This is a genomic window from Candidatus Woesearchaeota archaeon, from assembly GCA_016188115.1.
In the GTDB taxonomy this organism is placed as follows: domain Archaea; phylum Nanobdellota; class Nanobdellia; order Woesearchaeales; family GW2011-AR9; genus JACPIK01.
The window spans coordinates 1,088,775-1,319,460 of sequence record JACPIK010000002.1 but is presented as its reverse complement, the minus strand read 5'-3'; the positions used below and the strand labels follow the sequence as shown (position 1 = coordinate 1,319,460).

General features: G+C 38.9%; 242 protein-coding genes and 5 tRNA genes (2 of these 247 only partly in view). 127 read left to right on the top strand and 120 right to left on the bottom strand.

The window, feature by feature from the left end; all coding sequences use genetic code 11:
- From carB to HYV86_07050, 3 genes are all read right to left on the bottom strand, one after another.
- Positions 1–1,756: the 5' portion of a carbamoyl-phosphate synthase (glutamine-hydrolyzing) large subunit gene (carB, locus tag HYV86_07060; GenBank protein ID MBI2573597.1), read on the bottom strand. Its footprint begins 1,445 nt before the window's first position; the window shows 1,756 of its 3,201 coding nt (coding positions 1–1,756); it begins with the start codon at positions 1,754–1,756; its stop codon lies off the left edge, out of view.
- Positions 1,757–1,787: 31 nt separating this feature from the next.
- Positions 1,788–2,927: a glutamine-hydrolyzing carbamoyl-phosphate synthase small subunit gene (gene carA / locus HYV86_07055; GenBank protein MBI2573596.1), complete on the bottom strand. Its 1,140-nt coding sequence runs from the start codon at positions 2,925–2,927 to the stop codon at positions 1,788–1,790.
- A 106-nt stretch (positions 2,928–3,033) separates the two neighbouring features.
- The gene (locus HYV86_07050; protein MBI2573595.1) at positions 3,034–4,284 is read right to left on the bottom strand and encodes a DUF1653 domain-containing protein; all 1,251 of its coding nucleotides are present in this window, start codon (positions 4,282–4,284) and stop codon (positions 3,034–3,036) included.
- 90 nt (positions 4,285–4,374) lie between these two features.
- Here HYV86_07050 and rlmD point away from each other — a divergent pair, with 90 nt between their 5' ends.
- On the top strand, positions 4,375–5,502 hold the full coding sequence (gene rlmD, locus HYV86_07045; protein ID MBI2573594.1) for a 23S rRNA (uracil(1939)-C(5))-methyltransferase RlmD: 1,128 nt from the start codon (positions 4,375–4,377) through the stop codon (positions 5,500–5,502).
- 9 nt (positions 5,503–5,511) lie between these two features.
- On the opposite strand, the gene HYV86_07040 is transcribed toward rlmD, so the two are convergent.
- Positions 5,512–6,972: a radical SAM protein gene (locus HYV86_07040; protein ID MBI2573593.1), complete on the bottom strand. Its 1,461-nt coding sequence runs from the start codon at positions 6,970–6,972 to the stop codon at positions 5,512–5,514.
- Positions 6,973–7,145: 173 nt separating this feature from the next.
- On the opposite strand from HYV86_07040, the gene HYV86_07035 reads away from it, so the two are divergent.
- Together HYV86_07035 and HYV86_07030 are read left to right on the top strand one after the other, a co-directional pair.
- Positions 7,146–8,204 carry a hypothetical protein gene (locus HYV86_07035; protein ID MBI2573592.1) on the top strand — a complete coding sequence of 353 codons (1,059 nt, stop codon included), beginning with the start codon at positions 7,146–7,148 and terminating at the stop codon, positions 8,202–8,204.
- 83 nt (positions 8,205–8,287) lie between these two features.
- Positions 8,288–8,441, top strand: a tRNA-Ile gene (locus HYV86_07030).
- Here the strand turns inward: HYV86_07030 and HYV86_07025 are convergent.
- Positions 8,428–9,051, bottom strand: a complete 624-nt coding sequence (locus HYV86_07025; protein ID MBI2573591.1) for an LAGLIDADG family homing endonuclease — start codon at positions 9,049–9,051, stop codon at positions 8,428–8,430. The two genes, HYV86_07030 and HYV86_07025, sit on opposite strands and share 14 nt — an antisense overlap.
- A gap of 346 nt (positions 9,052–9,397) precedes the next feature.
- Here HYV86_07025 and HYV86_07020 point away from each other — a divergent pair, with 346 nt between their 5' ends.
- The 6 genes from HYV86_07020 (at position 9,398) to HYV86_06995 (ending at position 16,445) form a co-directional block, all read left to right on the top strand.
- A complete protein-coding gene (locus HYV86_07020; protein ID MBI2573590.1) occupies positions 9,398–10,354 on the top strand; it encodes a PKD domain-containing protein in 957 nt (318 codons plus the stop codon).
- A 76-nt stretch (positions 10,355–10,430) separates the two neighbouring features.
- Complete coding sequence (locus HYV86_07015; GenBank protein ID MBI2573589.1) at positions 10,431–12,728, top strand: hypothetical protein; 2,298 nt, start codon at positions 10,431–10,433, stop codon at positions 12,726–12,728.
- A 3-nt stretch (positions 12,729–12,731) separates the two neighbouring features.
- The gene (locus tag HYV86_07010) at positions 12,732–13,427 is read left to right on the top strand and encodes a hypothetical protein (GenBank protein ID MBI2573588.1); all 696 of its coding nucleotides are present in this window, start codon (positions 12,732–12,734) and stop codon (positions 13,425–13,427) included.
- Positions 13,428–13,438: 11 nt separating this feature from the next.
- Positions 13,439–14,053, top strand: a complete 615-nt coding sequence (locus HYV86_07005; protein ID MBI2573587.1) for a hypothetical protein — start codon at positions 13,439–13,441, stop codon at positions 14,051–14,053.
- 96 nt (positions 14,054–14,149) lie between these two features.
- Entirely contained in the window at positions 14,150–15,727 is a 1,578-nt protein-coding gene (locus tag HYV86_07000; protein ID MBI2573586.1) for a hypothetical protein, read from the top strand.
- A 52-nt stretch (positions 15,728–15,779) separates the two neighbouring features.
- On the top strand, positions 15,780–16,445 hold the full coding sequence (locus HYV86_06995; protein ID MBI2573585.1) for an adenylate/guanylate cyclase domain-containing protein: 666 nt from the start codon (positions 15,780–15,782) through the stop codon (positions 16,443–16,445).
- Positions 16,446–16,484: 39 nt separating this feature from the next.
- Here HYV86_06995 and HYV86_06990 read toward each other — a convergent pair whose 3' ends face one another.
- The 3 genes from HYV86_06990 to HYV86_06980 form a co-directional block, all read right to left on the bottom strand.
- The gene (locus HYV86_06990) at positions 16,485–17,693 is read right to left on the bottom strand and encodes a tripartite tricarboxylate transporter permease (GenBank protein MBI2573584.1); all 1,209 of its coding nucleotides are present in this window, start codon (positions 17,691–17,693) and stop codon (positions 16,485–16,487) included.
- 193 nt (positions 17,694–17,886) lie between these two features.
- A complete protein-coding gene (locus HYV86_06985; protein ID MBI2573583.1) occupies positions 17,887–18,090 on the bottom strand; it encodes a hypothetical protein in 204 nt (67 codons plus the stop codon).
- Positions 18,083–18,784: a site-specific DNA-methyltransferase gene (locus HYV86_06980; protein ID MBI2573582.1), complete on the bottom strand. Its 702-nt coding sequence runs from the start codon at positions 18,782–18,784 to the stop codon at positions 18,083–18,085. The genes HYV86_06985 and HYV86_06980 overlap by 8 nt, the downstream gene beginning before the upstream one ends.
- A gap of 140 nt (positions 18,785–18,924) precedes the next feature.
- Here HYV86_06980 and HYV86_06975 point away from each other — a divergent pair, with 140 nt between their 5' ends.
- Positions 18,925–19,839, top strand: a complete 915-nt coding sequence (locus HYV86_06975; protein ID MBI2573581.1) for a hypothetical protein — start codon at positions 18,925–18,927, stop codon at positions 19,837–19,839.
- A gap of 10 nt (positions 19,840–19,849) precedes the next feature.
- On the opposite strand, the gene HYV86_06970 is transcribed toward HYV86_06975, so the two are convergent.
- The gene (locus HYV86_06970; GenBank protein ID MBI2573580.1) at positions 19,850–20,023 is read right to left on the bottom strand and encodes a hypothetical protein; all 174 of its coding nucleotides are present in this window, start codon (positions 20,021–20,023) and stop codon (positions 19,850–19,852) included.
- Between the two features lie 196 nt (positions 20,024–20,219).
- Between HYV86_06970 and HYV86_06965 the strand changes: the two genes are divergently transcribed.
- The 3 genes from HYV86_06965 (at position 20,220) to HYV86_06955 (ending at position 23,615) form a co-directional block, all read left to right on the top strand.
- Positions 20,220–20,747: an Lrp/AsnC family transcriptional regulator gene (locus tag HYV86_06965; GenBank protein ID MBI2573579.1), complete on the top strand. Its 528-nt coding sequence runs from the start codon at positions 20,220–20,222 to the stop codon at positions 20,745–20,747.
- 75 nt (positions 20,748–20,822) lie between these two features.
- Entirely contained in the window at positions 20,823–22,103 is a 1,281-nt protein-coding gene (locus HYV86_06960) for a hypothetical protein (GenBank protein MBI2573578.1), read from the top strand.
- 48 nt (positions 22,104–22,151) lie between these two features.
- Positions 22,152–23,615, top strand: a complete 1,464-nt coding sequence (locus tag HYV86_06955) for a DUF2779 domain-containing protein (GenBank protein MBI2573577.1) — start codon at positions 22,152–22,154, stop codon at positions 23,613–23,615.
- Positions 23,616–23,623: 8 nt separating this feature from the next.
- Here HYV86_06955 and HYV86_06950 read toward each other — a convergent pair whose 3' ends face one another.
- From HYV86_06950 to HYV86_06935, 4 genes are all read right to left on the bottom strand, one after another.
- On the bottom strand, positions 23,624–26,611 hold the full coding sequence (locus tag HYV86_06950; GenBank protein MBI2573576.1) for a type I restriction endonuclease subunit R: 2,988 nt from the start codon (positions 26,609–26,611) through the stop codon (positions 23,624–23,626).
- Entirely contained in the window at positions 26,608–27,846 is a 1,239-nt protein-coding gene (locus HYV86_06945; GenBank protein ID MBI2573575.1) for a restriction endonuclease subunit S, read from the bottom strand. Before HYV86_06945 ends, HYV86_06950 begins: the two co-directional genes overlap by 4 nt.
- A gap of 2 nt (positions 27,847–27,848) precedes the next feature.
- Positions 27,849–28,289, bottom strand: a complete 441-nt coding sequence (locus HYV86_06940) for a DUF4145 domain-containing protein (GenBank protein MBI2573574.1) — start codon at positions 28,287–28,289, stop codon at positions 27,849–27,851.
- Positions 28,290–28,465: 176 nt separating this feature from the next.
- Positions 28,466–30,181: an SAM-dependent DNA methyltransferase gene (locus HYV86_06935; GenBank protein ID MBI2573573.1), complete on the bottom strand. Its 1,716-nt coding sequence runs from the start codon at positions 30,179–30,181 to the stop codon at positions 28,466–28,468.
- A gap of 228 nt (positions 30,182–30,409) precedes the next feature.
- Here HYV86_06935 and HYV86_06930 point away from each other — a divergent pair, with 228 nt between their 5' ends.
- On the top strand, positions 30,410–32,815 hold the full coding sequence (locus HYV86_06930; protein ID MBI2573572.1) for a hypothetical protein: 2,406 nt from the start codon (positions 30,410–30,412) through the stop codon (positions 32,813–32,815).
- Positions 32,816–32,926: 111 nt separating this feature from the next.
- On the opposite strand, the gene HYV86_06925 is transcribed toward HYV86_06930, so the two are convergent.
- From HYV86_06925 to HYV86_06900, 6 genes are all read right to left on the bottom strand, one after another.
- A complete protein-coding gene (locus tag HYV86_06925; GenBank protein MBI2573571.1) occupies positions 32,927–35,701 on the bottom strand; it encodes a DUF87 domain-containing protein in 2,775 nt (924 codons plus the stop codon).
- Between the two features lie 179 nt (positions 35,702–35,880).
- Positions 35,881–36,783, bottom strand: a complete 903-nt coding sequence (locus HYV86_06920) for a hypothetical protein (protein MBI2573570.1) — start codon at positions 36,781–36,783, stop codon at positions 35,881–35,883.
- Complete coding sequence (locus HYV86_06915) at positions 36,780–37,094, bottom strand: hypothetical protein (protein ID MBI2573569.1); 315 nt, start codon at positions 37,092–37,094, stop codon at positions 36,780–36,782. Before HYV86_06915 ends, HYV86_06920 begins: the two co-directional genes overlap by 4 nt.
- The gene (locus tag HYV86_06910) at positions 37,091–37,339 is read right to left on the bottom strand and encodes a hypothetical protein (GenBank protein MBI2573568.1); all 249 of its coding nucleotides are present in this window, start codon (positions 37,337–37,339) and stop codon (positions 37,091–37,093) included. The genes HYV86_06915 and HYV86_06910 overlap by 4 nt, the downstream gene beginning before the upstream one ends.
- Before the next feature lie 224 nt (positions 37,340–37,563).
- Positions 37,564–38,364, bottom strand: a complete 801-nt coding sequence (locus tag HYV86_06905; GenBank protein ID MBI2573567.1) for a tyrosine-type recombinase/integrase — start codon at positions 38,362–38,364, stop codon at positions 37,564–37,566.
- A 1-nt stretch (position 38,365) separates the two neighbouring features.
- Positions 38,366–38,776 (bottom strand): hypothetical protein, encoded by a 411-nt coding sequence (locus HYV86_06900; protein MBI2573566.1) that lies wholly within the window; start codon positions 38,774–38,776, stop codon positions 38,366–38,368.
- 303 nt (positions 38,777–39,079) lie between these two features.
- On the opposite strand from HYV86_06900, the gene HYV86_06895 reads away from it, so the two are divergent.
- The 3 genes from HYV86_06895 to HYV86_06885 all read left to right on the top strand — a co-directional run bounded on the left by HYV86_06895 (position 39,080) and on the right by HYV86_06885 (position 41,924).
- Positions 39,080–40,270, top strand: coding sequence for a GGDEF domain-containing protein (locus tag HYV86_06895; protein MBI2573565.1), 1,191 nt, complete (start codon positions 39,080–39,082; stop codon positions 40,268–40,270).
- 188 nt (positions 40,271–40,458) lie between these two features.
- Positions 40,459–41,502, top strand: coding sequence for a 50S ribosome-binding GTPase (locus HYV86_06890; protein ID MBI2573564.1), 1,044 nt, complete (start codon positions 40,459–40,461; stop codon positions 41,500–41,502).
- A 62-nt stretch (positions 41,503–41,564) separates the two neighbouring features.
- On the top strand, positions 41,565–41,924 hold the full coding sequence (locus tag HYV86_06885) for a hypothetical protein (protein MBI2573563.1): 360 nt from the start codon (positions 41,565–41,567) through the stop codon (positions 41,922–41,924).
- 192 nt (positions 41,925–42,116) lie between these two features.
- Here the strand turns inward: HYV86_06885 and HYV86_06880 are convergent, their stop codons facing one another.
- A complete protein-coding gene (locus tag HYV86_06880) occupies positions 42,117–42,647 on the bottom strand; it encodes a 50S ribosomal protein L16 (GenBank protein ID MBI2573562.1) in 531 nt (176 codons plus the stop codon).
- A gap of 152 nt (positions 42,648–42,799) precedes the next feature.
- On the opposite strand from HYV86_06880, the gene HYV86_06875 reads away from it, so the two are divergent.
- The gene (locus HYV86_06875) at positions 42,800–43,198 is read left to right on the top strand and encodes a hypothetical protein (protein MBI2573561.1); all 399 of its coding nucleotides are present in this window, start codon (positions 42,800–42,802) and stop codon (positions 43,196–43,198) included.
- Here HYV86_06875 and HYV86_06870 read toward each other — a convergent pair.
- Complete coding sequence (locus HYV86_06870; GenBank protein MBI2573560.1) at positions 43,164–43,589, bottom strand: divalent-cation tolerance protein CutA; 426 nt, start codon at positions 43,587–43,589, stop codon at positions 43,164–43,166. The genes HYV86_06875 and HYV86_06870 overlap by 35 nt on opposite strands.
- 105 nt (positions 43,590–43,694) lie before the next feature.
- Positions 43,695–45,401 (bottom strand): arginine--tRNA ligase, encoded by a 1,707-nt coding sequence (gene argS / locus HYV86_06865; protein ID MBI2573559.1) that lies wholly within the window; start codon positions 45,399–45,401, stop codon positions 43,695–43,697.
- 192 nt (positions 45,402–45,593) lie between these two features.
- Here argS and pyrB point away from each other — a divergent pair, with 192 nt between their 5' ends.
- Complete coding sequence (gene pyrB / locus HYV86_06860) at positions 45,594–47,072, top strand: aspartate carbamoyltransferase (protein MBI2573558.1); 1,479 nt, start codon at positions 45,594–45,596, stop codon at positions 47,070–47,072.
- Between the two features lie 55 nt (positions 47,073–47,127).
- On the opposite strand, the gene HYV86_06855 is transcribed toward pyrB, so the two are convergent.
- On the bottom strand, positions 47,128–47,829 hold the full coding sequence (locus HYV86_06855) for a hypothetical protein (GenBank protein ID MBI2573557.1): 702 nt from the start codon (positions 47,827–47,829) through the stop codon (positions 47,128–47,130).
- The gene (locus HYV86_06850) at positions 47,826–48,164 is read right to left on the bottom strand and encodes a hypothetical protein (protein ID MBI2573556.1); all 339 of its coding nucleotides are present in this window, start codon (positions 48,162–48,164) and stop codon (positions 47,826–47,828) included. The genes HYV86_06855 and HYV86_06850 overlap by 4 nt, the downstream gene beginning before the upstream one ends.
- A gap of 226 nt (positions 48,165–48,390) precedes the next feature.
- Between HYV86_06850 and HYV86_06845 the strand changes: the two genes are divergently transcribed.
- Together HYV86_06845 and HYV86_06840 are read left to right on the top strand one after the other, a co-directional pair.
- Positions 48,391–48,543: transfer RNA gene (locus tag HYV86_06845), tRNA-Gln, on the top strand.
- Positions 48,544–48,606: 63 nt separating this feature from the next.
- Positions 48,607–48,792, top strand: coding sequence for a hypothetical protein (locus HYV86_06840; GenBank protein ID MBI2573555.1), 186 nt, complete (start codon positions 48,607–48,609; stop codon positions 48,790–48,792).
- A 36-nt stretch (positions 48,793–48,828) separates the two neighbouring features.
- Here the strand turns inward: HYV86_06840 and HYV86_06835 are convergent, their stop codons facing one another.
- Both HYV86_06835 and HYV86_06830 read right to left on the bottom strand, forming a co-directional pair.
- Positions 48,829–49,728, bottom strand: coding sequence for a hypothetical protein (locus tag HYV86_06835; protein ID MBI2573554.1), 900 nt, complete (start codon positions 49,726–49,728; stop codon positions 48,829–48,831).
- Between the two features lie 138 nt (positions 49,729–49,866).
- The gene (locus tag HYV86_06830; GenBank protein MBI2573553.1) at positions 49,867–50,484 is read right to left on the bottom strand and encodes a hypothetical protein; all 618 of its coding nucleotides are present in this window, start codon (positions 50,482–50,484) and stop codon (positions 49,867–49,869) included.
- A gap of 96 nt (positions 50,485–50,580) precedes the next feature.
- Between HYV86_06830 and HYV86_06825 the strand changes: the two genes are divergently transcribed.
- On the top strand, positions 50,581–51,852 hold the full coding sequence (locus HYV86_06825) for a hypothetical protein (protein MBI2573552.1): 1,272 nt from the start codon (positions 50,581–50,583) through the stop codon (positions 51,850–51,852).
- A gap of 105 nt (positions 51,853–51,957) precedes the next feature.
- A complete protein-coding gene (leuS, locus tag HYV86_06820) occupies positions 51,958–54,822 on the top strand; it encodes a leucine--tRNA ligase (GenBank protein ID MBI2573551.1) in 2,865 nt (954 codons plus the stop codon).
- A 30-nt stretch (positions 54,823–54,852) separates the two neighbouring features.
- On the opposite strand, the gene HYV86_06815 is transcribed toward leuS, so the two are convergent.
- Positions 54,853–55,971 (bottom strand): hypothetical protein, encoded by a 1,119-nt coding sequence (locus HYV86_06815; protein ID MBI2573550.1) that lies wholly within the window; start codon positions 55,969–55,971, stop codon positions 54,853–54,855.
- Positions 55,972–56,030: 59 nt separating this feature from the next.
- Positions 56,031–57,188, bottom strand: coding sequence for a protein kinase (locus tag HYV86_06810; GenBank protein MBI2573549.1), 1,158 nt, complete (start codon positions 57,186–57,188; stop codon positions 56,031–56,033).
- A gap of 289 nt (positions 57,189–57,477) precedes the next feature.
- Here HYV86_06810 and HYV86_06805 point away from each other — a divergent pair, with 289 nt between their 5' ends.
- The 3 genes from HYV86_06805 to HYV86_06795 are packed head-to-tail and all read left to right on the top strand — an operon-like array spanning position 57,478 to position 58,849.
- Positions 57,478–58,002, top strand: coding sequence for a hypothetical protein (locus tag HYV86_06805; GenBank protein MBI2573548.1), 525 nt, complete (start codon positions 57,478–57,480; stop codon positions 58,000–58,002).
- A gap of 21 nt (positions 58,003–58,023) precedes the next feature.
- On the top strand, positions 58,024–58,482 hold the full coding sequence (locus HYV86_06800) for an RNA-binding protein (GenBank protein ID MBI2573547.1): 459 nt from the start codon (positions 58,024–58,026) through the stop codon (positions 58,480–58,482).
- Between the two features lie 37 nt (positions 58,483–58,519).
- Positions 58,520–58,849 carry a DUF192 domain-containing protein gene (locus HYV86_06795; protein MBI2573546.1) on the top strand — a complete coding sequence of 110 codons (330 nt, stop codon included), beginning with the start codon at positions 58,520–58,522 and terminating at the stop codon, positions 58,847–58,849.
- A gap of 45 nt (positions 58,850–58,894) precedes the next feature.
- On the opposite strand, the gene HYV86_06790 is transcribed toward HYV86_06795, so the two are convergent.
- The 9 genes from HYV86_06790 to HYV86_06750 all read right to left on the bottom strand — a co-directional run bounded on the left by HYV86_06790 (position 58,895) and on the right by HYV86_06750 (position 65,783).
- A complete protein-coding gene (locus tag HYV86_06790; GenBank protein ID MBI2573545.1) occupies positions 58,895–60,202 on the bottom strand; it encodes a hypothetical protein in 1,308 nt (435 codons plus the stop codon).
- Between the two features lie 165 nt (positions 60,203–60,367).
- Positions 60,368–62,551, bottom strand: coding sequence for an elongation factor EF-2 (locus tag HYV86_06785; protein MBI2573544.1), 2,184 nt, complete (start codon positions 62,549–62,551; stop codon positions 60,368–60,370).
- 192 nt (positions 62,552–62,743) lie between these two features.
- Positions 62,744–63,223, bottom strand: a complete 480-nt coding sequence (ndk, locus tag HYV86_06780; protein ID MBI2573543.1) for a nucleoside-diphosphate kinase — start codon at positions 63,221–63,223, stop codon at positions 62,744–62,746.
- A gap of 1 nt (position 63,224) precedes the next feature.
- Positions 63,225–63,455 carry a 50S ribosomal protein L24e gene (locus HYV86_06775; GenBank protein ID MBI2573542.1) on the bottom strand — a complete coding sequence of 77 codons (231 nt, stop codon included), beginning with the start codon at positions 63,453–63,455 and terminating at the stop codon, positions 63,225–63,227.
- A 16-nt stretch (positions 63,456–63,471) separates the two neighbouring features.
- Entirely contained in the window at positions 63,472–63,795 is a 324-nt protein-coding gene (locus tag HYV86_06770; GenBank protein ID MBI2573541.1) for a 30S ribosomal protein S28e, read from the bottom strand.
- 10 nt (positions 63,796–63,805) lie between these two features.
- Positions 63,806–64,123, bottom strand: a complete 318-nt coding sequence (locus tag HYV86_06765; GenBank protein ID MBI2573540.1) for a 50S ribosomal protein L7ae — start codon at positions 64,121–64,123, stop codon at positions 63,806–63,808.
- Positions 64,124–64,235: 112 nt separating this feature from the next.
- Positions 64,236–64,685: an NUDIX hydrolase gene (locus HYV86_06760; GenBank protein ID MBI2573539.1), complete on the bottom strand. Its 450-nt coding sequence runs from the start codon at positions 64,683–64,685 to the stop codon at positions 64,236–64,238.
- 102 nt (positions 64,686–64,787) lie between these two features.
- The gene (locus tag HYV86_06755; GenBank protein MBI2573538.1) at positions 64,788–65,189 is read right to left on the bottom strand and encodes a hypothetical protein; all 402 of its coding nucleotides are present in this window, start codon (positions 65,187–65,189) and stop codon (positions 64,788–64,790) included.
- A gap of 189 nt (positions 65,190–65,378) precedes the next feature.
- Positions 65,379–65,783, bottom strand: coding sequence for a hypothetical protein (locus HYV86_06750; GenBank protein ID MBI2573537.1), 405 nt, complete (start codon positions 65,781–65,783; stop codon positions 65,379–65,381).
- A gap of 178 nt (positions 65,784–65,961) precedes the next feature.
- Here HYV86_06750 and HYV86_06745 point away from each other — a divergent pair, with 178 nt between their 5' ends.
- Together HYV86_06745 and HYV86_06740 are read left to right on the top strand one after the other, a co-directional pair.
- The gene (locus HYV86_06745) at positions 65,962–66,573 is read left to right on the top strand and encodes a helix-turn-helix transcriptional regulator (GenBank protein ID MBI2573536.1); all 612 of its coding nucleotides are present in this window, start codon (positions 65,962–65,964) and stop codon (positions 66,571–66,573) included.
- A gap of 71 nt (positions 66,574–66,644) precedes the next feature.
- Positions 66,645–67,415, top strand: a complete 771-nt coding sequence (locus HYV86_06740; GenBank protein ID MBI2573535.1) for an SIMPL domain-containing protein — start codon at positions 66,645–66,647, stop codon at positions 67,413–67,415.
- Between the two features lie 105 nt (positions 67,416–67,520).
- Here the strand turns inward: HYV86_06740 and HYV86_06735 are convergent, their stop codons facing one another.
- The 5 genes from HYV86_06735 to HYV86_06715 all read right to left on the bottom strand — a co-directional run bounded on the left by HYV86_06735 (position 67,521) and on the right by HYV86_06715 (position 72,493).
- A complete protein-coding gene (locus tag HYV86_06735) occupies positions 67,521–67,778 on the bottom strand; it encodes a hypothetical protein (protein MBI2573534.1) in 258 nt (85 codons plus the stop codon).
- A 17-nt stretch (positions 67,779–67,795) separates the two neighbouring features.
- Positions 67,796–69,076: an aspartate--tRNA(Asn) ligase gene (gene aspS / locus HYV86_06730; GenBank protein ID MBI2573533.1), complete on the bottom strand. Its 1,281-nt coding sequence runs from the start codon at positions 69,074–69,076 to the stop codon at positions 67,796–67,798.
- A gap of 105 nt (positions 69,077–69,181) precedes the next feature.
- Positions 69,182–70,063 carry a VIT1/CCC1 transporter family protein gene (locus HYV86_06725; GenBank protein ID MBI2573532.1) on the bottom strand — a complete coding sequence of 294 codons (882 nt, stop codon included), beginning with the start codon at positions 70,061–70,063 and terminating at the stop codon, positions 69,182–69,184.
- Positions 70,064–70,237: 174 nt separating this feature from the next.
- A complete protein-coding gene (locus HYV86_06720) occupies positions 70,238–71,641 on the bottom strand; it encodes a DEAD/DEAH box helicase (GenBank protein MBI2573531.1) in 1,404 nt (467 codons plus the stop codon).
- Between the two features lie 237 nt (positions 71,642–71,878).
- Positions 71,879–72,493: a hypothetical protein gene (locus tag HYV86_06715; protein MBI2573530.1), complete on the bottom strand. Its 615-nt coding sequence runs from the start codon at positions 72,491–72,493 to the stop codon at positions 71,879–71,881.
- A 1,026-nt stretch (positions 72,494–73,519) separates the two neighbouring features.
- Here HYV86_06715 and HYV86_06710 point away from each other — a divergent pair.
- Positions 73,520–74,134: a hypothetical protein gene (locus HYV86_06710; protein MBI2573529.1), complete on the top strand. Its 615-nt coding sequence runs from the start codon at positions 73,520–73,522 to the stop codon at positions 74,132–74,134.
- A 29-nt stretch (positions 74,135–74,163) separates the two neighbouring features.
- On the opposite strand, the gene HYV86_06705 is transcribed toward HYV86_06710, so the two are convergent.
- Positions 74,164–75,372 carry a Glu/Leu/Phe/Val dehydrogenase gene (locus HYV86_06705; GenBank protein ID MBI2573528.1) on the bottom strand — a complete coding sequence of 403 codons (1,209 nt, stop codon included), beginning with the start codon at positions 75,370–75,372 and terminating at the stop codon, positions 74,164–74,166.
- Positions 75,373–75,465: 93 nt separating this feature from the next.
- Here HYV86_06705 and HYV86_06700 point away from each other — a divergent pair, with 93 nt between their 5' ends.
- From HYV86_06700 to HYV86_06690, 3 genes are read left to right on the top strand one after another with little or no spacing between them, the layout of a single operon-like run.
- Positions 75,466–75,753 (top strand): hypothetical protein, encoded by a 288-nt coding sequence (locus HYV86_06700; GenBank protein MBI2573527.1) that lies wholly within the window; start codon positions 75,466–75,468, stop codon positions 75,751–75,753.
- A 49-nt stretch (positions 75,754–75,802) separates the two neighbouring features.
- Positions 75,803–76,378 (top strand): hypothetical protein, encoded by a 576-nt coding sequence (locus HYV86_06695; protein ID MBI2573526.1) that lies wholly within the window; start codon positions 75,803–75,805, stop codon positions 76,376–76,378.
- Between the two features lie 28 nt (positions 76,379–76,406).
- Positions 76,407–77,030, top strand: coding sequence for a hypothetical protein (locus HYV86_06690; protein MBI2573525.1), 624 nt, complete (start codon positions 76,407–76,409; stop codon positions 77,028–77,030).
- Here the strand turns inward: HYV86_06690 and HYV86_06685 are convergent.
- The 7 genes from HYV86_06685 to HYV86_06655 form a co-directional block, all read right to left on the bottom strand.
- Positions 77,027–78,364 (bottom strand): malate dehydrogenase, encoded by a 1,338-nt coding sequence (locus HYV86_06685; protein MBI2573524.1) that lies wholly within the window; start codon positions 78,362–78,364, stop codon positions 77,027–77,029. The two genes, HYV86_06690 and HYV86_06685, sit on opposite strands and share 4 nt — an antisense overlap.
- 252 nt (positions 78,365–78,616) lie before the next feature.
- Positions 78,617–78,916 (bottom strand): hypothetical protein, encoded by a 300-nt coding sequence (locus HYV86_06680; GenBank protein ID MBI2573523.1) that lies wholly within the window; start codon positions 78,914–78,916, stop codon positions 78,617–78,619.
- A 64-nt stretch (positions 78,917–78,980) separates the two neighbouring features.
- Positions 78,981–79,577: a hypothetical protein gene (locus HYV86_06675; GenBank protein MBI2573522.1), complete on the bottom strand. Its 597-nt coding sequence runs from the start codon at positions 79,575–79,577 to the stop codon at positions 78,981–78,983.
- A 104-nt stretch (positions 79,578–79,681) separates the two neighbouring features.
- The gene (locus HYV86_06670) at positions 79,682–81,361 is read right to left on the bottom strand and encodes a thioredoxin domain-containing protein (GenBank protein MBI2573521.1); all 1,680 of its coding nucleotides are present in this window, start codon (positions 81,359–81,361) and stop codon (positions 79,682–79,684) included.
- A gap of 96 nt (positions 81,362–81,457) precedes the next feature.
- The gene (locus HYV86_06665; protein MBI2573520.1) at positions 81,458–82,204 is read right to left on the bottom strand and encodes an ABC transporter ATP-binding protein; all 747 of its coding nucleotides are present in this window, start codon (positions 82,202–82,204) and stop codon (positions 81,458–81,460) included.
- A gap of 92 nt (positions 82,205–82,296) precedes the next feature.
- The gene (locus HYV86_06660; protein ID MBI2573519.1) at positions 82,297–83,517 is read right to left on the bottom strand and encodes an ABC transporter permease; all 1,221 of its coding nucleotides are present in this window, start codon (positions 83,515–83,517) and stop codon (positions 82,297–82,299) included.
- A 117-nt stretch (positions 83,518–83,634) separates the two neighbouring features.
- Positions 83,635–84,012, bottom strand: coding sequence for a hypothetical protein (locus HYV86_06655; protein ID MBI2573518.1), 378 nt, complete (start codon positions 84,010–84,012; stop codon positions 83,635–83,637).
- A gap of 233 nt (positions 84,013–84,245) precedes the next feature.
- Between HYV86_06655 and HYV86_06650 the strand changes: the two genes are divergently transcribed.
- Positions 84,246–84,617, top strand: a complete 372-nt coding sequence (locus HYV86_06650) for a hypothetical protein (GenBank protein MBI2573517.1) — start codon at positions 84,246–84,248, stop codon at positions 84,615–84,617.
- 14 nt (positions 84,618–84,631) lie between these two features.
- Here HYV86_06650 and HYV86_06645 read toward each other — a convergent pair whose 3' ends face one another.
- Positions 84,632–87,205 (bottom strand): hypothetical protein, encoded by a 2,574-nt coding sequence (locus HYV86_06645; GenBank protein MBI2573516.1) that lies wholly within the window; start codon positions 87,203–87,205, stop codon positions 84,632–84,634.
- Between the two features lie 69 nt (positions 87,206–87,274).
- Positions 87,275–88,084 carry a hypothetical protein gene (locus HYV86_06640; GenBank protein MBI2573515.1) on the bottom strand — a complete coding sequence of 270 codons (810 nt, stop codon included), beginning with the start codon at positions 88,082–88,084 and terminating at the stop codon, positions 87,275–87,277.
- Between the two features lie 114 nt (positions 88,085–88,198).
- Here HYV86_06640 and HYV86_06635 point away from each other — a divergent pair, with 114 nt between their 5' ends.
- The 4 genes from HYV86_06635 (at position 88,199) to HYV86_06620 (ending at position 91,214) form a co-directional block, all read left to right on the top strand.
- The gene (locus tag HYV86_06635; GenBank protein ID MBI2573514.1) at positions 88,199–89,314 is read left to right on the top strand and encodes a hypothetical protein; all 1,116 of its coding nucleotides are present in this window, start codon (positions 88,199–88,201) and stop codon (positions 89,312–89,314) included.
- Positions 89,304–90,068: a hypothetical protein gene (locus HYV86_06630; protein ID MBI2573513.1), complete on the top strand. Its 765-nt coding sequence runs from the start codon at positions 89,304–89,306 to the stop codon at positions 90,066–90,068. The genes HYV86_06635 and HYV86_06630 overlap by 11 nt, the downstream gene beginning before the upstream one ends.
- Positions 90,069–90,254: 186 nt before the next feature.
- Positions 90,255–90,683, top strand: a complete 429-nt coding sequence (locus tag HYV86_06625) for an FHA domain-containing protein (GenBank protein MBI2573512.1) — start codon at positions 90,255–90,257, stop codon at positions 90,681–90,683.
- Positions 90,684–90,755: 72 nt separating this feature from the next.
- On the top strand, positions 90,756–91,214 hold the full coding sequence (locus HYV86_06620; GenBank protein ID MBI2573511.1) for an FHA domain-containing protein: 459 nt from the start codon (positions 90,756–90,758) through the stop codon (positions 91,212–91,214).
- Here the strand turns inward: HYV86_06620 and HYV86_06615 are convergent.
- The 10 genes from HYV86_06615 to HYV86_06570 all read right to left on the bottom strand — a co-directional run bounded on the left by HYV86_06615 (position 91,211) and on the right by HYV86_06570 (position 107,752).
- Positions 91,211–92,326 (bottom strand): NAD(P)/FAD-dependent oxidoreductase, encoded by a 1,116-nt coding sequence (locus tag HYV86_06615; protein MBI2573510.1) that lies wholly within the window; start codon positions 92,324–92,326, stop codon positions 91,211–91,213. The two genes, HYV86_06620 and HYV86_06615, sit on opposite strands and share 4 nt — an antisense overlap.
- 47 nt (positions 92,327–92,373) lie before the next feature.
- Positions 92,374–92,844, bottom strand: coding sequence for a hypothetical protein (locus tag HYV86_06610; protein MBI2573509.1), 471 nt, complete (start codon positions 92,842–92,844; stop codon positions 92,374–92,376).
- A gap of 113 nt (positions 92,845–92,957) precedes the next feature.
- Complete coding sequence (locus HYV86_06605) at positions 92,958–94,274, bottom strand: hypothetical protein (GenBank protein ID MBI2573508.1); 1,317 nt, start codon at positions 94,272–94,274, stop codon at positions 92,958–92,960.
- Positions 94,275–94,432: 158 nt separating this feature from the next.
- Positions 94,433–95,470, bottom strand: coding sequence for a hypothetical protein (locus HYV86_06600; protein MBI2573507.1), 1,038 nt, complete (start codon positions 95,468–95,470; stop codon positions 94,433–94,435).
- Between the two features lie 177 nt (positions 95,471–95,647).
- Positions 95,648–99,049: a thrombospondin type 3 repeat-containing protein gene (locus HYV86_06595; protein MBI2573506.1), complete on the bottom strand. Its 3,402-nt coding sequence runs from the start codon at positions 99,047–99,049 to the stop codon at positions 95,648–95,650.
- A gap of 1 nt (position 99,050) precedes the next feature.
- On the bottom strand, positions 99,051–100,817 hold the full coding sequence (locus HYV86_06590; protein ID MBI2573505.1) for a hypothetical protein: 1,767 nt from the start codon (positions 100,815–100,817) through the stop codon (positions 99,051–99,053).
- 89 nt (positions 100,818–100,906) lie between these two features.
- Complete coding sequence (locus HYV86_06585; protein ID MBI2573504.1) at positions 100,907–105,646, bottom strand: hypothetical protein; 4,740 nt, start codon at positions 105,644–105,646, stop codon at positions 100,907–100,909.
- Between the two features lie 287 nt (positions 105,647–105,933).
- A complete protein-coding gene (locus HYV86_06580; protein MBI2573503.1) occupies positions 105,934–107,109 on the bottom strand; it encodes an amino acid permease in 1,176 nt (391 codons plus the stop codon).
- 141 nt (positions 107,110–107,250) lie between these two features.
- Positions 107,251–107,408: transfer RNA gene (locus tag HYV86_06575), tRNA-Trp, on the bottom strand.
- A gap of 53 nt (positions 107,409–107,461) precedes the next feature.
- Positions 107,462–107,752 (bottom strand): PspC domain-containing protein, encoded by a 291-nt coding sequence (locus HYV86_06570; GenBank protein MBI2573502.1) that lies wholly within the window; start codon positions 107,750–107,752, stop codon positions 107,462–107,464.
- 160 nt (positions 107,753–107,912) lie between these two features.
- On the opposite strand from HYV86_06570, the gene HYV86_06565 reads away from it, so the two are divergent.
- The 11 genes from HYV86_06565 (at position 107,913) to HYV86_06515 (ending at position 115,634) form a co-directional block, all read left to right on the top strand.
- Positions 107,913–109,019 (top strand): RNA 3'-terminal phosphate cyclase, encoded by a 1,107-nt coding sequence (locus HYV86_06565; protein MBI2573501.1) that lies wholly within the window; start codon positions 107,913–107,915, stop codon positions 109,017–109,019.
- Positions 109,020–109,208: 189 nt separating this feature from the next.
- Positions 109,209–109,574, top strand: coding sequence for a hypothetical protein (locus HYV86_06560; protein MBI2573500.1), 366 nt, complete (start codon positions 109,209–109,211; stop codon positions 109,572–109,574).
- 139 nt (positions 109,575–109,713) lie between these two features.
- Positions 109,714–110,598 carry a branched-chain amino acid ABC transporter permease gene (locus HYV86_06555; GenBank protein MBI2573499.1) on the top strand — a complete coding sequence of 295 codons (885 nt, stop codon included), beginning with the start codon at positions 109,714–109,716 and terminating at the stop codon, positions 110,596–110,598.
- Complete coding sequence (locus HYV86_06550) at positions 110,595–111,467, top strand: branched-chain amino acid ABC transporter permease (GenBank protein MBI2573498.1); 873 nt, start codon at positions 110,595–110,597, stop codon at positions 111,465–111,467. The genes HYV86_06555 and HYV86_06550 overlap by 4 nt, the downstream gene beginning before the upstream one ends.
- Positions 111,464–112,219: an ABC transporter ATP-binding protein gene (locus HYV86_06545; protein MBI2573497.1), complete on the top strand. Its 756-nt coding sequence runs from the start codon at positions 111,464–111,466 to the stop codon at positions 112,217–112,219. The genes HYV86_06550 and HYV86_06545 overlap by 4 nt, the downstream gene beginning before the upstream one ends.
- 60 nt (positions 112,220–112,279) lie before the next feature.
- Positions 112,280–112,987 carry an ABC transporter ATP-binding protein gene (locus tag HYV86_06540; GenBank protein ID MBI2573496.1) on the top strand — a complete coding sequence of 236 codons (708 nt, stop codon included), beginning with the start codon at positions 112,280–112,282 and terminating at the stop codon, positions 112,985–112,987.
- Between the two features lie 57 nt (positions 112,988–113,044).
- Positions 113,045–113,971 (top strand): hypothetical protein, encoded by a 927-nt coding sequence (locus tag HYV86_06535; GenBank protein MBI2573495.1) that lies wholly within the window; start codon positions 113,045–113,047, stop codon positions 113,969–113,971.
- A gap of 71 nt (positions 113,972–114,042) precedes the next feature.
- Complete coding sequence (locus HYV86_06530; protein ID MBI2573494.1) at positions 114,043–114,210, top strand: RNA-binding protein; 168 nt, start codon at positions 114,043–114,045, stop codon at positions 114,208–114,210.
- Position 114,211: 1 nt separating this feature from the next.
- Positions 114,212–114,796, top strand: a complete 585-nt coding sequence (locus HYV86_06525; GenBank protein ID MBI2573493.1) for a YIP1 family protein — start codon at positions 114,212–114,214, stop codon at positions 114,794–114,796.
- A gap of 12 nt (positions 114,797–114,808) precedes the next feature.
- A complete protein-coding gene (locus HYV86_06520) occupies positions 114,809–115,087 on the top strand; it encodes a hypothetical protein (protein ID MBI2573492.1) in 279 nt (92 codons plus the stop codon).
- 73 nt (positions 115,088–115,160) lie between these two features.
- Positions 115,161–115,634: a YbhB/YbcL family Raf kinase inhibitor-like protein gene (locus tag HYV86_06515; protein ID MBI2573491.1), complete on the top strand. Its 474-nt coding sequence runs from the start codon at positions 115,161–115,163 to the stop codon at positions 115,632–115,634.
- A gap of 50 nt (positions 115,635–115,684) precedes the next feature.
- On the opposite strand, the gene HYV86_06510 is transcribed toward HYV86_06515, so the two are convergent.
- The 5 genes from HYV86_06510 to HYV86_06490 form a co-directional block, all read right to left on the bottom strand.
- A complete protein-coding gene (locus HYV86_06510; protein ID MBI2573490.1) occupies positions 115,685–116,146 on the bottom strand; it encodes an EVE domain-containing protein in 462 nt (153 codons plus the stop codon).
- Positions 116,146–117,237 carry a hypothetical protein gene (locus HYV86_06505; protein MBI2573489.1) on the bottom strand — a complete coding sequence of 364 codons (1,092 nt, stop codon included), beginning with the start codon at positions 117,235–117,237 and terminating at the stop codon, positions 116,146–116,148. Before HYV86_06505 ends, HYV86_06510 begins: the two co-directional genes overlap by 1 nt.
- Positions 117,238–117,285: 48 nt before the next feature.
- Positions 117,286–118,098, bottom strand: coding sequence for a hypothetical protein (locus tag HYV86_06500; protein ID MBI2573488.1), 813 nt, complete (start codon positions 118,096–118,098; stop codon positions 117,286–117,288).
- Positions 118,099–118,176: 78 nt separating this feature from the next.
- On the bottom strand, positions 118,177–119,214 hold the full coding sequence (locus HYV86_06495; GenBank protein MBI2573487.1) for an AI-2E family transporter: 1,038 nt from the start codon (positions 119,212–119,214) through the stop codon (positions 118,177–118,179).
- Between the two features lie 97 nt (positions 119,215–119,311).
- A complete protein-coding gene (locus HYV86_06490; protein MBI2573486.1) occupies positions 119,312–120,268 on the bottom strand; it encodes a hypothetical protein in 957 nt (318 codons plus the stop codon).
- A gap of 34 nt (positions 120,269–120,302) precedes the next feature.
- Between HYV86_06490 and infB the strand changes: the two genes are divergently transcribed.
- The 6 genes from infB to HYV86_06460 all read left to right on the top strand — a co-directional run bounded on the left by infB (position 120,303) and on the right by HYV86_06460 (position 126,826).
- Complete coding sequence (gene infB, locus HYV86_06485) at positions 120,303–122,090, top strand: translation initiation factor IF-2 (protein ID MBI2573485.1); 1,788 nt, start codon at positions 120,303–120,305, stop codon at positions 122,088–122,090.
- Between the two features lie 97 nt (positions 122,091–122,187).
- The gene (locus HYV86_06480; GenBank protein MBI2573484.1) at positions 122,188–123,105 is read left to right on the top strand and encodes an exosortase/archaeosortase family protein; all 918 of its coding nucleotides are present in this window, start codon (positions 122,188–122,190) and stop codon (positions 123,103–123,105) included.
- A gap of 45 nt (positions 123,106–123,150) precedes the next feature.
- The gene (locus HYV86_06475) at positions 123,151–123,627 is read left to right on the top strand and encodes a hypothetical protein (protein ID MBI2573483.1); all 477 of its coding nucleotides are present in this window, start codon (positions 123,151–123,153) and stop codon (positions 123,625–123,627) included.
- A gap of 124 nt (positions 123,628–123,751) precedes the next feature.
- Positions 123,752–124,900 carry a hypothetical protein gene (locus tag HYV86_06470; GenBank protein MBI2573482.1) on the top strand — a complete coding sequence of 383 codons (1,149 nt, stop codon included), beginning with the start codon at positions 123,752–123,754 and terminating at the stop codon, positions 124,898–124,900.
- Positions 124,901–125,049: 149 nt separating this feature from the next.
- The gene (locus HYV86_06465; protein ID MBI2573481.1) at positions 125,050–126,291 is read left to right on the top strand and encodes a thrombospondin type 3 repeat-containing protein; all 1,242 of its coding nucleotides are present in this window, start codon (positions 125,050–125,052) and stop codon (positions 126,289–126,291) included.
- 55 nt (positions 126,292–126,346) lie between these two features.
- The gene (locus HYV86_06460) at positions 126,347–126,826 is read left to right on the top strand and encodes a hypothetical protein (protein MBI2573480.1); all 480 of its coding nucleotides are present in this window, start codon (positions 126,347–126,349) and stop codon (positions 126,824–126,826) included.
- A 6-nt stretch (positions 126,827–126,832) separates the two neighbouring features.
- Here the strand turns inward: HYV86_06460 and HYV86_06455 are convergent, their stop codons facing one another.
- Positions 126,833–127,102: a hypothetical protein gene (locus HYV86_06455; GenBank protein MBI2573479.1), complete on the bottom strand. Its 270-nt coding sequence runs from the start codon at positions 127,100–127,102 to the stop codon at positions 126,833–126,835.
- 52 nt (positions 127,103–127,154) lie between these two features.
- Between HYV86_06455 and HYV86_06450 the strand changes: the two genes are divergently transcribed.
- Positions 127,155–127,556, top strand: a complete 402-nt coding sequence (locus tag HYV86_06450) for a hypothetical protein (GenBank protein MBI2573478.1) — start codon at positions 127,155–127,157, stop codon at positions 127,554–127,556.
- 4 nt (positions 127,557–127,560) lie between these two features.
- Positions 127,561–128,016, top strand: a complete 456-nt coding sequence (gene lspA / locus HYV86_06445) for a signal peptidase II (GenBank protein ID MBI2573477.1) — start codon at positions 127,561–127,563, stop codon at positions 128,014–128,016.
- A 112-nt stretch (positions 128,017–128,128) separates the two neighbouring features.
- Here the strand turns inward: lspA and HYV86_06440 are convergent, their stop codons facing one another.
- On the bottom strand, positions 128,129–128,743 hold the full coding sequence (locus tag HYV86_06440; GenBank protein MBI2573476.1) for a hypothetical protein: 615 nt from the start codon (positions 128,741–128,743) through the stop codon (positions 128,129–128,131).
- A 91-nt stretch (positions 128,744–128,834) separates the two neighbouring features.
- Positions 128,835–129,158 carry a translation initiation factor eIF-1A gene (gene eif1A / locus HYV86_06435; GenBank protein MBI2573475.1) on the bottom strand — a complete coding sequence of 108 codons (324 nt, stop codon included), beginning with the start codon at positions 129,156–129,158 and terminating at the stop codon, positions 128,835–128,837.
- Positions 129,159–129,240: 82 nt separating this feature from the next.
- Between eif1A and HYV86_06430 the strand changes: the two genes are divergently transcribed.
- Both HYV86_06430 and HYV86_06425 read left to right on the top strand, forming a co-directional pair.
- The gene (locus HYV86_06430; GenBank protein ID MBI2573474.1) at positions 129,241–129,774 is read left to right on the top strand and encodes a class IV adenylate cyclase; all 534 of its coding nucleotides are present in this window, start codon (positions 129,241–129,243) and stop codon (positions 129,772–129,774) included.
- Positions 129,775–129,821: 47 nt separating this feature from the next.
- The gene (locus tag HYV86_06425; GenBank protein ID MBI2573473.1) at positions 129,822–131,531 is read left to right on the top strand and encodes a PHP domain-containing protein; all 1,710 of its coding nucleotides are present in this window, start codon (positions 129,822–129,824) and stop codon (positions 131,529–131,531) included.
- Between the two features lie 34 nt (positions 131,532–131,565).
- Here the strand turns inward: HYV86_06425 and HYV86_06420 are convergent, their stop codons facing one another.
- The gene (locus tag HYV86_06420; protein ID MBI2573472.1) at positions 131,566–131,787 is read right to left on the bottom strand and encodes a hypothetical protein; all 222 of its coding nucleotides are present in this window, start codon (positions 131,785–131,787) and stop codon (positions 131,566–131,568) included.
- 102 nt (positions 131,788–131,889) lie between these two features.
- Here HYV86_06420 and HYV86_06415 point away from each other — a divergent pair, with 102 nt between their 5' ends.
- Together HYV86_06415 and HYV86_06410 are read left to right on the top strand one after the other, a co-directional pair.
- Positions 131,890–132,378, top strand: coding sequence for a hypothetical protein (locus HYV86_06415; protein ID MBI2573471.1), 489 nt, complete (start codon positions 131,890–131,892; stop codon positions 132,376–132,378).
- A gap of 100 nt (positions 132,379–132,478) precedes the next feature.
- Positions 132,479–133,303: a PD-(D/E)XK nuclease family protein gene (locus tag HYV86_06410; protein MBI2573470.1), complete on the top strand. Its 825-nt coding sequence runs from the start codon at positions 132,479–132,481 to the stop codon at positions 133,301–133,303.
- Between the two features lie 197 nt (positions 133,304–133,500).
- Here the strand turns inward: HYV86_06410 and HYV86_06405 are convergent, their stop codons facing one another.
- Both HYV86_06405 and HYV86_06400 read right to left on the bottom strand, forming a co-directional pair.
- Positions 133,501–134,376: a stage II sporulation protein M gene (locus HYV86_06405; protein MBI2573469.1), complete on the bottom strand. Its 876-nt coding sequence runs from the start codon at positions 134,374–134,376 to the stop codon at positions 133,501–133,503.
- Positions 134,377–134,443: 67 nt separating this feature from the next.
- Positions 134,444–136,012 carry a hypothetical protein gene (locus tag HYV86_06400; GenBank protein ID MBI2573468.1) on the bottom strand — a complete coding sequence of 523 codons (1,569 nt, stop codon included), beginning with the start codon at positions 136,010–136,012 and terminating at the stop codon, positions 134,444–134,446.
- A gap of 95 nt (positions 136,013–136,107) precedes the next feature.
- Here HYV86_06400 and HYV86_06395 point away from each other — a divergent pair, with 95 nt between their 5' ends.
- Positions 136,108–136,776, top strand: a complete 669-nt coding sequence (locus HYV86_06395; protein ID MBI2573467.1) for a hypothetical protein — start codon at positions 136,108–136,110, stop codon at positions 136,774–136,776.
- Positions 136,777–136,802: 26 nt separating this feature from the next.
- Here HYV86_06395 and HYV86_06390 read toward each other — a convergent pair whose 3' ends face one another.
- Positions 136,803–137,420 carry a hypothetical protein gene (locus HYV86_06390; GenBank protein MBI2573466.1) on the bottom strand — a complete coding sequence of 206 codons (618 nt, stop codon included), beginning with the start codon at positions 137,418–137,420 and terminating at the stop codon, positions 136,803–136,805.
- A 221-nt stretch (positions 137,421–137,641) separates the two neighbouring features.
- Positions 137,642–138,256, bottom strand: coding sequence for a hypothetical protein (locus HYV86_06385; protein MBI2573465.1), 615 nt, complete (start codon positions 138,254–138,256; stop codon positions 137,642–137,644).
- A gap of 130 nt (positions 138,257–138,386) precedes the next feature.
- Between HYV86_06385 and HYV86_06380 the strand changes: the two genes are divergently transcribed.
- Both HYV86_06380 and HYV86_06375 read left to right on the top strand, forming a co-directional pair.
- Entirely contained in the window at positions 138,387–139,241 is an 855-nt protein-coding gene (locus tag HYV86_06380; GenBank protein ID MBI2573464.1) for a zinc metalloprotease HtpX, read from the top strand.
- A 78-nt stretch (positions 139,242–139,319) separates the two neighbouring features.
- Positions 139,320–140,177 carry an NAD(+)/NADH kinase gene (locus HYV86_06375; GenBank protein MBI2573463.1) on the top strand — a complete coding sequence of 286 codons (858 nt, stop codon included), beginning with the start codon at positions 139,320–139,322 and terminating at the stop codon, positions 140,175–140,177.
- Position 140,178: 1 nt separating this feature from the next.
- On the opposite strand, the gene HYV86_06370 is transcribed toward HYV86_06375, so the two are convergent.
- Both HYV86_06370 and HYV86_06365 read right to left on the bottom strand, forming a co-directional pair.
- Entirely contained in the window at positions 140,179–140,817 is a 639-nt protein-coding gene (locus HYV86_06370; protein MBI2573462.1) for a hypothetical protein, read from the bottom strand.
- A 138-nt stretch (positions 140,818–140,955) separates the two neighbouring features.
- Positions 140,956–142,302 (bottom strand): ATP-binding protein, encoded by a 1,347-nt coding sequence (locus tag HYV86_06365; protein MBI2573461.1) that lies wholly within the window; start codon positions 142,300–142,302, stop codon positions 140,956–140,958.
- A gap of 78 nt (positions 142,303–142,380) precedes the next feature.
- On the opposite strand from HYV86_06365, the gene HYV86_06360 reads away from it, so the two are divergent.
- A complete protein-coding gene (locus HYV86_06360; protein MBI2573460.1) occupies positions 142,381–143,124 on the top strand; it encodes a 3-oxoacyl-ACP reductase FabG in 744 nt (247 codons plus the stop codon).
- 9 nt (positions 143,125–143,133) lie between these two features.
- Here the strand turns inward: HYV86_06360 and HYV86_06355 are convergent, their stop codons facing one another.
- Both HYV86_06355 and HYV86_06350 read right to left on the bottom strand, forming a co-directional pair.
- On the bottom strand, positions 143,134–143,931 hold the full coding sequence (locus HYV86_06355) for a hypothetical protein (protein ID MBI2573459.1): 798 nt from the start codon (positions 143,929–143,931) through the stop codon (positions 143,134–143,136).
- Positions 143,932–143,933: 2 nt separating this feature from the next.
- Positions 143,934–145,682: a radical SAM protein gene (locus tag HYV86_06350; GenBank protein ID MBI2573458.1), complete on the bottom strand. Its 1,749-nt coding sequence runs from the start codon at positions 145,680–145,682 to the stop codon at positions 143,934–143,936.
- 93 nt (positions 145,683–145,775) lie between these two features.
- Between HYV86_06350 and HYV86_06345 the strand changes: the two genes are divergently transcribed.
- A complete protein-coding gene (locus HYV86_06345; GenBank protein MBI2573457.1) occupies positions 145,776–146,591 on the top strand; it encodes a tRNA-dihydrouridine synthase family protein in 816 nt (271 codons plus the stop codon).
- Between the two features lie 55 nt (positions 146,592–146,646).
- Here HYV86_06345 and HYV86_06340 read toward each other — a convergent pair whose 3' ends face one another.
- A complete protein-coding gene (locus HYV86_06340) occupies positions 146,647–148,056 on the bottom strand; it encodes a DNA primase (protein MBI2573456.1) in 1,410 nt (469 codons plus the stop codon).
- 730 nt (positions 148,057–148,786) lie between these two features.
- Here HYV86_06340 and HYV86_06335 point away from each other — a divergent pair.
- From HYV86_06335 to HYV86_06320, 4 genes are all read left to right on the top strand, one after another.
- Positions 148,787–149,221: a hypothetical protein gene (locus HYV86_06335; protein ID MBI2573455.1), complete on the top strand. Its 435-nt coding sequence runs from the start codon at positions 148,787–148,789 to the stop codon at positions 149,219–149,221.
- 55 nt (positions 149,222–149,276) lie between these two features.
- Positions 149,277–149,993, top strand: coding sequence for a serine protein kinase RIO (locus HYV86_06330; GenBank protein MBI2573454.1), 717 nt, complete (start codon positions 149,277–149,279; stop codon positions 149,991–149,993).
- A 67-nt stretch (positions 149,994–150,060) separates the two neighbouring features.
- Positions 150,061–150,597 (top strand): RNA-processing protein, encoded by a 537-nt coding sequence (locus HYV86_06325; protein MBI2573453.1) that lies wholly within the window; start codon positions 150,061–150,063, stop codon positions 150,595–150,597.
- A gap of 71 nt (positions 150,598–150,668) precedes the next feature.
- A complete protein-coding gene (locus HYV86_06320; protein MBI2573452.1) occupies positions 150,669–151,235 on the top strand; it encodes a hypothetical protein in 567 nt (188 codons plus the stop codon).
- A gap of 1 nt (position 151,236) precedes the next feature.
- Here the strand turns inward: HYV86_06320 and HYV86_06315 are convergent, their stop codons facing one another.
- Positions 151,237–152,424, bottom strand: a complete 1,188-nt coding sequence (locus HYV86_06315) for a right-handed parallel beta-helix repeat-containing protein (protein MBI2573451.1) — start codon at positions 152,422–152,424, stop codon at positions 151,237–151,239.
- Positions 152,425–152,577: 153 nt separating this feature from the next.
- Between HYV86_06315 and HYV86_06310 the strand changes: the two genes are divergently transcribed.
- Both HYV86_06310 and HYV86_06305 read left to right on the top strand, forming a co-directional pair.
- Positions 152,578–154,218 (top strand): DNA topoisomerase VI subunit B, encoded by a 1,641-nt coding sequence (locus HYV86_06310; GenBank protein MBI2573450.1) that lies wholly within the window; start codon positions 152,578–152,580, stop codon positions 154,216–154,218.
- Between the two features lie 5 nt (positions 154,219–154,223).
- Positions 154,224–155,420, top strand: coding sequence for a DNA topoisomerase IV subunit A (locus tag HYV86_06305; GenBank protein ID MBI2573449.1), 1,197 nt, complete (start codon positions 154,224–154,226; stop codon positions 155,418–155,420).
- Positions 155,421–155,425: 5 nt separating this feature from the next.
- On the opposite strand, the gene HYV86_06300 is transcribed toward HYV86_06305, so the two are convergent.
- Positions 155,426–156,073 (bottom strand): hypothetical protein, encoded by a 648-nt coding sequence (locus HYV86_06300; GenBank protein ID MBI2573448.1) that lies wholly within the window; start codon positions 156,071–156,073, stop codon positions 155,426–155,428.
- 54 nt (positions 156,074–156,127) lie between these two features.
- Here HYV86_06300 and HYV86_06295 point away from each other — a divergent pair.
- The 6 genes from HYV86_06295 (at position 156,128) to HYV86_06270 (ending at position 159,327) form a co-directional block, all read left to right on the top strand.
- Positions 156,128–156,280: transfer RNA gene (locus HYV86_06295), tRNA-Arg, on the top strand.
- A 14-nt stretch (positions 156,281–156,294) separates the two neighbouring features.
- Positions 156,295–156,846, top strand: a complete 552-nt coding sequence (cyaB, locus tag HYV86_06290; GenBank protein ID MBI2573447.1) for a class IV adenylate cyclase — start codon at positions 156,295–156,297, stop codon at positions 156,844–156,846.
- A gap of 35 nt (positions 156,847–156,881) precedes the next feature.
- The gene (locus tag HYV86_06285) at positions 156,882–157,205 is read left to right on the top strand and encodes a hypothetical protein (GenBank protein ID MBI2573446.1); all 324 of its coding nucleotides are present in this window, start codon (positions 156,882–156,884) and stop codon (positions 157,203–157,205) included.
- A gap of 64 nt (positions 157,206–157,269) precedes the next feature.
- Positions 157,270–157,406: transfer RNA gene (locus HYV86_06280), tRNA-Cys, on the top strand.
- A gap of 27 nt (positions 157,407–157,433) precedes the next feature.
- Positions 157,434–158,216: a succinylglutamate desuccinylase/aspartoacylase family protein gene (locus HYV86_06275; protein MBI2573445.1), complete on the top strand. Its 783-nt coding sequence runs from the start codon at positions 157,434–157,436 to the stop codon at positions 158,214–158,216.
- Between the two features lie 25 nt (positions 158,217–158,241).
- A complete protein-coding gene (locus HYV86_06270) occupies positions 158,242–159,327 on the top strand; it encodes an NFACT family protein (GenBank protein ID MBI2573444.1) in 1,086 nt (361 codons plus the stop codon).
- Here HYV86_06270 and HYV86_06265 read toward each other — a convergent pair.
- Both HYV86_06265 and HYV86_06260 read right to left on the bottom strand, forming a co-directional pair.
- Positions 159,322–159,897, bottom strand: coding sequence for a CYTH domain-containing protein (locus HYV86_06265; GenBank protein ID MBI2573443.1), 576 nt, complete (start codon positions 159,895–159,897; stop codon positions 159,322–159,324). The two genes, HYV86_06270 and HYV86_06265, sit on opposite strands and share 6 nt — an antisense overlap.
- Before the next feature lie 41 nt (positions 159,898–159,938).
- Complete coding sequence (locus tag HYV86_06260) at positions 159,939–160,628, bottom strand: DNA alkylation repair protein (protein ID MBI2573442.1); 690 nt, start codon at positions 160,626–160,628, stop codon at positions 159,939–159,941.
- Between the two features lie 94 nt (positions 160,629–160,722).
- Here HYV86_06260 and HYV86_06255 point away from each other — a divergent pair, with 94 nt between their 5' ends.
- The 6 genes from HYV86_06255 (at position 160,723) to HYV86_06230 (ending at position 165,549) form a co-directional block, all read left to right on the top strand.
- On the top strand, positions 160,723–162,354 hold the full coding sequence (locus tag HYV86_06255) for a TldD/PmbA family protein (protein MBI2573441.1): 1,632 nt from the start codon (positions 160,723–160,725) through the stop codon (positions 162,352–162,354).
- A 31-nt stretch (positions 162,355–162,385) separates the two neighbouring features.
- Complete coding sequence (locus tag HYV86_06250) at positions 162,386–163,123, top strand: ribonuclease H-like domain-containing protein (GenBank protein ID MBI2573440.1); 738 nt, start codon at positions 162,386–162,388, stop codon at positions 163,121–163,123.
- A 95-nt stretch (positions 163,124–163,218) separates the two neighbouring features.
- Positions 163,219–163,560 carry a hypothetical protein gene (locus HYV86_06245; GenBank protein MBI2573439.1) on the top strand — a complete coding sequence of 114 codons (342 nt, stop codon included), beginning with the start codon at positions 163,219–163,221 and terminating at the stop codon, positions 163,558–163,560.
- A gap of 99 nt (positions 163,561–163,659) precedes the next feature.
- Positions 163,660–164,778: a tryptophan--tRNA ligase gene (locus HYV86_06240; GenBank protein MBI2573438.1), complete on the top strand. Its 1,119-nt coding sequence runs from the start codon at positions 163,660–163,662 to the stop codon at positions 164,776–164,778.
- 61 nt (positions 164,779–164,839) lie between these two features.
- The gene (locus HYV86_06235) at positions 164,840–165,106 is read left to right on the top strand and encodes a hypothetical protein (protein ID MBI2573437.1); all 267 of its coding nucleotides are present in this window, start codon (positions 164,840–164,842) and stop codon (positions 165,104–165,106) included.
- Between the two features lie 2 nt (positions 165,107–165,108).
- Positions 165,109–165,549: a hypothetical protein gene (locus HYV86_06230; protein ID MBI2573436.1), complete on the top strand. Its 441-nt coding sequence runs from the start codon at positions 165,109–165,111 to the stop codon at positions 165,547–165,549.
- A gap of 10 nt (positions 165,550–165,559) precedes the next feature.
- Here HYV86_06230 and HYV86_06225 read toward each other — a convergent pair whose 3' ends face one another.
- Positions 165,560–165,856, bottom strand: coding sequence for a hypothetical protein (locus tag HYV86_06225; GenBank protein MBI2573435.1), 297 nt, complete (start codon positions 165,854–165,856; stop codon positions 165,560–165,562).
- Between the two features lie 91 nt (positions 165,857–165,947).
- The gene (locus HYV86_06220) at positions 165,948–166,850 is read right to left on the bottom strand and encodes a hypothetical protein (protein MBI2573434.1); all 903 of its coding nucleotides are present in this window, start codon (positions 166,848–166,850) and stop codon (positions 165,948–165,950) included.
- A 199-nt stretch (positions 166,851–167,049) separates the two neighbouring features.
- On the opposite strand from HYV86_06220, the gene HYV86_06215 reads away from it, so the two are divergent.
- Positions 167,050–167,784 (top strand): 50S ribosome-binding GTPase, encoded by a 735-nt coding sequence (locus tag HYV86_06215; protein ID MBI2573433.1) that lies wholly within the window; start codon positions 167,050–167,052, stop codon positions 167,782–167,784.
- Positions 167,777–168,079, top strand: a complete 303-nt coding sequence (locus HYV86_06210; GenBank protein MBI2573432.1) for a rhodanese-like domain-containing protein — start codon at positions 167,777–167,779, stop codon at positions 168,077–168,079. Before HYV86_06215 ends, HYV86_06210 begins: the two co-directional genes overlap by 8 nt.
- 42 nt (positions 168,080–168,121) lie before the next feature.
- Here the strand turns inward: HYV86_06210 and HYV86_06205 are convergent, their stop codons facing one another.
- From HYV86_06205 to HYV86_06140, 14 genes are all read right to left on the bottom strand, one after another.
- On the bottom strand, positions 168,122–170,422 hold the full coding sequence (locus HYV86_06205) for a DEAD/DEAH box helicase (GenBank protein MBI2573431.1): 2,301 nt from the start codon (positions 170,420–170,422) through the stop codon (positions 168,122–168,124).
- 18 nt (positions 170,423–170,440) lie between these two features.
- A complete protein-coding gene (locus tag HYV86_06200; protein ID MBI2573430.1) occupies positions 170,441–171,322 on the bottom strand; it encodes an ORF6N domain-containing protein in 882 nt (293 codons plus the stop codon).
- 229 nt (positions 171,323–171,551) lie between these two features.
- Entirely contained in the window at positions 171,552–172,139 is a 588-nt protein-coding gene (locus HYV86_06195) for a hypothetical protein (GenBank protein ID MBI2573429.1), read from the bottom strand.
- 3 nt (positions 172,140–172,142) lie between these two features.
- Positions 172,143–172,484 carry a hypothetical protein gene (locus tag HYV86_06190; GenBank protein ID MBI2573428.1) on the bottom strand — a complete coding sequence of 114 codons (342 nt, stop codon included), beginning with the start codon at positions 172,482–172,484 and terminating at the stop codon, positions 172,143–172,145.
- Between the two features lie 236 nt (positions 172,485–172,720).
- Positions 172,721–173,023 (bottom strand): hypothetical protein, encoded by a 303-nt coding sequence (locus HYV86_06185; protein MBI2573427.1) that lies wholly within the window; start codon positions 173,021–173,023, stop codon positions 172,721–172,723.
- 3 nt (positions 173,024–173,026) lie between these two features.
- Positions 173,027–173,389, bottom strand: coding sequence for a hypothetical protein (locus tag HYV86_06180; protein ID MBI2573426.1), 363 nt, complete (start codon positions 173,387–173,389; stop codon positions 173,027–173,029).
- 166 nt (positions 173,390–173,555) lie between these two features.
- A complete protein-coding gene (locus HYV86_06175) occupies positions 173,556–174,293 on the bottom strand; it encodes a hypothetical protein (protein ID MBI2573425.1) in 738 nt (245 codons plus the stop codon).
- Positions 174,294–174,344: 51 nt separating this feature from the next.
- A complete protein-coding gene (locus HYV86_06170) occupies positions 174,345–174,803 on the bottom strand; it encodes a hypothetical protein (protein MBI2573424.1) in 459 nt (152 codons plus the stop codon).
- A 36-nt stretch (positions 174,804–174,839) separates the two neighbouring features.
- On the bottom strand, positions 174,840–175,919 hold the full coding sequence (locus tag HYV86_06165; GenBank protein ID MBI2573423.1) for a hypothetical protein: 1,080 nt from the start codon (positions 175,917–175,919) through the stop codon (positions 174,840–174,842).
- Between the two features lie 83 nt (positions 175,920–176,002).
- Complete coding sequence (gene gyrA, locus HYV86_06160) at positions 176,003–178,489, bottom strand: DNA gyrase subunit A (protein ID MBI2573422.1); 2,487 nt, start codon at positions 178,487–178,489, stop codon at positions 176,003–176,005.
- A gap of 134 nt (positions 178,490–178,623) precedes the next feature.
- Positions 178,624–179,334, bottom strand: a complete 711-nt coding sequence (locus HYV86_06155) for an SMC-Scp complex subunit ScpB (GenBank protein ID MBI2573421.1) — start codon at positions 179,332–179,334, stop codon at positions 178,624–178,626.
- Positions 179,335–179,369: 35 nt separating this feature from the next.
- Positions 179,370–179,942 (bottom strand): hypothetical protein, encoded by a 573-nt coding sequence (locus HYV86_06150; GenBank protein MBI2573420.1) that lies wholly within the window; start codon positions 179,940–179,942, stop codon positions 179,370–179,372.
- 94 nt (positions 179,943–180,036) lie between these two features.
- Entirely contained in the window at positions 180,037–181,785 is a 1,749-nt protein-coding gene (locus tag HYV86_06145; GenBank protein ID MBI2573419.1) for a lamin tail domain-containing protein, read from the bottom strand.
- An 18-nt stretch (positions 181,786–181,803) separates the two neighbouring features.
- Positions 181,804–182,322, bottom strand: coding sequence for a lamin tail domain-containing protein (locus HYV86_06140; protein MBI2573418.1), 519 nt, complete (start codon positions 182,320–182,322; stop codon positions 181,804–181,806).
- A gap of 135 nt (positions 182,323–182,457) precedes the next feature.
- On the opposite strand from HYV86_06140, the gene HYV86_06135 reads away from it, so the two are divergent.
- The 11 genes from HYV86_06135 to HYV86_06085 all read left to right on the top strand — a co-directional run bounded on the left by HYV86_06135 (position 182,458) and on the right by HYV86_06085 (position 191,885).
- On the top strand, positions 182,458–183,180 hold the full coding sequence (locus HYV86_06135) for an alpha/beta hydrolase (protein ID MBI2573417.1): 723 nt from the start codon (positions 182,458–182,460) through the stop codon (positions 183,178–183,180).
- A 70-nt stretch (positions 183,181–183,250) separates the two neighbouring features.
- The gene (locus HYV86_06130; protein MBI2573416.1) at positions 183,251–183,745 is read left to right on the top strand and encodes a hypothetical protein; all 495 of its coding nucleotides are present in this window, start codon (positions 183,251–183,253) and stop codon (positions 183,743–183,745) included.
- Positions 183,746–183,756: 11 nt separating this feature from the next.
- A complete protein-coding gene (locus tag HYV86_06125) occupies positions 183,757–183,987 on the top strand; it encodes a hypothetical protein (protein MBI2573415.1) in 231 nt (76 codons plus the stop codon).
- An 8-nt stretch (positions 183,988–183,995) separates the two neighbouring features.
- Positions 183,996–184,478: a hypothetical protein gene (locus tag HYV86_06120; protein ID MBI2573414.1), complete on the top strand. Its 483-nt coding sequence runs from the start codon at positions 183,996–183,998 to the stop codon at positions 184,476–184,478.
- A 389-nt stretch (positions 184,479–184,867) separates the two neighbouring features.
- Positions 184,868–185,527 (top strand): RNA pseudouridine synthase, encoded by a 660-nt coding sequence (locus tag HYV86_06115; GenBank protein MBI2573413.1) that lies wholly within the window; start codon positions 184,868–184,870, stop codon positions 185,525–185,527.
- 53 nt (positions 185,528–185,580) lie between these two features.
- Positions 185,581–186,489, top strand: coding sequence for a magnesium transporter CorA family protein (locus HYV86_06110; protein MBI2573412.1), 909 nt, complete (start codon positions 185,581–185,583; stop codon positions 186,487–186,489).
- 96 nt (positions 186,490–186,585) lie between these two features.
- A complete protein-coding gene (locus HYV86_06105) occupies positions 186,586–187,923 on the top strand; it encodes an MBL fold metallo-hydrolase (protein ID MBI2573411.1) in 1,338 nt (445 codons plus the stop codon).
- A 24-nt stretch (positions 187,924–187,947) separates the two neighbouring features.
- Positions 187,948–188,901, top strand: coding sequence for an endo alpha-1,4 polygalactosaminidase (locus HYV86_06100; protein MBI2573410.1), 954 nt, complete (start codon positions 187,948–187,950; stop codon positions 188,899–188,901).
- Between the two features lie 97 nt (positions 188,902–188,998).
- The gene (pcn, locus tag HYV86_06095) at positions 188,999–189,748 is read left to right on the top strand and encodes a proliferating cell nuclear antigen (pcna) (protein MBI2573409.1); all 750 of its coding nucleotides are present in this window, start codon (positions 188,999–189,001) and stop codon (positions 189,746–189,748) included.
- A 66-nt stretch (positions 189,749–189,814) separates the two neighbouring features.
- Positions 189,815–190,456 carry a hypothetical protein gene (locus tag HYV86_06090; protein MBI2573408.1) on the top strand — a complete coding sequence of 214 codons (642 nt, stop codon included), beginning with the start codon at positions 189,815–189,817 and terminating at the stop codon, positions 190,454–190,456.
- A 52-nt stretch (positions 190,457–190,508) separates the two neighbouring features.
- A complete protein-coding gene (locus tag HYV86_06085; GenBank protein MBI2573407.1) occupies positions 190,509–191,885 on the top strand; it encodes a hypothetical protein in 1,377 nt (458 codons plus the stop codon).
- Here HYV86_06085 and HYV86_06080 read toward each other — a convergent pair.
- The gene (locus tag HYV86_06080) at positions 191,882–192,571 is read right to left on the bottom strand and encodes a pirin family protein (GenBank protein MBI2573406.1); all 690 of its coding nucleotides are present in this window, start codon (positions 192,569–192,571) and stop codon (positions 191,882–191,884) included. The two genes, HYV86_06085 and HYV86_06080, sit on opposite strands and share 4 nt — an antisense overlap.
- 128 nt (positions 192,572–192,699) lie before the next feature.
- Here HYV86_06080 and HYV86_06075 point away from each other — a divergent pair, with 128 nt between their 5' ends.
- On the top strand, positions 192,700–193,032 hold the full coding sequence (locus HYV86_06075; GenBank protein ID MBI2573405.1) for a hypothetical protein: 333 nt from the start codon (positions 192,700–192,702) through the stop codon (positions 193,030–193,032).
- Here the strand turns inward: HYV86_06075 and HYV86_06070 are convergent.
- The gene (locus HYV86_06070; GenBank protein MBI2573404.1) at positions 193,019–194,737 is read right to left on the bottom strand and encodes a hypothetical protein; all 1,719 of its coding nucleotides are present in this window, start codon (positions 194,735–194,737) and stop codon (positions 193,019–193,021) included. The two genes, HYV86_06075 and HYV86_06070, sit on opposite strands and share 14 nt — an antisense overlap.
- Before the next feature lie 486 nt (positions 194,738–195,223).
- Here HYV86_06070 and HYV86_06065 point away from each other — a divergent pair, with 486 nt between their 5' ends.
- The 7 genes from HYV86_06065 to HYV86_06035 all read left to right on the top strand — a co-directional run bounded on the left by HYV86_06065 (position 195,224) and on the right by HYV86_06035 (position 200,936).
- Complete coding sequence (locus tag HYV86_06065) at positions 195,224–197,044, top strand: ATP-binding protein (protein MBI2573403.1); 1,821 nt, start codon at positions 195,224–195,226, stop codon at positions 197,042–197,044.
- Between the two features lie 31 nt (positions 197,045–197,075).
- On the top strand, positions 197,076–197,633 hold the full coding sequence (locus HYV86_06060) for a hypothetical protein (protein ID MBI2573402.1): 558 nt from the start codon (positions 197,076–197,078) through the stop codon (positions 197,631–197,633).
- 204 nt (positions 197,634–197,837) lie between these two features.
- Positions 197,838–198,278 carry a hypothetical protein gene (locus tag HYV86_06055; GenBank protein ID MBI2573401.1) on the top strand — a complete coding sequence of 147 codons (441 nt, stop codon included), beginning with the start codon at positions 197,838–197,840 and terminating at the stop codon, positions 198,276–198,278.
- A gap of 83 nt (positions 198,279–198,361) precedes the next feature.
- Positions 198,362–198,808 carry a hypothetical protein gene (locus HYV86_06050; GenBank protein MBI2573400.1) on the top strand — a complete coding sequence of 149 codons (447 nt, stop codon included), beginning with the start codon at positions 198,362–198,364 and terminating at the stop codon, positions 198,806–198,808.
- Positions 198,809–199,042: 234 nt separating this feature from the next.
- Positions 199,043–199,546: a winged helix-turn-helix transcriptional regulator gene (locus HYV86_06045; GenBank protein ID MBI2573399.1), complete on the top strand. Its 504-nt coding sequence runs from the start codon at positions 199,043–199,045 to the stop codon at positions 199,544–199,546.
- A 119-nt stretch (positions 199,547–199,665) separates the two neighbouring features.
- Positions 199,666–200,406 carry a DsbA family protein gene (locus HYV86_06040; protein ID MBI2573398.1) on the top strand — a complete coding sequence of 247 codons (741 nt, stop codon included), beginning with the start codon at positions 199,666–199,668 and terminating at the stop codon, positions 200,404–200,406.
- A 23-nt stretch (positions 200,407–200,429) separates the two neighbouring features.
- The gene (locus HYV86_06035; GenBank protein MBI2573397.1) at positions 200,430–200,936 is read left to right on the top strand and encodes a hypothetical protein; all 507 of its coding nucleotides are present in this window, start codon (positions 200,430–200,432) and stop codon (positions 200,934–200,936) included.
- Here the strand turns inward: HYV86_06035 and HYV86_06030 are convergent.
- The 11 genes from HYV86_06030 to HYV86_05980 all read right to left on the bottom strand — a co-directional run bounded on the left by HYV86_06030 (position 200,933) and on the right by HYV86_05980 (position 210,335).
- Positions 200,933–201,499 carry a hypothetical protein gene (locus HYV86_06030; GenBank protein ID MBI2573396.1) on the bottom strand — a complete coding sequence of 189 codons (567 nt, stop codon included), beginning with the start codon at positions 201,497–201,499 and terminating at the stop codon, positions 200,933–200,935. The genes HYV86_06035 and HYV86_06030 overlap by 4 nt on opposite strands.
- Positions 201,500–201,534: 35 nt before the next feature.
- Positions 201,535–201,978, bottom strand: coding sequence for a hypothetical protein (locus tag HYV86_06025; protein MBI2573395.1), 444 nt, complete (start codon positions 201,976–201,978; stop codon positions 201,535–201,537).
- 107 nt (positions 201,979–202,085) lie between these two features.
- Positions 202,086–202,475, bottom strand: a complete 390-nt coding sequence (locus HYV86_06020) for a DoxX family protein (protein ID MBI2573394.1) — start codon at positions 202,473–202,475, stop codon at positions 202,086–202,088.
- An 80-nt stretch (positions 202,476–202,555) separates the two neighbouring features.
- Positions 202,556–203,434 (bottom strand): GTP-binding protein, encoded by an 879-nt coding sequence (locus HYV86_06015; GenBank protein MBI2573393.1) that lies wholly within the window; start codon positions 203,432–203,434, stop codon positions 202,556–202,558.
- A 39-nt stretch (positions 203,435–203,473) separates the two neighbouring features.
- Positions 203,474–204,073 (bottom strand): hypothetical protein, encoded by a 600-nt coding sequence (locus HYV86_06010; protein MBI2573392.1) that lies wholly within the window; start codon positions 204,071–204,073, stop codon positions 203,474–203,476.
- A 42-nt stretch (positions 204,074–204,115) separates the two neighbouring features.
- Entirely contained in the window at positions 204,116–204,532 is a 417-nt protein-coding gene (locus HYV86_06005) for an FAD synthase (protein MBI2573391.1), read from the bottom strand.
- 53 nt (positions 204,533–204,585) lie between these two features.
- Positions 204,586–205,692: a LamG domain-containing protein gene (locus tag HYV86_06000; protein MBI2573390.1), complete on the bottom strand. Its 1,107-nt coding sequence runs from the start codon at positions 205,690–205,692 to the stop codon at positions 204,586–204,588.
- 31 nt (positions 205,693–205,723) lie between these two features.
- Entirely contained in the window at positions 205,724–206,806 is a 1,083-nt protein-coding gene (locus HYV86_05995; protein MBI2573389.1) for a LamG domain-containing protein, read from the bottom strand.
- Between the two features lies 1 nt (position 206,807).
- Positions 206,808–207,971, bottom strand: coding sequence for a LamG domain-containing protein (locus HYV86_05990; protein ID MBI2573388.1), 1,164 nt, complete (start codon positions 207,969–207,971; stop codon positions 206,808–206,810).
- Positions 207,972–208,028: 57 nt separating this feature from the next.
- Positions 208,029–209,144 carry a LamG domain-containing protein gene (locus HYV86_05985; GenBank protein ID MBI2573387.1) on the bottom strand — a complete coding sequence of 372 codons (1,116 nt, stop codon included), beginning with the start codon at positions 209,142–209,144 and terminating at the stop codon, positions 208,029–208,031.
- 87 nt (positions 209,145–209,231) lie between these two features.
- Positions 209,232–210,335, bottom strand: a complete 1,104-nt coding sequence (locus HYV86_05980; GenBank protein ID MBI2573386.1) for a LamG domain-containing protein — start codon at positions 210,333–210,335, stop codon at positions 209,232–209,234.
- Positions 210,336–210,468: 133 nt separating this feature from the next.
- Here HYV86_05980 and HYV86_05975 point away from each other — a divergent pair, with 133 nt between their 5' ends.
- The 15 genes from HYV86_05975 (at position 210,469) to HYV86_05905 (ending at position 219,193) form a co-directional block, all read left to right on the top strand.
- Positions 210,469–210,813, top strand: a complete 345-nt coding sequence (locus HYV86_05975; protein ID MBI2573385.1) for a hypothetical protein — start codon at positions 210,469–210,471, stop codon at positions 210,811–210,813.
- Positions 210,814–210,822: 9 nt separating this feature from the next.
- Positions 210,823–211,191 carry a hypothetical protein gene (locus tag HYV86_05970; GenBank protein MBI2573384.1) on the top strand — a complete coding sequence of 123 codons (369 nt, stop codon included), beginning with the start codon at positions 210,823–210,825 and terminating at the stop codon, positions 211,189–211,191.
- A gap of 8 nt (positions 211,192–211,199) precedes the next feature.
- Positions 211,200–211,346 (top strand): hypothetical protein, encoded by a 147-nt coding sequence (locus HYV86_05965; protein ID MBI2573383.1) that lies wholly within the window; start codon positions 211,200–211,202, stop codon positions 211,344–211,346.
- Positions 211,343–211,495, top strand: a complete 153-nt coding sequence (locus tag HYV86_05960) for a hypothetical protein (protein MBI2573382.1) — start codon at positions 211,343–211,345, stop codon at positions 211,493–211,495. The genes HYV86_05965 and HYV86_05960 overlap by 4 nt, the downstream gene beginning before the upstream one ends.
- A 1-nt stretch (position 211,496) precedes the next feature.
- Complete coding sequence (locus HYV86_05955; protein MBI2573381.1) at positions 211,497–212,426, top strand: hypothetical protein; 930 nt, start codon at positions 211,497–211,499, stop codon at positions 212,424–212,426.
- A 77-nt stretch (positions 212,427–212,503) separates the two neighbouring features.
- Positions 212,504–213,391 (top strand): hypothetical protein, encoded by an 888-nt coding sequence (locus tag HYV86_05950; protein ID MBI2573380.1) that lies wholly within the window; start codon positions 212,504–212,506, stop codon positions 213,389–213,391.
- 28 nt (positions 213,392–213,419) lie between these two features.
- Positions 213,420–213,764 (top strand): hypothetical protein, encoded by a 345-nt coding sequence (locus HYV86_05945; protein ID MBI2573379.1) that lies wholly within the window; start codon positions 213,420–213,422, stop codon positions 213,762–213,764.
- A 46-nt stretch (positions 213,765–213,810) separates the two neighbouring features.
- Positions 213,811–214,422: a hypothetical protein gene (locus HYV86_05940; protein MBI2573378.1), complete on the top strand. Its 612-nt coding sequence runs from the start codon at positions 213,811–213,813 to the stop codon at positions 214,420–214,422.
- A gap of 4 nt (positions 214,423–214,426) precedes the next feature.
- Positions 214,427–214,945, top strand: a complete 519-nt coding sequence (locus tag HYV86_05935; protein ID MBI2573377.1) for a hypothetical protein — start codon at positions 214,427–214,429, stop codon at positions 214,943–214,945.
- The gene (locus HYV86_05930) at positions 214,942–215,517 is read left to right on the top strand and encodes a hypothetical protein (protein MBI2573376.1); all 576 of its coding nucleotides are present in this window, start codon (positions 214,942–214,944) and stop codon (positions 215,515–215,517) included. The genes HYV86_05935 and HYV86_05930 overlap by 4 nt, the downstream gene beginning before the upstream one ends.
- Positions 215,492–215,803, top strand: a complete 312-nt coding sequence (locus tag HYV86_05925) for a hypothetical protein (GenBank protein MBI2573375.1) — start codon at positions 215,492–215,494, stop codon at positions 215,801–215,803. The genes HYV86_05930 and HYV86_05925 overlap by 26 nt, the downstream gene beginning before the upstream one ends.
- A complete protein-coding gene (locus tag HYV86_05920) occupies positions 215,800–217,017 on the top strand; it encodes a hypothetical protein (GenBank protein ID MBI2573374.1) in 1,218 nt (405 codons plus the stop codon). The genes HYV86_05925 and HYV86_05920 overlap by 4 nt, the downstream gene beginning before the upstream one ends.
- A 55-nt stretch (positions 217,018–217,072) precedes the next feature.
- The gene (locus HYV86_05915; protein MBI2573373.1) at positions 217,073–218,062 is read left to right on the top strand and encodes a hypothetical protein; all 990 of its coding nucleotides are present in this window, start codon (positions 217,073–217,075) and stop codon (positions 218,060–218,062) included.
- Between the two features lie 40 nt (positions 218,063–218,102).
- Positions 218,103–218,696, top strand: a complete 594-nt coding sequence (locus HYV86_05910; protein ID MBI2573372.1) for a hypothetical protein — start codon at positions 218,103–218,105, stop codon at positions 218,694–218,696.
- Between the two features lie 32 nt (positions 218,697–218,728).
- The gene (locus HYV86_05905; GenBank protein ID MBI2573371.1) at positions 218,729–219,193 is read left to right on the top strand and encodes a metal-dependent hydrolase; all 465 of its coding nucleotides are present in this window, start codon (positions 218,729–218,731) and stop codon (positions 219,191–219,193) included.
- Here HYV86_05905 and HYV86_05900 read toward each other — a convergent pair.
- Complete coding sequence (locus HYV86_05900; GenBank protein MBI2573370.1) at positions 219,190–219,624, bottom strand: HAD hydrolase-like protein; 435 nt, start codon at positions 219,622–219,624, stop codon at positions 219,190–219,192. The genes HYV86_05905 and HYV86_05900 overlap by 4 nt on opposite strands.
- 50 nt (positions 219,625–219,674) lie before the next feature.
- On the opposite strand from HYV86_05900, the gene HYV86_05895 reads away from it, so the two are divergent.
- Complete coding sequence (locus tag HYV86_05895) at positions 219,675–220,073, top strand: NUDIX domain-containing protein (protein ID MBI2573369.1); 399 nt, start codon at positions 219,675–219,677, stop codon at positions 220,071–220,073.
- A 1-nt stretch (position 220,074) separates the two neighbouring features.
- Here the strand turns inward: HYV86_05895 and HYV86_05890 are convergent, their stop codons facing one another.
- Both HYV86_05890 and HYV86_05885 read right to left on the bottom strand, forming a co-directional pair.
- Positions 220,075–220,563 (bottom strand): SET domain-containing protein-lysine N-methyltransferase, encoded by a 489-nt coding sequence (locus tag HYV86_05890; protein MBI2573368.1) that lies wholly within the window; start codon positions 220,561–220,563, stop codon positions 220,075–220,077.
- Entirely contained in the window at positions 220,560–221,570 is a 1,011-nt protein-coding gene (locus HYV86_05885; GenBank protein MBI2573367.1) for an SET domain-containing protein-lysine N-methyltransferase, read from the bottom strand. Before HYV86_05885 ends, HYV86_05890 begins: the two co-directional genes overlap by 4 nt.
- Positions 221,571–221,659: 89 nt before the next feature.
- Here HYV86_05885 and HYV86_05880 point away from each other — a divergent pair, with 89 nt between their 5' ends.
- Positions 221,660–221,899, top strand: coding sequence for a hypothetical protein (locus tag HYV86_05880; protein ID MBI2573366.1), 240 nt, complete (start codon positions 221,660–221,662; stop codon positions 221,897–221,899).
- A gap of 4 nt (positions 221,900–221,903) precedes the next feature.
- On the opposite strand, the gene HYV86_05875 is transcribed toward HYV86_05880, so the two are convergent.
- Both HYV86_05875 and HYV86_05870 read right to left on the bottom strand, forming a co-directional pair.
- Complete coding sequence (locus HYV86_05875; protein ID MBI2573365.1) at positions 221,904–222,500, bottom strand: hypothetical protein; 597 nt, start codon at positions 222,498–222,500, stop codon at positions 221,904–221,906.
- A 53-nt stretch (positions 222,501–222,553) separates the two neighbouring features.
- Entirely contained in the window at positions 222,554–222,985 is a 432-nt protein-coding gene (locus HYV86_05870; protein MBI2573364.1) for a nucleoside 2-deoxyribosyltransferase, read from the bottom strand.
- A gap of 71 nt (positions 222,986–223,056) precedes the next feature.
- Here HYV86_05870 and HYV86_05865 point away from each other — a divergent pair, with 71 nt between their 5' ends.
- Complete coding sequence (locus HYV86_05865; protein ID MBI2573363.1) at positions 223,057–224,352, top strand: pyridoxal phosphate-dependent aminotransferase; 1,296 nt, start codon at positions 223,057–223,059, stop codon at positions 224,350–224,352.
- 24 nt (positions 224,353–224,376) lie between these two features.
- On the opposite strand, the gene HYV86_05860 is transcribed toward HYV86_05865, so the two are convergent.
- Complete coding sequence (locus tag HYV86_05860; GenBank protein MBI2573362.1) at positions 224,377–225,069, bottom strand: hypothetical protein; 693 nt, start codon at positions 225,067–225,069, stop codon at positions 224,377–224,379.
- A gap of 87 nt (positions 225,070–225,156) precedes the next feature.
- On the opposite strand from HYV86_05860, the gene HYV86_05855 reads away from it, so the two are divergent.
- The 4 genes from HYV86_05855 to radA all read left to right on the top strand — a co-directional run bounded on the left by HYV86_05855 (position 225,157) and on the right by radA (position 228,908).
- Positions 225,157–226,176: a radical SAM protein gene (locus tag HYV86_05855; protein MBI2573361.1), complete on the top strand. Its 1,020-nt coding sequence runs from the start codon at positions 225,157–225,159 to the stop codon at positions 226,174–226,176.
- Positions 226,177–226,218: 42 nt separating this feature from the next.
- Positions 226,219–227,298, top strand: a complete 1,080-nt coding sequence (locus tag HYV86_05850) for a LamG domain-containing protein (GenBank protein MBI2573360.1) — start codon at positions 226,219–226,221, stop codon at positions 227,296–227,298.
- 208 nt (positions 227,299–227,506) lie between these two features.
- Positions 227,507–227,851, top strand: a complete 345-nt coding sequence (locus HYV86_05845) for a hypothetical protein (protein ID MBI2573359.1) — start codon at positions 227,507–227,509, stop codon at positions 227,849–227,851.
- A gap of 43 nt (positions 227,852–227,894) precedes the next feature.
- Positions 227,895–228,908 (top strand): DNA repair and recombination protein RadA, encoded by a 1,014-nt coding sequence (gene radA / locus HYV86_05840; GenBank protein ID MBI2573358.1) that lies wholly within the window; start codon positions 227,895–227,897, stop codon positions 228,906–228,908.
- Between the two features lie 24 nt (positions 228,909–228,932).
- Here the strand turns inward: radA and HYV86_05835 are convergent, their stop codons facing one another.
- The gene (locus HYV86_05835) at positions 228,933–230,513 is read right to left on the bottom strand and encodes a hypothetical protein (protein ID MBI2573357.1); all 1,581 of its coding nucleotides are present in this window, start codon (positions 230,511–230,513) and stop codon (positions 228,933–228,935) included.
- An 88-nt stretch (positions 230,514–230,601) separates the two neighbouring features.
- On the opposite strand from HYV86_05835, the gene HYV86_05830 reads away from it, so the two are divergent.
- Positions 230,602–230,686, top strand: the 5' end (the start) of a protein-coding gene (locus tag HYV86_05830; protein ID MBI2573356.1) for a hypothetical protein. Its footprint extends 527 nt past the window's final position; 85 of the gene's 612 nt are visible here — the first part of the coding sequence; its start codon is at positions 230,602–230,604; its stop codon lies off the right edge, out of view.

Here is a 230,686-nt window from a genome sequence, read left to right as displayed (position 1 = left end):
ATGTTCGCGCAGTATTAACAGCATTGACGCAACACCAATCAAATTCAACACTACTGCCAATACGATAAGAACCACCCCCAAGCACGATTATTCCTTTAGAGGAAGCGGTAACATCATTCTCAGAACCATTATAGGTGCAATAAAGGTAGTTTGTTGATGACGGAAATTCGGCAGCAAGAGTATCTATTTGTTTAACAACAGGAAGAATATTATACGATTTACGAAGTGTTCGAACTACCAGTGGTGTTAATCCCAAAATTGTGGCAATTTGTGTATCGGAAAAACCATGACGTTTTGCTTCTAAGAGAATCTCGGAAAAATCGCTATTGAGAGGATATGAAAACGTAAGATTTTTTTTGATCGAAACTATTGAGTGTATTTTTTCTAAAAACCAACAATCAATTTTGGTTAGTTCATGTACACGTTCGATACCCCATCCTTCTTCTAATGCTTGAGCTACAGCAAGGATGCGTTTATCAGTAGGGTTTTCTAGTTCAACGAGAATATTGGAAGTGGAATATGAATTGGCAACGATACCTTCTAATCCTGTTCCTAACATGCGCAGCGCTTTTTGCAGTGCCTCGGGAAAAGAACGACCAATGGCCATAACCTCGCCGACAGATTTCATTTCAGTTCCAATACGGGTATCGACGTTCTCAAACTTTTGCAGATCCCAACGGGGAATTTTAACAACGATATAATCCAACGCAGGTTCAAAACAAGATTGTGTTTTTTGTGTAATACGATTCGTGATTTGTGGGAGAGTGTACCCTATAGCTAATTTTGCTGCAACATAGGCTAGGGGATAGCCGGTCGCTTTTGAGGCAAGCGCAGAACTTCTACTTAAGCGGGCATTAACTTCAATGACACGGTATTGTTGTGAATAGGGATCAAGGGCATATTGAATATTACATTCACCCACGATACCAAGATGACGAATTACTTTTAATGCGACTTCACGCAACAGATGATACTCTGTATTGGTAAGAGTTTGAGAGGGGGCTACAACAATACTTTCTCCCGTATGAATCCCTAACGGATCTAGATTTTCCATATTGCAAACAGTGATGCAATTGTTTGCATTGTCACGAACTACTTCATATTCGATTTCTTTCCAGCCACCAAGCCATTCTTCTATGAGCACTTGAGGACTTTGGGCAAATGAATTTTGGCAACGAGTTATAAGCTCATCTTCATTACGACAGATACCAGACCCCATGCCTCCTAGTGCGTAGGCTGCGCGCACCATTACAGGATAACCAATGTTTTGGGCTGCAAGAATTGCAGTATCAACGGATGAGACAGCAAGACTACGTGGACTTTTAACACCGATCTCATTGAGTTTCTTTACAAAAAGATCACGGTCTTCTGTTACCATAATTGTTTCAACGGGTGTTCCCAATACTGTAACATGATATTTTTCGAGAATTCCTTTGGTGTAGAGTTCAACCCCGCAGTTGAGTGCTGTTTGACCACCAAATGAGAGGAGCAGTGAGTCGGGTCGTTCTTTCTTGATTACTTCTTCAATGAACTCGATTGTGAGAGGAAGAAAGTACGTTTTGTCTGCCATGCCCTGACTGGTTTGAATGGTAGCAATATTGGGATTGATTAAAATGACTTCAATACCTTCCTCTTTAAGAGCTTTAATTGCTTGAGAACCTGAGTAATCAAATTCGCCTGCTTGTCCAATTTTTAATCCACCTGAACCAAGCAGAAGAACTTTACGAATGGAAGAGTTTCGTTGCGCAGAAGGCATTTTATGAGTTTTATTCATTGAGTTATTCATTTTATTTCTTCACCTTCTGAATCATCTCAATAAATTCGTCAAAGTAGAATTGTGTATCTGTTGGTCCAGGAGCTGCTTCTGGATGAAACTGAACAGCAAAGAAGGGCTTTGTTTTATGGCGTATGCCCTCGTTACTGCCATCATTAGCATTTGTTAAGAATGGTTCCCAGTCGGTAGAGAGTGTGTTTTCATCAACAGCGTAGCCATGATTTTGCGAGGTGATGTAGCAACGATTTGTTGTTGTGTCAAGACAAGGTTGATTCTGACCACGATGTCCGTATTTGAGTTTATACGTTTTGGCTCCCGCGGCGAGGGCCATAATTTGCGACCCCAGACAAATACCAAAAATAGGTTTTGTTTGGGTGAGAGCTTTTTGGAGGTTATGAATCGTTGTGTGACACTGGGTTGGGTCACCCGGACCATTGGAGATGAAGATACCGTCGTAGTTTTCTTGAGTAAAATCATAATCCCATGGAACTCTGATCACGGTGATGTCTCGTTTGAGAAACTCCCGAATAATATTATTTTTAACACCACAATCGATCATCACGATTTTTGTCTGTCCACGTTGATAGAGAATTGGTTTTGTGCAACTTACTTGTGCAACAAGATTATGTTGGTTAGGATCTTGGAATGGAGGAAGACTTGGAGAAACTGAATGTTTTTGGTTCAGGTGCTCTTCTTGTTTAAATGGTGATATTTCTGTAGAAATGAGTATTCGACCAAGCATTACCCCTTTTTCACGTAGTTTTTTGGTAAGAGCTCTGGTGTCGATACCCCCTATTGCAGGAACATTTTGTTCACAAAGCCATTGTCGAAGTGTTTTGGATGCTTGGTAGTGAAACGCGGTATTGGAGTACTCGGCAACAATAAGACCTTGTACCTGAATTTTATTAGATTCAAACGTGAGACTTATTCCGTCTTGGGTTTTATTTTCAGGAACACCATAATTGCCAATGAGAGGGTATGTGCAGACGAGAATTTGACCACAAAATGAAGGATCCGTAAGTGATTCAGGATAGCCCACCATACCGGTAGTAAAGACAACTTCGCCATCTTGAGAGACGGGAGCTCCGAAAGAATAGCCAGAAAATGACGACCCATCTTCAAGAATAAGTTTAGCATTAGGATAGACTTGCATCAAAAAATAAGAGTGGACGATGTGATAATATAAAGGTAGTGTTGTTATGATCTAGGGGCAAAGAGAAGACAAGAGAGATGGCAAGGAAAGAAATGATTGAGCTGGACTAAATAATTTTCACATAATAGCCATTTTTACATTTCTCTTTAAGCCCATTAATCTTATCTTGCAGTTGAGGAAATAAGTCTGTAGTTCTAAATAACTTTTCTTCAATTAAAACCATTGGATTCACAAAACGAACTTTATTGAAAGCATAGTAAGTATAATCTTGAGAAGTTGCAGGAAGAATACGATTTAGATTCATTTTTTCAAGTTGTTCACCAAAAAAATGATCTTGTTTTAATTTTACAATAACTTCTCTATCCGTTAAGAAGATATCTTCTTGGTTGATAACTCCTTTTTGTAATGCCTCTTTGATAAGGTTCCCCATAAATTGAAAAGAACCTGCTTGAATATAGGAACTGTAAAAATTCTCGCAAAGATCAATAGATTTTTCTGCCATGAGCAATGCAGCTTCTTTGTTAGTAAGAACAATTTGATTATGACTTTTTTTAATGTATGAAAAAATCTTGCTCACATCTTCTCTGGAACATAACTCTTTGCATAATGAATCACGGAGGGTATAGTCTACTCGATCTCCGCACAGATCTGGTGAGGGTTGTTCAAGAAGGGGAAAATTATGTTCATCGATAATGTAATTAACATCAAAACCATACTTCTTTAGAATTTGAGGGATCTCTGAAGAGAAAATTACTTTCTTGTGAAATGTTTCGTGAACGGTTTGTCCAACTTGATCATCAAACGCATAATCAATAACGTGAGAGAATGCAGTGTGAGCAATATCATGCAAAAGTCCGGCAATTTGCTCGGCACGAGGGGTACCAAGATGACGCAAAAGAAGATACACACCTACACAATGATCAAAACGAGAAGAAAACCACTTTGGGTTAAGTAAATCGTATGTTCCATACTGGTTTACCCCTTTGAGTCGCTGCATCTGTGGCGTGTTGATAATCTCTATTACGACAGGATCGTCGATTTCTTGCAAGCCGTAGACGTTGTCATCAATGAGAATAGTTTTTTGAGGGTCAGGAGTTGGACGGATATATTGAAAACGCGGACGTTTGATACCATTAATTTCAACTTCTTCCTCAAACATTTCTAAAGGACGTACAAAGTATTGAAATTCACGCTGTTCTGGATAGGCATAGAGTGGTTTGTAGAGAACGAGGATCTCTCTTGTTTCAGAATGGAGTGCGGTGCCAAGTACTTGGTAATAGCGACCTTTGTAATGTTGGTAGATCCCTGATTTGATCGGATGGGAAAGAGAAGGATTGAACAGAGGGAGATTAGACATTGGTTTATTTTACATTTGCTTCTATAAAAAGATTCTTAAAATAGAGATGAAGTTGAGAGGATATTAACTTTGATAAGTAATTGATAAATCATGGCAACTCCTCTCTGCGCTTACTTTGGTTCCTGCGGTGGCTGTACAACGCAACATATTGAGTATGAAAAACAGCTTGAGAATAAGAGACTAACCATAGCTAAAGCTCTTAAAATTGATGATGTCATCATCCAGACTTTTTCTGATGAACCATACAACTATCGCAATCGCATGGATTTTATTTTTCATCCAAATGGTGTTGGATTTCGCGAACGAGGGAGTTTTCATAAGATCGTTGATGTGGAGAAATGTGTCATTAGCGACCCTGTAATTAATGCCCTGCTTGTAGAGGTGCGTGACTTCTTTCGTGGTGTTGATACGTTTGATTTGAAACGAAAATCTGGATTAATGAGATATGCGTTGATACGAGCTACCAAATTAGGTGATAGTGCCATTTCATTTGTACTTAATGATGATGCCAAAGAAAAAGAATCCATGGTTGAGAAGATTCGTGTTTTTGCAGAACAATCACACGCAAAGAATGTGTTGATCAGTTTTCTTGAAGCTGCGAGAGATGACAGTACCTCAGATCAATTTATGGCAGTGAAAGGGGAAGAATATCTTGAAGAGGAGTTATGCGGTAAACGATTTCGTTTTTTAACACAAGGTTTCTTTCAAAATAATACTGCCATGGCACAAAAAATGCAAGAATATGTGCGTAGCTTATTACAACAATATCCAACTAAAGAGACATATTCAGTGTTATTAGATTTGTATGGCGGCGTTGGCACATTTGGTATTATTAATGCTGATTTGTTCAAGAACGTAACTATTATTGAAAGCGTTGCGCCGGCAATCCAGTATGCTAACCATAATATTATTCATAACCAAGTTAAGAATGCTAAAGCGATGGTGCTTGACGCTAAGAGTCTGATGAGGGTCAAATTGGATAAACCATTGTATGTCATCACTGATCCCCCTCGCACGGGCATGCATCCCAAGACGATTGAACAATTAAATTTTCTTGGACCAGAAGTAATGATTTATATTTCTTGTAATTTAGAACAGCTAGCTCGTGAGTTGCCCAAGTTTAAAGCCTATGAAGTGAAGAGTGTAGCGTTGTTTGATTTATTTCCGCAGACAAATCATTGTGAGACAGTGGTGGAGTTGGTGAGGAAGAAGAGTTAAAAAGAAAAATTAATCAACAATCTCACCCGTAATACTTCGTAACATATATCCGGTCACTTTCACTTTGACGCGTTCTTTGAGTGGATAACGACCTTGCACGCCAATTACTAATGGATAGGTACCATACTGACGACAAAATGTGGTCTTGCCATCATACATCTCGGTAAAGACGTCTGTAAGAATCGTGCCTTTGGGTAAAATTCTCTCAAGCATGACATTATCAACTTTTTGCCGAATCTCATCTCGCCATTTCCAATAATATTGCTTATTCTTGCGAAAGAACTTCTGCCCGCCATGTGATTCAAGATATGTATTAGGTAACACGGCAACTTGACGCACATTGATACGCCGTAGCATCCAGCCTTTGTCAAGAATTTGCTGGAATGCTTCCATATTCTTTTTGTGTGATTCTTTGGTTTCGCCTAAGAGACCAAAGATGATATTAATTCCTGGAAGAAATTTTGGCAGTCCATTTGCTCCGCGTTCTGCCCCATATTTGTTGACAATTTCAATCGCTTTCATGGCAATGACTGGCATGGTGTTGAGAAGGTTAGATTTAACAACGATAGGATCAAAACTCTCTACACCAAACGCGGCGATATTTCCAGGAGAGCAGTATTCAACAATGGCTTTGGTGATTTCTTCGCCACCAGGTTTGACCACAGAGTTAGGATTAACATTATCAATATGCAATACTTCAATATCAGGACAGAGCCGACGAATTTCTTTGAGCATCCAAATTGGATCTTCTGATGCATAGAAGTCTGCTTGTTTTCCTAGACGAAAGTAGCGTGCCCCAAGATCATAGTAAGCTTTGACTTCTTTCACGACGTTTTCTTTTTTCCGATTAACAAAACGATTTTTGAGTGGTTCTGTACAAAAGCTACATTTGCCAACATTACAGCCACGACCAGTTTCAATTTCGATTACTCTTCTGTCAGGAATCTCTTTGATGATATCAACACCATCAAGCACGAAGTGTTCAAGTTCATCAAAGGAAGTGTCGCTATTGACAACTTCATCGAACAAAGAAAGGTCTTCTTTTTCAAATGCTTTGCCACCTTCTAACTGCGTTCCAAACACAGCAGGACCGGTGAGAATTTTTGTGATCTTGAGATCTTTGATTAGTGGGATGACTTCATGTAATGTGCCAGGAAGGGCAGTGAGATATTTGCCGGGAACATGAACGCCTAGGACGACCACGAGGACATCTGTTTTTTCCAGAGTATCTTTGGTGTTGTTGGTTGTAGTATTGTAGGTAAGAATACTGGTTTTTTCTTTCTCTGTTGGAACTCGTTTTACTCCGTGAAATGCTTTGTAGAGACGCAGATCATCAATGGTGATGTATGAAACGGTGTGTCCTTCTTTTCGATATTTACCATAAATGTAACGAGGATAGGTTCCTAAATAGGGAGGTACACCTAATCCAGATGCTTCATCGGTGTAGCAGTCAAGGATGGTATAATGCATGTAGAAGGAATTTGTAGGGTTACTTTATAGATTTTAGGGAGAAAAATGGAGTTTATAATGTAATGTTTCTCAGTTGAACCTTTTGGTAGATGTTATGACCAATTCACCAAAGAAATAAATAGTTACTTTTTAGTGACAAAATATTTATAAAATGGGTAGTTTTGGAGGGAAAGATGGAATTAACACTTGATACGCCAGTACGGGAAGCAATTGATGTTGAACGGCTGTATAAAGCACAGGGACTAGACTTAGATAATGATACCAGAGAACCTTGGTGGAAGAGACCATTAGATATTGGAACAGTAACATTAGGAGATTATCTTCATCAACAACGAACAATATTTCGTGATGAAACCTACCTACAAGATGTTTCTTCTTCTCAGATGGTGCAAGGTCTTTTAGAGATGGGAATTCTACCATTGCAAGCATATCTGGCGAATGAGAACACTAATGTCCCTGACACTCAACTTCTTTCTCTTCTTTATGCAATAAATAGACTTAATTTTCCGCAAGAGTCTATTGCATCTTCAAAAGGGGATTTCTATCGTGATCCAACTTTAAAACATACGAGACTAATAACGCACGAATCTTGCGCTGGTCACGTATCTTACACAACTTCGGATAATGGAGAATTGATTATTTCGCCCGATTTTGGTCATTTTGGATTATTTGTCGCATCTCGACCGTCTCTTCCGTCTCATGAAGTGCTAGAAAGATATTTTGCGCATTCTCATGATGTTGAAAAATCTAGAGGAGAATTAACTCGTTTTAACCAATCTGCAAATCTTGATAGACGTTTGAATACAGCTCGTTTTCTGCTTGAATGCTCAAACGCCGGATTAGATATAAGACCTATTCGAGCAAATTATGTGGATGTAGTTCCATTTACTCTTCCACCGGGAGCAGAACCTGCAAGAGGTCATGCGCCTGCACCAAAAATTGTTTGTCAATCGAGAGATAGGGTAGGAATCTATCTTGATGCGATCCGGGATTACTGGTCTCGAGTCATTACCGCAACAAATGCAACTGCCCAAAAATTAGGACGAGAAGATATCCATGTGGATCCTGCCCTCATCGAGATTATTGTTGGTTTTGAGACGATAGCTCATAAAGGCATCCAAATACCAATAAATCGAGGACATGGACATTCTGAAGATGGCGAAGAACATCGTAATAACCATGGAGATGATCCTTCTGGTAAACATAAGAAAGAGGGTCCCGGACATTATTAATTTTTTTTGAAAATTTCTTGATTTGAAAATATCACTTGCTTGGCGTAACCTTTAAAAATACACGCCGGTTCGACTCTCTGTTTGGCCCCGTAGCTTAGCCTGGTGGAGCGCACGATCCGAAAGGATGCGAAACTGATATTATTCAAAGTAATTGCTTTGAGTAGACTAGGTAAACTAGACATCGTGAGGAGCAAAAACTCCCGATATAGGTCACGTGTTCAAATCACGTCGGGGCCATCTTTTTTAGTATTTTAAAATCAATATCAAATCCTAAATCTCTTATAATTTTGTTGAGAATTTTATGGAGCTCTGCACTTTCTTTAACAGGAAGACTGACCATATAAAGATCATGCCAACCATACTTTTTCCGGTTGTGAATGTATAATGATGGGCTAAAACCTAATTCTTCTAAAATTCTAATCATGTCTTCCGCTAAACTTCTGGAGATTACATTAAAATGAAACCTATATTTTAAATGCCCATCACTTAGAATTAAGCCTAGTAAACAGCCATCTAAAAAGCCCCTACTAAATTTAATCTTCTTCAAACAGATGGAAGCGGTTTTATTTTTTTCAAAATATACATACTCATTTACAAAATGATAGATATATTTAGATGAAAATTTGATATAAGCACGATTAGTATCTTTTTCTTCAATCAGAACTGTTTTTTTGTTGAAAAGATTGGTAATCGCTGTTTGAATAAAATGATTAAGATTTTTCTCGATTTTATTACAACAAATTTTGATTCTATATCCTCCTTGGCTGTAATATTGAGTTCCGTCACCCATCCAAAGACCAATGTAAAAACCAATTAATCGTGAATCTTTTGTTTTTAATCCACTCACGATATCTTTCTTGTTTATAATTGAGGATTTTTGAAGATATTTCTTGATAGTATTTGGTGACCGATTGCATATTTTCCCTACAGTTCTAAGAGATTTGTAGACGGTATAAAGATGATTTAATCTTTTAATTTCTTGAGAATTAATTTTCAACATTAATAAAAAGCGAGACTAATTTTATTTTTATACTTAACTAGGACTTGACCAGTGTAGGAGTGGTGATTTATCAGCGATATAAGTAATGAAACTCTAACATAGGTCTTTTCTACATAATCTTTTGTGTGTATAAATCTTTAAATACGAGTTCTTTCAAAAAATAATTAGTATTTAGGGTTGGGGGTGTATTATTATGATTATAGCTAAAAGTATCGTTATTACAAGTATTATTATGGCATTACTTCTGATAGTAGGCTGTGTTGAGACAGCTCCATCTGTGCCTGCAAACAATAACACAGGTGAGGGAGAGCAACAAGCTGAAGAAACTGTTCCTACAAATGAGGTAGATCTTCCAGAGATGACTAATGATGGCAATAAAGAAGAAACTGCCCCTATCCAAACAATTCGTGTTAAAGAGAATGAATTGGTTAAACTTAAACCAACTGTTACAGATCCTGATGGTGACCCAGTTACATGGAGTTTTAGCGCCCCTTTGAGTGAAAAAGGAGAATGGCGGACTACATATGGCGATGCTGGCGAGTATACTGTTACATTAAGTGCGACTGATAGTAAACTCGTAACTACTCAACAACTCACGTTAATCGTAGAACGTGTAAATGTTGCTCCGAAAATTGCAGGAGTGCGGGATATGATTGTTCGAGAAGGCGAATTAGTGCGTTTTGATCCGAAAATTACTGATGCAAATGATGATGCAATTACTCTTACTATTAGCGAACCATTAAAGAGTGGCACATTTGCAACTGATCACACCAGTGCAGGAGAATACTCTGTTACTGTAGTTGCAAGTGATGGAGAACTAGAAAGTCAAAGTTCATTTAAACTCACAGTCCTTGACCTAAATGTAAAACCTGAAATCAAGAACATCCAGGACTTAACCGTTGCTGAAGGGGAGACTGTCACACTTCGACCACAAGTGACTGATCTCGACGAGGATGATGTGCAAATCACCATCAGCGAACCTGTAGGCAACGATGGGGAATGGAAGACCGACTATACCAACCACGGAGAGTACTTTGTAACTATCACCGCTGACGATGGGAAAGATAAAGTAACCAGAAAAGTTCGCATTGTTGTCGGCGATGTTAACAAAGCTCCTGAGATTGTTGATGTCTCACTAGAAAGAAAATAATTTTTCTTTCTTTTTTTTCTCACTCTACACCATGAAGGCGACCACCTCTAGAATTGTTGTACTTAGTTCTTTTTTGATGTTACTATTTGTCACTCTTAGTGTTGCTGCTTCTCTGCCTAGGACATTCTATGCCAATGAGACAGATTTTGTAAAAATAGTCCCACAAGCAGTGGATAAAGATAGTGACGACATTAATTTTACATTCACTTTACCTCTTGATCAGAATGGGGAATGGCAAACAACATATGGAGATGCGGGAAAATATCAGATTAATATTACTGCGTCAGATGGGAAAGATCAATCACTTGAAGAAATTTTATTGGTAATTGGAAAAAAGAATCAAGCGCCAGTTCTAAAAGAGAATAAAATTGTAGGAAAAGAAACACAAACAATTAATGTACGTTCTCTTGTGGAAGATCCTGATGGTGATCCTCTCGAGTTTACATTTGAAAAACCGTTTAATAGGAACGGGGAATGGGAAACAAATTTTGGTGATCGTGGCCTGCATGTGGCTAAATTTAATGTATCTGATGGAGAATTTAACATTCAAGTACGAGTAGAAGTTGAAGTTCTTGCCACAAATAGTCCGCCAGTAATTACAAAAATATTTTCTGATGAAGAAACCATTGATCTTAAAGAAGGGGAAAAATTCAATTTTTTTGTAGATATAACTGATGATGAAAAAGATGACCAGATACGTTATGAGTGGTCTTTTGATGGAAAAATTATTTCTCAATCTGCTGCAGGATCGTATGACATAGATTTTGCCAACGAAGGAGAGCATACGTTTGGACTGATTATTAAAGATGGAATTAACACTGTTGAACGGAAGTGGAGATTACAAATAGTTAATGTAAATCGAAAACCAGTCGTTTCTCATATTCCCATCGTGGCGTACGAAGCGGAAACAGTCTTGTTAGATCTTCCTGCTAAAGATCAAGATGGAGATGTCTTGGAATATTCTTACCAAGAGCCTTTTGTTGGGGGAGAATGGAAAACTAATTATGATGATGCAGGAGAGTATGATATTAAAGTAACTGCAAGAGATGCGCAAGACAAAACAGAGATAGTTGTTCACGTAACAATACTTAATGTTGATCGCGCTCCAAGATTAGAGCTTCCAGAACGTGTTGAAGTAAGAGAAGCAGAGCATCTAGAATGGGTTATTGGAGCCTATGATGAAGACGGAGATAATTTAGTATTAAATGTAGAAGGTCTTCCTGAAGGTGCTATTTTAAATCAACTTACCAAGACTGTCACGTGGAATCCAGATTATAATGCTCTTACTCGACGTGAAGGTGTTTGGAGTGATTTTCTTAACAAAATTGGCCTTGAACATACATTTATGCAAGAAAAAACGTTACCGTTACTTGTACGAGTATGTGGTCGTGAACTGTGTGATGAAGCAACAGTAAGTTTACATGTTTTTAATGTAAATAGACCACCAGTAATGACTCCTCTCATGAATTTGACATTTGAAGAAACAAGCCAAGTGGTTATTTTACCAGAAGCGTATGATGCTGATGGAGATATTGTGCGTTATACTTTTAGTCAACCCCTTGATTCTGATGGAACTTGGGATACTTCATTTAATGATGAAGGCACGTATCCTGTACAAGTTATTGCCAGTGATGGAGAACTTGAAGTTGCGCAAGAATTTTCATTTAGAGTTCTTAAAAAGAACCGCGCGCCTGAGTTTGAGATTAATGATGATGAGATTACAGTGAATGAAAACCAAGAATTTTTCTTTCCGGTTGATGTTACAGACCAAGATGGAGATCAAGTTACTGTGACTTTGCACAATCTCCCTGCTGGAGCGATCTTTAATGATCAAGGATTTAGTTGGAATGCACCTTATACAACTGTTACTAATAAGACAGAAACTTTTTGGAATAATCTTGTAAGTAATAGTGCTTTTTTCAATAAACGGTTTAACACGGAAAAAGAAGTAGTATGGTTAGAATTAAGCGCGAATGACGGAGAGGTTGAAGTAGTTCATCCTGTGAAGCTTACGGTAAAGAATGTTAATCAAAAACCAATATTTAACACTACATATCCTCAGCGTAATATTCTTGTGCGTCTCAATGAACCCATATTATTTTATGGAGTTGCTAGTGATCTAGATAAAGACATATTAGAATATACATGGCATTTTAGCTATCATGAACCTCAAATTCGCGGAGCACAGAGTATTGAACGTGTTTTTACAACCCCAGGTATTAAAGAAGTTGTTCTCAAAGTGAATGATGGGCGAGATACTTCTGAATATAGGTGGGTTGTTGAAGTCATGAATGAAGAGTATATTGCACCCGTGGAAACCGTGGTTGTTCCACAAGATCCATTCTCAGTACGAGTGTATGTGATTGAACATTAAGAGATGGTGTCTTCACGTAATTTATTTTATTTCCATTTTCTTCTTAGTAGTTGTACAACATTAGGAATTGGTCCTTACACCCATAAAACAAATGATGGGTTTCGTCAAGGCGCTAAAGTCTACGCTGGAGATGATACTACACCCACCCCTGCGTATCTTTGCGAAGCACAGAAAACAGGAGGTACACTTTGTCGACCAATCAGCAACCCGGAGCTTGTAGATCACACTCATTTAGATGGACTAGAGTTGGTAGTAGGAGGATATTTTTTAAGAGAAAGACAACGAACGCTTGAAGATGACATACAAATTAGAACACCTGCAGGAAATGTTAATTTTGATAGAATTAAAGTGCAAGAAGGACCAGAAATACGTATTCAAACAATGTTATTGTTTAATTTAACTCGTTATCGGATACAAGGTGCAAGTCTTTCTGCAGTGACGGGTTTTGGATATCAGGGAGATTTTACTTTTTTTACAAACCAAAGCGATTTCACACTTAAAGAAAATGGTTATGAATTGCGTACAAGTGGGATTGATATTTTTCAAGTAGATGTTTTGCGCAATGGAGGAGTGATACCATTAGGATTTAAAATGCAAATTGGTCCTGTTCGTTTTATGCCTATTTTAGAGATGTATATTAATAATGAAGGAATATATCAACAAACATCAATCAATTTGCTATTTGGAAATGGGAAATAAGGGGGGATCATATGGCTACATTTGAATCAATATTACGTGATGTTCTTCCGGTGTATACTGTTGCGCTTGCTGCGAATGATATCACCGCACGTGACCAATTAATGAGTGAAGCATTTCAAGCAAAAAATTCTAGACATAGTGAATATGGCAGTAAATATTTTTTGGTTGGTCCTGGACTTTGTTCAAGGTTGGGGAGAAAGAGTTCTTGGGTGGCTGATGCAACAACGTATGTAGATCGATTAGGTACAGCAGCTTTCCCTTCCCAAGACAACGGACTAGTAGAATTAGGTATGGCGTACAATGAAAGTCAGGTTCGTAAGATTTTTGTTTCATTTTATCCTGGAATCACTCTACCTCCTCGGGGAACAAAAACACAAGAAGCGTACACTCTCGAAGACGAGGGAAGATCTTTATTGATACAATTTGAATCAGGAGAGGGAAGTTATCATTTAGATCGTGAAAAAGGTCAACAACGTAGAGCTGATTTTGTGGCAATGAAGATGTCTTTAAGAGAACCCACTATGGTTCATAAGATTAGTTTTGAACCAGCAATTTTAGAAAATGGCGTATTAACACATTTTTTTGCAGATATTGGGTATGATGGTTTAGATCGATTGGTTAAGTAAAGCAAAGGTTAGTAAAAATTCTTCTTTGGTGTTTATTGTTGGTAACTGTTAAGATTATAGAGGATATTTTTTAAACCACCCACTATTTAAATTCCCATGGACCAAACTCTCGAGCTTGCTTTAGATACTATCAGAATAGGCAAGCAAGCTATCGTGTTTGTGGCGAATCGAGCTAGTGCAGAAAAAACAGCAGAGGACGTGGCAAAATTAACTGCGTTTGTATATCCAGATCTTGAAGATGCTGTTCTTCATGCGTTGCCGACACCGACAAAACAGTGTCGACGTCTTTCACATTGTGTTCGGAAGGGAGTAGCATTTCATCATGCGGGGTTAACTTCATCACAAAAAGAATTAATTGAAGAAGAATTTCGTAAAGGAACAATCAAAATTATTTGCGCTACTCCTACTCTTGCCGCAGGTCTTTCTCTTCCGGTATTTCGAGTTATTATCAAAAGTTTAAAACGATTTTCTGGTCAATGGGGAATGGATTGGATTGCGGTGTTAGAATATATGCAAATGGCAGGACGGGCAGGACGACCAGAATATGAGTCATATGGTGAAGCAATTAGTATTGCCAAAGATGAACGTGAACAGCTAGAGATTTATGAAAAATATATTTGTGGTGAACCGGAAAACATCTATTCAAAGCTGGCAGTAGAGCCGGTGCTACGCACACATTTACTTTCGTTGATTAGTACAGGGATTATTTATGATACGGTTAGTATGCACGGGTTTTTTAGCAAGACTTTTTGGGCGTATCAATTCGAGGACACGCAAAAATTGTATCTGATTTTGGATAAAATGTTAGGATTACTTCGTGAATGGAGATTTGTAGAAAAAGAAGCGACGCAAGAAAATGACACCACACTTCAGGAAACAAAAATAGAATCAATGGGTTTTAGATCTGCGAGTGCGTTAATTGAAGCAAGAAAGAAAAATGAAAATGAGAAACTTGTTGCAACATCTTTGGGACAAAGAGTAGCTCAGCTTTATCTTGATCCGCTTAGCGCATATCAATTATTGGAGGGATGCGCAAAGTATACACCGGCTTCATCAACATTTGGACTGCTTCATTTGATTTGCACAACATTAGAGATGCGACCACTATTAAACTTGAAAGTAAAAGATCAACAGAAAGTACAAGAAGAGATGTGGAAACGATCGGAAAGTTTTCTTGTTAAAGAGCCAGATCAATTTGATCTAGACTATGAGGAATTTTTAAGTTCGGTTAAAACAGCGTTATTTTTAGATTCATGGATTGATGAAAAAGATGAGGAATATCTGTTAGAAAAATTTGATATTCGACCTGGAGAAATACGTGTTAAGATAGAGAGTTGCGTATGGCTGCTTAATGCGATACGTGAATTATGCCATATTACCAATCTGGAACATGTGATCAAACCACTCCATGTTTTAGGTATACGTGTCGATGAAGGGGTTCGTGAAGAGTTGTTAACATTGCTCCAACTTCGAGGAGTTGGTCGGGTGCGAGCACGGCGTTTATATCATAATGGCGTGAAAGATATTGGTGATGTCAAAAAAGTTGATATTACTACCTTAAGTCAGATTTTGGGTAAAGCTCTGGCTGTGGATGTCAAAAAGCAAGTAGGAGAAACGATAGAAGTCGTTGCTCCCACTAAACGTAAAGGACAGATGAGTTTGGGGAAGTATTAAGCGAATACTTTAAGCACACATTTTTATAGGATTATGTCATTCTTAGTCTATAATGCCTCCTAAAACAGAAATTAAGACTGTTATGTTTGTTGATGTTGTTAATTATACTAAAACAACTAGTAAATTACGACGAGAAGAAGTCGAACGATTTCATGATATCTTTGATTCACTTTCCCTTCCTAAATTCGAGTTATATAATGGAACAGTGGTTAAAAAAATAGGTGATGCGTTTCTTGTCACATTTAATAGCGCAACGGATGCAGTATTATGCGCGGTGGATTTGCAACGATCCTGTGAACAATATAGTAAAGATAACAAATTGAAATATCCGTTTTCGTTACGTGTGGCACTTCATGCAGGAGAGGTGATTACTAAAAATAAGGACATTTATGGCGATGCAGTTAATATTGCGTCTCGTCTTGAGCAAATGACCAAACCCCACCATATCATTTTAAGTGAGACTGTCTTTACTGCGATGAATAAGAACGAAATCCCTTTTCTTCATCTTGGTGTTAAGAAACTTAAAGGTGTTCGCTACCCCTTGCGATTATTTCGCGTAAAGAGCAATTATGATAAATCTATTTTTAAGGGACATACAAGCCATAGAGTGGTCAAACGCAGCCTACGGTTTATTTGGAACACTCTCTTGTTCATTTTTTTAGTTGCGTTAATTGGAGGAATGCTCTTTTTGGTGTTACGATTTTTTGGTTTTTTCTAAATAGATTACGATTTTACAGTCTGGTAACGAAAAAGAAGATTAGAGAGTAAAATAAAGAATAACGGGGACAACTAAACATCCCATGAGATGATTTTTAGCAACACCCCAAGAGTTTGCAATGAGCCCGAGTGAGGTAGCAACGGCAAGGATAAGTAATCCACGAGGACCATCAAAAATAATTGCAAGAAGGATTATGAAACCAATGATTATTTTGATGAGTTGAGAATAATTTACTTTGGCAATATAGATGGAAAAAATACGCGAAAAACGCAGTGTAAGAAGTGTACCAATTGCTCCGCTGATTAATGCAACGGCGATAAATAATACCATTTGTGAGAATGTAACTTGGGTGAGAAGTTCTTGAACCCCCACAATTGCGCCGTTACGCGCTTTTTGAATGGTATATGCAGCAGCAATGCTAATGAGCATGTTGGCGGTGTTAATTCCTCCCACTAAACTTAGAAATCCTTCTTGCCCCATGTCTTTGGTAAATGCGGTTGCCATAATGGCGGCTTGAGACGACCCGAATCCTGGAAGAAATGCTGCAATAAATCCCATGCCGGTGGCGGCTGTAACTGATTTTGCGGTATCTTTATGACTAATTACAGAGGGTTTGGTAAAATCTTGAGGAGGAAAATAGGAGGTTTCAAAGAGACTAACTATTAAGAGTGATGTGCCAAATAGACCTGAGAGCAAGGCAAAGAGTGGTTGACGTAGATCACTAATGCTAAATACAATCATTCCTAATGCTCCTGCAAGTAAAAAAATAATCAGACATTTGAGTCGTTTTCCTTTCTCACGAATAATCATGATTGCCATGACAATGATAAGAAGATAGCCAATGATATTTTCTAAAATGGGATCAAGAGTTGCCATCCCTATGATGAAGAGTGGGAGAAGTAGCGTGCCTAATACTAATGACCAAAATGAGCCTATGATAGTATAGAGTACGGCATTATGGGCCTCACCTTTGAGTAATAAGCGATGTCCAGGAAGAGCACTAAGAGCTTTTGATTCATCTGGAGCACCAAGATAGATGCTGGGCAGCGTATCGAGAAACGTGTGAGTGATAGCCAGAGAGATGATATAGACTGCGAGGTGTAGACCAGAGGTGAACGTGAGAAGAATGGGAGAGAATGAGAGCAATAAAACGGTAACGAGATTGACATGGATGCCTGGAACAATTCCGGTAATGATACCGGAATTCACGCCAAGCACGAGAGCCGCTATAATCCCTAAAAATGCCACTTTTGGCGCCTACTGCACCATTGATCTGTCGAAAAATCGAAAATATTCTCGGCAGCCCAAGGGATTCATTGTAAATACCGTTAATGCGTATTAAGTGGAAGAATTGCTTACAATGCTTAAATATCTTGTCCTTGTGGCGTGTATTCCCGGTTCTTTTACCGTTGGAAAAATACCTTGTGGTGCGCTTTACGCTTTATTTTCGCTTTAAAATTTCGAGAATTTGAATGCACAACCGGTTCGTTTCTAGAATTTTTTCTTCAATTGCTAAGCCATTATCCAGCGACAACCAGCGAAGATATGCGGCAATGGTTTTAAACCCTCTAGATTCAGCAGCGTTGACGATACGTTCGTGTTCTTGTTTTCGAACTCGCACTTCAATACGCCGTGAATTAACCATTAAGCCGCCTCTGTGCCATCAAAATATAATCAGGGTTAAGTTCAAAGCCAACAAAATTGCGCTGTAATGTGGCGGCTGCAACGGCGGTGGTGCCGCTTCCCATGAATGGGTCTAAAACTAAATTATCTTTCTGCGAACTTACCTCAATAAGCCGTTTGATAAGGTTAAGTGGTTTCTCGGTAGGGTGTTTGCTGTGTTTCTTTCCTAATGTGTGTTGGTAATAATTTACACATTCCTGTTGAGAAATAAAGTTGAATGTAGTTGGTTTGCCTTTGGTAAGATACATACATAACTCAAAGCCATGTCTCCAATTTGATTTATGAAAGCTAGGAAGCGGGTTTATTTTTACAATAGAGAGCATATTACGTAACGTGAAGCCACGCTGTAGTGCTTTGCGAATGAAGTAGCCATTATCTTCATTTGCCGTAAACATATAGAACGAGCCACCTTCTTTGAGCACACGATAGCACTCTGAGATGATTCTCATAATGAAGAGGTCATAATCAAACGGATGAAAGACATCCCACTCTCCCCAAGCTTCCTGTGTTGAGGTGATTTTGTTTCCAATCTTGGTGAGTTTCTTAGGACTAGCAATATTGTAGGGTGGATCAGTTACAATAAGGTCGACAGAATTGTCCTCCAGTTGCGCTAGTCCTTTAAACGCATCCATGTGGTGAATGGTGTTTACCTGCATAAAAAAATAAGAAGAACAATATTATTTATTTGTAACCCACAGCAAAAGTGTATCCCAAATGATGTGAAAATTCACATCATTTCTCTCTTGTTTTTTTGCGAGTTAACTTAATATAAACCAATTCACTTTGTGTTTGTTAAATGCTCGTTGACAATATAATTAAGAAAATTCAAACAAAGAGGCAATTCCGAATCCCTCTATGTTTTCTTAATTCCACTGGGGTAAAAAATCTTAATAATGCTTTGGAAAGTGGTGTGCCCCTGAAAGCTCTTGTTTTTTACCGCAATTTCAAAAATTTTTATGATTTAAAACCATTAAAAATCATATCACATAACATAGAAAAAAGAGGAAAAGTTTCAGAAACTGACGAAAAATTAATTATCGCTCTCACTAAAGTAAAATTAGAAGACCCTTGCCTCTTCTTTGAGATCTCGGGAAATCTATTACAGGTATCAACTGTTTTGGATGATTTAAAACGATTAGAAAAGAAACTCAGAAAAAGAGGAATGAGGATGAAAAATTCTCTCCGCGTCTCGATATTACTTTGGTCTTACGTAAATCTATTAGAATTGACAAACAAGTATATCTCTGAGTTTCTTGAGGCATACTTAAAAAAAGAAAAAATAGACAAAGAATCGAGATTTAAGCATTTTCTGGCTGGGTTTAAGAATGGCAAACATCCAGAGATAGGAACTACTATTGACGCTTTATATCTAGCTGAATTGATTTCTGACAAGAAGAATTCCATTCTCAGTTCAAACCACTTTGTTCGAAATCGATTATCACATGCTAGCATGTACTACGACATAAAACAGAAAAAGATTTTCGAGTCAAATGGGAAAGAGTATCCCGTTAGCTCGTTCAAAAAAGACCTTGCTGGTTTATTCAACTTTCTCAATGAATTTGTATTTAGGTTAAATAATGATAACATAGATATAGAATCTTCTATTGATGGTTTATTAGCAGAGATATGCCATGTATTACTTAAGATTGAAAGATCTGGTACCTTGAAGAAAAATTACCAACAATTAATTTTTAATTGGAAACGAGAGTAAATTCACTCCGTCATTCTAAGTCAATCACTACTTTTAGTTTTCCTTCGATAAGCATTAATTTACACGTTAGCGTATTAGTTACTTTGAGAATATGTTCTTTACCTAAGTGCTTAATGAGGCACACGTACGGGGTTCCTTTTCTGTACTGGACGTTTGATGTCCATTCTAAGATTTTTTTCTGCATACGGGATCAATACACCCCAAGCAAAGACGCTTGGCACTCGTTCTCATCACCATCCCGTTACAATAAATTCGCGGCAGGGGTTAATATAGCTGTTGCATCAAAAAATAAGCAGATGCTCTTTTTTTGACGCTCCAAAACCTCAGATTCTGAACATTTTAGGCAAATATTTATATATTACTTGAACGTAGTAACAAAAATGGAGCTAGACGATCGAGATTTAGAAATATTAGACATTGTGCGAGAGAATGGAAAGCTCCCGCATCGTAAGATTGCTGAGATGACTGGCATTCCTATTGGGACCGTTTTTAACAAACTTAAACGATTGGAAGACGAAAAATACATTTATCATTATTCAGCTCGTGTTAATTATCATAAAGTTGGTTGGAACACCGTTGCTTTTCTGCTTGTTTCTCTTGATACTGATAAATTACGTAATCTCAAAATCCAAGGTCACGAAGCGGCTGAAATGATTGCCAAAGAATGTCCATTTATTAGCCACATTAGCACTGTTGCTGGTCAGGCAGATATTGTTTTACGCTATCATGTTAAAGATATTAATCATCTTAATGAGCAGGTTAGTAAGCTTCGCGAATTGCCATTTATTCAACGGTCACAGACGCTTGTGGCACTACATTCTGTAGAAAAAGATCAATTGATTTCTGGTTTAAGTCCAAGAAATTTGAAAAAGAAATCCAAGAACTATGAGAAGATTAAGAAAGATTAAGACCTCTACCAAAATACAGACTAAATGTTGCCCTAAAGCTTATATAAAAATAACACTCTTCTTCTCGTTGGCATAATGAAAGACCCTCACCAAAACATATTCTTTTACTACCGAGGACCAAGTTCAAACGAGAGTACACAAGATATTCAAGTTGAAGATAACACAACCAAGAGCCTCATCAATGTCCTAGAATACTGCCATAATGTAAACTTTCACGAGGTCTTACGTAGCCTCTTACAGTCCATCAAAGTTCCATTATCATCTTCTCTCTCGTTTAGACTGCAAATACAGGGAACAGGAAGCAGACCTGACGCATTGATTAATCTGAATGCGCGAAAAGTATTCATCGAGTCCAAAGTCCAGGCTTTGTTAGATTTAGATCAGCTTTCACGACACTTGAACTTTCTTGAAGAGGGTGATGTTCTGCTTGTTCTTACGAATCATATTCAAGACTATCAAAAAATTCAAACTCTTCATGATGAACGAATACGTTTTCTGACATGGAGTCAAGTTCACAATATTACAAATTTAATCTATCGCAAAATCAAGAATGAGAAAAAACTTGCACATGTTGCGATTTTATTAAATCAGTTTGTAGAATATCTTGAGGTGGTTACGTTGACAGAGTTTAATGGATTTCGTGATGATGATTTTGATTTTTTCGTTGATTATAACAAATATTATCTTCCTATCTTAAAGAAGAAGATGGAATCGTTAGCAGAATCAGTGAAAGATTGCGTTGCCGGCTATCAAAATGTTTTTGTAGGAAACATTCCCAAAATTATCACTAAAGACACTACATCGTGGGTTGCAATTCAAAAAGAAAATGTTCCTGAAGGACAAAGTTTTCAGCAATGCAATTTCACGTTAGAGATCAACAGCAGTGTTTTCAAGATCACGGCAGTCATTCGCAATGGAGGGGCAGATAGTAAGAATTCTCCAATTGGCGTATTTAATCAGAATCTCGAAAATTCCAAAGCTGGGTTGGCATTCTTTAAACGACTAAGTCAGACTGAAGCAAAACGGAATGTTCAGCACAAATCAATTCTCAACATCTCTCAAAGAGTACCACGCTATGGAGATAGAATCATGCCAGGCAATGAGGAATGGAAAAAGATTTTCACCTTACGAACAGATCAGATTACAGCTCAAGAAGATATTGAATATGTGCGACAGATACTTTGTCGAATGCCACGTCCCGCTTTGCCAGGAATTCATTTGTCGCGCGAGATACCACGTGGCGACCCTATTCTTCAGGATAAAGAGAAATTATTAACAGAAATAAAGGTGACATTACAAGAATTTGAACCAATATTGGAGCTTGTACGTAAAAATGCCATGGTAATTTCTCCTTAATCTAATTTTAAGATGGTTTTTTAATTAATGGTACTTTCATAGCCAGGAATGCCATTGCTCACAAAGTCCAAATACATTATCGGATTATCCTGTCCGCGTTATTTATGGATGATGTTTCACGATTTGGACAAAATTCCCGAGAATGATGCTGCAACGCAATATAAGATCGACCAGGGAAAGGCGATAGGTACGCTTGCAAAAGAGTTATATCCCGATGGAATTGATTTGCCAGACGATCCCAAAGAGTTTACACGTAATATTCTCAAAACGAAAGAAATGCTTCCTGGTAGAAAAACTCTTTTTGAAGCTGGTTTCTTGGTTGACAACCTCTTTGCACGCGCAGATATTCTTCTTCCAGTTGGAACAGACGAATGGGACGTTGTGGAGGTAAAAAGCTCCACAGAAGTGAAAGAAGAGCATATTCACGATGTCTCATTCCAAAAATATGTGTATAGCAAAGCGGGTTTACGTATCCGCAACTGCTTTGTCATGCACATTAACAAAACCTATGTGCGTAATGGTCATATTGAAGCTACACAGCTTCTTATTGCAGAGGACGTGACGCAGCAAGTTAATGAGACAGGTGTAGGAATTGAAGAACGTATTTCTGCTATGCTTGCTATTATCAATAATCCACAACCGCCTAAAGTACACATTGGCAATGGCTGTCAAAAAGGGTTTGAGTGCAAATCCGAAGATTGTTGGAATTTTCTCCCAGAAGGTCATGTCTTTGAGCTTTACTACGGTGGGAAAAAATCACTGGAATTATTTCAAGCTGAAGTTATTAAAATTCAAGACATTCCTGCTGAGTTTAAACTTACGGACAAACAACATATTCAGAAGAAATGTGCCCTGTCTGGTTCACCCCATATCAACTCTGCTGGGATATCCACATTTCTCAATGATCTTACATACCCCATTCATTATCTCGACTTTGAAACATTTAATGCGGCGATTCCCTTCTATTCTGGTACAAAACCCTATCAGCAGGTTCCATTTCAATTCAGCGTTCATATTGACGATGGAAAAACGGTTGAACATCTGTATTATTTGCATGATGACGCTCATGATCCGCGAGAGAAATTTATTGAGCGGTTAAAGAAATCAATCAAACCAAGTGGTACTATCATTGTCTTTAATCAATCATTTGAGATTGCACGCTTACGGGAGTTGGCGGTAGCGTTTCCTGCGCATGCTGGGTGGGTTGAAGAAATTGTTGTTCGTATCGTTGATCTCATTATTCCATTCCGTAACTTTGATTATTATAATCCAGCACAGCAGGGCAGTTGTTCGATCAAAGAAGTATTGCCTGCATTGACAGGGAAGAATTATAAAAATTTGGATATCAATAATGGTGGAGATGCTTCCGTTTCCTATTGTGAAATGGTCTTTGGAGCATTGAGTGTTGAGCAGAAAGCGAAGATACGACAAGACTTGCTGGCATATTGCGGACTAGATACGGAAGGGATGGTTTGGATTGTGAAAGAATTAGAGAATCTGAGCAACGTATAAATATGTACCTACACCTCTGCTTTCTTCTTATCCCGCACTCGTTTATACACACGTCTCATCAGATAATCCTCAATATCAGCGCGTAAGGCTTTATCTCCCATCATCCTCTCAAACATAGCTTCATTTTGTTCTTTACGGTTGATTAGGACATCAACAAAAGACTCCGCAAAGCCATGTTTAAAGTTTTCCAATTGATTACTATTGGCCTGCAAGACAACGTGAGGGTTAGCAATGGAGTCTTCCTCCAATTGATCAATAAATAGTTTGTCGGCATCCGTCCAATCTGTATGATAACGCTGGTTGATAAGTTTGATAATACTTGAAAGCTTGTCCTGCTCCTCTTTACTTTTTTTCATTCCTAGTTCTGAAGCTGGATTAAGGGCACCATCTTTGTTTTTGTGCAGCGCAATCTTTCCCTCACCCATTTTTTGCAAGCGATAATATTCAAGAGCAACTTCTCCACCTAATTTGAAAGTATCCGCTGCATCTCTTTTTGGTAATTTGGTGAGCAGAAACTTACCATACACATAGAACTTTTCTAGTTCGGGATCACTAAATGGCATCACTTGACTCAGGAAAGAGTATAAACGAAGAAATGAAATAAGATTGTGTTTGAACTCTTCTCTGGCCTCGGGCATGGATACTTTCTTAAATCGTTCTACAGCAGGGTCAATATAGGAGTTGAGCTTAGCGTTATCGCGCAGTGAATATTGAGGATTAAAGAAAATTTGTGCAAAATTCTGGATATCCTGCTCAGTTGTCACACAAACCGCCTCGAGCTTAGATTTGAGATCATAGAGAAGGTTGGGATCAGCGTTACTTGCGAGAACGGTTTTTTCATAGTAGGGTTGGAATGACTCAAATATTTCCGCTTCTTTATTAACAAAATCAAGCACAAACGTGTCCTCTTTTCCTGGGCAGGTACGATTGAGGCGAGAAAGAGTTTGAACCGCTTTGACACCATGTAATTTCTTATCAACGTACATGGTATGAAGAAGTGGTTGGTCAAAGCCAGTTTGATATTTATCTGCCACAATCAATAATTGAAACTCACTGGTGTTAAATTTAGCTGGAAGCTCTTTTTCTTTAATACCATTCATTCCAACTTCTGTGTAATTTTCTCCATCAACTTTCACGGTCTGCGAAAATGCGACCAACGCCCTGAGATCAGTATATTTCTTCTCTTTGATATACCTGTCAAACTCATGTTTATATCTGACAACGTGTTCTCGTGATGCGGTTACCACCATTGCTTTAGCCTGTCCCCCAATTTTCTTCATAGTCACTTGACGGAAATGTTCTACAATTACCTCTATTTTTTGTGCTAGGTTGTGTGGATGGAGACTCATAAAACGCGCAATAGCACGTTTTGCTTTCTTTTTGTTGACTTTAGGGTCTTCTTCAATGGCTTTGGAGAGACGGTAGAATGTTTGATAGGTAGTATAATTATCCAACACATCCATAATAAAGCCTTCTTCAATAGCTTGACGCATGGAATAGAGATGGAATGGTTCTGGTTTTCCATCTTCGTTGGGGGTTCCAAAGACTTGGAGGGTTTTTGACTTTGGTGTTGCGGTGAATGCAAAGAAGCTAAGGTTTTTCTGTTTTCCTCGCGCGCTCATAGAGTCAATAATATCATCCTCTACCGTACGTTCTTCTTGTTCTGCGTCTTTAGATGCTTCTTCCAGACTTCGCTCTCGCAGAACAGCTTTGAGATGTTTGGACGACTCGCCACCCTGAGAACTATGTGCTTCATCGACAATGATCGCATAACTTCGTTTTGGTAAGTCAGCAATCTTCTTGATAACTACGGGAAATTTCTGTAATGTTGTAATAATAATCTTTGTTCCAGCTTCAAGATGTTCTTTGAGCTGTGCTGAATCTTGGTCAATAGGTTGTACGACACCCTGCGTATGGTCAAATTGATAGATAGTCTTTTGCAGTTGGTCGTCAAGAACCCGACGATCTGAAATAACAATCACCGTGTCAAAGATCGCTTTATCTTTCTGATTATGTAATCCCTGAAGATTATAGGCAAGCCAAGCAATGGAGTTACTCTTTCCGCTACCTGCGGAATGCTGGATAAGGTAATGTTCGCCAATGCCATGCTTTTTGGCGTGAACAGAGATTTTTCTTACTACATCAATTTGGTGGTAGCGTGGAAAAATGATTTTTTCTTTCTTCTTGATAGCTCCGTTTATTTTGAACTCCTCTACCTGAAGATTAATAAATCGGCGGAAAATATCCATCCAACTTTCTCTCTCCCAAATATCTTCCCAGAGATACGAGGTACGATGACCGTTTGGATCAGGTGGATTTCCTGCACCCCGTTCAAAGCCTTTGTTAAAAGGTAAGAAACGTGTTTTCTTTCCCTCGATTGCTGTGGTCATCTGTACTATATCAGTATCAACCGAGAAATGAACCAAAGTTCTTTTCTTAAATTGAAAGAGAAGTTCTTGAGGGTCACGGTCCTCAACATACTGACGCTGAGAATTCGTCACATCTTGGCCCGTAAACTGATTCTTAAGTTCCACCGTTGCGACTGGTAAACCGTTGATTGAGAGAAGAATATCCAAAGAGTTTTTATTTTTTGAACTGTAATGAACTTGTCGTGTCGCGGTGAGAACATTAAAGTCAAATTCTTTAATAGTTTGCGGGTTGAGTCCATGTGTGGGTTTAAAGAAAGCAAGCTTGAATTTTGCTCCATAATCAGTAAGGCCATGCCGCAGTACATCAATCATGCCACGCTGGTCAAGTTCTTTACATAAACGGTCAAGGAGCTTCTCTTCAATTTTATCTTTGTGAATCTTTGCTAACTTCTCCCACTCTTTAGGCTGTGATGTTTTGAGAAACGTGAGTACAGTTTTGGGAAAGAGAGCTTTTGTGACATCGTAGTCTTTCTGGTCGCTTGGAGTGTAGCCCCCGTGGTTAATGAGATGTTGAACTATCTCCGTTTCTAAAGTTTTTTCCGTATGTTTATCCACTGCCTTTTTCATGCTAGACCTCGCACATCAATTTTTCCTGTGACAGCTTCAGAAATAAGAGCTGTTCTGTATTCATGGAGGAGTTCTATTTCTTTCTGGATCTTATTAATCGTTTGGTCGATTTTTTGAGTTTCTTGGTGGAGGTAAATCTCTATTGCTTGTCGTTCCAATGTTGATGGAACAGGTACTTTTAGATTTTTAATTACATCCACTGAAAGACCGGGTTGAGCTGCGGTCATCGAATATTGATTAAGATTCATTGTACGAATTAATTCTCCGAACCAAATGACCTCATTGATATTTAACAAAGTGGCTACGACTGCATGCTCTGAAGCCCAAAATTTTCCCGAAGCATAATTAACGTTTCCACAGAGTGCGCCTTGTCGTCCGACTAGAGCGTAATGGCCATCATGGGTGTAAGCTTCGGTAAAACCTCTAAAGCCATTACCACCATAAACTGGAAAGCTTCCGTCAGATTTTATTGCGTCAGAGGTTATTGATTCACCACTTTGAAGATGTGCGACAAATTTCAATTTCTTTACATCCCAATGCTTTGGTACCTTCCCCAGCCATTCTACACCAGAATCTTTCAACTCCATTTTTGGGTTTAATCCTCTCGTCACCGCATGGTTAATCTTCCCTGTCCGTTCTTCCTCTAATAGTTCGATAAGTCGTTCTTTCTTTTCAATAGCTTCATCGATGAGTGACGTTTTGGTGTCAAGGAAGGAGGCGATTTGTTGTTGCTCGGGAAATGGTGGGAATGAGATTTTAATCGAGAAGAATTTCTCAGGGTAAAGACGAAGACGCGAGTCTATAATCCCAGTAGAATTACGTCGAAACTCGGCGGCAACCTGATCTGTCCTAAAAAGATGATGAAAGTACTGGGGAGAGAAATCCTTTTGCTTCAACCTAAAAACAGCGTAAGCAGGACTGACTATTCCATCCCATGCGGAAACACCAAGACTTTTCTTCCATGCTAACATGATGTTCATAACAATATCATTTACCTTACATACTTTATAACCCTCAAGACTCTCTGCATGAGTTAAAAAATCATCAGCCTCAATTTTATTACATCGAGGTGCAACGCCATAATATTCTGATACGGAAAGAAGAGTTCCAGAACCATCTATACTTTTCTGATTAATCTCTTCAAAAACGTACTTGGTTTTCTCAATTGACCATCCCTCAGGTATCTTCCCGATCCACTGGATACCCGATTCTTTATACTTTGGATATGGTTTCATGTTTATTTTTTCCTCTTATGTACTACATCCATTTCTTCAGAAATAGCAGGCATTACATAAAGTATATTCATAAGCTGTTCCGCTAGATTTAAGACATCTTTCGCATCCTGCTCTGTAACCTCTGGATGATCAGGATGTACTGCATCATTTCCTAAAAACCTGCATGAATGTGCCCATTTGCTAATATGGGTAGTAATAATTCCTTTTGCTTGTAATTCATCAATTTGTTTATCCAATTTTTTTTCTTTATCGGCTCCTTGTCCCATACATGCTTGCTGAATCGCTCTTCTACACATAGCGGCACAAGCTCTAAATGCACGCACGCTGAGGCAAAGCTTAGCTTCATCTATGTCTTGCTTTATGTTTTCAGGTATTCTTTCATCTGTTGGTGATGGTAATGGAGATGGGGCAATAGAAAGAATTTCCATTCCTTTTAATTTCACGATAACACACTCGTTGCATAAAGGACACTCCGCTATACACCAATTTCCTTTCTGAGTTGTAATTAAGATCGGTTCTTGAAACGAGACCTGTCTAGTGTCCCTACCTCCCGTGTAAAATCCAATCCAAACCAAAGCAACATGCTTTTTACACCAAGGGCAATTAATTGTTATCGGGTTCATTTCACCACCTTCTTAATCATATCTTCCGTCTCCTCCTCAAGTGCAAGGATATCTCGGCGGATTTCTTCTAACGAACGTAACGGTTTAAACCTGTAGAAATGCTTGGTAAAATTAATCTCATATCCTATCTTTGTCTTACTCTCATCAACCCACGCATCAGGAACATGCGGCAAGACTTCACGTTTAACGTACTCTTTCCAGTCTTCTTTCAACGGAACGCTCTCGTTATCGCGAAGAGAAGCGTCTGCTTTAGGTTTTCCAGTCTTATCTTTTACAACTTTGCCGTTTTCAAGAAGAGGCCTCTCAACAGTTAAATACCTATAACCAAAATCCTCATTGTCAAATATTTTACAGTGCTCACCAGGTTTAAACGAACCATAAATTTTTGTAATCTCCTCGATATGCTTGGCACTGATTTCGTGACTTTTATCGCCTAAACTTTTACGCATCTTATCGAAAAATTCAACGGCATTGATAAGTTGAATTTTTCCTTTACGCTCGGTATGTTTTCGATTAGTTACAATCCACACATACGTACTAATCCCCGTGTTATAAAATAACTTATCTGGCATGGCAATGATAGCTTCGAGCCAATCATGTTCAATGATCCACTTACGAATATCACTCTCCCCGCTACCAGCACCGCCGGTAAAGAGGGGTGAGCCATTAAAAACAATTCCAATGCGCGAGCCCTCGTTGCCAGATTTCATTTTAGAGATCATATGTTGTAGAAAGAGAAATGACCCATCACTAATTCGGGGGAGTCCAGCCCCAAAACGGCCATCCATTCCTAAGTTCTCATGTTCTGCATCGATTTCACGCTGCACTTTTTTCCATTCAACACCAAATGGAGGATTGGAGAGCATGTAATCAAATTTCTCTGAAGCAAGACCATCTTGTGTAAATGAGTTACCAACTTTGATATTAGAAGCGACTTGTGCTTTAATCATCATGTCAGATTTACAAATAGCAAACGATTCTGGATTCAGTTCTTGACCAAATACTTTGAGCTCCGCTTGTGGATTAAGATCACGCAAATATTCCTCAGCAATGGAAAGCATACCCCCAGTTCCACAGGCAGGATCGTATAATGTCTTAATAATACCTTTCTTGGTCAAGACGTCACGGTCGTTGATAAAGAGAACGTTAACCATTAAACGGATGACTTCGCGCGGGGTGAAGTGTTCCCCTGCGGTTTCATTTGAAGCATCCGCAAATTTACGAATAAGTTCCTCAAAAATGTACCCCATTTCAATGTTACTTACTTTTTCTGGATGCAAATCAATAGCAGCAAAACGCGAAACCACCTGAAAGAGCAAATTAGCTTTTTCAAGTCGTGTGATTTGCTCGTTGAATTCGAAATAATCAATGATATCACGGGCATCTTTGGAGAAACCGTTGATATAAGCCGTCACGTTTTCACTGATGTGATCGCCATCGGAAAGAAACTTTTGAAATGTAAATTTACTTTTATTATGAAAATTGAGCTTGATAAGACGATTTAGGTATAAATCAGCACTTTCAGGGTCCATTTTTTGAACCGATTTGAGGTTAGCAAGGATAGTGTCTTTGGATGGTTCTAAGACGCAATCCAATCGTCGAAGGACGGTAAAAGGAAGAATAACTTTACCATAATCAGATGGTTTGTAATCACCGCGTAGCAAGTCAGCTACACTCCAAATAAAATCAGCTAATTCGCGAACTTGTGCCATGTTTGCATTATAATCCCGTAGCTTATTAAAAGATTGCTCTCTTATAACCGATCTTCCTCTTTTCTGGATATACTATTTTCCGATTTATAGAAATAACAACATTCTTCTGCTCATAAAATCAAAAATTGATTCTTATTGCGTAATCTTTAAAAAGTGAGAATCACTCTGAAAATACAAGAGGGATGGTGTTAGGGGAAACCAATCTCTCCGACACTTGTTCTTAACTAAATGATTAACAGCGACTATTGGGAAAAATTAGATGTTCACTGTAAATATATTCTCGAAAACTGGGAAAGTAGAGAAAAAAGAAAGCTAAAGAATTACTTAGCAAAATTTGATGAGAAACATTTACTCAGTATATGCGAGCTACTTGAACTTTTTCCTGATCCAATCGTATCGAAAGGCGTAAAAGAAAAGTTAGTAGAGTTGATTATGACCTCACAAAAGAGTAAAGAGCTTGGATTGCTCAAAGATTTCTCAAATTTTAAGCTTGATCTAATAAGCGATTATTATGAACGATTAGTAACCGAAGGTACCATCAAAATCGCGAAGAGGGGGAACGCCTTTCTGGAACTAATAGAAATCTATCATCACAGTCAATCTGAGCTTTCATATTTGCTGACTCATTCCAAATGGGTAAGAAATGCCTCATTTGCAGTTCAATTCAAAGGAGGCATTCCCCTCAGACAAGAATATATCACTGAGTTTGAAGAAAGAATCCAAAAATTTATTCAATATCTTCGTAAAGGAAACTACAAGCGTGTCATATTCAAGTTTAAAGGAAAGCTAACTGTAGATGGAAAAATCATCTTTGCAATTGATCGACAGGTTGGTGACAAACTGATGAGGAACATTGATAAGAACAAGAGAAATAAACTTGCTAGCGACTTATTGATCTCATTTGATTGTCCAACAGATAAACTAGAAATCAGATGTAAAGACCCCCATGTTGTTAAAAAATCTGCAGATGCCATGCAAACTATTTTAGGTATAAAGTTCTCTAAATATATGCCTGAAGTTACGAATGTAAACAACAACAAATTCACCAATTACATTGAGGAAATCCCAGATGAAGTAGCATTGAAAATTGTGGGGGTTACGTTCAAAAACTCAAAACTGTCCGGCACAGTGCCCCTAGCCATACCGCAATCATACAGAACTGATTCAATTGCAGGTGCCATTGTTGATCTTAAGACTCGTAATATTGTAGACCCGCAGATAATTAACATATCCTCCATCAGCCTAAGTTTTGAGGATAAGATTAGAGAGATAATGCTTGAAAGAGATGGCACCTACTTTTATTTTACGCTAAAACCAGGAAGTCGAACTGGTGATGCTGAAAAAGGAAGACTATCACTTGAGTTTACTAAGATTTTTGGTTTTGGTCTGAACGAAAAATTCTCCATGGGAGAAGAACAATCCATCGAAGAGAGGCTTAACACCATTATTTCACGTCATGAGGTAGATTACCAGGATGAACCTCTGATGAAAGCCCTTAGTTTTCTCGAGGAAAGAAAGATTATAAAAAAGAAAGAGAAGAAATTATATCAGTGTACCGTCTGCAGAACTTTTAATAGCCAAGATGGAACTTGTAGACATTGTACTTCCAGCCCAACATCATTAGTCGAACAAAAAATTCTGTTTGAGATACCAAGAATTAGCGTAGTTAATTATCTCTGTAAGTTACTTGATAAAGAAATCAAAGCTGAGAAACGCGATGTGACGAGAACATGGTCACGTTCATATCAATTCCTGAAACTGACATACAAACAGATGCCTATATACCTATTTTGTTCTGACTCTGCTCTATCAGCAAAACTAATTAGTCATTTTCAACGGTCTGGTCTACCCATTATTATTGTGAGTTACGGAGTCCCGCATAATAAAGAAATTAATGAGTTGAGTAATTTTGCTGAGGTAGAACTTGTCGATCTTATAACAGAAAAGATGTCCAAAGAAGAATTCAATAGAATTATTAAAGATAAGGCAGAAACATCAGGCGCTGCTATCGCAGGAAATGCTAGAGAGTCCATAAGAAAACTAAAGATCTTCACTGAGTGCGATCAAAAATCCTTTGAGGATGATGTAGTTAATGTCTTTCAATATATCTTTAAAAGTGTAGAAAAATGGGGCAAAGAGAAGACAGGCGTAGAAATTCCTGAAGGTTTAGCGTATGTAAGTTTTGAAAATGGAGTTGGTGTAAATAATCGAACATTTGGTTGGGATTGTAAGTTCAGTAAAAAAGAAAGTTACGATCTTACTATGGGTGAAAAGAGAAAGGCAGAATCTTACATTCGTAAATTGAATAAATCTAAAGAAGTGAAAGAATTTTCGGTAACGTTGAGTGCGTTTGTATTAGTCATAAATAAAGCTAGTGATGATCAATTTCGTAAACTAGGTCAATATGTAATACCAAAGATTAGGTCTTGGAAGGGTAATATAGTGCTTATAAAATTGGAAGAATTGCTATCTCTCTATTCCCAATTTGATAGATCATATACTAAAGCTACATTTGATATGAATGAGTTTAAATCAAGATTTTGTAGTATCATGATGGGGAAAAAAGGAGACAGGATTGTTATCATTGAAAAGGCTGATATTGATTATATGTTCAGCACTACAAAAGATGAGTGAGTAAATTCCACTTAAAATTACACTCTCTCTTGTAGGCTCTAATTTTCTACACACAGCCCCATAAACCCCCAAATCCGCCCAAAAAAGAGTCTAAACCTCGCACCATAGTTATCATACAAATTGCGATTCTATAAACTTCTCAATATCTAACCGCAATAATAAGGGCAACCCGTGACGTTTGTAACTATTTTGTAAATCAAAGTTTACCAGAAAAATAAAACACCGCCCACCATACTTCTTACGTAAAGCACCGAACTTCTCATCATGCTCCTTCTTTTTCTGCTTGACGCCAATACCTGTCTCCACTTCAATCACGATTTCCTCATTTCTGGAATTGACAAACACAATGTCGGGTCGCTGGGTACGATACTTCTCAACGGAAGACGTACGTTTCAAAACTTCCCGATAAATCAAATCCACATAATACGTATGCATTGCCGACTCTGGTTTCCTCACTTTGACAAAATACTGTTGTTGCCTGCCTTTACGTAACCCATGAAACGAACCTAACACATACCCATTATTAGCTAAGAAATTCTGTTCCTCAACCGACAATCCAGAAGTCGTATAGACATCCTGCTCAATGTCAAGCCCAATCACCCTATCGACCCGCACATCCTCTCGCACAGCCCCCTGTATCTCATCAGGGTTCGTGGTAATCAACTCATGCTCCTTGGCTGAGGCGATAACTTCGATCTCTTGATGCTCATTCTCCAAAATAAGCACACCTTGCCCTTTTTGTGCCGATATAAGGTACTCTTTCTCAGCACCCGACAGATGAAACGTGCGAGCCACATCGTGTATCACAGCGGGCTTCTGGCGTAATAGAAACGTATAGGATGTATTAGCTAGAACAGCATGCCCCGCTTTCGAGCCAACAAGATCAGCCACATCTTGGGTAATCATGAGCAACCCGAGGTTAAACTTACGACAGGTCTTGACAATCTCAAACACATAAGAAGATTCCTCTGCCGTTTGAAGCATCGCCCACGCTTCATCTATAACGAGAATCTTACGTTTCAAAGACCCTTTCATGCGTTGATACACATAATCAAGAACCAGATACATCACAACAGGCTTTACTTGTTTGGGCATGGAGCCGATATTAAAACACACAAACCTATTTGAAAAGTTAATATTCGTGTGTCGGTTCAAAAAAGAAAAGACACCATTCTCCGCATACATCCCCAACCTATTGAGCAACGCCATATAGGTTTTCTTCTCCTGCGAATGCGCTTCCCTATTCAAGTTTACGAGTGTTTGATAGAGTTCCTGCAAAATTGGCGGCTTGCTATCCCAAGAATCACGGTTAATTCCTCTCCTGCCATACGTGATGTCAACAGCTTTGTCTAAAATCGCTTTTTGTACTTCGGTGATATCGCCCAACATAATTTGAAATAAATCCATTAACGAAAGCCGCTTCTCCAGATATTCATGTCCCATCAAATCAAGAGGGTTAATGATTGTTGAAGAATTCTTACTGATCGTGATCGTTTCGCCATGATAATGTTGTGTCAAAGCACCGTACTCTCCTTGTGGATCAATGATAATAATATCAGCACCATTCATGAACAAGCGAGAAATGAGCAGTTTTGTAAAATACGACTTACCTGCTCCAGAAGTTGCCAAAATAATTCCATTGGCATTGGTGAGATTAAACACGTTCTTGATGTAGGGAATTTTATTTTTGTTTAAGCCTAACAACACTCCATCATTTTCTACATCCAAAAACGGAGAAGAGAACGGAAAGAACGCTGACAATCCTTTAGTATGGATATTCTGTGTCAAACGTAATCGATCTTTTCCCAACGGGAGCATCGATTCATAGCCTGCCTGCATCTGAAACTGCGGGATACCACTTTGAATCATTAACCCTTCTAAATCAGCTTTTACTTTCTTCGCAAGAAATACCGCATCCTCTCTTTTTTTACCTTTGCAAAGAATGTAGAGTGAGACATTAAAGAGCTTCTGACTCCCTTTCTGTAAGTCTTCTAAAACACGCTTGGTCGCCTCAAACTTAATTTCAAGAGAGGGATTGTAGATACCTTTCTTTGTATCTGCATACAAATCAGCCTGTTGTTTTTGCAGTTCACGATTTAAGTGAATCATCGTTTCTTCCAAAGGGAATGGTTCGATATGAATGGAGATATCGTACGTGTCACCTGATGAAATAATCTTATCGAGAAATCCCCGCTCTACGCTATGAGGATAACCTTTCACGTTCAGTAATGTACAAAATTGATCTCCAACTTCAAATGCATCATGATGAAACGTAATCTTTTGCGGTGAAAGAAGAAAATGAGCGTACTCTTCAATGACTTGATCCTCCGCAAGTTCTTTTTGTGCTCCCTGCCCAATGTAATTGTGAAACAACGAAACGAGCGACTCTCCAGTGACTCTATTAACCCGAAGCCCTAATGAGCGAAGTTTTTCTTCACAGACTCTAGTTTGAATCTGTAAATTATCTTTCTCTGTGATAACAATGTAGAACTTTCTGTTTTTGAGACCAGATACCGTTTTAGTTACAAACTCTTTATAGGAAGAGAATAAGTCCGGAAAATCGCTAGTCTTTTTCTCTAGATAGCTGAAATGGGAGTCAAGAGAGATACTATGCGAGCTTATATGAATTTGGATAGGATAATCCAAACTGTTAAGGAATTTCTCAAACCCCATTAACACTGATTCCTGCTCTTCCTCAGTTTTTATGGCAAGATTTAATGGGATTACTTCTAAGATGGCAAGCTTCGATTTTTTAGTCACCACCATTTCTTTCTCCACACTTTTGATATCTATTATTTTGTGAAGAAGAGAACTGTCTGCTTCCACACGCTGATTGCGCAGATGAAGAAAGAAATGATGTCCTCTGTTGATACCATCAAAAAACATCAAGAAGAAAGCAATTATCAGAATAAAAGAGTTTATCGTCACCGCTGTTGATAAAGAAGCAATTTTGAACACCAAAACCATAACGAGAAAACTAGGGACAGCTATTGCTAATTGTTGGAAAGTTAAAAACCACAAAATTTTCTCTTTGTGTTGGAGGGGTGGTGGAATGTCGTATGCCATTAAATGAGGAGAGCAATATATTTTACTGCTTGATTGAGATCATCTTTAATCGAGTCTGCTCCAACGCCATGCAACGCTACTTTAACTGCATAGTACAACGTATAATTGACAACCAAAAATGCGCTCATCATAAAGAGCATCTTAATCACAAGGAAATAACCTACCGTAAAGAGCAGCGAAACTCCATATAAGAAAAATACATCAAACAAAGTAATGAACACGAAGATAGCGAGAACTTTAAGCAGAAATCGTCCGTATGATCGCAATGGTGGGAAAAAATAACAAAAGAGTGCTAGGGGAAATAACACCACTCCAAAGATTGCAATGAGAAGCCTTATCACTAAAAAGATGGAAGTGAAACTCAACACGATCAAATACAACACTGAATAGACAAGCTCAAGAGCAACATTGGGAACATTATCAATCGTAATTAGAAATGCCCGAGGATCAATCTTGTCCGCAAAAAACAATGCTAGCGAGCTACTGGTGTTGAGAGCCAGCTGATAGATATAGAATGATCCTTGGACAAGGACGAGTAAGAGAATAGCATTTTGTAAAACTTCTTTTGCATGAGCTCGCTTTAAGGGACTTCCATTGCTAAAGACGAGAATCCCCCCAGCATAGACAAAGAAGAACAGATAGAAAAAACTAAGAGCATATCGTACTATATTCCATAACTGCTTGAGAATCTCTAAATCAACCTGCATTGTTAATAACTTCTTCACAACTAGAAGTGTAGGTAAGAGCGGTGCATTAACCATTCCTAAAATCAGATCATACAAAATATCAGGCAAACAATCTCCTAGATTTAACAGACACCAGTTATCGTCATCATCATTATGATTAGCCAAAACAACAGGTATGATCAACAAAACAATAAAAAAGAAAATAAATGCTTTCATGAGAAAAAGAACCTCACTATCATTGGTGCCACCCAAATCAAGATCAGACCGATAATCACACCTGCCCCCATGAGCTTTGCTCTCTCACGTTTGATTTGTTCTCCGCCTGCGGTCATAAATGTAATCGCTGCAAAGACGAGCATGAGAACCCCAATTGTTGAGGCGGCATACTTGATGAGATTATAGATTTTCATAACGGGTGCGAGAATCTGATCCGCCATTGCTTGATCTTGTGGATCAAGACCTTGATCAAAATCAACAGCTGCAAGTGCCATAGGAAGCAACAATAACAGGAGGATCACCCATTTCATTGCACCACCTTCAAACTCTCAAGCAACGAAATTATTTTCTCGTTAGCTTCTTGCTGTTTTTGCACCAGTTGATCACGCTGTTCTTTTAGTTCTCTAACTTCCATGCGTGCATCTAAAAAAGACTTAATCTCAATTGGTGCTAATCTTCTATGGTTTCTTGATTTTGGTTTAGAAGCATACCACACCATTACCACAAGACCAAGCAACACGCAAACTAACAAACCAAATATCAATAGTATGCTCATGGTTCATCCCCCCGTAGTTTTTTATAATTCTCAAGTACTTTCTCTGGATCACTCCCTTTGTACTTCTTTGCAAGAAATCTTCGGCACGTTTCACACAGTTGTGTCTGTATTTCCTCGTAACATATTTCGCATTTCACGGTAACACCCCCAGTTAATGGATTATTACTCTCGAGAAATGTTTATTAGGTTTGTACGGCAAAGCTACGGTAAAAAGAAAGAAAAAATTAATCAGTTTGAATAAGAATTTGTTGGCGTAGCAGTTTCATCTTCTCTATTTCCAACTTAGTTCGTTCAAGGTCTAGTTTCATGCGTTCCATTTCAAGATTATTATTTTGAACAGGTTGCGCAATCGTTTGTTGAAAGTTTGGTCTAAATTCCATCAGTGGCCCCGAAAACGCTTCTTCTACTGCTTTAGCCTGCTGTGTTTTACTTATCTTTGCGTAGATTTGAGTGGTTGTAACCTGATTATGTCCAAGTAAGTTGCTAATAGTGTAAATGTCTACCCCTTTCTCATGTAAGTACGTGGCATAGCTATGTCGTAGAGTGTGAAAATAATATTTGAACTTAATTTTCTCTTTACCATTATGAGGGCCTTTCTTCTCTTGAAAATGATATAATGGGACTAATAACCCTGATCGTTGCAAACCCTCACGAAACTGCTCATACAGGCTCTTTGTTCGCATCGGGTTATCAGGTGAAGTCATAGAGGGAAGAAACCATTTACCTCCATCGATAATTTCAAGCCATTTTTGCATGGGACTAATTGCTCTTCTCGGAATGGGAACAAAACGATCTTTACCATACCCATCCTCAGACCGACCTCGCCATTTAGCATCAACAATCTTAATTCTCCTATTTTCAAGATCAACATCCTCCACTTTAAGTTTACAAATTTCGCTGATACGAAGACCACAGAAAAAAGTTACAAACGCTGCGATGGCAATTTTAGGTCTTTCAATATGTTCAAAGAGCTTTTGTAATTGTTTTACATTAAGCGCACTTGGCAACCTATTTTTGTTTCCCATTTTAGAGACCTCCCATTATCGTTCGTATCTCTTCCATCATCAGAAGTCCAATGTTACTTTCTTTGACTCGCTTCCTATTTGCTGATATTTCTAACGCTTTCTTCTGACTGATTTGATTATTGCGTAATTTCTCTTTAATATCATCAGGGACTCGTGTAGCAAGAAACCATCTATAGGCTGTTGAAGGGTTAAGCTTTAAACGAAGTAATAAATCGTAGAGAATATGTTCAGTCTTTGTGAGTTCCCTCACTTTTAGCGCATTTTCTTTTACAGCTCGGCGACCATAATGAAGATTGCCTTCCCAGTGACGCCTGCAATGTGCCAACATATGTATCAGCCTATCACCAGAAAGTTCCGGAATCTCCTGCTTGATGTGCTCTCTGACCTCATTAACTTTATAGAAGATGCTCATCTTCTTGCCACCTTGCCTTATTCTTCTGTTTAACATTGTACGTGTCCCATACACCATCGTTCGTCACCTCGCTTATGTACTTTGTACGGCATTCAAACGGTAACGCTAAAAATGGCAGAAAATAGAGGCTAAACATGCAGGAATAATCCGGTAATGATACCGCTACTGATGCCTAATAAAAGAGCTAAGAGCAGTGAAAAGAACATTACTTAAAAAAAGCAGAATTGTTTTTTAGATTTATTTACTACTTTTTAGAGACTAATTTAACACAACATTTATAAAAAATGAGGGTAAATAAGAGGTATGCCGCCATCCGAAAAATCTGAAAAATTATCTGGAAATAATACCCCAATAGAAACAGTTCCGGATGCCTTTTTGCGACAAAGAGTTCACCTTGAGGAAGTAGTCAGACACTATGGCATCAATGGTGCTGAAAATTTTGCGCATTTTTTAAGAGACCGTGGAGAAGAATTTGCAACCGTAGTCGAACGATTAATCCTTCCTGGCGCAGGATATGATACAACCTCCAGACAATTAGAAGAATTAACAGATGTGATTTTAGCAGAACCATCTCGAGGGATACGACCAAATGCTCTTATAACTTCTCGAAATGAGATTGAACAACCAAGTGACCTGCGCGATGGGTTGCGAGGAGATTTGACCCCTGCAGGCACCATTACTGCATTTAAAGGCAAAGCTACATTCGTCTTAGGTGGTCGAGGAACAATTTATTATGTTCAATTAAGAGATGTTTCTGAGGTTACGCAAGGTGTTCTTACTTTACGTAGAGACGTAGTAGATTATATTACAACTAAAGTACCGACATTTGATACACCACGTTTGTTGAGATTACTTTCAGAACGATATGCACAGGCGTTACGAGTTGCTCAAGATAATGAATCTCTTCAAAAAGAATCATGGTATGACCCTATGACTGATGTTTTAAACAGACGCGGGTTAGAAAAGACGTACGATATTTTTAGAACAAAAATAGATGAAGGAAAATATGTGGCATTATATATGCTTGATTCTGACCATTTTAAATTAATTAATGAAACCTACACACACTTAGGAGGAGACGCAGTTATCAAAGAGATGGCGCGAAGATTAGTGGCAACTGTACGGCAGCCAGCACAGATCATACGCTTTGGAGGAGACGAGTTTGGAATCCTTACTGCAGTTAGCTCAGTAGATGAAGCACAACGATTAGGTGAACGAGTACGCACAGAAATGAGTTCTAGACCATGTCAATATCAAGGAAGAACAATTTCGTTTACAATTAGTGTGGGATATAGTGTTGATGAAGGAGGAAATTTAGATCTAAATGAGTTGTATGGGCAAGCAGATCAATCCGAACTCGTAGCGAAACATGGACTTTTACCTTTGATTAATGGAAGAGCTGATGCATTAGACAATCCAGGACGTAATCAAGTTATTGGTTACCAAACTCGAAGTAACTGGGTTGAAAAAGAGATTAAAATTGAGAGAAAGTAGGTAAGTAAATAGATAGCAAGTAGATGCGATCGTAAAGATAAATACTTTTGATATTAATTTGAGATCAAGATTTGTTAATTAGTTTGTTAACTAACCAGGGAATATAAATTTTAGTGAGTTTCTACAGAATTCTGCAATAGATATTTTCGACCTAAACCTTAATATAACGACCTTGCTTTCTGCTCTTTATGAACTTTCAAAAGATTAGTGAAGTGCCCAAAGTAAAGGAACTTCTTCACAACGCATTTCGTAAAGCACGTATGAGGGGGATACAAAAAGATCTCCATGGTACATGGATTGATAAAATTCGAATTAAAGAATCTCTTAAATTAGATGTTATAAAAGATAGTATTCTTCCTGCATATGAACGAGTAAACAAAGACTTCCCATTGGAGTTTGCGCTTCCGGAATTTTATCGCAAGCTAATGGAATTAACGATTGATGTTGAAGGATACAAAAAAGCACTTAAAGCATTGGCAGATACAACACGAATCCTGCAAAAAATCCATAAAGAAGCAATTAAACGAATTCATAAAGCAACTCTACGAGAGGATATGAAGGCTATTTCTTTAGAAACATATGGACGAATTGCATCTGTAATTAAACGGTCTGAACCCCCCTTATTATTTTTAGATGAAGCACGCAGAACATTTCGTTCCTACCCCGATATTCAAGAAATGTTTAGTGTTGTTATTTACGGATTTCCCAATGTAGGAAAAAGCACATTACTTAATACGATTACGGGAACTAAAGCGGAAACTGCAGCATATGCATTTACAACAAAAACAATTAATGTTGGGTATTATACTAAAGATGGAATTACAGTGCAATTGTTAGATGTGCCAGGAACATTAGCTCGGCAGGAGCATATGAACAAAATTGAACTGCAAGCTCAGCTGGTTCTTGAAGAAGTGGCACAGGCGATTATTTATGTTTTTGATATTAGTGAGTTTTGCGGCTACCCACGAGAAAATCAAGAGAAGTTGTTTAAGAGCTTGCGAATGCGTAAACCTGTTTTTGTCTATGTAAGTAAAAAAGATCTCCTTTCCCAAGAGGAATTGGCAACATTTGAACACCAACATCAACCTCTTGAGGAAATCAAAGAAAAAATAATGAATCTTGCGGAGAAATATTATGCAGAGCAACAATCTCTTAAAAAAGATACACTTGAGGAAAATGGCGATGAAGAAGAACAAGTGAATCCACGAAAGCGGAAACGAAGATATGTATAGAAGAGAATCCTAAAAAGAGAATAAGATTACGTCACTAGAGAAAAAGAGAGGAGATGGAGAAGATGTTTGATAGATGGCTACATCGTAAAAGCACAGGAGAAAAGTTTTCTGAACAAATTGATCTTAACACACCCATTACAATTCCTGCTACCACACCAGCACAAACACAGCAGGAGCAATTAGAGCAAGAATTAGAAGGGTTGCGACATCGCATGCACATTCTTTCAAAACAAGCTCAAGAAGAAGATACAGAATATATTGATCGACAGAAAGCATCTCAATTTTTTGAAATCACCTCGCAACAAGAGAGGGAACCATTAGACCCAGTTCAATTAAGAGAAGCACAATTACGACGAGCAATCTATGAATTAGAGCAGCAACATGAGCAATTAATGGGTGAAAATACCCAAAAAAAAGATTAGACATAATTAGAATTCTGGGAGGTATGTTTTGTTGCTTAGAAGTATGTTTTGTTGAAAACGCAGAAATATTGAGGCATTATTGATCTATTCTGAATTAATTGTTCTGAGCATACAATGAACTCTAAGCAATGAACTCTAAGAAACATCAGAAGAAATTGTGAGAAATATCAAAGAAAATGAGAAAAAAGAAGTTTACGCTGTTGCTTTTGCAATAACTTCGACTTTACAATGGCAAGGAAGTTTTTTAGCTGCCCTTTCCATAGCCAAGCGACCAGTAGCAATATGAGCTTGTGGTAAGCGAAGTTCAAAAACAGTTTGACCATTTCGAACCCGCGCAGCAACCCCAATAGGTTTACCGTACGCCTTCTGCATACCTGTACTCATACGGTCTGCACCTGCTCCTGATGCTAATGGGTTTTCACGAAGAACGTGGAATGGGTAGAGTTTAAGACGAAGATGATAATCTTTTCCGATTGTTTTTTCCAATGCCCGGTTAGAAGTCTGACGAGCTGCTTCAAGGGCGTTTTGTCGGATGTTCATATCTTGTGTAACACAGAGACGAACAATTGTATCGTACGTTTTTTGGGGAGTACCCATGTCGAATTTGGTAATTTTTAAGCTAGGAAAACCGCCCCGTACATAATTCTTTTTTGTGTATTTACTAATACGAGTGTAAGGTCTTTCAAGATTTTGATATGCTGCGAATTTGCGTAAACGTGCCATGAAAAGCTTGAAAAGGGGGTTATTTATAAAGATTTCGAGCTGTTTGTTATTCCTTCACGTTAAAACGCTGCCACAGGGTTCGGCAAGACTCAAAAACAGCCCAAAAAAGACTTTCCAAAAGAGATATAAAGATTAAGACTATCCCCTAAACTATGGGTTTAAGTAGAGGTTATCTTCAGTTGTACATCCTAAGTGTACTGCTTTTTGCCATTCTTAGCATTGTTAATGATGTTTTGTTGGTTACAGGAAATGAGATTACACTACTTGGAGTAATTGTAGCAATCACTACCCTAATTTTTTTCCTATTTAATTTAGTAACTTTTGCGCTGTTTGTAAAATGGCAAGCACCACGCATTTTGTTGACTTTGCCGGTTTATATTGTTAGTATTACGCTACTTTTTATCATTGCAGGTGTCACATTAGGGGTGTTGAATCTGCTTACTGCAAAAATAGTGTTAGGAATTACGATAGCGAGTATTTTCTCGTCAGTATTTGAATTGGGTTTTAGCGCGTATCTTATTTCTTCGTTTGATCCCGAGAAGTTTGAGTAGATGCACACGCCCATACAAAATAGGAAGAGTTACTCTCGAGATCTTTAAATACGAGAATGCAGGGTGTTTCATAAGGATGAGTCTTCTCTATTTCTTGACGTACTTGAGAGACTTTTTCAGGAAGAGTTTTACAAAGAAGAATCCACTCATTAACTTTTTCAAGCTGACCTTTCCATCCATACATGCTAGTAGTAGGAAAGAGGGTTGCGCAGGCAATGTATTTCTTCTGGAGAAGATTTTGTGCGAGTGAAGATGCGCTTTCTTGCGAAGGCAGCGTAGTATATATAATGTTAAGGACGTTAAGATTAGATTTAATGTTAAGAGTAGGTTTAGTGTGAGGAGTGAGTTTAGTGTTAATGGGGAGTTTAGTCATATTCTGTTTTTTTGCCACTGTTTTTCTCTATTAAGCTAGGAAATGGTAGTCTAAAGTTATGAAATCTAACTAACTGATCGATTAAACGAGGATTTGATTAAACGGTGATTCGATTAAACTGATCTACATTTCTTCAAGAGCTGTGATTCCTAACAGACTTAATCCTTGTCCAAGCACGTGATGTGTTGCGTGAACTAAAGCAAGGCGAGCATTGGAACACTCAATATCGTCTGTAAGTACTCGGCAGGCATGATAAAATTCATTGAATTTCTGGGAGAGATCTAACAAATAACGACAGAGAATGTGGGGTTTCTTACCAGAGGTTGCTTCATGGATACGCAGAGGGAATTGACTTAACAAACGAATTAAAGATTGTTCCGAAAGTTCAAGAAATTGATTTGAATCAAAGTGAACAGTAGGTGTTGGAGCTTTACGCATAATGGAACTTGCTCGAGCATAAGTGTATTGAAGATATGGCCCTGTTTCACCATCAAAGCTAAGTGATTCTTCTGGATTGAAAATGATGTCGCGTACTGGATCTGTTTTGAGCATGAAGAATTTAATTGCGGCTAGACCAATAGCTTCAGCTCGCACTCTTTTCTCTTGCGCGCTAAGTGTAGCATAACGTTTTTCCACTTCAGCATAGGCTAGATTAGACATCTCATCCATGAAATCATCAGCATCAACAACTGTTCCTTCACGAGATTTCATCCTTCCCGTAGGAAGATTAACTAAACCATAACTCAAATGAAAGAGTGATTTGGCAAAAGAGTGCCCTAATAAATCAAGAATAGCAAAAAGCTGTTGAAAGTGAAGTCGTTGTTCGGATGCGACAACATACATCATTTCATCGAATTTGTAATCTTCGTAGCGCTGTTTGGCAAGATACATATCCTGAGTGATATAAATACTTGTTCCGTCTCCACGTAAGACGATTTTATCTGTGAGATTATATTTTGCAAGAGGAGCAACGATGGCTTTTTTGTCGTCTTTAATGAAGAGACCTTGATGTAATCCGGCAAATGCCATTTCTTTTCCTTTCTCATAAATTTCTGATTCAAAATATTCTTTTTCGAATGAAATGCCAAATCGCTGGTAGGTCTGCGCAAATCCTTCTAGTACCCATTGGTTCATCTTTTTCCAGATAGTGCGAACTGCAGGATCGTTATTTTCCCAAGCTACAAGCATGTGTTGCGCCTGTTCTTCAAGAGTAGGATCTTCTTTGAGTTTTTGGGCAAATAGGACATAAAAGTCACCGACGTAATGATCACTTTTTTTAGTAGGTGGTTGGTTGTGTCCCCATTTTTGATAGGCCAGCATTGATTTACAAATATGGACACCGCGATCATTGATGATATTGACAGGATGAATCGTATTTCCTTGAAATGTAAGCATGCGGCACATGGCGTTGCCCAATGCCATATTACGAATATGACCAAGGTGAAGCGGTTTGTTGGTGTTAGGACCACAATACTCAATCAAAATGGATTTTTTTTCGTGAGCTTTTCCATATTGTTGTGGGTTTTGAAGAATGGTGGTAATTACTTGTTGCGCAAGAAAAGAAGTATTGACAAAGAAGTTAAGATATCCCCCCATAACTTGGATTTTGGCAAGATAATCAGGGAGAGTTGATTCTGAGATTTTTGCATGCAATTCTTGCGCTGCTTGATTAGGATTTTTGGCTAGTTTAAAACAAGGAAAAGTAAAGTCGCCGAGTTTGGTATCGGGAGGAGTAGAGAGCAATGCATCAATAGTTTCGTTGGGTAGAGAAGTATGCTGTGTGAGGGCATTTACTAATTCTTCGCGAATGTTCATTGGGACCGAGACCATAACTTATGCAGAGGGGAATTCTTTAAATAGCTTCTGTTTGAAATTAAACATCTCTTTTGGTATTGATATGAATTTGTTATGTTTTTATATGGATTGATTTCTTGAACTTCTGTTTTTTTATTCTGGGAATTATTTACCCATTCTGGAGAATCAAAAACCTTTTATATCAATAATAATCATACTTATTTTTGGATGGGCTCTTCTAAAACAGATATTCTTTCAATGCGCGATTTTTCTCGACAGGAAGCAGAGCAAATTATTCAGGAAGCCATTGCGCTTAAACAGAAAACGAAAAATCTTGATGAAACGGCGCATAACAAAGTTCTAGCATCTCTTTTCTTTGAAAATTCAACTCGTACACGGGAAAGTCACGAACTTGCGGCAAAAAGGTTAGGCATGAAGATCATGGGATTTGCTGGAACTGAAGGCACTTCCGTAAAAAAAGGCGAACCTCTCGCAGATACTGCGCGAATGTATACAGGTTTTGGCGCAGATATTGTCGTCATGCGCCATAATCTTGATGGTGCAGCTCGCTATGTTGCAGATATTGTTAATGTTCCTGTGATTAATGCAGGTGATGGAGCAAATGCACATCCAACACAGACTTTGTTAGATTTAATGACAATACAAGAAAAGTTTAGCAAAATTGATGGACTTAAAATTGCCATGGTAGGGGATCTAAAATATGGTCGCACAGTTCATTCTCTTCTCCAAGGTTTAGCGTTATTTGATAATGTTACAGTTTGGGCGGTTGCACCCCCAGGCTTAGAAATGCCAGATCATTGTATTAAAGAATTTGAAAACAAAACAAAAAAAACAATTATTTTAACTAAAGATCTTTCTGAGGTTCTTCCTGAAGTAGATGTCTTGTATATGACACGAATTCAACGAGAACGTTTTCCCCTTGGACAGGAAGGAGAATATGAATTTAAAAAAGTAAGCGGGATGTACGAGCTTACGGCACAAATTCTAACTCGGGCTAACCCTCGGCTTTGTGTGATGCATCCTCTTCCTCGTGTAAAACATAAGTTAGAGATTCATCTTGATGTTGATGCGACACCAAGAGCACTCTACTTTGAGCAAGCACGTAACGGGGTTTTTATCAGACAAGTTTTGATATCTCATCTTCTAGGAGTGCAAAAACAACGGGCAGAAAACAAAGAAGAAAATGGGTTGTGGCGAGAACAAATTATTAATCAACAAGAGAAAAAGGACAGTTATCTTTATCGTTTAGATAATGGCACTTTGATTGATCATCTTGAACCTGGTAAAGGAGTATTGGTGTATTCTCTGTTAGGGCTGGATAAATTAGGAGCAACGGCAGTTGTTTCTGCGCACAATATTGAAAGTACAAAATATGGACGAAAAGACGTGATGGCGATCCATAATGTGCGCTTGACACCACGCCAGCTTTGGAAACTGGCATTGGTAAGCGAACGCGCCACGGTTAATTTTATTGAGAATAAACAAGTCGTGCAAAAAGGAACAGTAGTGTTACCGCGAATGCTCGAAGGGCTGCTTTTATGTCAAAATCTAAATTGTATTACTCGACCAGAACATTTTGAACATGCTCCAAGTAAGTTTTATGTCGATCAAGATAAACCGTTAAGAGTACGTTGTTATTATTGTGAACGAACATTTGATCAAAAAGCAGTAGAATTGATACGATAAAAGAGAATAAGAACCTAAATTAGACCCTAAAAAAATTTGAAAAGATTGATTCTTGTTAACACCACGTTGTTTTATGTTTCGTTTTGCTTAAGATCTGCGTGTCATATACCCCACCACAGAATTCTATGATGAGATCTTCTAATTCATCTAAGATTGCCCCGAGTTGCGCAGGAGTAATAGGATCTAGAGCAAGGACGTGGATGAGGATAGATTTTGTTGAAGAGACAGGAAGAACACGACGAGGTTTCCAATAATCAAAATGAGTCCCAATAATGGATTTAGAGTCTTTATGATACAATGTTCCTGGCGCGAGTTTGCGTAGAATATTTTTTTTCTCATGACCTTGCGCAAGTGCGTACGTAATTGACCCCTGTGTTTTTGAAGGATCTTCTACACTCATAGGCACCAGTTTTTCGAGACTCAAATAGCGCACGAGTTCAGTTGCAGTGTCATTAGCACAAATAGATCGACCTCGAAGTACATCCTGCAACAATGATTCGACGATAGTTTGGTAATGCACAGCGTTGAGGTTTAGCTCGCGTTGTGCAACAACCCAAGGAGAAATGAGTTTATGGGTTTTAATGGTATCAGGATGAAACGTAGAATGGATATAGCGAGTCATATCTTCAAGAAGATGATGTGCTTGTTCCAAATGAATATGGTTGTTTATGTCATGGATGTGAATAAGACCTATTTTAAGAGAAGGATAACGCTTGAAAACTGCTGGATCTACTTGTACTAGAGGCGCTTTTCTCATTTTTTGTGCCTCACAGATGGTTCTTGGTGTTTAAGATCATGATGTTTAAAATTGTAATACCAGATTCGAAGACGTTGCCAGTTACGACGAAAATAACCTAATCGATGTTGTGAGGACGAAACACCAAAATGGCTGTTGAGTTGTTCTAAGTTATAACGAATATCTTGAAGTACTTTAAGACGCTGACGTTCAAAGTAAATACGGGTAATAATGAGGATTGCTGAAAGTCCAAAAATACCTCCAAGAAGCACACTTAGTTTACCTAGAAGTGGAGAAATGGAGTTTAATGTAGATTCTGAAAGAAGGATCGTTGCAAGAGTTTCGTTTCCCACCATATTTTACCTAAAGTAAAGAAGGTATTTATAGGTTTTGTCGTAGAGGTTAGAGGCAATAATTCCGGATAGTGGGAAAGAGGAGAAATTGAGTCTTAATTTTGATTAATAATTAGTTGGAGAAAATTAGTTGGATAAAAAATCTTGTGAGGACGTACTTATCCCAACCTAAAATTTTATAAATCCCCCCATTAAAAACCCTGATTGTAGCCCCCTGTGGCTTGTTCACAGCCCCGTGGTGTAGTGGACTAGCATAGAGCCCTTTGGATCCAACAAGTTATCTTGATGGTGAAGAGAGGCTTTGACCGCGGTTCGAACAACCTTTTGGAAAAGCTTGACCAAAACTGTCATGTCCAAAGGTACGAAAGTCCGCGCGGGGCTACTTTTTTCTTCTAAGAAATCTTAAGAACAGAAGAGAATTATCACAGATAATGGTAATTACCCCATGAACTGCGCTCTCTGCCACCAAACCATCGAAAAGTATAATCCTACGTTTCACCATCTCAAAATTGATGAAAAAAAAGAAGTTGACATCTGCTCTGATTGTATTGATACGTTTATGAAATGGCAGCAGCGACACCTTGCAGACCTATTTCCGACTAAAACAATGAAAAAAAGATATAAAAAATAAACACAAAAATCTAAAACAAGAAAAACAAAACCCGATCTACTTTTTTCTGAGGAAGATGGTTAAAAAGTTTTCTTTACCCTTTTTCTCATCTGATATAGCTTTCATAAAGAGACCGCAGATGAGCAGGAAAATGACCGCAACAACAATTATTACAATCCAGATGATACGCTTTCTGGATTGTTGCTCGTTTTGCGCTTTTAGAGACTCTTCTACAACTTTTTGGTTTAATTCTTCTTGTACTTTTAGAGGTGATTTTGCACAAAGATGAGTATGGGGGTCAAGATATTGAGAAACACACTCTTCGGATTTATTGCATATTGGTTGGGCATCAAGAGGAATTACTTTTCTAGGAACACATTGTTTGTTGTTGTCACATTGTATTTCGTTCTCTGCACAGTTGCAATTTTCTTGAAAGCAGGTTTCTGCGTTCGAGCAGACTCCTCGTACACAATTTGCCCCACCACACTGAGTTGAAGAGGTACATAAAACACCATCATTAAGACACGTTTTACCTTCACACAATTTGCATATATCTAAAGGCAATATGGTTGGAATTAAGTATTGGATAGTGATATCTTCTAGTTCGCAGGAATATGCTTCACAATCATCTTCAAACCGACTCCTGTGCGTAATCAATTCATTTGCTTTAATATTGAGGATAGTATTAACATCTTTATCTTCAATTTGATCGGAGTTGAGGTGATATGCAACGCTTAGTTGTACGGGAATTGCGAGGTTATTTTTAATTTTTAAAGTGAGTTTCTCTTGGGTGATTTCTACTGCTTGATTCAAGTTTATTCCATCGACGGTTTTTGTTTGGTAGAGGTTTATTCCGTTGAGGTCAACTTCTTTTTGTTGAGTATATTGGCACTCTAATGCAGAGGCCATAGCCGTAAAGAGCAGTATTCCAATAAATATAAGTGAGACGGTTTTCATAAGGTGGTTAAAAACGTGGAGGTTAAAAAGGATTGTGTTTTTGAGTAGTCGCTTTGGGAAGTAGAAATAGAAAAACTATAAAGAATTTTGCATAATTTTGCTAAATTGAGGCAAACTTCTTTATAATGAGAAAAAATCCTATTTACAACTCTCTTCTACAGCACTCAACGTGATGGTGAATTGAACACGTTTTACAGTAGGATGGGTAACAATATTACTGGTATCGCCCTGTTTGAGCGTAATAGCAGTTTCTTCAAGCACTTTGCCAGCATTTTTCTTTAGTAAAAGTAAAGGTACTTGAGGTTGCTCTCCTTGACAATACTCTGGAAATGACATGAGTTTCCACTCAAGCGCCCCTGCCGCAGTGTACGTGCCTTGGCCTTGTGAAAGAGTATATTCTTCATTGTCACTGGTGTGAAAATAAGCTTTACTTAATCGACAGGTTTGTTTACAATTGGTCGCATTGTTAATTTGTGAAAGACGAGCGCATTTTTTGTTAAGACAGTACACACCTTGTTCACATTGATCGTTTCGTTCGCAAGTTATATTTTGAGTAGATTTTTCCTTATTTTGTAGGTCTTCTACTTCTTCTGATATTATTGGTTCTGGGGTTGTGGAAGATTGATTGGAAGCAACAACAGAATCTGAAGGAGGTGTTAATGGCACTACAGGTGCAGCGTCTTTGGAACAAGAGATTAAAACCAAAAGGCTACACACAAGAACAGCGATGATTATAGTTTTAATAATAGTTTTCATGACTGAAAGAAAATAGGGCAATTTTTCTTTCTTTGTAGTAACTTTTTTGTAGTAAAATAGAAAGATTTTATAAATAATGGTTCAAGAAACAGGATTATGATTATGCCCCTATATCAACAAATAGCAGCAGCAACACCTTACACTGTTTATTTAATTGATAATGGAGGACTAGAAATTCGGGTTCAAGACCAACAAGAAGGAAACATTTCTACCAAATTAGATGGTCCAACTTTAGTGCAAGGATTTCTCGCAACTCAATTAATTGCACAAGCTATCTCGACAAACCAGCGCAAACCTCATGCTTCAATTACACCTGCAACATTAGATAATTATGTTCGTATTTGTAAAGAATGGTTTGATAATTGTGTTCTGGGTAAAAAATCATTTGGGTCAGTTGAGCAAGCAGAGTATGGATTATACGTCCCAGGCGGAATAGAATCCTTAGTACATAGATCATCGCTTAATGAGATAAATCAGGTTATGAAATTAGCTCAGATTCAAAAAGTTCTCTATGATGGGAAAGAAATTCTTTATATGTTAGGATTAGTTGATGGAAATGGCGAATCCCGACTCATTTTAGACGGATCTAGGGTGGGAGGAGCTCGGGTTTCTTTTGATGCATTACGCAGCGTTGCAGAACAAACTGGGTGGGAAGAGATACTAAACGTGATTGCACATGAATATGGCACAGACCCAGCAACAAGAGCAAAAAGAACAGAATATGTTGCTGGACTCAAACTTGCTCTTGCTGAATTCTGTTCTATTGCTCCAGATCTTGGTGCTATTTTTGCAACAACGGAAGATAGTCATTCAATAGCGTCTGTAAGGTCCATCGATTTGTTTTTAAAAAATGGACGCTATGTCCCTGAAATGGGAATCAAGCGTCTTGATGAAATCTTTAAAAGACAATCGGAGAAACCAAGCAGATTTGATACCTATTTTTCTTTGCTTCAGACGAATCTACGCATTGGATTAATTTATTATCTGTTAGTAAACAATACGGAAACGGATACAATCTCAGAGCATCGACCCCAATCTCTTCGTATGTTACAGTATGAAATTGGCATGGAGCGAGGAAGGATGAATTCTCAACCACACAGAGCAGGAATGCCAAATAATCCTAAAAAAGAAGTTGAGTCTATGCCTACACCGGTAGCACCAACACCAGAACCGGCAAAAATAGACCCTGCGCAGACTTTTTCAGAGAGATTGCCTAATGCTCGATTAGACATAGATGAAGCTCTTAGAGCATATCTTCAAGAAGGTTCTGTTCAGGATCATGCTAAGGGTTCTGTTGAAGATCCGGTTACACCTGCTCCATCTCAAAGAGAGGGATGGGGAATTTTGAAAAAAAGAAGAAAATCGTAATGAATTGATTGTTCTTATTACTAGTTTTGTTATTGGTTTTGTTTTGGCGTACTCTTTACATTTACGAGCTAAATATTTATAAAAGAGAAATCCGCATCAAAATGAATGGCATTAGATTGGCAGCGAATTCACAATACGTGGCAGCAAGAATGGAAAGAAGACCGCTTGTTTCACGTTGATGTAGAAGATTATTCTCAGAAAAAATACTATTTGACTACTCCTTATCCTTACATGAGTGGGCTACTACACCTAGGTCACCTATTTACATATATGGCTCCGGAAGCGATTGCCCGATTTAAACGGATGCAAGGACATAATGTATTGTTCAAGTTTGCATTCCACTGCACTGGTACACCTATTGTTGCCGCAGCACAACGTGTCAAAGAAGCAGAACCAACCCAAATTGCCACGCTTAAAAAAATGGGAATTGCTGACTCCGAGATTGCTAAGTTTGCAAATCCAGAATATTGGTGCGATTATTTTCCCAAAGAGAACTTTAAAGATTTGCAAAAGATGGGCTTTGCATTAGATGAGAGATATACGTTTAAGACAACGTATCTTGATCCAGCATATGATAAATTTGTAACATGGCAATTTAACAAACTTCATGCTTTAGGGTATGTCACGAAAGGCAAACATCCAGTCATGTGGTGTCCAAAGGATAATGTGCCAGTAGGAGACCATGATCGCGCAGAAGGCGAAGGAGAGACGCCAAAAGATTTTATTTGGATTAAGTTTCGCATGAAAGATTCCGATCTAATTTTAATGACAGGAACTACTCGTCCTGATGCGTTACTTGGTCAGACTAATCTTTGGGTTGATCCGCATGGTGCATACTGTGTTGCGCAAGTTCACGATGAAAAATGGGTTGTGGGTGAAGCAGTCCTAGGTAAGATTCGAGAACAGTGCGACCCTGCTGCAACAATTCTTCGTAAAATTACTGCTCAAGAACTCATCGGAAAATGGGTACAAGGACCAGTTGCGCAGTATGAGATTTATACTCTTCCAGCAACATTTATTGATGCTAAAGTTGGTTCTGGATTAGTCTATTCTGCTTTAGAGGACCCCGTTGATCTTTTTGAGTTACGCAAAATTCAATCTGACCCTGCATTACTTGCTCAATTTCATCTTAATAATGAGGTTGTAAAAAAACTTAAACCAATATTTATTATTGATGTAGAAGGGATGGGAGAAGATCTTGGTGATTCGATAGGAAAAGAGTTTGGAATTACTTCTGCTCAACAAAAAGAAAAATTAGAGGAAGCCAAAGGTGAACTTAATCGTCGTGTGTATCGTAAAGGGGTTATGAAGAAGAGCTGCGGCAAGTATAGCGGAATGGATGTGCCAAAATGTCAAGAAGCGATTAAGAAAGAATTGATCTCTACTAGCGACGCGGTGATGTTTTGGGAACCAACTGGAAAAGTAGTTTGTCGTTGTTTAACTCCCTGTATTGTTAAAGTTGTAAGCAATCAATGGTTTTTGAATTATGATAATGAACATTGGAAGAAAATCACACATGAATGTTTGGATGGACTTACGCTGTATCCTGAAAAAGTACGCAAGCAATTTGATTATGTTCTTGATTGGTTGCAACATTGGGCGTGCACGCGTGAATTTGGTCTTGGAACAAAACTTCCTTGGGATCATGAGTGGGTGATTGAATCATTAAGTGATTCGACAATGCAAATGGCATATTGCACGATCGCAAAGTATCTTGAACACTCTAAAGAATACGGATTTAATGTAGATCATTTAAATGATGCATTTTTTGAGTATATCTTTTTTGGAAAAGGAAATGTTGCCGAAATTGAGGGAAAAACGAAAGTGCCACGCGCAATGATCGAGAAAATGCGCACTGATTTTGAGTATTGGTATCCATTTGATTTCCGTAATTCGGCAAAAGATTTGTTGCAAAATCACCTGGCATTCTGCTTGTTTAACCACACGGCATTATTTCCTAAAAAACACTGGCCAAAAGCGTATGTTTTGAATGGACGCATTATGGTTAATAATGAAAAAATGTCTAAGTCAAAAGGCAATTTCTTTACTATTAGAGAACTCTATGAGAAGCACACAGCAGATATTATTCGTCTTACTGCTGCTAATGCAGGAGAAGGTGTTGAGGATGCTAATTATGATATGACCTTCTTAGAGACGGCTAAAAACAAATTAAATGAGATTTATGACTTTGCGTTTGAGCATTATAATAAAGGACGAAACGACGTGTTAATTATTGATACTTGGTTTGAAAATACGATTCATGATTGTGTTGATCACGCAACACAAAATATGGAAAACATGCTCTTTAAATCAGCTGTGCAAGCAGGTTTGATGGATATGCAACGAGCATTAAAGTGGTATACTCGTCGCACTGGTGGAAAATATAACAAGAAAGTAATTAATCATTTTATTGAAACACAACTTAAATTACTTACTCCGTTTACTCCTCATTTCTGTGAAGAGAGTTGGCATGCAATTGGTAAGAAAACCTATATTTCTACTGAATTGTGGCCAATGGCAAAAGCGTTGGATGCAAAGGCAATGAGGGGAGAGGAATTAATCGAACAGACACTAGGAGATATTGGAGAAGTATTGAAATTAGCAAAGACAACTCAAGCTAAATCGATTACTCTTCTAGTTTCTGAAGAATGGAAGTACGCTGCGTTTGTGGAAATTGGTAGATTACTTGAACACACTCGCGAGTTTAAAGAGATCATGGGGTCGATGATGACAGTGGAGAAATTCAAGAAAAATTCAGCAGAGTTGACCAAGTTAATCCCTAAGTTTGTCAAAGTAGGCTCGGTTAGCGCAGTAACTTCACAAGATTTTGAATTGCGATGTTTACAAGATGCAGCAGCTTTCTTTGAAACTGAATTTAATTGCACAGTTTTGGTTATGCGTGGAGAAGAAAGCACTCATGCTAAAGCAAAAGCAGCAGCACCAGGAAAAGTAGGAATTGTGGTTGAGTAGGGAAAGAATTACTTGTTAAAGGAGTACTTTTTATGCTACCTTTTTTGCCCAATCATACATTAATTTAGGAACAACTTGTCGTTCATCAGAGTTGCGAGATAGCCCATTAGACACTATCGCTTCAATATCGCGAGAGGTATGTCTAACCAAAGGCCATACAGGAGATTGTTCAAGACCTTCCATTGTGTGCACAGGGAGATCTGTGTTACTTTGATTTTTTATAATTATTGCTATAGGCGGTAATCTTGCACCGGTTTCATCTTTTAGTTTAAAAGGATGATTTCCGCTTAAAATTTCACTAAACATGATGGTTGCAGCATAGATATTTCCCGTAGGGTCAAATTCCCCCATAGCTTGTTGCAGAGACATATATTCTGGTGTACCCGAAATAATACCTTGTTTTCGTCTTGCATGAAGATCGGGAATCGCAAGATACTCTGGTAAAAATGTTTCAAGATCAACACCGAGAGAACAACCTTTATCGACAAAATTACAAGTGTTCCCAGAGATAAAAATATTTTCTGGTTTGAGATCTCGGTGATCAATACCTGCTTTTCTAAGATAATGTGTGCCTTTTGCAAGACCCCAAGCAGCTTTACGCGCAATGTTCAACCGATAATCAGCTCGATGTTTCCGTTCAGGAGAATTTAATGCAGTAAGATATTCTTGTAAAGTTTTACCCTGCACTTCATCCATTTCAACATACGCAACCAAATTTCCACTTTCACTTAATGCAAGACCATGAGAATATATTCTTGGGAAAAGATTTGAACCAGCAACATTTAATTCTCGATCTCGAGTTATTTTTGTGAGTGCTGAAATTTCATTTGCCACACCATAAATTCTTGCTTGAGCATCTTGGTTGCCTGGTAAAGGAAAGGTATACTCTCCAACATAAATTCTCCCTGATCCCGTTCCTTTTGATTCAACATACATTGCGTCGAGAAATGGTGCAGTAGGATTATCAATGAGATTACCAATAGTCCAGATTTTCATAATTCTTCCAGGTCTGTCAGGATCAATAACACGAAAAATCCGAGCTTGGCTTCCTTTCATATCTGTGGGTTCAATATGAAGCAATCGATCTAGAGTAGGTGGATCTATTACAGTTAGTTCAGAGTCCTCAAATGGGGAATATGTTTTGTTCATGTTGGTTGATGTTTGATGAGCAAATTTTATTTTTTAAACTTCAAAACACTCTTAGAAACTTATGCTTGAAAAAATCTTTCGAGATCGACAAATTTATCAGATGGTACAGGTGATGGATTTGAGGAGGTTGCAACTCGATTACGAGCTGGTGAAGATGAAGAAGAGGTTTCACCAGTAACAGAGCTTATTACTGAAGCGTAAAGTGGTGAAACCTTGCCTAAATTTATAGCAAGATCAGAAATGGATTGATATAATGATTGAGGTGTTGGACGTTCAGCAGGGTTGCGACGAAGCGCTTGCTGAAGTGGACTGGCAGCTTGGGTTAGAATATCTGCGAGTGTTGAATCAGGTTGAATTCCATACGCAGCAGCAACTTTTTGTGGAAGAGAACGGAATAATTGATTTACCTGAAGTCCAACATAAGAATCGAGAGTTTTAAGAACCCCATTTCGATCATTTTTATTTCCAATAGATGTGGCTAGTGCGCGATTAAAATCAACTTTTGTGAGAAGACCATACGCTGCAGCAGCCATACTATAAACATCACTAGCTGGACCTACTTTTTCAATATTGCATACTTGTTCAGGTGAACATGTTCCTGTAGAACCGGTTGTTGACGGATGAGTAGCACGACGTTCAAAAAAAGTGCGTGATGCTGGATCAAGTTCTCCAATTTTCCCAAGAAGAGGTGAATCAAGACTAACAAGAGCTAATCCTAGATCACCAAGAACAACATGTTGCCCATCTACAAAGATATTACCTTTGTTAACATCACGGTGAGTGATTCCTTGTTGGGTAAGATAAGGCAATACTGATGCAACTTGCGCAAGATATCCCATGGCTTGTTGAAGTGAAACGTGACCATCATAGAACGCACGATGAAGATTTGAACCATAATCAGGAAACTCAACAGCAGGGCAGTTTTTTTCTGTCCCATCATCTCTCGTAATGACTACAGATTCTATTCCTAAAACGCGAGCAAGATGAGCATGTTCTACAACACGACCTAATGTTGCTTCTGCTGTAAGACTAGAACTATCTCTTAATGCAGGTTGAGGAATTTTAACAACGCGGCCTTGGTTTTGACTGCTGCGATATACTTGACCCTCGCCGCCTTGCGCAAGCAAATCGGAGGGAGCATATGATCTACCAAAAGCATGAAACGATACTGCCGGTGGATCTTGGGCCACAGGTGAGAGAGGAACGTACTGGTTCATAGTTATAGATTTAGTATTAGCCGTAATTACTATATAGCATATACCTAAAATACCTCTTAGGGTACCATTTATAAAGCTTTTGCAGAAAACTAGCTCTTTTGTCTTTTGATAGTGATTAATAATGGATGATATTTTAGGGGATATTTGAGGAGATAATTTGAGTTAAGTGTTGGAGTTTAGTAAGATGGAGGGATTTAGGTCTATTTCATCAAAAGTTGTCAAAATAATTGCGTTTAAGTTCATTAACCAAGCCAAATCTTTATTAAGTTTGTATGCCCTAATAAGGTACATGTTTACAAAAAAGACGTTTCTTGCCATTGCGATTGCGCTATTATTTGCACTCTTCATTGGCTATGGCATCGAAGTATTTCATAAAGCGCCTGATTTTGACGCGTGTTATCGATCTCAACCGCAATATCCTGAGATGCTAAATGAGACAAGCTGTTTAAGTCTTAATGGAACATGGGTTATTCCTTCTTCACAAAATACACCAGAAAAAGCACCAGGCTATTGTAATTATGGCGATCCTTGTTATACCAAGCTTGAGGGTCAACGAGAGTCTCATGACCGTATTGTCTTTATTGTGTCGTTGATCGTAGGAATTCTTGGATTAGTAAGCATGCTTTTACTTAAAATGGAAATTATTAGCACAGGAATTAGCGCAGGAGCAATTTTATTGTTGTTATATGGAACAATACGCTACTGGCAATATGCCCAAGATGTGTTACGGTTTACATTAATTGGGGTTGCGTTAGCCATATTGATTTATGTTGCGTATTCTAAATTAGATCAAAGTAAACATACATCTCGATGAGCTTATGGAAGTTACAACCTTATGAAAGTTACAACCGTTAGTCCGAAAGATGCACAGGAATTACTTGCTCGATATAATTTGATCTTTACCAAGAAAGATATAATTCAGCGTAAAGAAACTCTGCCTAAAGCGACATTGACAATTAATAGAACAATTGCGTTCTTTTTTGAGGAAGAGACTGCTTTTCCTACGTTACGTTTTTTGATGAATAACACCATGTTAGTAAAGAAAATAACCGTTGACATGGGTGCTGTACGTTTCATTGTGAATGGCGCGGATTTGATGCGGCCAGGAATTGTTGCAGTTGATGAGGAAGTGAAAATGGGAGATCCAGTAGTGATAGTAGATCAAACACATGGTAAGTTTCTTGCTGTTGGCAAAGCGCTTTTTGGCAAGGAAGAAATGCTTGCAACAACAACCGGAAAAATGGTAAAGACGTTGCATTATGTTGGTGATGAGTTGTGGAAGCAAGAGGCATGAAAAAAGAGAGCTAGAAGAGAGAGAGAGAGAGAGAGAGATGATTGAGAATTTAACGCAGAAAAGTATTATTTCTAAACATGAACGATATGCAACAGGATTTTTTTCTTGGATGCGAGGATTGATGTTTCGTTCTCAACAGAATTTGGTAATGGAGTTTCCGGTTTCTCGAGGGATATCATTACATATGTGGTTTGTGTTTTTTCCCATTGATGTGTTGATTGTTGATGAAGAAATGAAAATTGTGGAAGTGAAGAGAAATTTTCAGCCATGGCAGATGTGGCAAAGTTCAGTTAAAGGAAAGTATGTGATAGAGTTAGGATTTGTTGACGGGAAATATAAAGAAGGAGATGAGATCTCATTTCAATGATGAAAGATTATGCAACACGTTTTCTGGATGCATCAACAAATATGATTATTCTCTTTGTAAATCTATTGCTGCTTGAAGAAGTTCTTCAATGGAACGATATGTAGGATTTGCAGCCATAGCATGGCGAATACCTGTTTCAAGGTCTCTTTTTTGTCGAGGATTAAATCCGGATGCAGAAGAGAAATCCTGAAAGATTTTATCATCAAATTTTTTGGGCATTCTTCTAAGATGATCTACCCACTCCTCAGGATGCGCGTGAGTTTTGTTGAAGTAAGATTCATTCGAGAATTTTAATACTAATTCCAAAGCTAATGAGCCAAGGGAAAAATAATCAGCTTTATGTTGGACTTCAAATGGTTCATGATTATGCCGAGGGTTGATAGCTTTTTCAGGACAGATATATCCAATAGTACCAGATACAAACCCATCCCATTCTTCACGAGGATTAAAGAGAAATTGACGCAGGGGATCTGAAATTCTTTGTGCAGCAATAGTGCCTGGATGAACTCGAGCTATGCCAAAATCAAAAAGAAGAGCAGCCGTGGTAATAGCACTATCACTATTTCTGGCGCGAACAACATGAATATTCTCCCCTTTAATATCGTTGTGAACTACTTTTTGTTGATGAACCCCTTGAATTTCTCTGATAACATCTTCCAGAACACGTCCTGTAAAATAAGCATAAGAATCTGGACTTGTGTTTGCAAGTGAGACAGCTTTTTGTTTGAGTCCTACTCCAGAAACAAGACCAATATCTAATAATAAGAATAGCCTCCCCTCTTTATCAAGAACATATTCTCTTCCCTTAAATGGAAGGATGTTAGGAATACCTGCTGATCCTGTAATAGCTGTAGCATATAACTCGTGCAAGGCAAAGTAGAGAGGAAGAGATCCTTGTTCCAACCGATCTTTTTGTATTCCGCTGACACCTGCAGCAGTAACTTGATACGGTTCGCCATTAACGTGGATGAACAAATTGTCATTGGTGTAACTATATTCTATGTTGGGGCGTGAGAACGGGAATTTACCCGTGGTTTCTCGTTGAAATGTTCTGAAAAGATAAATCGCCTTGCGAGCAAATAGTTGCTGGCTCTGACTATCTTGTTCTAGGTAAACATGAGAGGTCCCTCCTCTGCCCAGACGTGAAAATGAACCAAATGAGGCATACCGCCTATCTTCTTCTTGAGTAGAAACGCCCGTTTCATATATTGCTAGTTTAGGTCCTTGATCAAGAATTGGGGCTAGTTCTTGAGTTGCCCCTAGGTCTGCTGGATATTTTGAGGGTTGAGCAGAACCAGGAAAGGAAGGGTCACCACTACCTCCTATACCAATCAACTTTTTCCAAAATCCCATATTCTCAAAAATAGCAAACTCTTTAAAAATGTTATCACTCTTAAGTTAAAATCTATTGATTAAGTATTGAGTATGAAGTGTTGGCTTGACCAAATCAATTATGAGGTCAAAGAAACAAAAAAAAAGAAATTAGAAAAGGAAAAAGGAGAAAGCAAAAAAGAAAGCTTATGCTCCTAATTCTCCGCCTTTGATGCCTTTACGTTGAATGATCTGGGTTTTAATTTTCTCTTGTAATTCCATTGGAAGTTTTTCATACATTTGATCAACAAGAGAAGATACACCACGACCAGCAGTTGCACTACGAAGATCATTTGACCATCCCAACATTTCTCCTACCGGCATCTTGGCGATAACCGCAGTTTGATCACCTTCTTGGTTCATTTCAAGAAGCTGACCGCGTTTAGAAGAAACGAGTTTAGAGATTTCGCCCACGAATTCATGAGGTACTTCAATGCGAGTGATCTGTAATGGTTCAAACATCATTGGACCTGCTTGCATCATCGCACCACGAATACCCTCACGAATTGCTGGATACATTTGTGCAGGACCACGGTGGATCGCATCCTCGTGAAGTGAACAGTCGGTGAGACTTACCATAACATTAACACACGGCTCTTTTGCGAGAGGCCCATTTTTCATAACATCTTCAAACATGTCAAGGACAAGTTCCATGATTTCGTTGATATATACAATACCACGAGTTTGATCCATGAAAACATTGCCTTCAAAGATTGCTTTAACTTGACCGGCTGTTTTGGCATCCCAACCACATTCTTCACGTAAGAAGTTGATAGTTTGCTCATCTTTACGTTTAAAGCGTCCAGAGGGAAGTCGTCCTTCACGAACCCCTTTTGCAATAACAGGATCAAGTGGCTCAACTTTAAAGTAAAGTTTGTTATGCTTGTTAGGTGATTTTCCTTCTACTTCAGCAGAAGGTTTGGTAATGGTTTCACGATATACTACGATAGGTGGTGAAGTTTTTACTTCTACACCCTTCTCGGTAAGAATCCTGTTTTCAATAATCTCAAGATGAAGTTCTCCCATACCACTCATTAAGTTTTGACCAGTTTCTTCGTTAATTTCAATCTTAATGGAAGGATCTTCACGACTAACTTTACGCAAGACTTCGATTAATTTTGGAAGATCTCCTGGTTTTTTAGCTTCGATAGCTTTGGTAATAACTGGATCAAAAATGTGTTTGAGCTCCTCAAATGGTTGTTCTTCTTCAAAGGTAACTGTTTCTCCTGCAAAACCAACTACTCCTGAGATAGCAAGAACGTTTCCTGCGGGAATGGAGTCAATGATTTCTGGTTTAACACCATTGTAAATGTATACGTTTTGAATACGTTGTTTTTGTTTTGCGTTGTTAAGCCATACTTCTTGTCCGCTTTTAATGACTCCACTAAACAGTCGACCAGCAGAAATATCTTTTCCTGAACGTGGATCAATAACAATACGAGTAATGACAAACGCAATTTTACCATCAGGGTTACAGGAAACAAGATCTTTACCAAACTGGGATTCTGGATCACCGTGCCACATTTTAGGAATACGATATGCTTGCGCTTCCATAGGAGTAGGGTGATGTTTAATTACCATATCAAGGATAACTTCGTGAAGAGGGGCGTTTTTCCAAACCCAATCTTTACGTTCTTCGCCTTCTAGTTCATAGATGTGAAGGATATCAGAGAATTTGATGCTTTTCTTTTGCATGTAAGGAAATGAGAGAGCCCAGTTTTCGCGTGCAGATCCAAAAGCAACACTACCATCTTGAACACTTACTTTCCATTTCTGTTTATATTCTGGTTCAGCAACATTTTCAATCATGTTGTTAAATTGAACTACTAATGCTTGAATACGAGCAGCAATTTGTTCTGGACTAAGTTTAAGTTCTTTAACAAGACGATCTACTTTGTTAATGAAAAGAACAGGTTTTACGCGTTCACGAAGGGCTTGTCGTACAACGGTTTCGGTTTGTGGCATAACTCCTTCAACACCACAGATGAGAACAACAGTTCCGTCAATAGCACGCATGGCACGAGTAACATTACCACCAAAGTCAACGTGACCAGGAGTATCAATGAGATTGATTAAGTATTCTTTACCTTGAAAATCGTGCACCATAGATACATTAGCAGCGTCAACCGTCATAAGACGTTCTTGTTCGTCTGCGTGTCCCCATGTCGCCATACCAGCTTCAAGATCTCCTGCTGCTTTTGCTGACATCATACCTGCTGCTGCAAGTAAGTTATCAGTAAATGCGGTTTTACCGTGATGAATGTGTGCGGATGTGCAGATATTACGAATTTGTGCAGGTGTTTGCGTGATACGCATGACCTTGTCAACCATTTTTTCAGCCATTGTTAGTTACCTCGTTGTAATAGGATTATGTTTTGACCAGTTTAAGATCTACTGGGTTTATAGACGGTTTGGCGACTGGCTCATTTTTAAATCTTTTGGACAGGATAAGTTCAAATGGGAGTTGAAAAATAAAGGTTAAAGAATTTTTTAAAAAAGATAAACAAAGAATAAACAAAAAATCTAAAACACATGGATTTCATGCACGGTCTTGTAGGTAAACAATTCATCGCCAGCAAACCAGAGAGCAACTTCAGCTTTGGCTTCTTCGAGATTTCCTGAAGCATGAATGATGTTTTTAATGGAACGACCTTCTTTATCTGTTGCGGCATAGGAATGATGTGAAAAATCTCCACGTATCGTTCCTGGTGCAGCTGATTTAGGTTCAGTTGATCCTACCATTTTACGAACAAGTTCTACTGCATGAAGTCCCTCAAGAACCATGGCAATGACTGGACCTTCCGTAATCATTTTCTCAAGACCCGGATAAAAAGGTTTGCTTACAAGCGCAGCATAGTGTTTTTTAGAAAATGAAGCGTCAATCCATTTCATTTTCATGCCAACGATTTTAAGACCAACGTCTTCAAAACGTTGAATAACACGTCCGCTTAATGCTCGTTGCACACCATCAGGTTTAATGAGAACGAGAGTACGCTCAATCATTTTACTGTTCACCCTTGACCGCAGCAGCTTTGGTAGCTGATGCTTGAGCTACTTTTTTCTTTTCTGCATGGAATGATTTGGTCCAACGGGTAGTACGAGGTAAGCGTCCAAGTTTTAAATAATTCTTTTTTGCTTTTGAATCTTTGAAATAGACGATTCGACCGTCGGCAAAGACATACATAATGCCTGTACCTGGTTTAATTTCATCTCCGGAAAATACGCATTTAGGCATAGTAAATCACCTTGGTTTATTTACGGCCACTGCCGCTATTACCGCCACGTCGGCCACCGCCAAGACGTTGCGCTTCAATCTCTGTTTCAAGTAGCATGAGGATATCACCTACTTGGACAGGACCTTTGACGTTACGACGGATTGCTTTGTTTTTATCACGACCGTCTAAAATTTGACACATGACTTGCGTAAGCTCGCCACGACTTCCTGCTCGGCAAACGATCTCTTTTACTTCAGAGGGAATACCATCTGTAAAACGAACGTCACCTTCACTTTTTTGTTCAGCTGCTTGTTGTTCGCCACCAACCGCTGCGGCTGGTTTTTTTTGTGGTGCTGCCATGTACTCTCACCTATCCACGAGCAATAGCTTCAATAGCTGCTTTTGCCTCTCCTTCTTTAACAATAGCAACTGCAGCAGTTCCAACTGCAAGACCGGCTGCTGCACCAAGATCTTCTTTTTTTGCAACTTGAACGCAAAGAATTTTTTTGTCTTTGCACAAAAGAGGAAGATGCATAACTACTTCTTTTGGATTTACATCGGCAGCGAAGACAACTAATTTTGCTTCTCCTTTTTCGATGGCTTTGGTAACTTCATTTGCTCCTTTACGGATTTTTCCGGATGTGCGAGCAACTTCTACTGCTTCTAAAACTTTTGCTTCATTGGACATAGTGTATTCGACCTCGGTTAGTTTATTTTTAATTAAGACAGATTTAGGCAAGAAAAATCTTACCTCATTGGCTTTGCCAATTCACTGGTATTCTTCTAAATTAGGCGGCTTTTTATAAAGGTTTCTTAGTGAAGAAGCTATTAATTACTTCTTGTTGGTTAAATGCTAATTGCATATTGAGAAGTTCTTTTAGTGTGACCCACTTCCATTCAGACACATATTTAGGATTAGGATGAGGAATCCCTTTAATTGAACCATAAAAATAGAATACGATTGACGGCACGTGAACGGTTTCAGATCGATAACACAAAAATGTGGGATCAAATTTACATTGAATATCCGCTTGCACTTCCTGTGTCACTGCTTCTGAAGGATCCAATGTTCTTTCAAATGCGCCACAACCGCCAATGAATGCCCACATCCCTTTGAATGGTTCACGGCCGCGTCTAATGAGTAGATACTTTTCTTCAGACATATTTTTAGAGGTACTTAATGCATTTTCTGGCGTTTCTGACACGTCCTGAGTGATGATGGCAACAGTTACAAGCAGAGGTTGGGGCATGGCAGCAGAAAATGAGAAGCTTTAGATTATAAATCTTAAGTTAGAAATCTTAAGAACAAAAATGAAAAAAAGCAAGAAAAAAACTTTGGAAGGCTGGAATGCTTAACTGCACCATGCAGCAGGGTGTGCTCCGTCAGCAGGGTTACATTGAACAGGACAGGTTACATCATACCACTGAACAAATTTTCCGCGAACGTGTTTAAATTTTCCCCACCAAGAGTTATTTTCCAGACAGCTTGCTTCTTGAAGAACTCGGTTGTTAATACATTTATCAGTATAGCTAAATTTCTTTCCGCTAGATGAAACTCCTTTAGCAGTTCCACCAATTGCTGACTGTTTTTCAACATCTCCTTGTCCAATCCCTGTTGCAACTAAATCACTATCTTCGCAACTGCGTACCGAACTGTGGAGAGAATTTTTCCATTTAGCAGTAGGAGCTACTACCGCAAATGCGCTCATTGCTACTAGCACAATCATTATACTTACAATAATTAGTTTTTTCATCTTCAATCCTCCTTTAGATGTTAAAAATAGGTGGTCCATTATAAAGATGTTTATTCTTGAGAAGACGTTTTGGTCTTTATTTTGGTCCAGATAGACTAAGCGACAAATTTGCACAAAAGCGATGAAAAAAGAGGAAGATGTTAAACGGGAGGGTATTAAAAAAAGAAAATTAAAAAGAAAAATTACAGATTAACTACACCAAGCATAGGGGCGTTCTTTGGTAGCAGGATTACATTGTTTTGTACAAGTAACGCGATGTGTCTGAAAGAATTTGCCTATTCGAGTTCCAGCACCATTTGAACAGGATACTTCCTGAAGAGTTTTTCCATCAAGGCAACTATCGCTATGGGTGAATGGTTTACGAAACATATCCATTCCTTTCACTTGACCTGGTGCTAAGGCTTGTTGTCCAACATCAGAATGCATTAAACGTCGTTGTTCGAATTTGTCGGCAACCATACCTTTTTTGATGAATAACCAATCTTTGTCTTCACAGGATTTTACTGCAGTTTGTTTTGGTCTTTCCCAAGACATAGCAAAGACACTCGAACTAATTACGAGCAACATTACCACCATAATAGCTATCTTTCTCATTTTAACACCTCTTCGAAGATTTTGATAGTAGGAGAATGTTCCTTTTGCATATATAGGTTTTTATTTTCAATTGCCAGAATCATTTCATCAGGTAATAGTTTCAATGGAAGAAAAAGAAGAAAAAAACAAATAGCTAAGCAGATATATTTTTAATATGTTTTAATATTCAAATTAATTCATGGCAAAATCAAAACTACTTTTTATTGATCTTTCACAGAAAAAAACTAAATCGATTGCTGAGGCAATTACATCTGAAACAGCACGCAAAGTGATGGATCATTTGTCAGATAAGGTAGATACGGAACAGCAGATTGCTACAACTCTGGGGCTGCCGATCTCGACGGTCCATTATCATATTCAAAAATTGATGGAAGTAGGATTAGTGAAAGCAGATGAGTTTCATTATTCTGCGAAAGGACGTGAAGTGAATCATTACAAATTAGCGAGCCAATATATTGTGATTGCGCCATCTCGTGATACAGTGTTTCGGGAACGGTTGAAGGCGTTATTACCTGTTGGCGGGATTGTTGTGGGGATTGCTGCAATTTTACGTTTAATTGAAAGAATCGCTGTTTCTCAACCAGTTTTGACAACCCCAGATATAGCTGCAAAAAGTGCTGAGTTAACACAAGAAGCCGTGATGGCTGCCCCAACTTTAATGATGGAAGTTGCCCCAGTTGTACAAACTACAAGCGTAGACTTTTCATTGTGGTTTTTGGTTGGCGGACTGAGTGCAATGGTAATTTATGTGTTAGTAGCGTTTATTCAGGACAAAATTAAGAGAAAATAGGTTTAACTGGGATTAAAGTCTACTCTAGGATATATAAATAAGCTCTTCTTAACAGATAATAGGTGATCAACATGAGTGAAAAAATACTTGGATTAATTGGAATTGGAATTTGCGCTATTCTTTTATTTGGCGTCTTTATGGCAGTCAACAAAGAACCGGCAGTTGTGGGAAATACACAGGCAGGGGAAGAACAGCGGCTCAACACGGTTAGTGTTACAGGAGTAGCTGAAGAGAAAGTTATGCCAGATCAAGCAATCTTGCGTCTTGCAGTGATGACTGAGAGTTTGACCGCAGCAAATGCTGAAGAAGAAAATTCATTGAAGATGAATCGGGTGATGAAAGCGCTTCGTGACAAAGGAATTGCAGAGAAAGATATTGTGACAGAATATTACAATTTGTATCCGTACCAGAATTATAATTATCAAACTGGACGCAGTGAAGAGAAAGGCTTTCGTGCACAGCATACTTTACGTGTAACTGTACGTGATATTGCCAAAGCTGGTGAGATCATGGATGTTGCAGTAAGTGCAGGAGTTACCAATGTTGACTCAGTCTCGTTTAGTCTCACTGATGATAAAGAGAAACAATTGCGGGAAGAGTTAATTGGACAGGCTGCAAGCAAAGCACGTGAACGAGCAAATTTACTGGTTGATGCTTTGGGTGCAAAAGTAGGAAAAGTTGTGGCTGTGAGTGAAACTGGGTATCAACCACCAATTTATTATGCACGAGATATGGTTGCTATGAAAGCAGAAGCAGGTAGTGCTCCTAATGCAGTTCCTACCATTACTCCAGAAGAAATAACTGTGTCTGTGCAGATTAATGTGGAATTTGCGATTGAGTAGATGAATGTGTATTCTTTTCTTATTTTTTGGTTTCTTTCTTTTTTGTAGACTTTTTTTAATGGGTGTGAGAGAGAGAGAGAGAGAGAGAGAGAGGATTATTGAGTTTTACCCATACTTCTTTTTGAGAATAAATAACAATAATGCACCAATGAAAAGAATAATATTGGTTACATAAATAAATGGATCTGCTTGAAACAAACCGTATATGACCCAAAATATACCATTAAGTAAACCTATCAGAATGCCAAACCACGCAAGATCATTGGTTTTTTTGGTCTTGAATGAGACCCACACTTGAGGAAAAAAGAGACTAGCCGCTGTAATCGAACCTAAAAGACCGAAAACTGCAGGAATGTCTATCATTTTTTACATGAATTTGCTTACGGTGTCAATCTATCCCGATCTCTCGGAAATAAGGTGACTTCTCGGATGTTTTTTATGCCTAAAATCTGCATTGTTAGTCGTTCAACGCCAACGCCCCAGCCTGCATGAGGCGGTGCGCCGTAGCGGAAGGAATCAATATATGATTTGAAGTGGTCTGGATTGAGTCCTTTGACTTTTAATCGTTCGATAAGTAGTTCTGGAAGATGAATCCGTTGTCCGCCAGAGCAAATTTCCATGCCTTGATAGATTGCATCATAACCATAGGAGAGATGTTCGCCTTTTGGCATGATGTAGAAAGGTTTACCCGCAAGTGGCCAATCATGAACAAAGATGACAGTATCGGGATATAATTCTCCTAATTTTTGCTCTGATTCGCCAGAGAGATCATCTTCTCCCATTTCCACATGATGTTGTTTCATGAGTGTAGCTACCTCAGCAAACGTCATGTATTTCACTGTAGGAATCTTAGGGAGAACTTTAAGCACTTCGAGATCGGTAGCGTTGCGTTCCAGAATTGTTTTCACAATGTATTGTACACAACGACCTAGTACATCCATCGCAACTTTATCATCAGCAAAAGCGACCTCAAAGTCCATTTGGCGCGCTTCGTTAAGATGTCGTAGTGTGTTGTGTTTTTCTGCGCGCCATACAGTAAAAACGGAGAAAACTTTTTCTAATGAACAGGCAGCCATTTGTTTGTAAAGCTGACAGCTTTGAGAAAGAACTGCGGTTTTTTCAAAATATTGAACTGGATATAATTCTGTTCCCCCTTCAGAAGATGCGCCGATGATGGACGGAAAAATACATTCTGTTGCTCCTTCGTTAACCATAAACTCACGAAATGCAGCAAGTAAGGTGGATTGAATTTTGAAAATTGCCTGCGTATCTCGTCGATGAAGATCTACATAACGATAGTCTAGACGTTTGGAAAGTTCGTTAGTAAGCGCATCGCCGGTTGTGGAGATGGTAATTGGCAATGGTTCTGCTACGTTAAGAATATCTAACTTTTGAATCTCGATTTCAACGGTTTTTTGGGTTACTTCCTCACTTTTCACCACTGCTTTTTTGACTAATCCAGTAATAGAAATAGCTGACTCTGCGAGAAGTTTGTCGAACGTAGGGAACTGAGCTTGATCCATTAAGATACATTGGACCACCCCAGTGATATCGCGTAATTGTAAGAATTTAATTTTGCTTTGACCACGCAAGCTATGAACCCAGCCTTGCACATTAACAGTGTGTCCTTCTTGAATTTGATTGATATGAGTACGTTGCATATGACGTTGAGAAGAGGAGGGGTTTTTATTATTTATGGTATAAAATGAAGAATGAGAAAAAGATGAAAAAAGAGGGAATTAAGACAAATCCCTCAGTTTAATTAGTTAGACCTCAATTCCAAACACTACTCGTAAGAATAATCCTAATAGAAAGGTAATTAATGCGACGCCAAGTGTGAATGTCATCATTTTGAGGAATTGTTTGATGAAAGATCTTGTGAAAAGTATTGAAGTGTAATATGAAATACTCCCGATGATCCCTAAGACAATAAAGAGTAGGATTGCAAGGGCAACGTGGATTGAACTGGATAAAACAAAGGGAATAATCAGCAAAAAGACAACGATAACATACGCAATCCCAGTATACACTGCGGCTTTTCCGGGATGTTTTCCTTTTTCGTATTGGGCTTGCATATAGGCTGAAGATGCCATAGACAGACTTGCAGCAATTCCTGTAATAAATCCTGTTAGTGCAATAAGATGGTTTTGTTGAAGAGCAAATGAAAATCCTACGAGCGCCCCAGTTAATTCGATCAGACCATCATTGATTCCTAAAACAATACTGGAGATAAACTCAACTCGTTCTTCTTTGATCTGATTAATTAATTCTTTTTCGTGTTTTGTTTCATGAGCTATTGCTATTTTAATTTTCTTCTTGAGTTCGGGATCGCTAATCTTACCCAGATAGGTAGTATAATTTTTGATGATCTTTTCTTCTTCACGTTCAAGATATTTAACAATAAATGTGAGACCAAGAATTTTACGTAAAATTTTGAGGAAGAATATTTTTATTGGGCTAACAACAAATGTTTCTGTATTGGTTAATTTTTTCCAGAATTCAAAATCACCTTTTTCATGTTTGGCAAAGTCTTCAAGAATTTTTTTGAAATGAGGATTTTTTTCGACTTTTGCTAATTCAGTGGTGATCCTAAAATGAGAATATTGAGAAGATGCGAAATATGTTGCTGTAGGTGTTGCTTTAATCATCCTGTTCTTCCTCTTTTTGGGAACTAAAGAAAATGAAGTTTATATGTGTTGCGGGAAAGGAAGGGAGAGGGTAGAGAGAGAGAGAGAGAGAGAGAGAGAGAGAGTAAACGGGTAGTTTAAAAAAAGTTCTAAGACAGAATACTAAAAAGAAAAATAATAGAAAACTAAAAAAATCTATTTTCTGTGATCGTCGCGTCTTGGTCGTGCTTGCACGTTAGATCCACGTCCGCGAAAACTACGTTCTCCACTACGTTCTGCTGGTCGTGAAGAACTTGAAGAATCACGAGGAGTTCTCGTTAATTCTCTTGGACCACGAGAACCAGAATGGGAACGTGACCCGCCACGACCAAAACTGGAAGATGATGGTTCGAATGAACGAGGGTTGCGTTGAGTGTGTTGTGAAGGACGTTCTCGAGTTCGACTACCGCCACTGCTTTCACGATCTCCACCTGAAAAGACACTGCGTACTCTTTCAAAAGCAGGAGTTTTTTCACAAGGAATGGTCAAGCGGTTAAGTGACAAGATACGTCGAAAGTTTTCATGATCTCGTGATCCTACAATGTTAATGACTTTCCCATCAGTTCCTGCGCGAGCAGTACGACCAATACGATGAACATATTCTTTAGGATCTGCAGGTAAATCGTAATTATATACATGACTTACTCCTTTGATGTCAAGTCCACGAGCAGCAACATCAGTGCAGACAAGAATAGTTGCGCGTTTGGAATGAAACAATTTCATCATGCTATTGCGTTTTTGTTGGGAGAGACCACCATGAATCGCAATTGCATCCATGTTCAGGCGTCGCAAATTGTCGGTAACGAAATCAGTCCATTGACGAGTGTTAGAAAAAATCATTACAAGACCCTCTTTTTCTTGCGCTAAAAGATGAGCAAGCAATGAGAATTTATCACGGTCTTGTACGTCATAATAAACTTGATGAAGTTTAGTAGGATCAACGCGTTTTTCTGCTTCAATTTCAACAGGGTTACTCATATATTTTTCTGAAAGAACCACGATGTCATCAGAAATTGTTGCGGAAAACAGAAGAGTTTGTCGTTCTTTTGGACAGGCTTTGAGAATTGATTCGACATCATCGCGAAAGCCCATATCAAACATACGATCTGCTTCGTCAAGAACGACGGTTTTTGCGCTGCTTAAATCAATAGTACGGCGTTCTAGATGATCTAGAAGACGACCAGGCGTGGCAACAACAATTTGCGCTCGACGTAACATATCTATTTGTGGACTAATGGAAACGCCACCATAGAGTGCAACGACATTGAGTTTTTTGTATTTTGCAAAACCCATAATTGCGCGGGATACTTGTTCAGCAAGTTCGCGAGTAGGGGTGAGAATTAATGCTTGAATACCACGTTGTGCGTTGGAATTTTGAATGATACCAACACTAAATGCAAGAGTTTTACCTGATCCTGTTGCGGAACTTGCAATAATATCATGCCCACTTAAGACTAGAGGGATTGCTTGTTGCTGAATTAAAGTTGGTTTTTCGAATTTTTGTTCTTCTAATGCTCGTAAAACGAGATCATTTACGCCTAATGTTTTGAATGCTTCCATTTTATTTTGTGTACAGTGTTCTGTACTATTTCAACTCCATGTTGTACTTATAGTCTATAAGAAACTAAAAATTATTGATACGTTTAGTTCCTTGCATAAACGCAATAGAAACGCTAGTTGTAGCCTTGTTCTCATGCGTCACACAGCGAAGAAAGAGAGACTTGGCTTCTCCGCTAGCTATAGTGGGTGTGTAAAATAGGTGTTGTTATATAAAGGTTTAGGATGGTTTGTGGAAGTTTAGGAATTTTTTCTGAGGATTTTGATTATGCCTTTGTTTGCGTCAACTTCAACAAGATCTCCATCTTTTAAGATCTTAGTTGCAATCTTTGTTCCAATAACACAGGGTTTGTGTAATTCTCTTGCAACAATGGCTGCGTGAGAAGTAATGCCACCTTCGTCGGTGACGAATGCAGCAGCTTTGTGCATGGCAACGGTCATCTCTGGTCTAGTCATAGAAGACACGAGAATATCACCTCGTTCAACGCGTAAAAGATCATGGGTCTTGAGCACAATCACCACTCGACCTTGAGTTTTACCCATAGAAGCAATGGTGCCTTTAAACTCTGTTGTTTCGAGAGTTTCTTCTTGAAGATGTTGATAGAATTCTTGTGCTTGCTTTCCAGAAAAAATGATTCTTTCGCTTTTACTTTGGACTTCAACCATCATCACTTTGCGTTGTTCTAATTCTTTTGGAGAAATAATTTTTTTGGTGGTGCAAAGATGAACTATTTCTTCAGGAGAATATAGCCAAAGGTCTTCAATGTGGATTTCGTAGTCTTTGCTCACTCGTTCCAAGAATATTTTATGATAATGGTTTGCCAGCAAGACGTATCCTTTACGAATATCCTGCATTTCGAAAAAAAGTTCATTAACTTTGATGTAAAGTTTTAATTTTGAAGTAGGTGTGTGCTTTGTGAAAAATGTTTTTTTCTCCTCTTTAATAACTTTAGGACTTTGTTCTAACTGTTTTATTTTTTGTTTGATTTCTACAACAGATAATGATGCAATGACATGAACACGCTGCTCAAATTCTTCTAATGAGATCTCTTTAATGCTAGCATAGTTATTCTGAACCCAAAACCATTTCTGCTGATGTTTTTTAATGGCTTCTTGTAACTTCGTTTGGTTCTTTGATTTCTTGTATTCTAATGTAATTGTGAGAAGGTCAAGTTCTTCCTTCGTTACAAATGAGTGTGCTACCGGAGAAGTGAGAAGGACTGTAGTCCCTTTTAGTTCAAGTTTATATTTATCACAAAACTTTTCAATCTCAGGATGAATCCACAGTTCCGGTTGAAAACTGCATGCTTCTTGAACTGCTACAGCAAGTGCATATTGTGAAAGATAATCCTCAATAAAGATTTGATATTTCTTGAAGAAAAGAGGAAATGGTTCGTTAAATTTGATGGATTTCTCCAAGACTTGCGTACTTTTATCTAAATTTTTACACAACCTTTTCCAATCAGCATAGTGCTTTGAAAGATACGTTTTATCCGTCTCCACTTTAGTAAGATAATGATTACGCAATGCAGTTAATTCTGAGGGGATATAATACAAGGTCCAATAACGATCATGAAATGTTGAGATAATTGATTTGAAGTAATACCCCTCATATTTTCCCCATCTATTCCATAGTAATGGGACGAAATCAATAGCATAGAAGCGAGCATGAAAGCCTTTGTGAATGAATGGAGGGTTAATACCGTATTTAGAAACAATTTTTTCAACGGCAGGGGTAAGTTTACTCATTACATAATAGAAACCAAAAGATGCTTTAAATGTTACGTTGTCTAATCGTTTTAGACTTTTTCTAATGGAGGTATAAACTGTATAATTGCCTATCACCCACAATTTTAAATTGCTAAATGATGTTTTGATGATATGGGTCAAAGTTTAGAGATTTATACTCTTGAGGCAGGGCTTTTTCATCTTACAAGGCAACGAGAACTTAAATTACATGAGCCAACTTTGCGTTTACCGCTGGTTAAAACTGTTTTTTTGGGTAGAGCAGTTGGTGGCGCTGAAGATAGCTATTGCGAAGGTGCGGACGTTATGCCAATTATTTCAAGGGACACAGATCCCCATTATGAGGCAACACAGATAGGAATCCCATTTATTTTTCAACCTCGAGTAGCATATACGGGACGCAAAATTGTCTTTCCTTCCTCAAGGCAGTGGATTAGTGCCACCCATGGAGCTATTGATTGTGAAACACTTGATGAGAGGGTAAACTGGCATTACATTCACCGATCAAAAAGTGGATCACAAACAGCACTATGGGAACCTGGTAGCGAGATGAGATTTGTGACTGATAAAGGAGAGAGGTTAGATTTTGGTTTTGGAAAACAACCGTTCGAGGAGAGGTATTTATTATTTGGGTTTATAGAAAACTATTTGGCAGGAGATACTCGACTCCCTTACAATTCAGGATATGTGCATATTACAAGAAGAACTACAACTACATATGGAGATAGAAGCACGACGTTTTCTTTATGAATATTTGATACTAAAAAATACAAAAAAAATTATTGTGTTCTGAGTCTCTGTGCGCCCACAATCTTCTTGATTGCATGAACATACGCGATAGTTCTCATATCATGTGGACCTTTGTGATAGTCTGGCCAGAGGTTATTAAACGCAGTGACCATTTTGTCTTTGAGTTTCTCACGCACTTCAACGTCTGTCCAATAATAGCCCATGTTGTTTTGTACCCATTCAAAATAAGATACCGTAACTCCACCGGAATTGGCAAGAATATCTGGTAAAACCAAGATTTTACGTGCATGAAGTAAGACGTCTGCTTGGGGAGTGGTAGGCCCATTGGCAAGTTCAAGAATAATTTTGGCATTAATTTCTGCGGCATTGTCTTTGGTGATTGCACCGCTTAACGCTGCGGGAACAAGAACTGTGCATGGTAATGCAAGAAGTTCGGCTGGTGTAATTTTTTGCGCATTAGCATAGGATGTGACCATATCCGTTTTGTCTTTGATTGCAATGAGATCTGAAATATTAATTCCATTTTGGTTATAGATTGCTCCTTTGGAATCAGAAACTGCAACGACTTTGAATCCGTGTTCTGCAAGTAATTTTGCGGCGTTCATTCCCGCGTTGCCAAAACCTTGGACGACGGCTGTTTTGTCTTTGAGATTCAATTTATGTAATGCTTCTTCAAGAATGTAAATACCACCTAATGCCGTCGCAATATCACGTACTTTGGAACCACCTAATTCTAATGGTTTTCCGGTAATAAAACCAGGAGCGGACTGTTGAGTGAGAGTTTCATATTCGTCTAACATCCATGCCATGATTTGTGGAGTTGTATATACATCAGGTGCAGGAATATCTTTGGTTGGACCAAGATGTTGATAAAACGCTTTAACATACGCGCGACTTAGTTCTTGGAGTTCCTCTTTGGAGAGTGTTTTAGGATCAACGGTCACACCACCCTTACCTCCCCCATAAGGTACATCGGCAACTGCTGTTTTAATGCCCATCCAGAACGCAAGCGATTTTACTTCGTCGAGTTCAACTTCGGGATGAAAGCGAATGCCCCCTTTGAATGGACCACGTGCGTTGTTAAATTGAACACGATAGGCAGGATAGGTTTTGCCACGCACGTGCAGCTGAGCTGAGAGTTCACGTACAGGTGTTTGAAGTTGTTGGAGTTCTTGCGGAGTAATGTTTGCAAGCGGTGCGATGCGTTCAAGAAAGGTTTGTATGGAGTTGAATGTCATGGATTGAGGAGGTGAAGAAGGATTTAAATGTGTTGTGGAGGTTGATACTTTAGATCCACTAATTTTAAATAGTACTCTTAAGTGACTACAATTATGGCACTTTTAAACTGGGATAGATTAGAAGTACAAGCAGAATATGAGAGCAGAAGATATGGACAAGTAGAAATAAATCCAGAAAAACCATATGAATCACGATTAGCAGTTGCACTTGCTTGTGATAAGCGAGGTGCTGTTCCAGAAGCAATTGAAGCGATGACAGGTGTTCCGCTTCATTTGTATGATCGAGGGACACTTCAACAACAGATGGTTCAGAGAACAACAACGTATGCAGGAAATCCTCAACGATTTTACGAAGCATTTCCAAAAGTAGATACTATCTAACTTCTCCACTCGCTATTTCTTTATATCTTTGAGACTATTCTCTATGTTTATGAGACCACGGTATGTACTTGGTATCAGTCTTCTTGCTGGATGTAATGCTCATCTCTATCAAGGAGTTCATTTTGAGCATGAAGGGGGACCGAATTGGAATGGCGGTCCGCGCACCTGTGTGCAACGGTATAATCAGAAAGATTCTGCAGATAGATTAGAAGGGTGCTTAGAAGCTCATTTTGAAGAGGGAAATAGGTCATCAAGTGAAGGTATTCCTCTTAGCTCACAACGTAGTACCACGGTAAAAAGATATGGAATTCTAATTGATACGCTATTTAAACATTGGAACTATAAAGATCTTGACCTTGATTTGCGGATCGGAAGTGCTGCACAATTTGATTTCACTACAGGCAATGTTTCGTTCACTGGCGATTATAAATCGGTTGATACAGAGAGTGTGCGAATTCCGCAGGCAGATATTACTTTTCGACTTCGACCATTTATTGAACAAGAATTTCGTTTGGGATATGCAGGTATGCGATTTGGCGTATCGCTATACGATTATGATGAATTGATATTTGTGCCTAATATGGGGATAGGGATTACATTTCCGAAGGATTTTTCACAAAAATAATTTAAAGCACCCTTTTCTTAAGAGAGATATGAAATTTGAAAAAGATTTAATTCCATTTAGGGTAGCTGGAGTGTACAACTCTGTCCACATAGATAAAAGTTATCAGGGCGATGGTTATTTTGTAACGCAAGAACGTGATCATTTAGAATTTGCGTTAGATGGGATTGTAGGCGAACGTCATCGTGGATTTACGACGACATCTGGGGGAAGATTTACTACATTATATGAAAGAGGAACGCAAGTACGAAATAATAGAATGTGGTCGGCGATTTCCCCTTTTGAAGTTAGCAAAGTAGCAGAGAATCTTATTCTCGGAAAAAAATTAACACCTGAATTACTAGGAATTAATCTTTTATTAGAAGGAATGGACACTATATCTGACTTGCCTCAAGGATCATACCTAGTTTTTTCTCCATATTCAGAATTTAAACCAAAAAGAGAAGAGAATGTAACTCTTGTAGTTTATGGTCAGGCTTTACCTTGTACTGTTGCGGGTAAAGCTCTTGTAGAACCCCTAGAAGATCCTACCCTTGAAAGAAGATTTCCAAAAGCAGCCATGGGATTACGTGGAACAACGGGATGGGTTGAAAAAGCAGGAATTGTTCGTCCGGAGTATTACGGATGGGTACTTACACCAACAGGAAAAGATTAGAATTTCCCCTTCTTTAATTTCTGTGCCAGTTTCTTCAATGAAGCAACATACTCACCCATATCTTTAATCGGCTGCTGTGCCACGCCTTCGTCCATGGCAGATTTGGCAATCAGGGGTGTGATGTTTGATAAGATGCGAGAATCGAGTGGTTTAGGAATTAAGTATTCAGGACCAAATTCAAATTTTCTTCCATAGATTTTTTCAACATCTGCAGGAACTTTTTTTCTGGCTAATGCTGCCAAGCCTTTTGCAGCGGCAATTTTCATTTTGGGGGTAATTGCTGTGGCGCGTACATCAAAGGCAGCTCTGAAAAGATAGGGAAATCCTAACACATTATTGATTTGATTGGGATAATCACTGCGTCCTGTTGCCATGATTACGCCAGGCACTTCTTTGATAGCAAGTTCGTAGGCAATTTCAGGTGTGGGATTGGCCATAGCAAAGACAATAGGCGATGGTTTCATTGCACGCAGCATCGTAGGTGTGAGAACATTGCCTTTGGAAACACCGACAAAAACATCAGCTCCAACTAATGCGTCAGCAAGAGTAATGGCCGCAGTATTTTTCATAAACTCTTTTTTCTCTGCAGACAGTTCGTGGACGCGTTGTGTGGTTACGACGCCTTTGCTATCCACAAGAAAAATATTCTCACGTTTGGCACCTAATTCGATAAAGAACTTTGCGCAGGCAATAGCAGCAGCACCTGCACCAGAGAAGATGATTTTTACCTCTTGAATTTTTCTCTTAGAGATATAGAGTGCATTAATTAGTCCTGCGCCAGCAACTATCGCTGTTCCATGTTGATCATCATGCATTAATGGAATAGAGAGACGTTTGATTAATTCCTGTTCCACATAGAAACACTCAGGGGCTTTAATATCTTCTAGATTAATGCCACCAAATGTAGGTTCTAATGAAGCGATGATCTGGACTAGTTTTTCTGGATCTTTTTCATTGATCTCAATATCAAATGCATCAATGTTGGCGAAGCGTTTGAACAAAACACCTTTGCCTTCCATGACAGGCTTGCCTGCTAATGGCCCTATATCACCTAAACCAAGAACTGCTGTACCGTTGGAAATGACGGCAACAAGATTGCCTTTGCTAGTATATTTGTACGCGGTGGTTGGATCTTTATGAATTTCTAGACAAGGTTGCGCGACACCAGGAGTATACGCTAAGGAAAGATCTTGAACGGTCTTACATGACTTAGTAGGAATGACTGCAATTTTACCTGGAGTTGGCTGTTGATGATAGATTAAAGGATCAGTTGAATGAAGAGACTGAAAGGGTTTCTTAGATGAAGATGATTGAAGGGGAGGATTTTTTGGCATAGGTAGAGGAATAAAAGGTAATTCTTAAACATTTGCTAAAAGATCTTCTAATACTATTTTTGAATGAGATTGAATGAGATTTGTGAGAAAAATAAACACAGAAATCTTAAAATCGCCTACCCACCATTCGCTATGCTCACTCCGCAGCAAGCTGCGGGGTATTCGGCGATTTTCAAGACGGATTTCTGGTTATTACTCGCAACCGTTGCAGAGCAACGGGGTATTAGACCCAGCGAGTAATAAAACTACTTTTTAATTATTCTGCATACTGTTAAGTGTTCGTTGCTGTTCTAACAATTGGCAAATTTCACGTGAACTATCATAATTGGTACAGCACCATTCTACAGATTTCATTACATCTTCTTCAGTAGGATTAGAATTATTAACAAAACTAAGCTCATTAGGGAGCGGACATTCTTCTACAAATTGCATTACATCTTTTGTTGAATCAACGAGTGTGTAGAATAAGAATACACTACATCCTGCCACAAGCAAAAAGAGCAAGAGTAGACCAACTACAACACCAAACACAATTTTTGTGGTTCTATCCATGATTAACCTAAAAGAACAGAATTTTATAAAATTATCTGGATTATTTCCCTTTGGTTACTTAACTTTATTCGTAGGCGATTTCCACTTTATCGCCAAAAATAGGGATATATCGTTCTGCACTTACACTTTTATTTCCATTAATATACACTGTAAGGTTGGCATTTTCATTAGAACAGTATTCGACTCCTGCATGAAAGAGACAGTCTTGATTCATGTACAAACCTAATTTACTGGTAATGTCAGCAAGTGTTAAGCCGGTAGTAAATACGGAGACAACAGGAAAAGTAGTAGCATTGTTTAGAGTGACAAATGAATCACCCGGAACTGCGTTCCAATTTACTTCTTGACCATTGATTGATGCTTTAAGTGAAAGATCAATAGGAACTAATTCGTAAGAGTATGGGTTGTATTCTTCGCAACTATTCTGCATGCAATAATTTTGCAAACAAAGTACAGCAAGAGGAGTTTGTGAACTATCGCAACTAAGACTGCAATCAGCATCACTGCGACATAAACGTGGCTGAGTTGCAGTGGATTTTTTAGCAAATGGGTCATCGTTGGAATATAAAATTAAAGGTGCTGTAAAGCCAACAACAATAAGCAACAAAAACGTAATCACTACAACTTGGCGAAGAACTTGTTTATGTTGTCGAGTGACCATATAACAATAAAAAAAAGAGAAGTTAAAAAAGGTTTCTATAATCTAGTTACTATCTAATTAACCCACAAGTGAGTTGCAACTACTTGTAACAGGTTATTTGATTATTATTCGACGACGAGAGTTCCTTTCATGTTACGTTGTTCTGGACAACTGCTGCAGGAAAACTCAAATGTTCCTTTTTTAGATGCTCTAAACTCCACAACGGTTTTGCCAGCAATGGGAGTATTTACCCCCAATGCAGGAATGGAAAAAGAGTAGGAAGGCAACGAAAAGGTTGGTTCGCTATCATTAGGCGTTATGGTCAATAATACTTTTGCGCCTTCTTTAACCCTAATTGTGGTTGGACTAAAACTCCATTTTTTAGATGAGAGCGCCACGGATTGTGTTTGGGTGGAAGGATCAGAGTCTTGAGCTGAGGGTTGTTGTTGAGCTACGGGTGCAACTGGCACAGAGGGGGCTACAGGAGCTTCTTGACTTGGTGCCTCTTGACTTGGTTGTGTTGGTTGAACAGATGTTGGTTGAGCAATTGCAAGTTGAGCATCTATTTCTGCTTTGAATGCAGTGAAAGGCTGCGCTCCACTTAATAATTTACCATTGATAAAAAAAGCAGGAGTTCCACTTACACCATATTCCTGTCCATCAGTTAGATCTTTTTGCACTTCTTTAAGATATTTTTGAGAGTCAACACATGTCTTGAATTTAGTAGCATCTAATTCGAGATCAGTAGCCCATTTTTGATAATTTTCTGCGGAGAGTAGTTCTTGATTCTTAAACAAAAGATCGTGATACTCCCAGAATTTACCTTGCTCGTTGGCACATGCTGCGGCAAGAGCAGCAGGCTGCGCTTGGGGATGAAAGCTTAAAGGAAAGTCCATAAACACTAATTTTACTTTTCCTGTTTTGATATACTCTTTTTCTAATTGAGGATATGTTTCCTCAAAGAATTTTCCGCAGAAGGGACATTCAAAATCTGAAAATTCAACAATGGTTACAGGGGCATTGGTATTTCCTTTTATAGGTTGACCAGTAATGTCTATATTGGCAAGAGAAGGTTCTTGAGCTTTATCAACATCCGGTGCAACGCTTGTTTTAAATCCTTGAGGAAAGAAAATTTCGCCATCTTTGGTGATGTAGGAATCGACATTTTGACCTGCTACCGAAAGAGTAACACGATATACATTACCTTCATCAGCGGCGTTTTCAACTTGTGCTACAAAAGGAGCTTCTAATAAGTTAGTATTAACGTAGTCTAAGACTTTTTCTTGGGCTTGAGTAAGAGTAAGATCATTTTCTGTTGAAGTTGGATTCATCCCTCGAAAGCCAGCAGTAAGAATTGAGGCTACAAGTAGGATCAACAGAATACCTGCAACAATTTTCCAACCAAACGAAGATGATTTTGATTCTGAAGATGTTTTTGATTCACCACTCCAAGGGTTTGTTGAAGGAGCTGTTTCCACAACGCGTTTTGGTTTTACTTCAACTTTAGCAACTTTTTCTGTTTCTCGATGTTCCACTTTACTGCGATCTTGAAGATCAACATAGCCTTCTTCATCTTGTGGAAGAGAGGCGGCAGAAGCTGTTGCTCTTGATTCGGATTTGAGAGAAACTGTTTTAGAAGTTGTCTTCTTAGGAAGGACAACGGGAGTAGGAGGAGAAACTGGTTTGACATTGGTGATTGGTTTCTTTTTTTCTTTGAGATCTTCTACACGAACCTCTTCTTCATCATCAATAAATTCTTCACCAAAATACGTCTCTTCTAAGTCGTCGAGCTGTTTTTGTTCCATATAACATCCCCCTTTATTAGATTAAGATACGCAAAAATATATTTATAAAGATTTAGATAGTTTAACCGTTATAACAAAAATATAAAGTTAGGTTACTTAATTAGGTGACAATGCAGCATTATTTTTTGTGTTTTTCTTAGTTGTAGATGTTTTTCTCTCTTCTATACGATCTACTTTCCCGTCTTTCATATACACAATACGTTGAGCATGGTGAGCCAATTCTTCATCGTGAGTAATTAAAATGAGTGTTTTGTGTTCATCGCGGTGAAGGTGAATGAGAAGCTCAAAAATTTGTGTTCCTGAGATGGAATCAAGATTTCCCGTCGGTTCGTCGGCAAGAATAATCGAGGGATTATTGACTAATGATCTTGCAATGGCAACGCGTTGTTGTTGTCCACCAGAGAGTTGACCTGGTTTATGATCCATACGATGATCTAGTCCTACTGTTGCGAGAAGTTGCGTTGCGCGTCTGACTCGTTCTTCTTGAGCTAGCCCTTGAAATAATGTAGGAAGCATAACATTTTCTAATGCCGTTAATGTGGGTATAAGATTAAATTGCTGAAAGATAAACCCAATAGTTTTGCCTCTCACTTGGGCAAGATCATTTTCCGAAAGAGTGGAGAGATCTTGATTTTCGAGTGTGATTTTACCTTTTGTAGGCACATCAAGAAGGCCGACTTGGTTCATGAGTGTGGATTTGCCACTTCCGGATGGACCAAGTATAGCTACAAATTCGCCTTTGTGAATAGTAAGATTAACGCCACGTAAAACATCAAGACGTTCTTCGCCCATAATGTACGTTTTCCAGACGTCGTGAAGTTGAATGAGAGGTTGCGGAGACATTACTGGGAGAAGGGACGCGAGTTATTTAAAGGTTAGTTTAGAGGATTGATTTTTGACCTAAAAAGTTCAACTAAGTTAGAAAGCTAGAAAAATTACTCATACCTTAATCCATCCACGGGATGTAACCTTGCGGCTCTCCAGGCTGGTGCTATGCCAGAGAGACAGCCGATGATGAAAGAGAATAGCAAAACTCCAATGATAAAAAACCAGTTGACTTTTATGGACAGAAAGGCAGGACCAACGGCAATGACAAATATTAGCTCGACAAATTTAGCAATGCCAATGCCAATCAATACTCCGATAGTTCCTCCTACAAACCCATAAATGCCGGATTCAATGAGAAATAAAAGAAGGATATGATTTTTCTTAGCACCAACTGCTTTCATGAGTCCGATCATACGGGTTCGTTCTAAAACGGAAGTATACATGGTATTCATGACATTAACTCCTCCTACGAGAAGCGAAATGGCAGCTATGCCAATAAGCACGACTTGAATGATATTGAGTATTGTTCCAAAGATTGCTCCCATTTCTTCAGGTGTTTGAATAGTAAAATCTTCTTTACCTTCTTCTAGACCACGGCTATCGCGTAAATCTTCTTCAATGGATAATGCTACTTGAGAAGGATCTTCGCCAGATTGAGTTTGAGCAATAAGAATCCCTAATTCGCCATTTGTAGCGAAGAGATCTTCATACACTTCTAAAGGCATACTAATAGCTTGGTCATCAGGAGGTGATCCCGTTTTTTGCATGATACCCACGACTTCAAACGGAACATCTTTAATGAGAATTTTATCACTAAGTTCAACAGGTTCGCCAAAAAGTGTTTCATCTTGATAGGCAGCACCAATAGTGACTTTATGGGCGTCACCGTTTTCAAGCACCCTACCAATATCAAGTTTATAGCTATTGGATTCTCCCCATAATTTTCGTTCATCAGGATCAGTAGAAACACCATATATCATAAAGTATCTCACTTGATCATTGATCTCAATTGCCGCAGTGGTGAAGACAAAACCAGTAGCTAGTTTTACACCTGATGTAGCACGTACAATATCAAGATCTTTTTCAGTGATTTTGACTGCATCAATACTTAGACCAGGAGTAAAGGAATTGCCTTTAGCATTGATGAAAAGTTTATCGTTACCTAAGGCAGAGAATTGGCCCTCAATGGCATTCTTAAGACCTTGACCTAGCATAATTAAAGAAACAATGGCAGCTATACCAATAATGATACCTGTAAGAGTAAGGATGGAACGGACACGACGATGACGGATTTCCTGAATACTTAATATGAAGAAATCTTTGAGCATGGGAAGAGGAAGTAGGGGAAGTTTAAGAGAGTTGTGGTAAACGAACAAAAAGATCTCTCAAAGAAATTGTAAATGAAAATAAAGTGAAAATGAAGAAAAAAAGTAAAAAAAATGTACTTAATCTCGTGCAAGATTAATGACAGCTTTAAGACCAACGATTACGACTGATGGTAAAATGAATGCCATCATAGCTCTCATGGTATTTTCAAGGTACATTCCAACAACTTGGACTTGACCGAGCATGCTGCCACCAAAATTTAATACGATGACAAGCGCAGTTACGAACAATACGTAATCACGTTGTTCTTCAGCAGTTACGTTGAAGAATCCTACAATTAACCCAGCTAATACAAGTACTGTTGTTAAAATTGGTAAAACATTTGCTGGGAGCCAATTCGAAATTAATCCTAAGATAACGGCGATAACCACCCCAGCTGTAAATGCGTACGCAATGAGCTTGTTGGTCATTCTGTTACCTGATCCACTTTTTTGCATGTACACCACCTCCAATGGTATATTGTGAAAGAACCTTTTTTGTCTTATAAATTTTTCTACGGCAGAGGGGTGGAAAAATAGAGAAAATGGGCATTTTGTAATGATTAGGGTAGAAATAACGCAGTTTAGACACTAGTTATAGGAAACCAACAGTCATCTGGGCTGAAAATGTGAACTGAAAAAAACACCGCCTAGACCTTACATTTTTATAGTTGCATTCGTCTGGAATATGTATGCCTACTCTTATTGCGTGTTTGTCTACGGGAAAAGGAACTTGGACTGAAGTGATTAAGCTTATAGGAAATGGTGGGTGGTCAAAAATATTTTTGATTACCAATCAGTTTGGCAAAGATAATTTCAAAACTCCAACTGGAGTGGAGATGATTGTGATTTCTGAAGGGATGAGTGTTGAGCAGATGACTGCAACGATTGTGACGAGTTTACGTGGTAAGATTAGCGATTTTGAAGTGGCATTGAATTTTGTGTCTGGCACAGGCGTTGAGCATATGGCACTGCTTGAGGCAGTGTTAGAATTAGGGTTGAACTTTAGACTGGTGGTAGCACGGGATCGAGGAATAGGGACGCTGGGGATTGAGAGAAGTTAAGAAATAAAAAAGAATTATCTTATTATTGGCGCAGTGCGAACAGGTCTGTTTACGATTTCTACATTGTTGTTTGCAATAGTTAAAGGATCTGTTAAAAATTTAGTGTGATCTCTATCTACATCAGTCCGATCTTGATCTGATGGGAGGGGAGGGGTGATTATTGAGAGTTGTGGGGTAACGAATCTTCCCTGAGCGTCTCGCCTACATGAGTGAGTTGCATCAATTAGATTAGCAATGCCATTAGGGCAGACAGATGCAGGGATTAGTCGTCCCTGATACCGAGGGTCGGCAATTGCGTTATTACAATCTCTACCCCCAACATGCCCAGACGCATAGCCATGAAGGAATTCATGATTGAGAAATCCATTCATGTAACCCCCTAAACCGTTTCCTGCGTCTTCTCCCCTAATGAAATAACTTGTTAAATCTTGATCAGGAGTAAAATGATTAACTTTATTTACATTATAGACGAATGCACTCTTACTGGTTGTTTTACGAACGGGGATGTATCGGTTACAATAATTAGGGCTGTTAGTCTCTACAATATTATAATATCCACCATGGGGAAATGGAGGTTCAATAAATCCAAACCATCTTACAAATTCTGGATAAGATAGCCTATGTGAAGTATAATATTGTTTAATTGATTCAGGAGTTGGTTCTTGCCCACTGTTAAGGCGTATAACATTTCTAAGCTGGTAAGCATAATTCATGCCTGGTGTTTTTGCACAAAGATAAAGGTTGTTACGACGCACCATCTCTTGTATAGTATCATCGCTAACCGTTACAAATTGAGTATCGATGAAAATATCTGTTATGATAGGGTGTTCATTTGTACAGCTCGAAAAATCAATAGGGACAAATCGCCTATCTTTACACAGATAGTTTCCGATAATATCATAATGGCCTAATTGAAGAGTAGGGTCTCCTCGTACATATTCCTCTTGCTGACGTGTGTTTTTATCCCCACAGCCAAGCCAGTTTTTTTCGAAGCATGCGGTATTTTCCCGGACTATTCCTGTATCATAACATCTTCCATCTATACCGATACATTGATCTAATTTTTGACATACCCCCTGACGAGCTGCAGGATGGGAACGATCTTCATTTGGGATGTAGCTTTGGATTGCATATCCCCACCTATTACTTGGTCCGCATGTTAAACCATTTCCTGCACTTTGTCCAACATCCATACAACGAGAACTGGAGGTAATGCATTGGTCTCTTCGTTGACAGACTCCTTGATTTGTGGAACCGTCTGGTTTAGAACTTGTGATGGCATAACCCCACCTATTACTTGGACCACACGTTAAACCATTTCCTGCACTTTGTCCAACATCCATACAACGAGAACTGGAGGTAATGCATTGGTCTCTTCGTTGACAGACTCCTTGATTTGTGGAACCATCTGGTTTAGAACTTGTGATGGCATAACCCCAATTCTTATCAAGACCGCAAGTATAATCGCCAACCACAGTACCAACTGCAACACATTGACCATTTGCACGAACACATGCATTACGTTGCTGACAAACTCCTCGATTAATATTCCCGTCTGGTTTAGTGCTTGAAATGGCATAACCCCAATTATGATCAGAACCACAAGTTAATGTGTTCGCACCAGTTCCACTTGTAGACCCCTGAGCAACACAGGTTCTATCCGATTTGATACACATTTCAGTCCCGGGGCAAATGCCTTGTCGTACAGCAGGTCGTGTTCGATCTTCACCAGGGACGTAACTTGAAATGACCGGTTGCCAGGTGCCATCCGCAGTACAGCGTAAATTATTCCAATTTTGACCAACAGCAATGCATTCGTTATTTGCATTCACACAGCTGATTTGCTGCTGACAGAGTCCGCTCACATGTAGAGGTTGTTGACCAGCACGAGGAATGGAAGTAGTAATCCAATATGCCCAATTATGATCAGGGCCACAGCGCAATCCTGCATAATCTGCATAATGACTATGGCAAGTCCCATCCGCAGCGACACACCTATTTTGTTGAGGACAATCAGCCCGATGCACTGAAGGGCGAGCCCTATTTTCACCAGGAAGATAACTAGCCGTTTGATAATATAAGACCCAATCTGCAGAAACTCCTTCGCATTTGTAAATTTGGCTTGCAATGCCCGTGGCATCTGTTGTACCCACTTCAACACAATTCTGCGCACGAGTAGGGCACATATTCGCTCGAGGACATAAAGCAGTAAAAGCATTACCTAATGGAGTATTTCCCCCCTGTGAAGCGCGAACGCTTCTCTTAGCCACACCTCTGATAAAATTGTTATTTATAGAGCAAACAGCACTCTGCTCACGACCCATAATTACTTCTTCTCCAAAACGAACACACTCTGCAAATATCGCACAATCATCCTGATTAGGACAAATCGAAACATATGGAAGTAAAGTACCATCAGTTAGGGGTAAGAAACTTGTTATTTCATAACCATCTTGCACTTGCCTAAAAGCATTACCTGTGACACCCAAAGAATGATTTCCGACTACACCGAGAAGTAAAATAAGTAAAACTAATCCTACAATCACTACTAAAAACACATATGATTTACGAACGTGAGAGGAAGACACTTTTAAGTTAAGAGAAAAAATGTTTTTAAAATCTTGTTTTCATTAAAAAGTAATAATTGCTTTTGACAATTACCGTTTCTCCACCACATTATACCAATGATATAATAATCGATCTACGGCTTTGGTTAAATCATAGTCATTGCCTTCGATGCGAATGCAAGTGTCACGTAAGGTTACTTGAGTGATATTAGAAACTGCAAACTCAATAACAGGCTTTCCTGCTGCAGTGTCACAGTTAATAATAGTTCGATTCTCGCAGATAGGGTCTTCTTGTGTACATGCCCCTACAGGCATACGAGCAATACCTTTGGCAATATTAATACTCATTTCAGAGATGGCCAAAGTATAATATTTATTTTCAATAGTAGGATCGATGGCAATGAAGATTTCACTTCCGTTTTCAAATTGGGGTGAAAGACCGCCATGAATAGGAATATCTTGAACTTCTAACGGACCAAAATGTAATGGGAACTTAACTGTGCGTCCGTCGTCTTGAATTTCTGACCACCACAAGCCGTCTGATTTGACAAAACTATATCCATTATAGATATATCCCTCTTCGGGAGATAATTCTCCTTGGAGGTTAAGAGCATGCAAATCGTCGATGGTTTGTGGTGCAGGGTTGTAGTGATTATACAATGCAAAGCCACCAATAACAAGAATGAAAATGCCAATGATAATACCGCCTACCACAAGAGCAATCGTGTTTTTCTCTTTTGGCGATTGAGAAGATTCTGAATGATGAACGCGATAGGATTCTGGAGAATTTGCAGGATGTTTTTCTTCTTTTGGAGGACTAAATGGATCAATATTGACAGATTCTGCAGTGTGGGTTTTAGAGAGATGGAGATCAGATGTATTCTCGGCTGGATGTTTCATAGGGGCTTGGGAGAATAGGAGATTTAAGAAGTTTATGGTAAAGATAGGGTAAATAGGGAAATTCTTGGAAGGGACGAATCTTTTTTAAAACAGGTTCCAGAAAAGGCTATTAGTATGAATACTATGAATTTTGTTGAGCAAATTAAGCAAAATAATGCTACCCACGTAGTAAATAAAGCAGAACTTGCACCACTATTAAGTGAGGCACAGAAAGCTTTTGTTCAACACTTTTCCAATGAGGTCTATTTTGATCGTTCGATTTTTATTAATTGGACGTGTGCGATTGCGGATTGTAAATATTGCTATCTTTCCACCAAGCCAAAACATACGCCAGGAACGCAAGCGAAAGCAGTACGGAGTCAAGAGTCGGTTCTTGCGGAAGCGTTGTTATGCAAAATTATGGGATGGAATGTTGGTTATATTACTGGCGGCTTACGTGTTGAGTCGGTTGATTATTTATGTGAGTTGACACATAATATGAGTTTGTTGCTTGGGGAGAAGATCATGCTTAACTTTGGTCCGCATGCCAAAAGCGAGATTGTTAAGCTTAAACCATATATTAAAGGCATGGGTTCCGCGATTGAATCTTTCGATCCTGATTTGCATCAATTTATTTGTCCTTCTAAACCATTGAGAACACTCATGATGTTTTTGGAGAATTTACAACATGAAGGATTGAATAAGTTAATTACGATTATTCTCGGCATTGGAGAGAAAAAGGAAGATGTTGAGATCGTTATTGAAAATATCAAAAAATATGAGATTAATCGAGTACAGTTGTGTTTTCTTAAGCCGCAAGAGAATACGGTGTTTGCAGATGTGCCATCACCTGATCCATTATATATGGCATGGTGGATTGCACGCATACGTATTGCGTGTCCTACAACGGTGATTAAAGTAGCATTAGTACGAGATCGAATTTCTGACTTATCGTTGTATTTATCTGCTGGAGCTAATGGATTTAGCCGTTTTATGGTGTTTAAAGATTTTGCCAGCCCGTTAGCGCTGGAGTTGGAGAGAGAGTGTGCTAAAGCAGGACGAGTGTTGCAAGGTAACTTTACTCACGTTCCCGTTATTGATGCTGAAAAAGCGGTTAACGAATTGCCTTTTGATCAAGATCTAAAAAAGAGAATTTTACCTAAATTTCGAACGTATTATGAAAATCTGCAAGACTTAGAAAGCGGAACAAAGAAAAAGGGCAATATGCTTACTTCTCTTGATGAAAATTAGCTTTTTTGAAGAATTCCCTACAGAGCAGAATCTTGCGAGATTAAAGTTTGTTTCGTGGAAAACCACATTATATGTTGCTGCATCCTCACTTCAAGAGTTTGAAAAAATTGTTTCTGGTTTGAAAAAGAATAAACATATTGAAAAAGCAGTATATTGGCCAGTATTGACTAAAAAAGAGGGATATTGGATTTCACCATTTTCAAAGAGAGAAGCATTGGTGCGGATGCTTGATGAATTGAATGGAAAACAGATCCCAGTTATGTTAGACCTTGAATTGCCGACAACAAGAAACTCGTTACTGTATGTTACACAAGGTTTGAATTTCTGGCGTAACAAAAAATTGATTTCTAATTTTATTAGGAATTATAATGGCGAAGTTTCATTGTGCGAATATCTCCCTGAAGGAAAAAAAGGCATGATGATATTGCGTTGGCTTGGGCTACATTATGAAATTGATCAAAGAAAAAATAGAGCAGTGATGAAGATGATGTATCATTCCATGCTCCCTTTTACGCATGATTTTATGCATCGGGAGATGACACGCGGCGTTCATGAGTGGGGCAAGCGATTTGTAGTTGGTTTTGGAACTATTGCAGTAGGAGTACTGGGAGATGAACCTGTTCTTGATCCAAAAGTGTTGGAGAATGATTTAATTCTGGCACGGGATGCAGGTGTTGCTGAAGTCGTTATCTTTCGCCTTGGTGGACTTACTAAAGAGTATGCGGCAATTTTGAAGAAATTTGTGATGAAATGAAACAGTGAATAGATGGAGCAAAATGAGTAACGAAAACTTGCCACTCAAACCTATTTTCGGACTTCGTCCGGAACTTTACGGCTCTCGTATCTATTGGCAAGTTTTCGGAACACAGAAACTGCTGTTTCTGGTATTAGCTTTTAGAATTACACAATTGTTTTAAATCTGCTTTTAACTTTATTTTAGATGGAAACTCCAAATGTGTATTTGGATCATTTTTTTGCAGAGGATGAGTCTCGACGATATGATCTTGAGGGATTAGACCCAGGTGATTATGTTATTATTGGACGTCAACCACGATCTGGAACATTACTATCTAAATTACGACATTTGCCAATGGATTTAGGATTAGTGTATATTCCGTGGGAAACACAGGATGCTGGTGGGATTAGATTATTAGATCAAGACGTTTCTCTTGGTCATGCTATAATTATGCGAGGAAAGGTTGGTGCTTTGGAGAAGCAATACTGGTTATTTGATTTGGAGAGTACTAATGGTACTTGGGTAAATAGAACAAGAGTTCACGCTGGTGTTCCAGTAATGTTAGGACAAGATTCACGAATTGGTTTAGGATATGATCGAGAAGATTTGGCGTTTCGAAATAAGAAAATTTAGACCACTGGCATTAACTTGATGCATACAGATTTTTTAATAAAATTTAAAAACAGCTATCTCTACTTTTGAATAATGACAAATCACCGCGCTTTTCTCTATGTGCCTGCTCCTACACAACAAACCAATACTTGGGGGAATGCAACAGTTTGCTACGATCTTACAACCATGAGTCCGGGAGAATATTTGGTTATTGGTCGTCAACCTGGAACTGCTGATTTGGCTGGGAAGTTAGCACAAGTCCCTCTAAGAATGACAACGCCTTTTAAGGAAGCTGGCATAGCTGCCCCATTAGGATTTGTAAGTATTGATGTTTCTAAAAACCATGCATTAATTGTTGCTGGAAAAGCAAGCAATTCACTTCAATATTTATTGATGGATTTAGGTAGCCAGAATGGAACATATGTTAATGAATCCATCGGAAATGGGATAGGAAGAAAATTAAAACCGTTCGAGCCTCATGTTTTAGAGAATGGAACTCAATTCGGGTTGTGCGCGTATCTCACTTTATTGAGATTTCAAAGAACCGTTTAAATCATGTGTTTTAAGAAATACGCAAATCTGGGTTCGCGAATACCTGCTTTGACAATAATGGGCAAAGGATTTTCTCGAGTATGTGTTTGCAAAATATCCAAAACCCTTGATTGTCCAACGTATCTGACGAGTCGATCAAAATCTTTGTCATCGAATTTGTCGAGAAGCTTTCTCATACGTAAATGAAGTTTGAGATGCTTGGCAATGGGTGCTGCTTCTACTTCGTAGGAAGTTCCCAATTCAATAGAACGCGCTAACGCTTTGGCTTGTTTAAGCGCAGGTATTAATCCACCCAGTGTAGTTGCTTTAACAAAACCAGCAGCGTCCCCAAGAAGATAGCAATTTTCATGTTGGAGTTTTTGCGCAGGATGATAGAGAGGGATAGTTCCAGCTTGCATTTCAATAGCTTTGTAATTGTGTTTTTGCATGAATGCGTCAAAGTGTTTTCGACTATCTTTTTTGGTTGCAAGACCAACTCTTGCGCGCGTCTTTGATTCAGAAACTACCCATGCAAACAAACCAGGACAGGTATCGTTGCTAAAAAAGGTTTGAATTTTTGCTGGAGCAAAATTGCCCTCAACTATAGCTTGTATGCCGTAATAATTTTCACGTAGGGGATGATAGAAACCATACGCTTTTGCGGTGGGAGAAAGTGGACCATCTGCAGCAATAACGAGATCCGGTTTAATGTGTAAATCTTTTTTTTCTAGGGAGTTATGGATAATAAGTTCTTGCCCTTCTTTTCGTAAAAAAGTGTGATTAGCGAGCAGAGTTGCACCAGCAAGTCTCGCTAGGTCAGCGAAATAGTTATCAAATTTAACACGGCAAACAAGATATTCTTTTTGTGTCATTTCTACTTTATGAGAGGGAGAATTGACTTCAATGGAAGACATAGTGTTTACAAGAAACGGTTCTGTTGGAAGACCTAATTGGTCAAAATCACCTGTTAGAAGACCAGTGCATTGTACTGGCGAGCCGATTTGAGGGTGATTTTCATAGACGGTTACTTGATGACCTTGTTGAGCGAGAAGATAGGCTGCATAACACCCTGCGGGACCAGCACCAATAATAGCGATGTTCTTTTTGTTTTGTTCTGGAGTTTTCTTTTCCACGAGCTAGATCTTGTAGAATTGGCTTAAAAAGGTTGTTAAAGATGGGACTATTGAAATAAATTAGAGAGAATAATCAATGTTGACCCTGTTCCCACAATACTTCCTCCCACTTGAAGAATATCACTTAATTGATATTGGCCTTTTGGTCTTTCAAAAAAAGTTTCAAATTCCCAAGCTAGATCAATGAAAGTGTACGCGGCTCCTGCAAGATAGAAAGGGACCATACTGGCTGAAGATTCAAGACCAGGGGAGATTGACCCTAGTGTAATGCCAACTACGCCCCCAATACCCGTCGTACATGAAATTCCTGCAACACAATGATCAACTGCCGGAGCGATGGTTTTGTAAGATGGATAATATTGAACTATTTTTGTTGCAAGCCCATCCCCATTAGAAATATTGAGATGTTTGGTACGATCAGTTGTAATAGTGCCCCTATGTTTTAAACCGGCATACCCAATACCAAACGCGAATATAACACTCGCTACGTATTGAAGAGATAATTGTTGTTCATCCATAGCTTAGATTCAATGTTTCAAACTTTAAATGAGTGCTTAGAAAAAAAGAGTATATAAAAATTAAAAGTATAAAAAAGAAAAAAACAAAAGATTTGGAGGAAGAATTAACTTACCTAATAGTAAGTTTGTTCTTCTTCGTCGTCTTTCTTGAGTCGGCTAAAGCCAATGATCAAGCCAATGATTACAAGGAGTACTACCAAAATAATCAAAGCAATTTCAAGGCCATTGCGTAAACTCAAGCCGTCTTTTGCAGCAGCGTCAGCGGAAGATGCAGCAACTACGTTAGCACGTAAAGCGACGGTTTCAAGTTCTTCGCTTCCAGATCGTACTACAACGTTAACTACATGGGTTCCAGCAGGTGCGGTTGCGGTCGGGGTAACATCAACACGGACAACTTTGTTTTGGCCAGGAGCAAGAACAACAAGGTTTTCACTCAAGGTTGCGCCTACAGCGTCGGATGCAACAGCTTCAAGCATATATGCTTTAGATTGTCGACCAGCGTTGGTAAGAGCAATGCCGTAACTTACAGTTGTGCCAGCTACAACGGTTTGTGATTCAGGACCAACAGCTAAAACTAAGCGGTTTGGACCAGTTTGAAACATTTCGTTTGCGTCAACATGAACAGTGTAGGTTTTGCTTACGGTTTCACGAAGATCGTCGTATTTAGCGGTAACAACAACATTGTAATCTCCAGCTGCAGCAGTTGCAGGGATGGAAAGGAACATTTCAGGAACGTCCTCATAATCAACATTGTGGTTGTCGGTTTCAACAACGTCAACGAATTCAGTAGCTTCTACACCAAGTTGAGGCATAGCAACGGTAACTTTAACGTCTTTTTGGTCTTTGTCTCCAAAGTTCTCAAGCAATACACTCGCTAAAAGGGAGCGACCTGCCATAACAGTGGATCCAGGGGAAAATGCAACATCACTGATGCGAAGACCGTGACGGGTAGGTTCTACTTGGAGTACAACATAACCAATCATAGATGGGCTGTCTTTGTCATCAACGCTTACACGAAGAAGATAGCGATCGTCTTCAAGGCGATCAGGCATATTCATCTTAAGAGTAACTCTTTTACGTGCAGGAGCATCAACGGTACCTTCAAGGTCAAAAACATGCACACGATCGGAGATGTCTTCATAATCGTCATATTCGTAACCACGAACTTCAGCTTCTACTTGGATACGTTCTGCATTGGTAGTGGATTCAAGAACTAATTTAACTTCTAGTTCTTCGCCTTCATCAATAACAAGACCAGATTCGAGATCAACATTGCTGTTTTCGATTTCTGCTTGAGTAAGAAGGTCAACATCTACATCATTTACTTCAACACTCTCAACAGTCACTTCGCCTGGCACAAAAGCACTAACCAAGGAAACACTGAGGAGACTTACAAGCATTACTGCCAAAAGGCTCACAATTTTATTCATTTTTTCTTCCTCCAAATCTTCGTTTTTGAGTATCATTTAAAATCCGTTTTCACGAATTGTTTATGAAAATCTAAGTTTGGTTAACCACTTCAAAACGCGAGTGATATATAAACCTTTCGTTATTTTTAGTATTCTTTAGTAGTTACAGATTGGTACTACTATTGAATATATCTCCATTTGTCGACGGAGACATAGCGATATTCTACTTGGTGCAGATAGTCATTTTTGAGGACAATTTTAACTATAAAATCCCCACTATTTGCATCAAATGGAATAAGGATAGGCACGGCAATATCTTGGGCTTGATTTTGTTCTAAATCAAATTGGGAACTAGATCGGGTAAATCCTAACTGTGGAATGTCGACAGAAACGCGCAGATTAGTGCGTGATTGACATTCGTCAGTTACAATAACGTGCAAAAGAGTTTCTTCAAAAGGAAGAAGAGCTTCCGGAGTAAGAGATACTCGTTCAATTTGAGCAAAATTATTCTCTGAACAAGCTTTAGCGGGATGTTGCAAAGGAACATTATTAACAAGACCATTTTGAACTGGAACCACAACAGGTGGCAGAATTATTGGTTCTTGTGGGAGTGGTTCTAGAGGGAGAGGTTCCTCAACTGGAGGCTCTTGGGGATCTAGAGGGCCTGCATTTGCAGGAGCATCAGGAACGAAAGGAACAAGACGAGGGAACGGAACAAAAACAAGTTGATGATCAACCGGTTCTTGGTTCTCAGGTTCTGGCTGCAAAGGATCTTGAGGTTGTTGAGGAGGTTGCTGCGGTTCTGGATCTTCTCTGAGAATCAAATCACGAAAACGAATGAATGGATTAAAGCGAGGTAAAACATGACCTCCATTTTCTTCCTCATCAATTTGAACGACATTATCAATATTTAAGACGAATTCATCATCAGGTTGAAAAATGTTTATTTCAGGAATTGGTTGATCTACAACAGCAACAAGATCTATGACTTCTTCTTCAACAGGCCCTGGCACTGGTTCTGGTTGATTCTCCTCTTGAGGAGGAAGCACAGGACATTGCTGGGGTTGGACAATACAAGCACATACATCACATTGCTCCCCAGATGCCAAACAGATTTGACAACTAACAGGTATAATAACTTCTATTAAAGAAAATGCTTGAGCAGAACTCGCAAAGAGCATAATGAAAATAAATGCAAGAGCAATAATGTGTTTCATACTTTAATCCAAACGTCTATCACCAGGAGAGTTTGAATTTTTTAATCTTGACGCACAGAGGTACGTTCTTAGTGTACAGGCGTACATTTTTGAGTTGTTTAATTTGACTTGTTTAATTAAAGAGCAACCGAAGAGCAGTTAGGAAATTTAGAGATTTAAAAATAATAAAAATAATTTCTAATTCCAAAACCATCCTGAAGGTTGGTTATCATCAACAGTGAGGTAACGATAAGCAACTTCATGGAATGCGTCTGCTTTCGCAGTTACTTTCACAAGATATTGACCATTAGGTGTACCATAAGGAACTTGAATAACAACCTCACGATTATCAGATTCCCCATTATCAAGGTCAAACAAAACACTTGAACGAGTAAATCCTAATTGAGGAACTGCCACAGTAACACGGAGGTCCTCAAGATCTACTGAACCTTCATTATTGATGATAGTGGTTACTGAAGTATGATCTCCTGGTTGGACAAATTCTTCGGTTAATGAAACGTGAGAGAGTTGAACTCCACGAAAGTCACTGCGAACACGAAGGCTATATTGTTGTACTGCTGTAGATTGACCATCAGTTACTTCAACAATGACGCGTTCTGTCCCCTCATTTTCTGCTTCCCAATGGATATGACCTTGTTGATCAATAGTCATGCCAGCTGGTGCTTCGCGTAAGCTGTACACTAATTGATCTCCATTATCATCACGAGCAATAACATCATAAGCATACTGTTTATGTTCAGTAGTGATATCAATAGGACGTGACACAATCACAGGACCATTATTTCCTTGACCTGGTTCTAAACAATCGGGAATACCATTATTGTTCGCATCATCAATACCGTTAGGGTTCTCATCGTCATTGAGGTCAGGACAAATATCGCGATCATCACAGATGCCATCATTATCACGATCTCCTACACGGTCGTCGCCAATACATTGATCTTGGTTGTCACAGACACCATCGTTGTCAGCGTCAGGGCAAACATTACATTGATTTTGCGCATCAACTGGGCATACGTCACAGGCATTACCAATACCATCACCGTCTACATCAACTTGGTTAGGATTAGGTACGGCAGGACAGTTATCGATATTATCACAGACACCATCGTTATCTTGATCGCCTTGTGGGCAGATATTGCATTGATTGTTTTGATCGTTAGGGCAAGGATCGACATTATCACAGATATCATCTTGATCCACATCAATACAGAGATCACATGCATCGCCAATACCATCATTGTCAAGATCTTCTTGTCCGCGATTTTGAACTGCAGGGCAGTTGTCTACATTGTCGCAAATTCCGTCAGCATCAGCATCGCCAGGACAATTGACATCACAGGCATCACCAATACCGTCGTTATTAGCATCGGCTTGATCTTGGTTATCTACGTTAGGACAGTTATCAAGTCCGCCACAGATGCCATCACCATCAACATCGCCTTCAGGGCAAATGTCACAGGCATCACCGATTCCGTCACCATCAGCATCAGCTTGATCAGGATTGATAATATTAGGACAATTGTCAATATTAGCACAGATACCATCACCATCAATATCTAAACAGATGTCACATACATTTCCAATTCCATCATTGTCATCGTCTTCCTGATTAGGATTGCGAACGGCAGGACAATTGTCTACATTATCACAAACACCATCATTGTCTTGGTCACCTTGAGGGCAGAGAGGTTCTTCTTCTAAGCAGTCAGGAATACCATTATTATTAGCATCAATTTGATCGTTCTGACCAGGGCATTGATCAAGATTACCGCAGATACCATCACGGTCAATATCGCCCGCAGCATTATCGCCACGGCACATATCACACGCGTCGCCAATACCATCATTGTCAAGATCTTCTTGGTTGGGGTTTGCATTGGCTGGGCAGTTGTCAGCATTATTACATATTCCATCACGATCTTGGTCGCCAGCAGCATCGTCACCTACACATTGATCAAGATTGCCACAGATGCCATCGCCATCTACATCGCCGGCAGCGTTGTTGCCAAAGCATATGTCACAGGCATCGCCAACACGATCACCGTCGAGATCTTCTTGGTTAGGATTAGGTACAGCAGGGCAGTTGTCAAGGTTGCCACAAATACCATCACGGTCTGCATCATTAGCAGGGTCATCATCGCATCGATCAATATTGGCACATAGACCATCCCCATCAGCATCATTATTTGGATCAAGAACGCAAATATCACAGACATCGCCGATGCCATCGCCATCTTGATCAGCTTGATTAGGGTTTGGAATTGCTGGGCAATTATCTTCGTTATCACAGATGCCATCACGATCTTGGTCACCTTGTGGGCAGAGATTACATTGATCCTGCGCGTCTTGAGGGCAAACATCACAGACATCACCTACTCCGTCACCATCAGCATCAGCTTGGTTAGGATTAGCATTGGCAGGGCAGTTATCAAGATTGTCACAGATGCCGTCACGATCACGGTCACCAGCAGCATCGTTGCCGCGGCAGACATCGTCTTCGTCACAAATGCCATCGCCATCAGCATCAGCGCATTGAGGAGGATTTCGAATTAATAATGCAAAAATTTGAGATGTTTGCGCAAGACCATCAGAGACAGTAACGCGGAAAGCATACCGTCCTTCTTGGGCAATTCGTCCAGACCAACGAGCATTGTCGTTGCCTCGTCCAAGATCGCGAAAGATCATGGTTTGAGGAAACTGGCTAAATCCAGGAAGGTTGCGTCCAAAGTCTTCAAAGACAAAAGAGAGTTCATCATTATCTGCATCTTGTCCTAAAAATTCAATCATAAATTGTTCATTAGGGAGTCGTTCATATCCTGCTGGAAGAATAATAATGGAAGGAAAGTCAGGAAGGGGATCAGGTACAAAGCGAGGAGGATTGTTACGATCACACGCGTCACCGATTCCATCACCATCGCGATCTGCTTGGTTTTCGTTTGCATTGTCTGGGCAATTATCTTGTTCGTTACAGAGGTTATCATTATCATCGTCACCGCTGCAATCATCATCACAGGCATCGCCAACATTGTCATTATCTTGGTCCGCTTGGTTTTCGTTTGCATCAGCTGGGCAGTTGTCTTGTTCGTCACAGGTGTTATCATTATCGCGGTCTTCACAGACATCATCAGGTCCGTCGCAGACATCGTTATTGTTAAGATCAGGACATAGAGTAAGAGTGCTAGTAAGAGTATCACGCGCATTGTTAGCGTTGGTAACTCTGGATCGTACTTCGAGTGGTTGATCAAAGCGAATGCCACGAGCACCAGCATTTACCACAAAGTTTTGATTGTAATGATTGCCATTGGCATTGTCAAGGAAATTATTAATAGAATCGTATACTACTAACTGGCGATTATTTTGGCGTAGTTCAATAAGAATATCAAATGGAACATTGCGTTCTCCGGCTGCTTGCACACCAAATCGATGAAGTTGGTTTGCATCGTTCGCATGAAAGGGAATAGCGCGGTCCGCAGTTCCTGCCCAATTACTAAAGACAGAAACGTCACCTGCGCTGGCAAATCCTGCACAAAGCAGAATCAGCAAAAAAACACTCACAAGACCAGTTTTCATTCTCATTTTATTTTCCACCCGTTACATCATCACTAGGTTTATTATAATGAATTTGTGGACTATTGCGTAGAGTAAGACCAAACATAAGGCTTGGATCTTGGCCGGTGGTAAGACCGAATTGGAGATTAGGAACAAGTTGAATTCCGCTTTCACCAAAAGCATATCCTACACCTGCTCCAGCCGTAGCATTAAGATCTTGGTCTTTGATAGCATAATTTACGCCAGCAAAAGGTCCGCCTTCAAATCCATCTACACGATATGCCCCATGCCAGAGCGCATTAACAGTTGCGCCAAGACCAAAGTGGTGTTGTGGATTTGTGGAGGGTGTTGCTGCAGGTCCTCCCGTGGTGAGAGGATTTTGATTAGGATCATTTTGCCATGCACTGGTATTTAGGTCACGTACTTGAGGAGTTCGTAGAGTTTGATTTCCCTGTGATTCTCCTTCAAAGGTTACGTTATCATAAAATAATCCAGTTGCAGTAAGGGTGAAGTTTTCTCCTGCATGAAGATAGGGAGTAAAAGATGCAACTGCATTCACGGACCAAGGAGATGTTGCGCTTCTTTCTTGAAGAGTAGATTCTTCGAGAGTTCGTTGACAGTCAGTAATCCCAATTGCTGCAAATTCGGCAGGACAACTATTAGCAAGAGTTTCATAGCGGCTGGTAGGGTTATGCGTTGTCGTTGATTTTTGACCATCGCCAAAGAGTCTCAAAACGCCAATGCCAAATCCTACTTCAAAGCGTTTAGTATCATAATGAACGCTACCAGATGCGCCAGTTACGCCGTTGCCATCAGCGATGCCAACGAAAGGAGTGAGACTATATCCAACAGCAGAGGTAGTGTTGTCAACGATGAGATCTAATTTCTCGCCAAGATCATTAACTTGTTTCTCTGTTGCTGGACGATTAGCAAGAGTCAAGGTGATAGGCACTGGTTGAGAGGTAGTGCTAATTCCACCATTTTCATCAGAGACAGTATACCAATTTACAATGACGGTTCCAGGACCAATATCTTTACATTTTTCAGGAGGAGTCCACGCAATATTTCCTTTCTCATCAATGTTGAAAGTGCCCAGAGAACTAACTTGATCGACTGCATACTTTAATGGCAACATAGTATTGTTAACTCCTTTATCATTAGAGCTAACACGTTGTGAACTATCATTAAATGCAACGCTTTGAGTATATGTTCGCACAGAACCATCAACCATACAAAGATCTTCAATATAAGCAGTTTGACGTTCACCAACAACAATAGGAGGGATGAGTTGAAGAACAGGCACTTCCACTTTTCGTTCAGGACCAGGCACTTCAATGGTTTTGGTGATACCTAAACCGACGCATTCAACACTTCCGTTTTCGTTACGAATGGTAAGGCGAGGAGCCTCTCGAATGACGGTTTCAAGACGAGAATCAGTTATAGAGTTAGCACGAACACCAACAAGTCCTTCATAATCAGGGTTAGAACTTGCTTCATTTGCAAAAGCATAACGACAATCTGGAAGAAGTTTTGCTTTTGGTTTAGGAGCTGCTTCAAGTTGAGTTTGACAAGATAATAAACGAGCATCACAGGTAGTATTTTCTTTTTGTAATTTTCTAAGTTCTTCTTTCCATGCATCTGCTGCTTTTTGAACTGCATCTGGACTGTATCCAACAACAGTTCTTCCTTTCCTTTGTGCTCCGTCATTTAAAATTTCTTCAGGAGTTTTAGCTTCGGCATAGGTATTACTAAGTGCGAGAACGATTCCAGTTAGGGCTGCATAAGTGGTTTTCATGGTAGAGGATCACCTTCTATTACTACTCCAAAGTGGACATTGGTTTATAAAACTTTTGTCTTTTTTGTTTTTTGATAGTAGTAACATTATTATCTGCAGAAAATATTTCCTGTAACATTTAACCTAGAGAGATATTGCTGTACTTGTCCAAATGAAGGATGTTGTTGATCATCTTTTTTGAATTCACCAAGCATGTCTGTGACAAGTGCAGAAAGGGAGTAAGAAGAATCTAGCACTTGTGTTCCTGGACCAAAAGCTTCTTTACAATATGCTGCGACATGATCTCGTACTTGTTGGTTTGGTGCATCATTTTGAGCTAGAGTAAATAAATCAACATAGAATTGAGATTGACCTGTTTCACGTGAAGGACGAACAATAGCTGGCGCTGTTCTTGCAGAGTCTGCTGCCGGAGCTGTTGCAGGTTGATACGCTGCTGAAGGTGCTTGTGTTGCGGGTGCTGAAACATATGAAGGTGCTGCGGTTGGCGGAATAGGGGGAAGAGTTGGAGGCTGAGTAGCTGGTGCAGGCACGTATGCTGCAGAGGGTGCTGCAGTTGCAAGCGCAGGAGCTTTAGTGGCAGGAGCTGCAGAAACATACGTTGAAGCAGGTGCTAAAGGTACTTGCGCATCAACAGGACGAGACACGATTCCTGCAGGGATTGATTCTCTCATAACTTCTGGTTGTACTGAAGTAAGAGAAGGAGGAGCTGAAACTACAGCCGGCACAGAAGGATTATTTTGTTGATATTTTACAACACCAATTGTCACCGCTGCAGCAGCGCCTACAATTGCTAATCCTGCTAAGGCATATTTAGCCCCACGACTACTATACCATGGTTCAAATGAGGGAGACGTTGAGATAGCTTGTCTTGGAATGGAAACTCGAACTGGAGGAGCAGGAGATCGTTGTGCCGGGGAAGGAACAGGTGGTGCGCGAGCTTGAGCGAGAATTTGTGCAGCAAGACCTGGCTGAACGGATGCAGGAGCTTGCATTAAGTTGCCAAAATTTGTAAGAGGATAGGCTTGCTTAATTCGTTCATAGACTTGAGCCATGTCTACCCCCATAGTATTAAGAGCAGTAGCAGCTTGTTTTACACCGTCATGAAATGGTTGAAGACGACCATGGTTGTCAAGGTATTCAACAGCCATACCTTTTACATTCCTTTCCCCTTGAACTTCTTTTTCAACAACGACATAGACACCTTTTGGTGTTGTATCTTTCCACATTTTGACTAATTCTGCATTAGGAATATGGCTTGCTTGATCAGCGTATCTTCTTCCACTTTCAAATTTTAATACATCATAGGTGTTGTGATCAAGGACATCTTCAAGAGCATGACCTCGTGGTCTGGAGATCTCTGTATGTATAGAACCAATGGTGAAGAAATAATGTTCGTTGCCTTTAGTATCAAGCGCAACGCTGAGAGTATTGGAATGGATATCACGTAACTTCTGCCTTTTACCGTCTACTGTAAGCGTTTGCTCGAGATTAATGGTTTCTGTGCTCCGGTCTATGAAAGTAGGTTCGGCTACACCAGGATATTCCATAACCATACCCAGATCAGCAACAGCATTGCCGACGGCAACAACACCTAATGCTTTTCGATGCTTAGTTCGGGGATCAGTATTTTGATATATATAAAAGAGCTTTCCGTTTTTTGCTACAAGATCACCAGCTGCAACTTGAGAAGAATTAACCATTACTCTTCGAGACAAATCATAAACAGGCACATAATCTTCTTTATGCAGAATTGCCTTTTCAAGATTTTCTCTTTCAGTTTCAAGAGGAATGTTATCTTTTGCGGTTCTAACGTACTCTTGTTGCACACTCACAAAGCGATGTCGTACGCCATCAGGCGTTGCATCAATGTGACGATATTCCCATGGACCAACAGTAGGTTTTTGTGAATTTTTTAGTCGGATTAAATGAGTAAGAGTACCATTACTATTTGCGACATATCCTATATTTCCAACAAGACCTTTTACCACATTGTTGATATCTATAGCACTGATGAAATTCCCATCTAAGATAGTTTCGGTTCTTAGATCTTGAGTAGTTTGCGCTGCATGGCGCAGAGTTACTTGTACACTATCTTCAAGACTATATGCGGTGCTTTGTCTTTCTACTCGTACTTCTTTCCAACCAAGAGGAACAATTTCGCTTGGAACAATTTCGCTTTGAGAACTAGAAGAAAGAGGAGCACGGGTGACAAGATAGAGCGAACCGGCAATAGATGCAATTTGAGATTCTTCTCCTAATCCTTTAATTGATGATAAACCACTATTACCATTACGAAGGCCAATCGTATTAAAAGTGTCATTATCAATAGTATAAGTAGCAGCTTGAATGTCTGCCGTTGGAGTCCAAGGATACGTTCGATCTGAAGCAGGTTGATCTGTTGCGCGTGGCAAGCTAGGAACAGGTCTAGCTGGTAAAGCAGATGCTGCTCTTCTAGCAGGAGGTTGAGCAGATAAATCAATGGTATCATCTGTGCCAATATCTGGCGGTGCCATAGGCCTAGGTGGTGCGAATACTCGAGCAGGTGTAGGAGCAGCGTCTAGAGAATCATCAGGAAGAAGGTATGCAGGACGCAAACTTTCAACCCCATCACCAGCTGCCCTAGGTAAAGGAGGAGGTGAAGCAAGTAGCGGAGGAGGGGTAGCACGTCCAGAGGGATGACCACTTTCAGGAGGTTCTTCGACCAGATCGTTAGGATCTAATTCTACAGGTGCTTCACTTGCTACTTCTTGACGAGCAGGCGGTATTGAGCTTGCACCGGTGTTATACCTTCCAGTAGATACTTCTTCAGGTTCTTGTGATACTTGAGGAGAAGTATTTTCCCGTATTGCAGCTTCAGGGATAGGGATAGGGATAGGGATAGGGGTAGGCTGTACAAGAACTGCAACTGTTGCAGGGCGAGATGCACCAAACCCATAGAATTTACTTACTTCTACTAGAGTTTCACCTACATACACAAAGCGACGTTTGTCTTGACCGTCGACAGCAGATACGAGAGAAAATGCAGGCACATTATCTATGTTAGAATAATTTCTACCTTGAAAACGACCTTCTAAGCTTTGAGCAGTTATTGCACCACGAATAGTAGAATCCCCATGAAGATATAATTCTCGCTGTCCTCGTCTTGCAAGATCTTGGTTACGGCTGGTGTCGAAGAGTGAAGAGTCGCCCATAAAGAAGGGATGAATCTCTTTTGCGCCCTCATTTGTAACAACTCCCATGAAATATACAGAATCATTTATGGCAACGACATCTCCTGGAGTAAGCGTATCGCGTTGTTTAGTGATAGGATTACCTTCTTTTGTAAGAACAGTATATTGATTCGCATTCCAAAATGTGTCTTTTGCATGTTCAAATATATTTTCATCAATAGTTAATTTTCGCTGAATATAATCTGGAACGAATGGTCGTCGGGCAAGATGCGCGAAGAGCTGTGGAACAGAGACAAAATCGTCTTGATCTGGACTAATAATTCCAGGAGCCGTGAGTTGAATAGCAATATTGCCATTACGTAAAACATAAAGAAACTCACCATCATGACGAGGAGATGCAAGACGAGTAAGACTATAGGAGGAGGTAGACCGAATGTCAGTTTTTCTTTCAACATCGGCTGCAACAGTGGTTAGATCAATCGTTTCGTATTCTGCAGTTTGAAGATGTGTAAGAAGACCTCGTTTAGTAGTATCATTAGCGCTAAAACGGCCTTCTATAAAGACTCCCAGAGAAGCGCCTTGTTCTCTTACAAAATTTGTAGCTCTTAGATTATGCCCAATAGGAAAAGAGAAAATAGGTTGATCTGGACCATAGCGATGCACTAGCGCAGCAACGCCGGATTCTGACCAGTACCCTCGATCAGCTACGCCGGTAATTGATCCTTGTTGACGAGTTGAGGTATATCTTGGTTGATAGAAAGATAATTGAGGATTTGCTTTTGCCTCACGAAGACGACTTCCAAATGAAGGACCAACTCCGACACGAGAAAGATCACCAACGAGTAATTCTAATGAGGGTCGTTGCGCTGGTTCTGGAGGTAGTGTTGGAAATACAGCTAAAGGAGCAGGAGTTATTTCTCCTGCAGAGTCCGCAGGGGAAGTAGGCCTTAGTCCTAGATCGATAGGTTCTTCGGCTATTCTTAAAAGTGGAGACCTAGGAGCGGAAGGAGGGATAATAGGCATGCCTTGAAGTGGAGCTGTTGGAGCTGATGATGGATCTAGGCGTTGAGTTATAGCTCTACGAGGATCAGCAAGAGGTGGGAGAGGTTGAGTATCTCTAGGACTAGAATTTAGAGCAGTTTCATCAAAACCATCTAGATCGAACTCATTACCAACTGCACCAGTTCTAGCTTGAGAAGCTAGAGCGATTTGCGCAGGATCCCACTGTATGCTATGATGATCTATGTCTGGAATACTTCCATAACTAACCGTTCCAGGATCTCTTAGCGCATCAGCGACAGGTTGAGCCTGAGAATCAAGAGCACCTAATTCAACAATTTGTGAAGCTGGAGAAGAAGATACAGAAGTATCAGGAGCAGTTACAGTAGGTGCAGTTGGTTGTGCTTCTAATGCTGCGGCGACAGTAGTGCTATCCATGCCACTCTGACTCGCAGGAAGAGTTTTCGCATGAGGATCAACAGTTTGGGCAGCTGCAATAACCCCATCAAGTCCATCAGTATGGGTTGCATGTGCGACAATATCATGAGACACTGGTTGAGGTTGATCTGTAGCAAACCATTGATTATCAGTGCGTTGAGCAGAAGAGGGAGGTTGACCTGATGGAACTACTTTTGATCCTGAACCGCCATCTGTTGTCATAATCACTCACCAGTAGATACTGTTTATATAAATATTTCGTTGAATTCATGGAAAATGTCCAGATTATAGGGATATATTTCCCCCACGGGGAGAACATCTTGAAAGCAGAAAATTGCACAGAAAAATAGTAGATAATAAAGATTAGAGAGTATAGATTAGAGAGTATAGATTGGAGAACCTAGATTGAATAAAATTACATCAGACAATACAAAAAGAGAAAGAGCAGAAAATGGGTGTAAAAGAGAGAGAGTAAGAAAGAAAAGACCACGAGAAATTAGAAGAGGATTCTAAAATAAAAAGAAGTAGCCAATTCCTGCAGCAAAAAAGAGAATGCAGATCGCACCTAGAAGATGATTGGAGGAAAGGGAATACTCAGGTTTGCGTTCACCATACTTTTTTGCTCGCCAATACATTAAAACAATAGTGCTAGAATCAATACCACCAACGACAGCACCAACAATACCTAACACGGTTATAAACGTAGTGAGGGAAAAATATACTACAACAAAAGGAATCGAAAAAGTCAAGAGGACTGCCCACACTGTCTTTAGTTTATAATCAAGTTTATACATTTCTAAGAGCGCAGTTCCTAATGCAAGATAGGAAGAGAACATGGCTAGTACAGCAAGGATGTTGACGATAAAACCAATTATGGGATGAGCATAGATACTTAATGCAACAGTTGCGATACGTTCATTTGGTTCAAGCAACGAAAAGTTTTCTGGACCAACAAGACCTACGACAATGATACTAAATAGGGCATAAATCACAATAGGAACACAAGAGCCAATGATGATGGCTTTACGTAACGATTTTTTATGTTGGCGAAGTTGTTGCGCGGCTTCTGGAACAATAAGCAGACCATGATATGCAAAGAGAATTACTCCATACGGCAGAAAAAAGAATGCCGGATGGAAGGTTTCAAAATGGTCAGAATGGATGTCCTGCCATGAAGCAATACCCATAATGATAATGGTGAGGAGCATAAGCCCCACAATAATTGTTTCCATACGCGAGGTTGTTTTAAGACCAAATATTACTATTGTTGAAGCTATACCAAAAAAGATGAGCATGAATACAAAAGGAGAACCAAATGGAAAAATATGAGATAAAGCAGTACTAGTTCCTAATAAATACGCAATTAATGCACCATAGACATTAATGATCATGGTGCAGGTAATGACGAATCGACCAGGAAAACCAAGATATTTATCAGCGTACCCTACAAGTTGATGACTCTCTTTGGTGCGTAAAATTACTTCTCCTAAAAAAAGATTGATGGTGAGGAATAGTAAACCCAAACCAATAACAAGTACGAGACCGTATAATAATCCGGCTTTCGCAATAGTGTAGGGAATTCCTAATACCCCTGCTCCGACAATCCCGCCAATTAATGTTAATGAAGCTACGCCAACAGGGTGCTTAGCAAGAAATGAATTAGGTGACCCTCTTTTGTGAAACATCGATTTTAGAGAGTATGTTTGGGTTTATATATTTTTCAGAAAATGAGACTAAGAAGTGTTGAAAGCATAAATCGAGAAGATAAATTGATTGATGTGATTTATGAAAAATTGTGAGAAAAAAGGATATGGTGAAAAAAAGAGTGGGGACGCAGGGACTTTCAAATCTGTAGGATTTGATTTTCCTTGGAGATATTTGAACCCTGATCTAAGGCTTGCTTCAGGGAAGATTTTTCATCGCTTTAAAGCTCATCTTTCCAGTTACTGGAGGCCCCTATTCTGCCAGGTTAGACTACGTCCCCACATTTTAGATAGCTCAGGGGATCCTATAAAAAGATTTCTAAGAAAAAAGACCCTATTGTTTTTCTGGCATGATGATCCACGCAACAAGATAGGCAATAATGCCAAAACCCATACTGACTAATGTTGCAAGTACCCAAACGATACGTACAAGAACTGGATCGATAGAGAAATATTCTGCAACTCCAGAACAGACACCGCCAAGAACTTTGTCATTGGAATTGCGATAGAGACGCTTAACGTGAGAGGAATAATTTGAGGAAGAATTAGAAGACGAATGATTTGGAGAGGGAGAACTTGAAGTTTGTGAACTTGTTTTACGGGAGGATTTAGTTGATTTTGACATAATGAATGAATAATGGAAGGGTATAAAAGACTTTTTGTGAGACCTTTTTTTTTGTGAGACCTTTTGTGAAACTCTTAGTGGGGTCATTTTGTAAAAATTCTAATGAGACTCTTAAAAGACCCCCATAACAGTTAAATACAGTAATCCAAAACTAGAGGGCATGATTACATTAGATGGTTCTTATGGTGAAGGCGGGGGAGCATTAGTGCGAACAGCTGTGGCTCTCTCAACACTGACGGGGATCCCCTGCTCGATTAATAATATTCGCGCTGGACGGGAACAACCAGGTCTAAAAGCACAGCATCTTACGATTATCAATGCGCTTAAAACGATGAGTGGAGCGCAAACAAATAATGTTGAATTGGGAAGTATGAATCTGGAATTTACTCCAGGCACAATGAAGAAAGGAGTTTATTCTTTTGATATTGGAACAGCTGGAAGTATTTCGTTGTTCTTACAAGGTGTTCTTCCTTGTTGTATTTTCGCACCTGGTCGCATTACACTTAAAATCACTGGTGGCACAGGAGGAAAGTGGCAATCGCCGGTTGATTTCACCCAACATGTTTTGTTTATGTATCTTGAGCCGTTAGTAGAGAAAATAGAATGCAAAATTTTACGCAGAGGATATTATCCAGCAGGAGGAGGAGTTGTGGAAGTCACGATTGTGCCAAAGTATACAGCACAGGAAATACTAATGATACTAAATGAGATAAAACAGGAGATGCAAAAAGAGGCTATTTCTTTACGTCCTTCTCCATTTAATGCAACACAGCGAGGTCCACTTCAACAGATTCGCGGCGTGATTAATGTGAGTTCACAATTAGCAGAAAAAGAAGTGGCAGAACGAATTGAAAAAACTATTCGACTCTCGCTTGTCTCGTACAAGGTTCCGATTTCATTAAGGACAGAATACAACGCAACAAATAGTGTGGGCGGTGAAGTGGTGTTGTGGGCGATTTTTGAAAATCAACTTTCTACAACCCCCATAATTCTTTCTTATAATGAGTTATTAGAGAAAGACAAGACTTCTGAACAAGTGGCCGCTAATGCAGTGATGGGTCTGCGAAAAGAAATCGACTCGACCAATACTGTGGATCAATTTATGATAGATCAAATCTTAATTTATATGGCATTCTTGCCTGGTTCAGCAATCCGATATGATCATTTTACCCCTCATGCAAAAACTAATATGTATGTGTTAGAGAAATTTCTGCCGATTCAGTTTAATGAACAAAATGGAATTGTGCAAAGTCAGAGAAAAGGATAAAATCCAAGACAGATAGGTTTGAGATTCTCTAAAGTTATATTAGAAGAGATAATAAAGAAAGAAGTAAGGAAAAATACAAAATTAGGTCAGCAACGTAGAATTGTTTTTATACTCTTTAACTTTTAGATTTGGTAGGAAAATATTTTTTGACTAATGACGGCAGTGATGAGATGAAAAGAGGGATGAAATATGTTTGAAGGAATTAAAGCAAAATTATGGTTGCGAGATATTGAGCAAAAACTGTTAGCACTAGCGCAGAAACAAGGATTTGAACGTCGTCAAACAGTGCAAGTACAAGCCGTGTTTACGCTTAATAAAAAGACATTTTCTACTTGGTACCAACAATGTTGTTTTGCTCAACCAGGTTCAACTCCAACCGTTACTAAAGAAAATTTGATCAGTGATATTGTTTCTAAGATTCGGATTAATCTTGCATCTGTTGAATATCCTAAAGTTAAGATTGATAGATACTGCGACGCTGCATGGAAATTAATAGAAGAATCTTTAGGTGCAGAAGAAAGAGTGAATATTGCAGTGGATTTGGATGATGTATGAAGAAGTTAAGATCCACAATAGGTTTAACTTTTAATAGGTTTAATTTTTAGTGTAATTTGTTTTTAAGAGAGTTTGCGTAACACTTCTAACTCAAACATATAGATAAACCTTTAAATAGCTCATTTTCGTCTCTTGGTACATGACATTTCCGGCTGCGCAACTTTTGGTCAATTCGTTAATTATCGGCAGCATTTATGCATTGGTGGCAGTGGGGTTTAGTCTGATTTATTCTACAAATAGATATGTCCATCTGGCACATGGAGCAAGTGTGGTAGTTGCAGGGTATGGGTTATATTCTTTTTTTACGATTTTACAAGCCCCATTTGTGATTGCCTGCCTGCTTACTATTTTTGCGACATCTTTACTAGGATTATTGATGTTTAAAGCAATCTATGAGCCATTGCAAAAACGTAAGTCATCAACAGTGATTATGCTCATCGCTTCAATTGGTCTGTTAACTTTGATAGAAAATATTATGTTGTTGTTCTATGGAGCAGATGTTAAAACTATAGGTTTTATTGAGGTGAAAGAAGGAATTACTATCGCTGGTGCGGTGATTACTCCGTTACAAATTGTCTTAATTTTTACATCATTAATCTTGTTAGGGATATTTTATTTGTTTATGACAAAAACAGCGTTAGGACGAGATTTACGTGCGGTTGCAGATCATAAAGAATTGGCTTCGATTATGGGTCTTAATCCATCTAAACTGATGGCTATTTCGTTTATTATTGGTTCAGCTCTTGCAGGCATTGCGGGAATTCTCATTGCACTAGAACAGAATCTTGATCCCTCCATGGGCACAGATTTGATGATTAAAGGATTTAGTGGTGCAATTATTGGAGGAATTTATTCAGTTCCAGGTTCCATTGTAGGAAGTTATCTCGTCGGCACTGCAGAAAATGTAGGAACGTGGTTTTTGCCTTCTGGGTACAAGAGTGCGATTACGTTTACGTTACTTTTTCTCTTTTTGTTATTGCGACCAAAGGGAATTTTTGGGATAGATAAAGGGGCGAGAGAATGATTGAACAATATCTCATTCACTTGCTGGTTCTAGTAGGAATCTATATTATCCTCACGTTAAGCCTTAATCTTGCTGTTGGATATAGTGGTTTACTTAATTTAGGTCATGTGGCGTTGTTTGGCATCGGTGCATATACCTCTGCATTGTTAGTGATACACGGTGTGCCATTTCTGGTTGCATTTATAATGGCAGGACTTTTTGCAGCTTTTTTTGGTGCTTTGCTGTATGGAATTACCTGTAAGCTCAAAGGAGATTATTTAGTCCTTGCAACATTAGGATTTTCGTTTGTGGTGTATTCTGTTTTAATTAATTGGGTTGATGTCACACGAGGACCGTTAGGGATTCCCGGCATTCCTAAACCGGAATTGTTTGGTTTTACTATTCAAAGCACTGGTTCTTATCTTCTATTCATGATTATTATTGCCGGAATAAGCGTTGGTCTGATGAGGTTGATAGTTCGTTCTGGTTTTGGTCGATTATTACAAGCAGCGCGTGATGATGAAGTAGGGTTGCGGGTACTGGGAAAAAACACCTATCTACTTCGATACAAAATAATGGCGATCTCAGGATTTTTTGCAGGAATTGCTGGAAGTGTGTATGCGCATTATATTAGCTACATCGATCCAAGTTCATTTTCATTAACAAGCCTAATTTTTGTGGTCACGGCTGTGATTGTGGGAGGGTTAGCATCGCTACGAGGAAGTATTATTGCACCGGCGATTCTTATTTTAATTCCTGAGGCACTGCGTTTCATTGACATGCCTAGTTCGATTCTTGGACCTCTACGACAGATTTTGTACGCATTGATTTTACTGGGTATTTTACTTTATCGACCAAGGGGAATTTGTGGGAGGATTGATTTGCAATGAGTACTCACAGCCCAATATTGCCTGTTCTAGAAATTGAAAAAGTTTCTAAATCGTTTGGTGGAATCAACGCGCTGGATAAATGCAGTTTTAGCGTTGGAAAAGGAAGTATTACGGCGTTGATTGGTCCAAATGGATCGGGAAAAACGACAGTATTTAATGTAATTTCACGACTGGTGCAAGAGGACACAGGAGTATTAAAGTTAAAGTCAGAAAAAATAGAGAAAGGAGAAGATTATGCAGTAGCTCGACGAGGGGTTTCGCGCACGTTTCAACAAGTGCGATTATTTCGTAACTTGACGATTCGAGATCACCTTGAAATTGCGATGAGCCAAGATGATGAATCCCTATGGAAGAGTATATTTCGACCACAGAGTATTGTGCAAGACAAAATTCAAGAGATATTAAGATTAGTAGGGTTAACTAAACCACTTTCCACATATGCTACAGATCTTAGTTATGGACAACGAAAACTGCTTGATCTGGCAATGGCGATTGCTAAACCGCACACAATCTTATTGTTGGATGAACCTGTTGCAGGAATTAATCCACAATTACGAGAAAAAATTAAAGTGATTCTACGCCGGTTACATGAGAATGGGGAGACAATTTTACTCATTGAACATGATATGAACTTTGTGATGGATTTAGCACAATGGATCTATGTGATGGACCGTGGTTGCGTGATTGCAAAGGGAACACCGGAACAGATTCGCGCTAACCCAAAGGTACTTGAGGCATATTTAGGACAATGAAAAAGATAATACTAAAAATAGAACAGAAAGGAGACTAATATTAAATTAATATTAAACACCATGCTTACAATCAAAAATCTATCTGCAGGATACTTAGAATTAGCTATTTTACATGAAGTTAATCTCTCTGTAGGTAATGAAAAAATCGTTGCGTTAATTGGACCAAATGGTGCTGGTAAAAGCACTATTTTGAAGAGTGTGTTTGGACTCGCAACGATTACGAAAGGAGAAATACTTTTTCAAGGAGAGGATATTACTAAACTCGAGACCCATCAATTACTAGAACGAGGCATAAGTTATGTTCCCCAAGGACGAATTAATTTTAGTGATTTAACTGTTGAAGAGAATTTAGCTATTGGTGGAAAGGGACTTAGCGAAGAAGAATATAGAGAACGTCGCGCGCATGTGTTTACATTGTTTCCAGTTTTAACAAAGAAGATTCATGATCGAGCTTTCTCGTTAAGTGGTGGTGAGCAACAGATGTTGGCATTAGGTCGAGCATTGATGCAAAAACCAACGCTGTTGTTGCTTGATGAACCCACATTAGGATTAAGCCCTAAATTACAAAAAGAATTATTTACGTTGTTGCAGCACATCAGGAGTGTTGAACATATTTCTATCTTGATTGTAGAACAGAATGCCAAGAAAGCAATTGAATGCGCTGATCGAACGTATTTGTTAGAAAATGGAGAAGTAGTGTTGGAAGGCGGTAAAGAAATTGTGAAGAATACGAAGATCCAGCAGGTGTATTTGGGTGGGAGGTATTAGCCTATTTTAGTATGCAGCACCATAATATTTTTATAAAAACAACAGAAATACAATTGTATGTCATTATTTCAAGATGCATATGCTATGGTTAGGGAAACAGGTAGGCAACTAACACATGCTGATTCTTGGCAAGAATTTCCTCACGCAGTTCATGATATCATTGTAGGTTCACGAGTAAAACCAAAAGAAGAAGGATTTATGTATGCTGATCTTCATGCTCATGTTGATCGACGAAAACCGATTACACCTATTCTTTACAAAGCTGCAGAACAAGTTGATATTCTAGCATTTGTTCGATGGCCATTAGTCTCGGATGTTTATAATCTAGGTATTGGCGGCGCAATAGAAAAACTAGAGCAAGAACAGATAGAACACTCGCGTATTGGAGAACATCTTGTACGTGTTGAGCTAGATGGAAAAAAACTGTATCTTGTTGGAGCTGTAGAAAACTATTCCCGTGAACGACAGGGTGTTTTGACTTTAGGTGAAGAACAACAATTTGGAGAGTATGATCTTTCTTTGGATTATTTAGTAAAAAGAGCGCAAGACATAGGAACATTTTGGTTTTTGGATCATCCCATGACTATTGATGTTGCCTCGGCGGTTTCGTTTCGTCTTCCTACTCCTCAAGAATTGCAAATTCGTAGAGGGTGGTTTGAAAAATATAGACCAGTAATTGAAACCGGAAATCACGCAAATACGCTCCATATGTATCTTTCAAATGTTCTTGCGAGAAGAGTGGCTGGCGAAATGGGATTAGTAGGTATTGCTAACTCTGATTCCCATTTCAACGTAAAAGATATAGGTCGGTCACACACAGCTTTTCCTCAATATTTTTTAGATGATAGTTCACAAGAAGCATTTATAGAGTCACTCAAAATAGCATTTTCTCCATCGAATAGAAATAGACTTATTGTTGAAAGCAATTATGCAAGCGTATGGAGTTTTGGAAAGCATCTTCTTGCAAGGATACGAAACGATTAAGTACCTAAAACATACCCAAAACATTTATAAAACACCCCCTATCCAAGAGCTTATCTTTTAGGAGGATCACTATGGATCAAAAAATCTGCTCAGCTACCAAACGCCGCACTGAAAACGATCGCGGCGCAGTGGAATTTCTCTGCCCAGCTTGTGGAGAACGAAAAATTATTCGCAGCACATATGCGCGTGTTAATGCAATTAAATACGTTTGTGAATGCGGCTTTATCGGACCAAATTAAGATGATGAAAATTTCGCAGCTTTCATTGCTCTTTAAGACCCCACTGGTCTTTTTTAAGAAGCAAGTGAAAGAGAATTTTAGCAGTGTTTTTCTGTTTAATCTTTTACTGATTGCAATAGGTTCGCTTTCAGCTGCTCCTATTTATCTTCGAGAGTTCTCTTTGTCAATAGGATGGCTTCCAGTGGTATTTGTGGGAAGTATAGTGGTTAGTCTGTTCGTCTTTTTTATAATTACAGGATTAGTGCATCTCTCTTTACGACTTTTTCGTGGAGAAGGATCATACACAAATACGGTTCAAGCATATGTCTATGGAGGATTACCTTCATTTTTGTGGGCAATACCCGTTAATGCAGTTAGCTACTTTTTGCCGCAAACAACCGCTATTAGTTTAGTGTTACTTTTTGTTTCACTTCCAGCCTATGTTTATTCTATTTATCTTAGATTAGTTGGAACATCATTGTACCATAAAATGGGAATGGGAAAAGCATTTGTTGCTTGGCTTGCACCCTTGGTCATTTTATTTATTATTGCTGTTGTAATTGCAGCATTCTTTATGATTGCTGCTGTTAGCACAACATTAGTTTAGGAGGTTAAGAATATGTCACGCGCTGTTGTAACGTTTAAAATTATGCCTGAGGATCCAGAAGTCCAATTAGAACCAATCAAGGCAGAAGCTCAAAAAATTGCGAAAAATGCAGGAGCAATTGGGGATACCAAAGCAACGGAGGAACCATTTGCTTTTGGTTTGAAGATTGTTCGAATTTTGGGCATGTTTAATGTAGAAACATCTGATTTTGAAGCTATGGCTGAAGAAATGGCTCGACTTGAAGGAGTTCAATCTGCAGAAGTTGAGAAAATGGATTTAGCTTTAGGATAAGAATTTTATTCTGATTTTTCTTTTTTATTGTGATTTCATTGTCTTTTTATAGTCTTTCTTTTTTGATTAATTGATGGAACTTACCGCTACAACATTTAACAACACGCAATCTATTCCCTCAAAATATACCTGTGACGGACAAAATAGCAGTCCAGAACTAACTATCCATAACGTCCCTGTTGACGCCAAAAGTTTGGTCCTGATTATGGATGATCCAGATATTCCTGCCGAGATTAAAGAGCAACGAGGGATTGAAGTTTTTGATCATTGGATATTGTTTAATATTCCACCGTTGATTACACAGATTGTAGATGGAGCAGTGAAAGGCGCGCTTACTGGACGAAATAGCGCAGGCAACGTCTGTTATCATGGACCATGTCCGCCTAAACAGTATCTACCAAACGAGCACCGTTATTTCTTCAAGTTGTATGCATTGGATAAAATGTTAGAACTCAAAGAGGGTGCAACAAAACACGAAGTTGAGAAAGCGATGCAGGGACATATTGTTGCGCAGGCTGAATTAGTAGGTAAGTATAAGAGAATTTAGGACAGAAATAAGAGGAATTGTTATTTACTAGATAATTGTTATTTACTAAACTATTGCCCCATCTTGACAATTTCTTCGAATTCTTCTCTGGTAATGGGTTGAATAGAAAGACGTGTACCTGGTTTGATTAAGACCATGTTGTTGAGTTTAGAATTCTTTTTGATTTGATCTAATGAGATAGGACGTCGGAATTGAGTGACGAATTTGAGATCAACCATATACCATGTTGGTTTTTCTCTTTTTGATTTAGGATCATAATGTTTATCCTTAGCATCAAACGCAGTATGATCAACATATCCTTCTTTTACTACCATGGCTACGCCTGCTGCAGCTGGGGGATTGGCGTTGCTGTGGTAGAATAGTACCATGTCACCTTTTTTACATTGATCACGCAGAAAATTGCGTGCTTGAAAATTACGCACACCATCCCAACTGGTGGTTTGATTGAAGCACTGCTTAAGATGTTCAATACTAAATGTAGAGGGTTCTGATTTGAAAAGCCAATAGTTCATCATAGTTTTTCAAGCACCTTAAAAATATCTTCTCGTGATAGTTTTGTCTTAATTCCGTTTGGATCACAATGTGTTCTCACACCTTTTATTTTAGCAAGAACATGTTCAATTCGAGGAGGATTTATTTTAAGCAATCGAGAAATTTCATGCAGATTATAAAATCCAACGCTACCAAGAGTAGATTCTTCTTGGAGTGTATCGAGAAATTTCTGTTCTTCAGAAAAAGGATTTTCTTTACACATAGATTTGAGAAGTTTTGAATCAAACAATGGTCCAGTCCAGAGGGGACCGGCGTATTCAAATGAGCTGCCACAGAGGCATGACTCGCGGTTGTACTCACTGGTTTTGTAGCTTAAACATTTCTTGCACCATAAAAAGTATTGATGTTGTTTAAGTAATTCATCACAGCGTTCTTTGCCTTTGCTTGCTTCACAATAAACACGAAAATAGTGATCTTTATGATAAGACAATATAGGCACAAGCGCTTTGTCAAATTGAATGCCTTGAAGTTGAATACGACGAATCAAAATACGCAACCCTATTTCGTGCATCATATGATTTTTCAATGGTTTTGCCCAATATTTGCGCGGCGTTACTTTTGCATATGTTCCAGTGAGCGCAGCAGTATCTGTTGCAGTAACTGCGAGAATCCCTCCTCGTGAGATTCGTGCCACGGCTGCGGCGAGAAATGGGTTAGGTGTGCCAAAAGGGTCGATGTCAAGGTAGTCGTATCCTGATCCTTTAAGTAAGAAGAGGGAGGCTTCTTCTTGACTAAGATGAATGGTTGAGGAAGAGATATGATTCTGTGTCAGAGTGTTTGTAAAATCAGTACAGAAAGTCGGTTTCATATCGTTAACATGAATTTCTTTGATAATACCTTTGTGGAGTTCTTTACAGAAACGCAGTGATCGAATACCTGATCCTGCAAGTGGATCAGCAATTTTGAGATCTTTTTTATTTCGCGCGTTGAGGAGAAGAATAGAAATATTACGATTAGAAACCATAACGGGGTTATAGAATACGGGCATTTTCGCCGTTACGTCACCTTTGGGAAGTTCAACATCGAGTTTAATGGAATGTTCAGTGAGCATTGGCAAAAGGAAAGAGAGACGTAGTTTAAAATGTTCTGATTTGTTGGTTTATTTTTGCATGTCGCGGGCGAGAAGCACTAACCCGTTAGTAATGGTGTATCCGTTGGTTGGACCAAATGATCGTTCCAAAGGATCCGCATCATTCTTTCTCATTACGCTGTAGACAAAGACACCAGTCCTGATCGGAGTAGGAGTATATGTTGGTCGATTTCCAACTCCAAAATTTCCGAAGCCATGGAATTGCTTTCTTGGTGGATTATTTGTGTGGCGTTCATAATTCCCCGCAATAGGGTTAAATGAGAGTAACCGTTCTAATGATTGTTGGGCTGAAACCAGAGCTGTGGGATAAGAAGGTATAGATGAAGCGCGGGCATATGTTGGATCTAACTCTTTAAACACGGTTTGTCCTTGTTGTCGGAGATGAAAACCCCAGGCAAGAACATCGCTAGATTGTTGAGGAAAATAATTTTCCGTTGTCCCTTTTGTTAAAACAAGACCTATTGGAACTTGTGTTGCTTGATAGTTTCCACGTAAAGGAACTTGCCCTTGCTGATCTTGTAGATATTGCCAGACTTCATGAGGAGTTGCTACACGTAATCCTTGAGCAAGAGAACCTAATCGGAAGAAAACCATTTCTAGTGCGGCAATTTGTTGATAGTTACTGAATAAGATGGGAGCAAAAGCATCATTTGATGCATCATTAGATTTTAGTTTAAGATATTCGAGTTGTGTATTTGCAAGATCACAAAGAGTAGAGCTACTGATTCCTTCAACACCAAGAACTGCGGGCTCATTATTAAAATATCCAAATATGGTTGATGATGGTTTGATAGACGCAACCGGAGGAGCATGATTGTCCATAAGATCCGGTTTAGAACCTATTTTTTAAAATGTTGGGAAGATTATACGGCAAGCTGGAGTATATGGTAAGCTGAGTGTTTACTTTAACTCTCGATAAATATCAATGCAGGTTACGAGCATCGCAAGAATAATAGGACCAACAAAAATACCTAAGATGCCAAAGACGCTAATTCCGCCCAATACTCCTAAGAAAATAGCAAATGAAGACATCTTAATTTTATCTCCAATTAATTTTGGTTTAAGAAAATTGTCAATTGAACCTAGAATGACAAATGAGAGTAATGCAACGATTCCTGCTTTGAGGTATGCTCCTTGTAAGAGTAGATATAATACAATTGGAATCCATACTGCAGGAGAGCCGATAAGGGGGATCAACGCGGCAATGGCAATGAGAAGTCCGAAAATAAATGAGAACGGTATTCCTGCAGCAAAGAAGATTATTCCCCCTAATAACCCTTGAAGAATTGCAGTGATGATATTTCCTCCAACTACTGCCCGAATAGTATTTTCAAAACGGTCCAAAATCTGTTTCTTGTGGATTTCATCAAGAGGAAGAAGTGATGCCACCCGCTGCGTTACTTCTGCTCCAGACCCAAGAAAATAAAATAAAGAGAAGGAAACGATGATGACAAAAAGAACAAGCGAGGTAATGAATTTCAGAATGTCAAGTGCGCCTTGCGTGATGAATAGACCTACTTTGCCTGCAACCTCTTGTGCTTTTTGCTGAATTTGTTCTATTTCAACTTTTTGGATAAATCCACACCAAGAGCTAGGGGTGGGAGAAGTTGAGCATTTTTCTAGAAGAGCAGTAAATGTTAAGACGTATTCATCGGCATTGTCGTAGAGAAGCTCAGCTTGACCAACGAGTGGAAATATGAAGAGAGCAATAAGAGCAAGGAGTAATAAAATGGTTGTGAAGCCTACAATGCATTGGGCAAAGAGCGGTCGTTTAACCCATGAAAGTACTTTGCGATATGCAGGCATGAGAAAATATGCCAACAACCCGCCAACAAAAATAGCCGGAAGATAATCACGCAGCATATATGCCGCTAGCGCAATAATAATCACGAAAAATACGAGAAACATCCGTTTCTTTTGGGCGTAGTTTAGCTGCATCTGGTTAGTAGGATAATCTTAGAAGATAAAAAGATACCGGAAATTGGTAAGAATTTTCGTATTTTCCAGGATTTAGAAGAAAGAGGGAACAAAAAAATTAACTCTTCTTTTCAGAGGGAAAATATGCTAAAGGAATGCCGTAAACCGCTGTACGTTGTCCAATTCCTGCATCTACTCCGATTGTTTTTCCCGCAATATATAATGCACCAATACCTTCCGGAAGACGATTTGCTTGATAATTAAGATCCCCACTATTAACAGTAAAACCTTCAGAGACGAGTTCTTTTAGAGAATTCCAACTAAGACCCCATTTTGTTTTAGGTTGATAATCCCCACTTAAAACACTAGACTGTCGATCAGGAGATACAGATAATACTACTTTATAACTTTGAGAAGTATCTCTTTGAACACGTAATGAAGAAGTAGGAATAAATAAGTGAGTATTTTGAGTATCTCCTACATTGGACACTGAACCTGTTAAAGACCTTAGGTTTAATTCAACTTCTAATGATCCTGAATGATAACTATGACTCACTCGACCTGAATTTAAAATTAAGACCAACGTGGCGGCATTGTTTGCGTTCCCCGTTTGCGCTACTTCATCAGGATCTGCAATGCGATAAAAAGGTTTTGTTGAAGAATGAGTAGGATATAATTCACTTAATACTGTTGCAAGCGCAGCTATGTCTACTACACTTGCCCCTTTGCGATCTAGTTCAACATTAATTCTCGGAGGAAGTAATGTGTTTGCTTGGTGTATAATTTGTTCTCCCGTAAAATAGCGTGTTCCTTTTGGTTTAGAATAACCATTATTAGAATTGTTAGGATTATCAGTGACGACTTGATCTTGATCAAGGACAGAATGACCATCAGGATGCCATAGTTTAGAGGTTGGCCTGAGCCAGAAAATATTTGCTTGTTGATTCACTTTTATTGATTTGCGTGTATACCACTCCTCCAGATAATTGAAATGATTGAAATTATTGAATGAAAACGTCTCGCAGAACAACTTGCTAAAAAAGGTTTCGGTTTTGGAAATGGTTGCAAGCCGCACGAAGATTTAAAAATAATTAGATGTCAATCCCACCATGGCCACTCGTAAAGTTCTCGTCGCAACTCTAGGACATGTTGATCATGGTAAGACGTCGCTGCTAGATAAAATTCGACGCACGGTCGTTGTTGCAGGAGAGGCGGGAGGAATTACTCAGGCAATTGGTGTCTCAATTATACCGTTAGAGACTATTAAGAAAATTTGCGGGAAACTTCTGGATGTGTTTAAAGGAAAGTTAAATATGCCCGGTCTTTTGGCAATTGATACTCCTGGTCACGCCGCATTTACATCACTGCGAAAACGCGGTGGGAGTCTTGCTGATATTGCTATTTTAGTGGTGGATATTAATGAGGGATTTAAACCACAAACGATTGAATCGATTGAAATTCTCAAAGCTAACAAAGTGCCATTCATTGTTGCAGCAAATAAAATAGACCTTATTCATGGATGGAAATATGATCCCTCAAAGTTTTTATTAGATAATATGAATGCATTATCTTATGAGATGCAAGGTCTTTTTGAAAAAAAAATGTATGATCTCGTTGGTCAATTCTATGAACATGGGTTGCAAGCGGAACGATTTGATCGAGTGCAAGATTATACTAAACAGTTAGCGATTGTGCCCCTCTCAGCGCATACGGGACAAGGAATTCCGGAGTTATTAATGGTGCTTACAGGTCTTGCACAGCGCTATTTTGAACAAAAATTAAACATTGATGAAACTGGTCAGGCACGCGGCACCATTCTTGAAGTAAAAGAAGAAAAAGGGCTTGGTATGACGATTGATACAATTATTTACAATGGAACTTTACGCGTAGGTGATACTATTGTTGTAGGAAGTCTGCAAGGTCCTTTTGCAACAAAAGTACGAGCATTACTTGAACCGGCAGAACTTGCAGAGATGCGTGAGAAAAAAAGTAAATTTCAAAATGTAAAAGAAGCTACCGCAGCAACAGGGGTTAAAATTTCTGCCCCTGGTCTTGAAGCAGCAATGGCAGGAATGCCTGTGCGAGCTTGTTCTGGTACACCAGAAGAAATTGATGCGCTTAAGCAAGAGATTGAACAGGAACTAGGAGAAGTTCTCATAGATGAATCTGATGAAAGCGGAGTTATGATTAAAGCAGATACAATTGGCGGACTTGAAGCATTGCGTATGCTGCTTAAAGATAAAAATATAGCAATTGCGTCTGCATCACTAGGCGATATCACTAAGCGTGACCTTTCCCGTCTCGAGGCGTTACGTGATAAAGACGAGTTTACTGGCGTGTTATTAGGATTTAATATGAAAATTAATGCGGAGATTGAAGAATTAATCAAAGTTAAGAAATTAAAAGTGATTGTGCGAGATGTTATTTACAAGATTATTGAGGATTATGAAGAATATCTTAGTTCCTTACGAAAAGAAGTAGAAATACGAGAGTTGAATTTATTAGTTCGTCCTTGTAAATTTTTGGTTCTTAAAGGATATATGTTTCGACAAAGTAATCCCGCAATTGTAGGAGTAGAAATTGAGGTTGGTAGAATGAAAACGGGAGACCCTTTGATGAATGATAAAGGGCACAAAGTAAGTTCAGTTAAAAGTATGCAAGAAGGAACCGATTCTGTTACAGTGGCACAACAAGGAAAACAAGTAGCATTGGCTATGGATCATGTGACTATTGGAAGACAAGTTAATGAAGGAGATTTTATGTTCACGGATATTCCTGAGGATCATTTCAAGAAACTTAAAGAGTTGGCAAAGCATCTTACTAAAAATGAAATTGCGGTTCTGAAAGAAATTGCAGAATTGAAGCGTAAAGAAAACCCCGTTTGGGGTGTAGGATAAGTATAATAGTAGGAGATATGAGAGAGAGAGAGAGAAATCCAATAAGTTCAAAGAAAAGATAATCAAGGAAAAATCAAAAAAGAGTGATGGAAAGATTGTGGAAAAGATAATTCGGACTAAATTTTTGCTTTTGGGACTGTTCTTAATTATTATTGGTGTAGCGATTCCTGTATTATTATATGTTTTAACACCTTTTTTTGCAACTGATTTTGAATATCATTTTTTTAGTTTTCCGGCATATACGTTGATGTTGCTTGCAGGATACATTATCTATAATCGTGTGGTTCTTCGGGGAGTAGATATAACTACTCAATGGCGCAGTCGGATGTTATATATGTTGGGAGCATTGTGTTGCTTAGGAGTTTATATCTTTGTGAGAGTGCAATATGAAATTACTAATGCAACGTGGGGAAGTTTTGTAGTTCTGTTTGTATTATTGTATGGGTTGATGTCACTGTTTATTGCTTGTGTTTTGTTTGGGACTCGATTTCTTGAGAAAACATATCATTCACTGTTTATTATTGCAATTATTGGGTATTTATATTATCTGATTACGACTATTTTATGGGCGTTTTGGGAACCGCTTGCGATTACTGCTTCTCGAGTCGCAATATGGATCCTGCATTTTTTTTTTGACACTGCCACAATGTCCATGACAGGTACATCACCTCAACTCCAAGTTAATAGTTTTAGCGTAATCATTGGTCCGCCTTGTTCAGGAGTTGAGAGTCTGAGTATGTTCATAGGGTTGGCGATTCTTCTCTTCGTCTATGAACATGATACTATTCACATGAAACGAGGATTACTTGCAGTGATTATTGGCCTATTAGGATCATTCTTTCTTAACATTATACGCATTGCTGGAATTCTTGCTATAGGCACATTTAATCCAGACGTTGCGTTAGGTCTGTTTCATTCTCACGCAGGGTGGATTTTATTTAGTGCGTTTGTGTTGCTATTGTTGTGGGTATTATATCCTTGGATCCATATCAAAAAGAATATGTCACATAGATAGAGACATTTTATAAAAAACTGCACTTGTGAGATATTGAAAGATTAAATGCAAAAATTAACCATTCTTAACAGTCGGGAGATAAAGAAGATTCGTGAGATGTTACTAGAAGACTTTGATTATTATCCAGAAGGAGATTTTGCATTATTATCAAATGAAACCCAACGTATTTTTTTAGTGAATAGGGATATTGCCAGATTGGATTTAGATCATCTTAAAATTGATCGAATTGGGTTATACTTAGGGGAAGTGCGCGAGACGCAGTTTCGACTTAGTAAAGAAGGAGCGCAGTATTTGATGCATAAAGCAAGTCAAGAGGGGAAGCCGGTTAAACATACTGTAGAACTAAACGCTGAAGAAGTGAAAAGTTATTTTGAAGGAAAGGATCTTAGTAAAGATTTAGGTATGCGTAATAATTTGATTATTCTTCATCATAAAGGAATGGTGTTAGGATGTTCTCAATATAAGGAAGGCAAAATTCTTAACTTCCTTCCTAAGATGCATCGAGGAGAAGTCATTGTTTGAAATGTTGAGTGAGTATGAAAATCATTTTTAGTTATTTTTATTAGTTTTTTAAGAGGTAGTTTTTTGATTTAATGATGCAAAAGGTTTATGAAGAATCGTCTCTTAAAATGTCTGGGTGGATTTTATGAAACGACGAATAGAGACTTTTACGTTTTTAATAGCATTGGTAGCTTTACTTTCAGTTTTCACGCAAGCGGCGTGTATAGACCAAGATGCTGATGGAGTTTGTAATAATTTTGATAACTGTGTAGGAATGCCTAATCCGGACCAAACAGATAGTGATGGGGATGACGCAGGAGATATTTGCGATGTGTGTCCTGGTTTAAATGATCGCGTTGCAGACGCAGATGATGACGGTGTGTGTAGCAATGCAGATAATTGCCCAGATCTAGCTAATCACAATCAAGCGGACGCAGATCGTGACGAGACGGGAGATGTGTGTGATATTTGCCCATTAGATGCTCAAAATCAATGTAATATCTGCCCTGATGACGATAATGATAACGTATGTAATGATAATGATGAATGTCCATTAGATAATCAAAATGATGCTGATAATGATGGCGTTTGTGGTAATCGTGATCAATGCCCTGGTGAGGATGATAATCTTGATGCCAACAATAATGGCGTGGCGGACTGTGAAGAGCCAGAAGACGCATTGGAATTACGTTATGAAGAATTAGTTGCTCGATTTAATCGATTACAAGACAAATTTAACGATTTAGAAGACGATCTTGATGAAGCGCGCGATGATGATGATGAAGATGATATTGATGACGCAGAGGAAGATTTACGGGAATTACGCGATGATGATCTTGACGATTTGCGAGACGATATTGACTCTTTATTAGATGATGTGCGTGATGACAACCAAAATCGTGATGATTTAGAAAATAGGTTGGATGACCTTGATGAAGATGTTGATGATTTAGAAGATGATATTACTGATGAGCTTACAAATGACCGTGATAGATTTGATAATCGAAATGATCAAAGGTATGTTGCAGTAGAAGAATCAAATACAGGTTCTTATCAACCACCTGCTGTTTCTTCATCAGCACCAAGAGCACGAGATCCAGTTCAAGTAACTACCTACAGCTTTCCACCTACATATGCAGCAAATCAAAATTTTATACCTGCTGTGACCACTCAATCAACTCAACAAGGCTTTACTTGGGAAGAGTATAGGTCTTCTTTTTGGTTAGGCGCAGGGATAATTGTATTGATTGCAGTGTTGATATTTCTGGTAGCAATGCTCGTGCGACGACGTTAATTTTTCTTTATTTTTTACATCTTTTCTTTGGTTTAATTGAAGGGCCTTCTGTGAGAATGTTATTGAATGACTACTTATAAGTTACAATTTGACCAAAAGATTTATATATTATTTCGCTACTTATTAGTAAAAACTATTAGGTGCACACTATGAAACAACGAACTGTATTCGGATTTTTCCTCATGTTACTAGTAGGAATGCTTACAGTAAGCGCTGTAGCAGTTCCTGTTATTCCAGCTGGACCAATCCAAATTCCAGGATTAAACCCTGCTGTACAACCGATTAATGCAGACCCTATTCAATTACCTGCTCAAAATCAACCTGTTAACCCAGGTCAACCTATCTTTGGACCTGTTATTCCAAGAATACCAGTAAATCCTCCTGCTATTGTTCCAGGACCAATTCTTCTCCCAGGAAATCTAGGACCTCTCTGTTTAGATTCTGATGATGATGGAATCTGCAGAATTCTTGATAACTGCCCTAATGTGGCAAATCATGATCAAGCTGATGCTGACAATGATGGTGTTGGTGATGCATGTGAAGTAGCAGAACCTGCTGATGCAGACAATGATGGCGTTATTGACGCAGAAGATAACTGCCCTAATGCAGCTAACGCCGACCAAGCTGATGCTGATAATGATGGTGTCGGAGATTCATGTGAAGCAGCTCCAGAAGATCTTGATGCTGATGATGATACCATTCTTAACGCTAACGACAATTGCCCTAATACGGCCAATCAAAATCAAGCTGATGCTGATAATGATGGTCAAGGCGATGCGTGCGAAGTTGATCCTTTAGTTGAACGCTACAATGAACTTGTGGCAAAACTTGATGAACTTGAAAACAAATTTAACGATTTAGAAGACGATCTTGATGAAGCTCGCGATGACGATGATGAAAAAGACATTGACGATGCAGAAGATGATCTTAAAGATCTACGCGATGATGATCTTGATGACCTCAAGAAAGATATTGAAGATCTTAAAGATGATATTGATGATGCTGATGGAGACTACGACGATCTTGAAGATGATGTAGATACTCTAGAAGAAGATGCTGATGATCTTGAAAAAGACATTAACGATGCCCTTGGCGAGAATAATGATGATACCATTAACCGCGAAGGCTTTGAGTCTGGTCGTGAAGGATCTGTTCAAAATCAACCAGTTCGTCAAAACCCAGCAGCTCAACAACCTCGTGATCAAGTAGAACTAAACACGTTTAGTTTCCCTACCCCCACCCCAGTAGCAACTGTGGCAGCTCCCGTAAATCAGCCTGTTCAAGGTGAATTTGTCTGGGAAGAATATCGCCCTTTTGTTTGGATTGGCGCAGGTATTGTTGTTTTGCTTGCTATAATCATTTTTATGATTGCAGCAATTTTACGACGATAAGTTTTTATTTGTTTTATTTTTTGTTATCTTTATTTTTAGTCATTATAGGTGACCCATGTTTACACCCTATCGAGTGAGTCATTGTCCGTTCGATTCATCAGTATTCTTTCTAGACCAACATAAAGAGGGCAGTATGACCATACGTGAAGGACTAGTAAGTGTTGTAGGAGGATTATATGCTGTTCTCCATCCTCCACTTGATGGAGTAGGTTTGCGCGGATATCCTCGAGATAAACGAGATTATGTGATCCATGCATCTTTAGCTTCTTTTAGGTATCAAGAGCCAGATAGACGAACATGGTGGCAGCGTTTTCAAGGACATTTCGATGGGCGTATACCAACAGATATAGAAGCAGAAATGTTACAATTGGATAGAACACTTAAACGATTTTCTCTCAAAGATAAGTTTAAACCTCAGGAGGGGTATGTTTGTCAACTCGACACCACAAGAAGAAAAATCGACCTGCAGTTATTTTTTCATATTGTGGCAGACAATCATCAATACTTACAAGAACAACAAGTTAGATTATGGTAAGAACCCTTATCTCAAGACATCCTCGATAGGCTTTTTGTTTTTTGTTGCGGGTTGGGCTTTTGCTTGTGCTACAAGATCAACGCCTAATTTTTTGAGTTCTTGCACATGCATCTGCATAAGTTGTTCAACAATTTGCAAGATGCGTAGCATTTCTTCGCGTTCTTTACTTAGGGTTGCTAATGAACCTTTATGAAATCCAATACGTTCTTGAGGAGAAGAATCTTGATTTGAGGATTGGCTTGATGTCTTTAAATCTGCTTTTTTAGCTGCTGCCATGGGATAGGTAATAGGCTGAAGGTTTATTAAGGTTTGCTCCTTCCCTTCTGCAATGGGCATTTTTGATAAACTGCTAGGGCGTAAAGATGAGCCAAATATTGATTTTGATGCACTTACTAAACATGAATTAGAACGGGATCCGTTTAAGCCTCAAAGTGATCCTTTTTCGCCCCAGACTGATTCGTTTGATCAACCTAGTTCAGCATTTCCTTCTACCCCTACATTTACCACTCCAACTAGACCGTCACCTTATCAAGAGCCGCATTTTTCATCGCCTGAACCACCGCGGTTTAGTTCTTCATCACAAAATGCTTCCGGACCATATGGGAGAGACAAAGAATTGGAGTTGATTAATAGTAAATTAGACACTATTAAAGCGATGCTTGCCGCAATGGAACAACGTCTTAATTCTTTAGAGCAGCCACCTTCTCAAGAACGGCGACGAGTATGGTAAGAGTATGGTTAAAAAAACATATTTCTGGATGTTTGCAACTGTTGCAGTAATAATTGTCTTTTTAGATCAACTTACCAAATGGCTTGTGGAGATGTATAAACCTATTTGGTCTGTGTCAGTATTTACTCTGCATTATGCAACAAATACGGGAGCAGGATTTAGTATTTTGCAGGGGAGAGCATTTGTTTTAGGGTTTATTTCATTGATTGCAGCAGGATTAATTTTGTGGCAGTATGATACGTTTCCTGCGAAACGCTGGGTACAAATCTGTTTAGGGTTAGTGTTAGGGGGGATTGTAGGAAATATGTTAGATCGTTTTTTTCGAGAGTATGTGATAGATTTTCTGGATTTTTCTTTTTGGCCTTCATTTAATGTTGCTGATGCAGCGATTAGTGTGGGGATGATTGGGTTAGTAGTATGGTATTGGAGAGAAGAAAGAGTAGAAAAAATGGTGAAGTGATAGTTTATTTAGTGATTTCTTTGAGTAGTTGTGGAAACGTGGTGTAACCAGCACTAGGTTGACATAAGATATTTAGAAAGAGAATTAATTAAAAAAGTATTGGTGAAAAAATCTATTTCAAATCAACGCAGGTATGCGCTTTATAGCCCTTTTCCCAGGCTTCTTCTTTATCTTGGAACCATACGCGACGTTTGCTAGAGATTTTTGTTGCCCATTCACATTTTGGTTCGTGATATTGATTGCTTTGTTTGCTGGCGAGATATTTTCCAGGGGAATGTTCAACTTTCACTACGGTTTTTGCTGCAATCGGTTTGACCACAGTGGTTTTTACTTCTTCCACTGGTTTAGGCATAGGAGCATCAAACACCATGCTATGTGGTTCGCTGCTGGTTACTTTGATAGATCGATGTCGTGGTGGCATGCTCAGAAAAAATCCTATTAAAGCAACGATCAAAAATGGCACAACATTTTGAACACCGCGTCCAGCAATAAGTAAGACTATTTCTAGTACTATAAAAAGTAAGAAACCGATGAAAAAAAACATACGGCCCTTGCCTTGAGCAAAAGTGATGAATCCTACTGTGAAAATGATTACTGCAACCAAGAGTAAAAGCACTTGAAGCACAAAAAAGTTAGTTGAACTTAAGCGAACGAGCAATGCTGTCCCAATAAGAAGTAATGCGCCCAAAACGCCGTATAATGCAAGCCAGGTTGATGAATTTGACATAGTGTGTTTAGAAGAAAAATGGTATTTAAGGATTTCGTTGATTGAATCTTATTATTAGACTATTACTTTAGGAGATATTAGGAAGAAATACTTAAAATTCATTTTCAATATTTTTGAGATAGCCTTTTTTACGTAAGAAGTCAACTTCTGCTTTGCCTTTATATTTGTGAACAACGTCGCCTTTGTCATCACCGCCAAGATCCCAAGGTTCAATAATGACTACATCCCCTTCGCGTACCCATAATGCGCGTCGCAAGCGACCAGGAATACGACAGATGCGTTCATTTCCATCAAGACAAAGAACACGCATACGACTGCCACCAAGACGTTGTTGAACTATTCCGAGAAGTTCTTTATTCTGAGGAATACGAACACGGATAACTTGTTCTTCTTCGGGAATAAAGTCTTTAGACATAATTTAACAGGGAGGATGATTATTTATAAAGCTTTGCTACAGGGAGGTGAAGAATTATAAATCATGAGGTGATAACCCAAGTATGCAAGAAATTGAAGTCAAAATTCTCGAGATTGATGTTAATGCTATTCAGAAGAAGTTGAAGCAGCTGGGCGCTCGTAAGGTGTTTGAAGGACCAATGTTGGCATCACGGTTTGATACTCCTACTGATGAGTTGGAGGAAGAAGGAAAGATGTTACGCCTGCGTCAACGCGGCGAGATTACAGAGTTAACGCTGAAAAAGAAACCACAAGGTGAAGAAGACAAAAATGCGAAGGTGCGTGAAGAAATCGAGCTTACGGTGTCGGATTATGCAACTATGAAGATGATTCTTGCTTCTATTGGATTAGTTGAGAGTGGAATACAAGAGAAGCATCGCATTTCGTACGCACTTGGGGATGATGTGCACATAGAGATAGATACATTTCCCAATTTGCCTACTTTCTTAGAAATTGAAGCACATAGTATAAAGAAAATTGAAGAAGTTGTTTCGCTGTTGGGATTTACCATGGAAGATACTAAGCCATGGAGTGGGAAGAAAGTGCTGGAGCATTATGCGCAAAAGAGAAGAAAGTAATGACCTCATTCTAAACCTATAAATATTCTTAAATTATCCTTTCCTTCATGAAAAATCAGCTAGTGGCGTCGATTCTTAATGGCATCGCAGATATCTTGGAATTTCAAAATGTGGCGTTTAAGCCACAGGCGTATCGCACTGCAGCACTCACGATTTCTTCTTTGAGTGAAAATATTGAAGATCTAATTGAAAAAGGAATGTTACGAGAAGTACAGGGGATTGGGGAGCATATCGCTGTTAAAATTGAGGAAATTGTTGAGACGGGAAAATTGAAATATTATGAAGAGTTGAAGAAAGAAGTACCTGTCGAGATTCCTGCGTTACGTCAAATTCCGGGACTTGGTCCAAAGAAAATCAAAGTACTCTATGAGAAGTTGAAGGTGCGTACTGTTGCTGATCTTAAGAAAGTGCTAGAACAAAATAAAGTTGCTGGTCTTGAAGGGTTTGGTGTAAAGACACAAGCAGCGTTGCTTGCGGGAATTGGCTTAATTGAGACTCGCGTCAAACGCCATCTCTATGCGGAAGTTGAGCCAGTGGTTGCGTATTTGATATCTGAGTTGAAGAAAGAACGATCAGTACTCAAAGTTGAACCTGCAGGATCATTTGCGCGAGGCAAAGAGACGATAGGAGACATTGATTTGCTGGCAATTTCTGCTAAACCAAAGGAAGTGATGAGAACATTTATTTCGCTACGTCATGTCAAAGAGGTTTTAGTTCATGGCCCTACTAAAAGCTCCGTGCGATTAGATAATGGCATCCAAGTTGATTTGCGCGTTGTGTCAGAAAAAGAATATGGGGCGGCATCGATGTATTTTATTGGTAGCAAAGAACACAATATTGAATTGCGCAAGCTAGCATTAAAGAAAGGGTATACACTTAACGAATATAGCTTGTCAACAGTGAAAGGCGAGAAATGGGTTGCTGGTCGCACACAAGAAGAGATTTATGGCAAGTTAGGGATGTCGTTTATTGAGCCAGAGTTACGTGAGAGTAAAGGAGAAATTGATGCAGCTAAGGAAGGAAGATTGCCAAAGCTGGTTGAAGAGAGAGAAGTTTTGGGTGCATTCCATAATCATTCTACGTATAGTGATGGGAGCGCATCATTACTTGAGATGGCGCAAAAGGCAGAGTCATTAGGTTGGAAGTTTATTTCTTTTAATGATCATTATGGCCCAGTGGGAATTACCAATCCGCTTAATCCAAAGCGAGTTGCTGGTTATCTTGCTGAAATTGAAAAAGTGCGTAAAAAAGTAGGACTGCGAGTGTTTTCAGGATTAGAAATTGATATTTTAAAAGACGGGACGTTACCTTTGTCTAAGAAGGAGCTGGAGAATTTTGATGTTGTAATTGCTTCAGTACATTTAGCATTAGGTATGGAAGAAAAAGAAATGACGACGCGGGTTTGTCGTACTTTGAATGAGTATCCTGTAACTATGTTAGGACACCCTACGGGAAGGCTGTTGAATACGCGTGAACCGATGGAATTGAACAAAGAGAGAGTGTTTGAAACGTGTCGGGACAGAGATGTGTTCTTAGAGATTAACGGTTCGCCTTCGCGCATGGATTTGAATGGCGATCACGTCAAATTTGCTCGCGATCTGGGCTGTCAATTTGCGTTGAGCACTGATGGACATGCACCTAGCCATTTGACATTTTTACCACATGCCGTACGCATGGCACGACGTGGCTGGTTGGAGAAAAAAGATGTGCTGAATTGCTGGGGATTGAAGGAGATAGAGAAAAAATTGAGGAGTTGAACTCAAAAAGGAATTAAAAAATAAAAGATAAAGACTAATCAGTATGTTCTTTCTCTTTGATTATTTCTGCTCTCTGTGTAGGTTGCTTTTCTTTTTCTTCTACTTTTTCATCAACCCACATTTCCCAAGAACTTTCTTCCCCTCCAACTGCATGTTTTATCGAATCAATTTGGTGGTTTAGCAATAACAGCGAACTAGTCATGATAACTAATAAAGCCATCATGACAAATATCATTATTTTATACATTCTTTCCATTTTTTATCTCTCCAGTAATTGATTTTACCATGATTTCATAGGGTGAAACTATATATGGAAGTTCGCGAAACTAATTTAAACAGAAATTCTTTGAGTCAAAATATGAATGAAAAATGGCGTTTTGGTGCTTTTATTGGAGTAATTGGTGCTTTTTTGCTTCTGTTTTATCTTGATTTATTTAGTGAGAGCCCTTCTTCTGTTGGCGGTGATTCTTCTTTCATTTTTTCATCTTACCATCCGTACATAATGGTTTTATTGAGTGTCTTGGCGATTATTTTAGGTGCATGGATGTATTCAACATTGAATGTTGAGATTGATTCCCAGAAAAAGACGATGGGTGAAAGTATCCATACTCTTTTACCTTTGTTGGATAATTCTCAACGAAAAATATTGATTTTTCTAGCACAGAAGAATAGCTCAGTTTTACAAAAAGAATTATCATATATTGAAGGGATGGATAAATTAAAAGTACATAGAGCATTACGCTCTTTGCAAGGAACTGGGGCAGTCATTATTGAAAAGCATGGCAAGATCAATAAAATACATCTTAAGAAAGAAGTCCAGGAAGTGTTGAACGGGGTTGTTTTGTAACATCACTTCAACATAATAATAAAAATTCCCCACTGGTCATCTCCCCCAAAGACATATAAAGGATAGGTTACCCCAAAATTTTCTAAAAAAGGGTGCGTACATGGCTAAAAGGGTTGAGTCTCCGTCTTCAATTAATACGTTTCAACAGTGTAAACGTAAGTATTATTACCAGTACATTGAGAAGCTGCCAACATTTCCTAGTATTCACACGGTTCGAGGAAATATTGCGCATTCGTGTTTGGAAGATTTTTATGAATTAGATGTTTCTGCATTTACTAATGGAGACATGGATTTTAAGTTTAAAACAGCGATGCAAAAGTTATTGTTACATCATTGGGTGCAGTACAAACCAAGACTTACGGAATTAAATTTGAATAAAGATCAAGAACGGTTTTATTTTGAAGAAACGATGTTAATGTTGATGAACTGGACAAACCAATTTCTTGATGTGCTTAAGAAAGAGATTGCAAAGGGAAAGACATTGCAAGAGGCGTTTTATTATCTTACTCCAATTCGAGAACAGGAGTATAGTTCGCAAGAGCATTCAGTACGTGGGTTTATCGACGCCATTCACAAATATGGGGATGAAGTCCATATTATTGATTACAAAACTAATGCGAATTCTGAGGTTAAGGATAGCATCAAGTTACAATTAGGGATTTATTCGTTGTTATATCGAGAAAAACATGGAATAACTCCCCATAAAGTAGGAATTTATTTTTTACGTGACAGATTAAAATTGATGAATGTTGAAGAGGAATTGATCAAAAAAGCACAACAGACAATTGAGAGTATTCATGCTCATACTTCTATTACGGAAGCAAAATCAGATTATACAAAAACGGTAACTCCGTTATGTAAATGGTCGAGCGGGCAATGTGATTTTTATGGTGTGTGTCGACCGCATGATAAAGAAAATGCCTGAAAAGGATATAGGCATTTTCTATAGTAAACCAACTAAGGTTTACTAATAGTCAGCCGAGGGGATTTTCCTACAGGAAAATCAACTTGGATGACTATAATTTCAAAGTTAGCCACAGCAAGCAGCCGAGCATTTCACTTGACTTTGAAATAAAGAGTGAATGGGGCTTATTTACGAATTTTAGAAAGGAAATAAAAAAATTACCCGCCAACAGCATTAATGCTCGCCTGAATGATATCTTTGTAGATGCCTATGTTATCAAGTACAATGGTCTCAATCCCTGCACCAAGAATCAAAAAGATCAATGCAAAGATGAAAAGATAGAGATTAAATCCAAAGACTTCAAAGAAGCGATCTGAAGCAAAGCCCTCTAATAGTACATCTTTAGAAATAACTGAGCCAGAAATAGCCGCAAGGAAATAGGCTATACCTTCAATAATCATGTGAGGAAAGACGACTAACATAACGATAAGAAATACATAGAATGCATTCTCTCCAGAGAATTGTGCTGCGTTCTTCGCGGTGATACCAAAAATGGAGCCCCATACCGAAGCGTTCCATGATATAAGAAAGATTGCACCATCTCCTGTAAGGAGTGCCATAATAAAACAAGCCATGAGGACCATGAAGTTGTTGCTGAGAATACTTGTGAATAAGCTATCAGTAAACGCAATGGCATTTCCTGCAAAGCCTTGACCAAAGCGGATTTCTAATTGTTCACGAAATAATGTATTGGTTTGATACGAAGGAAGCAAAATTGTTCCAATAGAATAAGTAAGAAGAATTCCTAAAAAGATAAAGACATAGACACGCACAACGGCAATGTCATCACGCCAGAGGCTTTTCATGCTTACTTTCTGTTCAAGTCGTTCATTACGTTCTTCAATAGAAAATATTTTGTAGAGCTCTGGAAGCAAGAGCATGGAAGTTATGGCGACCGAGACAAGAGCAGGATCACCCGGAAAGAGAAACGATGCGATAACCATCCCAATAATGGAATAGATAACGCCTAAAATGAATGAAAAAATACCTTTACTTTCAAGCCAGTCTTCTGGGAAAATATGTTCTAATACCATTTCATCAGCTCTTTTTAGATACAAGGAAGTGTTTTTTGGTTTATATAGTTTGCTGTAGGCTTAACTTTTAACTTAGAAAAATCTCCCCCACCCTCACTGGTCGATCTTGTATATATTCCACCCCCGTCTTTAATGCTAACTCTGCTTTGACTGCCTCTAGAGTAATATCGCAGTAATGGTCTGCTCTGGAGAGTAAATTGCGCTTGGCAAGTTGCATAACAAGTTCGCGTGCGGTAGTAGCAGCGTAATTAACGAGTTCGTCGCCTTGGTAGGAGGATAATGTTAAATGCAGTTTTTTTTCGTGCACATTAATACGCACTAACCCACGTGGATCGATATCTGTATGTTCATTAAAGCGAGTTTGAATTGCTCCTTCGACTTGACACGCAACTAATTGGGAGACGTCATTCCAATCTTCTTCGTAAATATGAGCAATATTAGAGATAAGGGTAAGACTGCCTACTGGTTTGCCAAGTTGAGTGGCAATATGGCGCACAAGTCCGCATAAGCCAAATGCGTTCATTAATCCTGCTTTGAAAATATCATGAGAACGAAAGAGAGCAATAAGATGCACTTTATTATCATTTTTATCAACAACAACTTGGAGATGATTTAGACAGGGTGGAGACGTGCTGGATGCGTCAAGTTCAGGATCAATGACGATAGCAACGGCACGACGGCTGTGAGGGTTTTCTTTAAGACGACCAATGATTGCTTCAATTTGATTGATCGATCCGCCTTTGTAACCACATAAACGACCACCATAAGTATAAGAAATGCCTGGTAGCGAGGTGGGATCAAGAAAGTAAGAAGAATATTCATCTAGCGAATTTTTGCTTAAGCCTAATTTTTCGCGGAGCACATTGAGACCGCTGGGAATAGAAAAATCAGAGGGGTCATTAATAACCCACTGCAATGTTCGCAATGCTTTTTGTTGTGAGCCATATTCGGTTGGCTCGATTGAACCATAACGCATGATGCGTTCAACTGCAGCAAGCCAAGCGTCAACTACATTTTTTTTGTGAATTACCCAGCCATGATGTTCTGAAGGTAGTGGTGCAGAACTTTCGCGTACTGCAAGAGGAAATGATTGAGAATGGCGCTCGAAAGAAGGATTAATTGTATACGAAGTAGAAATAATCTCAGGGATAGTACGAGAAGAAACGTTTTCAAGAACCACATCATGGAGAATTATACGAATTGTACCCAGATCAAGTTGTGTGTGAAGATGTGTTGATGTGTTTTTGATGATATGGTCGTTTTCGACCCCATCTTTAAAGAGTGAAAATAATGCGTTTGAACCCGTCCTGCCGATCGCGGTTTGTGAGAGGGGGGAATTTGCCCATAATAATACTGTTCTAATTTGAGGATTAAGTGCAAGATTGCGTATGAGAATGGAAACACCTTCTGGACTGTATAGGCTGCCAATCAAACAAAATTTCTCGAGAAGTTGTGGGTAGGCTTTGACGAGCATCTTTGGATCTGACCAGCAAGTACATAATGCAAGAGGAGAAGATTGGTTGCCAAAGATTACAGGATACTTTTCAGGAAGGTAGAGCTGGAGATTCTCTTGTTTTGGCATATCTTGTTTTAGTATATTTTCTATACTTTCTAATTCTGCACAGTCTATCATCATATCACCTCAACTGTGAGGAAGATGAAGAGAAGTCGTTTAATATATTGTGGCACAGTAGCATAAAATATAAGTAGTTTGCACTATTTTTGTTAAATATGGATTCAGTTACGTCAAAAGTGACCAATTTTATCAATCATGATGTTTCGATACGCCGAGGGCTTACTCGAGGATTTGTAAATGTGCGAGCTTTGGCAGTATATATTCAAAGAAATCTTGATGAAGAATATGGACTGGAGTCAGTTATTAGCGCAGTGCGTCGATATTCGGTGAGTTCTGATTTTAAAGAGGATATACGACAGAAGTATGAACTTACTGCTCAAGCAAAAATGTCATCGCGTACACGGATGTGTTCAATTCTCTTGAAAAAAGAGACAGAAGTTCGCGCAGCATTATCAAAAATTTATGCTTTGGTTGATTTTTCTCGAGGATATGTTGTACGTACTCTCGAGTCAAGCCAATATATCAAAGTTATCGTGGATGACGTCCATATTGAAAAAGTTCAAGCTCTCTTCCAAAAATCGCAGATTATTGAGATCGAACGAGAGTTAGGAGAAATTAGTTTACTTTATGATACCGATGTCCGATATACACCAGGGTTATTTGCAGTGGTAACCAGTGAATTAGGTTTACATGACATTGCCATTCGCGATGGGGTGCTGTGTGGATCAGAATACATTCTCATCGTTGCACAGGATGATGTAGTACGCGCGGTAAGTGTGTTAGATGCAATTAGAAAGTGGAGCGATACAAAAAAGAAAAAGTAAGAAAAAAATAGAAAGCGATTTTACAATTATTCTACAATAAGAGTATAATCAACGAATGCGCCTTCAAGGAAACCTTCACAAGCTCGAGTGGGAGATGGTTTCCATTGAGTATGACAACGACTGTTCACAGTTGATGCACGATAGGTGTAGATTCCTGGAGTTATTTTAAACTCGAGAGGCACTTGCCATACAGTCTTTCCGTTATCAAGATAATTGCTGGTTTTTGCTTCCCACATATATGTTCGAGCTCGTTCTGCCCTTGTTGCTAATTGCCAAGCTGCATTAGGTAATGCTGATTGGAGATATACGGCAATATGTTCTTTGTGACCATTAGGACCGTTAACTCCTACTGTTGCAATATATTTACATCCATTAGAAACACGGTAGGTGGTTTCATCAACTTGTTCGAATTTACAATTAGTAATATCTGGTGATGCTAAGCTAAAACTGATCGTTTCACGAGGAGTTAGACCAATTGCTTGACCAGTTAACTCTCCTTGTTGCTCTGCCAGTGCGATACTATTTTGAGCCATCATTATCTCTCTATTCTGGGCGCACGGTGCTACAGAAATAGTTTTTAGTTGATTATACATCATAACGGAGCTTACAAGAATTGCGATAAGAATCACAATGATAAGAATCATAAGCCCTCCCCGGTAATTGGGACTTTTTGAATTCACTTTTGAATCTTTCATAATTACACCTCTTTTGACTAAGTATGCGAAGAGGTATTAATATTCTTTTCTAAAATAGATTCTCAAAGAAATAGTTTTGATAATAACAAAAACAGTAGATTGTAAGAAAATAGTGAGGATATAAAAAAGCAAAAAAAGTAGAAGAATAAAATAAAGAATAAAATACAAAATTATTGAACAGTTATAGCATAATCTTGATATGCGCCTTCAAGGAAACCTTGGCATTGTTTACGAGGAATATGAGACCACGTTTGCTTGCAATTGGCATTGATCGTAGAAATTCGATAGATGTATTCTCCAGGCATATGAGCTACGCGAAGTTCTACATCCCAATCTATTTTTTTGGTATAAGGAATTTTGAGTAGAATTTTTGGATCCCACCCTTGTGTTTTACTGTACTGCGCAAGACGAGCATAATTCCAACTGGGAGGTGATATTTCTGTTTGATAAATTCCAACACGCTGAAGATCTCCCGATTTACCAGTAATCTGTGCATGAAAAGCATATGCGCAATCATGAGTCAGAATAAATGAAGTTGGTCCTGTTTTTTCTAATTGACAATCAGAACCTACTGTTTGCGTGATATCAAGACTTACGGTTTCGCGAACTAATGCTTTTTGAGCTTGTCCAGTGAGTGCATTTACTTCTTGATCACGTTGATCTTGCTCTAAATTAGACACTTTAAGGTATGTACCAAGGGAAATAAAAAATGTAGCAATGATTACAATACCTATAATTATGAAGAACGCATGAACAGAATGAGACTGTTTCTTTTCTTGTTTCATTTCAACACCTCTTTTAAGATAGGTTAGGGAAGCAAGAGGAGATTATATACTTTTCTAGATCCCTCCTAGAAGCACTTTTGTCTCTTTTTGTCTGCATAAGCTTTTTAAACGTGGAAAATAGGGGAATAATATGGTGGTCAATCAACTAAAAACAGTATTATTATTAGGTCTATTAACAGGGTTATTACTTCTTGTTGGTAGATTACTAGGCGGAGTTACAGGAATGACTATTGCTTTGGTTCTTGCACTATTGATGAATTTTGTTTCCTATTGGTTTTCTGCAAAAATTGTATTATGGATGTATAAAGCTAAGGAAGCGGATAAGAAGCAGTATGCTCATCTTTATGAGATGATTCATGAGCTTGCTCGCAAAATGGATTTACCTATGCCTAAAATTTATGTGATTGATACTCCCCAGGCTAACGCATTTGCAACAGGACGTAACCCTCAAAATGGAGTTGTTGCTGCTACAACTGGAATCATCAATATATTAAATACAGAGGAGCTTAAAGGAGTACTGGCACATGAGATGGGACATATTAAGAATAGAGATATTTTGATTTCAACGGTTGCTGCGACGATTGCAGGAGCACTCTCGTATCTGGCATCTATAGCACAGTGGGGAGCAATCTTTGGTATGGGACGCGATGACGATAATGGGGGAAATGTTATTAGCATATTACTATTAGCTATTGTCACGCCGATCATTGCAATGATTATTCAACTGGCAATTTCACGCAGTAGAGAGTATCTGGCTGATGCGACTGGAGCTCGAGTTCTTGGAAGTGGAAAACCCTTGGCAGCAGCATTGCAGAAAATTGAGAAAAGTGCCCATCAGCACCCTTTAGGACACAATGGCGCAACGAGCGCAACAGCACATATGTTTATCCATGAGCCGTTTACTGCACGCAGTTTGTTGACGTTGCTTAGTACGCACCCCTCTACTCAGCAACGGGTAGCACGATTGGAAAAAATGACGTTTTAGTAACGAAAAACTGTTCATGTTCTCACTAAATTACCCAAAACCGTAAGCCATATCAATTCCTGTTTCTTTCCTTGCAATATGCAATTTAATAAGATTCTATGTGTGATGAAGACAACATGTTATCAGACTTGTCCTGTTGCTCCTTCGAGTCTTCCAAGATTTAAACGCGACCGGCTTAAAACAGAACATGTGTATCATCAGAAAGCAGTGGAAAAGGTACGACAAGAGTCACAGCGAATGGGTTTGGCAATGACTTTTATAGAAGATCAAAATTTATCTCATGCCATCTGTGGTAAATATGATCTTATTCTTACACTAGGGGGAGATGGAACATTTCTTACGACGGCACAGTATTGTGGCAATACTCCTATCTTAGGAATCAATTCACATCCAGTAAAACAAGGAAGTAGGGGAGCGTTACTTACAACAAGTGTTGCGAATTTTACTTCTCTTTGTCAAAGGCTAAAACAAGGTACGCTAGGTTTAGAACGCTGGCCTCGTTTGGTGGCGACGCTTGATGGAAAAAAACTTAACTCAAATGCTGTTAATGAAGTGTTCTTTGGTCCGGCGGAGCAGGATAAGACGATTGAATTTTTGGTTAAAGTAGGTACGGTGCGGCAGGTTGTTCTTTCGTCTGGCGCGATTATCTCCACACCTCGAGGTTCAACTGGCTGGTATGCCAATGCTGGTGGAACACCATTTGAAAAAGCATTAGGAATTGGTGTGTTGGTTCGTGAGCCTAACCCTACCCATGCTCTCAGATTTATGGAGAAAGTTGTATCGGCTTCATCTACGACGCGTATTGAATGGGGCGGACAGGGAGGATTTATATCATTTGATTCACGTCGAGAAGCACGTTATTCTACGGATAGCGACCACCATACCTTGTTAATTCGATTGTCGATGAAGGAAGGATTGTGGGTAGTGAGGGTTTAGTTTATTTTAAATGAACTTTTGACAGGAATTTATGATACCAATTACCCACGGACTTAGGTTCTAAAGAATTGATATATTCAATAGTGGGATCGATATACAAATAAATCTCCAAATTTCGACCATGTTTTGTAGGAACAGAAAAACGTTTGAATTTTGCAAGATATTTTTCTCGCTGATTAAGATGGTTGTACACGGTTTGACCAATGAAAATATTACCTCCATCAGCCTGATCCATGATACGTTGGGCGAGAGTAATGCCTGCTCCTGCAACGTTGCGATTTCCATTAACATCTGTTACCAAATTGTCCGTATTTTCATTTACACCGATACGAATTTGAAATTTACGCATGGGATCATCTTGTGAGGCATCATATTGAAACAAGTGCTCTTGAATCTTGAGTGCAAGTTGTAAATGCATGTCATAGGGATCAGTAATATCTAGAAGAGCTATACATATTCCATCACCCGTAGGAAGCAAAATCCGTGAATCTTTTTGAATTTTAAGATCGTGAATTGCTTTGCGAACAACGTCGTTAAGAATACCGATGATATCTGTTTGTGCTTCAACTGTTCTACTCTCAGAAAAACCAACAATATCTAAAAAAACATACTTGGCAACGACGGTTTTGGTAGCACTCATATTTTATTTAAAGAAGAGAGATTATTTATAGATTGTTATGATAAATAGCTTAAATCGAATAAATAGGCTTTAAAATTTGTTCTTTATACCAAAGATAATATCTTAAAACTGCTTAATACTCCGTTACACAATGCTGATTTAGAGATCTTTTAATGTTTTTAGTTTTCTTTCAAAATCACCTTTTTTCTCACGAATGGCAAGAGGAGATCCGCCACCATGCCAGGTAAAACGAGGACGCATTTGAACTGGAAAGAGGCGTTCATTAGCATCGTCAAAAATGACGGCGGCGCCTTTAACGTGGGGCAAAATATTAAGCTCAGCATCAAGACCTGTACGCATGTAACTTTGCATGATCTGACCTAATGCATCAACATCAATTTTGGCAGTAAGTCGATGAGCAATAACGGTATCGGCTTGTGTTAATACATCAGTGTGAATCTTGGCTGGCTGTTGTGTAGCAAGAATAAGTGAAATTCCTGGTTGGCGACCTTCGCGCAAAATAGTGATGAGAGCTTCGCTTGCGGCAGTCTTTCCATCATGTGGCAATAACTCGTGAGCTTCATCAAGAGCAACCCACACCAAAGGATCTTCTAATTTTTCTTCGACTTCTTTGGAGAAGTAGTGCATGGATGCGTCGAGTGTTTTGAATTCTTCAACTTTACGCGCCAGCATACGCTGTTGGAAGAGAGTGCGGCAGAGGATACCTACGACGAGTGCTTTAATATCCCAACCCGAAGGCATGGTTGCATACGGACTTACGTCGAGAATAGTTACTTGACCTGGCGCAACCAGATCTTTAAGCGCAGTGGCTTGTTTGGTGAATACTTCCCAGCCTTTCGCTTTTTCAAATTGATTGACAACGACACTTTTTGTAACAGTATCACTTTCATCGTCTTGGCGTACCTCGTTGATAAATTCATCGAGATCGTAGGTTTCACCCTCTTTTTTGAAGCGTTGGACAATTTTAGTAATGAGAACACCTACGGCAGAGTTAGGATCAGTATTAAACACGTTACACCAATCGTTTGGTTCAACATCAAGAGGTCGAATAGTGAAAGGAAAGTCAGTAGGGATACCTTGGTCTTGATATTTGTAGAAAAATCCTTCGGGGGTGTAAATCTTAACATCGAGTGGTTTTGGTTCAAATCCCCACTCTTTTACCATTTCACTATCTTGATAGTTAGGATATTTCATAGTCCAATAAATGCCCATAGTATCAATCAGAACGATAGAGAGGTTTTGTTTGATTTCAGGGGGAAGATCGGCTAACCCTTCGGCGATGGAACCAAGCGTGTAGGACTTTCCGCTGCCTCTCTTGCCGACGAGAAATACAACATGCGCGCCGGCTACATCTAAATAAACTGGATTAGAAAGTGATGTGGTTTGACCCATTTTGATGTATTGTTTGGCAACAAGAATTGTTCCTTTCGTTCCGAATTTCTCCACATCTTTTCGAGAACGGCCAATAACTACGTCGAATGTCATGGAATGAGTGAGGAGAAGTGGAGTAATAAACTTTATGGTTAGGAAAATGTTATAAAAGAGAAAATTATTGTGTGATACATGAGACTCAAAGGTAAAGTTGCTATTGTTACGGGATCGAGTAAGGGCATTGGGCGAGCCATTGCGTTGTTGTGTGCACAGGAAGGGGCTTGTGTTGTGGTTAATTACAATAAAGATGTTGCGGCTGCAAAAGAGGTTGTTGCAACTATAACAAAAGCAAAGGGTAACGCGATTTGTGTGAAAGCAGATGTTTCCAAGCAAGCAGATGTTAAGAAGCTGTTTAAAGAAACTCTTAATGCGTTTGGCACAGTTGATATCCTAGTTAATAATGCAGGGATTGTACGCCCAAAAGAGTTTGTGAATTTGACTCTTGCTGATTGGGAAGAGACAATGCGAACAAATGTAACAAGCATGTTTTTGTGTTCTCAAGAAGCAGCAAAAATAATGCTCGCACAAAAATCTGGTAAAATTGTAAACATTTCTTCTATTCGTGGTCTGCCCCACTGTGGTAGAGCAGGAATTGTGGATTATTCTACTTCAAAAGGAGCAGTGATTAGTTTTACAACAACATTAGCAAAAGCATTGGCTCCCTACATAACCGTAAACTCTGTTGCGCCCGGTTATACCGAGACGGATATGGCTAAGACCTGGTCAGATGTGGCGAGTAAAATTGCTGATACACCACTTAAAAGATTGATGCAACCGGAAGATATTGCGCAGGCAGTGTTGTATTTTGCTGCTGATTCGGGCAATGCGGTGACGGGAGAAGTGTTAGTGGTGGATGGCGGGAATAATATGAAGTGAAGTTTTTGATTATATTTTACGAGCTTCTAAAAAATTCTTGACAAAGTCTTTAATTTCTGGTCGATCACCAAATGGATCATAATTTCGTTTCTCGTCACCAGAAAATGCAAAGTCCAATACATAAGCAGCAATAGTTTCACACATTTCTTCACTAATTGCGGTACGTGGATCGTACTCTGGTTCTGTGTTTTCAAATTTATTTTCATGACCACGGTATGTAGAAGCATATACAGAGATGGGGGAATGTTGTTCAGCAAGATTAGCAAATTCAAGAAGTGCTTCTAAGCCATTTATTACTTTTCCATCTGGGAATTCTAAATCATAATCTTTTACGTAAAGCGCTGGTTGGACAATACTGTGTCCGACTTCATGAAGAAAACCTTGTGCTGTGATAATCCTCTTAGTTTGGATCGGGATATCATCTGGTAATGCATAAATCCAAATATCTGCGGTTGGTCTTTTAAGCTCACCCCAAGGGGTATAATCAATATACGAAGGAACTATTGCCGTAGGTGATAGTGCTTCTTCAATATTTTCTGTTGTGCTAAGCGCACCTGTTGCAGAGTCACGATGAAACCAGGTAACAGGTTTTCCAATTACCTTACGCAAAATTGAACGATCTCGTACACTTGAAGGAAATAGAGAGAAAAGAGCACCGAGTTGTTGAGGAGATAATATGATGTTGTCCATGCTTTGATTAGTATAGGGCAGGGTAGCTCCTTCTAACGAAGGAAGCCCAACATTTGAAGAAGTATACCATTGTATCGTCTCACGCATATCTAACCCATTCGTATTATAAGTAGCCATATTTATCCACTCTCATCATCACGATCATGTTCTTCTTTGCTAAAGAGAGTATACTTTTGATCTTTTTTCTCACGAAATGTTCGAGGTACATAGACTTTCTTTTTATCACGAGTTTCAATACCAGTATAATACGTCGCTGTTGATGCTGTTCCCGGTGTTGGTGTAAAAACTTGAGTTAAATTGACGAAGAGTTTCTTGTCTTCACAGAAGCGTTTGAGTTCATCCATATCTTCTTGCGTACTACCTGGATGTGCGGCAACAAAATAAGGAACGAGTCGTTTACGTGTGCCTTGTTCTTGATTGACTTTTTTGAATTCTTCGAGAAATAATTCGAATTCTTTACGTCTAGCTTTGTTCATGGAAGCCAAAACTTTATCGGAAATATGTTCTGGAGCAATCTTGAGACGCGTGGTAAACTGCATGATCTTGCGAAAGAGTTTCTTTTGGTCAAGAATAATGTCATGACGAATGGCACTTCGAAGTTCAAGAGAAGTGTGTTGATATTTCTGATTGAGTTTTTCTACTTCTTCGAGAATTGGCATGAGATCATCGCTAATTTGACGATGAGAACAACCAACACATTGTTGATTACAATATTCTGTTTTGTTGTAGACTGTGATTGTTTTGTTGATGAGGGGGGAGTAGATTTCTTGTGGGTGGTCGTAAAGATCGCAGTAAGATCCGTACATATTCAAAGTGGGGAGGGTGAGATCGTTGATTCTCTTTGTGCCCTTAGCATACATCGATTCTATTTCTTTGACAATGCTTTCTTTGCTGCGTTTAGCAACTTCTTTACCCTGAACTAAAGGGATAATACAGAAATTACAGCTGCCCCAACAGCCACGACCGATAATCACAGATGCTGCGAGTTTTTCAACCATCTGCACGTTGAATTCGCGATTCTTCGCGTGGGGGTGGATATCTCTTGTGAAAGGGAGGTTGTAGATAAGATCCATTTCTTCTTGTGTTAAAGTGTGTTCGGGACGATTGTGTTGGATGAATCCGACACCAGTGGGTTCAATAAATGGTGCATCGGGAAGTAAATAGTGTAAGCGAGTAAGTAGGCTGAAATCTTCTTTGTTGGCAACACATTGTTCAAAGCTGGGGAGAACCCTAATATCAGGTTTTATTTCTTCTTTTTTGATACGATAGGAAGTGCCATCGATAGTGGAAAGATCTAGTTTGTCGCGGATTTGTGCAAATGTGTCGCTTTCTTTCTTTATGTTGCTCATTCGTTGTAATAAAGTGAGAATGGCTCTTTCTGCATTGGCAAAAATGAGCATGTCTGCTTTGGTATCATGCAAAATTCCTCGACGCAGTGTATTCTCTTTGTAATCAAAATGAGTAAAACGTCGGATGGTTGCTTCCACTCCACCAAGAACAGTAATGACCCCTTTGAAGAGAGTTTTGACTTTTGTAGTGTATGTGATGAGTGCTCGCTCCGGGACTAATACATTCTCTCGTTTATGCAACATGGGCGTGTAGTTGGCAAGCATGCTGTCAAGAAGCCCACTGGTGATGCAGAAGAAGTATTTTGGTTGTCCACAGGCTTGAAATTCTTCATCGGTTTCTGGTTGGGGAATAATGCCGACTTTGTAGCCTTTGCTGTCTAAGAGACGTGCGATGATGGACATACCACTTAACGGATGATCGTAATAGGGATCGCCGGTAATGAAAACGACGTCAAACTGCTTGAAGTTCTGATAGTACTGTTTGCCTTCTTGAAGGTTGACGGGAAGGAATTGTGACATTTAGTGTAGGGAAGGGGCGTACTTTAAAATTTTGTTGTGGAAAATAGAGATTTAACCATATTTCTTAAAAAGAGAGCTTCTTCTTGGGAACATATGATCATCCATCTTGCTCCTCTTGAAGGTACTTCCGACTGTGCGTTTCGCACGTTGTGTTATAACTATGGTGCGGATGTGACATACACGGAGATGATTCGCGTTGATGCATTGTTGCGCAAGAATAAATCGACGTTAAATATGCTCGATTTGAAGAATGAGACGCCAACGGTGATTCAATTACTTGCGTTGAAGCCTGCTGCGTTACAGAAATTTGTTGATACATTTGATTTTTATAATGTTAAACCAGTGGGGTTTAATCTCAATCTTGGTTGTCCAAGTCCCGATGTGATTAGTGAGGGAAGTGGTGCGGCGCTGATTAAGCGTGTGGCGCGGGTGCAAGAACTGGTTACTATTTTGAAGAAATTAGGATTGCCCGTAACTGTGAAGATGCGTCTTGGACTTAATCAGTATGAGAAAGAGCACAAAGTGTATTTGAATTTACTTAATGGCGTAGATGCGGATGCATTTATTGTGCATGCGCGTCATGCTCGAGAGAATTCCACTACGCCCGCTGATTGGACAGTGTTTGAGGAGATTATTGCGACAGGAAAGAAAATTATTGCGAATGGGGATATTACAAAATTTGAAGATATTGAGTATTTTAGAAAATTAGGGATCACTGAAGTAATGATTGCGCGAGCTGCAGTGCGTGATCCATCGGTGTTTAGGATATTGAAAGGTAAAGCCATGGTAAGTTTGGATACTGTAAAAAGAGACTATGAGACGTTATGTGAAATGTATCCTAATCATCCTAAATATAAAGAAAATGTGTGGAAGTATTTAGGAAGGAAGGTAGAGATTACGAGTGGATAGAATTTAATCTTACTAAAAAATTCACAAAAGAAAAAAGAAAATTAAAAAATCAACTTTAAAGCTGATCGTCAGTCAAGATTGCTACCTTCGAACTTTCTTTGACTTTGTTGCCAGTACCTACTAAGACGGCTACTCCAACTTTCTCAGCAACTTTAACTAAGTCAAGATCGATTGCACCATCAACAGCAAGTGCGTAGACGCCGCCATTCAAACTTTTAATGGTGGTGCTTACTTCACTTAAAGGAACTTTACCTAAGATGTTGAGTTTTTGATCAAAGATGCATGCACCGCGAGTTCCGAAAAGATCCTCCATGGTTTCTTTGAGCTTCTTCTTCTCTTCAACGCTTGGACGAGGGCTACTTTCTTCACGAGGAACATCTTGGGGTTGTACTCGAGGAGTTGGTGGTCCGCGTTGTTGGGTGCTAAAGCGAGGAGCTGGTTGTGACTCACGGTGTTCGCGTCCGTTATCATTTCGTTCGCGACCACTATCATTACGATCTCGAGGTCCATCGCGTTGTCCATTTTCTGGACGACGTGGAGGCATACCACCTTGTTGTTGAGGTTTAGGTTGGCGAGTAAAATGCTGTTGACGAAGGGTTACTTCTTCAACTTTAAGTCCACCATCGTTATCAATTCCAAGATCGAGTTTTGCTTGTTCTGCAGTAATACGGCTGCGCAACCCTTTATGGATTTCTTTTTTGGTAAGTTCTTCTACTTCTTTTCCATCAGGTGCTTTACAGACAAAGTCAATCTCGGCTACGCTAAGTAGTTCACGAACATTAAGATCTCCTCCTCGATCACCATCAACAAATGCAGTCACGGTTTTACGACTACAAAGTTCTCGAATGGTTGGTGGGCAGGATGATCCGTTCATGGCAATAGCATTCTTAAATCCATGTTTGAGCAAGTTAAGAACATCAGCGCGACCTTCAACGATGATGATTTCATCGCTTTCTTCAATTGCAGGACCGCAGGCAAGTCGGTCTTTACCGTATTCGCCTACTTCCATCATACGTACAGATTGCGCAACTTCATCGGAGATTTCTTGTGAATCTGGAAGAGTTGAATCAGTAAGTTCACGAAGCAACTCTTTTGCCCGCTCGATGACGAATTGGCGTTTGCTGGTACGGACGTCTTCAATTTTACCAACTTCAATTTTGGCGTTACAAGGACCGATACGTTGTATGATTTCAAGTGCAGCTGCAACAATAGCTGTTTCGGTTTTATCCAAAGAACTAGGGATGATGATCTCGCCTTTGGTTTTACCTGAAGTCGTGTTCATATTAACTTCGATACGACCAATGCGACCACTACGTTGTAATTCACGCAGTTCTAAATCATTACCAAGAAGCCCTTCAGTTTGACCAAAAATTGCGCCGATGACATCTGGACGATCGACAACGCCATCAATGGTAATTGTTGAATGAATAATATATTTTGCCGCAACGGGGCTAATCTTTGCCATTTTGTTTCCTCCGTAGTGTGCGTTAAGAACATGACAATAAACCAGTCTAGCCTGAGTGAATGGTATTGGATGCTCTTTGAGGGAAATGCACTACATTTAGAATTCACAAACAACATTAACATTAGCTCTTGATACTGGAATGATAGAGACCTCAAAAATATTCTGAGGGCGTGATAATGATTCTGTGAATTTTGGTTGTATGCACATCCATTGGATGCTTTGAAAGGTTTTCATCCCCCTTCTTGGATCGTTAGATGTCCCTTACCGAAAATAAGTTTGCTTATTTTTAGGTAGCGCACGTTAATTATGATACTATTTTATTTTTAATTTCATTTCAGTTAAACTTGAAAATGAAGCCCGCAACACTAACCCCCATGTTCATTGCTTGGACAGGCCGTATACTCCCACAGGTACTCTCGTGTCGGGCAAAGGCTTGCAAGGGGTGGTGGTATATAAATGCTTCGGTAAGCGTACGCAAAAAGAGCTTATTTTTTGTTTTGTTTGTAAAATTAAGCTAAAAACAAGTTACTTTGGGTAAATTTGAAAATAAAACCTCAGCAAACCATTGCTGGCTTACTGAGGAAAAGAGGTGGTTTGAGGTGTTTATGTCACTTACAAGTGGCACTTATATTTAAATATTTCGCTCGGTTGTAACTTATAAGTGGTTAAAATTTAAGGGTTGTGGAATTTAACCCATTAATCTTAAAAAGACACACTTTTCAGATTTATTATGATAATTCACTACACTCCCCATGAAGAAGCAGTTCTAGATCAATTTAGGTTAGTTCTTTCTACACAACTCCAAGCAGCAGGAACAGGCATGAGAATGGTAATGATAAGCACTCTTGAACGAGAACTAGGATTTACAAGCAGCAGTTCTATGCTGTTGCAACGTCTTAAAGATCCTAGTGAAGCACAATTACTAGCAAGCTTGAGTCCAGCTGGCTTGGCAGATTATTTTAGACCTGAAAGAGGAAGAGTATATCGAAGTATAGTCGAGCCACGAGAAATTTCAGAACAGATAATTTTAGCAAGTAGCTCACATCCCCCAGTTGGCTCGCCACGAGTTGAAGGGACCAGACACCCACATTATTTTAGTCTTGGAGGAGATGTGCGACCCGCGGCAGGAACATCACGACCAGGGTATTATTCTTGGTCTTGGTAATCTCCGGTTCAATTTGCGAACACATTTAAACTCATTCTTCCTTTCTTCTCTTCTCATGGTCACACTCAAATATCAAGAACGCTTTAAGACAGACCAAGGTGTTTTTGATGAATTTACCAAACGAACACTCTTTGAGTTGCAAAGTAAGGGTTATTTCGAGGAAGTGACGAACCCACTTAAAGTAGGAAAAGAAAGTAATGTGTTTATTGCAAAGAGTGAAGGAAAAAATGTTATTGTGAAAATTTATCGAATGCAAAATTGCGATTTTTTGCGTATGTTTGGGTATATCAAACAAGATCCGCGGTATAATTTTCTTAAACAACATCGACGACAGGTTATTATGGCATGGACGCAGCGCGAATATAAGAATTTATTGCGAGCACAAAAAGGTGGAGTGCGTATTCCTCAACCGTTGGGCTGGCGCAACCATATCCTTATTGAAGAATTTATTGGGGATGAACACGCAGCACCACCACTTAAAGATTGCCCACCATCAAACCCAAAAAAGTTCCTTGACCAACTCATTAAAGAAGTGCAAAAACTCTACAAAGCAGGGTTAGTCCATGGCGATCTTTCGTCGTTTAACATTTTAAATTATAATGATGAACCAGTGATTATTGATTTTTCTCAATCAACATTGATTAAAACACCCAATGCCCAGGAACTTTTAGAACGAGACATGAAAAATATCGCGCATTATTTTATACGGCAAGGTGTCAAATGTGATGCCGAGGGACTAGTGGCGAAGGTTACTGGTGTGAAGAAAGAATAGGAAGATTAGAAAATTCTGTCAACTTCCCTAGGAAACATTTAAAAGTTATTGCTGAGAAGTAGGTACTATGGCCGAAGATGAATTCTCCTATGAACTCAAAATTCCCGAAGAACGCGTAGCAGTGCTTATTGGAACAGAGGGAAAAGTTAAGAAAGAAATAGAAGAAGCCACAGGTTGTACATTACAGATTTCTAAAGAAGGAGATGTAGAGATTAATGGTAATGATGGGCTTATTTTGTACACCACTCGTGAAATTGTTCATGCGATTGCCCGGGGATTTAATCCTAAAGTTGCATTAGAATTGCTTAAAACTGATTATGCATTTGAATTGATTGATATGAAAGACGTTGCAGGGAAGAATAAAAACACAATGGAACGATTAAAAGGTCGTGTCATTGGTGCGAATGGTAAATCTCGTGAAGAAATAGAGAGATTAACTGACACCCATATTGTAGTATATGGTAAAACGATAGGTATTATTGGTGAAGTTGCTAATGTTGCTGCGTCTCGTGATGCTGTGGCCATGTTGTTGAACGGATCAATGCACAAAAGCGTATTCTCATTTCTAGAGAAGAAAAGAAAAGAATTGTATTTTGGGCAGTAGGTTTTTAGTCCAATATAACCTTTCTTACTTACACCGATAAGATAATAAATAGCGATTTCTTCTTTCTTTGTATGGATGAAACGGGTGGGTTTAGACAGGTTCTTAAGAGAATGGACGTAGATGTAGACAAACTTCCAGAAGAAGTGGAAATAACTGGATCTATTCGTTGGGTGTCTCCTGCTTTAGGTCTCGCATTTTTAGGATTTGCAGGAGGTTTGTATTATAGCCAAACGCAAAAGCCATCTCGACCATATGGTGCTGTTTCTGTGCAAACAGCCTACTCTTCGATTATGGCTAACGGGGGAACAACCACTGATATGAATATACTCTCTGAAAGTTTGACGAAAGCAAGAGCCGTGTTCGGGCAATCTCCCAAAGGTCTGGACTTTCTTCTTCAAAGAGATGACATAGTCACACCTATTGAACGCCAATTTTTAGCTGCGCAGACAGTACAAGAATTAGAATCATTTTATTGGAATGATAATGGCAAAGGCGATAGTCTTCCAATTATTTTTGGCCTTATAGGAATAAGTTGTCTTGTTGCCGGTGCTGTATCACATTATCAATATAGAAGGGATAATGCCTATCTCACAATTCTTGAAAGAGAAAAAACGGAGTCAGGGAATGAGTTCCATTGATTTATCTTTCTTCAAAATTTCCTTGTGCGGGATCAATGAAAGCACTGATTAAAACTTCTTCATTTCGAGTCAATACTGCTTGTCCACCATTTCGTGCTTTGATTGCTTTATTGGTCTTTGTCCCCGAGATAGTAATTCCTTGACTTTTTTCAAACCTATATTCAATGGCATTTGGATAGTCGTTGTCAAAGAGAATGATGTTGTCTTGGATTACAACGTCGCCAGCATTTTCTAAAGCGATGCCGACGTCACCTGCAGAACTGTCGTGATAAAGGTGGTTGTTCCTAATAATTCCTCGTTGATGTCCTCGATCACCTAAGCCAAAGCCAATGCCGCGATCGCAGTTAATGATAGTGTTATTCTCAACTAATGTGTCTTGTGAATTGGACCAGAAATGAATGGCATGTTCAGCAGGAAGATCTTCGTTTAATTGTGGACTTTTAATATTTTTAAAGATATTATTTCGTACGATCCATCCTTTGCCATTATGAACATCAATTCCCCCAATGTAATATTGGGGACCAATTCCTGCAGTATACTCAAAAAGAGAACACTCAACGATGCCGTTATCTGTTCCTACTTCTGTTTTTGCTGCGTCGTAAGAACCTTTGATCATTTGTTCATTAGTGTCAAAAACGTGGACGTTGTGAATGAGAACGTTATCTGCATCTAATTCACCGTGGATTTGAATAGCATGGTTTTCTACTTCGCCTATTTTTAGATCGGCAATGGTAACATTATCTGCAGCGATCATGAAAATATGGCTAATGCCGTTGCTCATCGCACCTCCGGAGATAACAACTTTTTCTCGATCACCGGATTTACTGCGGACAACGAGATTGTTCGCTTCAATCCAAAGGGGTTTGTCTAAGAGGTATTTTCCGTCGGCGAGTAGAATAGTAGTATCGCCACCAGCAGAGTTCGCGTTCTTTACAGCGTCTTGAAGGTTTTGGGCGTTACTAACGTCAATAATGCTGCCTCGTACAAGACTAAGTGAACTGCAGGATTCATCAAATTTGCCACTAGGAAGAGTGACCTGTGTTTGATTTTGTAGCACCATTTCATTTTTTTCGGGTAATTTTGGTAAATCCAGATCTTGTAAAAATGAAGGCGTTTCTGGGGATTGTGATGAGCTACATCCTAAAAAAATAATGCCACAAATGAAAATGATTATTAGTTCTAAACGCATAATACCTCACCGTTATTCTAAAATACTTCAGATTATTTAAATTATTAGACGAAGAAATTTTATTTTTGAGTGTGCGGGAGGTGTTTTTTATCTTAGAATGAGAAAATTACTCAACCACAATTTTTATATATCATGAGTTTGCCTCACACAATTATGGTTCAAAAGAGCGCTGAGGAATTATCAAAGAAACAACGCGAAATTTCTATCGCTGAATTTTTTGAAAAAAATCGTCATTTACTTGGTTTTGATAACCCGCGTAAAGCACTTCTTACTACTATTAGAGAAGCCGTTGATAACGCATTAGATGCGTGTGAAGAAGCTCGAATTTTACCGGAGATTAATGTTGAATTAATCCAATTAGAAGAAACTCGTTTTCGTATCATCGTAGAGGATAATGGACCAGGAATTGTACAAAAACAATTAGCGCGTATTTTTGGTAAATTATTATATGGTTCTAAATTTCATAAGATTTCACAAACAAGAGGACAACAGGGTATTGGTATTTCTGCGGCAGTATTGTATGCGCAACTTACGTCGGGTAAAGCGACAACAATCAAATCAAAAATTGCGTCATCTAAAAAAGGATTTTATGTTAAGTTAAAAATTGATACTCAAACCAATGAACCACAAATTGTCGATGAAGGAGAACTCGATTGGGCTGAGAAAGAACATGGCATTCGTGTTGAAATGGACATGGATGCAAGTTATATGAAAGGTCGACAATCGGTCGATGAGTATCTTAAACAAACAGCAATCGTGAATCCTCATTGTACAATTATTTATACCAATCCTGAAGCACAACAGACGATTTTTTCACGTGTTACAGATCAACTTCCAGTGGAAGCGAAAGAGATCAAACCGCATCCGTATGGGGTAGAGCTTGGTCGTTTGATCAAGATGTTGGAGTTAACGGATGCAAAACATCTTAGAGAGTTTTTAATGACCGAATTTTCGAAAGTAAGCGACCAAACAGCAAAGGAAATTTGTGAAAATAGCGCATTACTTCCCACTACTAAACCAGAACAAATGAATAGAGAGATGGCAGAAGCGTTGTATAAAGGAATTCAAAATACAAAGGTTCAATCTCCACCTACTGACTGCCTAAGTCCTATTGGGCAAGAGCTCCTTGAAAAGAGCTTGAAAAAGGAGATTAATGCAGAATTTTATTGCGCAATCACTCGCCCTATTTTTGTTTACCGAGGAAATCCATTTCAAATTGAGGTGGGGATTGCGTATGGCGGTAATCAAGCAAAAGATGAATTAGCAACAGTATTTCGTTATGCTAATAAAGTGCCATTGCTCTATCAGCAAGGTGCGTGCGCGCTTACCAAAGCAGTTGTAACAACAGCATGGAAACCTTATGGTCTGTTACAAAGTCAAGGTGCTCTGCCTACTGGACCCATTACTATTTTATTACATATTGCATCAGTATGGGTTCCTTTTACCTCAGAATCAAAAGAAGCATTAGCACATTATCCAGAGATTATCAAAGAGATTAAACTTGCTTTGCAGGATGCAGGACGAAAATTACAATCATATGTTCATAAAAAACAAAAAATTCAAGGGCAGATTGAACGCGCGAGTATGTTTGAAAACTTTATTCCTGAAGTTGCTGATGCTTTGGCGCGTCTCACCGGTGAGAATAAGGGAGATCTTATTGACAAATTAGAAGAGATGGTCCAAAAGGAAGCGCTTACATCCAAGATGGAGCAAATGGAATCACTTAAAGGGGAAGTCGATGAGGATGAAGAACTTCCACGCAAACGCGATGATGATAATGAAGAGGAGATGTAGATACTATGGCTGCTGTGAAGAATAAAAATGCTGAAAAAAGTGAAGGACAAAAGACACTTTCAGGTGTTGCAGCAAAACAAAGCGTGCATTCCTCAGACAATCATTCTACTGAATATATTCCTGCAAAAACCGAGACTACTAAAAAACTGGTAGAGATCGGTAAAAAAGTTGTTCTGGATATTAAAAAAGGAGAGAATCCTAAGATTGAGCTCTCGGTACGCGGTCTTTCTAATGTTGTTTATGATAAAGAAGCAAAGACGTTAACATTGGGTGATAAAAAAGCTCAACGGTATTTCTTTAATGCTAGCCATACCAAAAAATTTCTTCAGACAATTGAAATTGCAGCGATTTGTAAAAACCTACTGGACGTGCAAAAACATGCCAGCCTGCGAGACGTCTTTTACATGGCGAAGCGTACTATCCCTAACACGAAAATAAACGTGGTTGATGAGCAAACAGAGTCAGACAAAGCAATTGAAGATCTGGAGATTATTACTGAATTTTCTCGTGAACAGCTGCATGTAAATGCAAACAAAATGGGTTCCGTTGCAGGAAAAGTAGTTATTGAAGATTCCGGCGATACGATTGATTGGTCAAAATTGGGGTCTGGTGGTTGGTCGATTCCGAGTAATGTTGAAAATATCAAATTCAAGAAAGTGGATGCTAAGTATATCCTTTACATGGAAAAGGCAGCGGTTTGGGAACGTCTTCATGAAGATCGTTTTTGGGAAAAACAGTCTTGTTTGATTATGTCTTCACAAGGACAAACCACGCGCGGAATTCGTCGCTTGTTGCAACGTCTGAGTGTTGAGCACAAGTTGCCAATCTATGTCCTTGCCGATAATGATCCTTGGGGATGGTATATTTACTCCGTTATCAAATTTGGCTCGATTAGCCTTGCGCATATGGCAGCAGAAATGGCAATTCCCGGCGTCAAATTTATTGGCATTACCTGTGATGATGTCATTGATTACGATTTAAAACGCCATTTCATTAAACTCACTGACCAGGATATTTCTCGTCTTAAACAAATGCAAGGCTATGAATGGTTTGAGAAAAACAAGGAATGGCAACGTCAGTTTAAGATGATGAAAGAGTTTGGCAATAAAGTGGAGATTCAGGCTCTTTCATCTAAAGGAATTTCGTTTATCTCTGAGAAGTATTTGCCGGAGAAGATTAAAGGACAGAAATTCTTGGATTAGAGAATTTAATTTTGTAAATTTCTTTTTTGTGCCAAGACCATCTCACTATAGCTACTTAGCTCTTTAGGAATCTTGATGTATTCTAACTCTTGATTTTGAAATCCACTATCGCTAATGATGATACCATTGGGATTGAGTTTTTGAATGATGCTATATTCATATTCTTCTACGTTTGTTGATTCTTCTTTGATGATACGAAACGCTTTCTCGAAGTAGATATCAAATGGTTTGAGATCTGTAAGTGAAGAGAAGACATCTTTAGCTTGATAATGAAGAGTTATTTTTTGATTTTTCCAATAGAAGATAATGCCCTCTTGGGTGTTGGTGAAGGGGATATTAATGTCGTCGAGAATGGTTTTTATGAGTGGAAGAAAGTGCTCAATGTCAATGAAAATAAATGTAAATTCGCTGATTGAGGGGAGTAGTCTTTCAATGTAGAATAATGGCATGAGAATGTCGCAACCACTGCCTGGATAGAAAAGAGTTGGTTGATCAGTGGAAAGTTGAATTTGGGAGGATGGAATAAATGAATCTATTGTGGTATAATCTTCTTCGTAGATCATTGATTTGACTTTTTGGATGTCTGGCTGAGATCCTTGCTGATGACCTTTTGGTTTGAAATCGCGCGCAATAAAGAAAATAGGTTCATCCATAGACCATTTTTATAGACGAAATATTTAAAAGTTGTCGCAAGAGCAAGCTTTTGTGGATCCGTAGCGTAGCCTGGACGGCGGGAAATCTCTGATTTCCGAGCGTTCCCGCGGGGAACATAGCGCGACAGCCTTCTACTTGAGAAGCAGAGTTTACACTCATCTCGTGATGATAGCTGTAGATCGTGGGTTCAAATCCCATCGGATCCGCTTTTTATATTCAAATGGAAATCGAAGCACGTGTTAAAGTTCAAGATCTTGTAATAGTAAAGAAAAAGTTGCAAGAAATGGGAGCAATGTTCTCTAAAACGGTGAAAGTGCAAAAGGACTCTATTTTCAAACGTTGGGGAGAAGAAAGAGCAGCTCAAAAACCGGGAAGTTTTATTCTGCGTATCCGTGAACAGGGTGAAAAAACTTTTTTAACATACAAAGCTCTTACTACAACTGTTGGTTCCTGGAGGGAATATGAAACGGAAGTAAGTAGTGCGCCCATGATGGTGAAAATTCTTGGTGAGATTGGATTTGTTAGCGTGCTTGAAATGAATAAATCGAGATTGCAAGGAAAGTTAGGAGAAATTACGTTATGTTTGGACACGATTAAAGAGTTAGGAACATTTCTTGAAGTTGAAGTAATTTGTGACGATGTCAAAAACGGGAAAAAGAACCTATTAATTTTGCTAGAAAAACTCGGGTTTGCAGAGAATGAGATTATTCATGAGGGTTATGCAGCCATGTTGTTTAAGCAACAGGGCATTGTGTATGAAAATACTGGGTAAGAAGATTTTTAATTACGAGATAAAAATAGAAAAAAATGTTTTGTAAAACTTGTGGTACGTTGTTGATTCCCAAAAAAACTACGTATGGAAAGTGGATGAGTTGTCCTCATGGTCACGCACAGCCGGAATTGCAAGATAAAGTTCCGGTTCAAGTAACACATAATACTCCTGCAGAGCGGCTTAGAGTTGCGGATGGAAAGAATTTTTTAGCAGTTCATGATCATGTTTGTGAGAAATGTGGTTATGATAAAGCAGAGTTATTAGAGATCATGCCATTCTATTCTGATGAAGATAATGTAATTAGAATGAAATGCGGCAAGTGCGGTAAGGTTAAACAGTTAGATGGAAAAATTATGTGATTCTGGACTTAGCTACAATTTACTCGAAAACTATATAAAGCATCTTTGAAGAAAGTTCTCCTAAGCGCCCGTTGCCAAGCGGCCAAGGCACTCGCCTGCAGTTATCCGCTATGATGAGCTTCGTAAGAAGTGATGATAAGAAGACAGCGAATATTCGAGGGTTCGAGATGTGCTCTGTGCACGAACATCCCTCCGGGCGCTCTTTTTTGATTCTGAGGAGAATGACTGATGACACTTAATTATCATAGAGTAGATTTATCTAAGTTATACCCCCTCCATTTTCTCGATCTTTATCAGAGGCATCTTGGTGATGTTGATTATGGCCAATCTTATCCGATCTATGGGTATTGCACTTGGAAACAAAAGCCACAAAGACCAGTTATTGTTTTGACAGCTCTAGTTCATGGAGATGAACCTGCTGGATTTGATGCGGCAGGGTTATTCACGCAGAGAAGTATTGAAAAATATAAAGGGCTTTATGATTTCTTTATTGTTCCGTGCGTGAATCCTTCTGGTCAAGTACAGGGAAAACGAGAAAATCAAGCCGGTCAAGATATTAATAGAAATTTTACACTTGATTCTTTTTGTCAAGAAGCAAGAATGATTATTTCTTATGTGATGTCACATAATATTCGACCAGTATTGTGTATAGATCTTCATGAAGATAGAACTGATCAAAGTGATGGAATTTTTGATATCCCTACCGGATTTTATCTTTATGAAATGACCAGGCATAAATCTCTCATTGGTCCAACAATAACAAAAGCTCTTCGTACTACATTTACAGTAACATCACAAACGGAAATCTATGGGGAAAAAGCCGTAGAAGGATGTGTTGTAAGTACACAAGATCAAGACGATACCGTAGAGGCTTTCTTTTTTCGACGAGGGGCACAAGTTGCGCTTACGCTTGAAACTCCCACTTGTTGGAAATTGGAAACAAGAATTGCAGCACAGGTTCAAGGGATAGAAGAAGCAATAAAAGCATTTGATATTTTAGAAAAGACATAAATAGCTTTCCTCTTTTAATAAATACATGTCTAAGAAAAATGTCTCATCAGTTGATCTGGCGGCAATTGTTCAAGAGTTGCAGTTTCTTGCTCGCAGTAAGCTTTCCCATATTTATCATCAAGAGCAAAAAGAGCTGTTGTTGCAGTTTCATACCTCCAAGCATGGAAAGCAGCATATCAAAATTATAGTGGGAAAATATCTTTGTTTAACTTCCAAAACACAAACTGTAGTTCATCCTACGAGTTTTTGCATGCAGTTACGAAAATATATTGATAATGCGACAGTTGTATCAATAACACAAAAAGATGCAGAACGGATTGTGATATTTGAGTTTGAGAAAAAGGAAAAATTCTTCCTTATTGTAGAGTTATTCTCTAAGGGAAATATTATTCTTACTGATGATCAATGGCAAGTGTTGGGAACGCTTGAACAACAACTATGGAAAGATAGATTAGTCAGAGCAAAACAAGAGTATGTTTTTCCCACAGCTCAAACTAGCTGGAAAACAGTTGCCGTTAGCGAGTTAGGAGTTATTTTAGCGAAGAGTGAGAAACGCAATCTTGCTACTGCTCTTGCAACAGAATTAGGGTTAGGTGGTGTATATGCAGAAGAGTTATGCAAACGAGCAGGAATTGCCAAAGAGATGCTTCCTGTTGATGCCACAGAGAAACAAATCCGTTTTTTGATAGAGCAACGTGACGTGCTAATCAAAGAGTTGACAAAACCCCATGGTTTTCGTTATAGTGATGATATTGCGCCCATGGAGTTATTTGAGAAAGAAGTGTTAGAGAAAACCGAGACGTATAGTGAATTAATTGATCAAATTATCCCATTTGTTAAAACATCCCCCTATGAACAAAAAATCAAATCATTAGAGAAAATAATTTCAGAACAATTAGAATCTATTAGAAAACAAGAAGAGGCTATTGCACTTAATACTGCGAAGGGAGAGGTGTTGTATCAACATTATACTGCTCTGCAAAAATTGCTGGAGATTGTAAAAGAGTTACGTAAAACTAAAAGTTGGACTGATGTTGGGTCAGAGTTAAAGAAAGAGAAGAAGATTAAGAGTGTTGATTTGAAGAAAAAAACAATTGTGATTGATTTATAGAAACGGATTCTTGCATTTAAATAAGATTAGGGGAGTTTTATTGTTTATTCTGTTCTTGGAAATATTATATTTTTTGCTGTACAATACGTCAACTGCACCAAAGATCGCTTTAGTATAATCGAATCCTAATTTCCTCGTCACATTCTTAACTGCAGCTTCGTTTTTACCTTCAATTTCAACAAACGGTTCAAGAAAAGGCCATTCATCAATAGTGATCTCAACGCTACCTAATTTCCATAATTCACGTTTACTCTCTTGGTAGGCTTTTTTAGTGCAACCAAGCCTAATGAGGATATCTTGTGCTATTTCAAAGCTACTTACCGTAAGGTAAATTTCTTTCTGATCTTGGATACGATCTCCATCTACGACTTTAAGGCTCATGGTGATTTTGTCGCTTTCATCTCGAATACGTATCCAGCCACCATTAATCTCATGGCCTTGTGGAAAATGAAACACGCTGCGTCTCTGAAGAAATTCTTTTTTAACAAGAATAGCGCCAACTTCTTTGAGTTTTGCTCTTATCTTTTTTTTATTGATATTGGAAAACGTTGCTTCGAATTCAATATCCATGAAGATAGAGTTATTGTAGAAGTATAAATAGTTTCTGGAGCTTACTTTTGCAGGTACTGCTTCCTTTTTTTCTCATCCAATCGTTCAATAGCGTAGCGTAATGCAGTTCTCGGCATTTTTTTTACATGTTGGTCCAGAAAGTGACAAAGGGTGGTTTCATCTCTTTTGCCCATCTCACGCAGCATCCATCCTACGGCTTTGTGCATGAGATCATGTTTGTCAGCAAGAAGGAGCTGGCTGAGTTTGATAGTGTCTGTGAAGTCTTTCTGTTTAATGAATGCAAAAGTGGCAATGATAGCAATACGACGTTCCCATAAGAGAGGAGATTTGACTAAAGTGTAGAGTAATTGTCGATCTTTATCTAGGAGATATGTGCCAAGTATCTTATCTGCTGAAGTATCGACTAGATCCCAGTTGTTTATTCTGGTAGTGTTTGCAAGATAGAAATCAACAATTTTTTTGTCTTTAGTCTTTTGATATTGGAGTACGAGAATGAGGAGAGCTGTAAGTCTGTGTTCATGGATGGGTGAATCTAATAGATTTTTTATTTCAGGTAATGGAAGATTTGCGTATTTTTTCGCTACCTCTCGTTGTTGAGGAACAGTGACGCCAATAAAAACATCGCCTTCACCATATTGACCAGGACCGGTTTTAAAGAAAGAAGGAAAGAACGCGGCTTTCTGGGAGTTGGCAAGGGATTGAAGGTCGGATTGGATGGAATGGGAAGACATGGTTTAATGATAAATAAGAGGTATAATAAGATTACGGCTATATAGTTTCTTGAGAATATAAAGGTATAAGAATGAGATAGTTAAAGATCCAATAATGACAAATCCACGAAGAAGAGTGTTAAAAAGTGCCACTTATAGTCCTGATGCATTATTTCGTGCTTTAGAAAAGCCACTCCAACAAGCTATGTTACTTTCTAACAGACAACCGGTTGATGGGACGGTTATTACACTTAAACCAATGTATGGTTCTGTTCACTACCGAGCAAGCGATCAAGAAGTAATAGAACTACATGAAGGAGAAGATACGGGACAAAGATCAAAAGGTTCTGGAACCTGTGCTAGTCTTATTTTATATTCCAGTTTTAGTCCTCAAGGAAGCGGAAGAATCGTTATGGGTCTCACTGGGTTAGGAAGGAACACCAAAGCAATTGAACAGACATTAGGAAGTGTTATAGATGGGGCTGTTAAGCATGCAAATATGGCTTTTCTAATCGGATTAGGTCATGCCCAAGTAGGTATGGATCATCCGCTAGTGCCTCTACCCCAAGCAACTGTTATTAATTATATTCAAACACCATTAGAAAACTTACCCCCCATTGATAACTTAGCTTTAATAGTGGATAGGGCTTTTGCTACCCATGCACCTCAAAATGCCATACGTTCTCTTACTTTAAAAACCGATGCAACTGCGGAGTTTTTTATAGACTCTACGGGAAGCAGAATTTATCAAATAGGAAGAACAGTACAGGTGAATTTGGCATTGCAAGGATTAGATCGTAAAGGTCACCCTTATGCTGTGGAAAAAGCGTTACTATTTCGTGATGTTGCAGATCTGGAAAGGATTGTTGGAAGGAATGCAGAAAAACTATCTGCCGAGTTTACCGCAAAGGCAAACCCAATCAATGTTATAACTGGAGAGTATCCTGTCTTTTTAGATGGTGCGGCATTTGGTACGTATATCCATGAAGCAATGGCTGCACATATGCTCTCAGGAAAATATGTTACAGATGGTTCTTCTAATGTGTACCAACCGGAACGGATCGGTGAACGTGTTCTTCCAGCATGGATTACAATCGTTGATGACCCTACACTTCATGATGGGAAAGGTTCTTACAGATATGACATAGAAGGTACAGAAGCATTGCCTGTTGTTCTTATTGAAAAAGGAGTGCTATGTAATTATTTATTAGACACAACGAGTGCAGCGGCATTATCTCTTCTTACTGGTAAGACTTATGTTTCCAATGGACGAGCACGCAGTGATTGGGCAGTTGCAGCAGGAGATGTTCGAGACGTTGAACCGCGTGTTACAAATGTGATTATAGATGCAGGAGATTATGCTCAACCCCACAGGGAAGTTGAAAAAATGTTTCAGAAAGCAATTGGAGATTCACCTCGAAAATTAGGGATTTATGTTCAGGGAGGAGGAGGACAAGTCGATCCAACAACTGGACTTTTCGTCCTAGAACCGGAGTGTGCATGGTTAGTAGATGAAAATGGAAATATGCGAGCATTACGTGAATCACAGGTGGTTGCACAAGTTGATGCTTTAGACAGAAATGTCCTTGCGGTTTCTGATAAATATGGCACAGGATATGGGCATTGTGGGGCTGAATCAGGATGGGTTCCTACACAACATCGAGGTCCTGCGGTTCTTTTCAAGGATATTAAAGTGATTGGTGGTTCTCGAGATACTAGGACTGCTCCTCTTTCTCATGGGGAGTAAATCTTTTATCTTTCTTCTTATTTTAACAAGTATGATCCGTCACTCTTTTATTTTTCTTCCCAGCTGTACGCCACTGCGTGAGCAAAAGCTCTGGGCAGCTGGTATCAAAGATTGGGCGACGTTTCGAAAGCTGCCAAAGATTAAAGGGATAAATCCAGAACGCAAAATTCTCTATGATACTTCGCTCAAAGTTGCAGATGAGGCATTACAGCAGGGAAATAGCTCTTATTTTGTAGGAAAAATGCCATTAATTCATGCATGGCGATTCTATGATTATTTTCGTGACCAAACGTGCTTTGTGGATATTGAAACAGATGCCAATAAAGTTGTAACTGTTGTTGGAATTTCAAATTATTACCATACTAATCAATTTGTCAAAGGGATGAATCTTACTCGTGATGCACTGCGACGAGAACTTGCGCCATACAAGTTAATTATCACGTTTAATGGTGCAGCATTTGATCTGCCGATCTTACGTAAAGAGTATGGTTTAGAGCTTGCCATACCCCATATTGATCTCAAGCCGTTGTGCGCGCAATTCAAATTGATGGGAGGACTTAAAGAGGTAGAACGAATTTTAAATCTCAAGCGACCAACCCATTTATATGGAAATCCGATTGATTTGTGGAAAGCGTTTCATGCCAGCAGGGATAAAGAATATTTAGATCTGCTATTGCATTATAATGCAGAAGATATTGAAAATTTGAAAGGAATTATGGAGCATATTTGGAAACTGAAAAAAGAGCAAATGCAAAAATTGTTGGCTTAATCACTTGCTATGGACCTAAAAAACAAAAAGTCTAAAAAGGGTGAAGTATCTCGAAATTTCATAGGGGGGGTAGAATAGAAAAAGAGGCATATACAATGGGTGAAAAAAAATCGTTTTTGGGATCGGTTCGAAGTTGGCTCCAAGGTGGAGAGTCACAAAAGTCTAATGCGCGTGAAAGCGGTTGGGTAGAAATACCAGCAGATAATAAAGGACCAGTTCATAGTCCTACAACACAAAAAGTTGCTCCACAGCCTCGTCATGTTGTTGAAGAGAAGCGGTCAGCAGTACGCAATATGCCTACGACCATGCGCCCTACAACACAAGATCGTTTGCGTAAAGAAGAGACAAATGTAGCAAAGCGTGTCTCTAATACACCTCGTATGAGCAGTGACGAGCTTAAGAAGAAGTTTCCTGGCGCTTTTGAAGCAAAACGGTAAATTTTTGATTTTTTACTTACTCTTTCTTCTTTTTTAAGTCTCTAGGTTGTTCTATCTATGCCAAATGGTTTATATAGTTCTTTTTCACTTTACTCGCTAATGGCTACGGTTACTCCTTGGGAAGTTAAAGGCACTATTGATTATGATAAGTTAATCAAAGAGTTTGGGGTTTCAAAGCTTGATGAAAAAGCTCTGAAGCGAATCGAAAAACATACCGGTGAGCTCCATCGATTCCTTCGTCGGGATATTTTTTTTGCGCATCGCGATTTAAATTTCGTTCTTGATGAATTTGAAAAGGGCAATAAATTTTATCTTTATACGGGCCGCTCTCCTTCTGGTCATGTGCACTTAGGTCATCTTGTCCCCTGGATTTTTACTCAATGGCTTCAAGAAAAATTTGGCGTTGAATTATACTTTCAATTTCCTGATGAAGAAAAATTTCTTTTCAAACCAGATCAAAGTTGGGAAGATTCTCAGAAATATTTAGAAGAAAATATGCTTGATGTCATTGCAGTGGGGTTTGATCCAAAAAAAACACATTTTTTGATTGATACACGGCATGCCCAGATAATGTATCCTGAAGCGTGTAAAGTAGCTCGTAAAATTACTTTTTCCACTGTTAAATCAGCATTTGGGCTTAAAGATGATAGTAATTTGGGACAAATATTTTACACATCCATGCAGGCTGTTCCGGCATTTATTGGTTCAGTTCTTGCTAAGAAAAATATCCCCTGCCTTATTCCTCATGCAATTGATCAGGATCCTCACTTTCGAGTTTCCCGTGATGTCATTCCAAAATTAGGATATTATAAACCAGCAAGTATTCAATGTCGTTTTCTGCCTGGCCTAGGTGGTATGGGAGAAGATGGCAAAATGTCATCATCTGCCCAAAATACGGCTATTTACATGAATGATGATGCGAAAACGATTCGTTCTAAAGTAATGAAATATGCTTTTTCGGGAGGTCAAGCAACTGTTGAAGAACATCGTAAAAAAGGAGGAAATCCTGATATTGATATTGCTTATCAATGGCTTACATTTTTTGAGGAAGATGACGCAAAATTAGCAAAAATTTACCACCAATACAAAAATGGGGAGATTCTGTCAGGGGAGCTCAAGCAGATGTTAGTGGATAAGCTTGTCCCCCTCATTGAAGCACACCAGCAACGACGTGAGAAAGCTCGTAAGCTCTTACCTCAATTTATTCTCAAAATTTAGTTTTTTGTGCCTAAATCGGCATTAGAGCAACCTATAGATTTAAATATCTACAATGTGTTCTATGCTCAAAGAGGCTTTAGATATGGCAAGGGTAAAAAAAAGGGTTCAGCCCAAAACTGTGTCCGTTTCTCGATCAGCAAAGCATGTTGGCTGGGGATATGCTCCACTTAAGGGTAGTTTTATGGTTCTTTCTATTCTTGGCTTCCTGATTAGTGCGTATCTTGTTTTTCCTGCAAGTATGAATTATGGGGTCGCATTCATGTCGCTGTTTACACTTATGTTTATTGCTTCAATTATTAGTATGACTAAAGCCCCTTTGGTGGAATAATCATGAAATCAACTCACACTTGGAATATTACATTAAATCATGCTTTTTCGTTGCCGGTAGAACGATATTTTGTAGGGTTTCTCTCACTACTTGTTTTTTGTTTAAGTCTGTTACAATTTGGACGATTATTTGATGCTATTTTGTTAACTGCTCTTTTTTTGGCAATATACACCCTGATTTATACTATTGTTTTAGAGATTCGCAAGTTAGAGAAAACATATACACTTACAAACGAGGCTTTACAAATTCTTCACAAAAGCAGACGTAAAAGCCAACGTGTTAAAATACCTTTAAATGCAGTAATTAAACATAAATTTGATCATGTTTTGCTAGGTGGTTATTTGATGACAACACAAGGAGTGAAACATCTGCTCTTTTTTAATTCGAAAGAAGACGCGCGACATGTTGAGCATAGATTAGGACAGCAAAAAAAGAAACGCTAATTCTGAAGTCTTAAGAATTCTTTTTATCCCATTTTTCTTTAGCATAATTTTCTTTGTGAAAGATAACATGAGATGCTTGTTTTTCAAATAACGCTACAGCCAATGTAGCACGAATGCCATCTTCATTAATCCCATGTTTAATTGCAAGGGCTTTTGCTTGGTTAAGAGATATATCCATGAGAACGTAATTCTCTTTACGGCATTGTTCTTCAACGTCACGTTCTTCTTGCTCAGTAAGATAGATTTCTTCCCAGACTGGATAATTGCTCCCTGGAACGGTTTTCGGAAAGGTTTTGGAAAATGTCATGTGGAGATAGAGGATTTGAAGATATATTAAAGTTGTGTTAGAAAATGCCCTGAGAAAAAATAGAAGAAAGAAAAAAATCTAAAAGAAAAGCTTATTGACAACCAGCTCTCCACCATTGGTTAGCACCTGCAGGAGCTTCAATTAAACAACCACGAGCACCACAATCATGACTTAGAGTAACCATGCCACAAGTTGTAGAAGTCTCGTTCATAAACACGTTTCCTTCACAACGTACATTTTGAACGAAGCTCGATCTTGCTTGGTGTACCAAGATATTGCAACATTGGCTACCTTGAGCATTACATCCTAAATTTGCTGAAAGCCAAGCATCTGGGCATTGACCCTGAATTGGAGCTGCTGCGTTTCCGGAACAGGTGTAATTTGTCCATTGGTTGTTTTGGCATTGGGTATTCTGTACGCCGACATTGGTTTCTACACGACCAGGTCCAACAGGTCGACAAAATTCAGCTACGGGAGCTGGAGCCGCAGCAACACATACTCCTCTGTCAAACACGAAGTTTGGTCGACAAGTATATTCACATTTACGAGCATCAGTACAGGCAGCAACAGCAGCACGTTTGACTCCTGCAGGAACACCAGTGGTTTCGTCTCCTGCACAAATCTCTGCATTAGCGGGAACGGTCCCTTCACATGGCGCGCTTGGTGCTGGTTGAGGAGGGGCAGCAACAGGGGCTGAAGCAGCTGTACAAGCAGTGCTACTAAATTTTCCACTTACACAGGAATATTTCATTTTAGTATTGCCAGTGCATTCTTTGGCATACACTTTACCTCTGTATACAATGCCACTTGCTGTCGTTGTACAGGTTGAACCAGTGGCTTTAGCATTCCCTGCAATTGCGCCATCTTCTGCCTCTGGAGCGTTAGCATAATCTTCTGCATCTACGCCTTCTGGCGCAGTCTCTGGTTGCGGTTGAGTGCAACCAATTAATAACAACATTGTAGCAATGAGTGCTACGAAAATAATATTTTTCATTACAAAGTCACCTCTTTTTATAGAAAAAAGATTATTTTTTGGTTTAAATATTTTGTCGTGTTGGAAAATGAGTAGAACGATTGAGGAGTTGATTTAGCCATCAGCTATTTTGAAAGGTTCCATAAGAGAGAAAATTGTTTCTGAAACGATCGAAAGAACTAGCTACATCTTTATAAACACCATCTCACCTTACCTCTCTATGCCAAACTTCTGGAGACACGTTAACTATGTTCTGGATAATGCAGATATCATCATTGAAGTGCTTGACGCGCGTTCGATTGATGAGACACGACATCCAGAAATTGAACAGAAAGTACTCTTATCAGGTAAAATATTGCTCTATGTGATTACAAAATGTGATCTTGTTGATATCACTCAGCTCAAAAAAGATCGAGGAAATTTGCGACCATCTGTTTATATCTCAAGCCGTGAACATCTCGGAACAACGATGCTCAAGAAGAAAATTCTGATGTTATCTCATGGAGAAAAATGCGTCGTGGGAGTGGTAGGGTATCCTAACGTAGGTAAATCATCGTTAATCAATGCGTTAGCAGGACGTGGTGCTGCCCGTACTTCATCAGAGAGTGGTTTTACTAAAGGATTGCAGAAAATTCGTGTTGATAGTAAGATATTGTTACTTGATACGCCTGGTGTGTTTCCTTCAAAAGAGAAGAATGATGCAAAGCATGGACGAACTGGCGCTGTTGATTACGCAAAAATTAAAGATCCAGAATTAGCAGCAATGACGTTGATTGAGGACGAATTTGATCTTATTCGTCGTTATTATGAAGTTGATGGTGTTGATGCCGAAGAGATTTTAGAGCAAATTGCGCATAGGCTTAAACGACTGCTCAAAGGCGGACAACCTGATCTTGAAGCGACAAGTCGATTGATTTTGCGCGACTGGCAAACAGGTAAGATGGCACATGGTTAATTTTATCTCTGTTGAACAAGCGCGTGAATTGATACAAGTGCATCCTGATTTAATGATTCTCGATGTACGCACTGATTTTGAATTTGCGCAAGGACATTTGCCTTTAGCGCATAATGTAGATATTAATGATGATTTTTTTGAACAGCGAATTGCCGAATTTGATAAGAATAGAACTTACATTGTCCATTGCAAAAGTGGTGGGCGGAGTGCTGTTGCGTGCGAAGTTTTGGAAGAATTAGGTTTTAAGAGAGTATATAACTTAAAAGGAAACTGGAAAGAGTTGATGAGTGGATAGTAATAATAAAAATTAGTTATTCAGAATCTAACAAGAAAGAGATTATTTAGTCTCTTTTTGTTCATACTCTTTCTCAATAATTTCTCGTATCTTTTCTGCGGTTTTAACACCAATACCTTCAACTTTGGCTAACTCTTTTTTGGAGGCATTGATAATTTTTTCAATTGATCCAAAGTGTTGTAACAAAGCACCAGCCATCTGACTGCCTATCCCTGGGAAAGAAGATACAACATATTCTTGTTGTTGCGAAAGGGTTTTTGGTTTTCCTGCGTGAAGAGAAAAATCAACACCTTTTTCTTGCTCTCGTTTTGCCATGATGGCAAGAAGTACTGCGGTTTCTTTCGCATTTTTGGTATACATAATAGGAATAGCAAAATCAAGAATAATACTTGCAAGCAACCCACGCAACGCATTAGGGTGAACATTGCGCACATTATAAATTTCTTCTTCGCCTTCAATAACAAGAACGGCTTTTTCAAATACCCGTTTAAGATCACGTAATTGATCCATGATTCTTCCATCAATTAATGATGCCACAAAATCGGGTACTTGTTTGAGTTCAACGGCAACTCGACCAGAGAGAACATAGTCGGCATGGTCAAGCTGCTCGAGTGTAACATGGACATTTAGGTCGAGAAGTTCTTTGACAACGCGATTGCTTTTTTCCCGATGATCAGCGAGGATAATAGTTTTTATAGGAGGAGAGGAGATCTTTGTAAGAGAAGGAGAAGACACATGTTCTAAATTTGAGGGATGTGTTAATGATGGTTTTGCATACGACATTAATGATTTTTCTGTTGATTTAGCTTTTGTTTCTTCATCTTTAGTAGGGAGAATTAATCCTATATTTTTGCGTAACTCATCAAGATGTCGATACATGCGTTTCTCTTTATGGTGCGCTGCCCAGCGATAGACTTCGTCACGTGTGCCTTTGGTCATTAATACGCAAACTTCACCTTTTTCCAATCGTCCTGTTCGTCCCCTGCGTTGAATTGAACGGATGGCACTGGGAATCGGTTCGTAGAAAATAACTTTGTCAACTTTAGGGATATCAAGACCTTCTTCAGCAACAGATGTAGCCACAAGAACAGAAAATGCTCCAGCACGGAAGCGTTCGAGAATTTCCTTTTGCTGTTTTTGTGAAAAACCTAATCCATTTTTTTTAGCTTGTCCTACAAAAATATGAGAGGTAATACCACAGGTTTCAAGAATTTTGATGATGACTTCCGCAGAATCACGAAATTGAGTAAACACAATTGCTTTGGCAGTAGCATTTTCTTGGATGGTCTGCGTTACTATCTCTTGAAGTTTAACTATTTTTGGATGAGGTGTTGCTTGCACAACTTGTTGCTGTGAAAGATAGAGCGCTGCTTTAAAATGTTCATCCTGAACAAGATTTTTGACCGCTTTCGTATTTGAGGTACGGGCTTCTGTTTGTAATTTTTCTAAATACTGGGCTGTTTGTTGCGCGCCTTGGGTTTCGAGAAGTTCAATAGCATGATCAATTTTGAGCGCTTCAGCAAGCAATGAAAGTGATTTAAACACATCAAAATCAGTCCCTTCTTGAGCTAGTTTTCCTTGCAGTTCTTGTTGCAGACCGAGCAGTTCACCTTTGCTTAAATTTGAACTTCGACTATGACCTAATTGCATGATCGCAGTGAGTTTACTGGTCTTGCACGCCACAAGATGAGATTGAATTGTTTTGAGTTCAGCGGGAAATTCAACACTAACCCAATTTAATTCCACATCCTGCACATATTGTGCAACGTCATGATCTTGTTCTGTGCGTACTTCAATTTTTTCGATGTAGAGATTTTTACAAAGTTCTTTGATGCTTTCAAGATCTGTCCCTGGTGAAGCAGTAAGAGCAAGTATACGAGGGAACTGTGCGTTCTTTTCATATTGTGATGCGAGCCAAACATAGGGATAATCACCTGTAGCATGATGAGCTTCATCAATAATAAGACAGCTTACGTTTTTGAGATCGATACGACGATTGATGATATCGTTTTCAAGACCTTGGGGAGTACTGATGATAATGGTAGCGTCTTTCCATAGTTTTTCACGTTTGACTGGTGTGACGCTGCCAGTAAAAAGAACAATTTTTTCAGGTTCAATTGCAAGATGTTTGCGAAACGTATCGAGATGTTGTTCGCAAAGAGGTTTGGTTGGCGCGACAAGCAATATTTTTGATTGAGGGTATTGAATAAGACGTTGTGTAGCGAGAAGAAGAGCAATGCCGGTTTTTCCCAGCCCTGTTGGAAGAACAACTAATGTGTTTTTGGTTGCAGCTGAAGCTAAGATGGTTTGTTGGTAAAGGCGGGGTGAGAAGTTTTGGAGCATGGTTTAGCAGCCTTTAAATTATTTTAAGTTTAACTTATCTAGCAAGATGAGTGCCTCTTTATTAAATTTTGAGAAGGCAAACCACTTTTTTCCAAGATCTTTAAGAGAGGCCCCAATGTGATACACTTTTTCATTATCAATTATGAGAAATCGATCGTGTGATTGTGTAAACTCTCTTATCTCAATCGATGGATATTGTGCGTTATGTTTTGTTAGATCTAAGAGCAGTTGTTTAGAGACCTCTTTTGTGAATATTATAACTTGAACTCCTTTCTTTCTCTTAGTTAAGATGGTCAAAACTGAGTCGTCAATATAATTATCAATGAGGATAATCGATTTTTCTGCTGTTCTGATGATGTCAGAAATGAATTTGTGTGCGTCAAATATCTGGCCATCAAAAAAGATGCCTTTTTCTGGTTTGAGATCTTTGCTTTGGATTGCATTAAAGATTTCTTCAAACTTATCATCATGTTCTACTTGTTTTTTTTCAACAACATCTAATCGTTGGAATAATTGAGCATTTGAAGTAAAAAAGCGCCTCATCGCAACAAATGCCCTCATGATTTGAATATTTGCAATGATAGCTTTTTCAGTTTTAAGAACGCTGGAAAGATTTGCTACTCCTTGTTCGGTGAATGCGTACGGCAAATATCCACCAAGAGAATTTCTGGTGGGTATCGCATTTTGCGATACCAGTATTTCCACCTCTGCATTAGTTAATTGAAACATAAAATCTGAAGGAAAACGTCTCTGGTTTCTTTTAACTTGTTCTCGAAGTCGAATTGCCCTAACCCCATAGATTTGAGCTAAATCTCTATCAAGCATTACTTGTACACCTCGTAGAGTGTAAATCTTATTCTGAACTCGATCATGATTCACAATAAGCAATTTTTCGTTCATCTTTAGAGAAAAATAGGCTTGGATGTCTTATAAACCCTGTCCGCACTTGACCAGTGTGTCCAGTGTGAATAGATTATAAGATGGAGAATGGTCGAGAAGGTTAATTACCAAAGATTTGCCGTAGTTTTTCATTATCTTGTGCAATAACTTTTTGTTTAGGCAGATTAATTCTTTTAATTTTATGTTGAAATTGCATGGGTTAGAATCTTGAAAATTCATCATTTTAAGATCATTTTCTGTTAGGTTTTGCTCGAAGCGTAGAAAGCTGAGGTAAAGTACTACCCCATAATCTCTCTGAAAATTCTTGAAGAAGTGTGTCAATGCCCATGCTACGATCTTTTGAAACTGCACTAAGAGCCCAATCACAGATATAATAGTTAATCATGCCAGTATGAAATGGTTGGTGCTGATGGACATTTAATTGGTAGAGATGGCATTCATATTGGACTTGATTAGCGGGAAGAAAGTGAGGTTGTACTGCCATACCAACAGGAGAAAAGCCGTTGCCAACTTGATCTTGCAAAGCACGTAATTCACCAAGATCTTCATTACCCCAGTGATTACTCCCATTCACTGAGCGAGTAGGATGGATATAGAGGACAGGATGCATTCCTCCTTCTATTTGTTCATCAATGAATCGAGTGCTTGAATTTCCCTCTACGCGAAAGGTTGTGGAAACTACTGTTTCTACAAATGGAGAACGCGAAACAGGCGCAACGCCATAAAAGAACATATCTGTGCCAGGAAGGCTTATTGCTTTTACTCTCCCCATAAATGCTGGTTTTTTGATGAGTTCATACAAGAGAGAAGATTGCATAGTCTATCCTTTTACGCAAGAACAGTTTTTGTACCCTTTGATTTTTGCTTCATCAATGTTTGAAAACATGACACGTTGTTCACGGCGTACATTTTTCATGAATGGACAGGTTGAATTGTGGACACGTTTGCCTTTTTTGGAAGCTACAAGGATAACTGAGGTAGATTTTTCTTGATGTTGAGCTAAAACGCGTAAGCGTTCGCATTCTTTTTGCAAGAGAGCAACTTGTTGATATAAAAATTTGATGTGGTCATAGAGATTAACCATATCATCTTTAGTGCGAGCAAATGATACTGCTACTTTGTTTCTGGTTGAAAATAATTGGGTCATGGTGGTATTCCTCATTTAATGGAGCTTTAAATAGGAACTTATTTATAAAACTTTTGATAGATTCGTCACTTTTTAGTGACACTTTAAAATAAGTAGGAGATATGGCGAAATATAATTGATTTGGTAAGAGACAATGGAGAGTTAGAAAAAAACAAAAATGTTAAGAAGAGAATAATAGAAAAATAATGAGACTTGTAGGTTAGAAAGTATCATAAAAAAAAGAGACAGAAAAAAGAGAAGTATCTAGCTCACTATGCGTCAGGCAAATCTTGATCGCCAGTAATGGTGACAACGTTGCCTTCTCGGTTTACAACTACTTCAGTAAGGTTGTTGATAACAACATCATTTCCAAGAAGATAGTAAGAGATGTTGCGTAGATCACGGATACGAACTTTCTCGATGTCATGAATTTCGAGTACTTCAAATGGAGCACGACCTTTAAGATGGGGATTATTTTCTTCAAAGAGACCAATAAATGCTGATTTAAAGCCATCAGGGTTTTTTCCTGGTTTACGGCTAATGACAATGCTCTTTACCTTAAATTTTTTCTCCATATCTTACTTGACGAAGATGTTGCTTTTAAACGTTTTGAAATAATGACGCTTATGAAGTTTATACGATATATACCAACATACTAAAAAAAGAAGAAGTATGATCAATCGGTTTGCCCAGAATGCGCCAAATACATACCCTACAATAAAGCTTAATGAAAACAAAATAGAAGTAAGAATTGGTTCTTTCATGCGACGTAAGTAAAAACCTCTTCCAGCAACACCGCCAGCAATGACGGCAAAAACGTAGGCAAAAATAGGTTCGCGAATAACCATGCCTAAAACAAAGCCAAATGCAAGAAGAAGAAGTATGAATAATTCTGCCCAATCGTGATCGAGTCCTAAAATTCCTCCTCCGTGACCACTCATCAGAAATCACCCCGAAGTGATTCAAGAAAAACACCAGGTTTTTCTGAACAGAAAATTCGTTTTGAATTTTCTTGTTTCTGGAGGTCCCAACAACACAAAGAAAACATTGTTTTCTTGTGCACAGAAACAAAGTTTCTCGTGAATCGTTGTTTTGTTGAGACCATGTTTATTTCTCCGAGCCAATGAGTATGAAAAACCCACCGGCAAGCAACCCAATAATTGCAGAGATAATAATTCCAAAGAGAGTGTTTGTGAGGAGCAGAATACTTCCAGCGATGATGGCAACGATACATAACATAAAATAGCTGCGAGAACCAAAAAAGATAGATAGGCCATCTAGTTGAGGAAGGGGGAGAATGCACAAAGCTGCCGCGATCAGATTAATCAAAAGACCTTTTTCAAAGAAATACGCACTGGGAAAGAGATACAGCCCCATAGAAAAAATGATGGCGAGAATGAGGTGCGACCAAATTGACCACATAGAGATAACGGCATTTTCTTTGTAGCCAAATCCATACCTGAATTCTCCAAGGCGTTGCCGTACCATAAATGAAGGCACAATACCACCTATTAAAATAAGGGGAAGACGACCACTAGTGATAAATGCAAGAGCAAGAGCAATAAAAATTCCCGTCCACCAGAGACGAAATACGACTAAATATCCTTGGCTTAAACCAAAGATTTTTTGACAAGTAAAACGAAACCAAAAACTAAATGCTGCGATGATAGCAACAAGCAAAAAATTGCCTATCCCCACTGCTGCATTAAACGAGTCTGTACCCCAATCACGAAATGAGAAGATGAAAGCAGTAAAACCTACTGCAGCAATAAGACCCACAACTTCTTGACGGTTGAAACTGTACGATTCATGAATACGAGCCCGCAACTCTTGGTACGAAACCATGGTAGAAGGAGATTTTTGGTGTTTATAAAAGATGTGGGAGATGCGAGTGTCCTAGGACGTTTGAGAGGCACCCACAAAATCATCAACGCTATCTCTTTTGCCACCATTAGGCCGAGGCGGATAGGTATTCCACGTAAAAAAATAACTCTGGCTAGTTCGAGGTGAATACAAAGTTCTAACAAAGTGATAATGTCGTGAGGGTAATTCTGGGGAATAACAACCTAATGCAAGATTGAGAGATAATTCGCCTGTACGGTCTGAGAGAAGGTACCCCTTACCAGTAAACTGTAAGTATACTCTTTCAAAATCAACGATGGGAAGCACTTCCCAAGTAAGAGGGTTACGAGAAAACTTTCCCGCAATAAAACCTGCTGGAGATAGAAGACGAAAGCGAGAAACTGGTTTTATTTGCTGATCTTTGTTGGTAACGAAATCAGTGATAGACTCAGCCTTATATATTGGAGGAAGTAGAATGCCAAAAATGCCTAAATCAGAGGTTATTGATTCCATTCGAAATATTGATTATTTTCTAATTAATTGTATACACTACGCCTTCTCCAACAACCACAAATTATGCAAACTTTGTCCGCGTTCTAAGGTCCGTTGGTCAAGTAAAGTAAATTTCTCAGGGATAGGAAGTTCAAGAGTAGCACGGCCAACAATGAGCATTTTGCCTTTGGGTTTGAGAATCAACGCAGATTGATAATATATTTCATTGAGTTTTTCTTCATCTTTACGGGTGAGATGAAAGAGCAGGCAATCGAAGAAGGCATCACCATAGGCAACGTCAAGATCTTCAATGCTTTGTTTACGTGCGTTGATGGCTTTGGCAACACCGGCGAGCGTGGCATTTTTGCGAATGGAGAGTAAATTTCCCGTGGTTTCATCAAAGGTATAGACTTCATGAGGTAACGAGGAAGGAGGAAGAGGAAGAGTACAAGACGTAAAATAAGGGATCTCGAGAATATTTTGCAGATCATGAGTAAGAGGATAGTGATTAGCAATGGTGGCAGCTTCAATGGCAGCAGACCCATCTTTAGCAAAGCCAACTAGCAATTTTTGACCTTCTTTGTAGCCTAATAAAGAGAGGAAATACGCCTGAGAATCGCCTTTAAATGATGCAGCATGAGCAAAGAGACGATATTGCCGTGCATCAAGTTCTTGCGCAAGGACATCAATCCCAAAGAAATATTTTTCTCCATCAAAATATACCAGAACTAATTGTTGAGGATTGCGTAATTCAAGTGTGGGAATAATTTTATGTGTTTCAAGCTGCGAGAAAAGAGCACCTGCAACTTGCTTCGCAATAGGTAGACGGTTTTCTTGACCAGGTACGCCTTCAATTTCAACCCGAAACGAGCGACCGTTGGTAAAAAACTTTTCCCAAGGAAATGAAGCAGGGAGCAGAGGGGTCTGTTCAAGGTTGAGTACGGAACCTAGATCAATGAGCAAACGACGAGAAAGATGAGAGTAATGTAGTAGAGTGAGAAATTGCGCAGGGTCGCTAAGAGTACCAGAGACAATACCATTACCTATTTTATGAGGAGAACTCTGGGGAAGCAGCGCAGTAGCTTCATGGATGAACGCATCTTCAAATCCAGGATGAACTAACGCAGACCATTTCATATAAATCAATTTTAGGGCTTTATTTAATTACTTTACGAGTAAATTCATATAATTTTCATCGATGGTCTTAATGCGAACTTTACTTATTGTGGCAGATCTTGTGATGAAGAACCAGAATCAGAAAGAGCAGGATCAACATCTTCAGCGGCAATTTGCGCAGCAGCAGCAAGAGAGTCAGTTTCGTCCATGCGCATGACACGCACACCTTGTGTTGCGCGACCAATTAATGATATCTGATTGCAAGGGATGCGAATACCAATTCCCTGACGTGAGACTAACATGATTTCACCACTTCCGTCAACAAGCATGACGGCTGCAACAGGTCCGTTTTTGTCAGTAATTTTAATATTGGTGACGCCTTTTCCACCACGATTACACAAACGATAATCACTTACAGGAGTACGTTTGCCATAGCCTTTTTCCGTGATAGTGAGTATTTCTTTCCCTTCATCAGCAGCTAACATGCCTATGACATAATCATTTTCATCAAGACGAATACCACGTACACCACCGGCAGCTCGACCCATGGCGCGCACAGCTTCTTCGTGGAAACGATTGGCATTACCATATTTGGTAACGAGAATAATTTCATTAGACCCGCTGGTATATTGCACTCCAACAAGCGAGTTTCCTTCGTCTAAATTGATAGCACGAATACCACCTTTACGAGGACGAGAAAATTCTCCCAGAGGTGTTTTTTTGACAGTTCCGTCTTTTGTTGCCATGAAAAGATACCCTTTACTAAAGTCGCGCACAGGAACGATAGCAGTAATAGTTTCTCCCTCACTCATTTCGAGCAAATTAGCAATATGTTTACCTTTAGCCTGTCTTGTTCCCTCGGGAATATTATACACTTTTAACCAATAGAGTTGACCTTGGTTTGTGAAGAAAAGAAGATAATCATGAGTTGAGGAAACAAAGAGTTTTTCAACGAAATCTTCATCATCTTTGGTTCCCGCAGCAACAACTCCTCTACCGCCACGACGCTGTGTTTTATATGTGTCAATAGGAAGACGTTTGACGTATCCAGAGTTAGTCATAGTCACGACAACTTGTGTTTCTTCGATAAGTTCTTCTAAATCAATATCTTCATCTTCTCCTATCATTACTTTGGAGCGACGCACATCTTGATAATCATCACGAATTGCGGTGAGTTCTTGAGTAATTAATCCTAATACTTTCGTTTCTGATGCAAGGATGGAATTATATTCATCAATATTTATCATCAATGATTTATGTTCTTCACGGATTTTATGGCGCTCAAGCGCAGCGAGTTTTTGCAATCGTAAATCAAGGATTGCTCTTGCTTGAATTTCAGAAAGAGAATAGGATTGTATGAGGAAATCACGAGCTTTTTCAACAGTTTCGCTTCGTTTAATACCTGCAACGATCTCATCAACATTTTCTAGGGCAATGAGTAATCCATCAAGAATATGCACTCGTTTCTTAGCTTCTTCTAGATCATATGCTGTGCGACGGCGAATTATTTCAATGCGATGTTGGATATGATGTTCAAGGAATTCTTTAATGCCAAGGATACGAGGTTGATTGTCAACCAACGCAAGCATAGTTATTCCAAACGAAATTTTAAGTCGGCTATGTTGGTAGAGTTGATTTAAAATCACATTAGGATCGGCATCTTTTTTGAAATCAATAACAATACGAATTCCCTCTTGGTCAGATTCGTCGTTAATGTTGCGAATACCCAGAATTATTTTCTCGTTTACTAACGCGGCGATTTGAGTGATAAGTTCCTCTTTATTGACTTGATAAGGAATCTCAGAAATAATGATTTGATCTTTTTCGATACGACTAACTGATTTAATGATAACTTTTCCTTTGCCTTTAGCATAGGCCTGCAAGAGACTTGCTCCACAGAGAACTTCTCCTCCTGTAGGAAAATCAGGAGCAGGGATATAACGAATTAAATCTTGTACACTAAGATCAGGGGTTTGGATAAGCGCTATGAGAGCATCGCAGACTTCTTTGAGATTATGCGGAGGAATGTTGGTAGCCATTCCTACGGCAATACCAGACGATCCGTTAATGAGAAGATTGGGAATTTTTGAGGGTAAGACCGAGGGTTCTTGGAGCGAGCCATCAAAGTTGTCTTTGAAATCAACGGTTTGTTTCTCGATATCATGAAGCATTTCTTCGGCAATTTTATTGAGTTTTGCTTCAGTATACCTCATTGCTGCTGCGGTATCTCCATCGATGGAACCAAAGTTACCTTGACCTTTGATTAAGGGATAGCGTAGAGAGAAATCTTGGGCCATACGCACTAAAGAATCATACACCGCGGAATCGCCATGAGGATGATACTTACCTAGTACTTCCCCAACAATTCTTGCACACTTTTTAGAGGGTTTGTTATGTAACATGCCCATTTCGTACATTGCATAGAGAATACGACGATGGACAGGTTTGAGACCATCTCGAATATCTGGCAGCGCCCGACCCACAATAACCGACATAGCGTAATTGACATACGCTGTCTTCATTTCTTCTTCAATAAGACGAGGGATAATCTGGTCTTTGGATTGATCACGAGGGGGTTGGGGTGTGGCCATTTTGGAAGTGAAATTGGACGATTTGATCGATTTGATTTATCGACGCTAAAATCTAGAAAAAATAGGGCAAAGAGAGTATATAAAGGTTTCCAAGGTAGAGGATACAATTTAGAATTGGTAGAAAGTTTAAAAGCTCACTCTTTTTGTTCTTCTTCTATGTCTTCGATAAGGTCTTCTTCAACTTCGCCCATAATTTCTTCATCTTGCTCTTTTTCTGTTTGAGAGGTTCTTTTGGAACTACCCATGGCTTTCTTGATTTCTTCTCGCGCAACATTTTCTTTTTCTTCTAGATCAATTAGGCGTTCGACTTCATCAGTTTCTTTTTCCACGTTTTCAGCTTGGTTAATAATTTCGGCAGGGACACGAGCAAGGAATGCCTCTTTAGCTTGAGCACTGGGCAAATCAAAATATTCAAAGAATTTAGGGGTTAATTTGAGACGAAAAGTACGACCAAATTTCTCCTTGGAGATAAAACCTAGTTCCTCGAGACGTTTCATATGGTCATAAGCAGCAGCACTGCGCATTTTCACCACATCAGATTGAACAACGGGATATTTCCACGCAATCACGGCAAGAGTTTCCATTAAAGGACGTTCTAATTCTGTTGAGCTTACTAACGAACTTACCAGCGGAACGAATTCATCACGCACAGTAAGCTTCCACCCATGATCTTTTTTGACAAGTTGAAGGGAATGGTCTTTCTGGGCATAATCTTGAGATAACTTCTCGAGAAGAGAAGTAGTTTCTTCGATACTTAGAGCACATAAACTGGAGATACGTTCTGGAGTGATCTCTTTACCAACTGCAAAGAGAACTGCTTCCACTTTTTTTTCGTTTAATTCCATGTTATTTAGTAGTTATTTTCCTTCAAAATTGAGTATCATTCATGTAAAGAATATTTGCTGTTCTTCAAATCAATCTTTTTTTCATCAATGAGCTTGTCGCAAAAATCACCCATTTTTTGTTCATTATCAACACCAGTGAGTGAACAGAGTTCTGATAGAGTCAATGGACCTGCACGAAGCAGAACTAAGACAAAATTTTTGAGCAGTCCGGCACTGTTGCGTTTAAGATGTTCATTTTCAATTTTAAGCTGTTTTGCAATCATATCTGCGTTATGCAAATGAGTCTGAAGATCGGAGATGAAGAGAGAAATATCCACATCACTCAAAGTTAATTTTTCTGGTTCGATGATCTCAATTAATGAAGGCATGTATTCAAAACAAAAACGGGAAATTTCTTTGAGTTCGTTGGTTTTAATTTCAAGTTCAGCAAAGGTCGCCCACATCCCTTCTTCAGTATGTTTTTTTCCTTCGGCTAGTTCTTCTTCAAGGACAATAAACTTTTTGTCAGCTTTGATTTTTGTAACGTATTCTTTAATAGCACCCTCAACGTGCTCTTTGGGTTTGCCAATAACTTCGATGAGAGCGCGAAAGGTAATTGGAGGATTCATGTAAGACTGGAAAAGAAGGCAGTTTTTAAGTATTTCTACAGTGCATGTATTTCTAGATAGATATCTATTTTACAGGGAGCCCTATGTTGTCTTTTCATTTCGTTGTTCTCTTCACATTTTCCCAGAATAGAGTTATAACGCATAGGCTTAAGCTAATGATAAGTATAGCAGGAATAAGTGCGCTTGCTTTCCTGCTGTTTGATTCGTATGCGACAAAGCCCATACTTTGGTTAAACAATGAGGATGTATGTGAAGGACTAGGTAAACCTTCTGGCATGGCAAGACCAAGATTATTTTGAGTATTGGCGAGAGTGAAAAAAGGATTGCTTTGAGTTAAAGATAGATTAGGTGAATTAAAAAATTGAGATTTCTGGAACTGGTTATTTGAAGGAGAGTAAAATACTGACCCAGTCCATTCTTTGGCGGTTTTTTGTCCTTCTTTGAGCAATTTGACTTTCACGCTATAATTACCCTCAGGAGCAAGATCATCAATCGTTAACGTGAATGGAATCACCTGTGTCTCACTTTTGTCAAGATTAAGTATCTGAGCATTGGCTTCGCGCAAATTTTCGTCGCCTTGGCAAGAATAACAGGTACGACCTTTGTAGAGATAAGACCAGACTTTGTATTGCGCAGGATCTTTACCATTATTTATCTGCACATCAAAATCGAAGAAAGGTTGTGTGACCATAGAGGGAAATGAAGGAATACGAAATGACACGCTTCGTGCAGTTGCAAGAGAACTCGTTGAGGAAGAATCTTCAGGTAGATCGTCACATTCATCGGATCGATCTTCTGTAATAGAAATATCTTGTTCGTCTTTCATGCCTAATCCTTCGAGAACAACTTGTGCAGTCCCAGAGTTGTATTTTTCTGCACAGTTTAAGTCAATGAAAAGAGGAACCGTAAGATTGTAAGCTTTAAATTGTTGAGAGAGGGTGATGCGAGCGGTGTCGCTGATTTTTTTGGATCCTTTCTCAACCCAAAGAGTGACAGAGGTAGAGGAAGAATCACCCCTGTATAACGCTAATTTTGTTTCAATGCTATCCCCCCATTTAGCGATGTTATCACCCCCAACATTAACCTTTTCGATTGAAATAAATGAATTATTTTGATGATACTGCTGGTTAATGGCAACCACATGTGAAGCATTGTTATTAAGCTGGGCTGCATCATTACAAGATTGATTTACTTGCCAGAATGAGAGACTATATGTGCCCTCAGGCAAATTTGGAGAATAGGTTCTGGAATTTGAAGAAGTAATGAGTTGTGAAGTCCAAGGCTGGTATGTTTCAACGATACGACCAAAGATATCTTCTATTTGACCACGAACAGTGATATTTTGAATGGGACCATAAAGACGAGAAATTTCAATGGTGAAAGAAAAATTTTCTCCACGAGAAATAGCAGGAGGGTTGGTAAAAGCAAGTTTCCAATCACAAAGAGGAGTATAATGGTTTTGAGCTGCAGGAGTTGGGGGCGTTTCTACCCATTGCATATCAACTTTCGACCAGCTCATGCCTTCGGTAGTTTGACTATAGGAAACGCTATCGATAAGAGTATCGTGGTAATATAGACGTATCTCTTCAAATCCATTATCGTTTAATGCAAAATCACTATCTCCATCGCGATAAATTGAGACATACTGAGAGGGAAACAGAATGAGACTGGCATTAAAGAGGTTTGTGGAAGTGATGAATAGCTCATGATCATCTTGTTCGTCTTTAAGAATCAGACCACGTAAATCTAATGGTTTATTTCCCGCGTTGTATAACTCTACCCATTCGCCTTGCGGTTTTGTTGCTGCAGCATCACCAAATGGATCTGGGAGGAATTCTGTGATTTGGAGTGGAGCATAATCTTACGAGAGAAACCAAATGCTATTTTCATAGCCAGGTGTGCCGTTGAGAGTAATACTTTCAGCCCAGGAATTATCTTCTCGGCGTTCTAACGAATGATTGTTACCGTTTGCCCCTTGTGAGAAAGTATAGGTAAAATGAGATGCCAAATTATTGTTAGTAAGAGAAAGATTTTCAGCGGTGTTGGAAAGACCATTGCCTAATGAATTGTCATCGACGCAAAGAAAAGAAACATTTTGGGGAAGAGATTGAAATAGAGTACTATCTTGGTCAACAAGAAGCAGATATCCGCGTGGAGAGAGAAGAAAAGAACACTGATTATGAGCACGACAACAAATGAGTTCATCGATGTCACGAGAGTCTGAGAAAGTTGAATTTGAAAGATTAAGAATTTGATTAGTAGGATTGTAGAGTTCGACCCATTCTTGATCATCATATGAATTATACATTACTTCGTTGATTTGGGGTTGCGCTATGGCTAGTGTACTTAGAAATAAAATGAGTATCACATAGTGCCTCATTTGAGACTAGAGGAATTTTAGAAAATAAAAAACTTACTTTTGGAGATTATTTGACTTCTTGATTTTTTTGAGAAGTACGTGATTTTTGAGAAGATGTAAGAGAATGTTTAAAAATTGTAAACACAGAAAAAATTTATGATTATTAAAACGCCTCATTTTGAATTGGCAGTCTATCTGCGTGGAGATTTGAATGCGAAAAAGGTGATGCTCCTTCTTCCAGGAAAATTAGATACTAAAGATTATGCACATATGCGAAGCCACGTAGATTATTTCGCAACACACGATTATCTGGCATGCGCATTTGATCCACCAGGTACGTGGGAGAGCCCCGGAGATATTTTTCAATACACCGTAACAAATTACCTTCGTGCTATTGAAGAGCTTATTGTTTATTTTGGAAACAAGCCAACCGTGCTCATGGGTCACAGCAGAGGAGGAACGATGGCATTACTCGCAGGAGCAGGTAATAACGCAGTAACACATATTATTGCAGTTATGTCAAATTGTGATCCTATTACTGGTCACAAATCAACATTAAAAGGAGTGGAAATATCAACTCGCGATGCACCGACTGGAAGTAAAAGAACCTTTCAACTGCCGGTAACGTATTACGAAGATGCTGCAAAGTATAACACACGAGAGGCAGCTGCTACATGTACAAAGCCAAAGCTCTTTTTTGTAGGAATGAAAGATACAATTGTTCCAAAAGAGTCTGTAAAAGTAATATATGAGATGGCATCTAAGCCCAAACAACTTTATGAGTTAGATTGTGACCATGATTATAGACGTTATGCTGAGAAGATTGAGGAAGTAAACAGAGTTGTAGAAGAATTTCTTGAAAAGTACGCTTTGGAATGAGGATTTTAGGATAGTTACTATTCCACAATACTAAACAAATCTTTTAAACAGCTTTGGCTGCATTGGTAGTATGGGATGGCTTTTTGGTAAAAAGAAAGTGGCACCGCGGGTTCCCTTTCCTGAAGGAAAGTTTGATGAAAATGCTTTGCGTTTTCCTACAATGCCTTCATCAATGGAGAGGAGTATAGAACCTGACGAGATCAAAGACGCAGTGGGTTTTGGAAAACCGATTTCTATGCCAGAAGAAAAGCCAGTGCCTCGTTTTGAAATACCACGATCAGTTTTTCCTCCAGCACCCACTATGAGAGAAACGAGAAATATCAATGTAGCTACTCAACCAGTCTCTGTTGGTCCTTCTCCACTTTTTATTAAAATGGATGTGTATCAAGAAGTTCTGGAAGAATTTGAAGAATTGAAACAAACACTCCAAGAATTAGGGCATATTAATCACGCTTTAGAACAATCAGAATATAATGAAGAAAATAATTTTGCTCGCCTACGACGTGTTGTCAAAGTGATGCATGATAAATTTCAAGAAACGGATAAAATCTTGTTTCCATCCTAGGAGGGATTACTATGGATCGCATGCCAGTATTTGTAAAAATTGATGATTATGAACAGGTTATCGCACTTATAAAAGTAGTACATGAGAAACTAGAAGATGCTAAGACTACACTTAACCGTATTCATGAACTTAAAAATGAAGAAGATCACCATGTAGAAATGTGGCAAAACACATTAGGCGAAGTTGAGAAAAAATTGGAATTTATTGAACACTCACTCAATGAACCAGAACACACCCAGTAAGAGATACCATGGCAGCACGAAAACATTCTCATCAACCGGTACCTGCGCATAAGCAAGCTCACAAAGAAGCACGCAGTACTGGAGAAAAAGAGCCAGAGTTAATGGTACAACTTCCGGATCCAAAGATGATTCGAAAAGAAGTGTTAGAATCTTTACGAGAAGTAATTATTTTTATGCAAGGATATGAGAAATTCAGAGCTTTGCAGGATGAAAAAGTAGGTTTGTTTTTGAAATTAAAAACAGATGTTAAAGAAATTACAACTCTTCTTGATACCAAGTTACGAGCTCACTTTCCAAAAGGAAAATTGCGTTTACCAACTCCTGTTGCTGCACCTGTATCAGTTCAAACTCCGGTTGAGCCAAAAATAGTGACACAATCGCCTGGTCCTCGACCTGCTAGTTCTCAAACAAATAGAGTTCAACGAGATGAACTTACAGAACTTGAAGATCAATTAAAAGATATTGAAGGACAATTACAGGGATTAAATTAATTTTTTGTATTCTTCTTTTCTTAGAGCTATAGTTTTATAAAAGAAATAATAATTTTTCAGATTAGATGTGACCGTGTCAGTAGGAAAAAAACAAAATCGGTTTTTGCATTGTTACATCATAAGATAAAATTAATGCGGACGTGCCAGAGTGGCCAAATGGGATAGACTCAAACGGCAGTAAAATGCCCTAGATATCTATTGGCTTAGTGCCTACGCAGGTTCGAGCCCTGCCGTCCGCATGAACAAAGTAAATGTAGAAAAGCAGGTTCAAAAACAACTGTTTTTGGATGTCTGCTTCTACATTTTTTATGATTTTTTGAGTGGATTTATAGTCATCCACTAAGTTGAAAGACTTAGTTGGTTTACTATATCGTTAAAAGGTTTGAACTATGGAGGAACCAGTCATTGATTTTTGGTATTCTATTTTACTTAAAACTGATTCCATGGTTGTCGTTGCAAAATCAGGCAATATGCCTGTGCATGAAGGAGGATTGTATATTCATCATTGTCTGACTGCTTTGTTGGAAAAAAAATTAGGATATCGTGTATTTCCAGTGTATCGATTGGATCGCGAGACGTCGGGTATTGTTGTATTTGCTACATCCGGAGAGTTAGTTAAAAAGTTGTTTGATTCTATTTCTAATAAAGAGTATGTAGGAATTTGTGAGGGTATTATTGATGGAGCTAGGCATATTGATGCACCCATAGGGGAAGTGAAAGGGGATTATATCAATTGGAAAAAATGTGTTAATGTTAATGGGAAAAAAGCTCAAACAGATATTTATCCTCTGCGAGTGGTGGGAGGATGTACGTTACTTCGAATAATTCCTCGGACAGGTAGACAACATCAAATTCGAGTTCATTTGTCATCTATTGGACACCCACTCGTAGGAGATAAAATATACGGCACATCTGATAAGCTGTTTAAAGAGTATTTGGACTCCGGTGTTGTTGGTGTACGGCAGATGTTGCATTTAGGTCACATTTCTATTGAGGGAAGAGAGATTGAGTGTGAAATGCCTGAGGATATGAGAAAGAGGATGGAGTGACAAAATTTTAGCAAACCGAAAATATTTATATAGCCTAGGAGATTGGTGTTAATATGATCACTTTCTTTAAACGCGAAACGTCGAAAGGAAAGTTGCATACTCTTCTTAGTTTTGAAAATGATTGTTGGATTCATGTGACAAATCCAGATGAAAGAGAATTAGAGTTATTAGAAAACACGTATAAGTTAGATCGTGAGTTAATTGAGGCAGCGCTTGATGAAAATGAGTTACCTCGTTTTGATAGTTATGAACAACGAAATTATATTTTTATCAAAACCGTGAATTCAGAAGGAACAAAGCTTGCTACATTACTTATTGCGCTGAGTGAAAATTTTATTTTGACGCTAACACGTGATGAACCGCCTTTTCTTCATACTTTTATTGATGGAACAGAAGAATTTAGTCCGAGTCAAAAACGAAAATTTTTATTGAAAATGCTGTTTTTATGTAATGATGATATGGAACGGGCAACGATTCGAGTTGTTCGAAGTGTTCAACGTAGTCGTAAAACGGCTGAAGATCTCAAAGATGAGGATATGAGTAATCTTTTGGTGTATGAGGATTTTCTTAACAATCTTGTTTCAACATACTATTATGCGAATTTATTATACTTAAAGTTGCTACGAAAAGTTGATTTCGTTGAAGATGACAAAGCGTCTCTTGATGATTTAATTGTTGAATCGACTCAGGGAATGAACACATGTCGCGCGTCTCTTAAAACGATCTCAAACGTACGAGATTATCATACCGCAGTTTTAACCAACCGCCTGAATAAAACTATTAAAGTCTTGACAATTTTTACAATTTTTATTACTATTCCTGCGGCAATTTCAGGAGTTTATGGAATGAATGTCGTTCTTCCTGGTGGACATAACGATCAAGCGTTTTGGTATATCATCACATTTATTATCATATTGTGGAGTTGTTTCTTTTATTTCTTGAAGAAGAAGTCAATTATTTGAGTTACGTTTTATACAAAGACTACCGGGTTACTTTCTGTATACACAGCCATCCTACACAACGAACCTTTTTTATACTCCAATTCTATTATCTATCCTATGGCAGCTGGGTTAGAGATTTGCACCATTGGCGGGTTTACCAAAACTGAAGGAAATAGCGTTGCTGTACGAGTAGATAATGAAGTAGTAATTCTGGATATGGGTCTTTCGATGGAGGATTATATTCGTTATACTGAGGATCTTGAGGATACAAGTGCTAAAACCTATAATCAACTACTCAAAGCGAATGCGGTACCAGATTATGGTTTTATCAATGATTGGAAGGATAAAGTTATTGCAATTATTCCAACCCATGGGCATCTTGACCATGTTGGCGCTGTGCCTTTTGCGGCTGGACTTTTTCCCAAGGCGCCGATTATTTGCACCGCGTTTACTGCAGAGGTGCTTAAAACTATTCTGCTTGATGATAAGATGGAAATTCCAAACAAGACCGTTGTGCTTGAATCCAATGCGACGTACAAACTTTCTGAAAAAATTATGGTAGAGTTCGTCCATGTTACTCATTCAATCCCCCATACAGTTATTGTTGTCTTGCATACTCCTCATGGAAAGTTAATGTATGCAAACGATTTTAAGTTTGATCTACAGCCAGTTTTAGAACATAAACCTAATTTGAAGAGGCTAAAAGAGTTAGGTGATGAGGGCGTAGAAATTTTAATAGTTGATTCGTTGTATGCGCATTTACATAAGAAAACCCCTTCGGAGAGTGTGGCGCGCCATATGCTTCAAGAAGTAATGCTTAAGACTGAGAGTAAAGGACGGGCGATGATTGTAACAACATTTTCTTCCCATATTGCACGTCTTAAGAGCATTATAGAAATGGGCGATAAACTAAATCGTAAAATTATTTTTGTAGGAAGATCATTAGATAAATATTGTCGCGCGGCAGAGAATCTAGATTTAGTTGATTTTTCAAAACGAGTGCAGATGATGCGATTTCGAGACCAAGCGGAACGGATGTTTAAGCGTATTGAGAAAGATGGGAGAGACAAATATCTCATTGTTTGCACTGGACATCAAGGTGAACCTAAAGCGGTTCTTTCAAGAATTGCGCGTAAGGAGACAGAATTTGTATTTCACCCAGGAGATATCGTTGTGTTTAGTTGCCAAACTATTCCTGTTCAGATAAATATTGATCAACGTAAAAAATTAGAAGAATCACTTAAAGCGCAAAAAGTTCGGATGTTTTGTGATGTGCATGTTTCTGGTCATGGCGCATTAGAGGATCATCGTGAGATGTTCGAGTTGGTACGTCCAAAACATATTATTCCAATTCATGCTGAACCAGCTAAGGGCAAGATGCTTGCTGATTTTGCGGCAACGATTGGATTTAAGAATACCCACATTATGCAAGATGGAAAGAGAATTACGTTATAGGTTCGTTCAAAATAGGTGAAGAAGATGCGATTTTGGATTCTGGTAGTACTGTTGATTGTTCTGGTTTGTGTTTCTTGTACTACTACACAAAATGCTGTGTCTTCTGAAGAGGTAAAAAATCAAGTACCAATTTCTCAAGAAGTGCGTGAAGAAAAAATAGAGGTAGATGACGAAGTATTACCGCAAATAGTGGAAGATGAAAATAAAACACTTGAGCCGATTATTGAGACTATTAACCCTGCCGCCTCCCCATCAATAAAGACGATTGAAACTAGGATTTGGCAACCACGTCCAGGATTACGTTGGCATTGGCAACTTTCGGGTGAGATTAATGAGGAATATGATGTAGATGTGTATGACATTGATTTGTTTGAAAGCGATGCTGCGTTGATTTCTCGATTACAACAGCGAGGCGTAGGCGTGATTTGTTATTTTAGCGCAGGGAGTGTAGAAGATTGGCGAGAGGATGCTTCTTTGTTACCAGCCCGTGTGATAGGAAAAGAATTGGAAGGATGGGAGGGTGAGAACTGGGTTGATATTCGATCTAGTGAAGTGAAAAAATGGGTTACTCAACGGTTGGATCTTGCAGTTGCAAAAGGCTGTGATGCGGTTGAGCCAGATAATGTTGACGGATTTGAACAAGAGACTGGATTTGCTCTTCGCCATCAAGATCAATTAGATTTTAATGAATGGATGGCGCGTGAAGCACATGCGCGGGGACTGGCCATCGGATTGAAGAACGATTTGATGCAAATTGAGGAATTAGTAGATGATTTTGATTTTGCAGTAAATGAAGAGTGTTTTGAACAAGAGAATTGCGAAGATATTTTGCCATTTGTTGAGAGTGGTAAAGCTGTTTTTGGCGCAGAATATGCTCTGGAAAAAAGAGATTTTTGTTCTAAAGCTTTAGCTATGGATTTTTCTTGGATTCGCGCAGAGTATGATTTAGATGGAGCAACGAGTGTGTGCTCTTCTTGATAACTTGAGAACTTGAAAAAAGAACCTGCCTTTTTATTACAACAAACTTTATAAAGACTTTATGCCTCAAAATTTTATAGTTGGGGGGTAGTTATTCATGAAATTAGTGCTGGCTGAACCAAAATACTTCAAAGATAGTATTAGTATCATTTCTGAACTGGTAAGTGAAGTGAAGATCAAGATTGGTAAAGATGCTCTTGAAGTTGTAGCAATGGACCCTGCCAACGTAGCGATGGTTGTCTTTAAGCTTCTCGCCAGTGGATTTACGAAATATGAAGTAAAAGAAGCGGAAGAAATCGGTATTAATCTTAATAATCTTAAACAGATGCTTAAACGGGCGAATAGTGATGATATTGTTACTCTTGAAACAACGGAAGACAGCAAATTTAAAATTGAATTGAAAGGTAATACGACGCGTTCGTTTTCCTTGCCTATCCTTGATCTTGATGAAAAAGAACAACGCGTTCCTGAGCTTACATTTCCTCTTACGGTTACCACTCAAGCAAAAGTTCTTCAAGACGCAATTGATGATGTAAGCGTCGTGGCAGAGTCGGTTACATTATTATGTGAAAAAGACCATTTATTTGTCAAAGCAGAAGGAGATCTTTCCAAAGCATTTATTGATATTCATGCTGACGATGTTACAGGTATTAAAGTTGATAAAGCAGATGCAAAGTACAAGGCAAAGTATTCTTTAGAATATTTAAAAAAAATGATTGCTGGAGGAAAAGTGTCTGATACCGTTCACGTTTATTTTAATACTGATTATCCATTAAAATTAGAGTATAAAGTGACAGATCGATTGTTACTTAGCTTTATTTTAGCTCCACGTGTGGATAATGATTAGATTTGTTGTTATTTCTTAGTGATAAATTTGAAAAGTTTTAAAACTATGGGTCTTATTTTGCCCTAGATGTCTTTAGAATCCGTTTTGAAAAATGCATGGAACGCAACTTTGGAAAACGTGCGAGAGAAGCGCTATCTTCGCCCTTCAAATTATGTGAGTGATATTGCTGCTGGTAATATCTCACGAACGCCTGCTTATATGGTTGTAGACAATATTCTACTCGGTGTGCCTGATGAAAACGTTTTAGCCTCCGCGGGGAATTCACTTATGACTTGTGTTTTTGGCTGGTCGTTAGTATATACGTTAGGGAATTCTGTTCTTGCTACAGGATTAGGTGAGACTTATCAGGAACACAAAAAGAAAATTGATGCAACATATTCAGCAGTGTTGACGTTTGGATTCGGTATGACTATGAATCTGTGGGCAGGTTATGATCTTAAACAAGCGACAACGGCATCAGTTTTACGGGCAGCAATTGGTATCCCATTGGGACCGGTAACTCGGTATTATACTGATTCGTTTAGACAAAGTAGAGGAGAAGTGGTAACGGCAGCAGATACTCATTTTAAAGATAAAGATTGGAGATATAGCATGTCACAAATTGTAGCAATGATTGCTCTTCCGATCGCAATTGCAGGTGCAGCCATTTTAGCAACACCAGAAGGATATAGGGGAATTCATTCTGTGATCGAATCTGTTCTTCCTTAGTGTAATTTAGACCCATAGTTACTTTTATTAACTCTTTTTTATTCTTGATGTTGTGATAGATGTATTGGTAGTATTAGCTATCTTTTTAGTTAGTTGTCTTGCTACAATGTTGTTAGTTCGGTATAAACCAACGATTGTTATACCAGTGCCACATAAGAAAAAAAGTCATATTGAGATTGATACATTCTTTTTGGGAGTGATGTTAGGCGCAGCGAGTATTGTGTTGTTTAATATTGTTTCATATGAAAGTGCAGTGGTTAGCATTTTAGGAAATACTCAATTATCACCCTTGGGGGTTGTGTTTCTCTTCTTCTCAATGATATTTATGAGTATTTTTCTTGATGCGTGTGGTATGTTTGAATATGCTGCGCGTAAAGCGTTGGTGTATGCAGGTAATAGTGGCACGAAATTGTTTTTTTCGTTGTATACCACGATTGCAATACTTACAATTTTTACTTCGAATGATATCTTGATTTTGACGTTTACACCATTCATTTATTACTTTGCAAAACATGCAAAAATTGATCCTAAACCTTATTTTTTTGTAGAATTTTTTGCGGCTAATACGTGGAGTATGTTTCTCTCAGTTGGCAATACAACTAATTTGATTGTGGCGAGCGCATTTGAAATTTCGTTTTGGGATTATTTTGCGGTGATGTTTTTTCCCACTATTGCTGCAGGAATTGCGAACGCGTTGATTACGTATTATCTTTTTAGAGATTCGATTAAAGGCAAAATTAAAATTGTGCATGTTGACCCAAAAAAAGCTCTTACTAACAAGACAGGTGCGATCGTAGGTACAATTATTCTTACTTTATGTATTCTGACTATCTCGCTTGCACCATTTTTAGGGTGGGATATTTGGACAACTTCTGTGGTTTTCGGATTATTACTTCTAGGATTTATCATTGCCCAGAATATGTATCATCGTTGGCGTGGGGGAAAAATACAGTCTCTTCATGCTCTGATTGTTAAAATTCCGTGGCTTATCATTCCTTTTTTGTTGTCGTTATTTATTTTAGTTGAGGCGTTGGAAAAAGAGGGTATTAGTGCCATAGTTGGCACATGGTTAGCAAAGATTAGTTTAGGTATTCCGTCTTTGGTTATTTTTGTGTATGGTGTAGCATCAACATTGGTGGCAAATGTGATTAATAATATCTCAATGACGGTTGCATTTGTACCTATGTTAGGACAGCTGCAGAATGTTAATTTGCTTGCAGCAAGTTATGCTACAGTGATTGGTTCAAATCTTGGCGCGAATTTGACCCCGATTGGCGCACTTGCAGGAATTATGTGGATGTCCCTACTGAAACATTATGGGTGCACTATTTCTTTTAAAGAATTTGTTAAATATGGTTTTCTTGTGACTGCAGGTTCGTTGGTCGTTGCACTGTCGGTGTTGGCGATTGAGTTTATGATTGTATTTTAGAGGGGAACTGTAAAAATAAGAATAGTGCTATCTTTAATTGATTTAATGCTATATGAACGAAAATGAGTTATAGCTGCGGCATCGCGCTTGTGAAGAAGATGATTTAAAATTTGTAATTCGCCTTCGATGAGAAAAACATACGCACCATGGTCTTGAGGAACATGAAATGTTAAAGACTTAGAAAGTTCCAAATGAAGAATTGAAACGGTTGCATCTTGTTCTATATGTAGCCCGCCATGATTCGAGGCAAGTAATGTAGGTATATTTGGTTGGAGAGAGTAAGTGGTTTGATCGTAACGTGGTTTGATATTGTTATTTTTTGGTTCGATCCAGATCTGAAAAAGATGGACTAAGTCGGTTGAGGAGTTGTTAAATTCAGAGTGTTTTACACCTTTGCCTGCAGACATAACTTGCACTTCTCCAGAATTTATTGTTCCGTTACCCCCAGTTGAATCTCGGTGTGTGAGTTCACCTCTGGTTACTATGGTGATAATTTCCATATTTTGATGACTATGAGTAGGAAAGCCTTCGCTTGGAGCAATGGTATCATCATTAAGAACAACAAGTTTACCAAACCTTGTTTTATGGGGGTTGTAATATTCATTAAAGCTAAAGCTGTGGTATGAAGTAAGCCAATCTTCTTTGGTATATCCTCGATCACTTGCTTTATGAATTTCAAGGGACATAAAGATACAAAGAGCCGAATCTTCTTAAAGATGCTTACTTTTATAGTAAACCAACTAAGTCTTTTAACTTTGTGGATGATGATATTAGAAAAGGAAGAGTTAAATATCGCCATTTCTTTCCTAGATACATGGTTCATGGTTCACAGGGATTACATCATTTCGTAAAACGAAAGTGTATTGATGCGACACCACACCCAGATCCATTCAAACGATTTTTGGATAAAATGATTTATGTGGTTGGGGTTATTGGTCCAGTAATGACCGTGCCGCAGATATTGCTTGTGTTTGGGGAGAAGAGTGCAGAGGGTCTTTCAGCAGTAACATGGACGACGTATACATTTCTGTCTTTCTTTTGGTTACTGTATGGGGTTGCTCACAAAGAAAGACCAATTATTATTTCTAACGTGCTTTGGATTTTGGCTAATGGATTGGTAGCGATCGGCGCGTTTATGTATGGATAAACGATGTTTTGAATTGTTGATTAAGATATTTGAAGTAGTCTGTTTTGGTTGTTGTGGCAAGGCGTTCTACGATTAATTCTGGGGTAGAGTGAGCAAGAATGCCTAACACTGGGTTATGGTCAATGATGAGATTCATGTTTTCATCTAAACCTTTGGCAACGATACCATCAATCCTGGTGTGGGTAGGAAGGTTGGTGGAGATGTCTCTTCCTAAGTGAGAAGCCATGATGATAAAGCAATTCCTGTCGATGAAAAATTGACAGGTAGCGCGAATGATTTGGGCAGCAGCACCTGGTTCGGTAACGGCTTCCATTTCATCTGCTAAAAGCAGAGTTGGTTCGTTGGACTTGATTTTTGCCAAGTCTGTGAGAAGGGTTTCAAATGCGCCTTTGCTAGTTGAGCCCTTGTTCTTAGCGAAGTAATAGATGTTATGAAATAATGGTGTAGTGATATTGCCTTGAACTGGGAGACCAAGATAGGCTAGAGTGATGGATTGGATGACAAGTTCTAAGAGAGTTGTTTTTCCTCCGCTGTTTGCGCCGGTGAGAATAGAGCAGCGTTCTTGTTGGTTAAGGTAGAAGGTGACTGGTTGAGATTGTTCTAAGAAGAGGTTATGTGCATCTGAGATAGTTAATGAATGCGAGAGTTGAGGATAGCGAAGATTTTCACGTTGAAGATAGTGAGAGATACCTGCGCAAAAATCAAGTATGAGAATAGACTGATTAAGTTGCGTAAGATAATGAGGAATCTGCATGAGTGTTGCAGCGTTTTTCTTTAGTGCTTTGGCAAATTGAATAGTAGAGGAGGTAGTTTGGTGTGTAAGAAAAGTTTGAAGTTCTTGATCATCAACTTTGATGGGAATGGTTTGGGTAAAAAGGGTGGCGGGGAGACCACTTTGAGTGATGTTCTTGGCAACAATTTCCAGAATATCTTTAGGGAGTTTTTCGGTCGAAAAAAGGGTGTAGAGTGCGTCTCCCCGCACGGTCATGGTCGCTAAAGACGACGAGACCCCCCTGTTAATTTCTTCCAATTTTTGAAGAATGTCATCTCGGGTGAGTTTCTTTTTAGAGGGAGATGTGAGCAGATCTAAAAATTCAGAGAGAGGAGTGATGAACGCAAGAGGGGTAGGAGAATTGTAGTTTTTGAGTGTGGTGATGATGGTAGAATAACTTGCAAGCATTACAAGATAGCGTTCGAGATAGACTTCTTCTTCATCGACAAAGAGTACGTTGGGACATTCTTCAAGCATGGATTCGTAGCGTTCACAGTTGGTGGCGTAGACTAAGTCGTACTCTTTAATATCAGCGAGATCATGAGGGGTTCTTAGGAGGGTTACGGGGAATTTTTGTTTAAGATAGGAGAGGTAGAGATTTTCATCTTCCGTTGCAATAATAAGAGAATAAGAGGGTTTCCAAGTAGTTGGAGAAAATGAAAGTTGAGGGAGGGAGAGGAATGGTTGGTCTTGAAGCTGTTTGAAAAATGCTTGTCGTTGTTCTAGGTTGTTGGGGAGGGTGTTGAACAGATCAAGTAGTTGGGAGGTGGTGTTGAATTGAAATTTTTGGGCAAGGTGAGAGAGAACACGTTGATGGATGTTCTTGGCTTCCCTTGTTTTGAAAATAGGGTTTGTGGATGATTTAGTGGTTGATTCTTGGGTAAATGGGGAGAGCTTTTGCTCTTTGATATAGAGGTAGAGATCGTCGAACATGGATTGGTTTCTGTTTGGGGGATATTTAAAGGAATTGCGGAGTTGACCAGTGTGACCAGTGGGGGGATGACTACAAATTGTAGTCAACTGAAAAGAGAATTAGATTAACCTATGATGAATTGTCACGCTTTGGAACAAAACTCGTTGGTTACAATTTGTAACCAGTTCAAAAAAATAACTGTACGCTAAAATCGTACACTAGAAACCGTTACAGAATGAAACGCTTTGGGCCAGTTGGTTACAATTTGTAACCATCTGAGCTGTCCGAAAAGACTGTACAACTGAAAAGTCTTGCAATGAAGAGGTTGCGGACTCTGGCTCGAGTGTCTTCTACTCTAGACATGATCTCAAAGCGATTAACCATTGCGTGATAGAAGAAAAAAGAGGTTATAATGTTACGTACTCTGGAGAATAAGTGATTGCAGGGAATATCTATATTCGTTTACAATCTAAATCTTAATAAACCACCTTCTCTGTAAAATTCTTATGATTCTAGGACGTATTGTGGGTAAGGTAAGTACGACGGATTTTCGTTTTACAGTAACAAGTCCTGCTGCCCGCAAATTTCAATTTATTCAAATCCATCATGTTGAATATGGGTTTGTTCTTGGTCAGATTCGTGAGCTGGAGAGAACAGAGAATGAAACGATGGCAAGTTGTTTAATTGTTGGGTATAAAGATGAGGATGGACGAGTGAAAGGGATTCGCACACCGTTTGTGCCAGGTACAGAAATTCTTGAGGCAGATGATGAGTTTATTACGCAAATTATTGATATTGGCGGTCATGGGGCATATGTAGGGAAACTTGAAGGGAAAGATATTGCGGTCCATATGGATTTGCAGAAAGTGTTGACTCGGCATTTAGCAGTATTAGCAAAATCTGGTGCGGGAAAGAGTTACACGGTAGGGTGTTTAGTGGAAGAGATTATGGATAAGCGTGTGCCATTATTAGTTATTGATCCCCATGGTGAGTATAGTTCGATGAAAGAGCCGGCGTATGAGAACCGAGAAATACTCGCACGTTGGGGTGTAGAACCAAAGGGGTATAGTTTGAATATTCAGGAATATGGAGATACGCGGTTAAAGAATGATGTACGGCCGTTGAAGTTAAGTGAGAAGATGAGTAGTTATGAGTTGATGAAGATGCTGCCCGTGCAACTGTCTAACACGCAGGAAGCAATGTTGTTTTCGATTATTAAAGATTTAGAAGAGGTTAATTTTGATAACATTATCTTGCATTTAGAACAGTTGAATTCCCCGAGTAAGTGGACGTTGATTGATACGTTGTTGTATTTACGCGATTTGCGACTTTTTTCTTCTGCACCGACGCCGCTGACAGAGTTGATTAGTCCCGGTAAATGTTCTGTTTTGAATTTGAAGGGAATTACTCCTGAAGTACAAGATGTGATTGTAGCTAAATTGTTGAAGGATTTATTTTTGGCACGCAAGCAGGAAAAGATCCCACCGTTCTTTTGTGTGATTGAAGAAGCGCATAATTTTGCGCCTGAGAAAGGGTTTGGGAAAGCGAAAAGTTTGGAGACGATTCGGTTAATTTCATCAGAAGGACGTAAGTTTGGACTGGGACTTTGTGTTGTTTCTCAGAGACCGTCTCTCGTTCAAAAATCAATTTTAGCGCAGTGTTCAACGCAGATTATTATGAAAATTACCAACCCTAATGATTTACGCGCGGTGGTGAATTCGCTGGAGGGAGTGACACCTGAGACAGAGAATGAAATTCAAAATTTGCCTGTAGGAACGGCTCTGATTTGTGGTGTAGTTGATAGACCTTTGGTGGTGACAATTCGACCGCGTAAGAGTAAGCATGGTGGACATGCTGTGGATATTTTGGGACAGACTACACAAGTGCATGAAGAGGAAGAATACCATCAAGATGTGATCGAAGAAGTGGCATCTCATGAGGGGATGTTGCCGTTGATTATGCCGAAGTTGTCTTTACGCGATATTGAGTTGATGTCTAATGCGCCGATCTTGAAGGTAACGACGTATTTGATTCCAGCTGCTGTGTTTGTTTGTCGTATGAATGGGCAGGAATTTTCTGTTCTTTTGGATCGAATTAAAGGCAAAGTGATTGTGGATCCTGATAATGATCGAAAAATTGAATTGATGTCCGTGGGACCTCATGCTCATTTCGGACGGGCGGTGGAGTTTACTGCCCTTGATCATGATGTTAAGTTGGATGAGAAGATTTCTGTTGAGGTGTTGAAAGGGCAGTTAGGACGGTATGTTACGGTCGAGGATTCGAGGGAGTGTTTTATTGTTTATAGAAGCGTGGAGTATGGGAAGTAGATTTTTATAATCAGGTTTTTCTTTAGTTTAGATGATAACCATATCTTTGGATAACATAGATCGGGAAGTTTTCGAAAAAGAGCAGAGGGTCTTTTTAGACTTAGCAGAATTTAGGCAAAATAATATCATTAAAATGCATCGAGATTTTTTCTCTAAGATTGAAACTGACCGATTAAAAGATGAGAATGGGAAAGATATAAGAGATTGGATAGAAGAGAACGTATTGACTACCGATTATAATTGCTCAGTAAGACTTAATTCTACAGACAAAGAGAAAGAATCGGAAAAGTGGAAACAAATGAGTTATACTAAGCATGAATTTGATACCTCTTTTTTGAGATTAAGAAAAATTCTGGGGAAAAAGACAGAGAATAAGAAAAAAATTCTAAACAACCATGTAGATCTACGGATACTTTTGCAACATATTTTAGAAAAAAGAGATTTTTTTGTTACTTGTGATAAGAAATTTATTAAATTTGTTAACGATAGAAGAGAAAATTTGAAAGATTTTCCTGAAATTAAGATTAGAGAATTTAACCAAAAATTTATTAGAGAAATTGAGCTACTTTCCGGTTGCGAAATTGAATGATAAAAAATAGTTTTTGAACTGGGACGACATAATTGTGAAGAACTAGCAGAATATGATTTAGTTGATATTGACACAAAGAATGATCATCCTTCCAACAACAAGATGTATCATGTAGTTAAGATTACGGAGAAAGGCATTAAGAACTTACAAAAGAAGAAATAGAAGATATAAGTTCTTATAAATTCTGGCGGTTCTTGGACTTTCATGAATCCAGCTGATCTGTATGCTCGTCTTAGGAGTATTGATGAAGGTACAGATATATTAATTGTAAACGAACGGGCATTAACACTCAAAACAAAAGATCTAGCACTCTTAGCGTTGCGTTTTAAGAGAGATTGTTTTGAAGTAGGAACCTCGCGGAGAGAGTCATTACCTATTCCATCTTTACATTTCACTCCTTTTGCAGGATGCACGATTCATACGGAAAGGAGAGCTTATCTTGGTGTTTCGTTTCAGAATGGAACTGGCGCGAAGATGTATGTGCCCGATTTTGACCATTGGGGACCAAAAGAACTGGTAGGAGATAGGTTAGAAATTATTGCAGGGAGAGCAAATTGTGTTGGATACTCACTAAAAGGATATGATAATTTGATTGAAATGGTACGACCAACGCTACGGCAATTTTATGCATCGCTGCCTAAATGAAGTTTCTTCATTCTATTCCACCACAATAACCTATAAAAAGAACCCCTCATTTTTACGCTTATTAAACTGGAGGTTTGAGTATCATGAATAAAAAAACATTGGCGATTATTGGAATTGTCGCATTATTAGTTCTTATCGGATTAGCTATCTGGTTCTTTGCTCCAAGTAGAGATCTAAGTCCTACTGGTGGCGTTGTAGCAGATCTTCCTGTTCCTAGCGAACCTAAGGAAGAGCCACGGATCTTTGAACCACAATCTCAAGATCATCGCGTTGAAATTTTAGGAAAAGAAGGATACGATGTAACTGATCTGACCATTCGCAAGGATGATGCTGTTGTATGGTTTAACAATGATCCTACTGAGAAACGTATGGTTATTACCATTAAAAGTATGGATAATGTTGATGCATTAATTGCAGGTAAATTGTTTGCATATGGTGAAGAATGGACGCATACTTTTACGCAGGCTGGCGAGTATCAATTTTGGACTGAAGCGTATGGTAAAAAGGGCACCATTACTGTTGAAGAATAGATTTTCTTCTTTTTTTGTTTCATTTGTCAATCACTCCAGGACACCTCTGGTCAATAGACCAGAGGCATGCTCGGCTTCGCCTCGGTCCCTACGTTCAGACCCTGCTTATTCCAGCCGATGTGGATTAGCTTACTAAATCACTCATGAACACATGAGTGGAATAAGCAGATTTAAGTAGAATTTTTCCAGTTCTTCCTCCATAAGATTTAAGAAGCAGCCTTCGCCTTACCTACTGTGAATCAAAAGAAAATCGGCATCGTACTGTTGGTGATTGCTGCTGCATTGTTAGTGATATTTCTTTTGTTTATGCGTTCGCTTAATCAAGATATTAAAGCATTAGGGTGCTATCAAGACCCAAGCTGTGCGCGTATTGAAACATCTCTTACCATTGTTCATTTTGCGTTTGGAATTTTTGGATTCTTGTTTGGTTTAGGATTTTATATGCTCTTTTTTTCGAAAGGGGAAGAAGCAGTCTTAGAACGTCTTGAGCATGAAAAATCAAAACAGAGGGCAGGAGATAAATTTAAAATTCTACTTAAAGGACTTAATCCCTTTGAACAGGAAGTTATTAGCGCGGTTAGAGAACAGCCAGGTATCACGCAGAATACTCTTGCTCTTCGGGTGAATATGTCCAAAGCAAAATTAAGTCAAGTTTTAACAGAGTTAGAGAAAAAAGAATTGGTTAAGCGTACAGAAGAAGGAAAAACTCTCGCAATATATTTACGAGATGAGTTTTAACCAAGATAAACGATAATTCTTGAAAATTTTTTATTTTTAGACATTCTTGATGGTTCTATTTAGACCCACAAATATATATAGCTATTGCTCCACTCTTTGCCCAAATAGGAGGTTTAATTATGGAAGATATAAAACAAGAAACTCATCATAGAGAAACACATGTTCATGGTGAAAAAACATCAACGATGCATAAATTATTAATTGGCGCAGCAGTGATTCAAATCGTGCTGTTGCTCTTTATCGCGTTTAAGGTAGGATCAATAGGAAGCGCTGGTGTTGCTAATGTGCCAAATGTACCCTTAGCTCCTGGGGAAGAAGCACCTGCTCCCGTTGTTAATATGGAAAAATTAGTTGATACTGATGCTGTTCTTGGGGATGAAGATGCCCCAGTTACCATTGTGGAATTTAGCGATTACCAATGCCCATTCTGCGGTCGATTCTATCAACAAACTCTACCACAGCTTAAAAGTCAATACATTGATACTGGAAAAGTAAAATTAATCTTCCGAGATTATCCTCTACCTTTCCATGCTATGGCTGAACCTGCAGCAATTGCAGCTGAGTGTGCTGGAAAACAAGGAAAATATTACGCACTTCACGACAAAATCTTTGCCAATCAAGAATTGCTTAGCGAAGCTACTCTTAAACAATGGGCACAAGAGATTGGTTTGAATAGCGCAACATGGGAAAAATGCCGTGCTGATCCTGCTATCAAACAAGAAGTTGCCAAAGATATGCAAGATGGAAGCGCTGCTGGCGTACAAGGAACTCCTGCATTTTTTGTGAATGGACGTTTGATTAGCGGAGCGCAACCATTCGCTGCATTCCAACAAGTCATTGAACAAGCATTGGCTGAATAAGCTTTTGTTTTTCTTTTTTTATTATGATTTTTCACAAATTTTTTACTGCTGCGCGTGAAGTGTATGGCTCTTGGAAGTATATTGCTTTAACGGTAGCGATAAGTATTGCTGCGTATTGGTTTAATGTTTTGATAAAGAATTACCGCTTGATTTTTGAGGGTGATGTTGTGTTTGCTTTTTGGAGTGTCTGGGGTTCGGTGGATTTGATGCCGTTGAGTTCGTATTTGTTTTTGTCTTTAGTTTCGATCCTGACAGGTATTGTTGTAACGTACATGATTTTTTTATTGCGTCGTCAAGTACGTGAACAAATGGGGATGGGAGTCGTTGGTGTGATTGCAGGGGTGGTTGCACCTGGGTGCGCATCCTGTGCTTTGGGAATATTTAGTTTGTTGGGGTTGACGGGATTATTGGCATGGCTGCCATTTCAAGGAGTAGAATTAGCCGTATTAGGATTAGGGCTGTTGATTTATTCTTGGTATGTTTTATCGAAGAAGATTGTGACGAAAGTGTGTGAAATAAAGAAGAATTAGAGATAGCGTGCATCTTTGAGGTATTGTTTTAGATTTTTATAGTAAGGAGCTAGTTCTTTTTTGCATAGAGGTAGGGAAAGGGTTTTGTATTTTTCATCCATTTTTCTTTCTGCTTGTTCTAAACACTCATTGAGATTTGAGTATCTTTTTCCAAGAATAGTGAGATAGGCAAAAAATCCTTTTGGGTGGATAAATCTATAACAATCAGCATTAGCACAAATTTCTGCTTCAATACAAGTGAATGGAATTTCTTTGTGATGGGCTTGAATACAGTTAATGATTTTTTCTTGATTAGGTTTGGAAATCTTATGAACTTTGAAAAATTCTTGTGCCGCTGTGACTGCCATAGGAATGTGATCTGTGAGCCTATTTTCTTTCATTGCTTGTCCTAACTTTAAATCCATGAAGTAGACACCGATTTGTACGATTTTTTCATCTGCTTTGAGTACTTTAGCGAGTTGGATTGCTTTCTTCTCACTAATTTCAAAATGTGTTATATTAGGTAAGCCGGTTTTTTCAATTTCTAAAACAGCATACACCCGTGCGTCTTCAACAATTCCCATGATTAAAATAAAAGAAGAGCAATATAAAAAATAATCTATTCTGTTTGAGCCGCAATATCTGGCATAGGGATCGGTTCTTGAGGTAGCTGGGAAACTGTGGGTCGTTGATCAGTTCCTAAGGTTCCATCCGGAAGAAGACAGCCGCTTTTTGCACTCAATGTCTCAAATTCTTGTTTCCCACTTACTCTTGAACCGTCAGCAAATTCCCAGGTAGGATAGCCAGTGATGTTTTTCATTTGACACACTTGGGTTTGACCAGCGTTGTCAGGTAAAGAACATTCAACATAGGTTACTTTTTCAAAACTGTCAGAAAACATGCGTTTTTGTTCTGCGCAATGACCGCACCAATACGCACCATACATGACTACTTTATTATCAGTAAGACATTGTGCAAATTCATCGTATTTGGTACTGTTACAGCTTACGAGAAATAATGAGAGAACAGCAATAATTCCAATAATGATCTGAGTTGTTTTCATACTGAGTTATGAGCAGAAAGGCTATTTAAATCTTATTAAGTTGCATAACTATTGGGTGGATAGATTGTGGAAAAAAAGAAACTAAAAGAAAAAAATAAAGAAAGGACTTAACACATTTCTTTCTTAAGTAAAGCTTTCTCAAGACTTGCTTTGCCGTTGCCTTTGCCCAAGATTATCAAGAATGCAATAAGATAGAGTACTGCAAGTTCTCCGCCATTTGCTAAAGGATTAATGCCTTTAGGGAAATGTTGAGTTGCCAATGCAACAACCATAGTCACAAGACCACCAACAGCTGCAAGACGGCTAAACATACCTACTAAAATGCCAAGACCTGCAAGAATTTCTACAATGCCTGCGACGCCAAATAAGCTTGCAACAGGTACATTCATTGCGCTGAACTTTAAGAATCCATGCATGAAGAACATGAGACCAATAACTACACGAAACACAACGTAAAAGTGTTCGCTATATTTACTTGTATATTTTCCGATACACATTGTTAAACACCTCCTAAGTGTAGGATGAAGGAGTTTTGACGGGTTAAAAAGGTTGCGAAAAAATTGATGCTGTAGAAAGTTTAAGTTAAGTGCTTTTTGAGTAATGTTACGATCTTGATTTTGTCTTTTGTGACATTTTCTCCAATAAACACCAGTTTCTGTGTTCCGTTGCCTTTTTCTATGGTCCAGCGACCACGTACATAATTCACAAGGTATTGAGTTGACCCAATGGTAACATACCCCTTGCAACGCATAACGCTTTTGGGTAATTTTTGGAGGAATTCTTCTAGGTTCTTTTTGGTAATCTTTGTAGTCGAAAGTGAGAATGTTTGCATAGTAGTTTTATGATTAACTGGTTTAATTACTTTAGAAGAGGCTAATTTTGCACTGAGAAGAGAAGCAAAATCAATTTTGCCATGTTTTGTAGTAATAATCCTGGCATGTGAGTTCAGTTTGTGTAATCGTTCTTCGCAGGTCTTTACTTGTACTTTTGAAACCAAATCGATTTTATTCAAGATCAATACATCGGCTGCTTGGACTTGTAGTTCAATGTTGTGTCCTAATGATGGAAACCGGATCATGAGATCAGCATCGACAACCGTGACAACAGATTTGAGATCAACTTGTGAGAGAGAGTCACGAACAGAAAGGACGAGATTGTCCGCTTCGGCAATGCCTGTTGTTTCAACGATGATTAATTCAGGATGATATTTTGTGATAATTTCTTTGACTGCGGCTTCAAACTCACCTACTAACGAACAACACACACAGCCTTCAAGTAATTCTTTGATCTGGATGTTTTCTCCTTTGATGGTGTCTGTATCAATTCCTACATCACCAAATTCATTCATGAGAACGGCGATTTTCTGTTTTGATTGTGAAAGGAGATGAAGTAAAAGAGTTGTTTTACCGCTGCCAAGATAGCCGGCGAGAAGGATTAAAGGTGTTTTGGAAACCACAGAATAATAAAAAAGAATGAAGTTAAAAATGTATCTTGATTATTTCACCGGTCGAGGTGGTAGAAAGATGGGATCATTTAGAGTTCCTATTGGTCGATTTAAGTATTCACCACGAATATACGGTCGGTTCCCTTTATCAGCAATTTCAGGCCCTTTAATAAAATTTGTAAGAGTAGTGAGATTACTACCCTTGTGATCGCCGCAATAGAAACTGGTTCCGTCAATTGTGAGAACACCGATTCTATCTTGAATAGAAACTTGCCATGCTTGGGGTTGATCAGCACGATATAGAGCTAAGTTTGCTCGTAACTCTGTTGGATTCACAGGATTCACGAAAGAGAGATTTAATTTTGCACTGTATCGGGCTCTTTGGGGATCTTCAACAACTTGATGGACACCGTCTCGACCATGATGTAATAATTGAGCATACGCATGCCATGATTCACCTGTAGAAAATAAGCTAGAGTGTTCTGGGTTAGTAATTTGAATCTTTTGTACAGTTCGTGGTCCATCGCCCCACATAGCTCGTGCTTCGAGAGCCTCAGTAACCCGTGCTCTTTGTTCTGGCGATAGCTCTTTCAAGAATTTTCCTGCAATTAAGTCAAGTAATATGGCATCATCAATAGTTAAAGTTGTCATAGTATTATTTTTAGAAATCTTTTTTATAAATATTCTTAATCTTTATTTTAGTTTGAGAATTTTCTGTTTGATCGTACCAGTTTTTTGAGAATGGGTTTTGTAGGCTTTTGCTCGTTTTATTGCGGGATGCAAATTTCGTTGTGCAAGTCGTTGTTGCAATTCCTTTTCCGCTATCGGATGATCGTAGCCTAATACAATGATATCTGGCTTCTGTTCTTCAATGATACGTAGATGATCTTGTGGATAGCCAAGGACGGCTTCATCAACGATTTTAAGCGATTGAATTAATTTTACACGTTCTTTCTCATTAAAGATCGTTTTTCTTTTTTCTTTATTTCTGGTATAATCACGAGAAATGACAACGATGAGATGATCACCGTATTTCTTAGCTTGAGTAAAGTAGGAAAGATGACCTAAGTGCAGTAAGTCGAATGTGCCAAAACACATGACGGTTTTCATAGGAGAAGAAGAGTTGTGAAGTTTAAAAAACTTGGTGATGAGTGTTCTTTGGGTTAGTCGTTTTGTTGTTTGGTGCGCATGTGAAAATAGCCTGCAACTGTTGAGATTAAAATAAGCAGTATCGCCCACTCACCAAATTCAGGAGCAGTTGGGAGTTGACCTAAAGTATAGGTGCGTTGTTCTGTATTGCTCCCACTTCCTGTCGTGTTTGTAGTAAAAATTTGGTAAGTATACGTACCATTTGATAATACTGTGGTGGCATTCTGACTTTGATTAACATAGAAATACCACTGTGTCGCATTATGTCGCCAGATGTTTTGCAGGTAGAGCTCGGCGATTTCGGCATTAGAGAGAGTACGATTGTAAATTTGGACATCATCAAATTGACCATTAAAGAACCCTCGGTTTCCACTACCATCTTCACCGATATAGATGTTGGCGTTTGAAGTTAAAGAATTAGTATTTCCTGTTGCTTGAGTCTCATTAATACCATTCACATAAATTCGCATAGCACCAGTAGATTTTTCACGAGTTGCGGCGACAAAATACCACTGATCTGAATTGAGTGTTGTCGTGGAGAGGATACTGGTATCCGCATTTCCGATTCCAAAAATAATTTTGTTATCTTTCACTCCTAATCCAAAATCATTGCTTACACCCGCTACTTCTGCGTCAAGAATGCCAAACCCACAATACCATTGATCATTACTGCAAGCACCATTATTGGTTAATGATGTTCTTTTATTTATCCAAGCTGCAAGTGTGAAATCGTCTGTGATTACTCGAGGGATAGTTAGATAGTCGCCTGTTCCATCAAGAGTAAGCGATGCACCATACTTGCCCCCGCTGGAATTGATGGATGAATCGCCAAAAATGCTCGGGCTCAGAGCTGATGAGGAAGAGTCATTCATTCCCCTATACGGTTCAAAATTAAGAAGGAGAACCAATGAGCTGTTATAAAAAGTGAAATTAGTACCATTCCACACATGAGTAATGGAACTTAGATTTGATTCTGTGATGGATACATTAATGATCACGCTGGTGTTGGAAGAGAGGGTTGCATCGGAAGGTGTTGGGTCAATAAAAGTAACAGTAGCAAGACCAGAATAAGAATACAGCGCAAAGACTAAAATAGTGAACATTATCCTCTTTTGGTCCATGATGAGAAGAGCAGATGAGAGTATTTAATCCTTACTCTGAATGCCGTTTAAGACCATAAAAACCGCTGATGACCGTAATGAGGATGAGTAACATTGCCCATTCACCAAACTCTGGGGTGATGGGAATTTGTCCTAAGGTGTAACTACGTTGTTCTGTACTACTTTGGCTGCCGGTCGTGTTGTATGTGAAGATTTGATAGGTGTAGGTTGCGTTGTCTAAAACGGCAGTAGCGTTTTTACTTTGGTTAACAAGCAGTTCCCATTTGTCCGTATCATACTGGCGCAAATTAGAAACATATTGTTCATAGATCTCTGTAGAATTGAAGGAGCAGTTCCAGATGCGAACTTCATCAATGGTTCCATTAAAATATTCATTGGAGTAAGTCTTTCCAATTGTAACGGGATCTACAACAACTACGTTGTGGCCGCTGGGGGTGTCGGATTTGTCTAAGCGCCCATTAATATAAAGCGAACGAGTTGAACCATTAAATGTCGCTACGACATGATTCCATTGATTGATTGCAACTGTGCCGGTAGAAGTGATGTCATTAGCCCACCAGTAGTTGAGGATAAAACAACCTGTTGCAAGACGAAATGCGTTCGCTTGGTTTGAGGACCCATAACTTCCCCATCCCACAATACCATACCCACCATTACAGATGGTGGGATTAATCCAAGCTGAAATTGTATACAGGTCGTTACCTACAGGAATCCCCGTTGTTGTGTTGAGTTGGATATAATCTCCATTTCCATCAAATGCAACGGCTCCATTATATTTTCCTGAAGCTGTGTAGGCAGCATCACCCATATAGGAAGCATTTCTATGAAATTTACTGGTGTCGTTGAGTTGAGTGTAAGTATCAAAATTAAACATCAATGAGATACTATTATTGTAGAACGTGAAGTTGGAACCGTTCCAAACATACATCACTTCACGCAATGCTGCATCTGTAATAGTTGCATTAATGATGATGCTTGTATTTGAACTAAGAGTATTGTCTGACATAGTTGGATCGACAAAAGAGACTGATGCGATGCTTGGACTTGATAATAAAATTACAAATAATGAAAAAAGTAAGAACCGATTTAATGATTGTTGAGAAGCCAATACCATCTTATTCTGTCCTTTGCTTCATCCGAAAATATCCTACAACAGTTGAGATTAGAATCAGTAAAACTGCCCACTCACCAAATTCTGGAACTGCTGGTAGTTGGCCAATGTGAATGGTTCGTTGCTCGGTACTGCTTTGCGTGCCGGTCGTATTTTTAGTAAAAAATTGATAGGTATACGTTCCGTTCACAAGAACATCCGTTGCATTGAGGCTTTGGTTAGCGGAAAAGTACCATTGCGACTCTGTTACTTTCTGGAAATTTGAGATGTAAAGGGTGTAGATCTCCTCTGGTGTGAAACTGCGGTTGTAAATACGAGGCTCATCGATGAACCCCCTGGTTTCCCATACCGTTGAAATTGGTTCAAGTGTTGCACCGATGCCAAATGGGGTATCGCCCGCAAATCCAACACTAGGAAGACCATTGGTTCCGCTGGAAATATTTTTACCATCAACGTAGACGGTCCAGTTTTTTCCAACAGCTGAAGTTAACGCAAGGAAATACCATTGGTTTTTGTTGTTGATGGAATGAGAAATAGAAATATCGGTATGGGTTCCAGGGTTGATGAAAATACCACCGGTACTACTTCGACCTAAACGGATTGCAGGACCACTGCCACTTTTGACAAAACCACTCAAGTCATAACTTGTCGCATTGTCAGGGAATTTTACCCAGTAGGAAAATGTTATGCTAGTAGCATTGCTTAAGCCAGGAATACTAGAGATGTACACAACATCATCAATACCATCAAAACCAATGGCACCACCATGCCTGCCCTGCGCAGTCCAATTACTTCTGATAGTCTCATTGGTGAGATTAGTGATCCAAGTTCCATTGTTGCGATTGCGTGATGCATCGAAAATGTTACTGCGGTTTCCACTGTAATTCTCTCCCACACCTGAAAGGTTATCAAAATTAAACATAACTACGAGTTCTTCGCTGTACAATGTGTAATTACTGCCGTTCCAATTATAGGTTATGTTGCCTAAAAGAGGCTCTGTGATGGAAACATTAACTACAATTGATGTGTTGGAGGTTAGCGTGTTGTTAGCAAAAGTAGGATCAATAAAGGTAGGACTTTGGTCAGCATAAACAGTAAATGAGAACGCGAGACAAAAAAGGATGATACTACTTAACGTATACAATCTACTCCTCTTTTGTCCATTCATGAATAAAACGCTGTTCGTAGGATATTTAACCTTTACGGGAAGAGTGGTCTTAAGTGCCTAAGACAAATTAGCTTTTTTCATTTGAAAGTACCCCAGAACAGTAGAGATTAAAATAAGTAGTATTGCCCACTCGCCGAATTCAGGTACACCTGGAAGCTGTCCGATGATAACTGTACGTTGTTCTGTGTTTAATGAAGTTCCGGAGATATTTTGCGTAAAAACTTGGTAGGTATAAGTGCCATTGACAAGAGTTTGCGTTGCATTAAGACTTTGATTAATAGAGAGATACCATTGATCATTAGCATATTTGTAAAGATTAGAACTATATGTGAGATACACTTCTGCAGGAGTGAGTGTGCGGTTAAAAACCATCACTTCATCAATCATTCCAGTGAAATTATTGCCTGTTGGATCCCAAACACATCCACCGATGCTAAAATTATAAACAGAATTGCCGAATGTATCTGTAACAGTGCCTCCGGTTGCTTGGGCAATCCCGTTAATATAAATTGTAAGAGAGGGATTAGTATTATTATTTGCAGTAACGGCGACGAAATTCCACGCATTAAGAGGAAAGAGAGTACTGTTAATTGTCCAAGAAGCACTTGAGGCATCACTAGTATAAAACGTGATGGTGTTAGCATCAATGAAACCAAACTCGATAGCATCATTTTGACCAAAAAAAGCAATTCTGTTCCCTGTTGCTTCTGCATAAACCCAACCAGCCATAGAAAAGGTGGAGAGGTTGTTCATGAAATTACGTTGAGTTTGGATATATTGATTTCCTGCCATAAAACTATACGCGCCACCGTAACGACCAGTCGTATTGAAGATTGCTCCCGTAATTGTGCCATTGCGGGCGCGAGCAGAAACATCGACAGCAGTTGTGGTGTTATCACCAATACCAGAGAAATTGTTGAAACCCATTAAGAAAAGAAGAGTAGAGTTATCATAGAGAGTATAATTGGTTCCATTCCAAATATAAGTCACATTGGTAAGATATGGTTCTGTAAAAGAAATGTTGATGAGAATAGAAGTGTTTGATGTTACTGTGTTGTTGGCTGGCGTAGGATTAATGAATGTAGGAGTTACTGTTGCGGAGGTTAATGAGGTAAAACAAAATAGAAGAATAAAACACAACGTATTAGAAATAAACCTCTTCACTACAACCATACAATAGATAAGAAAAATGAGGTATTTAATAGTTGCGAAGAGCTCCGAGTGAGAAAATGCATGCGAACAATTTTTCTTGGACTGGTTTTATGTTTCTTTACGTAGAAAGAAGCTAGAGATAGTGATAATGAGTATTACTACCATACCTAGAGTACTCCATTCAGGAACATCGAGCAGTTGTCCAATACGTACTTGCCATTGTGTTGTATTTGAAGTAGTGCCAGAACTATTTGTTGCAAAAAATTGATAGGTGTATGTTCCGTTGGCAAGAACGCCAGTGGTATTTTGGCTTTGGTTAATGAAAAAAGTCCAACTTTCATTGCTATGTCGTTCTAAATTTGAGAAGTATAACTCCAAGATTTCAGCGTGAGTAAGACCACGATTGAAAATCATAAAATTATCGATTGACCCGTTGAAATACTCGTTTTTTCCATCCCCATCACGACCTAGTTCTAATGGTGCGACACTGTTGATATTTTGGGTTGATGTTGCCGATGTATTTAACAAACCATTAACGTAGATTCCTGCTGCAGTATTATTACGATTGAGTGTCACAAAAATCCATTCTCCGAGATGTTGGCTAATGTTATAAGTAGAAGTAATCTGAGTTGTAGGAGTTTCAAGGTAGGCCACAAGAACTTCATTGGAGATTTGGAGCTCGTAGTTGCCACCGCCAGCTACTCTTTTGCCAAAAATTTGTCCGGTCTGACTTACAACAGGTGTTGAGCTGACTTTCATCCAAAAATTTATAGAAAACCCACCCGTTCCAAATTGAAGAGAAGTGCTGTGAGGAATGCGGGCGTATCCGCTTAGACCATCAAAGGTAATCGCAGAACCATATTTTCCATTAGTGATGATAGTACTTCCATTAATAGTAGTGCCATTATTTCCAGAAAGACTCGCATCTTTGACAATACTGCCGTTTTCGCCTAAATTTGAAAGGTTGTTGAAGTTCAACAACAAGACAGTTGAGCTGTTGAAAAGTGTGAAATTAGTGCTATTCCAATTGTAAATTATACTTTGAAGGTTTAGTTCTGTAAAAGAAACATTGATGTACACAGTTTGATTTGAGGTAAGGGTGTTATTTGCCAGAGTAGGGTCAACGAAATGAACACCGCTCAAAACAAGAGATGGAAGAAGAAATAGGAAGAGCACTATGAGTAACCAAAATCGACCTCTTTGTGTAAACATCACAACGAGAGGACACTTTTTACTATTTAACTATTGCGGGACAGAGCAATGGAATGAGCACTCGCACATACAGCAAGTTTTATATACATATTTTCCGTTTACCAGGTTAGTAGAAAAAAAGAGGTGGAAGAGTATGCTTTCAAACAAAGGGCAAAGTATGTCCATTAATGTAATTATTGTTGCAGTATTAGCACTCCTCATTTTAGTTATTTTAGGTGCTATTTTTACAGGAAGAATCGCAATTTTTAACCAAGGTGTCGGCGCGCAGGGAAATGTTGATCTTGCAGAAATGAAGATTAGCTATGGTTCTTGTAAACCAACTGTTGCGCGTGAATCAACGTATACAACTGAATATTCTCAAGCAGCAACGCCTGAAGATAAAGAAGTTGCCCAATCTCGTTTCCGTGATGAAATCAGCCGGTGTAAAAGCTGGAATGATGACAAAACAAACTGTGAAGCAAACGGTTGCCGTTATTAGGAGTTGGTCATGACATCAATTTTACAATCACGTCGCGCTGATGCCACCATGTGGTGGATTATTATTGGCGCAGTGATTGCTCTTCTTGTTTTAGTTATTCTTATTGTTCTTTTTACAGGAAAAACCAATCTCTTAGAAGCAGGGTTAAGTGATTGTGAAGGAAAAGGAGGAATTTGCGCTGCGAGTGGAGAATGCCCCCGAAGTACTTTAGAGAATGGCGCGTTTGATTGTGGGAACGCTGCTGGTGGAGACGCAAAAGTGTGTTGTTTAGGCGTGCCGGTTGAATGTAAAACAGTAGGAACTGATCCTGTTTGCACGCAAAAATCCGCAGATAGCCAATGTGTGCAATTTAGTGCAAAAAAAATGTATTGTACTTAGGTGAGAGCATGGGTATTCTCACTTCTTTTATTCGTTCCAAGAAAGGCAGCGATTGGTTAACACCAAATACTCTGATGATCATAATTTTGGTCTTATTGTTAGGGATGGCGTTACTATTTTATGCGTTTAAATTGCGAGGGAAATTATTATCATGAATCGTAAGGTGAACAAAAAAGGAATGGAAGCATGGCATTTAATACTCATGATTCTAGGTTTAGCGTTTCTTATCTTTGTTATTGTGTGGTTTGCAGTGTTAGGCGGCGACTTAACTGATTTATTGGGTGGACTGGGGGATTTGTTATAGAATGAGCAGTTATTCTTTTGAAAAGGTGGTGGGTGTTGCCGTTCTGATAATTATTATGGTTTTACTTCTTTTGTGGGCGTATGGTCCTAACGGTAGCTTTACAAAAGCAAAGGATAGCACACATAATGCAAAGAATTTTGTGGATATTGGTGTTAGTGAAACTCCAGGAACAAAACCTGCCATTCCTTCTTCACATGAGAAAGTAATTATGCAACTTAAAAAAACTATAACTTTGATGCATAATGCAAAAGAATCGTATTGTTTTGCTCGATATAACGAAAGAATAGGTGAATCGGGATTTCCTGACCTTGGTGAAGAGGGGACATCGCTAGTACTCGCTTCTGGTAAAAATAAAGAAGGAAAAGAAGGTATGAGTATCAAAGTCCTTGGGGGAGTAGGGGGGATTCAAGAAGTATCCTATGAGTTTATTGAAGGAGTAAAACCTTGTGTGATTGCCGGAACACGTAACGATGCCTATGGAAGAGAGGTAAATGTTGCAGGGAATTTTTATGAAGCATATGTCCGATTTCCCGATGTGCCCTTTGCTATTAAAAAAGAAAGTATGTTACGTGATTACGCAATGCATTATTTTCCAGTTGAAACACTTACGATCACTCGTTCTTCCGGTCTTGATGCTACCGGAAATGCCATACGAGCAACAGTGAACTCTGCATTAGGATTGGTAGAGATTAACGATGAAGGAAATAATTTGTTAGATGGCGGATTGCTTTATACTCCAGATAAAAAACATATTTGTTTCTTTCCCACGACAGTAGGAGACGTCACTTGTTCAGGAGATGATCCGGATGGTCTTGATGATGATTGTCTAGGGGCTGATCTTGCAGAAGAGGGAAATTTAATTCGACAATTCACACAAGAAGGAATGAGACCATTGGATACAGGATATCTTCTTACCTGTTCTTCATCTTAATCTGAGAAAAACAAGAACATTAAAAACGAATAATTCAAAAAGCCCACTCTCTTTCTACCTATAAAAAGAGGGAGAGAATGGGACGTTGCAAACGCGGTGAATTTCAATTTCTAATTTACGTAATTATAGCCATCGCTGCTTTTTTAGTCATTGTCACGGTCTGGATGAAAGCTCAGGCAAAAAATGATGATCTTCAAGCGGAGACGTTATGTAAAAGCAGTATTGCTCTGCGTATGTCTGCGGCTTTAGAAGTGGGTGGTTCGGATGTTAAAGGCGCACCCATTTTATGTAAAACCATTGATAAGAAAATAAAAGGAGATAAACATGATGTGCAACTCCAGATTGCTCAAAATATGGCTCGTTGTTGGGATATGATGGGTGAAGGAAGATATAACAATGATGTTTTTGCTAATTTTCCTCTCTTTGGGTCAGAGAATGGATGTTTTACGTGTTATTCCCTGATTATTGATGATATTAAAGATCTGGAAGAAGGAAACGCAATTTCACCTTCTGAATTTGAACAATTCTTACGTGAAACTCCTTATTCTAAAAATAAAGAAATGACATATTTAGATTATTTCCAACGAGGAGGCGGAAATGGTCGGGTGATGGGATTTTTTGGTGAAGAAACAAATGTTGCAGCAGGAACAAATACTCCTGCAGGAATTCTTGAAGATCATGCGTATGCAGTTATGTTTAAATCAAAGAAAGAAGATGGAAACTTTCTTTCTGGCGCCGCAGCCGTAGGAGGGACAACTTTCTTGGTGTATGGTCTTGCGACAGGCGGAGTAGGTTTGGTTGTTGGAGGGGCAATCGTTGCTCTAGAGGGAGGATCGAACCTTATCGAGAAGGCATTTAGAGAAACTGAACTAGATACAATTATACTAGTTGATTTAGAAACAAAAACAATTGGTCCGTTTTTGAAAAATAATTGTGAAGAGATATCCGATTATGAAGGAAAATAAAAAAGAATAAACACAAGGAGTGATACTGATGCGAACTATTTCAAACTATTTTAAGCAAGAGAAATGTAAAAAGACGCGCAATGGTTCATCAGAAATGTGGTGGATTATTATTGGTGCTACTATTGCAATGGTTGTGCTTGTGTTGTTGATTATCTGGTTTAAAAGCGGCGGCGATAAAGGGTTTGGCGTTATTAATGAAAACATTGAGGGTAGTAACGATTGTGATAAAGATAGAGTCGTGGATCTTTTTGATCGATGTGTATGTATTGCGGGTGATGAAAACGGTAAAGTTGAAGGCTGTCCAGAAGAAACTGCTGCAACAAAGTTTGCTCCAGATGGAAAAACTGCAAAGCCAGAATGCTGTGTGGAATAAATGAGTAGTGATAGAATAAATGGAAAATTGTTGAGTAGGAAAAAAGATGAGATTACATAAAAACGCATTTGTAATGGACTTTTTATTAACTATAGTGCTTGCAATACTTATTTTTGGAACAGCAATTTATGGTGTTTCTAAAGTATTTCGTCTTAGTGATCAAGCAGAACATAATTTCGGGGAAGTGGTAAATACGATTCGTCAACTCGCGCAACCTAACATGCGAGATGATGTTAAAACGATCATTTTGATTATGGATCAAGAGACATCGATTGTGACATTTAAAGCAAACCAACTAACGGTGATTAATTCAGAACAAAAAAGAGATAACGAGATTGTTGAAGGACCAGGGGGAACCTCTCGAGTGGAAATAAGCGAACCCTATGATTTTGTAGAAGCATACGAGTATCCCTCCCAATGCAACGAGAAGGATTGTATCTGTTTATGTCAAGAACGAAAATTTGAAATTTCACATCAAGAACAGGAAAATGGAATAGTAAAAACGCAACAAACGTATAGTTGTGCTAAACTGTCTTGTGAATTTATGGAGGGTATAGATATCGTGCCATTTCATTATTATCGAGAAGAACATGACCAACGACGTCTGCTTCTTGAAATTGTAAAAGATTCGCATAAAATTCATTTGCAGGTAAAATAGGAAGATGATCTCTAAAAACATGATTTTGAGGATATTACAAATTCCATTCTTCACTGTTTTACCAAGATCAAAACGCGCCAGCGTGAAACCGGCATTAATGATATTTGAAGTTCTTTTTGTGATTGCTGTGGCAGGTATTACCATTGCTATAGCAACACAACTCGCAGAGTCGCAAACAGTTACGCAAACACGTATCACACAGGATATAGCAATGCTGGTAAATGCAGCTGTCGCAACACCCGGAGAGGTGTTAGTAGAATATCCGGCAAATTTAACCCAATACACTCTCATTTTAACATCCGATACGATTATGCTGCGTCAAACTACAGATGGAGTATACGACCAAACAACTGCGCATTTTTATCTTCCTGTGGGATATGTGGGACAGACCAACCAAGGACTCATTGAAGCAAAACAGCATGTGTGTATCCATAAAAAAGAGAGAGTAATCACATTGCAAGAGTGCCCTGCATCATCCTTGCCAACGTCACCGTTACCACCCTCAACTGAGGCGAGACCATGAGTGTATTTGATGTTGCGAGCAAGAGTATGTATTGGTTGGTGATGGGATTTACGATTAGTTTACTGCTGATCTCATTTGTTTTTCTTATTTCAGGTTATAAAGATAAATTGACACATGTTCCCGCAGAAGTTCGTTCCGATTTTATTTCATTGCGTTTCGCAAATAATCCAGATTGTTTTGCATTTCAAGATGAACTAACTGGAAACGTAATCATAGGGAGCATTGATTTGGCAAAATTTACTCAAGAACGGCTTGATGATTGTTATAAAACTCCTGAAGAGTTAGGTCATCGAGAGATTAATTTTAGACTTCAACTTAAAAATACATTAGCTGCGCAAATTGCGACAAACAACTATTATAATGTTGATCACTTTAGTTTGCGCAAAGATGTGTTAGTCTGGGATGGATCCAAATTTAGTAAAGATGAGTTGATGATATATGTGCAAGAAACACTGCCGCGAAAGACAGCGCGAGCATGGGAAGCGGTAGATACTGCACGCGTACAGAGCAGGCAGAGTCCAAAAGATATAGAACGAGGTACACCGAATGCAAAACCTTCATTCAAGACCTAAAAATTCGAGAAGTAAGAAGGGAATTGTCGATGATCTGTTCGATTTCCTGTTTATTATTACAGTTTCACTCTTAGCGTATTTTTTCCTCTATTCGTCACTGGCAGGATCTACAAAGAATGCGGATTATGTAGCGATATCACATACAACAGATTTTGAAGTATATCATAATGAATTAGTGCGAAATCAAGAGAAACTCGAAATACAAAAAGAAGTTCTGACTACAGTAACTGGTGCTGAAGCAGAAGACGAGTTACCAAAGCAAAATCAGGAACGAGGAGTATCATGAACTCACTGCATAAGAAGGGAACTGTCGCGTTTTTGATCGTATTTGTTATTTTTGCATCGATAGGTCTATTTGTCGTTCTTAATTACAAAGGAATGGATGAGATACCCCATGTGAAAGGTGAATGGCAGTATAAGTATCTTGAAGAATATGCGTATCGAGCTGCGAAAGACCAATATGTGTTTGAAAAAAAAGTGTTGGAAAATAGTCTTCTTACTCAGGAAAAAATATATTCTACTTTGCCCTCTCATGACACCGGGTGTGGAACGTATGCCTCTTTTGCTCGTTGGAATATGAAAGAGAAAATGTGCTTTCCTAGAATATATGATGAGTTTGTAGAAGCGATGCAACAACAACTTGCGCAACAAGTAGATCGCGAGATCACGTTAGAACAGAAAAATGGCGTTATGGTTGCGAGCATGGAACATTATCTCACTGCACCTCGTGTAGAATATCTTGCGCCTGCGCGAATTCAATCTCGACCTTCCGCAACGAAGATTGATCCTCGTTCTGCTCCATTTTGGGATACAATTACACCCAAGGCTGCTTTTGATACAACTGCTGCACGTAAGGAGTATACCACTCAATTAGTTTCAAGAGTGACTCTTCCTACTCAACTTGCAGAACTCGACGCTGTTTTTGCACAGACAGCACAGTTACTTTCTGCTTGTCGTAACCAAGAAGATCTTAAAAAGTGTCTTGATGCCAACCGTGCCCAACGATGGCAGTATGGGAATTGTAACGTGCCTGAATTTACTTCACAGGGTCGCGATGTTTTATTTTGTTATGTTTTCTTTAATAGTGATCAAGGATATCCCTTTGTGTTAGATTTCACACCAACAAACGCACTGCCAGTTACACTTTCTAAAGTAGTGCAAACTGCTCAAGGATATACAGTGCATTTTCCTTACGATCAGGATGCGCTATCATTTACCATTTATTACACTAATGTGGATAGTTTAGTTGGATATAGTGGTAGTGCTTCGCAAATTATTGTTTTGGAGCAGACTGGACAAATTTTGGGCAAGGAAGAATTTGTGAATGGTCCTTTTATCGAGAGTTGTGACGCGCCACAACTTCATGAACCCCATATTTGTAACAATGAATTACGGTATTTGATTGCACCTGTTCAACCAGATACCTATTACTTTGCAGCAACTCGAACCAAAGAAAAAGATGAATCATTGATTAATGGGTTTGTGGGGATTACAGAATAATTTGTACTCTTCTAATAGCTAAAACCTTATAAACCTCTTTATACCCCCAAAAATCATGTATAAGATCCCGTTTGAAGAACTCAAAGAACGAATACTTAAAAGTGGTCAGATCACTCCACGTGATTTTGATACGCGTATCAAACAAAAGATCAATGAACTTTCTGGATTGATTAGTGAAGAAGGTGCGGCGCATATTCTGGCAAATGAGCTTGGTCTAGAGACTACTCCTGCTGAAAAAGCCAAACTCAAAATCAAAGAGATTTATGCAGGCATGCGCAATGTTGGTGCAGTAGGCAAAGTTGTGCGTAAGTTTGAAATTCGCGAGTTTGTTAAGGGTGAAAGTAAAGGAAAAGTTTGTTCTATATTATTAGGTGATGAAACGGGTACAATTCGTACGGTGTTTTGGAACGATCAAGTAGATAAAATCGCTGAACTCAAAGAAGACGATATTCTTGAAGTCAAAAATTGTTATGTGCGTGAAAACCAAGGCGGACGAGAATTACATCTTGGTGATAAAGGAACAATCAATATTAACCCAGAAGGCGTGCAGATAGAGAGTGTTCGCAAAACGACAGAAGTCGCACGTAAACCTATTTCAAATCTTTCTGCAGGAGAGAGTAATGTAGAGATTATGGGAACCATTGTGCAAATCTTTGATCCTCGCTTTTTTTCTGTGTGTGGAAGTTGCAATAAGAAAGTAACGGAGCAAGAAGGCGCGATGACGTGCGCTGAGCATGGGAAAGTTGAACCTACATTATCATATGTGCTAAATTTGATTCTTGATGATGGCAGTGGTAACATTCGTACCGTTCTGTGGAAAAATCAAACGGATCGCTTATTGAATAAGCCTGATCTTGATTTTAATGCTGTCAAGACCAATCTTAGTTTGTTTGAAGAATCGAAGACTGATTTACTCGGTGAGCAGTATAAGTTTATTGGTCGTGTCACAAAGAATGACATGTTTGACCGCTTAGAGTTTAATGTGCAGTTAGTTGAGAAAGCTGACCCGCAGGAAGAATTGAAGAAGTTGGAAGCAGTGAAGTAGAATCTAAAAAAAATTAAAATAACTTTTTATTCTAATCATCATGGCATTTATGGATTATTTTGACCGCAGTGCAAGAATGGCACATATACTACGGCAGGATGCTCAACTTCTGGATAGAGCTCGAATGTGTTTCCAAGCGGTCTATAATGCTCGAGCAGAACTCTCATCATATTCTCCCATTATCGTTCCACCTCCACTTCTAGAATTAGGATCTGGAAAAGACCATATCGTTATTGCATTAAGACCAGAAAAAGAAGAACCGATCCCAGTAGCACTCCGCCTTGGATTGAAACAACCATACCACCTTACGACTCGAATCGGGAGAAATCTATTCGCGCAACAACTCGATGCGTATCATAAAGCATTTGAGTATGGAGATGATCCTTCTTCTTTTATTGTTCCAGTTACAACCTCTGTACGTTGGCAGGGGATGGAATACCACGCAGTAGGTATCCTCATGGAAGATCTATCGAACGGAAAACGAAATATTCTTCAGGAAGAGCCCGATGTAGAAGTCGCCCAAGTGATTTACCCAGATGGAAAGCGAAGAAGACGTTTTATTGATCCTACTTCTCACTTTGAGTCTGATATGGGTATACGTTATCTTGAAGACCATCTTCGCATCGATCTCTAAAATCTTAAATACTTCTACAACATTGTTATCTTATGCTCTTTGTCTCGCATGCTTTATTCGCGATTCTCTTTTTTCTTTTGACGGAATCGTGGTGGACAGGTATTTCATCTTTTGAAGCAGTAGGGCTGTTAGGAATTGTGCTTTTGGGGGCAGCGTTGCCCGATATTGATGAGGCGCATAGCACAATTAATCGTTTTACAGGATTTTTTGGAAAAATTATTGCGTTTCTTTCACGACATCGAGGATTTTTTCATTCGCTGATTTTCTTTATGGCACTAGCAATCCTGTTGGGGTTGTTTGTAGGAAAATTATGGGCATTTGGTTTGCTGCTTGGCTATGTAGCACACATTGTGGGTGACTTTCTTACTCCTCAGGGTATTCCTCTTTTCTATCCATTAGAACGACCACGTATTCGTGGGTTTATCAAGACCGGTGGAGTGATAGAGAAGTTTGTTCAAGTAGGGTTGTTTGTGGGAATTGTGATACTTTTATTTTAAATATACTTTATTATGTCAATTAATTTATCGACCATTACATCAGGTCCCATACCTTCTAAAGGTATCTCGTGAGCATACTTTCCGGATCGAAACCAAATTGTTTTCATGCCTGCTTTCTTACCCGCGATAATTTCACTTTGCGCTTTATCTCCGATCACAAGAACCTGTGCAGGATTAATGTTGGCATCGTTGGCAATCGCACTAAACATGCTTTCATCTTTTGTCGTGGTGATGATAATTTCGGAAAAGAAATGGCGAATTCCTAGGTGTTCAAGATGTTTATGCTGCAAGTCTTTGGTGCGGCTTACTAGGATCATTTGATATTTTTTATGTTGTAACGCGTTAAGAAGCTCTTTTGCTCCCTCAATGAGACATCCATTGTCAGGATCGTATAATGTCCGACTAAAATCGAGAATTGCTGCGTTGTGCATGGAAAAAACAACCATATATCTTTATAAAAAATCTTCCTTCTAAAAAAACAATGAACACGATCCACAAATATGGTCTGATTATTCTTCGTGATAAAAGATTCTTAGTAAATAGGAAGAAAAATACGTCTCTTTTTCTTCTTCCTGGCGGCAAGCCAACACCTCATGAAACCCCAGAAGAATGTTTAGTACGCGAGATTAAAGAGGAACATGATTGCGATGTTGTTACGTCTTCTTTGTCTTTTTTGTGTCATGTAGAGGATGCTGCTGCGAATGAAGCAAATACTATTGTGGCGATTGAAGTGTATATTGGAGAGATTGTAGGTGAACCAAAACCATCTTGCGAGATTCAAGATCAACGATGGTTTGGAAGAGACGATAATGTGACGATTCTTTCACCCATTATTAAAAATAAGATATTGCCAGAATTGATACGACGAGAATTGGTTTGAACTAGTTTTTCTGTAATAACTCTTTTAATTTTTCCCAGTGGTCCTCATGCACGATATAGCCTACACACCGTTTAGAATTGCATTTGCAAGGGTGATCTTGATAAAATTCTAGATCGTACCCATAATTATATAATAGCTCTTCACCTTTTTTGATGTCGCGTTTGGCGTAGATCCAGATATGCCCATCTTCAATTTCTACCTCACAATTGGGGTCACAGGAGTGGTTTAAGAAACGTGCAGGATTGTTTTCGACATTGCCATCAATATCCCATTCATCGTCTAATTCAAACATATACACGGCACCAGCCGATGGATCTTTTTGCGATGTTTTGAGGGTTTTTTGAGATCGTCGAGCACTTTGTTTCTTAGAAATTTTCTCGCCAATATATTCGATTATTTTCGTGCCTTTAGCAATATCTTTTTTGGCAAAGATACCAAAATGATGAATGGAGGATGTTTTTATTTCAATGAGATCGTGTGGATGGTTCATTTTTTCTGAGAAAGGATATCGCGACCATCTGCCCAATCTTCTTCGTCTAAGATATACCCAAAGCAGCGTGGAGAACCGCAGCGGCAAGGAAAATCTTGAAAGTCATCAAGTCCAAAGCGATAATTATACAGTAATTCTTCTCCTTTTTTGATATCGCGAATGGCGACGATCCAAATTTCCCCATTGTCATTTACATCGCGACAGTTTGGTTCACAGGAATGGTTGAGAAATCGGGCTGTATTATAGGGAACATTTCCGTCAATGTCATATTGGTCATCAAGTTCAAAGATGTAAACTTCGCCGCAGGAAGGGTCGGTCTTGGCTAATTCAACTTGCTCTTCACAACGTCGATTCGAGACTTCTTTAGTGAGTTTCTCACCAACGTATTGGATAATCTTTGTGCCTTTGGCGATATCACAGGCAGCGTAGCCGCCTTTATTATGAATTGCTGATTCTTTGATAACGACAAGAGGTGAAGTTCCCCGCTTTTTCATTTCTTCAATGTAATTGATCTTTTGTTGAATATAATGTGAGAAATAACCGGCATATTTGTGTTGTAAATCGTCGCGTTTCCAATCATGAGCTGTGATTTTTCCACGACAACTAATTGCACCACAATGACAGTCAAACTCGCAATCTTGTGGAGCAATGTCAGCAAGAACAACTGCATAGTCAAAGGTAATTTCTTCGCCGGCTTCGATTTCGCGCATGGCGACGAGAAAGATTTGCCCATGAATTCCAGCGTTGGGATTGCAAGAATGATTGACAAAATCACCATCGCCGGCTTCAGAGAGATGATGAAGCGCAATAACAAATTCTTCGTTGAGAGGAAGTGCTAATGAACCAACACTTTCATCAAGTGTTTTCCACGTTTTTGTATCAAAGATATGACCACCAAAAACACAGATAAGTTCATCTTTGTGGATTTTAGTTTTACAGAATGTTCCAGTTCCTTCAATACTTGATTTTTTTGTTTGGGCTTTGGGAGATAACCAGCTATACACCATGGGTTTGAGGTTTTGGAGCCGGTTTTAAATCTTTCTCTACAGCAGGATATGTAGGAAGGTTTTTATTGCAAGTTATATGATAATACATGATGAATTACAAATTACTCTTTATTCTATTTCTTACTTCATTAACACTATCTTGTACTACTCAGCCTTCTTTAAATCCTGATTGTTGTATAGAATGTGTGAATGCATTTTCGCAAAGTCCTGTTGCGGTAGGACCATCTGCTGCCGCCTGCGGACATTTTATGAGTGGATATTCAATGAGTACACAGTGTGAAGAATACTTTAGGGATGCGGCAGTGACAGTGGATGATTGTGAAAGATAAGAAACTACTTTTTTTTCTGCTTTAATCTCTTTTGAAGAAGGTAATTGAGCTCTTCTGGATCAACAAATTTCATCTTTACATAGAAACCATACAGAGTAATAATCAAAACAGGAGTGCTAAGTAGACCAAAAAGAACAATTTTAATCTTACCAAAAGGCAATATCAACGCGACGAGGGATAATGGAATGAATATAGCAGTAAATAGTGTCAAAATACTTTTTGAGATTTTCTTAACATGGGATAAATGAACCAGCGTTACTAAGAAATTTTGACTGAAAAAAAGAGAAAGTGCAACCCAAAATAAGGTTTTAGTACCTAAAGCATAAGCCAAAATAATACCTACTATCAAAGTAATTACATATAAATATGATAGAGTAGGAATTGAACGTAAGAACCAAATAGGATATTTTACTTTTTTCTGATTAACATTCTGATTGTAACCATTACCCAACAAATTATAAAAGAGTACAAAGCCAACTAACGAAAGAAAAAAGTCTCTAATCAAAGATGTCGTTGAAAAGTCCCCTATAAGTATTTTCAAAAAAGGATATAGTAAGACAATGACCAACGCAATTAACACTCTTTGTAACTTTGAAAGCATAATCTAATTATATCCTAAAGAATATATAAGCTTTCGTGCAAATAAGCAACCAGCTACAACCCCTCCAAAAACTCCTCAATTTCTTTCTTGGCTTCGTCCAATGTCCGATACTCTTTCACAACTAACTTTGTGTTCCCCTGTATCATCGCAGATAAACTCTTACCCCCTATTGGATAATATAAGCATAATATGGGTATTCTTAACTGCTCAGCCACCGCAAGTTCATATCCCACACCTAATGACGGCACCGTCACTTCTGCAATCATGACATTTGCTTCTTGCAAAAATTTCATATCCCGTTCAAAAATTTGCTGCGTAGTAATACCTTGTTCACCTTGATTTGTCAATGTTTTCTCTCGCAGATGTTCGGTCAATACTTTCCCTTTGGTTTCTAAGAATGTCACAATTTCTTCATATACGGGTTGCAATTCTCGTCCGCCACGAATCGATGCGGCAAAGTAGATTTTGAGAGATTTATTCATCATAATCTTAAAACAGAACCAATTTTATAAATTTCTCCCAAAACTATATTAACACCTCTTCTCTACCTGCCTATATGCCCAAACCTTCCCTCTCAACTTATTTTGCTCAACGTGGTCCTTCTCCTGTACGCTTAGCTCAAATCGAATGTGCTAAACGCACCGATGGCGTACGTCCTATTAACGCAGCAATCGGTGACGTCACCTTACCCATGCATCCAGCCATGCAAAAGCGTCTCAAAGAGTTAGGAACAAAAAGTCCTTTTGCTAAAGGCGTTGACGGCTATGCCCCAACTGTTGGTGTGCCAGAAACACGCAATGCATTTTTACATGTAATCAATAGTTTTGGTTTTAATACTAATAATCTTTATTGCAATATCACGGAAGGGGGCTCTGCTGCCATGGAAATCACTTTACTTGGTACTACTGACCCAGAACGTCCAGTATTATTGCTTGACCCTGCTTATCCTAATTACAAACTCTTAGCGAAGCGAACGTGCCGACGAGTGGTGTCGGTTTGCCGCACGATGAATGAAGATGGCGTTTTTAGTTTACCTGATTTCAAACAAATTGAAGCAACGATCAAGAAAGAAAAACCTGCAGCATTGGTTGTCATCCCCTATGACAATCCCACAGGTCAATTTTATCCACAAGAAGAATTGAATGAATTAGCGCGTTTATGTGTGAAATATGGGATGTGGATTATTAGTGATGAAGCGTATCGAGGGTTAGTGTATACCAAACAAAAAGTATCGAGTGTGTGGGCGATCACCGAAAAAGAGGTACTAGGTATTTCTGGCTGTCGCATTAGTATCGAGAGCACTTCAAAAGTGTGGAATGCGTGTGGTCTGCGCATCGGCGCTATTATTACTGATAATAAAGAATTTCATGAAAAAGCTGTGGCTGAATGTACAGCAACATTAGGATCAAATAGTATTGGGCAATACATCTTTGCTGGAATTCTTAATGAGAATAAACAAGATTTAGAGAAATGGTATGCTCAACAGCGAGCATATTATAGTGAACAGATGCATTTTCTACGAACAGAGTTTTTGAAACGCATGCCGAAGTTAATTGTAAGTCAACCTCAGTCTGCTTTGTATATGGTTGTTGACATGCGTAACGTCGATGCTAACTTTGACTCCACGCAGTTTGTATTGTATTGCGCGCGTGAAGGATCTGTTGTTGTTGGGAAAGAGAACGTAACATTACTTACTGCTCCGATGGAAGGATTTTATACTGACGTGTATACCAAGAATCCTGGCAAGACTCAGCTACGAATTGCATTCGTTGTTCCTGCTGGTGAAATGAAGCTAGTGCCGGAATTGTTTGTCAAGTTGGTGGAAGGATTTAGAAGGAAAGTTAAAACTTAAATGAGTTAAGTTTTGGTGAACCAATTAATTGTATTCTTTAAAATAAGCATACATGTTGTCTGATCTTATGAACACAAGATAATTATCATTTATTTTTTCTATAGTTTTATTATCCAAAATGAATGTTGGAAAAATTTCTTTGTAATAGGTTTTGCCGTTAGAAGCATTAACTAGCAGTTTCATTGAGTATTCCCCCTCAGCTAATACTACAACACGTCCTGGCAAAATCGGACCGAACATTATAGATTTTGATACCCTCTCTTTCTCACTTAGTCCAAAATTCTGAAATGGCCCAATAATTGACTTACGCCAATAACTCTCACCCCTACTATCAGTCTTAGTATCTAACTTTCCTACATTAACTTCATACAAAGGAACATATTCCACTTTTTCTAAACCATCACTAATCTCTAAAGACATGCTTGTCACAATCCCTTGCTCTCTGTTAATATTAAGAAATTCTATAGGCAAAATAAAAGCCATTCCTTGAACAAAATTATCAGAGACATTTGTATGGATAACATAAGCCCCTGAAGAATAAAAATCTAAATCGAATGATGAGAAGACACCAAGAGATATTAAAGAAACACTTAATGCGAAAAGTGAGAGGATTGAAGGAATTACAATGCGAAGATCTAAGTACCATTTCTTTTCATCGATCTTTATGGGATTTATGATATCCACAGAAGTTACTTCTTTTCTTTCTGAAACAGACATTATAAATTTTAGAATAACAATGTTGATAAGTTTTTTGGTTTTCTGTCCCCACAACCCTTAAATCCTTCTTTCTCCACTAACTTCCCCATGCCTTCTATTTCCAAATCCCTGCGTCTCGCGTCTTCTTTCGCCCAATCTACGCAAGAACCTCTTCCCCTCTGGGTACATCTGTGGGTCACTGACAAATGTGATCTTGCCTGCGACTATTGTGAAGTTGTAGAAAACACAAAGCGTAACCCCTCTCAAGAGGATCTCGAAGAACGCATGCAACATGCGGCAGATTTAGGAACAGCTGTTATTGCATTCATGGGGGGTGAGCCAACATTACGTGCAGATCTACCTGACTTAGTACGTTTTGCAACGAGTTTGAACCTCTCCACTTATGTAACATCACATGGAAAGAAGAAAGCATTGACAACAGAAAAATTAGCCAAACTAGGAGAAGCAGGTTTAGATGTAATTGAAATTTCTTTAGATGGGTACGATGCAGTACGAGGTTCAGATAAAACCCTTCACGGTGATGAAAGTCTTATTGACAGATTAGAACAGATGCGTAAACAATATGGAACACGCTACAAAGCACATCAAGTTCTTGCACCAACTAATTTAGATGAGACGCCAAAACTCGTAGAACTTTCACGGCGTCGCAGACTTCCTATCACTTTCGGATTGGTCACAGAATTTAGCGCATTTCAGGATGGAAGAAGAACTGTTTATGAAGAACCTGCAATAAGAGAAAAGACTCGAGAGACTTTGCAGTATCTCATGGAACAAAAAGAACAGGGAGTGCTCATTCTTAACCCAACGAGATATTTTGAAGACGCCCTACGTTTCCTTGATGAACCACTACGCTGGTCATGCGATGTTGGAACGTACATGATTCAAGTCGCAACCAACGGCGAAGTCTTTCACTGTTCTAAATACATGAAGCTCACTACCGGAACACAATTTAGAGATATTGATAGAAACTATTTTCGAAATGATGGACATGGAAGTAGAGCTCTCTTAGCAAGGTGTAATGATCGGTGTCTTTCAGCCTGTGCGTACACTACATCTTATCTTAGACGAAACCCTGCTGAATTTGTACGCAGTGCGTTCATAACTTAATCCCAAAAACCTATATAAACCATCTATTCCTCTTTCTATCTCATGAGGACAAGAGATGTTATACTAATTCTATTAGCCTTAGCTTTTCTTTCTATCACAGTGATAGCTGACCCATCCATTGATTCTGTATATGTGAATACTACAAATGGAAATAACGTGGGAGATGAAAACTTAACTACAAATACAGTAAATGCGCAGAATATTGGTAACGGTAAAGTTATTTTTAATTGGTTGCTTAATGGCACATCATTTCCTGTTCTCTACATGCCGTTTGATGGTAATACCACAGGAATAGAAAATAAAATTCGAGATTATGCTTATGGGCATAATGGATCATACAATTTCTCAGGACTTGGATCACCAGATTATCTTCCTACAGGTGGTAATGATAGTCGTGGCGCATTTGATTTTGAATTTAGTGAAACAGATAAAATCCTCATAAATCATAGCTCACTTTATGACATCCAAGCAAACGAAGATATCGTCGTTGCCTTCTGGATGAAACCAGAAAGTTTTAGCAACGGTTATGCCATAGGAAAATTTGGAGTAGGGGGAGACTATTTCGTGCGACCAAACTCAGGAAACGTACAAGTCTGGATTTCGGGAGACGATGCGTCAGGAGGAAGTTATAGTCTTACAAGTTCATTTGGCACAGGGATATGGTATCACGTAGTTGTTAATTGGGAACGGGCTAGATCTAACCTTACTTTATGGGTGAACGGACGATTTAATTCTTCAGCAACAACGACAACAACTGGAGCAATAAATAACAATGTTAACCTCACCATTGGTGGATACCATGGCAGTGCTAATACTTTTGATGGGGTTCTTGATGAATTTTATTTTTTCAAAAAATCCCTCTCCTCAAATCAGATTTATGCCCTCTACAACAACAGCAACCAAATAACTGCAGAACAAACCAACATTGGTGATACGTGGTCTTTTTGCGCAACACCGAGCAACAATACATTTGATGGAACAACAGTCTGCAGCAGCAACTTTACTATCAATGTAACTTCTATGAACGGTCCGCCGATTACACCAGAGTTTTCAGATTATGCAATGATCCTAATTGTTTTGGTTACAGTTGCGGGTTTTTTCTTTATGAAAGATCGTACTTAATAGAGATAGATTCTAGTTAAAATAAGCTTAATTTAATGTCACTGGACACACTGGTCAAGTCCGGAATTCGTTTATAAACCCCTTCTTCTACATAGTACATTGCAAACAAGAACCAGTTTGCCAAAATGGGGTCAAAATTGACTTCATCTTGACCCTCGCCATCCAGTGGATGGTTGAAATAAAACGCGAAAGCAAGAGGAAACAAAAAATGAACACACAAATAAAAACCAACAGTGCCGTAACGGGATTACGAGATATAAAAGGATTGAGCAACACGGGTCTACCAGTAAACAACATGGTAGAGACACCGCACGCAAGCAACACTCCTGAAAAGAAGTTTCGTGCAGGAGCCATTACCGCAACGGTGTGGGCAAATAAAATCCAAAACAAGACCGGTGAAGAAGGAGAGTACCATACCATTTCTTTAGAACGTAATTACACTGATAAAGATGGAAAATGGCATAGCACCAACTCTATGCGTGTCAATGACTTACCACGTGCATTAATCGTACTCCAAAAAGCCTACGAGTATAGCGTACTCCAAGAACAATAAGAAAATTAACAAACTAAATGTTTATCAAAAAAGAGGTATTAAAATGGCAAAAGCAAAATTAATCCAACCAGAAGAGATGGAATTTGAGACCGCAGTTCAACAACCAAAAGAGATGAAAATGGAAAAACTAACTTTATATGATCTGCCCGGAGTAGGAGCAGCCACCGCTGAAAAACTCGAATCCGCAGGATATCGTGACATGATGTCAATTGCTGTTGCCACACTTGGTGAATTAAGTGAAGCAGCAGGCGTCTCAGAAGCAGTTGCGAGAAAAATGATCAATGCTGCACGTGACAGCATGAAAATGGGTTTTGAGACAGGAACTGAAGTACTCAAAAAACGTGGACTCATCAACAAAATTTCAACTGGTGTGCGTGCATTTGATGAACTCATGGGTGGCGGATTTGAAACCGGTGCTATCACGGAATGTTTTGGTGAGTTTGGCAGCGGGAAAACGCAAGTTGGGCACGTTTTAAGTGTTAACACCCTTAAAGAAGATCCTGATGCGTATGTAGTCTATCTTGATACTGAAAACACCTTTCGTCCTGAACGTATCAAACAGTTTGCGCTTGGAGCAGGTATTAGTCCTGAAGATGCACTTAATCGGATTATGGTAGCTCGAGCTTACAACTCTGATCATCAAATGCTCTTGGCAGAAAAAATTGAGAGTTTGATAAACGAGCAGAAGAAGAAAGTGAAGCTTGTGGTTGTTGATTCTCTTACTGCGCACTTCCGAGCTGAATTTATTGGACGTGGAACTCTTGCTGAACGTCAGCAAAAGCTCAACCGCCACATGCATCAACTTGCCAAAGTTGCCTCAAGCTACAACATCTGTGTCTACGTTACCAACCAAGTCATGGCGAAACCAGATCAATTCTTTGGTGACCCTACGACTTCCATTGGCGGACACATCGTGGGACATGCCAGTACGTTTCGGGTATATTTGAGAAAAGGCAAGAAAGGAACACGCGTTGCAAAACTCATTGACGCACCCAACCTTGCTGATGGAGAATGCGGCTTCGAAGTAACTGAAGGCGGATTAAAAGATACGGTTTAGAATCTTTTTTCTTACTTTATTTCTTTATTTTCCTTTTTGATTCCAAAGTAAATCAAAATAGGCTTTAAACGCTTCGACCATACCTTTCTGTTCAATAAGAAAACCAATAGGATTCTCTGACCAGATAGAGATATAGAGTTTATTTTTGTAGAATGTAACTTGCAATGGTGATTGAAATTCTGGAGGAAGAAACTTGACTTCACAAGGAGATAGAGCAAGATCCTTTGCAATTGATTTAACATTCTGATTAAACAAAAGATTTGCTTTGATGCCTTTCTTATGACGCTGCTGGTGGTATGATTTGAAAAATTCACCTAGTTTCTTATTTTTTCCATAGTTTCCGTTAAGAACAAAATATTCTTCTCCAGCTTGGAGGTCGTTGAGAATGTTTGTGAAGAACGATGTGGTTTGTTCAATGCCTTCGAACGTACGAATTTTTTGATTCCATAGGGTCTCGAAATAGTTTTGAAAATTATCTTTAAGCTTTTGTGATTCTATGACAAAACAGCGCATCTCATCCCAAAGAGTAATCACCACTTTATTGCGAAAGAGATTAACCTGAAACGGCGCATTCATGCCCGGAGCAAGTGTACGGACTTGAGAAAGATGAAAATTTGGATCGCCAGCGTTACGAACATTCTGGATAATCCCATCGCGTGACTCCACGGTAGATAATAATTTCGCTTTCACCCCTTTCTCAATTCGTCTTTGATGAAAATCGACTAACCATTTTTTTAATCTCTCGCCGCCTAAATGAAGTGATGCGCCCAAGACGCAGTATTCCTCACCAGCTCGAAGTTCAGAGATCATATTCTCAAACTGGGCAACGGTAGCATCAAATCCTTTGTATGATTGGGCATCTTGATTCCACAACAACTCAAACTGCGCAATAAACGAATCAGTTACATCTTTGTTATCGATTTGAAATAGAGTCAAGTCTTCTTTGGCAGCAACAACGATCAATGTTTTAGTTTTATACATCAACACAAAACAAGAAAACAAAAACTGATTTGGAGTAAATTTAATCTCTGTCTTAGGAAGTTTCTCAATTGCTTGGGCCAAACTCTTCGCCGGCTCTGAATACAATAATTTAACTTTGATACCTCTCGCGGCACGGCGTCGTTGAAACTGCTCAACAAATGAAAAATAGGCTTTATGGGGATTCATCCCACCCACAACATAATATTCATCTCCTGCTTTAAGCGTTTTAAGAATATCTTCATAGGCAGTCTGAACACCTTTGAGACCTTTAAAGATAGTGGCTTCGGATTTATGTTTAGACAGTTTTTGAGCCAGTTCAAGCTCTGGAAGCATCTTTTGAACATCCCTTGTCTTCTCTTCAAGTTCTTTCTTTTTCTCCCCCATATAATCCAAAATACGTCGTGGTGGTGCAGCTTCAAAATATTTTACTCCCGATTTGACGACAAAACTCACTAATCCTTTCTGCATCAATTTCTCCAGAATTTCGTAAATCTTAGACGATGATGCTTTTGACTTCTCCACAATCTTTCCTGTTGAACAAGAACCTAACTCTAAGAGAGCTAGATATACTTTTGCTTCCGCTTTTGTGAGTCCAATTTCTTCTAGTAACGCCAGATTAACCATTCTACTCCCCCCTTTGGGGTAGGCATTCTTTATAAGAGTTATGTGAAAAATTGAGTACTATTAAGTTAATACTATTTGAGGAAATACTATGGACCACACCCGACAAACATTATGTGCGATCGCACTAACAGCACTACCTGCACTTGCCGCAGCAGAACAAGGAACAATTGAAT

Excerpts from the sequence above, each read along its gene's own strand:
- HYV86_06885 (MBI2573563.1), top strand. The coding sequence starts at position 41,565 with ATGTTTGATAGATGGCTACATCGTAAAAGCACAGGAGAAAAGTTTTCT.
- HYV86_06300 (MBI2573448.1), bottom strand. The coding sequence starts at position 156,073 with ATGGATGAACCTATTTTCTTTATTGCGCGCGATTTCAAACCAAAAGGT.
- HYV86_06230 (MBI2573436.1), top strand. The coding sequence starts at position 165,109 with ATGAAATCAACTCACACTTGGAATATTACATTAAATCATGCTTTTTCG.
- HYV86_06745 (MBI2573536.1), top strand. The coding sequence starts at position 65,962 with ATGGCAAAATCAAAACTACTTTTTATTGATCTTTCACAGAAAAAAACT.
- HYV86_06715 (MBI2573530.1), bottom strand. The coding sequence starts at position 72,493 with ATGCAGGATATTCGTAAAGGATACGTCTTGCTGGCAAACCATTATCAT.
- HYV86_06800 (MBI2573547.1), top strand. The coding sequence starts at position 58,024 with ATGAAAGTTACAACCGTTAGTCCGAAAGATGCACAGGAATTACTTGCT.
- HYV86_06750 (MBI2573537.1), bottom strand. The coding sequence starts at position 65,783 with ATGAGAAAGATAGCTATTATGGTGGTAATGTTGCTCGTAATTAGTTCG.
- HYV86_06375 (MBI2573463.1), top strand. The coding sequence starts at position 139,320 with ATGCAATTTAATAAGATTCTATGTGTGATGAAGACAACATGTTATCAG.
- HYV86_06515 (MBI2573491.1), top strand. The coding sequence starts at position 115,161 with ATGGAACTTACCGCTACAACATTTAACAACACGCAATCTATTCCCTCA.
- HYV86_06200 (MBI2573430.1), bottom strand. The coding sequence starts at position 171,322 with ATGAACGAAAAATTGCTTATTGTGAATCATGATCGAGTTCAGAATAAG.
- HYV86_05950 (MBI2573380.1), top strand. The coding sequence starts at position 212,504 with ATGGGACGTTGCAAACGCGGTGAATTTCAATTTCTAATTTACGTAATT.
- HYV86_06130 (MBI2573416.1), top strand. The coding sequence starts at position 183,251 with ATGGGATGGCTTTTTGGTAAAAAGAAAGTGGCACCGCGGGTTCCCTTT.
- HYV86_06010 (MBI2573392.1), bottom strand. The coding sequence starts at position 204,073 with ATGACAACTTTAACTATTGATGATGCCATATTACTTGACTTAATTGCA.
- HYV86_06250 (MBI2573440.1), top strand. The coding sequence starts at position 162,386 with ATGATCCGTCACTCTTTTATTTTTCTTCCCAGCTGTACGCCACTGCGT.
- HYV86_06030 (MBI2573396.1), bottom strand. The coding sequence starts at position 201,499 with ATGGGAATTGTTGAAGACGCACGGGTGTATGCTGTTTTAGAAATTGAA.
- HYV86_06460 (MBI2573480.1), top strand. The coding sequence starts at position 126,347 with ATGTTTACACCCTATCGAGTGAGTCATTGTCCGTTCGATTCATCAGTA.
- HYV86_06825 (MBI2573552.1), top strand. The coding sequence starts at position 50,581 with ATGATTATGCCCCTATATCAACAAATAGCAGCAGCAACACCTTACACT.
- HYV86_06355 (MBI2573459.1), bottom strand. The coding sequence starts at position 143,931 with ATGGCTACTTATAATACGAATGGGTTAGATATGCGTGAGACGATACAA.
- HYV86_05985 (MBI2573387.1), bottom strand. The coding sequence starts at position 209,144 with ATGGTTGTAGTGAAGAGGTTTATTTCTAATACGTTGTGTTTTATTCTT.
- HYV86_07015 (MBI2573589.1), top strand. The coding sequence starts at position 10,431 with ATGTTACTATTTGTCACTCTTAGTGTTGCTGCTTCTCTGCCTAGGACA.
- pyrB (MBI2573558.1), top strand. The coding sequence starts at position 45,594 with ATGGGCTCTTCTAAAACAGATATTCTTTCAATGCGCGATTTTTCTCGA.
- HYV86_06000 (MBI2573390.1), bottom strand. The coding sequence starts at position 205,692 with ATGGACCAAAAGAGGATAATGTTCACTATTTTAGTCTTTGCGCTGTAT.
- HYV86_05880 (MBI2573366.1), top strand. The coding sequence starts at position 221,660 with ATGAATTACAAATTACTCTTTATTCTATTTCTTACTTCATTAACACTA.
- HYV86_06700 (MBI2573527.1), top strand. The coding sequence starts at position 75,466 with ATGGCACTTTTAAACTGGGATAGATTAGAAGTACAAGCAGAATATGAG.
- HYV86_06175 (MBI2573425.1), bottom strand. The coding sequence starts at position 174,293 with ATGGTTTCGTACCAAGAGTTGCGGGCTCGTATTCATGAATCGTACAGT.
- HYV86_06960 (MBI2573578.1), top strand. The coding sequence starts at position 20,823 with ATGAAAGACCCTCACCAAAACATATTCTTTTACTACCGAGGACCAAGT.
- HYV86_05850 (MBI2573360.1), top strand. The coding sequence starts at position 226,219 with ATGAGGACAAGAGATGTTATACTAATTCTATTAGCCTTAGCTTTTCTT.
- HYV86_06065 (MBI2573403.1), top strand. The coding sequence starts at position 195,224 with ATGATTCTAGGACGTATTGTGGGTAAGGTAAGTACGACGGATTTTCGT.
- HYV86_06425 (MBI2573473.1), top strand. The coding sequence starts at position 129,822 with ATGAAAAATCAGCTAGTGGCGTCGATTCTTAATGGCATCGCAGATATC.
- HYV86_06260 (MBI2573442.1), bottom strand. The coding sequence starts at position 160,628 with ATGTCTTCCCATTCCATCCAATCCGACCTTCAATCCCTTGCCAACTCC.
- HYV86_06100 (MBI2573410.1), top strand. The coding sequence starts at position 187,948 with ATGCGATTTTGGATTCTGGTAGTACTGTTGATTGTTCTGGTTTGTGTT.
- HYV86_06945 (MBI2573575.1), bottom strand. The coding sequence starts at position 27,846 with ATGAAACCATATCCAAAGTATAAAGAATCGGGTATCCAGTGGATCGGG.
- HYV86_05915 (MBI2573373.1), top strand. The coding sequence starts at position 217,073 with ATGTATAAGATCCCGTTTGAAGAACTCAAAGAACGAATACTTAAAAGT.
- HYV86_05970 (MBI2573384.1), top strand. The coding sequence starts at position 210,823 with ATGACATCAATTTTACAATCACGTCGCGCTGATGCCACCATGTGGTGG.
- HYV86_06075 (MBI2573405.1), top strand. The coding sequence starts at position 192,700 with ATGGTTCATGGTTCACAGGGATTACATCATTTCGTAAAACGAAAGTGT.
- HYV86_06125 (MBI2573415.1), top strand. The coding sequence starts at position 183,757 with ATGGATCGCATGCCAGTATTTGTAAAAATTGATGATTATGAACAGGTT.
- HYV86_07050 (MBI2573595.1), bottom strand. The coding sequence starts at position 4,284 with ATGTCTAATCTCCCTCTGTTCAATCCTTCTCTTTCCCATCCGATCAAA.
- HYV86_06915 (MBI2573569.1), bottom strand. The coding sequence starts at position 37,094 with ATGAAATGGGTGATCCTCCTGTTATTGTTGCTTCCTATGGCACTTGCA.
- HYV86_05875 (MBI2573365.1), bottom strand. The coding sequence starts at position 222,500 with ATGCTTTCAAAGTTACAAAGAGTGTTAATTGCGTTGGTCATTGTCTTA.
- HYV86_06105 (MBI2573411.1), top strand. The coding sequence starts at position 186,586 with ATGGCAGCTGGGTTAGAGATTTGCACCATTGGCGGGTTTACCAAAACT.
- HYV86_06720 (MBI2573531.1), bottom strand. The coding sequence starts at position 71,641 with ATGGAAGCATTCAAAACATTAGGCGTAAATGATCTCGTTTTACGAGCA.
- radA (MBI2573358.1), top strand. The coding sequence starts at position 227,895 with ATGGCAAAAGCAAAATTAATCCAACCAGAAGAGATGGAATTTGAGACC.
- HYV86_06505 (MBI2573489.1), bottom strand. The coding sequence starts at position 117,237 with ATGCTCACTGAACATTCCATTAAACTCGATGTTGAACTTCCCAAAGGT.
- HYV86_05860 (MBI2573362.1), bottom strand. The coding sequence starts at position 225,069 with ATGTCTGTTTCAGAAAGAAAAGAAGTAACTTCTGTGGATATCATAAAT.
- HYV86_06930 (MBI2573572.1), top strand. The coding sequence starts at position 30,410 with ATGATTAACAGCGACTATTGGGAAAAATTAGATGTTCACTGTAAATAT.
- HYV86_06005 (MBI2573391.1), bottom strand. The coding sequence starts at position 204,532 with ATGAAAACCGTCATGTGTTTTGGCACATTCGACTTACTGCACTTAGGT.
- gyrA (MBI2573422.1), bottom strand. The coding sequence starts at position 178,489 with ATGGCCACACCCCAACCCCCTCGTGATCAATCCAAAGACCAGATTATC.
- HYV86_06265 (MBI2573443.1), bottom strand. The coding sequence starts at position 159,897 with ATGGATATTGAATTCGAAGCAACGTTTTCCAATATCAATAAAAAAAAG.
- HYV86_05855 (MBI2573361.1), top strand. The coding sequence starts at position 225,157 with ATGCCTTCTATTTCCAAATCCCTGCGTCTCGCGTCTTCTTTCGCCCAA.
- HYV86_06395 (MBI2573467.1), top strand. The coding sequence starts at position 136,108 with ATGGATTCAGTTACGTCAAAAGTGACCAATTTTATCAATCATGATGTT.
- HYV86_06215 (MBI2573433.1), top strand. The coding sequence starts at position 167,050 with ATGCCAAACTTCTGGAGACACGTTAACTATGTTCTGGATAATGCAGAT.
- HYV86_06895 (MBI2573565.1), top strand. The coding sequence starts at position 39,080 with ATGCCGCCATCCGAAAAATCTGAAAAATTATCTGGAAATAATACCCCA.
- HYV86_06950 (MBI2573576.1), bottom strand. The coding sequence starts at position 26,611 with ATGAAAAAGGCAGTGGATAAACATACGGAAAAAACTTTAGAAACGGAG.
- HYV86_06025 (MBI2573395.1), bottom strand. The coding sequence starts at position 201,978 with ATGAAAACAACTCAGATCATTATTGGAATTATTGCTGTTCTCTCATTA.
- HYV86_06535 (MBI2573495.1), top strand. The coding sequence starts at position 113,045 with ATGTCATTATTTCAAGATGCATATGCTATGGTTAGGGAAACAGGTAGG.
- HYV86_06520 (MBI2573492.1), top strand. The coding sequence starts at position 114,809 with ATGTCACGCGCTGTTGTAACGTTTAAAATTATGCCTGAGGATCCAGAA.
- HYV86_06905 (MBI2573567.1), bottom strand. The coding sequence starts at position 38,364 with ATGGGAAACAAAAATAGGTTGCCAAGTGCGCTTAATGTAAAACAATTA.
- HYV86_06325 (MBI2573453.1), top strand. The coding sequence starts at position 150,061 with ATGGCCGAAGATGAATTCTCCTATGAACTCAAAATTCCCGAAGAACGC.
- HYV86_06925 (MBI2573571.1), bottom strand. The coding sequence starts at position 35,701 with ATGTTTTTTGATGGTATCAACAGAGGACATCATTTCTTTCTTCATCTG.
- HYV86_06555 (MBI2573499.1), top strand. The coding sequence starts at position 109,714 with ATGACATTTCCGGCTGCGCAACTTTTGGTCAATTCGTTAATTATCGGC.
- HYV86_06910 (MBI2573568.1), bottom strand. The coding sequence starts at position 37,339 with ATGAGCATACTATTGATATTTGGTTTGTTAGTTTGCGTGTTGCTTGGT.
- HYV86_06760 (MBI2573539.1), bottom strand. The coding sequence starts at position 64,685 with ATGCCCCAACCTCTGCTTGTAACTGTTGCCATCATCACTCAGGACGTG.
- carA (MBI2573596.1), bottom strand. The coding sequence starts at position 2,927 with ATGCAAGTCTATCCTAATGCTAAACTTATTCTTGAAGATGGGTCGTCA.
- HYV86_05965 (MBI2573383.1), top strand. The coding sequence starts at position 211,200 with ATGGGTATTCTCACTTCTTTTATTCGTTCCAAGAAAGGCAGCGATTGG.
- HYV86_06625 (MBI2573512.1), top strand. The coding sequence starts at position 90,255 with ATGGAAACTCCAAATGTGTATTTGGATCATTTTTTTGCAGAGGATGAG.
- HYV86_06380 (MBI2573464.1), top strand. The coding sequence starts at position 138,387 with ATGGTGGTCAATCAACTAAAAACAGTATTATTATTAGGTCTATTAACA.
- HYV86_06245 (MBI2573439.1), top strand. The coding sequence starts at position 163,219 with ATGGGTGAAAAAAAATCGTTTTTGGGATCGGTTCGAAGTTGGCTCCAA.
- HYV86_06440 (MBI2573476.1), bottom strand. The coding sequence starts at position 128,743 with ATGTCAAATTCATCAACCTGGCTTGCATTATACGGCGTTTTGGGCGCA.
- HYV86_06400 (MBI2573468.1), bottom strand. The coding sequence starts at position 136,012 with ATGATGATAGACTGTGCAGAATTAGAAAGTATAGAAAATATACTAAAA.
- HYV86_06150 (MBI2573420.1), bottom strand. The coding sequence starts at position 179,942 with ATGAATCCTCCAATTACCTTTCGCGCTCTCATCGAAGTTATTGGCAAA.
- HYV86_06350 (MBI2573458.1), bottom strand. The coding sequence starts at position 145,682 with ATGTCACAATTCCTTCCCGTCAACCTTCAAGAAGGCAAACAGTACTAT.
- HYV86_06735 (MBI2573534.1), bottom strand. The coding sequence starts at position 67,778 with ATGATAGACATTCCTGCAGTTTTCGGTCTTTTAGGTTCGATTACAGCG.
- HYV86_06855 (MBI2573557.1), bottom strand. The coding sequence starts at position 47,829 with ATGAGAAAAGCGCCTCTAGTACAAGTAGATCCAGCAGTTTTCAAGCGT.
- HYV86_06770 (MBI2573541.1), bottom strand. The coding sequence starts at position 63,795 with ATGGCAGCACCACAAAAAAAACCAGCCGCAGCGGTTGGTGGCGAACAA.
- HYV86_06040 (MBI2573398.1), top strand. The coding sequence starts at position 199,666 with ATGGAAGATATAAAACAAGAAACTCATCATAGAGAAACACATGTTCAT.
- HYV86_06255 (MBI2573441.1), top strand. The coding sequence starts at position 160,723 with ATGACAAATCCACGAAGAAGAGTGTTAAAAAGTGCCACTTATAGTCCT.
- HYV86_06390 (MBI2573466.1), bottom strand. The coding sequence starts at position 137,420 with ATGATTCTTATCATTGTGATTCTTATCGCAATTCTTGTAAGCTCCGTT.
- HYV86_05980 (MBI2573386.1), bottom strand. The coding sequence starts at position 210,335 with ATGTTTACACAAAGAGGTCGATTTTGGTTACTCATAGTGCTCTTCCTA.
- HYV86_06035 (MBI2573397.1), top strand. The coding sequence starts at position 200,430 with ATGATTTTTCACAAATTTTTTACTGCTGCGCGTGAAGTGTATGGCTCT.
- pcn (MBI2573409.1), top strand. The coding sequence starts at position 188,999 with ATGAAATTAGTGCTGGCTGAACCAAAATACTTCAAAGATAGTATTAGT.
- HYV86_06790 (MBI2573545.1), bottom strand. The coding sequence starts at position 60,202 with ATGGGATTTTGGAAAAAGTTGATTGGTATAGGAGGTAGTGGTGACCCT.
- HYV86_06955 (MBI2573577.1), top strand. The coding sequence starts at position 22,152 with ATGCCATTGCTCACAAAGTCCAAATACATTATCGGATTATCCTGTCCG.
- HYV86_06550 (MBI2573498.1), top strand. The coding sequence starts at position 110,595 with ATGATTGAACAATATCTCATTCACTTGCTGGTTCTAGTAGGAATCTAT.
- rlmD (MBI2573594.1), top strand. The coding sequence starts at position 4,375 with ATGGCAACTCCTCTCTGCGCTTACTTTGGTTCCTGCGGTGGCTGTACA.
- HYV86_06055 (MBI2573401.1), top strand. The coding sequence starts at position 197,838 with ATGAATCCAGCTGATCTGTATGCTCGTCTTAGGAGTATTGATGAAGGT.
- HYV86_06620 (MBI2573511.1), top strand. The coding sequence starts at position 90,756 with ATGACAAATCACCGCGCTTTTCTCTATGTGCCTGCTCCTACACAACAA.
- HYV86_06470 (MBI2573482.1), top strand. The coding sequence starts at position 123,752 with ATGAAACGACGAATAGAGACTTTTACGTTTTTAATAGCATTGGTAGCT.
- HYV86_05975 (MBI2573385.1), top strand. The coding sequence starts at position 210,469 with ATGCTTTCAAACAAAGGGCAAAGTATGTCCATTAATGTAATTATTGTT.
- HYV86_06650 (MBI2573517.1), top strand. The coding sequence starts at position 84,246 with ATGCCTACTCTTATTGCGTGTTTGTCTACGGGAAAAGGAACTTGGACT.
- HYV86_06600 (MBI2573507.1), bottom strand. The coding sequence starts at position 95,470 with ATGAAACACATTATTGCTCTTGCATTTATTTTCATTATGCTCTTTGCG.
- HYV86_05945 (MBI2573379.1), top strand. The coding sequence starts at position 213,420 with ATGCGAACTATTTCAAACTATTTTAAGCAAGAGAAATGTAAAAAGACG.
- HYV86_06060 (MBI2573402.1), top strand. The coding sequence starts at position 197,076 with ATGATAACCATATCTTTGGATAACATAGATCGGGAAGTTTTCGAAAAA.
- HYV86_05995 (MBI2573389.1), bottom strand. The coding sequence starts at position 206,806 with ATGGTATTGGCTTCTCAACAATCATTAAATCGGTTCTTACTTTTTTCA.
- HYV86_06635 (MBI2573514.1), top strand. The coding sequence starts at position 88,199 with ATGAATACTATGAATTTTGTTGAGCAAATTAAGCAAAATAATGCTACC.
- HYV86_06275 (MBI2573445.1), top strand. The coding sequence starts at position 157,434 with ATGACACTTAATTATCATAGAGTAGATTTATCTAAGTTATACCCCCTC.
- HYV86_06595 (MBI2573506.1), bottom strand. The coding sequence starts at position 99,049 with ATGAGAATGAAAACTGGTCTTGTGAGTGTTTTTTTGCTGATTCTGCTT.
- HYV86_06370 (MBI2573462.1), bottom strand. The coding sequence starts at position 140,817 with ATGAGTGCTACCAAAACCGTCGTTGCCAAGTATGTTTTTTTAGATATT.
- HYV86_06210 (MBI2573432.1), top strand. The coding sequence starts at position 167,777 with ATGGTTAATTTTATCTCTGTTGAACAAGCGCGTGAATTGATACAAGTG.
- HYV86_06630 (MBI2573513.1), top strand. The coding sequence starts at position 89,304 with ATGAAAATTAGCTTTTTTGAAGAATTCCCTACAGAGCAGAATCTTGCG.
- HYV86_06475 (MBI2573483.1), top strand. The coding sequence starts at position 123,151 with ATGCAAAAATTAACCATTCTTAACAGTCGGGAGATAAAGAAGATTCGT.
- HYV86_06805 (MBI2573548.1), top strand. The coding sequence starts at position 57,478 with ATGTTTACAAAAAAGACGTTTCTTGCCATTGCGATTGCGCTATTATTT.
- HYV86_06890 (MBI2573564.1), top strand. The coding sequence starts at position 40,459 with ATGAACTTTCAAAAGATTAGTGAAGTGCCCAAAGTAAAGGAACTTCTT.
- HYV86_05865 (MBI2573363.1), top strand. The coding sequence starts at position 223,057 with ATGCCCAAACCTTCCCTCTCAACTTATTTTGCTCAACGTGGTCCTTCT.
- HYV86_06985 (MBI2573583.1), bottom strand. The coding sequence starts at position 18,090 with ATGGTTAATTCACGGCGTATTGAAGTGCGAGTTCGAAAACAAGAACAC.
- HYV86_06590 (MBI2573505.1), bottom strand. The coding sequence starts at position 100,817 with ATGAAAACCACTTATGCAGCCCTAACTGGAATCGTTCTCGCACTTAGT.
- HYV86_06560 (MBI2573500.1), top strand. The coding sequence starts at position 109,209 with ATGTTTGAAGGAATTAAAGCAAAATTATGGTTGCGAGATATTGAGCAA.
- HYV86_06080 (MBI2573406.1), bottom strand. The coding sequence starts at position 192,571 with ATGTCCCTTGAAATTCATAAAGCAAGTGATCGAGGATATACCAAAGAA.
- HYV86_06810 (MBI2573549.1), bottom strand. The coding sequence starts at position 57,188 with ATGAACCAGTACGTTCCTCTCTCACCTGTGGCCCAAGATCCACCGGCA.
- HYV86_06710 (MBI2573529.1), top strand. The coding sequence starts at position 73,520 with ATGGGTCAAAGTTTAGAGATTTATACTCTTGAGGCAGGGCTTTTTCAT.
- HYV86_05870 (MBI2573364.1), bottom strand. The coding sequence starts at position 222,985 with ATGATGAATAAATCTCTCAAAATCTACTTTGCCGCATCGATTCGTGGC.
- HYV86_06195 (MBI2573429.1), bottom strand. The coding sequence starts at position 172,139 with ATGCAATCTTCTCTCTTGTATGAACTCATCAAAAAACCAGCATTTATG.
- HYV86_06185 (MBI2573427.1), bottom strand. The coding sequence starts at position 173,023 with ATGGAGAAAAAATTTAAGGTAAAGAGCATTGTCATTAGCCGTAAACCA.
- HYV86_05890 (MBI2573368.1), bottom strand. The coding sequence starts at position 220,563 with ATGAACCATCCACACGATCTCATTGAAATAAAAACATCCTCCATTCAT.
- HYV86_06875 (MBI2573561.1), top strand. The coding sequence starts at position 42,800 with ATGGGTTTAAGTAGAGGTTATCTTCAGTTGTACATCCTAAGTGTACTG.
- HYV86_05930 (MBI2573376.1), top strand. The coding sequence starts at position 214,942 with ATGAGTGTATTTGATGTTGCGAGCAAGAGTATGTATTGGTTGGTGATG.
- HYV86_06115 (MBI2573413.1), top strand. The coding sequence starts at position 184,868 with ATGGAGGAACCAGTCATTGATTTTTGGTATTCTATTTTACTTAAAACT.
- HYV86_06420 (MBI2573472.1), bottom strand. The coding sequence starts at position 131,787 with ATGGAAAGAATGTATAAAATAATGATATTTGTCATGATGGCTTTATTA.
- HYV86_06665 (MBI2573520.1), bottom strand. The coding sequence starts at position 82,204 with ATGTCTCCGCAACCTCTCATTCAACTTCACGACGTCTGGAAAACGTAC.
- HYV86_06450 (MBI2573478.1), top strand. The coding sequence starts at position 127,155 with ATGGGCATTTTTGATAAACTGCTAGGGCGTAAAGATGAGCCAAATATT.
- HYV86_06880 (MBI2573562.1), bottom strand. The coding sequence starts at position 42,647 with ATGGCACGTTTACGCAAATTCGCAGCATATCAAAATCTTGAAAGACCT.
- HYV86_05990 (MBI2573388.1), bottom strand. The coding sequence starts at position 207,971 with ATGAATGGACAAAAGAGGAGTAGATTGTATACGTTAAGTAGTATCATC.
- HYV86_05900 (MBI2573370.1), bottom strand. The coding sequence starts at position 219,624 with ATGCACAACGCAGCAATTCTCGATTTTAGTCGGACATTATACGATCCT.
- HYV86_06415 (MBI2573471.1), top strand. The coding sequence starts at position 131,890 with ATGAATGAAAAATGGCGTTTTGGTGCTTTTATTGGAGTAATTGGTGCT.
- HYV86_06775 (MBI2573542.1), bottom strand. The coding sequence starts at position 63,455 with ATGCCTAAATGCGTATTTTCCGGAGATGAAATTAAACCAGGTACAGGC.
- HYV86_06685 (MBI2573524.1), bottom strand. The coding sequence starts at position 78,364 with ATGCCAAAAAATCCTCCCCTTCAATCATCTTCATCTAAGAAACCCTTT.
- HYV86_06980 (MBI2573582.1), bottom strand. The coding sequence starts at position 18,784 with ATGCAGGTAAACACCATTCACCACATGGATGCGTTTAAAGGACTAGCG.
- HYV86_06050 (MBI2573400.1), top strand. The coding sequence starts at position 198,362 with ATGAATAAAAAAACATTGGCGATTATTGGAATTGTCGCATTATTAGTT.
- HYV86_06835 (MBI2573554.1), bottom strand. The coding sequence starts at position 49,728 with ATGAAAACCGTCTCACTTATATTTATTGGAATACTGCTCTTTACGGCT.
- HYV86_07000 (MBI2573586.1), top strand. The coding sequence starts at position 14,150 with ATGGACCAAACTCTCGAGCTTGCTTTAGATACTATCAGAATAGGCAAG.
- ndk (MBI2573543.1), bottom strand. The coding sequence starts at position 63,223 with ATGATTGAGCGTACTCTCGTTCTCATTAAACCTGATGGTGTGCAACGA.
- HYV86_06830 (MBI2573553.1), bottom strand. The coding sequence starts at position 50,484 with ATGAAAACTATTATTAAAACTATAATCATCGCTGTTCTTGTGTGTAGC.
- HYV86_06605 (MBI2573508.1), bottom strand. The coding sequence starts at position 94,274 with ATGAATAAAATTGTGAGCCTTTTGGCAGTAATGCTTGTAAGTCTCCTC.
- HYV86_06410 (MBI2573470.1), top strand. The coding sequence starts at position 132,479 with ATGGCTAAAAGGGTTGAGTCTCCGTCTTCAATTAATACGTTTCAACAG.
- HYV86_06285 (MBI2573446.1), top strand. The coding sequence starts at position 156,882 with ATGTTTTGTAAAACTTGTGGTACGTTGTTGATTCCCAAAAAAACTACG.
- HYV86_06900 (MBI2573566.1), bottom strand. The coding sequence starts at position 38,776 with ATGAGCATCTTCTATAAAGTTAATGAGGTCAGAGAGCACATCAAGCAG.
- HYV86_05960 (MBI2573382.1), top strand. The coding sequence starts at position 211,343 with ATGAATCGTAAGGTGAACAAAAAAGGAATGGAAGCATGGCATTTAATA.
- HYV86_06655 (MBI2573518.1), bottom strand. The coding sequence starts at position 84,012 with ATGCAAAAAAGTGGATCAGGTAACAGAATGACCAACAAGCTCATTGCG.
- HYV86_07005 (MBI2573587.1), top strand. The coding sequence starts at position 13,439 with ATGGCTACATTTGAATCAATATTACGTGATGTTCTTCCGGTGTATACT.
- HYV86_06740 (MBI2573535.1), top strand. The coding sequence starts at position 66,645 with ATGAGTGAAAAAATACTTGGATTAATTGGAATTGGAATTTGCGCTATT.
- HYV86_06765 (MBI2573540.1), bottom strand. The coding sequence starts at position 64,123 with ATGTCCAATGAAGCAAAAGTTTTAGAAGCAGTAGAAGTTGCTCGCACA.
- HYV86_06935 (MBI2573573.1), bottom strand. The coding sequence starts at position 30,181 with ATGGCACAAGTTCGCGAATTAGCTGATTTTATTTGGAGTGTAGCTGAC.
- HYV86_06330 (MBI2573454.1), top strand. The coding sequence starts at position 149,277 with ATGGTCACACTCAAATATCAAGAACGCTTTAAGACAGACCAAGGTGTT.
- HYV86_06970 (MBI2573580.1), bottom strand. The coding sequence starts at position 20,023 with ATGCAGAAAAAAATCTTAGAATGGACATCAAACGTCCAGTACAGAAAA.
- HYV86_05955 (MBI2573381.1), top strand. The coding sequence starts at position 211,497 with ATGAGCAGTTATTCTTTTGAAAAGGTGGTGGGTGTTGCCGTTCTGATA.
- HYV86_06220 (MBI2573434.1), bottom strand. The coding sequence starts at position 166,850 with ATGAAAAATATTATTTTCGTAGCACTCATTGCTACAATGTTGTTATTA.
- HYV86_06365 (MBI2573461.1), bottom strand. The coding sequence starts at position 142,302 with ATGACATTCGACGTAGTTATTGGCCGTTCTCGAAAAGATGTGGAGAAA.
- HYV86_06270 (MBI2573444.1), top strand. The coding sequence starts at position 158,242 with ATGTCTAAGAAAAATGTCTCATCAGTTGATCTGGCGGCAATTGTTCAA.
- HYV86_06120 (MBI2573414.1), top strand. The coding sequence starts at position 183,996 with ATGGCAGCACGAAAACATTCTCATCAACCGGTACCTGCGCATAAGCAA.
- HYV86_06850 (MBI2573556.1), bottom strand. The coding sequence starts at position 48,164 with ATGGTGGGAAACGAAACTCTTGCAACGATCCTTCTTTCAGAATCTACA.
- HYV86_06530 (MBI2573494.1), top strand. The coding sequence starts at position 114,043 with ATGGATCAAAAAATCTGCTCAGCTACCAAACGCCGCACTGAAAACGAT.
- HYV86_06135 (MBI2573417.1), top strand. The coding sequence starts at position 182,458 with ATGATTATTAAAACGCCTCATTTTGAATTGGCAGTCTATCTGCGTGGA.
- HYV86_06385 (MBI2573465.1), bottom strand. The coding sequence starts at position 138,256 with ATGAAACAAGAAAAGAAACAGTCTCATTCTGTTCATGCGTTCTTCATA.
- HYV86_06090 (MBI2573408.1), top strand. The coding sequence starts at position 189,815 with ATGTCTTTAGAATCCGTTTTGAAAAATGCATGGAACGCAACTTTGGAA.
- HYV86_05920 (MBI2573374.1), top strand. The coding sequence starts at position 215,800 with ATGAACTCACTGCATAAGAAGGGAACTGTCGCGTTTTTGATCGTATTT.
- HYV86_06580 (MBI2573503.1), bottom strand. The coding sequence starts at position 107,109 with ATGTTTCACAAAAGAGGGTCACCTAATTCATTTCTTGCTAAGCACCCT.
- HYV86_07020 (MBI2573590.1), top strand. The coding sequence starts at position 9,398 with ATGATTATAGCTAAAAGTATCGTTATTACAAGTATTATTATGGCATTA.
- HYV86_06345 (MBI2573457.1), top strand. The coding sequence starts at position 145,776 with ATGATCATCCATCTTGCTCCTCTTGAAGGTACTTCCGACTGTGCGTTT.
- HYV86_06360 (MBI2573460.1), top strand. The coding sequence starts at position 142,381 with ATGAGACTCAAAGGTAAAGTTGCTATTGTTACGGGATCGAGTAAGGGC.
- HYV86_06725 (MBI2573532.1), bottom strand. The coding sequence starts at position 70,063 with ATGATTAAAGCAACACCTACAGCAACATATTTCGCATCTTCTCAATAT.
- HYV86_06165 (MBI2573423.1), bottom strand. The coding sequence starts at position 175,919 with ATGAAATGGTCTGCGTTAGTTCATCCTGGATTTGAAGATGCGTTCATC.
- HYV86_06140 (MBI2573418.1), bottom strand. The coding sequence starts at position 182,322 with ATGAGGCACTATGTGATACTCATTTTATTTCTAAGTACACTAGCCATA.
- HYV86_06695 (MBI2573526.1), top strand. The coding sequence starts at position 75,803 with ATGAGACCACGGTATGTACTTGGTATCAGTCTTCTTGCTGGATGTAAT.
- HYV86_06660 (MBI2573519.1), bottom strand. The coding sequence starts at position 83,517 with ATGCTCAAAGATTTCTTCATATTAAGTATTCAGGAAATCCGTCATCGT.
- HYV86_06840 (MBI2573555.1), top strand. The coding sequence starts at position 48,607 with ATGAACTGCGCTCTCTGCCACCAAACCATCGAAAAGTATAATCCTACG.
- HYV86_07010 (MBI2573588.1), top strand. The coding sequence starts at position 12,732 with ATGGTGTCTTCACGTAATTTATTTTATTTCCATTTTCTTCTTAGTAGT.
- HYV86_06815 (MBI2573550.1), bottom strand. The coding sequence starts at position 55,971 with ATGAACAAAACATATTCCCCATTTGAGGACTCTGAACTAACTGTAATA.
- HYV86_06180 (MBI2573426.1), bottom strand. The coding sequence starts at position 173,389 with ATGAGTGGTCACGGAGGAGGAATTTTAGGACTCGATCACGATTGGGCA.
- eif1A (MBI2573475.1), bottom strand. The coding sequence starts at position 129,158 with ATGTCTAAAGACTTTATTCCCGAAGAAGAACAAGTTATCCGTGTTCGT.
- HYV86_05935 (MBI2573377.1), top strand. The coding sequence starts at position 214,427 with ATGATCTCTAAAAACATGATTTTGAGGATATTACAAATTCCATTCTTC.
- HYV86_06525 (MBI2573493.1), top strand. The coding sequence starts at position 114,212 with ATGATGAAAATTTCGCAGCTTTCATTGCTCTTTAAGACCCCACTGGTC.
- HYV86_06495 (MBI2573487.1), bottom strand. The coding sequence starts at position 119,214 with ATGCAGCTAAACTACGCCCAAAAGAAACGGATGTTTCTCGTATTTTTC.
- HYV86_06610 (MBI2573509.1), bottom strand. The coding sequence starts at position 92,844 with ATGGATGAACAACAATTATCTCTTCAATACGTAGCGAGTGTTATATTC.
- HYV86_05895 (MBI2573369.1), top strand. The coding sequence starts at position 219,675 with ATGAACACGATCCACAAATATGGTCTGATTATTCTTCGTGATAAAAGA.
- HYV86_06785 (MBI2573544.1), bottom strand. The coding sequence starts at position 62,551 with ATGGTTGACAAGGTCATGCGTATCACGCAAACACCTGCACAAATTCGT.
- infB (MBI2573485.1), top strand. The coding sequence starts at position 120,303 with ATGGCCACTCGTAAAGTTCTCGTCGCAACTCTAGGACATGTTGATCAT.
- HYV86_06965 (MBI2573579.1), top strand. The coding sequence starts at position 20,220 with ATGGAGCTAGACGATCGAGATTTAGAAATATTAGACATTGTGCGAGAG.
- HYV86_06500 (MBI2573488.1), bottom strand. The coding sequence starts at position 118,098 with ATGGACAATCATGCTCCTCCGGTTGCGTCTATCAAACCATCATCAACC.
- HYV86_06335 (MBI2573455.1), top strand. The coding sequence starts at position 148,787 with ATGATAATTCACTACACTCCCCATGAAGAAGCAGTTCTAGATCAATTT.
- argS (MBI2573559.1), bottom strand. The coding sequence starts at position 45,401 with ATGGTCTCGGTCCCAATGAACATTCGCGAAGAATTAGTAAATGCCCTC.
- HYV86_06995 (MBI2573585.1), top strand. The coding sequence starts at position 15,780 with ATGCCTCCTAAAACAGAAATTAAGACTGTTATGTTTGTTGATGTTGTT.
- HYV86_07040 (MBI2573593.1), bottom strand. The coding sequence starts at position 6,972 with ATGCATTATACCATCCTTGACTGCTACACCGATGAAGCATCTGGATTA.
- HYV86_07035 (MBI2573592.1), top strand. The coding sequence starts at position 7,146 with ATGGAATTAACACTTGATACGCCAGTACGGGAAGCAATTGATGTTGAA.
- HYV86_05925 (MBI2573375.1), top strand. The coding sequence starts at position 215,492 with ATGCAAAACCTTCATTCAAGACCTAAAAATTCGAGAAGTAAGAAGGGA.
- HYV86_06190 (MBI2573428.1), bottom strand. The coding sequence starts at position 172,484 with ATGAGGAATACCACCATGACCCAATTATTTTCAACCAGAAACAAAGTA.
- HYV86_06070 (MBI2573404.1), bottom strand. The coding sequence starts at position 194,737 with ATGTTCGACGATCTCTACCTCTATATCAAAGAGCAAAAGCTCTCCCCA.
- HYV86_06570 (MBI2573502.1), bottom strand. The coding sequence starts at position 107,752 with ATGTCAAAATCAACTAAATCCTCCCGTAAAACAAGTTCACAAACTTCA.
- HYV86_06705 (MBI2573528.1), bottom strand. The coding sequence starts at position 75,372 with ATGACATTCAACTCCATACAAACCTTTCTTGAACGCATCGCACCGCTT.
- HYV86_06320 (MBI2573452.1), top strand. The coding sequence starts at position 150,669 with ATGGATGAAACGGGTGGGTTTAGACAGGTTCTTAAGAGAATGGACGTA.
- HYV86_05940 (MBI2573378.1), top strand. The coding sequence starts at position 213,811 with ATGAGATTACATAAAAACGCATTTGTAATGGACTTTTTATTAACTATA.
- HYV86_06205 (MBI2573431.1), bottom strand. The coding sequence starts at position 170,422 with ATGCTCCAAAACTTCTCACCCCGCCTTTACCAACAAACCATCTTAGCT.
- HYV86_06020 (MBI2573394.1), bottom strand. The coding sequence starts at position 202,475 with ATGTGTATCGGAAAATATACAAGTAAATATAGCGAACACTTTTACGTT.
- HYV86_06510 (MBI2573490.1), bottom strand. The coding sequence starts at position 116,146 with ATGAACTATTGGCTTTTCAAATCAGAACCCTCTACATTTAGTATTGAA.
- HYV86_06795 (MBI2573546.1), top strand. The coding sequence starts at position 58,520 with ATGATTGAGAATTTAACGCAGAAAAGTATTATTTCTAAACATGAACGA.
- HYV86_05905 (MBI2573371.1), top strand. The coding sequence starts at position 218,729 with ATGCTCTTTGTCTCGCATGCTTTATTCGCGATTCTCTTTTTTCTTTTG.
- HYV86_05845 (MBI2573359.1), top strand. The coding sequence starts at position 227,507 with ATGAACACACAAATAAAAACCAACAGTGCCGTAACGGGATTACGAGAT.
- HYV86_06315 (MBI2573451.1), bottom strand. The coding sequence starts at position 152,424 with ATGCGTTTAGAACTAATAATCATTTTCATTTGTGGCATTATTTTTTTA.
- HYV86_06225 (MBI2573435.1), bottom strand. The coding sequence starts at position 165,856 with ATGACATTTTCCAAAACCTTTCCGAAAACCGTTCCAGGGAGCAATTAT.
- HYV86_06690 (MBI2573525.1), top strand. The coding sequence starts at position 76,407 with ATGAAATTTGAAAAAGATTTAATTCCATTTAGGGTAGCTGGAGTGTAC.
- HYV86_06585 (MBI2573504.1), bottom strand. The coding sequence starts at position 105,646 with ATGACAACAGATGGCGGTTCAGGATCAAAAGTAGTTCCATCAGGTCAA.
- HYV86_06405 (MBI2573469.1), bottom strand. The coding sequence starts at position 134,376 with ATGGTATTAGAACATATTTTCCCAGAAGACTGGCTTGAAAGTAAAGGT.
- HYV86_06675 (MBI2573522.1), bottom strand. The coding sequence starts at position 79,577 with ATGGTCACTCGACAACATAAACAAGTTCTTCGCCAAGTTGTAGTGATT.
- HYV86_06455 (MBI2573479.1), bottom strand. The coding sequence starts at position 127,102 with ATGGCAGCAGCTAAAAAAGCAGATTTAAAGACATCAAGCCAATCCTCA.
- aspS (MBI2573533.1), bottom strand. The coding sequence starts at position 69,076 with ATGCAACGTACTCATATCAATCAAATTCAAGAAGGACACACTGTTAAT.
- HYV86_06670 (MBI2573521.1), bottom strand. The coding sequence starts at position 81,361 with ATGGAACAAAAACAGCTCGACGACTTAGAAGAGACGTATTTTGGTGAA.
- HYV86_06430 (MBI2573474.1), top strand. The coding sequence starts at position 129,241 with ATGCAAGAAATTGAAGTCAAAATTCTCGAGATTGATGTTAATGCTATT.
- cyaB (MBI2573447.1), top strand. The coding sequence starts at position 156,295 with ATGGAAATCGAAGCACGTGTTAAAGTTCAAGATCTTGTAATAGTAAAG.
- HYV86_06305 (MBI2573449.1), top strand. The coding sequence starts at position 154,224 with ATGGCTGCTGTGAAGAATAAAAATGCTGAAAAAAGTGAAGGACAAAAG.
- HYV86_06340 (MBI2573456.1), bottom strand. The coding sequence starts at position 148,056 with ATGGCAAAGATTAGCCCCGTTGCGGCAAAATATATTATTCATTCAACA.
- HYV86_06110 (MBI2573412.1), top strand. The coding sequence starts at position 185,581 with ATGATCACTTTCTTTAAACGCGAAACGTCGAAAGGAAAGTTGCATACT.
- HYV86_06920 (MBI2573570.1), bottom strand. The coding sequence starts at position 36,783 with ATGAAAGCATTTATTTTCTTTTTTATTGTTTTGTTGATCATACCTGTT.
- HYV86_06975 (MBI2573581.1), top strand. The coding sequence starts at position 18,925 with ATGCTCGTTGACAATATAATTAAGAAAATTCAAACAAAGAGGCAATTC.
- HYV86_06235 (MBI2573437.1), top strand. The coding sequence starts at position 164,840 with ATGCTCAAAGAGGCTTTAGATATGGCAAGGGTAAAAAAAAGGGTTCAG.
- HYV86_05910 (MBI2573372.1), top strand. The coding sequence starts at position 218,103 with ATGGCATTTATGGATTATTTTGACCGCAGTGCAAGAATGGCACATATA.
- leuS (MBI2573551.1), top strand. The coding sequence starts at position 51,958 with ATGGCATTAGATTGGCAGCGAATTCACAATACGTGGCAGCAAGAATGG.
- HYV86_06310 (MBI2573450.1), top strand. The coding sequence starts at position 152,578 with ATGGTTCAAAAGAGCGCTGAGGAATTATCAAAGAAACAACGCGAAATT.
- HYV86_06540 (MBI2573496.1), top strand. The coding sequence starts at position 112,280 with ATGCTTACAATCAAAAATCTATCTGCAGGATACTTAGAATTAGCTATT.
- HYV86_06565 (MBI2573501.1), top strand. The coding sequence starts at position 107,913 with ATGATTACATTAGATGGTTCTTATGGTGAAGGCGGGGGAGCATTAGTG.
- HYV86_06640 (MBI2573515.1), bottom strand. The coding sequence starts at position 88,084 with ATGAAACATCCAGCCGAGAATACATCTGATCTCCATCTCTCTAAAACC.
- lspA (MBI2573477.1), top strand. The coding sequence starts at position 127,561 with ATGGTTAAAAAAACATATTTCTGGATGTTTGCAACTGTTGCAGTAATA.
- HYV86_06155 (MBI2573421.1), bottom strand. The coding sequence starts at position 179,334 with ATGGAATTAAACGAAAAAAAAGTGGAAGCAGTTCTCTTTGCAGTTGGT.
- HYV86_06240 (MBI2573438.1), top strand. The coding sequence starts at position 163,660 with ATGGCTACGGTTACTCCTTGGGAAGTTAAAGGCACTATTGATTATGAT.
- HYV86_05885 (MBI2573367.1), bottom strand. The coding sequence starts at position 221,570 with ATGGTGTATAGCTGGTTATCTCCCAAAGCCCAAACAAAAAAATCAAGT.
- HYV86_06680 (MBI2573523.1), bottom strand. The coding sequence starts at position 78,916 with ATGGATAGAACCACAAAAATTGTGTTTGGTGTTGTAGTTGGTCTACTC.
- HYV86_06545 (MBI2573497.1), top strand. The coding sequence starts at position 111,464 with ATGAGTACTCACAGCCCAATATTGCCTGTTCTAGAAATTGAAAAAGTT.
- HYV86_05835 (MBI2573357.1), bottom strand. The coding sequence starts at position 230,513 with ATGGTTAATCTGGCGTTACTAGAAGAAATTGGACTCACAAAAGCGGAA.
- HYV86_06755 (MBI2573538.1), bottom strand. The coding sequence starts at position 65,189 with ATGAAAAAACTAATTATTGTAAGTATAATGATTGTGCTAGTAGCAATG.
- HYV86_06465 (MBI2573481.1), top strand. The coding sequence starts at position 125,050 with ATGAAACAACGAACTGTATTCGGATTTTTCCTCATGTTACTAGTAGGA.
- HYV86_06170 (MBI2573424.1), bottom strand. The coding sequence starts at position 174,803 with ATGGAATCAATAACCTCTGATTTAGGCATTTTTGGCATTCTACTTCCT.